The 230686-nt window shown below is 35.4% G+C and carries 225 protein-coding genes, 1 tRNA gene, 1 pseudogene, 1 riboswitch and 3 other annotated features (2 of these 231 running past the window's edge); of the genes and pseudogenes, 177 read left to right on the forward strand and 50 right to left on the reverse strand.

The window, feature by feature from the left end:
• The 6 genes from IGK03_RS01960 to IGK03_RS01985 form a co-directional block, all read left to right on the forward strand.
• Positions 1 to 146, forward strand: the 3' portion of a protein-coding gene (locus IGK03_RS01960) for a nitroreductase family protein (RefSeq protein WP_002355475.1). Its footprint begins 451 nt before the window's first position; the window shows 146 of its 597 coding nt (coding positions 452–597); the start codon falls outside the window, past its left edge; its stop codon occupies positions 144 to 146.
• A 42-nt stretch (positions 147 to 188) separates the two neighbouring features.
• The gene (locus tag IGK03_RS01965; RefSeq protein WP_002355476.1) at positions 189 to 1034 is read left to right on the forward strand and encodes a VOC family protein; all 846 of its coding nucleotides are present in this window, start codon (positions 189 to 191) and stop codon (positions 1032 to 1034) included.
• A gap of 130 nt (positions 1035 to 1164) precedes the next feature.
• On the forward strand, positions 1165 to 1926 hold the full coding sequence (locus IGK03_RS01970; protein WP_010777401.1) for a DeoR/GlpR family DNA-binding transcription regulator: 762 nt from the start codon (positions 1165 to 1167) through the stop codon (positions 1924 to 1926).
• 12 nt (positions 1927 to 1938) lie between these two features.
• Complete coding sequence (locus IGK03_RS01975; protein WP_016617064.1) at positions 1939 to 3339, forward strand: M24 family metallopeptidase; 1401 nt, start codon at positions 1939 to 1941, stop codon at positions 3337 to 3339.
• An 87-nt stretch (positions 3340 to 3426) separates the two neighbouring features.
• Positions 3427 to 4077: a uracil-DNA glycosylase gene (locus IGK03_RS01980; protein WP_033625570.1), complete on the forward strand. Its 651-nt coding sequence runs from the start codon at positions 3427 to 3429 to the stop codon at positions 4075 to 4077.
• Positions 4078 to 4251: 174 nt separating this feature from the next.
• On the forward strand, positions 4252 to 5592 hold the full coding sequence (locus IGK03_RS01985) for an MATE family efflux transporter (RefSeq protein ID WP_025193926.1): 1341 nt from the start codon (positions 4252 to 4254) through the stop codon (positions 5590 to 5592).
• 24 nt (positions 5593 to 5616) lie between these two features.
• Here the strand turns inward: IGK03_RS01985 and IGK03_RS01990 are convergent, their stop codons facing one another.
• The gene (locus IGK03_RS01990) at positions 5617 to 7443 is read right to left on the reverse strand and encodes a M3 family oligoendopeptidase (protein ID WP_172616619.1); all 1827 of its coding nucleotides are present in this window, start codon (positions 7441 to 7443) and stop codon (positions 5617 to 5619) included.
• A gap of 127 nt (positions 7444 to 7570) precedes the next feature.
• On the opposite strand from IGK03_RS01990, the gene IGK03_RS01995 reads away from it, so the two are divergent.
• From IGK03_RS01995 to IGK03_RS02005, 3 genes are all read left to right on the forward strand, one after another.
• On the forward strand, positions 7571 to 8080 hold the full coding sequence (locus IGK03_RS01995; protein WP_002366143.1) for a VanZ family protein: 510 nt from the start codon (positions 7571 to 7573) through the stop codon (positions 8078 to 8080).
• Positions 8081 to 8209: 129 nt separating this feature from the next.
• Positions 8210 to 8938, forward strand: a complete 729-nt coding sequence (locus IGK03_RS02000) for a YebC/PmpR family DNA-binding transcriptional regulator (RefSeq protein WP_010826373.1) — start codon at positions 8210 to 8212, stop codon at positions 8936 to 8938.
• 52 nt (positions 8939 to 8990) lie between these two features.
• Positions 8991 to 9461, forward strand: a complete 471-nt coding sequence (locus tag IGK03_RS02005) for a C-GCAxxG-C-C family protein (RefSeq protein ID WP_002384891.1) — start codon at positions 8991 to 8993, stop codon at positions 9459 to 9461.
• Positions 9462 to 9535: 74 nt separating this feature from the next.
• Here IGK03_RS02005 and IGK03_RS02010 read toward each other — a convergent pair whose 3' ends face one another.
• On the reverse strand, positions 9536 to 9709 hold the full coding sequence (locus tag IGK03_RS02010) for a hypothetical protein (RefSeq protein ID WP_002355495.1): 174 nt from the start codon (positions 9707 to 9709) through the stop codon (positions 9536 to 9538).
• 112 nt (positions 9710 to 9821) lie between these two features.
• Positions 9822 to 10796 (reverse strand): ring-cleaving dioxygenase, encoded by a 975-nt coding sequence (locus IGK03_RS02015; RefSeq protein ID WP_002358652.1) that lies wholly within the window; start codon positions 10794 to 10796, stop codon positions 9822 to 9824.
• A gap of 30 nt (positions 10797 to 10826) precedes the next feature.
• Here IGK03_RS02015 and IGK03_RS02020 point away from each other — a divergent pair, with 30 nt between their 5' ends.
• Entirely contained in the window at positions 10827 to 11399 is a 573-nt protein-coding gene (locus tag IGK03_RS02020) for an alpha/beta hydrolase (RefSeq protein ID WP_002358653.1), read from the forward strand.
• A 67-nt stretch (positions 11400 to 11466) separates the two neighbouring features.
• Here the strand turns inward: IGK03_RS02020 and IGK03_RS02025 are convergent, their stop codons facing one another.
• Positions 11467 to 12993, reverse strand: coding sequence for a UDP-N-acetylmuramoyl-L-alanyl-D-glutamate--L-lysine ligase (locus tag IGK03_RS02025; protein WP_010775579.1), 1527 nt, complete (start codon positions 12991 to 12993; stop codon positions 11467 to 11469).
• A gap of 203 nt (positions 12994 to 13196) precedes the next feature.
• On the opposite strand from IGK03_RS02025, the gene IGK03_RS02030 reads away from it, so the two are divergent.
• The 4 genes from IGK03_RS02030 (at position 13197) to IGK03_RS02045 (ending at position 17616) form a co-directional block, all read left to right on the forward strand.
• Entirely contained in the window at positions 13197 to 14846 is a 1650-nt protein-coding gene (locus IGK03_RS02030) for a putative polysaccharide biosynthesis protein (protein WP_002364837.1), read from the forward strand.
• A gap of 108 nt (positions 14847 to 14954) precedes the next feature.
• On the forward strand, positions 14955 to 15689 hold the full coding sequence (locus IGK03_RS02035; protein ID WP_049095970.1) for a pseudouridine synthase: 735 nt from the start codon (positions 14955 to 14957) through the stop codon (positions 15687 to 15689).
• A 133-nt stretch (positions 15690 to 15822) separates the two neighbouring features.
• Positions 15823 to 17238 carry a dipeptidase PepV gene (pepV, locus tag IGK03_RS02040; RefSeq protein ID WP_002371462.1) on the forward strand — a complete coding sequence of 472 codons (1416 nt, stop codon included), beginning with the start codon at positions 15823 to 15825 and terminating at the stop codon, positions 17236 to 17238.
• A 144-nt stretch (positions 17239 to 17382) separates the two neighbouring features.
• Positions 17383 to 17616 carry a hypothetical protein gene (locus tag IGK03_RS02045; protein WP_002355504.1) on the forward strand — a complete coding sequence of 78 codons (234 nt, stop codon included), beginning with the start codon at positions 17383 to 17385 and terminating at the stop codon, positions 17614 to 17616.
• 164 nt (positions 17617 to 17780) lie between these two features.
• Here IGK03_RS02045 and IGK03_RS02050 read toward each other — a convergent pair whose 3' ends face one another.
• Entirely contained in the window at positions 17781 to 18800 is a 1020-nt protein-coding gene (locus tag IGK03_RS02050; protein ID WP_174125068.1) for an acyltransferase family protein, read from the reverse strand.
• Between the two features lie 235 nt (positions 18801 to 19035).
• Between IGK03_RS02050 and IGK03_RS02055 the strand changes: the two genes are divergently transcribed.
• From IGK03_RS02055 to IGK03_RS02075, 5 genes are all read left to right on the forward strand, one after another.
• Complete coding sequence (locus tag IGK03_RS02055) at positions 19036 to 19989, forward strand: ABC transporter ATP-binding protein (RefSeq protein WP_002363150.1); 954 nt, start codon at positions 19036 to 19038, stop codon at positions 19987 to 19989.
• The gene (locus IGK03_RS02060) at positions 19990 to 21507 is read left to right on the forward strand and encodes an ABC transporter permease/substrate-binding protein (protein ID WP_002409148.1); all 1518 of its coding nucleotides are present in this window, start codon (positions 19990 to 19992) and stop codon (positions 21505 to 21507) included. It begins immediately after the preceding gene.
• Positions 21508 to 21648: 141 nt separating this feature from the next.
• A complete protein-coding gene (gene argR, locus IGK03_RS02065; protein WP_002355509.1) occupies positions 21649 to 22104 on the forward strand; it encodes an arginine repressor in 456 nt (151 codons plus the stop codon).
• A gap of 33 nt (positions 22105 to 22137) precedes the next feature.
• Entirely contained in the window at positions 22138 to 23646 is a 1509-nt protein-coding gene (locus tag IGK03_RS02070) for a phosphoglucomutase (protein WP_010711998.1), read from the forward strand.
• Positions 23647 to 23669: 23 nt separating this feature from the next.
• Positions 23670 to 24224 (forward strand): GNAT family N-acetyltransferase, encoded by a 555-nt coding sequence (locus IGK03_RS02075; protein ID WP_002367997.1) that lies wholly within the window; start codon positions 23670 to 23672, stop codon positions 24222 to 24224.
• Positions 24225 to 24348: 124 nt separating this feature from the next.
• On the opposite strand, the gene IGK03_RS02080 is transcribed toward IGK03_RS02075, so the two are convergent.
• Positions 24349 to 25212, reverse strand: a complete 864-nt coding sequence (locus tag IGK03_RS02080) for an RluA family pseudouridine synthase (RefSeq protein ID WP_002364824.1) — start codon at positions 25210 to 25212, stop codon at positions 24349 to 24351.
• A 342-nt stretch (positions 25213 to 25554) separates the two neighbouring features.
• Here IGK03_RS02080 and IGK03_RS02085 point away from each other — a divergent pair, with 342 nt between their 5' ends.
• Together IGK03_RS02085 and IGK03_RS02090 are read left to right on the forward strand one after the other, a co-directional pair.
• Positions 25555 to 27741: a PBP1A family penicillin-binding protein gene (locus tag IGK03_RS02085; RefSeq protein WP_002366159.1), complete on the forward strand. Its 2187-nt coding sequence runs from the start codon at positions 25555 to 25557 to the stop codon at positions 27739 to 27741.
• A gap of 62 nt (positions 27742 to 27803) precedes the next feature.
• Complete coding sequence (locus IGK03_RS02090; protein WP_002355518.1) at positions 27804 to 28145, forward strand: YlbF family regulator; 342 nt, start codon at positions 27804 to 27806, stop codon at positions 28143 to 28145.
• Positions 28146 to 28213: 68 nt separating this feature from the next.
• On the opposite strand, the gene IGK03_RS02095 is transcribed toward IGK03_RS02090, so the two are convergent.
• Positions 28214 to 28672, reverse strand: a complete 459-nt coding sequence (locus tag IGK03_RS02095) for a helix-turn-helix domain-containing protein (RefSeq protein WP_002368000.1) — start codon at positions 28670 to 28672, stop codon at positions 28214 to 28216.
• 15 nt (positions 28673 to 28687) lie between these two features.
• Entirely contained in the window at positions 28688 to 30250 is a 1563-nt protein-coding gene (locus IGK03_RS02100; protein ID WP_010713899.1) for an ATP-binding cassette domain-containing protein, read from the reverse strand.
• Between the two features lie 429 nt (positions 30251 to 30679).
• On the opposite strand from IGK03_RS02100, the gene IGK03_RS02105 reads away from it, so the two are divergent.
• The 6 genes from IGK03_RS02105 (at position 30680) to IGK03_RS02130 (ending at position 37832) form a co-directional block, all read left to right on the forward strand.
• Positions 30680 to 31912, forward strand: coding sequence for a radical SAM/SPASM domain-containing protein (locus IGK03_RS02105; protein ID WP_010713897.1), 1233 nt, complete (start codon positions 30680 to 30682; stop codon positions 31910 to 31912).
• Positions 31905 to 32177, forward strand: coding sequence for a reticulocalbin-1 (locus IGK03_RS02110; RefSeq protein WP_202334756.1), 273 nt, complete (start codon positions 31905 to 31907; stop codon positions 32175 to 32177). Before IGK03_RS02105 ends, IGK03_RS02110 begins: the two co-directional genes overlap by 8 nt.
• Positions 32174 to 32674, forward strand: a complete 501-nt coding sequence (locus IGK03_RS02115) for a S24/S26 family peptidase (protein ID WP_002419975.1) — start codon at positions 32174 to 32176, stop codon at positions 32672 to 32674. The genes IGK03_RS02110 and IGK03_RS02115 overlap by 4 nt, the downstream gene beginning before the upstream one ends.
• 273 nt (positions 32675 to 32947) lie before the next feature.
• Positions 32948 to 34183: a DNA repair exonuclease gene (locus IGK03_RS02120; RefSeq protein WP_071646567.1), complete on the forward strand. Its 1236-nt coding sequence runs from the start codon at positions 32948 to 32950 to the stop codon at positions 34181 to 34183.
• On the forward strand, positions 34180 to 36891 hold the full coding sequence (locus IGK03_RS02125) for an ATP-binding protein (protein WP_202334757.1): 2712 nt from the start codon (positions 34180 to 34182) through the stop codon (positions 36889 to 36891). Before IGK03_RS02120 ends, IGK03_RS02125 begins: the two co-directional genes overlap by 4 nt.
• Entirely contained in the window at positions 36888 to 37832 is a 945-nt protein-coding gene (locus IGK03_RS02130; protein WP_002355522.1) for a 3'-5' exoribonuclease YhaM family protein, read from the forward strand. Before IGK03_RS02125 ends, IGK03_RS02130 begins: the two co-directional genes overlap by 4 nt.
• 39 nt (positions 37833 to 37871) lie before the next feature.
• Here the strand turns inward: IGK03_RS02130 and IGK03_RS02135 are convergent, their stop codons facing one another.
• From IGK03_RS02135 to IGK03_RS02145, 3 genes are all read right to left on the reverse strand, one after another.
• Positions 37872 to 38900, reverse strand: a complete 1029-nt coding sequence (locus IGK03_RS02135; RefSeq protein ID WP_002355524.1) for a peptidylprolyl isomerase — start codon at positions 38898 to 38900, stop codon at positions 37872 to 37874.
• A gap of 163 nt (positions 38901 to 39063) precedes the next feature.
• Complete coding sequence (locus IGK03_RS02140) at positions 39064 to 39408, reverse strand: YtxH domain-containing protein (RefSeq protein WP_010713892.1); 345 nt, start codon at positions 39406 to 39408, stop codon at positions 39064 to 39066.
• Positions 39409 to 39834, reverse strand: a complete 426-nt coding sequence (locus IGK03_RS02145) for an HIT family protein (protein WP_002355527.1) — start codon at positions 39832 to 39834, stop codon at positions 39409 to 39411.
• Positions 39835 to 40049: 215 nt separating this feature from the next.
• Here IGK03_RS02145 and IGK03_RS02150 point away from each other — a divergent pair, with 215 nt between their 5' ends.
• From IGK03_RS02150 to trmB, 4 genes are all read left to right on the forward strand, one after another.
• Positions 40050 to 40805: an ABC transporter ATP-binding protein gene (locus IGK03_RS02150; protein WP_202334758.1), complete on the forward strand. Its 756-nt coding sequence runs from the start codon at positions 40050 to 40052 to the stop codon at positions 40803 to 40805.
• A complete protein-coding gene (locus IGK03_RS02155; RefSeq protein ID WP_010828555.1) occupies positions 40789 to 42000 on the forward strand; it encodes an ABC transporter permease in 1212 nt (403 codons plus the stop codon). The genes IGK03_RS02150 and IGK03_RS02155 overlap by 17 nt, the downstream gene beginning before the upstream one ends.
• A gap of 128 nt (positions 42001 to 42128) precedes the next feature.
• Positions 42129 to 42908, forward strand: coding sequence for a phosphotransferase family protein (locus IGK03_RS02160; RefSeq protein WP_002355531.1), 780 nt, complete (start codon positions 42129 to 42131; stop codon positions 42906 to 42908).
• Between the two features lie 72 nt (positions 42909 to 42980).
• Positions 42981 to 43625, forward strand: coding sequence for a tRNA (guanosine(46)-N7)-methyltransferase TrmB (gene trmB, locus IGK03_RS02165; protein WP_002355532.1), 645 nt, complete (start codon positions 42981 to 42983; stop codon positions 43623 to 43625).
• Between the two features lie 59 nt (positions 43626 to 43684).
• Here trmB and IGK03_RS02170 read toward each other — a convergent pair whose 3' ends face one another.
• Positions 43685 to 44431 carry a MurR/RpiR family transcriptional regulator gene (locus IGK03_RS02170; protein WP_002363162.1) on the reverse strand — a complete coding sequence of 249 codons (747 nt, stop codon included), beginning with the start codon at positions 44429 to 44431 and terminating at the stop codon, positions 43685 to 43687.
• A gap of 178 nt (positions 44432 to 44609) precedes the next feature.
• Between IGK03_RS02170 and pfkB (IGK03_RS02175) the strand changes: the two genes are divergently transcribed.
• From pfkB (IGK03_RS02175) to bph, 5 genes are all read left to right on the forward strand, one after another.
• Complete coding sequence (gene pfkB / locus IGK03_RS02175) at positions 44610 to 45536, forward strand: 1-phosphofructokinase (protein ID WP_002355534.1); 927 nt, start codon at positions 44610 to 44612, stop codon at positions 45534 to 45536.
• A gap of 4 nt (positions 45537 to 45540) precedes the next feature.
• The gene (locus IGK03_RS02180) at positions 45541 to 46959 is read left to right on the forward strand and encodes a PTS fructose transporter subunit IIC (protein WP_002355535.1); all 1419 of its coding nucleotides are present in this window, start codon (positions 45541 to 45543) and stop codon (positions 46957 to 46959) included.
• A gap of 26 nt (positions 46960 to 46985) precedes the next feature.
• A complete protein-coding gene (locus IGK03_RS02185; RefSeq protein ID WP_002358680.1) occupies positions 46986 to 47447 on the forward strand; it encodes a fructose PTS transporter subunit IIA in 462 nt (153 codons plus the stop codon).
• Positions 47444 to 48421 (forward strand): tagatose-bisphosphate aldolase, encoded by a 978-nt coding sequence (gene lacD / locus IGK03_RS02190; protein WP_002375930.1) that lies wholly within the window; start codon positions 47444 to 47446, stop codon positions 48419 to 48421. Before IGK03_RS02185 ends, lacD begins: the two co-directional genes overlap by 4 nt.
• Positions 48422 to 48609: 188 nt before the next feature.
• The gene (gene bph, locus IGK03_RS02195) at positions 48610 to 49143 is read left to right on the forward strand and encodes a biofilm phosphatase Bph (RefSeq protein ID WP_002355538.1); all 534 of its coding nucleotides are present in this window, start codon (positions 48610 to 48612) and stop codon (positions 49141 to 49143) included.
• A gap of 87 nt (positions 49144 to 49230) precedes the next feature.
• On the opposite strand, the gene IGK03_RS02200 is transcribed toward bph, so the two are convergent.
• Positions 49231 to 49662, reverse strand: coding sequence for a GNAT family N-acetyltransferase (locus tag IGK03_RS02200; protein ID WP_002373345.1), 432 nt, complete (start codon positions 49660 to 49662; stop codon positions 49231 to 49233).
• A gap of 75 nt (positions 49663 to 49737) precedes the next feature.
• On the opposite strand from IGK03_RS02200, the gene IGK03_RS02205 reads away from it, so the two are divergent.
• The 6 genes from IGK03_RS02205 to IGK03_RS02230 all read left to right on the forward strand — a co-directional run bounded on the left by IGK03_RS02205 (position 49738) and on the right by IGK03_RS02230 (position 56672).
• The gene (locus IGK03_RS02205) at positions 49738 to 50952 is read left to right on the forward strand and encodes an AI-2E family transporter (RefSeq protein ID WP_002384914.1); all 1215 of its coding nucleotides are present in this window, start codon (positions 49738 to 49740) and stop codon (positions 50950 to 50952) included.
• A 174-nt stretch (positions 50953 to 51126) separates the two neighbouring features.
• Positions 51127 to 52506, forward strand: a complete 1380-nt coding sequence (locus IGK03_RS02210; RefSeq protein WP_002363168.1) for a hemolysin family protein — start codon at positions 51127 to 51129, stop codon at positions 52504 to 52506.
• Positions 52507 to 52679: 173 nt separating this feature from the next.
• On the forward strand, positions 52680 to 54254 hold the full coding sequence (locus IGK03_RS02215; RefSeq protein ID WP_002355543.1) for a peptide chain release factor 3: 1575 nt from the start codon (positions 52680 to 52682) through the stop codon (positions 54252 to 54254).
• 174 nt (positions 54255 to 54428) lie between these two features.
• Entirely contained in the window at positions 54429 to 54872 is a 444-nt protein-coding gene (locus IGK03_RS02220; RefSeq protein WP_002355544.1) for a DUF3290 domain-containing protein, read from the forward strand.
• A gap of 15 nt (positions 54873 to 54887) precedes the next feature.
• The gene (locus IGK03_RS02225) at positions 54888 to 55535 is read left to right on the forward strand and encodes a DUF421 domain-containing protein (RefSeq protein ID WP_002355545.1); all 648 of its coding nucleotides are present in this window, start codon (positions 54888 to 54890) and stop codon (positions 55533 to 55535) included.
• 66 nt (positions 55536 to 55601) lie between these two features.
• Complete coding sequence (locus tag IGK03_RS02230) at positions 55602 to 56672, forward strand: hypothetical protein (protein WP_002366168.1); 1071 nt, start codon at positions 55602 to 55604, stop codon at positions 56670 to 56672.
• A 40-nt stretch (positions 56673 to 56712) separates the two neighbouring features.
• Here the strand turns inward: IGK03_RS02230 and IGK03_RS02235 are convergent, their stop codons facing one another.
• Together IGK03_RS02235 and IGK03_RS02240 are read right to left on the reverse strand one after the other, a co-directional pair.
• Complete coding sequence (locus IGK03_RS02235) at positions 56713 to 57027, reverse strand: DUF1827 family protein (protein ID WP_002355547.1); 315 nt, start codon at positions 57025 to 57027, stop codon at positions 56713 to 56715.
• Between the two features lie 194 nt (positions 57028 to 57221).
• Positions 57222 to 59462, reverse strand: a complete 2241-nt coding sequence (locus IGK03_RS02240; RefSeq protein WP_002375936.1) for an ATP-dependent Clp protease ATP-binding subunit — start codon at positions 59460 to 59462, stop codon at positions 57222 to 57224.
• Positions 59463 to 59763: 301 nt separating this feature from the next.
• Here IGK03_RS02240 and IGK03_RS02245 point away from each other — a divergent pair, with 301 nt between their 5' ends.
• From IGK03_RS02245 to IGK03_RS02280, 8 genes are all read left to right on the forward strand, one after another.
• Positions 59764 to 59955, forward strand: coding sequence for a hypothetical protein (locus tag IGK03_RS02245; RefSeq protein WP_002366170.1), 192 nt, complete (start codon positions 59764 to 59766; stop codon positions 59953 to 59955).
• A gap of 170 nt (positions 59956 to 60125) precedes the next feature.
• The gene (locus tag IGK03_RS02250; RefSeq protein WP_002355551.1) at positions 60126 to 60392 is read left to right on the forward strand and encodes a phosphocarrier protein HPr; all 267 of its coding nucleotides are present in this window, start codon (positions 60126 to 60128) and stop codon (positions 60390 to 60392) included.
• A complete protein-coding gene (gene ptsP, locus IGK03_RS02255) occupies positions 60392 to 62119 on the forward strand; it encodes a phosphoenolpyruvate--protein phosphotransferase (RefSeq protein ID WP_002361251.1) in 1728 nt (575 codons plus the stop codon). The genes IGK03_RS02250 and ptsP overlap by 1 nt, the downstream gene beginning before the upstream one ends.
• Positions 62120 to 62443: 324 nt before the next feature.
• Positions 62444 to 62719: a hypothetical protein gene (locus IGK03_RS02260; RefSeq protein ID WP_025187913.1), complete on the forward strand. Its 276-nt coding sequence runs from the start codon at positions 62444 to 62446 to the stop codon at positions 62717 to 62719.
• A 75-nt stretch (positions 62720 to 62794) separates the two neighbouring features.
• On the forward strand, positions 62795 to 64777 hold the full coding sequence (locus IGK03_RS02265) for a DUF1430 domain-containing protein (RefSeq protein ID WP_010713886.1): 1983 nt from the start codon (positions 62795 to 62797) through the stop codon (positions 64775 to 64777).
• 3 nt (positions 64778 to 64780) lie between these two features.
• Positions 64781 to 65398, forward strand: a complete 618-nt coding sequence (locus tag IGK03_RS02270) for an ABC transporter ATP-binding protein (RefSeq protein ID WP_002396972.1) — start codon at positions 64781 to 64783, stop codon at positions 65396 to 65398.
• 133 nt (positions 65399 to 65531) lie between these two features.
• Positions 65532 to 66815, forward strand: a complete 1284-nt coding sequence (gene tig / locus IGK03_RS02275) for a trigger factor (RefSeq protein ID WP_002355556.1) — start codon at positions 65532 to 65534, stop codon at positions 66813 to 66815.
• Between the two features lie 111 nt (positions 66816 to 66926).
• On the forward strand, positions 66927 to 67589 hold the full coding sequence (locus tag IGK03_RS02280; RefSeq protein ID WP_002355557.1) for a hypothetical protein: 663 nt from the start codon (positions 66927 to 66929) through the stop codon (positions 67587 to 67589).
• A gap of 46 nt (positions 67590 to 67635) precedes the next feature.
• On the opposite strand, the gene IGK03_RS02285 is transcribed toward IGK03_RS02280, so the two are convergent.
• From IGK03_RS02285 to IGK03_RS02300, 4 genes are all read right to left on the reverse strand, one after another.
• Entirely contained in the window at positions 67636 to 69558 is a 1923-nt protein-coding gene (locus IGK03_RS02285) for a PTS fructose transporter subunit IIABC (protein ID WP_002382993.1), read from the reverse strand.
• Positions 69559 to 69581: 23 nt separating this feature from the next.
• A complete protein-coding gene (gene pfkB / locus IGK03_RS02290) occupies positions 69582 to 70499 on the reverse strand; it encodes a 1-phosphofructokinase (RefSeq protein ID WP_002363177.1) in 918 nt (305 codons plus the stop codon).
• Entirely contained in the window at positions 70496 to 71248 is a 753-nt protein-coding gene (locus IGK03_RS02295; RefSeq protein ID WP_002381250.1) for a DeoR/GlpR family DNA-binding transcription regulator, read from the reverse strand. Before IGK03_RS02295 ends, pfkB (IGK03_RS02290) begins: the two co-directional genes overlap by 4 nt.
• A gap of 138 nt (positions 71249 to 71386) precedes the next feature.
• Positions 71387 to 72946: a ClC family H(+)/Cl(-) exchange transporter gene (locus IGK03_RS02300; protein WP_002368023.1), complete on the reverse strand. Its 1560-nt coding sequence runs from the start codon at positions 72944 to 72946 to the stop codon at positions 71387 to 71389.
• A 164-nt stretch (positions 72947 to 73110) separates the two neighbouring features.
• Here IGK03_RS02300 and pcrA point away from each other — a divergent pair, with 164 nt between their 5' ends.
• Both pcrA and ligA read left to right on the forward strand, forming a co-directional pair.
• On the forward strand, positions 73111 to 75369 hold the full coding sequence (pcrA, locus tag IGK03_RS02305) for a DNA helicase PcrA (RefSeq protein WP_002363179.1): 2259 nt from the start codon (positions 73111 to 73113) through the stop codon (positions 75367 to 75369).
• Between the two features lie 125 nt (positions 75370 to 75494).
• Entirely contained in the window at positions 75495 to 77525 is a 2031-nt protein-coding gene (gene ligA, locus IGK03_RS02310; RefSeq protein WP_002375948.1) for an NAD-dependent DNA ligase LigA, read from the forward strand.
• Here the strand turns inward: ligA and IGK03_RS02315 are convergent.
• The gene (locus tag IGK03_RS02315) at positions 77522 to 77737 is read right to left on the reverse strand and encodes a hypothetical protein (RefSeq protein ID WP_002382998.1); all 216 of its coding nucleotides are present in this window, start codon (positions 77735 to 77737) and stop codon (positions 77522 to 77524) included. The two genes, ligA and IGK03_RS02315, sit on opposite strands and share 4 nt — an antisense overlap.
• On the opposite strand from IGK03_RS02315, the gene IGK03_RS02320 reads away from it, so the two are divergent.
• The 8 genes from IGK03_RS02320 (at position 77703) to IGK03_RS02355 (ending at position 84577) form a co-directional block, all read left to right on the forward strand.
• Entirely contained in the window at positions 77703 to 77789 is an 87-nt protein-coding gene (locus IGK03_RS02320; RefSeq protein ID WP_306173767.1) for a hypothetical protein, read from the forward strand. The two genes, IGK03_RS02315 and IGK03_RS02320, sit on opposite strands and share 35 nt — an antisense overlap.
• Positions 77790 to 78106: 317 nt before the next feature.
• Entirely contained in the window at positions 78107 to 78412 is a 306-nt protein-coding gene (gene gatC, locus IGK03_RS02325; RefSeq protein WP_002355569.1) for an Asp-tRNA(Asn)/Glu-tRNA(Gln) amidotransferase subunit GatC, read from the forward strand.
• The gene (gatA, locus tag IGK03_RS02330) at positions 78412 to 79881 is read left to right on the forward strand and encodes an Asp-tRNA(Asn)/Glu-tRNA(Gln) amidotransferase subunit GatA (RefSeq protein ID WP_202334759.1); all 1470 of its coding nucleotides are present in this window, start codon (positions 78412 to 78414) and stop codon (positions 79879 to 79881) included. Before gatC ends, gatA begins: the two co-directional genes overlap by 1 nt.
• The gene (gatB, locus tag IGK03_RS02335) at positions 79881 to 81311 is read left to right on the forward strand and encodes an Asp-tRNA(Asn)/Glu-tRNA(Gln) amidotransferase subunit GatB (protein WP_002358703.1); all 1431 of its coding nucleotides are present in this window, start codon (positions 79881 to 79883) and stop codon (positions 81309 to 81311) included. The genes gatA and gatB overlap by 1 nt, the downstream gene beginning before the upstream one ends.
• Positions 81312 to 81329: 18 nt before the next feature.
• Entirely contained in the window at positions 81330 to 82418 is a 1089-nt protein-coding gene (locus IGK03_RS02340) for a diacylglycerol kinase (protein WP_002383001.1), read from the forward strand.
• A 199-nt stretch (positions 82419 to 82617) separates the two neighbouring features.
• Entirely contained in the window at positions 82618 to 83991 is a 1374-nt protein-coding gene (gene rlmD / locus IGK03_RS02345; RefSeq protein ID WP_010828569.1) for a 23S rRNA (uracil(1939)-C(5))-methyltransferase RlmD, read from the forward strand.
• On the forward strand, positions 83992 to 84120 hold the full coding sequence (locus IGK03_RS02350; protein WP_002355577.1) for a hypothetical protein: 129 nt from the start codon (positions 83992 to 83994) through the stop codon (positions 84118 to 84120).
• A 139-nt stretch (positions 84121 to 84259) separates the two neighbouring features.
• On the forward strand, positions 84260 to 84577 hold the full coding sequence (locus tag IGK03_RS02355) for a thioredoxin family protein (protein ID WP_002355583.1): 318 nt from the start codon (positions 84260 to 84262) through the stop codon (positions 84575 to 84577).
• A 40-nt stretch (positions 84578 to 84617) separates the two neighbouring features.
• Here the strand turns inward: IGK03_RS02355 and IGK03_RS02360 are convergent, their stop codons facing one another.
• Positions 84618 to 85463, reverse strand: a complete 846-nt coding sequence (locus IGK03_RS02360) for a helix-turn-helix domain-containing protein (protein WP_050588858.1) — start codon at positions 85461 to 85463, stop codon at positions 84618 to 84620.
• A 397-nt stretch (positions 85464 to 85860) separates the two neighbouring features.
• On the opposite strand from IGK03_RS02360, the gene ptcA reads away from it, so the two are divergent.
• From ptcA to IGK03_RS02405, 9 genes are all read left to right on the forward strand, one after another.
• The gene (ptcA, locus tag IGK03_RS02365) at positions 85861 to 86880 is read left to right on the forward strand and encodes a putrescine carbamoyltransferase (protein WP_002355587.1); all 1020 of its coding nucleotides are present in this window, start codon (positions 85861 to 85863) and stop codon (positions 86878 to 86880) included.
• A 66-nt stretch (positions 86881 to 86946) separates the two neighbouring features.
• Positions 86947 to 88323 carry an APC family permease gene (locus tag IGK03_RS02370; protein WP_002355588.1) on the forward strand — a complete coding sequence of 459 codons (1377 nt, stop codon included), beginning with the start codon at positions 86947 to 86949 and terminating at the stop codon, positions 88321 to 88323.
• Entirely contained in the window at positions 88316 to 89413 is a 1098-nt protein-coding gene (gene aguA / locus IGK03_RS02375) for an agmatine deiminase (RefSeq protein ID WP_002383005.1), read from the forward strand. The genes IGK03_RS02370 and aguA overlap by 8 nt, the downstream gene beginning before the upstream one ends.
• 11 nt (positions 89414 to 89424) lie before the next feature.
• Positions 89425 to 90354, forward strand: a complete 930-nt coding sequence (gene arcC / locus IGK03_RS02380; RefSeq protein ID WP_002355590.1) for a carbamate kinase — start codon at positions 89425 to 89427, stop codon at positions 90352 to 90354.
• A gap of 196 nt (positions 90355 to 90550) precedes the next feature.
• The gene (locus IGK03_RS02385) at positions 90551 to 92137 is read left to right on the forward strand and encodes an amidase family protein (RefSeq protein ID WP_202334760.1); all 1587 of its coding nucleotides are present in this window, start codon (positions 90551 to 90553) and stop codon (positions 92135 to 92137) included.
• Between the two features lie 554 nt (positions 92138 to 92691).
• A complete protein-coding gene (gene pnuC / locus IGK03_RS02390) occupies positions 92692 to 93390 on the forward strand; it encodes a nicotinamide riboside transporter PnuC (protein WP_002408018.1) in 699 nt (232 codons plus the stop codon).
• A gap of 8 nt (positions 93391 to 93398) precedes the next feature.
• Positions 93399 to 94043, forward strand: coding sequence for a deoxynucleoside kinase (locus tag IGK03_RS02395; RefSeq protein ID WP_002355594.1), 645 nt, complete (start codon positions 93399 to 93401; stop codon positions 94041 to 94043).
• 349 nt (positions 94044 to 94392) lie between these two features.
• Positions 94393 to 94824, forward strand: a complete 432-nt coding sequence (locus IGK03_RS02400) for a hypothetical protein (protein WP_002375965.1) — start codon at positions 94393 to 94395, stop codon at positions 94822 to 94824.
• A 112-nt stretch (positions 94825 to 94936) separates the two neighbouring features.
• On the forward strand, positions 94937 to 95323 hold the full coding sequence (locus tag IGK03_RS02405) for a DUF1149 family protein (RefSeq protein WP_002358717.1): 387 nt from the start codon (positions 94937 to 94939) through the stop codon (positions 95321 to 95323).
• Positions 95324 to 95369: 46 nt separating this feature from the next.
• Here IGK03_RS02405 and IGK03_RS02410 read toward each other — a convergent pair whose 3' ends face one another.
• Positions 95370 to 95705 (reverse strand): hypothetical protein, encoded by a 336-nt coding sequence (locus IGK03_RS02410; protein WP_002355597.1) that lies wholly within the window; start codon positions 95703 to 95705, stop codon positions 95370 to 95372.
• A 297-nt stretch (positions 95706 to 96002) separates the two neighbouring features.
• Between IGK03_RS02410 and IGK03_RS02415 the strand changes: the two genes are divergently transcribed.
• The 15 genes from IGK03_RS02415 (at position 96003) to IGK03_RS02485 (ending at position 112545) form a co-directional block, all read left to right on the forward strand.
• On the forward strand, positions 96003 to 97394 hold the full coding sequence (locus tag IGK03_RS02415) for an L-cystine transporter (RefSeq protein ID WP_002355598.1): 1392 nt from the start codon (positions 96003 to 96005) through the stop codon (positions 97392 to 97394).
• A gap of 133 nt (positions 97395 to 97527) precedes the next feature.
• Complete coding sequence (locus IGK03_RS02420; protein ID WP_002363195.1) at positions 97528 to 97908, forward strand: VOC family protein; 381 nt, start codon at positions 97528 to 97530, stop codon at positions 97906 to 97908.
• Between the two features lie 152 nt (positions 97909 to 98060).
• Positions 98061 to 99227: a serine hydrolase domain-containing protein gene (locus tag IGK03_RS02425; protein ID WP_002398113.1), complete on the forward strand. Its 1167-nt coding sequence runs from the start codon at positions 98061 to 98063 to the stop codon at positions 99225 to 99227.
• Positions 99228 to 99325: 98 nt separating this feature from the next.
• Positions 99326 to 100036, forward strand: a complete 711-nt coding sequence (locus IGK03_RS02430) for a DUF1003 domain-containing protein (protein WP_202334761.1) — start codon at positions 99326 to 99328, stop codon at positions 100034 to 100036.
• Between the two features lie 546 nt (positions 100037 to 100582).
• Complete coding sequence (locus IGK03_RS02435) at positions 100583 to 101533, forward strand: rhodanese-related sulfurtransferase (protein WP_002358723.1); 951 nt, start codon at positions 100583 to 100585, stop codon at positions 101531 to 101533.
• Positions 101534 to 101711: 178 nt separating this feature from the next.
• The gene (locus IGK03_RS02440; RefSeq protein WP_002355604.1) at positions 101712 to 102095 is read left to right on the forward strand and encodes an LPXTG cell wall anchor domain-containing protein; all 384 of its coding nucleotides are present in this window, start codon (positions 101712 to 101714) and stop codon (positions 102093 to 102095) included.
• Positions 102095 to 102826, forward strand: coding sequence for a WxL domain-containing protein (locus IGK03_RS02445; protein ID WP_010713875.1), 732 nt, complete (start codon positions 102095 to 102097; stop codon positions 102824 to 102826). The genes IGK03_RS02440 and IGK03_RS02445 overlap by 1 nt, the downstream gene beginning before the upstream one ends.
• Before the next feature lie 16 nt (positions 102827 to 102842).
• Complete coding sequence (locus IGK03_RS02450; protein WP_010713874.1) at positions 102843 to 103622, forward strand: WxL domain-containing protein; 780 nt, start codon at positions 102843 to 102845, stop codon at positions 103620 to 103622.
• 19 nt (positions 103623 to 103641) lie between these two features.
• Positions 103642 to 105741, forward strand: a complete 2100-nt coding sequence (locus IGK03_RS02455) for a lectin-like domain-containing protein (protein ID WP_010713873.1) — start codon at positions 103642 to 103644, stop codon at positions 105739 to 105741.
• Positions 105742 to 105763: 22 nt separating this feature from the next.
• Positions 105764 to 106504, forward strand: a complete 741-nt coding sequence (locus IGK03_RS02460) for a WxL domain-containing protein (protein WP_002375974.1) — start codon at positions 105764 to 105766, stop codon at positions 106502 to 106504.
• Positions 106505 to 106578: 74 nt separating this feature from the next.
• A complete protein-coding gene (locus tag IGK03_RS02465) occupies positions 106579 to 107673 on the forward strand; it encodes a DUF916 and DUF3324 domain-containing protein (protein WP_430602440.1) in 1095 nt (364 codons plus the stop codon).
• A gap of 201 nt (positions 107674 to 107874) precedes the next feature.
• On the forward strand, positions 107875 to 108324 hold the full coding sequence (locus IGK03_RS02470; RefSeq protein WP_202334762.1) for a hypothetical protein: 450 nt from the start codon (positions 107875 to 107877) through the stop codon (positions 108322 to 108324).
• Positions 108325 to 108327: 3 nt separating this feature from the next.
• Positions 108328 to 109776 carry a helix-turn-helix domain-containing protein gene (locus tag IGK03_RS02475; RefSeq protein WP_002358731.1) on the forward strand — a complete coding sequence of 483 codons (1449 nt, stop codon included), beginning with the start codon at positions 108328 to 108330 and terminating at the stop codon, positions 109774 to 109776.
• Positions 109777 to 109885: 109 nt separating this feature from the next.
• Positions 109886 to 111790 (forward strand): heavy metal translocating P-type ATPase, encoded by a 1905-nt coding sequence (locus IGK03_RS02480; protein ID WP_010775630.1) that lies wholly within the window; start codon positions 109886 to 109888, stop codon positions 111788 to 111790.
• 35 nt (positions 111791 to 111825) lie between these two features.
• On the forward strand, positions 111826 to 112545 hold the full coding sequence (locus IGK03_RS02485; protein ID WP_002361276.1) for an MgtC/SapB family protein: 720 nt from the start codon (positions 111826 to 111828) through the stop codon (positions 112543 to 112545).
• A gap of 47 nt (positions 112546 to 112592) precedes the next feature.
• Here the strand turns inward: IGK03_RS02485 and IGK03_RS02490 are convergent, their stop codons facing one another.
• Both IGK03_RS02490 and IGK03_RS02495 read right to left on the reverse strand, forming a co-directional pair.
• The gene (locus IGK03_RS02490; RefSeq protein WP_002355616.1) at positions 112593 to 113330 is read right to left on the reverse strand and encodes an amino acid ABC transporter ATP-binding protein; all 738 of its coding nucleotides are present in this window, start codon (positions 113328 to 113330) and stop codon (positions 112593 to 112595) included.
• 1 nt (position 113331) lies between these two features.
• On the reverse strand, positions 113332 to 115500 hold the full coding sequence (locus IGK03_RS02495; protein WP_002355617.1) for an amino acid ABC transporter substrate-binding protein/permease: 2169 nt from the start codon (positions 115498 to 115500) through the stop codon (positions 113332 to 113334).
• A 278-nt stretch (positions 115501 to 115778) separates the two neighbouring features.
• Here IGK03_RS02495 and uvrB point away from each other — a divergent pair, with 278 nt between their 5' ends.
• From uvrB to IGK03_RS02535, 8 genes are all read left to right on the forward strand, one after another.
• Positions 115779 to 117776, forward strand: coding sequence for an excinuclease ABC subunit UvrB (uvrB, locus tag IGK03_RS02500; protein ID WP_002355618.1), 1998 nt, complete (start codon positions 115779 to 115781; stop codon positions 117774 to 117776).
• 117 nt (positions 117777 to 117893) lie between these two features.
• Positions 117894 to 120713, forward strand: a complete 2820-nt coding sequence (gene uvrA, locus IGK03_RS02505; RefSeq protein ID WP_049095831.1) for an excinuclease ABC subunit UvrA — start codon at positions 117894 to 117896, stop codon at positions 120711 to 120713.
• A gap of 170 nt (positions 120714 to 120883) precedes the next feature.
• On the forward strand, positions 120884 to 121678 hold the full coding sequence (locus IGK03_RS02510; RefSeq protein ID WP_002361281.1) for a YusW family protein: 795 nt from the start codon (positions 120884 to 120886) through the stop codon (positions 121676 to 121678).
• A gap of 165 nt (positions 121679 to 121843) precedes the next feature.
• Complete coding sequence (gene rapZ, locus IGK03_RS02515) at positions 121844 to 122731, forward strand: RNase adapter RapZ (RefSeq protein WP_002355625.1); 888 nt, start codon at positions 121844 to 121846, stop codon at positions 122729 to 122731.
• On the forward strand, positions 122731 to 123726 hold the full coding sequence (locus IGK03_RS02520) for a gluconeogenesis factor YvcK family protein (protein WP_002355627.1): 996 nt from the start codon (positions 122731 to 122733) through the stop codon (positions 123724 to 123726). Before rapZ ends, IGK03_RS02520 begins: the two co-directional genes overlap by 1 nt.
• 33 nt (positions 123727 to 123759) lie before the next feature.
• Complete coding sequence (whiA, locus tag IGK03_RS02525; RefSeq protein WP_002358736.1) at positions 123760 to 124695, forward strand: DNA-binding protein WhiA; 936 nt, start codon at positions 123760 to 123762, stop codon at positions 124693 to 124695.
• 233 nt (positions 124696 to 124928) lie between these two features.
• Complete coding sequence (locus tag IGK03_RS02530; RefSeq protein ID WP_002358737.1) at positions 124929 to 125852, forward strand: PEP phosphonomutase; 924 nt, start codon at positions 124929 to 124931, stop codon at positions 125850 to 125852.
• A 113-nt stretch (positions 125853 to 125965) separates the two neighbouring features.
• Positions 125966 to 126484 carry a DsbA family protein gene (locus IGK03_RS02535; RefSeq protein WP_002373440.1) on the forward strand — a complete coding sequence of 173 codons (519 nt, stop codon included), beginning with the start codon at positions 125966 to 125968 and terminating at the stop codon, positions 126482 to 126484.
• A gap of 43 nt (positions 126485 to 126527) precedes the next feature.
• Here the strand turns inward: IGK03_RS02535 and clpP are convergent, their stop codons facing one another.
• Positions 126528 to 127121 carry an ATP-dependent Clp endopeptidase proteolytic subunit ClpP gene (gene clpP / locus IGK03_RS02540; protein WP_002355633.1) on the reverse strand — a complete coding sequence of 198 codons (594 nt, stop codon included), beginning with the start codon at positions 127119 to 127121 and terminating at the stop codon, positions 126528 to 126530.
• A gap of 195 nt (positions 127122 to 127316) precedes the next feature.
• Between clpP and IGK03_RS02545 the strand changes: the two genes are divergently transcribed.
• Positions 127317 to 127835, forward strand: coding sequence for a hypothetical protein (locus IGK03_RS02545; protein ID WP_002355635.1), 519 nt, complete (start codon positions 127317 to 127319; stop codon positions 127833 to 127835).
• A 19-nt stretch (positions 127836 to 127854) separates the two neighbouring features.
• On the opposite strand, the gene IGK03_RS02550 is transcribed toward IGK03_RS02545, so the two are convergent.
• Complete coding sequence (locus IGK03_RS02550) at positions 127855 to 128259, reverse strand: DUF1622 domain-containing protein (protein ID WP_002383026.1); 405 nt, start codon at positions 128257 to 128259, stop codon at positions 127855 to 127857.
• A 464-nt stretch (positions 128260 to 128723) separates the two neighbouring features.
• On the opposite strand from IGK03_RS02550, the gene IGK03_RS02555 reads away from it, so the two are divergent.
• The 8 genes from IGK03_RS02555 (at position 128724) to IGK03_RS02590 (ending at position 138886) form a co-directional block, all read left to right on the forward strand.
• On the forward strand, positions 128724 to 128912 hold the full coding sequence (locus IGK03_RS02555) for a hypothetical protein (protein WP_430602443.1): 189 nt from the start codon (positions 128724 to 128726) through the stop codon (positions 128910 to 128912).
• Positions 128913 to 129956: 1044 nt separating this feature from the next.
• Complete coding sequence (locus IGK03_RS02560; RefSeq protein WP_430602595.1) at positions 129957 to 132536, forward strand: isopeptide-forming domain-containing fimbrial protein; 2580 nt, start codon at positions 129957 to 129959, stop codon at positions 132534 to 132536.
• Between the two features lie 24 nt (positions 132537 to 132560).
• Positions 132561 to 132944, forward strand: a complete 384-nt coding sequence (locus IGK03_RS02565) for a bacteriocin (RefSeq protein ID WP_002358745.1) — start codon at positions 132561 to 132563, stop codon at positions 132942 to 132944.
• A 173-nt stretch (positions 132945 to 133117) separates the two neighbouring features.
• Entirely contained in the window at positions 133118 to 133627 is a 510-nt protein-coding gene (locus tag IGK03_RS02570) for an SA1002 family membrane protein (RefSeq protein WP_049095910.1), read from the forward strand.
• 29 nt (positions 133628 to 133656) lie between these two features.
• Positions 133657 to 135444, forward strand: a complete 1788-nt coding sequence (locus IGK03_RS02575) for a glycerophosphoryl diester phosphodiesterase membrane domain-containing protein (RefSeq protein WP_002366206.1) — start codon at positions 133657 to 133659, stop codon at positions 135442 to 135444.
• 25 nt (positions 135445 to 135469) lie between these two features.
• The gene (locus IGK03_RS02580; RefSeq protein ID WP_002361287.1) at positions 135470 to 135877 is read left to right on the forward strand and encodes an NUDIX hydrolase; all 408 of its coding nucleotides are present in this window, start codon (positions 135470 to 135472) and stop codon (positions 135875 to 135877) included.
• Positions 135878 to 136110: 233 nt separating this feature from the next.
• A complete protein-coding gene (locus IGK03_RS02585) occupies positions 136111 to 136311 on the forward strand; it encodes a cold-shock protein (protein ID WP_002355647.1) in 201 nt (66 codons plus the stop codon).
• A 1222-nt stretch (positions 136312 to 137533) separates the two neighbouring features.
• Positions 137534 to 138886, forward strand: coding sequence for a hypothetical protein (locus tag IGK03_RS02590; protein ID WP_113792857.1), 1353 nt, complete (start codon positions 137534 to 137536; stop codon positions 138884 to 138886).
• Between the two features lie 94 nt (positions 138887 to 138980).
• Here IGK03_RS02590 and IGK03_RS02595 read toward each other — a convergent pair whose 3' ends face one another.
• The 3 genes from IGK03_RS02595 to IGK03_RS02605 are packed head-to-tail and all read right to left on the reverse strand — an operon-like array spanning position 138981 to position 140926.
• Entirely contained in the window at positions 138981 to 139538 is a 558-nt protein-coding gene (locus IGK03_RS02595) for a restriction endonuclease (RefSeq protein ID WP_430602445.1), read from the reverse strand.
• Between the two features lie 33 nt (positions 139539 to 139571).
• Positions 139572 to 140537 carry a caspase family protein gene (locus IGK03_RS02600; protein ID WP_430602447.1) on the reverse strand — a complete coding sequence of 322 codons (966 nt, stop codon included), beginning with the start codon at positions 140535 to 140537 and terminating at the stop codon, positions 139572 to 139574.
• Positions 140538 to 140548: 11 nt separating this feature from the next.
• Complete coding sequence (locus IGK03_RS02605) at positions 140549 to 140926, reverse strand: hypothetical protein (protein WP_002355652.1); 378 nt, start codon at positions 140924 to 140926, stop codon at positions 140549 to 140551.
• Between the two features lie 232 nt (positions 140927 to 141158).
• On the opposite strand from IGK03_RS02605, the gene IGK03_RS02610 reads away from it, so the two are divergent.
• The 8 genes from IGK03_RS02610 (at position 141159) to IGK03_RS02645 (ending at position 147779) form a co-directional block, all read left to right on the forward strand.
• A complete protein-coding gene (locus IGK03_RS02610) occupies positions 141159 to 141698 on the forward strand; it encodes a helix-turn-helix domain-containing protein (protein WP_430602449.1) in 540 nt (179 codons plus the stop codon).
• 1044 nt (positions 141699 to 142742) lie between these two features.
• On the forward strand, positions 142743 to 142943 hold the full coding sequence (locus tag IGK03_RS02615; RefSeq protein ID WP_002365266.1) for a hypothetical protein: 201 nt from the start codon (positions 142743 to 142745) through the stop codon (positions 142941 to 142943).
• A 64-nt stretch (positions 142944 to 143007) separates the two neighbouring features.
• On the forward strand, positions 143008 to 143838 hold the full coding sequence (locus IGK03_RS02620) for an McbB family protein (protein WP_010826860.1): 831 nt from the start codon (positions 143008 to 143010) through the stop codon (positions 143836 to 143838).
• A complete protein-coding gene (locus IGK03_RS02625; protein WP_002407757.1) occupies positions 143831 to 144487 on the forward strand; it encodes a hypothetical protein in 657 nt (218 codons plus the stop codon). Before IGK03_RS02620 ends, IGK03_RS02625 begins: the two co-directional genes overlap by 8 nt.
• The gene (locus IGK03_RS02630) at positions 144471 to 145448 is read left to right on the forward strand and encodes a hypothetical protein (RefSeq protein ID WP_002407756.1); all 978 of its coding nucleotides are present in this window, start codon (positions 144471 to 144473) and stop codon (positions 145446 to 145448) included. The genes IGK03_RS02625 and IGK03_RS02630 overlap by 17 nt, the downstream gene beginning before the upstream one ends.
• Before the next feature lie 17 nt (positions 145449 to 145465).
• Complete coding sequence (locus tag IGK03_RS02635; protein ID WP_010826861.1) at positions 145466 to 146509, forward strand: YcaO-like family protein; 1044 nt, start codon at positions 145466 to 145468, stop codon at positions 146507 to 146509.
• Between the two features lie 12 nt (positions 146510 to 146521).
• A complete protein-coding gene (locus tag IGK03_RS02640; protein ID WP_002365261.1) occupies positions 146522 to 147202 on the forward strand; it encodes a hypothetical protein in 681 nt (226 codons plus the stop codon).
• Positions 147189 to 147779, forward strand: coding sequence for an ATP-binding cassette domain-containing protein (locus IGK03_RS02645; protein ID WP_002394296.1), 591 nt, complete (start codon positions 147189 to 147191; stop codon positions 147777 to 147779). Before IGK03_RS02640 ends, IGK03_RS02645 begins: the two co-directional genes overlap by 14 nt.
• A gap of 540 nt (positions 147780 to 148319) precedes the next feature.
• Here the strand turns inward: IGK03_RS02645 and IGK03_RS02650 are convergent.
• Positions 148320 to 149756, reverse strand: coding sequence for a helix-turn-helix domain-containing protein (locus IGK03_RS02650; RefSeq protein ID WP_016617132.1), 1437 nt, complete (start codon positions 149754 to 149756; stop codon positions 148320 to 148322).
• 224 nt (positions 149757 to 149980) lie between these two features.
• On the opposite strand from IGK03_RS02650, the gene IGK03_RS02655 reads away from it, so the two are divergent.
• From IGK03_RS02655 to IGK03_RS02700, 10 genes are all read left to right on the forward strand, one after another.
• Positions 149981 to 150385, forward strand: a complete 405-nt coding sequence (locus IGK03_RS02655) for a hypothetical protein (protein WP_002407753.1) — start codon at positions 149981 to 149983, stop codon at positions 150383 to 150385.
• 72 nt (positions 150386 to 150457) lie between these two features.
• Positions 150458 to 151114: a hypothetical protein gene (locus IGK03_RS02660; RefSeq protein ID WP_002407752.1), complete on the forward strand. Its 657-nt coding sequence runs from the start codon at positions 150458 to 150460 to the stop codon at positions 151112 to 151114.
• A gap of 51 nt (positions 151115 to 151165) precedes the next feature.
• Positions 151166 to 153130, forward strand: coding sequence for a hypothetical protein (locus IGK03_RS02665; RefSeq protein ID WP_002407751.1), 1965 nt, complete (start codon positions 151166 to 151168; stop codon positions 153128 to 153130).
• Between the two features lie 16 nt (positions 153131 to 153146).
• Complete coding sequence (locus tag IGK03_RS02670; protein WP_010826862.1) at positions 153147 to 153785, forward strand: MSCRAMM family protein; 639 nt, start codon at positions 153147 to 153149, stop codon at positions 153783 to 153785.
• A 69-nt stretch (positions 153786 to 153854) separates the two neighbouring features.
• Positions 153855 to 154421 (forward strand): WxL domain-containing protein, encoded by a 567-nt coding sequence (locus tag IGK03_RS02675; RefSeq protein ID WP_002407749.1) that lies wholly within the window; start codon positions 153855 to 153857, stop codon positions 154419 to 154421.
• Positions 154422 to 154525: 104 nt separating this feature from the next.
• Positions 154526 to 154852: a hypothetical protein gene (locus tag IGK03_RS02680; protein WP_002407748.1), complete on the forward strand. Its 327-nt coding sequence runs from the start codon at positions 154526 to 154528 to the stop codon at positions 154850 to 154852.
• A gap of 240 nt (positions 154853 to 155092) precedes the next feature.
• Entirely contained in the window at positions 155093 to 155335 is a 243-nt protein-coding gene (locus IGK03_RS02685; protein ID WP_010826863.1) for a hypothetical protein, read from the forward strand.
• Between the two features lie 72 nt (positions 155336 to 155407).
• Complete coding sequence (locus IGK03_RS02690; protein ID WP_174118801.1) at positions 155408 to 156418, forward strand: WxL protein host-binding domain-containing protein; 1011 nt, start codon at positions 155408 to 155410, stop codon at positions 156416 to 156418.
• A 265-nt stretch (positions 156419 to 156683) separates the two neighbouring features.
• Entirely contained in the window at positions 156684 to 157028 is a 345-nt protein-coding gene (locus IGK03_RS02695; RefSeq protein ID WP_016617136.1) for a YxeA family protein, read from the forward strand.
• Positions 157029 to 157237: 209 nt separating this feature from the next.
• The gene (locus tag IGK03_RS02700) at positions 157238 to 157387 is read left to right on the forward strand and encodes a DUF805 domain-containing protein (protein ID WP_202334764.1); all 150 of its coding nucleotides are present in this window, start codon (positions 157238 to 157240) and stop codon (positions 157385 to 157387) included.
• A 237-nt stretch (positions 157388 to 157624) separates the two neighbouring features.
• Here IGK03_RS02700 and IGK03_RS02705 read toward each other — a convergent pair whose 3' ends face one another.
• On the reverse strand, positions 157625 to 158065 hold the full coding sequence (locus IGK03_RS02705) for a MerR family transcriptional regulator (RefSeq protein ID WP_002407743.1): 441 nt from the start codon (positions 158063 to 158065) through the stop codon (positions 157625 to 157627).
• A gap of 82 nt (positions 158066 to 158147) precedes the next feature.
• Here IGK03_RS02705 and IGK03_RS02710 point away from each other — a divergent pair.
• From IGK03_RS02710 to IGK03_RS02755, 10 genes and pseudogenes are all read left to right on the forward strand, one after another.
• Positions 158148 to 159152: pseudogene (locus IGK03_RS02710) on the forward strand (alpha/beta hydrolase).
• A 13-nt stretch (positions 159153 to 159165) separates the two neighbouring features.
• The gene (locus IGK03_RS02715; protein WP_002365247.1) at positions 159166 to 159915 is read left to right on the forward strand and encodes a carboxymuconolactone decarboxylase family protein; all 750 of its coding nucleotides are present in this window, start codon (positions 159166 to 159168) and stop codon (positions 159913 to 159915) included.
• Positions 159916 to 159917: 2 nt separating this feature from the next.
• Positions 159918 to 160487, forward strand: a complete 570-nt coding sequence (locus IGK03_RS02720) for an acyltransferase (protein ID WP_016617138.1) — start codon at positions 159918 to 159920, stop codon at positions 160485 to 160487.
• Positions 160484 to 161122: a histidine phosphatase family protein gene (locus tag IGK03_RS02725; protein WP_002394289.1), complete on the forward strand. Its 639-nt coding sequence runs from the start codon at positions 160484 to 160486 to the stop codon at positions 161120 to 161122. Before IGK03_RS02720 ends, IGK03_RS02725 begins: the two co-directional genes overlap by 4 nt.
• Before the next feature lie 224 nt (positions 161123 to 161346).
• A complete protein-coding gene (locus IGK03_RS02730) occupies positions 161347 to 162378 on the forward strand; it encodes a M23 family metallopeptidase (RefSeq protein WP_002410050.1) in 1032 nt (343 codons plus the stop codon).
• Positions 162379 to 162429: 51 nt separating this feature from the next.
• Positions 162430 to 163080, forward strand: a complete 651-nt coding sequence (locus IGK03_RS02735) for a C39 family peptidase (RefSeq protein ID WP_002410051.1) — start codon at positions 162430 to 162432, stop codon at positions 163078 to 163080.
• A gap of 591 nt (positions 163081 to 163671) precedes the next feature.
• Positions 163672 to 164535, forward strand: coding sequence for a glyoxalase III HchA (gene hchA / locus IGK03_RS02740; protein WP_002365242.1), 864 nt, complete (start codon positions 163672 to 163674; stop codon positions 164533 to 164535).
• Positions 164536 to 165235: 700 nt separating this feature from the next.
• Entirely contained in the window at positions 165236 to 165988 is a 753-nt protein-coding gene (locus IGK03_RS02745; protein WP_016617140.1) for a CPBP family intramembrane glutamic endopeptidase, read from the forward strand.
• Between the two features lie 249 nt (positions 165989 to 166237).
• On the forward strand, positions 166238 to 166477 hold the full coding sequence (locus tag IGK03_RS02750; RefSeq protein ID WP_002394283.1) for a hypothetical protein: 240 nt from the start codon (positions 166238 to 166240) through the stop codon (positions 166475 to 166477).
• A 284-nt stretch (positions 166478 to 166761) separates the two neighbouring features.
• Entirely contained in the window at positions 166762 to 167811 is a 1050-nt protein-coding gene (locus tag IGK03_RS02755; RefSeq protein ID WP_002394282.1) for a hypothetical protein, read from the forward strand.
• 126 nt (positions 167812 to 167937) lie between these two features.
• Here the strand turns inward: IGK03_RS02755 and IGK03_RS02760 are convergent, their stop codons facing one another.
• Both IGK03_RS02760 and IGK03_RS02765 read right to left on the reverse strand, forming a co-directional pair.
• Positions 167938 to 168546: a hypothetical protein gene (locus tag IGK03_RS02760; RefSeq protein ID WP_002371732.1), complete on the reverse strand. Its 609-nt coding sequence runs from the start codon at positions 168544 to 168546 to the stop codon at positions 167938 to 167940.
• A 78-nt stretch (positions 168547 to 168624) separates the two neighbouring features.
• Positions 168625 to 168954 (reverse strand): winged helix-turn-helix transcriptional regulator, encoded by a 330-nt coding sequence (locus IGK03_RS02765; protein WP_002365236.1) that lies wholly within the window; start codon positions 168952 to 168954, stop codon positions 168625 to 168627.
• A gap of 221 nt (positions 168955 to 169175) precedes the next feature.
• Here IGK03_RS02765 and IGK03_RS02770 point away from each other — a divergent pair, with 221 nt between their 5' ends.
• From IGK03_RS02770 to IGK03_RS02785, 4 genes are all read left to right on the forward strand, one after another.
• Positions 169176 to 169757, forward strand: coding sequence for a histidine phosphatase family protein (locus tag IGK03_RS02770; protein ID WP_002380883.1), 582 nt, complete (start codon positions 169176 to 169178; stop codon positions 169755 to 169757).
• A 16-nt stretch (positions 169758 to 169773) separates the two neighbouring features.
• Positions 169774 to 170193 carry a MerR family transcriptional regulator gene (locus IGK03_RS02775; protein WP_002365234.1) on the forward strand — a complete coding sequence of 140 codons (420 nt, stop codon included), beginning with the start codon at positions 169774 to 169776 and terminating at the stop codon, positions 170191 to 170193.
• Positions 170194 to 170207: 14 nt separating this feature from the next.
• Complete coding sequence (locus tag IGK03_RS02780) at positions 170208 to 171143, forward strand: aldo/keto reductase (RefSeq protein ID WP_171803825.1); 936 nt, start codon at positions 170208 to 170210, stop codon at positions 171141 to 171143.
• Positions 171144 to 171242: 99 nt separating this feature from the next.
• Positions 171243 to 172574, forward strand: a complete 1332-nt coding sequence (locus IGK03_RS02785; RefSeq protein WP_002407736.1) for an FAD-dependent oxidoreductase — start codon at positions 171243 to 171245, stop codon at positions 172572 to 172574.
• A gap of 37 nt (positions 172575 to 172611) precedes the next feature.
• On the opposite strand, the gene IGK03_RS02790 is transcribed toward IGK03_RS02785, so the two are convergent.
• From IGK03_RS02790 to IGK03_RS02800, 3 genes are read right to left on the reverse strand one after another with little or no spacing between them, the layout of a single operon-like run.
• Positions 172612 to 172947 (reverse strand): winged helix-turn-helix transcriptional regulator, encoded by a 336-nt coding sequence (locus IGK03_RS02790; protein WP_002394277.1) that lies wholly within the window; start codon positions 172945 to 172947, stop codon positions 172612 to 172614.
• A 37-nt stretch (positions 172948 to 172984) separates the two neighbouring features.
• The gene (locus tag IGK03_RS02795; protein ID WP_002394276.1) at positions 172985 to 173638 is read right to left on the reverse strand and encodes an ImmA/IrrE family metallo-endopeptidase; all 654 of its coding nucleotides are present in this window, start codon (positions 173636 to 173638) and stop codon (positions 172985 to 172987) included.
• The gene (locus IGK03_RS02800; protein WP_002394275.1) at positions 173635 to 174018 is read right to left on the reverse strand and encodes a helix-turn-helix domain-containing protein; all 384 of its coding nucleotides are present in this window, start codon (positions 174016 to 174018) and stop codon (positions 173635 to 173637) included. Before IGK03_RS02800 ends, IGK03_RS02795 begins: the two co-directional genes overlap by 4 nt.
• 745 nt (positions 174019 to 174763) lie before the next feature.
• On the opposite strand from IGK03_RS02800, the gene IGK03_RS02805 reads away from it, so the two are divergent.
• From IGK03_RS02805 to IGK03_RS02820, 4 genes are all read left to right on the forward strand, one after another.
• The gene (locus tag IGK03_RS02805; protein WP_002365227.1) at positions 174764 to 175015 is read left to right on the forward strand and encodes a hypothetical protein; all 252 of its coding nucleotides are present in this window, start codon (positions 174764 to 174766) and stop codon (positions 175013 to 175015) included.
• Positions 175016 to 175100: 85 nt separating this feature from the next.
• Positions 175101 to 175427, forward strand: coding sequence for a hypothetical protein (locus tag IGK03_RS02810; protein WP_002394274.1), 327 nt, complete (start codon positions 175101 to 175103; stop codon positions 175425 to 175427).
• Entirely contained in the window at positions 175427 to 175843 is a 417-nt protein-coding gene (locus IGK03_RS02815; protein WP_002380876.1) for a DUF961 family protein, read from the forward strand. The genes IGK03_RS02810 and IGK03_RS02815 overlap by 1 nt, the downstream gene beginning before the upstream one ends.
• A 22-nt stretch (positions 175844 to 175865) precedes the next feature.
• Positions 175866 to 176027: a hypothetical protein gene (locus IGK03_RS02820; RefSeq protein WP_002394272.1), complete on the forward strand. Its 162-nt coding sequence runs from the start codon at positions 175866 to 175868 to the stop codon at positions 176025 to 176027.
• On the opposite strand, the gene IGK03_RS02825 is transcribed toward IGK03_RS02820, so the two are convergent.
• Positions 176014 to 176202 carry a hypothetical protein gene (locus IGK03_RS02825; RefSeq protein WP_002394271.1) on the reverse strand — a complete coding sequence of 63 codons (189 nt, stop codon included), beginning with the start codon at positions 176200 to 176202 and terminating at the stop codon, positions 176014 to 176016. The two genes, IGK03_RS02820 and IGK03_RS02825, sit on opposite strands and share 14 nt — an antisense overlap.
• 226 nt (positions 176203 to 176428) lie before the next feature.
• Between IGK03_RS02825 and IGK03_RS02830 the strand changes: the two genes are divergently transcribed.
• The 16 genes from IGK03_RS02830 (at position 176429) to IGK03_RS02905 (ending at position 189222) form a co-directional block, all read left to right on the forward strand.
• Positions 176429 to 176581, forward strand: coding sequence for a DUF6906 family protein (locus IGK03_RS02830; RefSeq protein WP_002410057.1), 153 nt, complete (start codon positions 176429 to 176431; stop codon positions 176579 to 176581).
• 392 nt (positions 176582 to 176973) lie between these two features.
• Positions 176974 to 177300, forward strand: a complete 327-nt coding sequence (locus IGK03_RS02835) for a nucleotidyltransferase family protein (RefSeq protein WP_002394268.1) — start codon at positions 176974 to 176976, stop codon at positions 177298 to 177300.
• Positions 177290 to 177670 carry a HepT-like ribonuclease domain-containing protein gene (locus tag IGK03_RS02840; RefSeq protein WP_010819235.1) on the forward strand — a complete coding sequence of 127 codons (381 nt, stop codon included), beginning with the start codon at positions 177290 to 177292 and terminating at the stop codon, positions 177668 to 177670. Before IGK03_RS02835 ends, IGK03_RS02840 begins: the two co-directional genes overlap by 11 nt.
• Positions 177671 to 179179 (forward strand): cell division protein FtsK, encoded by a 1509-nt coding sequence (locus IGK03_RS02845; RefSeq protein WP_025193938.1) that lies wholly within the window; start codon positions 177671 to 177673, stop codon positions 179177 to 179179.
• Between the two features lie 18 nt (positions 179180 to 179197).
• Positions 179198 to 179476, forward strand: a complete 279-nt coding sequence (locus IGK03_RS02850; protein WP_002371427.1) for a hypothetical protein — start codon at positions 179198 to 179200, stop codon at positions 179474 to 179476.
• The gene (locus IGK03_RS02855) at positions 179466 to 179753 is read left to right on the forward strand and encodes a hypothetical protein (RefSeq protein WP_002394263.1); all 288 of its coding nucleotides are present in this window, start codon (positions 179466 to 179468) and stop codon (positions 179751 to 179753) included. Before IGK03_RS02850 ends, IGK03_RS02855 begins: the two co-directional genes overlap by 11 nt.
• A 9-nt stretch (positions 179754 to 179762) precedes the next feature.
• Positions 179763 to 180170, forward strand: coding sequence for a hypothetical protein (locus IGK03_RS02860; protein ID WP_002410060.1), 408 nt, complete (start codon positions 179763 to 179765; stop codon positions 180168 to 180170).
• A gap of 320 nt (positions 180171 to 180490) precedes the next feature.
• Positions 180491 to 181774 carry an XRE family transcriptional regulator gene (locus IGK03_RS02865; protein ID WP_002371424.1) on the forward strand — a complete coding sequence of 428 codons (1284 nt, stop codon included), beginning with the start codon at positions 180491 to 180493 and terminating at the stop codon, positions 181772 to 181774.
• A 77-nt stretch (positions 181775 to 181851) separates the two neighbouring features.
• Complete coding sequence (locus tag IGK03_RS02870; protein WP_002393069.1) at positions 181852 to 182463, forward strand: hypothetical protein; 612 nt, start codon at positions 181852 to 181854, stop codon at positions 182461 to 182463.
• A gap of 94 nt (positions 182464 to 182557) precedes the next feature.
• Positions 182558 to 183580, forward strand: a complete 1023-nt coding sequence (locus IGK03_RS02875; RefSeq protein WP_016617144.1) for a hypothetical protein — start codon at positions 182558 to 182560, stop codon at positions 183578 to 183580.
• Between the two features lie 159 nt (positions 183581 to 183739).
• Entirely contained in the window at positions 183740 to 186487 is a 2748-nt protein-coding gene (locus IGK03_RS02880; RefSeq protein WP_016617145.1) for a SpaA isopeptide-forming pilin-related protein, read from the forward strand.
• A gap of 139 nt (positions 186488 to 186626) precedes the next feature.
• The gene (locus IGK03_RS02885; RefSeq protein ID WP_016617146.1) at positions 186627 to 187169 is read left to right on the forward strand and encodes a hypothetical protein; all 543 of its coding nucleotides are present in this window, start codon (positions 186627 to 186629) and stop codon (positions 187167 to 187169) included.
• Complete coding sequence (locus IGK03_RS02890; protein WP_016617147.1) at positions 187166 to 187633, forward strand: hypothetical protein; 468 nt, start codon at positions 187166 to 187168, stop codon at positions 187631 to 187633. Before IGK03_RS02885 ends, IGK03_RS02890 begins: the two co-directional genes overlap by 4 nt.
• Positions 187614 to 188600, forward strand: coding sequence for a conjugal transfer protein (locus IGK03_RS02895; protein ID WP_016617148.1), 987 nt, complete (start codon positions 187614 to 187616; stop codon positions 188598 to 188600). The genes IGK03_RS02890 and IGK03_RS02895 overlap by 20 nt, the downstream gene beginning before the upstream one ends.
• Positions 188600 to 188824, forward strand: a complete 225-nt coding sequence (locus tag IGK03_RS02900; protein ID WP_002371416.1) for a hypothetical protein — start codon at positions 188600 to 188602, stop codon at positions 188822 to 188824. Before IGK03_RS02895 ends, IGK03_RS02900 begins: the two co-directional genes overlap by 1 nt.
• Positions 188825 to 188832: 8 nt before the next feature.
• The gene (locus IGK03_RS02905; RefSeq protein WP_002371414.1) at positions 188833 to 189222 is read left to right on the forward strand and encodes a conjugal transfer protein; all 390 of its coding nucleotides are present in this window, start codon (positions 188833 to 188835) and stop codon (positions 189220 to 189222) included.
• Positions 189223 to 189300: 78 nt separating this feature from the next.
• On the opposite strand, the gene IGK03_RS02910 is transcribed toward IGK03_RS02905, so the two are convergent.
• Positions 189301 to 189621, reverse strand: coding sequence for a hypothetical protein (locus IGK03_RS02910; protein WP_229204073.1), 321 nt, complete (start codon positions 189619 to 189621; stop codon positions 189301 to 189303).
• A gap of 252 nt (positions 189622 to 189873) precedes the next feature.
• Here IGK03_RS02910 and IGK03_RS02915 point away from each other — a divergent pair, with 252 nt between their 5' ends.
• The 9 genes from IGK03_RS02915 to IGK03_RS02955 all read left to right on the forward strand — a co-directional run bounded on the left by IGK03_RS02915 (position 189874) and on the right by IGK03_RS02955 (position 200268).
• A complete protein-coding gene (locus tag IGK03_RS02915; protein WP_016617150.1) occupies positions 189874 to 192378 on the forward strand; it encodes an ATP-binding protein in 2505 nt (834 codons plus the stop codon).
• A gap of 15 nt (positions 192379 to 192393) precedes the next feature.
• Positions 192394 to 194466, forward strand: a complete 2073-nt coding sequence (locus tag IGK03_RS02920; RefSeq protein ID WP_174118761.1) for a hypothetical protein — start codon at positions 192394 to 192396, stop codon at positions 194464 to 194466.
• A gap of 42 nt (positions 194467 to 194508) precedes the next feature.
• Complete coding sequence (locus tag IGK03_RS02925) at positions 194509 to 195537, forward strand: phage tail tip lysozyme (RefSeq protein ID WP_174118762.1); 1029 nt, start codon at positions 194509 to 194511, stop codon at positions 195535 to 195537.
• A 12-nt stretch (positions 195538 to 195549) separates the two neighbouring features.
• Entirely contained in the window at positions 195550 to 195774 is a 225-nt protein-coding gene (locus IGK03_RS02930) for a hypothetical protein (protein WP_010826866.1), read from the forward strand.
• A complete protein-coding gene (locus tag IGK03_RS02935; protein ID WP_002407727.1) occupies positions 195771 to 196307 on the forward strand; it encodes an EF0163 family protein in 537 nt (178 codons plus the stop codon). The genes IGK03_RS02930 and IGK03_RS02935 overlap by 4 nt, the downstream gene beginning before the upstream one ends.
• A gap of 67 nt (positions 196308 to 196374) precedes the next feature.
• Positions 196375 to 196734: a hypothetical protein gene (locus IGK03_RS02940; RefSeq protein ID WP_002407726.1), complete on the forward strand. Its 360-nt coding sequence runs from the start codon at positions 196375 to 196377 to the stop codon at positions 196732 to 196734.
• A gap of 67 nt (positions 196735 to 196801) precedes the next feature.
• On the forward strand, positions 196802 to 198271 hold the full coding sequence (locus IGK03_RS02945; protein WP_104845319.1) for a phage tail protein: 1470 nt from the start codon (positions 196802 to 196804) through the stop codon (positions 198269 to 198271).
• 352 nt (positions 198272 to 198623) lie between these two features.
• Entirely contained in the window at positions 198624 to 198914 is a 291-nt protein-coding gene (locus tag IGK03_RS02950; RefSeq protein WP_002407724.1) for a helix-turn-helix domain-containing protein, read from the forward strand.
• A 73-nt stretch (positions 198915 to 198987) separates the two neighbouring features.
• Positions 198988 to 200268 carry a tyrosine-type recombinase/integrase gene (locus IGK03_RS02955; RefSeq protein WP_025193939.1) on the forward strand — a complete coding sequence of 427 codons (1281 nt, stop codon included), beginning with the start codon at positions 198988 to 198990 and terminating at the stop codon, positions 200266 to 200268.
• 41 nt (positions 200269 to 200309) lie between these two features.
• On the opposite strand, the gene IGK03_RS02960 is transcribed toward IGK03_RS02955, so the two are convergent.
• Positions 200310 to 200381, reverse strand: a tRNA-Arg gene (locus tag IGK03_RS02960).
• A gap of 58 nt (positions 200382 to 200439) precedes the next feature.
• Between IGK03_RS02960 and rpoN the strand changes: the two genes are divergently transcribed.
• The 7 genes from rpoN to IGK03_RS02995 all read left to right on the forward strand — a co-directional run bounded on the left by rpoN (position 200440) and on the right by IGK03_RS02995 (position 209174).
• Entirely contained in the window at positions 200440 to 201771 is a 1332-nt protein-coding gene (gene rpoN / locus IGK03_RS02965) for an RNA polymerase factor sigma-54 (RefSeq protein WP_002361288.1), read from the forward strand.
• Between the two features lie 200 nt (positions 201772 to 201971).
• Complete coding sequence (locus IGK03_RS02970) at positions 201972 to 203849, forward strand: acyltransferase family protein (RefSeq protein WP_202334770.1); 1878 nt, start codon at positions 201972 to 201974, stop codon at positions 203847 to 203849.
• A gap of 125 nt (positions 203850 to 203974) precedes the next feature.
• Entirely contained in the window at positions 203975 to 204670 is a 696-nt protein-coding gene (locus IGK03_RS02975; protein WP_126268190.1) for an ABC transporter ATP-binding protein, read from the forward strand.
• Positions 204663 to 205355: a hypothetical protein gene (locus IGK03_RS02980; RefSeq protein WP_126268189.1), complete on the forward strand. Its 693-nt coding sequence runs from the start codon at positions 204663 to 204665 to the stop codon at positions 205353 to 205355. Before IGK03_RS02975 ends, IGK03_RS02980 begins: the two co-directional genes overlap by 8 nt.
• A gap of 75 nt (positions 205356 to 205430) precedes the next feature.
• A riboswitch (SMK box riboswitch) is annotated at positions 205431 to 205526 on the forward strand.
• Positions 205524 to 206708 (forward strand): methionine adenosyltransferase, encoded by a 1185-nt coding sequence (gene metK / locus IGK03_RS02985; protein WP_002355656.1) that lies wholly within the window; start codon positions 205524 to 205526, stop codon positions 206706 to 206708. (Overlaps the previous riboswitch by 3 nt.)
• Before the next feature lie 169 nt (positions 206709 to 206877).
• On the forward strand, positions 206878 to 208344 hold the full coding sequence (locus tag IGK03_RS02990; protein WP_002407996.1) for an MDR family MFS transporter: 1467 nt from the start codon (positions 206878 to 206880) through the stop codon (positions 208342 to 208344).
• A gap of 38 nt (positions 208345 to 208382) precedes the next feature.
• Positions 208383 to 209174 (forward strand): alpha/beta hydrolase, encoded by a 792-nt coding sequence (locus IGK03_RS02995; RefSeq protein WP_002355660.1) that lies wholly within the window; start codon positions 208383 to 208385, stop codon positions 209172 to 209174.
• An 80-nt stretch (positions 209175 to 209254) separates the two neighbouring features.
• On the opposite strand, the gene IGK03_RS03000 is transcribed toward IGK03_RS02995, so the two are convergent.
• A complete protein-coding gene (locus IGK03_RS03000; protein WP_002368062.1) occupies positions 209255 to 209917 on the reverse strand; it encodes a TetR/AcrR family transcriptional regulator in 663 nt (220 codons plus the stop codon).
• 253 nt (positions 209918 to 210170) lie between these two features.
• On the opposite strand from IGK03_RS03000, the gene erfC reads away from it, so the two are divergent.
• The 5 genes from erfC to IGK03_RS03025 all read left to right on the forward strand — a co-directional run bounded on the left by erfC (position 210171) and on the right by IGK03_RS03025 (position 216697).
• Entirely contained in the window at positions 210171 to 211886 is a 1716-nt protein-coding gene (gene erfC, locus IGK03_RS03005) for a multidrug ABC transporter ATP-binding protein/permease ErfC (protein ID WP_002368063.1), read from the forward strand.
• Positions 211886 to 213655: a multidrug ABC transporter ATP-binding protein/permease ErfD gene (gene erfD, locus IGK03_RS03010; RefSeq protein WP_002358756.1), complete on the forward strand. Its 1770-nt coding sequence runs from the start codon at positions 211886 to 211888 to the stop codon at positions 213653 to 213655. The genes erfC and erfD overlap by 1 nt, the downstream gene beginning before the upstream one ends.
• A 545-nt stretch (positions 213656 to 214200) precedes the next feature.
• On the forward strand, positions 214201 to 214806 hold the full coding sequence (locus tag IGK03_RS03015; RefSeq protein WP_002355664.1) for a TetR/AcrR family transcriptional regulator: 606 nt from the start codon (positions 214201 to 214203) through the stop codon (positions 214804 to 214806).
• Between the two features lie 138 nt (positions 214807 to 214944).
• The gene (locus IGK03_RS03020; RefSeq protein ID WP_002373458.1) at positions 214945 to 216024 is read left to right on the forward strand and encodes an ABC transporter permease; all 1080 of its coding nucleotides are present in this window, start codon (positions 214945 to 214947) and stop codon (positions 216022 to 216024) included.
• 4 nt (positions 216025 to 216028) lie between these two features.
• Positions 216029 to 216697: an ABC transporter ATP-binding protein gene (locus IGK03_RS03025; protein ID WP_010775638.1), complete on the forward strand. Its 669-nt coding sequence runs from the start codon at positions 216029 to 216031 to the stop codon at positions 216695 to 216697.
• A gap of 57 nt (positions 216698 to 216754) precedes the next feature.
• Here the strand turns inward: IGK03_RS03025 and IGK03_RS03030 are convergent, their stop codons facing one another.
• The 5 genes from IGK03_RS03030 to IGK03_RS03050 form a co-directional block, all read right to left on the reverse strand.
• The gene (locus tag IGK03_RS03030) at positions 216755 to 217318 is read right to left on the reverse strand and encodes a class I SAM-dependent methyltransferase (protein WP_002355667.1); all 564 of its coding nucleotides are present in this window, start codon (positions 217316 to 217318) and stop codon (positions 216755 to 216757) included.
• Complete coding sequence (locus IGK03_RS03035) at positions 217318 to 218286, reverse strand: TIGR01212 family radical SAM protein (RefSeq protein WP_002355668.1); 969 nt, start codon at positions 218284 to 218286, stop codon at positions 217318 to 217320. The genes IGK03_RS03030 and IGK03_RS03035 overlap by 1 nt, the downstream gene beginning before the upstream one ends.
• Before the next feature lie 15 nt (positions 218287 to 218301).
• Positions 218302 to 218952, reverse strand: coding sequence for a phosphatase PAP2 family protein (locus tag IGK03_RS03040; protein WP_002355669.1), 651 nt, complete (start codon positions 218950 to 218952; stop codon positions 218302 to 218304).
• 168 nt (positions 218953 to 219120) lie between these two features.
• Complete coding sequence (locus tag IGK03_RS03045; protein ID WP_049095958.1) at positions 219121 to 220146, reverse strand: DUF4097 family beta strand repeat-containing protein; 1026 nt, start codon at positions 220144 to 220146, stop codon at positions 219121 to 219123.
• Positions 220146 to 220805 carry a DUF1700 domain-containing protein gene (locus IGK03_RS03050; RefSeq protein WP_002381265.1) on the reverse strand — a complete coding sequence of 220 codons (660 nt, stop codon included), beginning with the start codon at positions 220803 to 220805 and terminating at the stop codon, positions 220146 to 220148. Before IGK03_RS03050 ends, IGK03_RS03045 begins: the two co-directional genes overlap by 1 nt.
• Before the next feature lie 316 nt (positions 220806 to 221121).
• Here IGK03_RS03050 and IGK03_RS03055 point away from each other — a divergent pair, with 316 nt between their 5' ends.
• Together IGK03_RS03055 and leuS are read left to right on the forward strand one after the other, a co-directional pair.
• Positions 221122 to 223335 carry an autolysin gene (locus IGK03_RS03055; protein WP_071646587.1) on the forward strand — a complete coding sequence of 738 codons (2214 nt, stop codon included), beginning with the start codon at positions 221122 to 221124 and terminating at the stop codon, positions 223333 to 223335.
• Between the two features lie 50 nt (positions 223336 to 223385).
• Positions 223386 to 223618, forward strand: a binding site (T-box leader).
• Positions 223619 to 223738: 120 nt separating this feature from the next.
• A complete protein-coding gene (leuS, locus tag IGK03_RS03060; protein WP_002364766.1) occupies positions 223739 to 226153 on the forward strand; it encodes a leucine--tRNA ligase in 2415 nt (804 codons plus the stop codon).
• A gap of 54 nt (positions 226154 to 226207) precedes the next feature.
• On the opposite strand, the gene IGK03_RS03065 is transcribed toward leuS, so the two are convergent.
• From IGK03_RS03065 to IGK03_RS03085, 5 genes are all read right to left on the reverse strand, one after another.
• On the reverse strand, positions 226208 to 226432 hold the full coding sequence (locus tag IGK03_RS03065; protein ID WP_002383054.1) for a DUF3955 domain-containing protein: 225 nt from the start codon (positions 226430 to 226432) through the stop codon (positions 226208 to 226210).
• Between the two features lie 96 nt (positions 226433 to 226528).
• Positions 226529 to 226972 carry a hypothetical protein gene (locus IGK03_RS03070; RefSeq protein ID WP_002355676.1) on the reverse strand — a complete coding sequence of 148 codons (444 nt, stop codon included), beginning with the start codon at positions 226970 to 226972 and terminating at the stop codon, positions 226529 to 226531.
• 175 nt (positions 226973 to 227147) lie between these two features.
• Entirely contained in the window at positions 227148 to 227981 is an 834-nt protein-coding gene (locus IGK03_RS03075; protein WP_202334771.1) for an amino acid ABC transporter substrate-binding protein, read from the reverse strand.
• 10 nt (positions 227982 to 227991) lie between these two features.
• Entirely contained in the window at positions 227992 to 228627 is a 636-nt protein-coding gene (locus IGK03_RS03080) for an amino acid ABC transporter ATP-binding protein (protein ID WP_202334772.1), read from the reverse strand.
• 12 nt (positions 228628 to 228639) lie between these two features.
• Positions 228640 to 229284, reverse strand: coding sequence for an amino acid ABC transporter permease (locus tag IGK03_RS03085; RefSeq protein ID WP_002383057.1), 645 nt, complete (start codon positions 229282 to 229284; stop codon positions 228640 to 228642).
• Between the two features lie 53 nt (positions 229285 to 229337).
• Positions 229338 to 229580: a binding site (T-box leader), on the reverse strand.
• Between the two features lie 154 nt (positions 229581 to 229734).
• Positions 229735 to 229967: a binding site (T-box leader), on the reverse strand.
• Positions 229968 to 230114: 147 nt separating this feature from the next.
• On the opposite strand from IGK03_RS03085, the gene IGK03_RS03090 reads away from it, so the two are divergent.
• Positions 230115 to 230686, forward strand: the beginning of a protein-coding gene (locus IGK03_RS03090) for a peptide ABC transporter substrate-binding protein (RefSeq protein WP_010707804.1). It continues 1060 nt past the right edge of the window; 572 of the gene's 1632 nt are visible here — the first part of the coding sequence; its start codon is at positions 230115 to 230117; its stop codon lies beyond the right edge, outside the window.

Here is a 230686-nt window from a genome sequence, read left to right on the forward strand (position 1 = left end):
CAGTCATTGACGAAGCGGTTGCTGCAGAATGGTCAATTCCTGCAAACTGGAATTTGCGTGCACAAATGGTCATTGGTTCCATTGAAGCGCCAGCTGGCGAAAAAGAATACATGGAAGATAGTGCTCGTTTTAAAGAATTCAACTAAATCATTGCTTTAGTAAAACGAAGAGGAAAGGAGTGAAAGCAAATGGTTCAAGCATTACCAAGTAATATTGGGATTCAACAAGTCACTTTGAAAGTGGCTGATTTAGATAAAATGGTAAACTTTTATACGAAAACAATTGGCTTAAAACTTTTAAAACAAGGAGAGGGACGTGCTTGGCTAGCGCCACAAGGCACCAACGATGCAATTCTTGTCTTAAAAGAACTAACAGCTGGGGAAGAAAATCAGGGTACCACTGGCTTGTACCATATTGCTTTCCTGCTACCAACCCGCAAAGATTTAGGCAATATGTTGCTGTGGCTTTTGCAGGAAAATGTGCAAATTGGCGCAGCAGATCATGGCTATAGTGAAGCCCTTTACTTAAGTGATCCAGAAAATAATGGCATCGAAATTTATTGGGATAAACCAGAAGAAGTCTGGGATATTCGTCCAAATGGTGAAATTATCGGTGTGACAGAAGAATTAGACGGTGATAGTTTAGCTGCAGAAGCTGACGGTCACTGGCTAGGAATTTCCGAAGGTTCTAAAATTGGGCACATTCATTTGAAAGTGGCCGATTTAGATACCACTGAAACGTTCTATAAAAACTTAGGGTTTGGCTTAAAGTCTAACTTTGGTCAACAAGCGAAGTTTTTTGCAGCGGGTCAGTACCATCATCATATTGGGACAAATACATGGAGCGGCAAACAGCTGCCAACAATTCAAGAAAATCAATTTGGCTTAGAAAATTACACCTTCCGTTTACCAACTGCGGCAGATTTAGAGATCGTCCAAGCCAATGCGGAAGAAGCAAAGTTACATTTTATTGCCAAAGATCATTTACTTGCGTTAGAAGATCCTAGCGGCATGATTATTCAATTTACCTATTAAAACCACTCTCAAACTAGCCCTTCGTTAGAAAATGAAGGACTAGTTTTTTTGTCTTTTTTTTGCATTATTTTGCATTTGTTTGCAAAATAATGCAAAAGATGCTATCTTTACTTAGAAGAGGTGAGGAAGCATGTTGATTGAAGAACGTTTAGCCAAGATTCAAAAAATAGTGAATAAACAAAAAAGTATTTCCATGGAAGCGTTAGCGGAGCAAGTCTCCGTTTCAAAAGATACTATTCGGCGAGATTTAATTCGTTTAGAAAAGGAAGGACATTTAAAGAGAACGCACGGTGGCGCTATCTCAGTGCAGTCTGAAGCAACTATTTATGATTATGCTCAACGAATAATGAAGCACCCAGAGAAAAAACAAGCGATTGCCCAAAAAGTTTGGGCAAATATTCCCAAACAAGCGTCCATTTTTTTTGATTCATCAACCACGGTGGAAGCAGCTATTCGAGCGATGGAAAATAGTCCGATTCACGCGATCACGAACTCTCTCAGTCATGCGCTACTTCTAGCGCAAATGGATCAGACAAAAATTACAGTATTACCTGGGCAACTGCATAAACAACAACTCTTTTTGTTTGGGGCAGAAACAGTCGCTAAGGTTGGGGAATTTGCCCCTGACTATACATTATTAGGTGTGTTTGCGTTATCTGAACAAGGATTATTTATTCACACAGAAGAAGAAGGTCAAGTCAAACGGCGAATGATTCAACAAGGCAAACAAGTCATTGCCTTAGCCGACCAAACGAAATTAAACAAAACGGGTTTATTTAAAATTTGCGAATTAACAGAAATTGATTGTTTAGTGACAGATACACGACCTGATGAAAAATTCTGTGAGCAGTTAGCGCAAGCAGGCGTAACGTTGATTGTCGCAGATGAATAATGGAGGATAATAATGAAGCGAAAAATTAATTATACACATATTGCTGAACCTACTGTTTTTGAGAATGTTTTTCCAACGTATTTGACGAATGAAACGATGATGGCGCGTAAGCAGAAAGTATTACAACGAATGGAAACAGAAAAATTCGATCAATTGGTCTTCTATGCAGACAAAGAGCATGGCAGTAATTTTGAATACTTAACTGGCTTTATTCCGAGGTTTGAAGAAGGACTCCTCGTGTTAAATAAGGATGGTGCGGCGACACTTATTTTAGGTAATGAAAATTTAAAACTGTGCCAACATGCCCGCATCTCAGCCGATTTAATTCATTATCCAGCTTTTTCGCTACCTAATCAACCAATGGCTGGAGAACAAAAGTTGTCGCAGATTTTTGAAACGCTTCTCGATGAAACTGCTCAAAAAATAGGTATCGTTGGGTGGAAAATGTTTACGACACAACAGCAAGAACCTGCTACTATGTTTGATGTGCCACATTTTATTGTCGAAGCACTGAAAAAAGCGCTGCCGAAAGAAGCTCGTTTACTAAATGGGACCCACTTATTGATTGGAGCAAAGGGGGCCCGCACAACAAATAATGCCAACGAATTGGCGCACTATGAATATGGGGCGAATTTGGCTTCTCGCAGTATGTTAAAGGCCTTAAATGCAATTGAAGTAGGACAGCGTGAAACGGACATTGGGGCTTTGTTAAATGATGAAGGTCAAACGCCGACGGTAGTAACCATTGCGGCAACTGGACAACGTTTTGAATATGCAAACATGTATCCGACTGCCAAAGAAATTCAGTTAGGTGATGCCTTATCATTAACTACAGGTTACAAAGGCGGCTTGTCTAGCCGAACAGGTTTTGTTATTGAAAACGAGCAGCAATTGCCAGAAGCGCAACGTGATTATTTAGAACGCGTAGCAAAACCCTATTTTCAAGCTGTCGTTCACTGGCTTGAAACCATTCGAATCGGACTGTTAGGGCGAGAAATGTACCAAGCGATTGAAGAACAGTTACCAAAAGAAAGCTATCACTGGCATTTGAATCCTGGGCATTTAGTTTCGGATGATGAATGGATGTCGTCGCCTATTTATCCAGATTCAGCCATTCGCTTGGAAAGTGGCATGCTCTTTCAAGTGGATATTATTCCTTCTGTACCTGGTTATACAGGGGTGAGTGCAGAAGAATGTGTGGCTTTGGCTGATGAAACACTGCAAAAAGAGATTCAGCAAACTTATCCAGACATGTGGCAACGGATTACGACACGCAAAGCCTATTTAAAGGAGACATTGAAGATTGACTTACCAACGGAGGTTTTACCAATGTCTAATTTAGTTGGTTACTTACGGCCTTTTTATTTAGCTAAAGACAAAGCTTTGTGTGTAGAAAAACCAGCGCTTAAATGAATAGGCTCCTTTTTTTGAGTTTCTTTTGGGCCTTATTTATAATCAATATAGCGAAGGAAGAATACCAGAAGAGAGGCGTGATGGTAAATGCACTATCCTGAACATCTGAAACAAGCAGTTTTAGCTAAAGCGAAAGTCTTACCATTAGAAGGTTTTGTGGAAGGGCAAGGTCCGCAACAGCCAAAAGTGATGTTGATTGGGGAAGCCCCTGGAAAAGAAGAAATTAAAGAAAACGTACCATTTATAGGGCGTTCAGGTCAATTGTTGATGGAACAATTACAACAAGTTGGCTTAAGTCGTGAAACGGTGTATATCACCAGTGCGGTTAGGAGTCGGCCTTTTTCTGTAAAAACAAAACAGATTGCAAAAACGGGAGAAAGAGTAACCAAGTTTCCTAATCGAACGCCCACCAAAGAAGAAATCAAAATTTTTGCGCCTTTGCTTGATTGGGAAATCGCTGTTTGCCAACCTGAACTAATTTTGACACTGGGGAATATTGGGTTGCAACGACTTTTAGGACCAAAGCCAACAATCACTGCAGTGCACGGAACGGTCATTCAGTCGCCCATTCAAACATTTGATGAGCAATCCCAAAACTATCATTGGACGCAGAAAACCTATCAAATCATTCCACTCTTCCATCCAGCGGCTGTCTTTTATAATTATCGTTTAAAAGAAGTCGTGAAAGAAGATTGGCAAGTGGTTCAAAAACAACTGCAACTGCTTAAGAAAGTTTAAAATGAGAAAAATAGAAGGATGGTTGTTTTTTCGAAGAGAGAATGCTACCCTAGAAGTATCAATAAATAGACAGATTATTTAATCGCTGGGTTGAATAATTGAAGGATTCTGATTTTTGCGTAAGCCTTGAAGCAAAAAGAATGAGTCCTTTTTTTGTTAGAAGGAGATTTGGGTATGGAGCAAACACAGCAAAACCATTTTACTGCGTTGTTTTATAAAAATGTTCTGTTAGGAATTTTAAGTATGGCGGCGCAATCAATTTTTATTTTGGCGGACACATTTTTCATTGCAAATGGGATTGGCACCGAGGCGTTGGCGGGGCTTAACATTGTCTTACCACTCGTTAATATTATTAATGGATTAGGTTGGATGTTTGGGGTTGGCGGCGCTACGTTATTTTCGACCACGGTTGCGCAAAAAGAAATCAAAAAAGCCAATCAGTATTTTAGTTTAACGATTGGGTTAGTTTTCGTTATAGGGAGTCTCTTTACTTTAGTGAGCTTGATTTTTTCCGATCAAATTATTCGGGGACTTCAGGGGACCGGTGTCTTGTTTGGTTTGGCAAAGGAATATTATATGATTTACCTTAGCTGTTCATTATTATTTATTTTAAACAATTGCCTGATTACTTTTTTAAGAAATGACCATAATCCTCGTTTGGCAACGATTGCTTTTGTCAGTGGGGGAATTGTCAATATTATTTTGGATTATGTCTTTATTTATCAATTTGGGTGGGGCATGGCAGGCGCGGCCATTGCAACGGTGATGTCACCGTTAACAAGCTTAATCCTGATTACGTTGCATAAGTGGTCGCCGCAACGAGTTTTACGTTTTGAAAAGTTTAAAGTGAAATTTCAGGATGTTCGAGAAATTATGTCGATTGGTTTTTCTTCCTTTTTAAATGAATTTTCTTCGGCCTTTGTCATGTTTTTATTTAATATTGTTTTGTTAAACTTAGTTGGTCATGTGGCGATTTCAGCTTATGCGATTGTTGCCAATCTCAATATTATTGTGATTGCCATTTTTACAGGGATTGGGCAAGGGGCGCAACCATTACTCAGCCGATACTATGGTTTAGGGGAAACGAAGGTGTTGCGTAAATTTGTTAAACTTAGCTTTATTACGTACTTGGTCGCCGGCTTCCTGTTCTTTTTAATCAGTCAAGTGTTTACGGGACAAATTATTGAGGTCTTTAATAGCGAAGGGAACGACCAGTTGGCGCAAATTGCTAGGACAGCCATCCGCTTATATGCGATTTCCTTCTTGTTTACAGGATTGAATTTTATGGGGATTTATTACTTTTCGGCAGTTCGTAAACCGAAAATGGCGCTAATGATTTCCTCTTTGCGTGGGTTCTTTTTAATTGTGCCAGTTTTATTTATTTTGGTGAAATTACTAGGATTAACCGGTGTTTGGTTAGCCATGCCTGTGGTTGAATTTGTTACGTTTGGACTAATGCTTGTGGGCTACCTTGCGTATCGAAACTATTTGAAAAAAAGAGAAACAGTAACCTGATGTTGGTTACTGCTTCTTTTTTGCTTAGTTTACATAGTTTTCAGTTAAAGTCATGAATTGTTCCACATCTTTTAGGACTTGATCAATGCCGGCTTGCCAGAAATCAGGTTTTGTTAAGTCAACATTTAAATGTTTTTTCGCTAATTCTTCGCTTGTCATCGAAGCAGTGTCTCTTAATAACGCAATGTATTGGTCTTCAAAAGAGCTGCCTTGTTGATTGGCATACGCATAGATACCCATGCTGAATAGATAGCCAAAAGTATATGGGAAATTATAGAAAGGCACATCATCAATAAAGAAGTGCAATTTGCTCGCCCAGAAATGAGGATGATAACTGCCAAGACTATCTTTGTAGCTTTCTTTTTGCGCCGCTAACATTAATTCAGTAATATCTTCTTCCGCTACTAAACCTTTTTGGCGCGCTTGATAAAAATTATTTTCAAAGATAAAACGTGCATGAATGTTCATAAACATGGCAATGGCATTTTGCATTTTTGTGTCTAAAAGGTTAATCTTTTCAACGTCTGATTTGGCCTCTTTTAAGGTAGCGTCAGCAACAATCAATTCTGCAAAGGTACTAGCTGTTTCTGCTACGTTCATGGCATACTCTCGATTCAATGAAGGTAAATCCCACATCACGCTACTATGGAAAGCGTGACCTAATTCATGGGCTAAAGTAGCTACTTCGTTGATTGAATTGCCAAAGGTCATGAAAATCCGCGACTCTTGTGTTTCAGGTAATTCTGTACAATAACCCCCAGGACGTTTGCCTGGACGATCTTCAGCTTCAATCCAACTTTTTTCAAAAGCCATTTGGGCAAAATCGGCCATTTTCGGACTGAATTTACGGAAATTTTCTAAAATAAAGGCAGCGGCTTGATCAAAGGAATACGTTTTTTCTTCTAAATCACCTAAAATAATTGGCGCATCTTGGTCTTGCCAATCCATTTTTTCTTTGCCGAATAATTGCGCTTTGCGCGTTAGAAAGTCGACGAATGGTTGTTTATTTTTTTGGATGGTTTCCCACATAACCGTTAATGTTTCTTGACTCATTCGATTATAGTTTAAGGGATTTTCTAAATAATCTGTAGTGCCATGCAATTTGTAATCAGATAAACGGAACCCATCTAAGTGATTTAGGGTGTCTGCTAAAATTGAAGCTTTGCCACTCCAAGCTTTCTCCCAGGCTGTAAACAAACGTTGACGAACCTCTTTGTCAGGATCTCCCATCATGCGGTTAAAGGCTTGGCCTGCAGATAGTTCTGTCACAGAGCCATCTTTTTCTTCAAAAGGAATCACGATGGAAGCAACAATCGTATCGTAATGTGTACTCCAAGCATTTAACCCATCTAGAGAAAGCGTATTGATGATATTTTCTTCTTGTTCGGAAAGCAGTTTTTTTCCATCACGGCGTAATTCATTTAAGCGAAAAGCCATTGTTTTGAACGGTTCTTCGGCTAACAGGGCTTGCCAATGTTCTGCTGAAATCTCGGTGATTTTTTTAGTAAAAATGGTTTCAGCTAATTGAATCGCTGGCAAAAGATTGTATAAATCGCCTGATAAAATTTTGGCCTTGGTGTCATTAGTATTAGCAGAAATTAAAGCAGTTAAATAACTATTACATTGTGAAAAGCCATTTGAGATTTTCCCTTGTAACGTTAAGATTTCAGCAAATTGTTCTTTGCCTTGGGCACTTTCTGGTGTCCATTCTGTGATTAATTGATGGTACTCTTTTGTTTGTTCGGTTAATTGAGTCATTCGTTGGCTAAGTTCTTTGGACTCGCTCCCATTGGGGAAAATACTGTCTAAATCCCATGTAATAGAATAGGTCATATCCAATCCTTCTTTCATTTTTTTCTTTTCAGTATATCATAAGACCTAAGAGAAGTTGTTTCTTTTTCCCTCGAAACCGACTATAATAAAAAAGAATTTTCCGTGGCAGGCACGGGGCAACTTGAAACCAAGAAAAGAGGATTATATGAAAAATTATTTGAAAGATAGTAATTTATATTTAGTCATTGCGTTTGTTATTATGGCCATTTTATTTTTCAGTTCATCACAGACATATGAACAGCAATCACAAGTTGGTCTTTTAGATAAACTTCTGAGCAGTCATCCTTTTGAAGAACAATTAAAAAATATTTCTTTTCAATATGCTGGCAGTGAAGTGAGCATTCAAGCTAGTGGTTATAGTAAATTTGTTGAATTTTTTATTCGTAAGGGAGCCCATTTTGGTACGTATTTTCTATTAGGTGGTAGTTGGTTTATTGGATTAGTACCAAGAATCAAAGGTCTGTTTTTAACAGCTGTTGTTTCCTGGCTAGCTGCTACTGGCTATGCAGGTTTAGATGAATTTCATCAAATGATCACAGGCGGAAGGACCCCTCTTTTTCAAGATGTTATGTTGGATGCCATGGGTGCTTTGACAGCCATCGTTATTTGTTTGGTGGTTCATGGTTTGAAGAAAAATAAAAAAAGAAGACGCTAATTTAGAAGAGCTTCGTTTATTCGTCAGAAAGGTGGATAAGCGAGGGTCTTTTTTTGTAGCGCTTGTTCCTAACTGAAAAGAAGAGTAGAATAAAGGAGAATAGTAACGAAAAGTCAGGAGGAATCAAGGATGTCAGGACACAGCAAATGGAGCAACATTCAAGGGCGTAAAAATGCACAAGATGCCAAACGTGGGAAAATTTTCCAAAAAGTTTCAAGGGAAATCTATATGGCGGCAAAAGCAGGTGGCCCTGACCCCACAATGAATCCTGCTTTACGTTTAGCAGTCGATAAAGCTAAGTCAGCCAATATGCCCAATGATAATATTGCGCGCGCCATAAAAAAAGCCAGTAGTGCTGGTGAAGGGGAACATTATGACGAGGTAACTTATGAAGGATACGGGCCAGGTGGCGTGGCAATTTTAGTTCATGCACTAACAGATAACCGCAACCGAACGGCCACCAATGTTCGCGTCGCGTTTACTCGAAATGGTGGCTCTTTAGGTGAAACGGGTTCGGTGAATTATATGTTTGATCGTAAAGGCTATATTGTCATTAAGAGAGAAGATCATGCAATTGAGGAAGACGACATGCTAGAAGTTGTTTTGGAAGCAGGCGGCGAGGATTTAGAAACATCACCAGAAGTATTTGAAATTTACACAGCACCAGAAGATTTTACAGCGGTTCGCGATGCTTTAGAACAAGCAGGTTATTCATTAGCACAAGCTGAATTAACAATGGTTCCGCAAACCTTACTAACCTTGAACGATGAACAAAAAGCGCAATTAGAGCGTTTGGTTGACAAGTTAGAAGACGATGATGATGTGTCAGAAGTATTTACCTCTGCAGAAAATCTATAAAATAAAGGGATGCTTGGCGTCCTTTTATTCATAAAATGAAAGCGGATACAGAATGGAGGGCATTTTGAAAAAGAGAATTTGTTTACAAGCAATCAGGGAAGAAGCGGAAGCCTATTATCGTAACGGTGATTTTTATTGCTCGGAAGCGATTGTGGCGACCATTCGGCAACACTTCGATGCGGAGATTCCCATTGAAGCTGTGGCCATGGCTTCTGGGTTTCCTGTAGGTGTTGGAGGAGCGAAGTGTATTTGTGGTGCTCTTTCAGGCGGGGTTATGTGTCTGGGCTACTTTTTTGGTCGGACAGAAGCCAAAGGAGAACAAGTAAATAAAACGATGGCTTTAGCCAACGAATTGCATCAAAGTTTTCGACAAAAGCATCGAGTGGTTTGCTGCAGTATTTTGACAAGTAAAATGACGATGGGTTCACCTGAGCATATGGAACAATGCATTGGCTTTACTGGAGAAATTGCTGAAACAACCGCAAAAATTATTGCACGAGAACTTGCTTACGAATTAGTCTAGTAAAAATGAGAGAGGAGCAACCAGATTCAGGTGAATGAATCTGGTTGCTCCTCTCTCATTTAATGCGTAATCAATTAACCAAGTACTTTTTCATAAGCTTCCACTTGAGATAAGACACGTTGGAGCTGTAATTCATTTTCAATATAGTTGATTGAATTACCTAAATCTTCTTGGCGGTTTGTTTCTAAACGATCGACTTCTTTTTTTGCTTCGTTCAATAAGTGTAGAACTTCTTCCTTAGATAACATGTACTCACCTCCTTGCGCAGTTCATCTACTATTAGTGTACTCCTTTTTTTCAAAAAAGGGCAATAATAGGATATTAAAAAACAAAAATAGCGGTTAGAACCGCTATTTTTGTTTACTCATGGCGTTGTTGTGCTAAAATCGCTTCGATTCGTTCTCTTTGATCTGCCAAAAAGTGAGGCAAATAAAGGGGGATTTCATCAAAGTTTGAACTTTGATTTTCATAGGCTTCGGCATCTAGCAGGCCTTTTTGTGTGGCTACTTCAAATAACAAGTGGTTCGGTTCTCTAAAATACAATGATTTGAAAAATTCGCGGTCTTTAATTCCTGAGTTTGTAAAATTCTTTTCCTCTAACAGGCTATCAACTTGCGTTAATTCTTGCGTATCTTCCACCCCAAAGGCGACGTGATGAACGCCACCAATTCCTTCAATGGCAAGCGGATTGGTACGGTCATCAATGATGTGCACCTCTTGATAAAACTGTGGATGATGATTTTCCAGAACGGTTACTTCATGCGCAGTTTCAAAAAAAGGTACTGTTTCTTTTTCATGCCAATGTAAATAATCCACTAAAGGTTGTTTAGTAGCTGCGGCATATTGGACGCGTAATTGAATTGCATCAATGCCTAAAATTGCATGTTCTACTGGAATTTCGGAATGCTCAGCTGGAAAATAATCTTCCGCATTTTCAAATTCACGTAACGGAACAAGCGCCATTTGCGTATTATCGGGCGCTTCAAAACGCAAAATTGGGTGTTGGTTAAATGTTTCCACACCATAGTGGCAGATACCCGCTTGCTCAAGACGTTCTGCCCAAAAATCCAAAGAGGCGCGCGTTGGTACTTTTAAAATAGTTCGTTCAATTGTATTTGTCCCAAAGGATTGATCTTGGCCATCATTCAATTCAAAAAAAGTTAATTCGGTACCTGTTCGTTGCTCATTATCTGAGAAAAACAAGTGATACATGGTGTGGTCATCTTGGTTGATCGTTTTCATTAGTAATTTTAATCCCAGTGTATTATGATAGAAGTCAAATGTAGGCTTTATCAATCGATTTAAAATAGAGATGTGATGAATTTGTGCATACATAGTAAAATTCCTTTCTTGGAGGTTTATTAAATGAAACAATTTTTTCAAAAAGGGTCGAAACCTAATCAATTAGTTGTCGCTTTCCATGGTACTGGTGGCAATGAATATCAATTATTAACCACCATCGCAACCCTTTATCCAGAAGCGAGTGTTCTAAGTTACTTAGGGACAGAAGGTGTAGGCGAACAGCGACGCTTTTTTGCGCCATTAGTTAATGGAGCCTTACCTCGTGCTAACTTTGATGAGCGAGTGACGGCGTTTCTAGAAGAAGTTTGGCAACCGCAAAAGTTATACGATGAAGTTATTTTTATAGGGTACTCTAACGGTGCCAATTTTATTTTAGGCCTGTTAGAAAAGAACCCGACTATTGCTAACACTGTTATTTTACTGCATCCAAGCAATTTAGGCTATCAATATGTATCTGGTGAGTTTGCGACAAAAGTGATTGTCACAACAGGGGCTCAGGATGAGTTGAGTATTCCGGGACAAGTTCTTTCTTTAGCTAATCAATTAAAGAAACATTTTCCAGTCGACTTTTTACTAGTGGATGGCGGTCATGGCTTATCAGAAGAAGAAGTAACGAAAATAAAAGAAGTTCTTTAAAAAAACAAGCTGCAACCTTTGCTGATAAGTGGTTGCAGCTTGTTTTTTTCATGTGTGTTTAAATGATTTAGTTCTTTTTATTAATGAAAGCTTCCGCAAGGGCAAAGTCTCCTGCGTAAGGTTCATCTACGCCGTTTACTTTTTGATAAAGGTCGGCACCTTTACCAGCTAAGACAATCGCATCATCAGCCGTTGTGCTTAAAGATAATGCGTGAGCAATTGCTTCGCCACGATCTAAAACGGTGTAAACAGGCATTTCTTTGGTAATATGGGCTTGAATTTCTTGGCAAATTTTTGCTGGATCTTCACTGGCTGGGTCATCGGTTGTTAGGACTGCAACATCAGCCAATTCAGAAAGAACCGTACCAAAGTCTTTACGGCGAGAAATCGCTTTGTCTCCTGTGCTACCGACAAGAACAATTAAGCGGCCGTCAGGATGTTCTTCACGGACAAAGGTTAAAAGATTCTTCAAACTGTCATAGTTATGAGCGTAATCAACATAGACGGTTGCACCGTTGGTATTCGTTAAAGATTCCATCCGGCCAGGGACGGTGGTTGCTGCGATCCCTTGTTGACACTCTTCTTTTGAAGCTCCCACAAGGACACTAGCAATCGCCGCACTTAACGCATTACCTTTGTTAAAATCACCACCTAAACGAAGGTGATAAGAGCCGGCTAATCCTAACGCATCTGCAGGACTTTCAACGATAAAACGTAAGGAATCCTCTGAAGAAACAGCGAATGAATAGTCAACTTCTGGAGCCGGCTGACTGCCATAGACAATGGCTGGGACTTTTTGCTGTTGTGCAGTTTCTTTAAGTAATGGAAAATAATCAGCTTCGTGATTCAACACAATGACTTTAGAATGTGTAATCAATTGACGTTTGCAATAAAAGTAATCGTCAAAGGTTGGATGTTCAATTGGACTGATATGGTCGGGTGTAATGTTTAAAAAAATGCCGACATCAAAAAATAACTTGTAGACACGATTAGTTTTGTAGGCTTGGGAAGAAACTTCCATAATAAAATGAGTCATCCCGTTAGCAACAGCGGTTGCCATCATTCGATACAAGTCCAAAGATTCGGGTGTAGTCAAGGCAGATTTAAAGAATGTTTTGCCATCTAATGTCGAATTCATGGTAGAAAGCAAGGCTGTTTTTTGTTGTGTAGCAACATCTAAAATATATTTGGTGAAATAAGCCGCTGTTGTTTTACCTTTGGTTCCAGTAAAGCCAATCAGTTTTAATTTATTTTGTGGATAATCATAAAAAGCCATGCTTAACACAGCCATTGCTTTTTTAATGTCAGTCACGATAATTCCTAGTTGCGCCGGAACCTCATAAGGCACCTCAGAAACATAAATTTCCAGGCCGTCTTTTACAGCATTTTCTAAATAGATTTCTTTAAAGTTTAATCCTTTACAAAAAAAGAGTGTTTCTGCTGTTACGTCTCTCGAATCGTAAGAAAGAGCCGTTACTTCTCGTTGACCTAACGTGTCGGAAAGGGTCAAGTGCCAGCCTTCTGGTGAAATAAATTCTTTTAATAAATCTTCTTTTTCTAAGCAATCGCGAATTGCGAATAATGAAATCGTCACTTTTTTTGCCTCCAAACGTTTCAACGAAATTTCAAAACTGATGTCATTATAGCATTATTTTTCTTTTAAAAAAACCATCTCGTTAGCGTGAGAAAATCCATGAGAAATGTTAAAATAGGATAATTCTTCGAGAAAGTCGTTGCATATCCCAAGATGAACAATTAAAATAAAGAAAGCATACTCAAAGAATATTGGAGGACAAAATGATCAATCAACCAAATTCAGTTGATCAACCAATCCTGACGAACCAAGAAAAAATGGTCAAAGGCTCAGCTTGGATGACAGCTAGTAATATTATCTCCCGCATGTTAGGGGCGATTTACATCATCCCCTGGTACGCTTGGATGGGCGAGCACGGAAACGAAGCGAACAGTTTGTTTTCAATGGGGTATACGATTTATGCCTTATTCCTAATGATCTCTACCGCCGGAATTCCAGGTGCGATTGCCAAGCAGACCTCGCATTATAATTCATTGAACGAATATAAAATTAGTCGACAGCTTTTTTATCGTGCCTTACAACTAATGGGTGGCTTAGGTGTGGTTTTTGCTATTGTGATGTATTTGGCATCTCCGGCATTAGCAGCTTTGTCTGGCGGAGGACCTGAATTAGTTCCAACGATGCGTTCATTAAGTTTAGCCGTTTTAGTTTTCCCAAGCATGAGTGTCATTCGCGGTTATTTCCAAGGAAATCAAGAAATGATGCCCTTTGCTTTATCACAAATTGTTGAACAAGTAGCACGAGTGTTTTACATGTTATTAACCGCTTTTATTATCATGAAAGTCTTTGAAGGTAATTACGTTACGGCGGTGACTCAAGCCACTTTTGCGGCATTTATTGGGATGCTCGCAAGTTTTGCGGTTTTAGGTTATTACATGTACAAACAAAAACCATTATTTGATTATTTAGAAGAACACAGCGCCAATGAACATGAGATTGCCCCAAAAGAGTTATTGATTGAAACTTTTAAAGAGGCGATTCCTTTTATCGTAGTTGGCTCAGGAGTGACGGTCTTTAAACTTGTCGATCAGTTTACTTTCTCAAACTTTATGCGTTTGTTTACGGATTATTCAGATACCCAATTACGAGAGCTTTTCGGTATTTTTAATGCTAATCCGGACAAATTAACCATGATTGTCGTGGCTTTAGCGACTTCGATTTCGGCTACTGGATTACCGTTAATTACAGAAGCGGTCACCTTAAAAAATCACCGTGAGTTAGCGCGTTTGATTAGTAATAATTTACAACTTTTTGTGTTTGTAATGTTGCCAGCAACGTTTGGTATGATTGTTTTAGCGCAACCACTATACACTGTTTTTTACATGCCAGATGCTTTAGGCACTTCTTTATTAGTGCAAGCTTGTTATGCTAGTTTATTCTTGGGCTTGTATATGTTAGTGTCAAATATGTTAATGGGGATGTATGAAAATCGTGACGCAATGCGTTATTTAGGAATTGGTTTAGCAGTGAAATTAATCGTGCAATTCCCCGCAATCCGTTTATTTGAAGTTTACGGTCCGTTATTAGCAACGATGATTGGCTTTACGGTTTCTTGCGTATTGATTCTAAGAAGAATTCGTCAAGTGACACGTTTTAATTACAAATTAACCTTACGGCGAACATTGTTAATGTTCTGTATTACAGTCATCATGATGATTATCGCTTTGATTTTCCGTCAGTTCTTGTATCTATTTTTAGATCCAACTAGACGTTTCCAAGCCTTCATTATCGTTGTAATTGTGGCTGCTGCAGGAGGCGCTTTTTATGGCTATTCGGTCTTGAAGATTCGCTTAGCTGATCGTTTATTAGGGAAAAATGCCGCAAAATTACGTGCAAAATTCAATATTAAATAATAGCTGATTGAACTACTTTCAGCAGATTCTCTTAAGAGACAAGGCTTGAGACATCGATCGATTCGATTTATGTCCCAAGCTATTTTTTTAAAGGAAAGAGGAATGACGATGCGTTTAGATAAATTTTTAGCCGATGTTGGTATCGGTAGTCGTAAAGAAATCAAACAATTGTTAAAGAAAAAAGTCGTTACGGTGAATGGTGACGTCGTAAAAGAAGCCAAAACACAAGTAAATGAAGAAACAGATCAAATTGCCTTGATGGGAGAAATTCTTACGTATCAGAAATTCTTTTATTACATGTTGCATAAACCACAAGGTGTCATTTCTGCGACAGAAGATCAGCGAGATGAAACGGTAATTGACTTGTTAACTAATCAGGATTACCGTGCCGACTTGTTCCCAGTTGGTCGCTTGGATAAAGATACTGAAGGCTTGCTTCTGTTAACAAATGATGGTCAGTTAGCGCATCAATTATTATCACCCAAAAAGCATGTGGATAAAGAATATTTAGCTGAAGTTGAGGGACTTGTGACAGCGGATGATTGTCAACTGTTTGCGCAAGGATTTGCCTTGAAAGATGGAGAAATGGTTAAACCAAGTCGCTTAGTCATTGAGACGATCAATGAGGAAGAAGGGACTTCCGTAGTCCGTTTAGTGATTCAAGAGGGAAAATTCCATCAAGTCAAACGGATGTTAGCCACTGTAGGCAAACCTGTGACGTATTTAAAACGATTACGAATGGGCGAACTATGGTTAGATGAAACGTTAGAACTAGGGGAATATCGGCCCTTAACAGAAGCCGAATTGCAACAACTACAACCTAAACAATCATACCTCAATTAAAATAAACAAAAACCCAGCCCTTTCTGCGGAAAAGATAAAAAATTTCTCGAAAAATAGTGTCGGGTTTCTTTCTTTTTCTGCATAAAATGGTATGATTGACTATGTAGAACTTTATGAATAGGAGTGACAACAAATGACAATTGATTGGACAAAAGAAGTCGAAGCACGTAAAGACGACTTATTAGAAGATTTACAAAACTTATTACGGATCAACAGTGAACGTGATGATGCACAAGCAACACCTGAAGCGCCCTTTGGACCTGGGCCAGTTGCTGGCTTAAAACACATGTTAGCGTATGGTGAACGTGATGGCTTTACGGTGAAAAATGTCGACAATTACGCTGGACACATTGAATACGGCGAAGGCGACGAAACGTTAGGGATTTTTGGTCATATGGACGTTGTTCCTGCTGGTGATGGTTGGGAAACAGATCCTTATGAACCAGTCATTAAAGATGGCAAAATTTATGCACGTGGCGCGAGCGATGATAAAGGCCCAAGTATGGCTGCTTATTACGCAATGAAAATTATCAAAGAATTAGGCTTACCCGTGTCTAAAAAAATTCGTTTCGTAGTAGGAAGTGACGAAGAAAGCGGCTGGGGCGATATGGATTACTATTTCCAACATGAAGAAGCGCCAGACTTTGGTTTCTCACCAGATGCTGAGTTCCCAATTATCAATGGGGAAAAAGGAAATGTGACTATTCGTTTAACTTTCCGAGGCGGTAACGGCGCTGATTATAAATTAGAAAGCTTCAAATCTGGTTTACGTGAAAACATGGTTCCGGGAACAGCAGATGCTGTTGTAACGGCTGCTTCAGCAGACGAAGCGGCTTCACTAGCTGCTAGCTTTGAAACATTCATCAAACAAGAAGCAAAAATTTCAGGTAACGCAGAACTTTCAGATAAAACAGTGACTTTCCATGTAGTTGGTAAAGGTGCTCACGGGGCTAGCCCACAATCTGGAATTAACGCAGCGACTTTCTTGGCAACTTTCTTAAATGATTACAGCTTTGCAGAAGGCGCATATAGCTTTATTAATACCATTGCTGAATTTATCCATGAAGATTTTTATGGTGAAAAATTAGGCGTGGCTTTTGAAGACGAAAAAATGGGTAAATTGACAATGAACGCTGGGATTGTTAACTTTGATCCAGAAAACCCTGAAAATAGCTTAGTAACATTAAACTTCCGCTATCCAAAAGGAACTTCAGCAGAAGAATTACAAGCAAAAGTTCAAACAACAGTCGGTGAAACGGTCACTGCAACACAAGGAGATCGCAACCAAGAACCGCATTATGTACCAGTTGATGATCCATTGGTGGCAACGTTACTACAAGTTTACGAAGACCATACAGGCGAAAAAGGCCAAGAACAAATCATTGGTGGCGGTACTTATGGCCGCTTATTAAAACGTGGTGTTGCCTATGGCGCAATGTTCCCTGGCTACACAGACACAATGCACCAAGCCAACGAATTTATGGAATTAGATGACTTATTCCGAGCAGCTGCTATTTATGCAGATGCGATTTATCGTTTAGCGAAGTAAAGTAAAAAAGCTGTTTTCGATTTTCGAAAACAGCTTTTTTTTGCAATTTTTGCCTTTTAAAAACCCAAAATCAGAACCGTCAATTTACTGAAAATTTCTTGCAAATCAAAGGATCCCACGATACGATAAATAGGAGAAAACGCAATGAGTGAAACACTTATTGTTAACTATTTAATCAAAGGACGTGTGAAGATGAACGTAGAAGAATTAGTTCAAAAAGCAAAAGATTTAATTGGAGAAGGCAACGTGGAACATGCGCAACAATTCATTGAAGAACATAAAGATGAATTAGGCGAACACTATCATAAAATTACAGCGATGTTAGCTGATACAACGACCGATGGTTTGTTTGATAAAATTAAAGGATTGTTTCAATAGTTGAAAAAAATCTGAGATAAAAGTGTTTAGCTCCAAAAACCAAGTAGGTACGATGATTTCATCTGTTCATGCTTCACAGTGAAACATTGCAACTTTCGCCGTTTAACAGTTTTTGAGCGTGGAGCAAAAATCCAAAGTGATTTTTGTCCCACGCTCTTCTTTTTTTATTTAACTTTTAACCATTGTTTTGGCAACACATACGCAATTGGATTAAAAAGATAATCCGCTCCCCGTTTCACCACAGGCATATTCGTAATAGCTAAAATGAAGAGGGCTAAGAAGAAAAGTGCCAGGATTCGGAAAGTAAACCATTCTTTAAAGAGTGTGTCTAATTGTAAACCACTTTCCAACAGAATAATTAAGGGCATATGCAAGAGATAAGGGTAAAGGGTATCTTTTCCGAGGGCGCTTAAAGGTAACTTTCGTTTCGGCAATAATGCAAACCAAGAAAGAGACACCAATGCTGCAGCAACGTAAAAGAACAGCTGAATGAAACTACTGTATTCAAAGGCCGGACTAATTTCAGCGTAGGAAGCCCAACCAGTTAAGAAGCCCCAAAATTTCGTTGCCAATGACCATTGACTATTTACAAATAAAAAGGAGCTTAAAATTACACCTATCGCTGCCCATTTGACTTTGCGATGATCTAAAAAGGTTTGCAGCTTTTGAATATCCATTAAGTAGCCACAATAGAAGAAAGGGAAGAAGCCCAGAGTCCGTCCTAAAGACAAGAAATCTTCCACAGGTAAATAGCCTGAGGCGCAGCCGATAACAACGATAATTGGCAACATGATTTTCGGCTGAACGCGCTGAAGAAAGATGGTAATTAAGTAGAAACTTGCTAAGGAAAGTAAGTACCAAGGAACGCCCGTTTCGTTCAGTAAATCAAAATTCATTTTATTTGCAAAGGCGAAATTAGCAAGCGTAATCAACAACTTCGCTAAGAGATAAAGCCAAACAAAGGAAAGTAAACGGAGATATTTTCGTTGTTTAATGGCATGTTTACTGAAGAGTCCAGAGACAAAAATAAAGGCTGGCATATGGAATGAATAGATCCAAAAGTTGATCGTTTCCATGAGTCGTGAAGGAGAAGCTTCACGATCTAAAATATGCCCAAAAATCACTAAGAAAATTAAAAAAAGTTTCACGTTGTCCCATTTATAAATTCGCTTGTCGTTTTCCATAACGATCACTCCTTTTAGTAGAAAACAGTTCACTTTTGTTTAAGGCAGAAGAGGACAATTTTTCCATTCATTGAGTAGATAATTGTAGATACGAACCGGCAGCCGTTAAATGAGCCCCACATACTTGCGCTTAAAACAAAAAATTAGGCAGGATGTTAGTCTTAAATTATACTGAAAGAGTGACGATCCTCCAAAGATTTTGTTTATTAAGAAGTGAAAGATGCGGTGAAAATAAATGATAAAATTTCAAAATGTTTCAAAAGTATATCAAGAAAATGCTGTTTTGTCCGATGTGAATTTAACAATCCAACAAGGCGAATTTTTTGTATTAGTAGGGCCGAGTGGTAGTGGAAAAACGACGACTTTGAAAATGATTAATCGGCTCATTGAGCCAACGACAGGTGAAGTGGCTCTCAATGAACAAGCGGTAACCAATTATCCTTTACGTGAATTACGACTAAAAATTGGCTATGTTCTTCAGCAAATTGCCTTATTTCCTAACTTAACCGTGGCGGAAAATATTGAGTTGATTCCTGAAATGAAAAAATGGCCCAAAGAGCAACGCAGAGAGCGAACCATTGAACTATTGAAAAAAGTTCAGCTGGATCCTGAGGAATATCTGCATCGTAAGCCAGCAGCGCTTTCAGGAGGCGAACAACAACGTATCGGAATTTTACGCGCCATTGCAGCTGAACCAGAAGTGATTTTAATGGATGAACCTTTTAGCGCGCTAGATCCAATTTCAAGACATCATCTTCAACGTTTGGTGAAAGAACTTCATCAGGAATTAGCGAGTACCATTGTTTTTGTAACCCATGATATGAATGAAGCTTTATTGTTAGGGGAGCGCATCTGTATTATGGACGCTGGTAAAATTATTCAAGTCGATACGCCAGAAGCCATTCAAAAACATCCGAAAAATAACTTTGTCGGTCAATTTTTCAAACAATCTTCGCCAGAACTAGCGAACTATTGTGGCGCTGACTTGACTGCATTTTTAGAAGCCGCAGATGAGACGATTGAGCCAGTGCCGACTGTTTTCATGGAAACCAATTTAAAAGAGATTGTCCAACTCATTAATGCGCAAGAGAAAGCAAATTTAGTAGAAAAACAACAAGTTTTAGGGTGTATCACCTCAAAAACGATTACTCGTTTTATGGAACAGCTGTTGGAAAGCGAGGGACAGTAGATGCAAGCACTGATTGAAACTTTTTTCGCTCGAAAAGAAGAATATCTGCAAGCGTTAATCGAGCATATGCAATTGTCCTTTATTTCGTTATTATTCGCTGCATTGATTGCCATTCCTTTAGCCATTTATTTAACGAGTCATCGCAAGTTAGCGGAAAGTCTGTTACAAGTGACTGGGATTTTCCAAACCATCCCTTCTTTAGCCTTGCTAGGCTTACTGATTCCGTTAATTGGTATTGGTCGACCACCGGCAATTGTTGCGCTAGTGATTTATGCCTTATTCCCAATTTTACAAAATACCTATACTGGTTTGACGGAAATTGATCCTTCGTTAGAAGAAGCCGCAGAAGCATTTGGTATGAGTAAAAAAGAAAAACTGTTCAAGTTTGAGTTGCAAATGGCATTACCATTTATTATTTCTGGGATTCGAACGGCTACCGTTTTAATTATTGGTACGGCCACGTTGGCAGCGTTAATTGGAGCAGGCGGTTTAGGGACCTTCATTTTATTAGGAATTGATCGAAATAATTTATCGTTGATTTTTATTGGAGCTCTTTCATCAGCTGCACTAGCAGTCTTATTTAATTATGGAATTCATTGGTTGGAAAAAGCGAATGGGCGGCGACTAATCATTGGCGGTACTATTTTAGGCCTTTTGTTAGGTGGTTCATTTTTCTGGAATCAACAAACTTCTTCAAAGGAAAAACAGCTGACAATTGCTGGCAAATTAGGAGCGGAACCAGATATTATTATTAATATGTATAAAGCCTTAATTGAAGAAAATAGCGACATTCAGGTGACGTTAAAGCCAAACTTTGGCAAGACTACTTTTTTATATAATGCCTTGAAATCAGATGAAATCGATCTTTATCCAGAATTTACAGGAACAGTGATCGAGACCTTTTTAAAAAATCCTCCTCAGCTAGACAATCAACCTCAAGTAGTCTATGAAGCGGCACGCGCTGGCTTGAAAAAACAAGAAAACCTTACTTTGCTGAAACCGATGCGCTATGAAAATACGTATGCCGTCGCAGTTAAGCGCTCATTTGCAAAAGAGCATCAATTAAAAACGATTAGTGATTTACAGAAAATTAGCAATCAGTTGAAAGCAGGTTTTACGTTAGAATTTATTGATCGGCAAGATGGTTATAAGGGATTACAAGAAAAATATCATTTAAATCTGAATGTTCAATCGATGGAACCGGCGCTACGCTATCAAGCGATTAATAATGGTGAGGTAAATGTGATTGATGCCTATTCAACGGATAGTGAATTGAAACAATACGATTTAGTAACGTTAGAAGATGATCAAGCACTATTTCCGCCTTATCAAGGAGCACCACTTATTAAAACAGCAACGTTGGAAAAATATCCAGAATTAGCAGAAATATTGAATAAATTGGCAGGGAAAATTAGCGAAGAAGAAATGAGTGAAATGAATTATCAAGTCAATGTGGAGGGGCAAGATCCTAGCATAGTGGCGAAAGACTATTTAAAAGAAAAGAATCTTCTTAAATAAGTATTTTTTACTGAAAAAGACTGGTATATAAACATTTATCCAGTCTTTTTCAGATAAATAAAGAGTTTAATGTGAAAAGTACCTGTATTTTTACTCATTTTTGGATATAATAAAAGAAATGAATGGAGAGGAGTGGTCTATATGAAAAAAGCAGAACGTCAACGTTTGATTAAACAATTAATTATGCAACAAGAAATTGAAACACAAGATGAATTAATCACTCGTTTGGAAGAACTTGGCGTCCGAGCCACTCAAGCGACTGTTTCAAGAGATATCCGTGAAATGAGTATTGTTAAAACACATGGTGCAGATGGTCGTGTCAAATATGCAATTTTTTCTCAAGCACAAGGCACAAGCAGTGAAGAGAAATTACGAGAATCAGTGAAAGATTCAGTTGTTCGAATGGAGCGAGTACAATTTATTGTCATCTTGCATACAGAGATGGGAAATGCCGATGTGGTGAGTAACTTTTTAGATGAAGTAGCTTATCCGGAAGTGGCGGGTACAGTGGCTGGTGCGGATACGATTATTGTGATTACACGTTCAGAAGAGGATGCGGAACACTTTATCGAACGCATCGAAAATATGATTTTTTAAAATTGAAAGTATCAATAGAAGGGAGTTTTTTTCTTGGTAGAATTGAAAGCGCTACAAAATGGTTCGGATATTCGGGGAATTGCTTTGGATACGGAAGAGCAAACTGCAACATTAACCGCAACAGCAGTAGCCGAGATTGCGGTGGGCGTGGTTCGTTGGTTACAGGATAAAAAACAGCTGCCACGAAAGGCACAACAGCGCCTGACAATTGCAATCGGACATGATAGTCGTCTAACGGCGGAGCCGATTAAGCAAGCATTAGTAGATACGTTTCTTTCATTAGGTATTCAGGTGATTGACGTTGGTTTAGCTACGACGCCTGCTATGTTTATGGCTACTCAATTTCCAACGCTTCAATGTGATGCAGCGATTATGATTACAGCTAGCCATTTGCCTTACTACTTTAATGGCTTGAAGTTCTTCACAGCAGAAGGTGGAGCAGAGAAAGAAGATATTCGGTATATTTTATCTCATACTGATCCGCTGACAGCCAATGAAAATGGCACACTGATGAAGCAAGAGTTACTGCCAATTTATGCGGAGCATTTGGTGGCAAAAATCCGCCAAGGAATTCATTCGCCCGAAGAGAAACCTTTACAGGGCTTTCGAATTATCGTTGATGCGGGTAATGGGGCTGGGGGCTTCTTTGCGGAGCAGGTTCTTCAAGTTTTGGGCGCTGATACGACGGGATCACAGTTTTTAGAACCAGATGGGCATTTTCCTAATCATGTACCTAATCCAGATAATTCTGAAGCAATGAAAAGTATTCAAACGGCTGTTTTAGCTAATCAAGCAGATTTGGGCATTATTTTTGATACAGATGTAGATCGTTCGGCCGTGGTGGACCAATCAGGTGAGGTACTAAACCGAAATAATTTAATTGCTGTTTTAGCGGCAATTGTTTTAAAAGAAGCGCCTGGTAGTTATATTGTGACAAATTCGCCAACCTCAAGTCATTTAAAAACATTTATTGAAGAAAAAGGCGGCCAACAGATTCGTTATATTTCTGGTTACCGAAATGTCATTAATAAAATGATTGAATTGAATCATGGGGGCTTTCAGACACCGTTAGCCATTGAAACCAGTGGTCATGCAGCGTTTCAAGAAAACTACAATCTGGATGATGGTGCATATGTCGTGGCGAAAATTTTAATGTTGTTACCAGAATTGAAACAAAATAATCAAACGTTAGGAGATCTGATTGCTACGTTGAAGCAACCGGCAGAAACCAACGAATTTCGCTTTAAAATTACTGCGGAGGATGTTACTTGTTATGGGCAACAAGTCTTGCGAGACTTTGAATTGTTTGTAGAAAATCAAGCAGACTTTGCTGTGGACCGTGAAAACCAAGAAGGTGTTCGGGGAAACGTGTCTGGTCAATATGGCAGTGGGTGGTTTTTGCTACGCTTAAGTCTGCATGAACCGTTGCTTGTTCTTCAGGTAGAGAATGACCAAAGCGATAAAAATGCGTGTGTCATCGAAAAAATTGCCACTTTTTTACAAAAATACGAGGAAATAGATAGTCAGCAAATAGAAAAATAATCTAGGAAATTAAAGGTGTTCTTATGGAAAATGTCTTAAAAGGAAAACACATTGGCTTTTCTCATTTTAGAGAAGAATATATCGAACATATTGCAAAACAGCAATGGGATAATGAATTGCTTCGGCATTTGAGCTGGGATGCTTTACATCCGTGGGGGCTTGAAGAATGGAAAGATTTCACGATTAATAAAGGAGAAGATGATCGATTTCTATTTGCTATTTTAGAAAATACGACAGAGGAATTTATTGGTTGGGTTTCGTTGTCTGATGTACAGTTGAAAAATAGAGGGGCCAATTTAGGGATTGCTATTTTACAAAAAGAGCAACGTGGTCAAGGATATGGCTTTGAGGCGGTGTCTTTAATTTGTAAATTTGCTTTTTATGAATTGGGCTTGCACAAAATCAGATTAGCTGTCAATAGTAACAATCAAAAAGCGATTCATGTTTATGAAAAAGTAGGCTTCAAAAAAGAAGGAATTGATAGAGAAGCGTTATTTCAAGATGGCCAATGGCTGGATATCTACAATTACGGAATTTTACAAAAAGAGTGGCTACAAATGATTAAGGCTGAGAGTTAGCTCAGGAACTGTTTAACACCAAGACACTGAGCAAACGCAGATATACCGTTCTCAGCAGTGAATGTGCGGTAAAATAAAAAAACAGAAGAAATCGGCGGTTACCGTCCGATTTCTTCTGTTTTTTTTACCATAGGCCAGGCGCTGCAGTCACAACGATTTGTTTTTTTGTAAACGGATGGAGTAAATGAAGTTGTGAAGCATGGAGCATTAAACGAGCTGCCTGCGATTTTGGGTTGTATAACGGATCACCAATAATTGGATGCCCTTCGCTAGCTAAATGGACCCGAATTTGGTGCGTCCGACCTGTTTCTAAAACACAGGTAACTGCGGTTTGATTATTAGAAAGAGCTTGGACCACTTGGACATGTGTAATCGCTGAATCCCCTTTTTGAGGATCAATCCGTCGTTTCCGGCGATCATGCCGATCACGACCAATCGGCTGATTGATTGTCTGCTCTTTTTGGTTAAAGTGACCAGCTACAATCGCTTGATATTGGCGGTAAATTTGTTTTGTTTCTAATAAACGCCCTAAAATAGGTAAGACAAAAGGATTTTTAGCAAAGACAATCGCACCACTGGTTTCTTTATCTAATCGATGAACGACATAAGGGACCTGATTTTTCTCAGCTAAATAGGCAGCAACATGATTTAACAAGGTGTCTGTTTCCTGTGGCTGATTTGGATGGGTTTTAATGCCATAAGGTTTATTTACAATCATTAAATGTTCATCTTCATATAGAACCTTCACACGCGTTGCTTCCCCCAAATGAATAGTGGGACGTACATAATCGGTTTCTTCAAACGTTAAGGTGACACAATCGCCAGCTTGGACTGGAAAATGAAAAGCAGCTGTTTCTCCATTGATTTTGACATTTTTTCGCGTGCGTAAAAAATGGCGCACTTTTCGAGGGACTAGCCACTCATTTTCTAATAGTTCTTTTACAGTCATTGTTGAAAAATTTTCAGGTAATCTCATTGAATATTCCACCAAATCCCACCTTTCACTGATTCGCTATTTAGTGTAACAAAGCTACTCAAAAGGTCAAGTCAGAACGGAAAAAAAGCTGAAATTTGTTAGAAAGGCAGTTCCTTGAGAGATTCTTAAACAAATTTACATAAAAAACGAAGAAAAGCATGATAGAATAGAGGCTAAATAAAGACTCGTTTCTAAGCGTAAGCAATTATTTACCTCTAGTGAAGGCCATATTTCCTTTGCTACAGCGAAAAGATCATTGAAATTGTTTTTCAAGAATTTTTCATGCTTTAGACCTAGGTCGTACCTGCAAGAATATGGTAGACTTAGCCAAGAAACGTAAACAGAGGGAGTACTATGGATAATCTTAAACAATTTTTTAGTAAAGTCGGTGTCGGATTACGTCATTTTTGGACGTGGATAAAGCCTTATTTAATACAATTCCATCAAGCCAGAAAGCGGATTTGGAAAAAGTATCAAATCAATAAAATTTTCTTGTTAATTGGTTTGGTAGTCGCTTTAGGTGCCAGTATTTATTTATTTTACTTAGCCAAGTCCGCAAACGTTGAGACCCTAAAATCGGGGCTAAGTGAATCAACACGCGTTTATGATGAATCAGGAAAAGAAGTCGGAAAATTATTCGGACAAAAAGGGACTTTTGTGGAACTGGATAATATTTCTCCTTATATTCAAGATGCGGTTATTTCAACTGAAGATCGCGGGTTTTATCAACATAAAGGGTATTCCATTAAAGGGATTGCTCGTGCGGTTGTTGGAAAATTGACCTTCGGGAAAATCGGTGGCGGTGGTGGCGGAAGTACAATTACGCAACAATTAGCCAAAAATGCTTACTTAACGCAAGAGCAAACGTTAGATAGGAAAGCCAGAGAATTATTTTTAGCGATTGAAATCGAAAAGAAATATTCGAAAAAAGATATCTTAGCAATGTATTTAAATAATTCTTATTTTGGTAATGGTGTCTGGGGCGTGCAAGATGCAGCTCGTAAATATTTTGGCGTGGATGCGTCCCAAGTTACAGTGGGGGAAGCCGCAACGCTAGCGGGCATGTTAAAAGGGCCAGGAATCTATAACCCAATTGATTACATTGACAATGCCACAGCGCGACGGAATACCGTTTTACAACTTATGGTCGACAATAAAAAACTGTCTCAAGAAGAAGCCAATCAAGAAGCGAGTGTTAACTTAGCGAGTCTATTAAATGACACCTATGTTGGCGACGAAAATAGTTACAAATATCCATATTATTTTGATGCGGTAATTGATGAAGCGGTCAATCGTTATAAATTTAAAGAAGAAGATATTTTAAATAAAGGATACAAGATTTACACTTCTTTAAATCAGGGGTATCAAGATGCGATGGATGCAACTTATAAAAATGATGCACTATTTCCACCCAATGCAGAAGATGGTGCCATGGTTCAAAGTGGCTCTGTAGCCATTGATCCGAAAACCGGCGGCGTGCAAGCACTGGTGGGCGGTCGAGGGGAACACGTTTATCGAGGCTTTAACTTTGCAACGCAAACAAAACGTTCACCAGGCTCGTCCTTAAAACCAATTTCTGTCTATACACCAGCTTTAGAGGCTGGCTATAAACCAGACTCTGTTTTAGAAGATAAACCACAAGATTATTATCCAGCGCAAAACTATAGCCGCACGTACAGTGGAGAAGTTCCTATGTATCAAGCCTTAGGAGAAAGCTTAAATTTACCAGCGGTGTGGTTATTACATCAAATTGGTTTAGATAAAGGCTATGAAAAAACAGAGAAATTTGGCATTCCATTATCAGAAAAAGATCGATATTATGGTTTAGCACTTGGGGGATTACAAACGGGTGTTTCGCCACTAACCATGGCGGGAGCTTATAGTGCCTTTGCCAATGAAGGTTATAAAACTGAAACGCATTTAATTACAAAAATCGTCGACTCAACTGGCGCAATTGTAGTTGATAATACTAAAGTCAAGAAAGAACAAGTCATTACCAAAGATGTTGCAGATGGGATTACAAGTATGTTACTAGGGGTCTTTAGTTCTGGGAGCGGGGTCAACGCACAACCAGCAGGCTACGTAATGGCTGGTAAAACAGGTACGACAGAAACCAACTTCGATAGCAGTAAAACGAACGATCAGTGGGTGATTGGTTATACACCAGAAGTTGTCATTGCTACTTGGTTAGGCTTCCAAGAAACCAGTAAAACCCATTATTTGGAAGGCAGTAGCGCTACGTATGCCTCACAGGTGTTCAACAGTCAAGCCAGTGGCATCTTGCCACAAGTCAAACAAGCACAATTTCCTGTCGCGGATGCTTATGCCACAGGTGGGAAAGTTGTTGATAGCAACGATAGTTTAACTGGTGGTGCCAATTCTAATTGGCGGGATAACTTAAAAGACTTTGGAAATTCTGTTCAAGACGGCGCTAGCAATTTCGGAGATACATTGAATGAAGTTGGGGGACAAATTAAAGACGGCGCGAAAAAAGTCAAAGACAAGATTGAAGGAATTTTCGGAGGCTTATTAGGAAATTAGTTGGGAAAACCTAAGAGAAATGGTACAATAAAGATGAAACTATTGAGAAAAGAGGGATTCCATTGAGTAACATTTATGATACAGCCAATCAGATTGAACGTGAACTACGTGAGTTAGACGAATTTAAAGCATTACAAGCAGCGTATGAAGAAGTAAAAGCAGACGAAGCAGCTTACACATTGTTTAAAGAATTCCAAGGATTCCAACAAGGACTTCAAGAAAAACAAATGCGCGGCGAAGAATTCACGGATGAAGATGCTGAAAAAGCACAAAGCATTGCAACGAAAGTGCAAGAAACAGCAGTTATCAACGAATTAATGCAAAAAGAACAAGCGTTTAGCTTAGTTGTCAATGATTTAAACCGAATTATCATGACTCCTGTGCGTGATATGTATAACGATTAATAATAAACCCCCAGATAAGCAAGTGCTTCTCTGGGGGTTTATTATTATTTAATTTTGTGAATAGCTAGCTACTCTTGGTAATTTTGAATCGATAATTCTATAAAGTTTGTTAGCCAGTTTCCAAAATTTAAAATGTAAGCATGAGGGCCAATTAAGGTAATTCTAACAAGGTTTCTAGGCAAAAGCTGATATTCAAAACTTTTGTTTTGCTGATTACTACCGTAAACAGAGTTGAAATGTTTTAGTATTTTATTTTTAACGAATTCAATATCACTTTCTGTGTTAAGTGAGAAAGTCAATGTTACAAGGCCTTCATTGTTTTGTGGAACATCTTTTACATAAGATTCGATAGCGGTGTTCTTTACAATGATATCATCTGATTTTCCTAAAAAATCATAAATATCTCGTTCTGAGAAACGCCATTGTCCACCAATTTTTGTTCCTTTTATTTTTCCTTCTTTCAAATAATTTCGAATAGTTCTTGTGGTCACATTTAATTCTTGGGCTAATTGTTCTACAGACAACATATTTAGAAGTCTCCTTTAAATATTTATAATTTTATTAGCGTATTGACTATTTTTTTTATCGTGAGAGGTAAAGATGAATATTTTATCTTTGACACATTCTAATAATGTTTCAAAGATTGCTTGACTGGATTCTTCATCAATATTACTGGTACTCTCGTCTAAAATATAAACATCGGCATCCGCTAAAATAAGTCTTGCGACTGCAATTCTTTGTTTTTCTCCACCAGATAAATTACTACCGTTTTCAGTTAAAACAGTTTCCCAGTCCTTAGTTTTCAAAATAGGATTAAGAATGCCTGTATTTAAAATAAGTTGTTTTTGTTCATAGGATAGAGGCGTTCCCATACCAATATTTTTTTCTAAAGTTTCTGTGAGTATTGTTGGTTCTTGTGCCAAATAGGCAATTTTGTTTCTCAAACTTTTATTATTTATTGCATTGATTGGTAAATCGTTAATCATAATTCCTGCTGATTCTCGAAACTTTAGTAATAGTTTTAATAAAGATGATTTACCACTTCCAGATTTTCCCGTTAAATAAACTCGATCCCCATTTTGTAGGTTTTCTTGGATCCTGTATTGAAATTGGTTGCCGTCTATCTCGAATGTTGGAAAAAATAACTGGATGCTTGCAATAGCATCTATATCTATGTCACCATCTCTTTCTATATTTTTGTCTAAACTATCTTTTATAAATGTATTTGCTGTTGTTAAAGTATTTAAATCGATAGTAACTTTAGATAATTCACTCAAAGAGGAAAAAAACAAAGGCAAAAGGATACTTAATATAATTAGACTGGAAATGGGCAAGTTATCTGCCGCAATTAACATACTTGTTCGAATATAAACAAAAGTTTGGAAACTTTGATTAATAAAAGCAACAATACTACTAGTGCTTTGAGCGAATTTATTAGTACTAGCTACGGATTGATACATTAAATTGATTTTTTCGTAGAGTAAATTTTCTAATATTTCAGCTGAAATACCGGCTTTAACAGCATCTTGATTTGATAACGTAGAAATTAAATTTTTGTTTGCAACAGCTGCATTTTTTTGCATGTTTTCCATTCGAACTTTTAATTTTTTATTTATATACTTAAATCCAAAATAGTTTAAAGGAATCAATAAAACCATGAATAAAACAATTTCAATAGAAAGATAACTGACCATAAGTAAAGATAAAAGGATAGTGAAAATTGATTTAATTGTCACACTGAAGCTAGATATCAAAAATAAATAAAGTGCATCCACAGCACTAAAAATACGATTAATCAAATAGGTTGGCTCAAGAGTAATGTAAGAGTCATACTTAAGGTGTATCATTTTATTAATTAGAGTAAATAAGTAATTGGAATTGAATCTTGCAGCAAAATTTTCTTTATAAACCATGATAACTAATTGTATTACTAAAGACAATAACATGGCTAAGAAAATATAGATCATTGCCTGTGAATTAAGGTTTTTTTTATTTGTTAGATATTGAATGATAATTGGTGCAATTAAAGAGGTTAATGTGGTGACTATAGCAGTCAAACTAACTAGAAAAACAAATTTTTTATTTTTTTTCATAATCTTTTCCATGATTTGCAACTCCCCTTTCGTACTTAAACACATTGTATATAATTTCATAATAGATATCAATATTTTCGCCGTTTTTCCTAAATTATATTGAATAAAGAGGAAAATATTTGACCTTATGAGGAAAAGCATGTATCATTTGAAATATATTTAAGGAGCTGATTATTTAGGAGAGGAGGAATTTTCTATGAAATTTAATAAACCAGAATTGAAAAAAATTGGCAAAACAATTCAATTAGGCTGTATGTGTGGAATCCTTGTAGGTACTGGAACTTAAAAAACAATTTTGAATAAAGAAATGTAACTTAATCAAATTTTTCATTTAATATTACGAAACGATAAATCTTAGCTCCTTAAATTTTCTATCTTTAATTAATAATGTACGCTTAAGTTTAAATGCTCTCAGGTATACAAAGAAGGGAAGGATAATTTTTGTTAAAATTTTATTTTTATAGAAACAAGGTTATAGTACATAATCCAATTATTAGTAGTTGGATTGGTATAGAAGAAAATGAACTTCCTATTCTCGAAAAATATCTAAAAACTAGAGATAGACATGATATCTCAAAAGACTTATTAAGAAAAATAGAATTGTATAGAATCTTTGATTTCACTGACTTGGAAGTAGAGGAGAATTTTCATAAATTAATAGAAAATTTCTCTATTCCACGCACGGTATATATTGTTGTAACCGAAGAATGTAATTTAAAATGTACCTATTGTTATGCTGAAGCAGGTCCAGGTAAAAAGCTACGTAGAGAATTAGATTACGAAGAGTATGATAAGATTTTTAAACAGTTAAAGGTAGCTGGAGTAAAAAAAATTGTTTTTACAGGTGGAGAAGTTGGTTTAAAAAAGAACTTCTATAAGATATTAGATAATGCATATAAAAAAGGATTTATCTGCAACTTAATATCCAATGGTAGAGTAGCCTATAACATCAAACAAGCTAAGTTTTTATCTGAACGTTGTTACAAAATTACAATCAGTTTAGACTCTTTAAATGAAAATAACAATGATGACAATAGAGGAAGAGGATGCTTTAAAGTTGCTACAAAGGCTTTAGAGAATCTAATAAAACTTAACTTTAAAAATTTAGCCATTAATCAAACAATTACTAAAAATAATATTGCTGACATTGATACAATGGTTACCTTTGCAAAATCTCATAAAATAAACTTAAATATTGGAACTTTTTGTAAATTGGGTAGAGGATTTGACGATATTTCTCTTACAAAAGATGAAAGAAAAGAGATTGATCGGATTGCGATGAAATACAAGAAAGCTTTAAATCCATTTACAATTAAAGTTCATTGTGGTCAAGGTATCGGAGAATTTTCAATTGATCCCATGGGAAATGTCTATACTTGTAAGTTATTGGATCAAAAAGATTTTTACTTAGGGAATGTTAGAGTCGAACCGCTAGACTATATTTTTAAGAATAAAAAAATTGATCACTTCTCTTATTCGTCCCTTGGTATGGAGCCGTGTAAAAATTGTTCATTCAAACTGCTTTGTGGAGGCTCGTGTAGAGCAAATCATTATTATTCAAAGTCAAAGGATGATTCTTCGAATGTAATCAATAATGAGGAATGCAAAATAATCAAAGGAATGATTTTGGAACAAATGTATCAATTTGTATATGGAGGTAAAGAGCATGCTTAGTATTAATGAAAAAATTAATTATGAAGACAAAGGAGAGTTTTTAGTTATATCATTAAATGAGGATGGCTTTATGCTTGAAGATAAAACTTCAATATTTATTTTTCATAGAATCGAAGCTAAAAAATTTAAGAATATTGATGAAGCTGTGTCTAGGTTATCTAAAGAATTTGATACAGATAATCAAAATATGTATATAGTAAGAGAACAAATTAAGGTATTTATAGAAGAGCTATTGAAATATGATGTGGTGGTGATGAGGCAATGAGGTTTGTTGCAGAAGGAGTATCTATGTTGCCAACATATAAAGAGGGAGATATTTTAGTAGCACAATGTAGTAACTTTGAAATAAGTACAGGTAAAATTGTTGTAATAAAAAGTCTATACAACAACTTTTTTGCACATAGAGTAGTTAGTATAGGAGAAGGTCTAGCCATATGTAAAGGAGATAATTTTAAATATTTTGATCCCCCTGTAAGAACTAATTCAATTGTAGGCGTGATAGAGGATCAGGCAGATGACAGCTATGTGAAAGAGAAGATAAAAATAAGAGCAATATATAGTAATGAAAAAATTAGTGACAATTTTAATATCTTGGTTCTTTCTAAAAATCTATTGAGAGAGATACATTTAGAAAATTTGGTGAACTTTGAGGTACCTGTTGATTCAGAAGAATTCTGTATTTATTATAGATATTTAAGCAATAATTTACCTAAAAACCAAAATGATTTTTTTAATAAATTTGATTCAATATTCAGTATTTGAACTTATAGAAAGGACTACTTTAGTACCTGTTTTTAGAGTAATCCTAAATTTGAAATCATTTATAAAAATTTTCACTTATTATTCTTACCAATTATAGCTATTTTACTTTTATGAATATAAGAAGAAACGGACAATCTAAATACTTGCTTTTTCGACAGAATCAGTTAACCTGATTCTTTTTTTATTGAAAAAACGAACAAATTTTCGTATGTTTTTACTGACCAAGCTGACAGAAAATGATATGATAAAGGAAGGAGAAAAGGAGGGGAAACGATGAAACTATTGCATACAGCTGATTTACACATGGATCGGTCTTTTGAAGGGTTAACTGGGATCCCGACAGCCTTAGCGAAGCGCTTAAGAGAAGCTAATCAACAATTGTTAATGAATATCGTAACAGTTGCCATTCGAGAAACGGTGGACTTGGTTATTTTTGCAGGAGATACGTTTCATCAAAGTCAGACCTCTATTTCAATGCAAGCCCAATTGATGGCTGCATTAGAACAGTTGAAACAAGCAGAAATCCCTGTGATTCTAACATTTGGGAATCATGATTACTATAAAAAAGACCGCTATTGGTTTTCTTTTCCAGACAATGTTTTTTTATTTGAAAAAGAAATGGTTGAGACGCTGTATTTTGAAACGAAAGCGGGCGAACAAGTGGCTGTTTCGGGGTTTAGTTATGAGCATCCCTGGATTGATGAAAATAAAGCACTAGAATTTCCTATCAAACAAGCAGAATCTGACATTCATATTGGGATTTATCATGGAGACACCAGTCGGAAAGCGCAACAAAATTATGCTCCGTTTACATGGAAGGATTTAAAAGCCACTGGCTATAATTATTGGGCATTGGGCCACATTCATCAGCCGCAAATTGTTAGTGAACAACCGCTAATTGTTTATCCTGGAACACCTCAAGGGCACACGAAAAAAGAACAGTCTTTACAAGGGGTTGCAGTGGTCACACTTTCCCAAAATCAAGCGACTGTTCAATTTGAAAAAGTCGCAGAAATAGATTGGACGAATGAAGAAATATCTCTGGCGCAATGCCGTGACACCCAAAGCGTTTTGTCTTATCTTGAAACCAGTTTGCTGACGAAGTGGCATGCGCATCAGCAACAGCAATTGATGGCGTTGACACTGAAAGAAACGCAACATTTGGATGTGACCGTGGTGCAAGCCATTGTCAATGGTGAACTATTAAGCTACTTACAGCAGCAGCTTTTACAAAAAACGCAAGGTGATTTTTTTGTTTATCGCCTAATATTGCAAGCAGAGGAACCAACGAAAGAACCGATCTATTTAGCCGCTAGTCCCAATTTATTAACGGCATTAGAAAAAACATACTTAGATCCAGTTATTTTTGAAGATACCACCAAGGAATTGTTACGTTATCCAGAATTTGCTGGAATTTTTTCAATGGATGAGCAGTGGCGATTAGAGAGCTTGCGCCTAGCACATGAGCAAATTAATGAAGACTTTACTATTCAGGAGGACCCACTATGAAATTACTCGCAGTAGAGATTGTGGGCTTTGGAAAATGGCAACAACAGAAAATTACATTTGAATCTGGTAATCAATTGCTGTACGGCGCAAATGAAGTTGGCAAGTCCACATTGTATCAATTCATTCAAGCAATGCTGTTTGGGTTTCCCACAAAGGGCAAAAGAAAACGCGATTACGCACCTAAAAATGGTGGCTCGTATGGTGGTCGTTTGTGGTTGGCACATCCTGTGTTTGGGGAAGTTCAAGTCGAGCGTTTTAAAGAAAAAAATAAAGGGCAAGCAATCATTTATTATCAACAACAAATGGGGGATGAAAAAACTTTACAGCAAATGTTACATCCGCTAACGAAAAAGTTATTTCAAGAGGTTTTTACTTTCCAACAAGAACAATTAATTACGAGTGACAAGTTGACAGAAGAGGAACTGCAAACATCCTTGTTAGCCATTGGTGTTTCTGGTAGTCAACAACTTTTGACTTACCGAAATGCGTACTTTAAAGAAGCACAAAAAATCTTTAAAGGCAAAGGGCAGCAGCCATTACTCAATCAGAAGTTGGCGGCTTATCAAGAACTAAAAGAGCAAATTCAAGAGAAAGAAGCGCAGCAACAAACTTTTCAACAATTAGAAGAAACGATTCGCGAAACAGAACAACAGCGAGTGACACTGCAACAGCAATTAAAAGAAACGCAACAGGACTTGTTACAGGTTGCGGAACAGCAACGTCACTTTCCCTTGTACGAAGAATGGCAGTCGCTACCTGAAGAAACAGAGAATGTTGCTTTAGTAAAAGAAGACCAAGTTCAATTAGAAGAAACCTTTCAAGAATATATGTACCTAGACAAAGAACGACAACGTTTGACCAAAGAGTTATCTCTTCAGTCAGAAGCGCTCGATGTTCCAGAAGGCTATGCTTTTTACCTAGAACAAGAAGCATTGATTCAACAATTGTTGAATCAACGCTATGATATGCAACAATTGATGACGGAATCGGAATGGATGACCCAAACCTTTGAGCAAAATCGTCAAGAAATGGTCCTTTTAGAGAACGAATGGTCATGGTCGCCTGAACGACCACCACAGCTTTTTTATGACAACGAAACCGTTCAAAAGTGGCGCCAACAACAAGTTGCGTATACGCAAGCTCTTCAAAAAGGACAAGAACAGAAAGCATTCTTGGCTTCTCAAATTGAAAATCTGGAAGACCAGTTAACGGAGTTTGAAAAAGCGCATGCCGCATTTTTTGGTGAAGCGACGCGTGCCCAAAAAGCGCAGAAAACAAGTCAACCACTTTGGTTATTGCTAGGAAGTATCCTTGCATTACTCGGTTTCTTTTTGCCAAGCCCTTTAAAATGGGGCCTAGTTCTCGTGGGAGTTAGTCTTATCGCGAAAGAAGTGCTTAGCTACGCCACTAGAAAAGAAGCTTCCTCTGATGAAGTGAAAGAAGAGTGGCAGACGAAACTTTCGCAACTAGATTATTTAAATGAACAGTTCCAACAAGCGCTGAATCAAGAACGTGAGGCACAACTGCAAGTGGAACAACTTGAACAAGCAGTAGCGGAGCAAGCCCAAGTCCATCAATTAGGAAAAATGCAACAAATTGATACTTTAATGAATCAGCGGGAATTGATTACGCGCTATTTATTGCTTGTTCAAACAAATGAAGAACTCATGAGTCAATTGAAGGAAAATCAACAAAAACGCCAAGTATTTGAAGAACAAGTCTTCCCATTGATGACGCAGTTACCCTTACAAGGAAAGAGCCTTTCCGAAAAGTTACACTTTTTAGAAGGATTTGCTGAAGAAATGGAGAAAGTTCGCTTTGCTCAGGAGTATCAAGCAGATGGCTATCTCAAACAGCAGTTACGAGAGTTGAAAACTAAACAGCAAGAAGCGTTAACACGAATTCAGCCTTTACTAATTCGTTATCGGATTCTATCAATCGCTGATGTTCCAATGAGGATTCAACAGCTGACGACTCAGCAAGCTCAAGTTGGTCGTGGGCAAGAATTAGCGACACAATTAGGCACTCTGTTTCCAGAAGCGGTAACAGAGGCAACGTTAAAAGACCGTTCTTTACAACTGGCGCAGCAACAAGCACTGGAAGAAAGTCAGTTAAATAAAATACAAGAACAGTATCAAGCGTTGATTTATGAAAAACAACAATTAATGACGGATGGTACCTTAGATGAGTTGTATCAACGACAAGCAATTTTAAAAGCGGAAATCAAAGAACTAGCTCAACGTTGGTCTGGGTATCAACTGGCGGGGCAACTGTTAATGGACCTATTAACAGAGCTTTCGGAACAACAATTGCCCAGCTTATTACAGTATGCATCAAGCTACTTTGCACTTTTAACAAATCAGCGTTATCAATCAATCCAAGTAGCCGAAGGTCAACTAGTTGCGGTGACGAAAGAACAAGAAATGTTTTATTTACATGAATTATCAACTGGCACTAAAGATCAATTGATGATGGCTGTTCGTTTTGCCTTTTTAGCAGTCCAAGGCGAGCAACTGGTTTGTCCAATTATCATTGATGATGGCTGGTTACACTATGATCATCAAAGAAAAGCCCAATTAGCTGAATTATTTACTAAGTTTGGTCAAAAACAGCAAGTCATTTGTTTTTCTTCTGACCAAGAAATGGTAAGCTATTATCAGGACTTACAACAAAGAGTAATTGCGTTAGAAGGAGGAAGCGTCAAGTGAAAAAATTACGTGAATTAACAGTAGAAGAACTTTTTGAATCATTTGTTCTAATTAAAAATGCCGATGTACGTGTAGCTAAAAATGGGAAAAAGTTTATTGCCTTTACCTTTCAAGACACATCTGGCACGATTGACGGAAAATATTGGGACGCCTCTGAGGATGAAATTACACGATTTACTGCGGGAAACGTTGTTTTACTGAATGGGAAACGAGAAGTTTATCAAAATAAACCCCAAGTAAAAATTTTACACATGCGTTTAGCGACAGCAGAGGAACCAAGCCAGCCAAGTTTATATATGGAACGAGCGCCTTTGAAAAAAGAAGAGATGGTCGAGGAAATCAATCAAGTGATTTTTGAAATTACCAATGCTCATTGGAATCGTATTGTGCGCTATCTCATGACGAAATACCAACAAGAATTTTATGAATTTCCTGCAGCTAAACGGAACCATCATGCTTTTGCGAATGGCTTAGCTTACCACACTGTCTCAATGTTGCGCCTAGGCAAAGCAATTGCTAAGGAATATCCTGAAATTAACACGTCACTATTATACGCGGGGATTATTTTACATGACTTAGGAAAAGTTTTAGAACTATCTGGTGCTATTACGACAGAATATACGGTGGCAGGGAACTTAATTGGTCATTTAGTTTTGGTGGATGAGGAAATTACCAAGGCGTGTTTGGCTTTGAAAATTGATGATCGAGAAGAAGACGTTGTCGTTCTTCGGCACATGGTCTTAGCCCACCATGGACTGTTGGAATATGGCTCACCTGTGCGACCAAGAATTATGGAAGCGGAAATCTTACATCAAATTGATACCATGGATGCGTCCATTCAAATGATGCTAGGGGCCATTCGTCAAACACAGCCTGGGGAGTATACGGAACGAATCTTTGGTTTAGATAACCGCAGTTTCTATGTTCCAAAAGATAAATAAAAAAAGGGAGTGGTCAATCGACCACTCTCTTTTTTATGCTTATTTAGAAGAAGATTCTGTTGTTTTGCTTGAAGAATCTGTTGCTTTTTCAGAGTCGCTTGTTTTGGTATCGCTTGTTTTAGAATCACTTGATTTTGATTCTTTTTTCTCTGAAGAAGCGCTTGAAGATTCAGTTTGCATGTAGCCTGCTAAAGCGTTCTTGAAGGCATCATCTTTAATTTTCACATTGGCCGCTTTTAATTCGTCACTAATGACTTTCGAAACAAATGTTTGATCGGCTAATTTTGTTTCTTCAGCAATTTTCTTGATCTCTTTTTCATAAGGTTTCATGTCATTGCCTTTTGCTTTGTTTTTCGTCATTTTCACTACATAGTAGGTTGTTTGGTAGGTTTGCATATTTGTTGCAGCAATTGGTTCTGACACTTCGCCATCTTTTAATTTGAAGGCAGCTTCTTTAACTTCGGCAGGAACAGTTGTTGCTTGTGAATCAAATTTAATTTTACCGCCATCTTTTTTCGTAGCAGCATCTGTTGATTTTTCTTTAGCAATTTTTGTGAAATCGCCGCCGTCAGTGATTTCTTTCTTGACAGCTTTGGCATCATCTTCTGAAGCAACTTGGATAATTTGTGCTTCTACTTCTGGATGGAAACTTGCCCAAGCTGTTTTTAAGTCTTCATCTGTAATTTTTAAGTGGGCTTTTAGACCTGCATCATAGGCTGCTCTTTGTTTTAACTGTTTCTTGAATGTTTTTTCAGTTAAACCAGCTTGTTTTAATGCATCAGAGAACTTTCCGCCTTGTGCTTCTACTTGTTCTTTGGCTTCGTCAAAGTTTTTTTGAATATCTTTGTCAGTTACTTTGTCGCCATATTTTTCTTCAAAGACTTTATAAATAACCATTTGGCTAAACGCTTGTTGGCTCGTGCTTTGTTCTTTAATTTGGTTATAAAAATCATCAACAGTAATTGTTGAGCCTTTCATTGTTGCGATATCTTTTGAACCGCTTGAACACGCTGCTAAACTAAAAACGGCCATTGCGCCCGCTGCAGCTAAGATTAGTTTTTTCTTCATTCTCTTATGCACTCCTGTTTTTTTTAGTTTTATTTCTGTTATAACTATACCATACCTCATTTTGAAAAAGAAAGAGTCTCAGGCATAGTTTCAAACAAAATTCGTATTTACGTCACACTTTTTATTTTTTTAATAACAAAAGAAATAATTAACATCAAAGACTTTACTTTTGCTTGTTAGTTTGTGTGTCAGGTAATTCAGCCGTGATTTTAGCAATTTGTTCTTTAATTTGAGCAATCCGAGGTTCCGCTTGGAATTTGAAATCAGTGATTTCTTGTTGCAGGTCTTTTGAAAATTCAGTTGCCAGTGGAACGTTTTCTTCGACAACTACCAAATTTCGTTGCACCTGATCCCAGTCATTCGTGACTTGATTTTTCAGTGAACGATAGTCCTCTAGCTCATTGATTAAATGTTGTCGTGTTTCTTTCCCGCTTCTTGGAGCAGCCAACAAGCCGCCAATGGTACCGGCAGCTGCGCCAAAAAAGAGGCCTTTAATAAATTTTTTCATTTAGTTCACCTGCTTTGCAATGGTCTCAGCAATTTCTTGCATCGCTTCGGCGGAATAGTCCTCTTGATGGTTGCCAAAATGAATAGAGAAATCATCTTCTTTTGAATAACGGGGAATCAAATGGACGTGGGAATGGAAAACGGATTGATAAGCCACTTCCTTATTGTTATTTAAAATGTTTAATCCTTCCATTTCTGGAAAAGCTTTTTCTAATGCTCGTGCTACTTTAGGAATACGAGCAAAGACGTCGCTTGCTAAAACGTCATTATATTCAAAAATATCAGCAACGTGTTGTTTTGGAATCATTAAGGTATGTCCTTTGGTCACTTGTGTGATGTCTAAAAACGCATAGACTTTCTCGTCTTCATAGACTTTATAACTTGGGATTTCGCCGTTGATAATTTTACAAAAAATACAATCATTCATGAAAAATTCCTCTTTTCTCTAGGTTCTTTCCTTTACTTTACCACAAGTTGATTTCTCTGTGGATGAAAAAGTACGTGAGTTCGCTAAAAAGTTCGTTTCATTTCGTGTATAATAAGAGAAAGAAAAAAATCCATTTAATTAAGGGAGTAATTTTTGAATTCTTGGTTCGCTTAGGGTTTAATAATGGTAGAGAGAAAAGGTTGGAGGCAAAAGAAATGAGCTTAACAATTGAACATTTAACAGGAGGTTACGGCCATATTCCTGTCTTAAAAGATATTAATTTTGACGTCAAGTCTGGTGAAATGGTTGGTTTAATCGGCTTGAATGGTGCGGGGAAAAGTACCACCATCAAAAATATTATTGGGTTACTTACGCCGCAAAAAGGCAAAATTATGATTGACGGGGAAACATTGCAACAAGCCCCTGAAGAATATCGTAAAAAAATCGGGTATATTCCGGAAACACCTTCTTTATATGAAGAATTAACATTGAAAGAGCATATCGAAGTAACGGCCTTGGCTTATGATATTCCATTAGAAGAAGCGTTCAAACGAGCAGAACCATTACTAAAAACGTTCCGTTTAGACAATAAATTGGAATGGTTTCCTGCTAATTTTTCAAAAGGCATGAAACAAAAAGTCATGGTACTTTGTGCATTCTTAATTGAACCGAGTTTATATATTATTGATGAACCTTTTCTAGGCTTAGATCCTTTAGCAATTCATGCTTTATTAGAATTAATGGATACGATGCGTAAGCAAGGGGCAGCGATTTTAATGTCCACGCATATTTTAGCAACAGCTGAAAAATATTGTGATCGTTTTGTGGTACTACACGAAGGGAAATTACGGGCAAACGGTACAATGGCTGAATTACGTGCAGAATTTAATTTACCAGAGTCTTCTTTAGATGATATTTATCTTGCCTTGACGAAGGAAGAAAAGGTGGGGGAACATGGGCGAATTTTTTAGTCAACGTTTGTCACGGCATTTCAAAAAAATGTCCAAGTACTTGCGCTATATTTTAAATGATCATTTTGTTTTAGTCTGTATGTTTTTATTAGGCGGATTAGGTCTGTACTATTCCCAGTTGTTAAAAGAATTACCTCGTGATTTTGTTTGGGGCAGACCGTTAATTCTATTGGGCTGGCTGCTACTCATTCAAGTTGGTAAGTTGGCTACTTTGACAGAAGAGCCAGACAAGGTTTTTTTATTACCAAAAGAAAAACAATTCGCTGCTTATCTGAAACGGGCGCTGCGCTACTCTTTAATTTTACCGATTGTGGTCAGCTTTCTAGGAAGTGGCCTATTGATGCCGTTGATTGTAGTCACAACAGGTTGGTCGTTTCAAACCTTCTTTTTATTTTTGGTCATGCTAGTTTGTATGATTTATACACATCTTAGTTTACAAAGCTATGGGCTCTATCATCTTTCGTCAACCACTTACCGTAGTTGGTGGTTCGTTTGGTTGATCAGTAGTCTCTTGATTATGACGGGAGCCATTTACTGGACGCCTTGGGTTGGTGTGATTGGTGGTATCATTCTGGCCGTTTGTTTATCGAGTATTTGGCAAAATAAGATGAAACAGAGTTTCTTGGATTGGGAAAAAATGATCCAAAAAGAACAAAACAGAATGCATAGAATTTATAAATTCATTCAGCTGTTTACAGATATTCCTGAAGTGAGTAGTACAGTAAAACGTCGTAAATACTTAGATCCTCTCCTCGGAGTAGTCAAAAAAACATCTGAGAACACGTATGCTTACTTATTCATTCGGAGCTTTTTACGAGGTAGCGAATATAGCGGCTTATTGTTTCGTTTGATTTTGGTTGGTGGCGTGCTACTCTTCTTTTTACAAGAATTCTGGATTGCGTTGGTAGTTGCTTTATTGTTTGTTTATTTAATCGGGTTCCAGTTGATTCCCATGTACACGCAATTTGATTATATGGTGATGACACAGCTATATCCAATTTCAATAGAAAAAAAACAAGCAGCAATTCGCCGGTTAATTGGCGGCGCATTGTCTGTTGCGGCCATTATTTTTGGTGGGATTGTCTGCCTTCGTTTAGGCAGTTTGCAAAATAGCTTGCTCATTCTGGGTGCCTTAATTGTAGAAGTTGTGATTTTCACTAAAATGTATGTTCCAATGCGCTTGAATAAGTTATAAAGATGAGAAAACCCAGCAAAATTTACAAAAGAACCACATAGAAGCTTGACGAAGCAAGGTTTGGCGACTAAAATGGTAATTGCTGTAAAAATTGCAATAAAATTGTGTTGAGATAGGAGATAATTTCCATGGAATTTCAGTTGGATAAAGACTGGCGTCTGCAGCCGATAAAGGGCGCAACTGGTCAAACATACATGGGAATAAAAGAAACAGAGAAAGTGTTCATTAAACGAAACACTTCTCCACTTCTTGCAGCATTGTCTAAAGAAGGGTTAGCCCCGAAGATGATTTGGACAAAGCGGACAGCGAATGGCGACGTACTAACAGCCCAAGAATGGCTGGAAGGACGTTTATTACATGCGGACGAAATTGGCAAACGCAATGACGTGATTGACGTGTTATACCAATTGCATCATTCCAATTTGCTGAAAGACATGTTGAAAAAAATTGGTGGCGAAGTTTGTACCCCGCTAACAATGTTGAAAGAGTATAAGCGTCAACTACCTAAAGAATTAAAACGAAACAGTTATTTAAAAGAAGTAATCACTTATTTATATAATCATTTACCAGAATATCCAGAAACTAGTTATGTAGCTGTTCACGGCGATGTGAATCATCGGAATTGGTTAGTCTCGAATAATTATCTCTATTTAGTAGATTGGGATTCTGTGATGGTCGCGGACCCAGCGGTAGATTTAGGAATGATTTTGAGTCATTATGTCCCTCGTTCCGGCTGGAATCAATGGTTACTATCTTATGGTTTAATCCCGAATGAAAGTACGGTTCAACGAATTTATTGGTATGGTTTATTTAGCTTTTTACAAGAGATTGTTCGTCATCACCAAGAGGGCGAAAGAAGAGCAATGACTGCAGAAATTTTACAATTAAAACGAATGTTTAGTAGTTAAACTAATTCATTTAACATCCACACAGGCTGGCGAATTTCACCAGTCTGTTTTTAAAAGAAAGGAATTTTAAATATGCGTGTAAGAAATAGACCCGGAGCAGCAGAATATATGGCAAAATATCCACAATATGTGGTAGAAGGTCCTGAAAAATGGCAAGGGAAATGGCAAGAACGTTTTGGCAATAATCATCCCATCCACATTGAAATTGGTTCAGGTAAAGGTCGTTTTATTTATGAAATGGCTAAAGCACATCCTGAAATTAATTATATTGGTATCGATATGCAATTAAGTATTTTATCGATTGCATTAGATAAGCTAGTGGCCGAGCCGTTACCTAATCTACAGTTATTGCGAGTAGACGGCGAAGCATTAACAGAATATTTTGCTGAAAATGAAGTAGATTTAATCTATTTAAATTTTTCAGATCCTTGGCCAAAGAAAAAACATGAAAAACGTCGTTTAACGTATAAAAACTTTTTAGCGACAGATGAAATTATTTTAAAACCAAATGGAGAAATTCATTTTAAAACGGATAATCAAGGGCTCTTCGAATACTCATTAAGTAGCTTTTCTAAATATGGCATGATTATTGAACGTGTGTGGCTAGATTTGCATAATAGCGAGTTTGAAGGCAACATTATGACAGAATACGAAGAAAAATTTTCTAGTCGTGGTCAACGAATTTATCGAGTAGAAGCACGTTTTGTTGCAAAATAAAAACAAGCATTCCTTTATTTTAAGTGAAGGAATGCTTGTTTTTTATTATTTAAGAAAGCTTAAGTTGTCGTTCTTAAAGCATAGGCGTCCAATAAAATTCTTGCCAGAATGGATAGTGGTAACCGTGAACGCACTTCATAATCGGGGAAAAAGGAGCCTTCTGATTTGAAGCCTACGAACGGAATTTCAATGTATTTCATTAAACTAGAGTGTTTGCTTGCAGTTAAAAGGATAGTCCCAATTTCTGAGTCGTAACAGTTTTTACCAGCGACAACTAATTCTTGGGTTTCTCCGTTTAAAGAAACAAAAAGAGCCACATCTTTTTTTGATAACTTTTTACTAATATTTTTAATAATTTCTGGGTCCGTATGCAGTTCACAGTATTTGCCAGCCAATTGAAACTTAACCATCATTTCCTGAGCAATTAATTCTGAAAAACCTCTAGCAAAGATAATAATCCGTCGAGAAGCTTTGATTTTTTGGATTGCATCTTCTATATTACCAATTTCAATCATGTTAATCGTGCGAGTTACTTCTTCTTCATTCTTTAAAATGGCCGTCCGAATTCCTCGGTCTACTTTTTCTAATGCTGAAAAATTTATATTTTGGTTTTCTTTATCTTTCAAGTGATGCTTGAAGGATGTGAAACCTTCATAGCCTTTCTTTTTCATGGTTCTTACAATCGTCGCAGTTGATACGTTGGCTCGTTCGCTTAATTTTACAATGGAATAATCAGGGATTTCTAAAATATGTGTTTCGATAAAATGCCAGAGATATTGCTCTGACTCACTCAATTTTTGTTCCATAATGGCTAGCCCTTCTTTCTTTCACTAAAAAAACATTTATAAGCCTATTTTTAATGAAAAAAAATAAAAAAGCTAGAGAAATTATGAAATTGTAAATGTTTTCTATATTTTTGCGAAAGAATGAAAACCTTTACATGGTATTTTGAGACATAATAAAGAGGAGAAAGGAGGAACTACAGTGACTATTTATACATGTACATTAAATTTAGCCATTGATTTATTTATCGAAACAGAAGAGCTAGTTCCTTTTGTCGTGAATCGCACGAAGGAAGATGATATTCAAGCAAACGGGAAAGGAGTCAATGTTTCCCTAATTTTAAAGATGTTAGGGATTGATAATACCGCTTTGGGAGTCAAAGCTGGTTTCACTGGGAACTATGTCGAGGATTATTTAAAAGAAAAAGAAATAACCACTGATTTTATCGAAGTCGCTGGCACAACGAGAATCAATGTGTTCACAAAAGTTACCCAAGATCAAAAGGAATACAAATTAGTCAATAAAGGACCAAAATTATCTGAAGAACATGTACAACGTTTTTTGAAAAAAATTTCAGAGTTACGTAAAGGGGATTATTTGTGCGTATCAGGAAGTTTACCACAAGGGGTTTCGCCAAGTATTTTGATTGAAATTAGCCGAATTTGTTTTGAAAAACAGGTGTTCTTAATCTTAGACAGTAGTTATGAAGAAATTTTAGATTGTTTGCCTTATCAACCATTTTTATTGAAACCAAATGAAGAAGAACTTCAAGAGTGGTTTCATACAGAAGTGCAGACTAAGGATGATTACATTTTTTACGGACAAGAATTACTGAAGCGGGGAGCCAAAAATATTTTACTTTCTTTAGGTAGTGAAGGGGCTTTATTTATGAACAATGAAAAGGTTCTTTCAGGTAATTCACCAACTGGAATGGTTGTAAATACAGCTTGTTCAGGGGATGCAATGTTAGGTACCTTTTTAGCTGGCTGGCATCAAGGACTTTCATTGGAAAAAAATTTAAAAAGAAGTATTGCAGCAGGTAGTTCAACAGCATTTCGCAAAGGATTGACAGATTTTTCAGATGTTCAGGAGTTAGAGCAACAAATAAAGATTCAAGAGGAGGAATAAACAGATGGCTACGTATCAATTAATAGCTGCTACAGGTTGTCCGACGGGAATAGCGCACACGTATATGGCACAGGAGGCATTGGAACAAGCTGCAAAACGTAAAGGTATTACGATTAAGGTTGAAACACATGGTCAGATTGGCATAGAAAACGAGTTAACACCTGCAGAAATCCAAGGAGCGGAGGCAGTCATTATTGCCGCCGACAAAGACGTTCAAGCAGAACGTTTTGCTGGGAAACGAATCATTGATGTCCCTGTCAGTGTGGGGATTAAAGAAGCAGATCGCTTAATTGAAGAAGCACTCGCAGGCAAAGGATCGATTGCAGCCGAAAACCAAGCAGTGGACGAACTTGAACAGGAGACACAAATTTCTTCAGGAAATGTTGGACATAGTATTTATAAAAACTTAATGAATGGCGTCTCTCACATGTTGCCGTTTGTAGTAGCAGGCGGCGTTTTAATTGCTCTTTCTTTTGCTATTTGGGGCATTTATTCATTTGATCCAGAAAGTAGTCAGTATAATGCTACCGCTGCTATGTTAAAAAGTATTGGTGATGCCTCAATGGGCATGATGGTGCCAATCTTATCTGCGTATATCGCAGAGGGGATTGCCAAACGACCTGGTTTGGTTGTGGGCTTTGTCGGTGGTTTGATTGCTAACACTGGTGGTACTGGCTTTTTAGGAGGGATATTATCTGGTTTCCTTGCTGGGTATTTCATTCTTTTATTACAGAGAGTATTTAAAGGTTTGCCTAAATCATTAGATGGTTTAAAAGCAATTTTCCTTTATCCAGTCATTGGCGTTGCAGTTATTGGTATCACTATGTCTTTACTAGCAGATCCGATGAAAGCTGTTAACGAAGGAATGATGAGCTTTTTAGCTAGTTTCCAAAACTCCAGTCCGTTGGTTTTAGGAATTATTGTGGGTTGTATGTGTGCCTTTGATATGGGAGGTCCAGTTAATAAAGCGGCCTATGTTACTGGGACGGCACTCTTAGCTCAAGGAAATACTTCTTTTATGGCAGGAGTTTCTGCTGCTTGCATAGCGCCACCTTTAATTACAGGCTTTGCTACATTATTCTTTGGAAAATACTTTGACACAAATGAACGCAATGCGGGCCTAGTGAACTTTATTTTAGGCTCCACACATATTACAGAAGGCGCTATTCCGTTTGCGGCAAAAGACCCCTTGAAGGTTTTACCAATTATGATGCTCGGATCTTCAATTGCGGCAGTCCTAACGTATATGTTTGGGGTACAAGTGCCAGCACCTCATGGAGGATTTCTTGTTTTACCAGTTGTTACTCACGCTGTTCAATGGGTTCTGGCAATTTTAGCTGGTTCATTGGTAGGCGGTTTATTGCTAGGTTTTGTACAAAAAAGTAGAATCGCCAAACAAGAGCAATCGTTATCAAAAAAATGAAATAACAGGAATTAGGAGTGAATGGAATGGCTTTTATTAAAGAAAATCATATTTTTTTAAATCAACAGTTACAAACGCAAGAGGATGTTTTTCACTTTTTAGCAAAAAAATCAACAGAATTGGAAGTTGCTCAGGACGCACAGGAAGTTTTCGATAAACTGAACGAGCGAGAACAAGAAGGAACAACGGGGATGATGAATGGATTTGCGATACCTCATGCAAAAGCAGCAACGATTCAACAAGCGGCCATTATCATCGTTACCTTGGACCAAGGTGTTGAGTGGCAGAGCCTTGACAACCAATTAACGGAGTTTGTGATTGCGCTGTTTATTCCAGATGCCGAAGCTGGCACGACACATTTGAAATTACTCTCTTCCGTTGCGCGCCTCCTATTAAGAGAAGAAGTTACTTCTGGACTGAAACAAGCAAGTTCGCCAGCTGAAATTGCTACGTTACTAAATAATCAATTAGGAGAGGGAACAGAATGAAAAAAATTAGTGAACAAAAACGTAAACATTTAGAAAATCTGGTAGATGATCAAGGGATTATTGGAGCACTAGCCATTGATCAACGTGGGGCCTTAAAACGCATGATGGGAAAATACAAAGAGGTGACTGCGCAAGAAATCAGTGACTTTAAAGTATTAGTATCTCGTTGCTTAACACCAGAGACTTCAGCAATTTTGTTGGATCCAGAATATGGCCTAGCTGCTGCTGAAAATCGAGCACAGACTTCAGGTTTGTTACTTGCGTATGAAAAAACGGGCTACGATGCTTCGACACCAGGACGGTTACCCGATAGTCTTGATGTTTGGTCGGTTAAGCGTTTAAAAGAAGCGGGCGCAGACGCGTGTAAATTTTTACTTTATTACGATGTTGACGAAAGTGAAGCAATCAATGAACGAAAGAAAGCTTATATAGAACGGATTGGTTCAGAGTGTTTAGCCGAAGAAATTCCATTCTTTTTAGAAATTGTCTCTTATGATGCAAACAATTCGGATAGTGCTTCAAAAGAATACGCTAAAGTAAAACCGCACAAAGTAATTGAAGCGATGAAAGAATTTTCAAAGGATCGCTATAATGTTGATGTTTTAAAAGTAGAAGTCCCTGTGAATATGAATTTTGTAGAAGGTTTTGGCACTGAAAGTCTTTATAGCCAAGATGAAGCGCAGGCTTTTTTCAACATGCAAAGTGAAGCAACACAACTTCCATTTATTTTCTTGAGTGCAGGGGTTAGTGCTACGATGTTTCAGGAAACATTGAAATTTGCAAAAAAAGCAGGTTCCTCGTTTAATGGAGTCTTATGTGGTCGCGCAACTTGGGCAGACGGCGTGCTTCCATTTGTTCAACAAGGTGCTGAAGCAGCCGTTGCGTGGCTTGAAACAACTGGTAAAACAAATGTTGACGAATTAAATCAGGTTTTAAGAGAGAGCGCAGTATCAGTCTTTGAAAAAATCCAGTAATTAAGCTGAAAATATTTACTGAATTTGAGCTAATTGGTCATCTGAATTAAATTTTTTCAGAAATCGTCTTCTTTAAGTGAACTCAATGTACGCAAACTCAAAAGATATGATATAATTATTTCGATATCGATGTATGAACACCCAAAAAGTAACATTGCTTTACTTTATTTGGGGAAAGTTGGGGTATTATGGGAATTCCTAAAGAAGGCGAGTTTGTAACCATTCAGAGTTATAAACATGACGGACATTTACATCGAACGTGGCGTGATACGATGGTACTAAAAACGAGCGAGTATTCTTTAATTGGTGTGAACGATCACACGTTAGTAACGGAATCCGACGGACGTCGGTGGGTGACTCGTGAACCAGCCATTGTTTATTTTCACAAGAAATATTGGTTCAATATAATAGCAATGATTAGAGAAAAGGGGGTTTCGTATTACTGCAATCTGGCTTCGCCATATGTTTTAGATGACGAAGCGTTGAAGTATATTGATTATGATTTAGATATCAAGGTTTTTCCAGATGGTGAAAAACGTTTACTAGACGTTGATGAATATGAATTTCATAGCAAACTAATGGATTATCCAGAAGATATTGACTTCATTTTAAAAGAAAATGTCAAGACTTTAGTGGATTGGATTAATAACGAAAAAGGCCCCTTCTCGCCCGAATATGTAGATATCTGGTATCAACGTTATCAACAGCTATCAAAAAAATAGCCGATGTAAACAGCCCACAAAAGGAGCTTGGAGCATTAGCCAAAATGGCTAATGCTCCAAGCTCTAAATTTTCCGATTTAATTGGTGTTATAGTTCTTTATTCATTTCGTAGTGTTCAATGCCAGCATCCATAAAAGGTGCTCCTGTTTTTTGATAACCTAAACGTTCATAGAAGCCTACAGCGGTGACTTGTGCTCCTAGAGTAATCTTGTGGTAGCCTTGTTCTTTGGCAAAATTTTCCGCCGCTTCCATAATCACTCGTCCATAGTCGGCGCCACGGTAAGCTTTTTCAACGGCCATTCGTTGTAATTTCATAACGCCATTTTCTAGTGGAAGCAAGCGACAAGTTGCGACAGCTACATGATCCGTGTACAAAACAAAGTGAATACAATGTGCTTCATATTCATCGATTTCCATCTCTTCTGGTACCCCTTGTTCCGCTACGAATACGCGTTGACGAAGCCGGACAGCATCTAAATAAAGATCACTCATGGTATCTTTTGTTTGAGCTACATGCATAGAAAAACCCCCAAGTTCAGAATCTGTTTCTATTTTATTATACCACGAAAAAGTTCTAGCAATGAAGTATTCTCAATGACTGAGGGGGGAAGGTGTGATAAAATAAAACAGCAACAATTGAATAAAAATAAAGGAGGAGCCGCTGTGATTAATCGATTTAAAGAATCGAAATTATTTTTCTGGTCAGTTGAATTACTTGTCGTGGCCATGCTATTATTTATTGCTTCGAAAATTAATTTCTTATTTGCACCGATTGGGACATTCTTTTCAACGTTGTTTGCCCCAGTCTTAGTAGCAGGCTTTTTGTATTATTTACTAAATCCTGTGGTCAATCTACTAATGAAGACGAAAATGAAACGAATTTATGCCGTCTTACTGGTATTTTTATTACTAATCATCGCATTAGTTCTGATCTTATTAACAATTATCCCTAAGTTGGCAGATCAGCTAGCTAGTTTAGCATCAAGTATGCCGGATTTCTTTAAACAAGTGGAGACCTGGATTTATGAGATTGCGGAGTTACCTATTTTTAAACAAATTGATTTAACAAGCTATATTGAAAAAATGGATATTTCTTATGCCAATATTATCCAACAATTTTTAAGTAGTTTATCAAGTAGCTTAGGTTCAATCGTATCAACGGTGGCGTCAACCACCATTGTTTTGGTCACTGCGCCATTTATTTTATTTTATATGTTAAAAGATGGAGATAAGCTAGTACCAGCGATCCAACGCTTTTTACCTGAGAAAAGAAAAGATGATATTGTGGATCTTTTAGGACAATTGAACCAAACCTTATCCAGTTATATTAGCGGACAAGCGATTGAATGTTTATTTGTCGGTACATTTACGATTATTGGGTATTCATTGCTTGGCGTTCGTTATGCCTTTTTATTTGGTGTCATTGCCGGCTTTACGAATTTGATTCCCTATCTAGGCCCTTATCTAGGATTAGCGCCCGCTGTCTTAGTGACCATCTTTAATGAACCCGTCAAAGCAGCCTTATGTTGTTTAGTGGTGCTAGTGGTTCAGCAATTGGACGGAAATATTATTTATCCAAACGTTATCGGAAAATCTCTAAAAATCCATCCGTTAACGATTATTTTAATTTTATTGGTAGCAGGAAATTTAGCAGGTTTGCTAGGTATTTTCCTCGGCGTCCCATTTTACGCAATCTGCCGGACCATTATCTACTATGTTATTGATATGGTCAAAGCGGGTCGTAGTGAAAAAGTTACCAATGCCGTTCTTTTAGGGAATGAAACAAATACGAAAGAAAATAACGGTTAATGATTGAATCCGCTAATCTTTCGTGCTATGATTTTATGGATTAGGATAGAAAATAACCTGTCATAATACTGATTGTGTCTGTTTCTAAGCCTAACCATAAAAAGAGGAAGAACGTTAAAAGAGTACGAAAGTACAGCCTCGGAATTATCAACAATTAAGGAGAGAGAGAACATTATGAATAATGCTGACCCTGAGAGTCAGTCGCTAATTGCGCAACTTCTATTATTAGTCGTGTTGACGTTTATCAATGCCTTTTTGGCAGCGGCGGAAATTGCAGTCGTATCTGTTAACAAGAATCGTGTGGAACAAAAAGCGGAAGACGGCGACGCAAAAGCTCAAAAATTGCTTAAGGTATTGCAAGACCCCAATAACTTTTTATCCACAATCCAAGTAGGAATTACTTTGGTTAATATCCTATCTGGTGCTTCATTAGCAGAGACTTTATCTAGTCGTTTGGCCCCTGTATTAGGTGGCGGCGCCGCAGCTAAGAGTCTTGCCAGTATCATTATCTTAGCATTGTTAACGTACGTTTCTATTGTATTTGGTGAATTATACCCTAAACGAATTGCTATGAATAAATCAGAAGAAGTCGCTCAATTGACTTCTGGTGCAGTTCGCTTTTTAGGAGTTATCGCGCGTCCCTTCGTTTGGTTGCTATCGGCTTCGACCGATTTATTATCCAAAATCACACCAATGACTTTCGATGATGCTGATTCGAAGATGACACGAGATGAAATGCGCTATATGCTTGAAACAGAAGGTGTTTTGGAAAACGAAGAACTAGAAATGCTACAAGGTGTCTTTTCATTAGATACAAAAGTGGCACGAGAAGTAATGGTTCCTCGGACAGACGCATTCATGGTTGACATCCAAGATGATGTCCAAGAAAACATCAATTTAATTTTAGGAGAAAATTATTCTCGGATTCCTGTTTATAGTGAAGACAAAGATAAAATTGTTGGTATTTTACATACCAAAACGTTACTAAAAGCTGCACGTAATTTAGGCTTTGAAAACATTGAATTAGGCGCGATTATCCAAGAACCATTATTTGTCCCAGAAACCATTTTTATTGATGATTTACTTTATGAGTTAAAACGAACACAAAACCAAATGGCGATTTTACTAGATGAATATGGCGGTGTTGTCGGTTTAGCAACACTGGAAGATTTACTAGAAGAAATCGTTGGTGAAATTGACGATGAAACAGATGAAGTAGAAAATTTATATACACAAGTGGCCGACAATGAATATTTGGTTCAAGGACGCATGTTAATTGACGAATTTAATGAAGTATTTGAAACAGATTTACACATGAGCGATGTTGATACAATGGCAGGTTACTTAATTACAGCATTAGGAACCATTCCTGATGAAGGGGAAAAACCTTCTTTTGAAGTGGGCAATATTAAGTTAACTGCTGAAGAAATGGAAGGCACACGTTTGCTAGTCTTACGCGTTCATTTCTACGATGAAGAAACTGTCGATGAAGAACCAGAAGAAAATCGTCGTTTTTTCCGTAAAGAAATGGAAGATGACGAACCAAGACGTTAAAAATAACCTGTGACATCAGTCGTTTTGACTAATGTCGCAGGTTTTCCTTTTAAAAAACAGCCAACAGCAGCTCTTTATTCTCAAGGCTTGACATGATATACTAGCAAAGGTTAATCAAAAATTATGCTGAAGAAAATAAATAAATAAACATCACAAGTGATAAGGAGATTTTTATGACGATCAATCAAAAAGAAGCAGTCGATAGTCGCCGTACGTTTGCGATTATTTCCCATCCGGATGCTGGGAAAACAACGATTACTGAACAATTATTATTATTTGGGGGCGCCATCCGCCAAGCTGGAACCGTCAAAGGGAAAAAAACAGGGAACTTTGCCAAATCTGACTGGATGGAAATTGAAAAACAACGGGGAATTTCGGTAACGAGTTCTGTGATGCAATTTGACTATCAAGACAAACGGATTAATATCTTGGACACCCCAGGGCATGAGGATTTCTCAGAGGATACGTATCGGACATTGATGGCCGTGGATAGTGCTGTGATGGTTATTGACAGTGCCAAAGGGATTGAAGCACAAACGAAAAAACTTTTCCAAGTTGTTAAAAAACGTGGTATTCCAATTTTTACCTTTATTAACAAATTGGATCGTGATGGACGGGAACCATTGGAACTTTTAGAAGAATTGGAAGAACTATTGGATATTGAATCTTATCCAATGAACTGGCCAATTGGTATGGGAAAAGGCCTAGAAGGTCTATACGATATTTATAATGAACGTGTGGAATTATATCGTCCAGAAAATAATGGCGGGGAGCGTTTTATTCCTTTAAAAGATGGCGATATCCCAAGCGATTTACCATTGCACAATAACAGCGTTTATCAACAAGTGTTGGAAGATGTTGAGTTATTGGTAGAAGCAGGCGATGAATTTAGCGAGGAAAAAATCGCTCGTGGTGATCAAACGCCAGTCTTCTTCGGTTCTGCTTTGACAAACTTTGGGGTTCAAACATTTTTAGAAACCTTCTTACAATTTGCGCCTGCGCCACATGCGCATAAAACAGAAGAGGGTGGCGAAGTAAGTCCTTATGAAAAAGAATTTTCAGGCTTTGTCTTTAAAATTCAAGCGAATATGAACCCAGCCCATCGTGATCGAATTGCCTTTGTTCGAATTTGTTCAGGTGTTTTTGAAAGAGGCATGGACGTGACCTTAGGTAGAACAGGTAAAAAAGTCAAATTAAGCAACGTGACACAATTTATGGCGGATGCCCGCGAAAACGTCACAGAAGCTGTTGCAGGCGATATTATCGGCGTGTATGACACAGGAAATTACCAAATTGGCGATACTTTGTATGAAGGGAAAATGAATGTTCAATACGAAGAGTTGCCGTCATTTACCCCTGAATTATTCATGAAAGTGACTGCCAAAAACGTGATGAAACAAAAATCTTTCCATAAAGGAATTTACCAACTGGTTCAAGAAGGAGCCATTCAATTATATAAAACATATTTAACAGAAGAATATATCATTGGCGCCGTAGGTCAATTGCAGTTTGAAGTTTTCCAATACCGAATGTCCAATGAATACAATGCTGAAGTAGTAATGACGCCAATGGGTTCTAAAATTGCCCGCTGGATTAATCCAGAAGATTTAGATGAACGCATGAGCTCTAGCCGAAACATTTTGGCACGGGACCGTTTCGACCAACCATTGTTCTTATTTGAAAACCAATTTGCGGAACGCTGGTTTGCGGATAAGTATCCAGATGTTGAACTGAAAAGTTTGATGTAAAATTAATTTGTAATCAATTAGTAGCTGAATCTTTAGAAGATTGAAGCTCGGCGCAGTCATTCTCAAGATGATTGCGCTGAGCTTTTCTTGTTATAAGGTATTAAAGCAGGCGTGATTGTTTTTTTTGAGATAGAATACTTACTATAACGAACCTATCAAGGAGTGGACAAGAACATGAATTTTTATGGCATCGAGTATTTAAAAAGCCAATCTAATTTAAATGATTACTTAAAGTATTTTTTTATTTTTGCTTTGTTAATCGGGCTAGTCATTGTGTTTAGTTTTTATGTGCGACATCAAATTCAAACGAAATATCGTGAATTAAGTATTATTATTTTTTTATCATTATTATTTGTTTTAGGGGTTCAATATTCCAATTACCAACTGAACCAAAATCAGCATTCACAATCTTCACAAATGGTACATTTTGTCGAACAAGTGGCACAGGAAAAAAAGGTTTCTCCAGAAAAAGTTTATGTCAATGGTACACAATTGGCTGACGGAACCATAGTTAAAATTGACGAAGTCTTTTACAAAATGAGTTTAAGTACGGATCAGCAGTCTTATACGTTACAAGAAACGTATTTATTAACACCAACGATTGAAATCATAAAGTAAAGTGAGGGAAAATTAATGCAGTTTTATAGTCCAATTATTATTAAATTTGCTTTAGGTATTATTTGTTTAATTGTCCAAATTAATTTGATGGGAAAAGGCAATTTGGCGCCCACATCGGCCATGGACCAAGTGCAAAACTATGTATTGGGGGGCATTATTGGTGGTGTTATTTATAATGATTCAATTACGGTGCTCCAATTTGTATTAGTGTTAATTTTGTGGACATTATTAGTCTTAATTTTAAAATTTGCAAAAGAACACAATCGCTATGTGAAGCAAATTGTGGATGGTAAACCCATTACTTTAATCAAGGATGGACAGGTTGTGGTGAAGGAATGTTTGAAAAATGGTATTTCTGCAAATGATCTGATGTTTAAATTACGAGCAAATGGTATTTATGAAGTCCAGCTTGTTAAACGGGCGGTTTTAGAACAAAATGGTCAATTAACAATCGTCGAATATGGCGATGAAAGTATTCGTTATCCGATTATTGTGGACGGTCAAGCCAACATGGATGTCCTAGAGTTAATCAAAAAAGATGAGCACTGGCTGTTAACGCAAATCCAAGAACAAGGCTTCCAAAGATTACAGGAAATCTATCTAGGTGAATATTTATCTGGACAGTTAAGTTTATCGCCATATGAAGAAAAAACGATTTCTTAGCTATACTTTTCATCCTACTTATATTAAAATAAAATGGTAATTCAATGAGTTTTAAAAGGAGGAAAAATGAAAACTAAAAAGATAGTTGTCGGGTTATTTTGTTCAATGATTATTTTAATGGGGTGCCAACCAGATCAACGAACTGAAAAAATGAAAGAAAGTACTGAAGCAGAAGCAGTCCAAGTAACGAGTGGTGCCTCGGCAGCCACTAATGCCACTTCTGTAAAGCAGGAGGAGCAGACAAACACGAATGATCAACCGAAGGAGAGTGCTGCCAAAGTGAGTTATGAGCGTAATGGACATACCTTTGAAGTTGATGCTGTTTCTGGCGCTACAGTAGAAGCTAATAATGGACAATCAGGAATTAGTCCAGAAGAAAAAGCCCAGAAGATGTATTGGTCAGGTCGTCCAGAAATCGGAGAAGTTCAAGGGGATTATTATCATCATGAAGTCGTGTTTGATGGCGGCTATACGGCTTTAATTGATGTCGTTGTTAAGGATCAACAAATTCAGTTAGTGGAATTTGATGAACGTGGACCTAAAAACTATTATTCTGAAGAATGGGCAGGAGTGACAAAACGTTTATCCGGCTATGCAAATTTTCAAGCGAACAACGCCCGAACTGATCAATCGTTAGTGACCATTGTTAATACGATGACTTTTCTAGAAAATCAAATGGTTACTGAAAATCGTCTAGATGGCGCATTCCAGACAGCCAAAGGGCAATCCAATAGCGCTAATAATGGCTATCTTCCTGCTGCTAGGGCTTTAGCCAAGGAAATCAAAGAACCTTCAAAAGAACATTATACAAGTCTAACAGAAGATTTTGGAGAGGGGCTTTCTGGACGTTTAACGGTTATTACGTTAAAAGATTCAGGGAAAATAACCGATCTTCGTTATGATGAATATTTTGCAGATACAGAAGAAGAGATTAAAGACGCAAAACTGAAGGCTTATTCTCGCCAATCAAAATATTTTTCTAAAGATTATGCTCAAAAATCGGGGGAAAATTTCAAAAAAGAAGTGGATGACTTAAGAAAAAAAGCAATCGAGGAAAACAAATTAGTCAGTCCGACAAATGAGGAAGCCTGGTCGGAAAATTATCAAAGGCTTGTAAAAAAAATAACGTCACAATAAATTAAAAAACTGCCGAAGTGGGGAAACTTCGGCAGTTTTTTTAGTTTTCCATGAGGGAAACTTTTAATGGAACAGACACTTCGGTCACATGGTTTAACTCAATGATAGAAATTTCATCTGGGTCATAAGCCTCTTTAGGTAATCGTTTTAACAGTTTTGCTAAAATTTCTTTTACTTCTGTCGGACGAATGCGACGATTTTTATTCATAATCAGAACTTCCACATGGTGAGCTGCTTCTGAATAGACAGCGGTCGTGTTTCCTGCTGAGTAGACTTTTACAAAGTAAGCATCCGTGTTTTCCAATTGTTTATTTACTAATTGTTTGTAGCTATTGGTCACATTCACTAATTTCATTTTATCACCTCATTATAGTTGTGTGCTGCAAAAGAGCGTTTCCAATTATGTACAGGAGTTCCAGATTGAATTTTTTCTATGAGGAACAAGTATACGAATATCTTTCTTCTATTATAGTTTTTTTTGATGAAAATAAAAAGTGAAAAGCATAAAAAAATCCGCACGCATTGTTATTAATGCGTGTGGATTTTTGATTATTCTGCTTGGTCAGATGTTGAAGTTTCTGTTTTAGTCACTTCTTGTGCGCCAGTTACGATAATTTTACCTTCGTTATCTAACGCTGCGACTAATTGATGATTTTCAGGATGATCTAGATAGTATTCAGCAATGCCGTCTTCAATTTGTTCTTGAATTGTTCGACGTAAAGGACGAGCGCCCATTGCAGGATCATAACCTAAATCAACGAGTTTCTCTTTGACTTCTGTTGGAACCTCAATGTGTAATTTTTGTTTAGCTAATAAGCCATTTACTTCTTCTAACATCAAGCTGACAATGTTCATCAGGTTTTCTTTGCTTAATGCTTTGAATTCGATAATACCATCGAAACGGTTAAGGAATTCGGGGGTGAAGAAGTTGTTCAATTGACCTAAAACAGATTTAGTCACACCTTCACGGGCAGCGCCAAAGCCAACGTTGGCTTCCACAGCACCTGTTCCAGCATTACTTGTCATGATAATGATGGTGTCTTTAAAGCTGACCGTACGACCTTGTGCATCTGTTAAACGACCATCGTCGAGAATTTGTAAAAACATGTGTAAAACATCAGGATGCGCTTTTTCAATTTCATCCAATAAAATTAAACTATAAGGATTACGACGGACTTTTTCTGTGAGTTGTCCAGCTTCGTCATACCCAACATAGCCTGGAGGAGAACCAATCAGTTTAGAGACACTGTGTTTTTCCATGTACTCACTCATATCGAAACGAACCATCGAATCTTCTGAACCGAATAGCTCAAAGGCTAATTGTTTTGCTAATTCTGTTTTACCAACGCCTGTTGGCCCTACAAATAAGAAGGAACCAATTGGGCGGTTTTGTTTGCCTAGGCCTACACGATTGCGACGAATCGCTTTAGCTACTTTATCGACGGCATCATCTTGTCCGACAACATGAGCTTTTAAGTCAACAGCTAAATTTTTCAATTGGGTTTGTTCTTTTTCTTTTAAGTCACCGACAGGAATGCCAGTTTTTTGTTCCACAATGGCTTCAATATCTTTTTCAGTGATGACGGGTGTTTCTTCATCGCTGATTTGTTTTTCTTTCATTGCTTGTAATTTATTGATTTGATCACGATAATAAGCCGCTTTTTCAAAATCTTCTTCTGCGGAAGCTTGTTGTTTTTGTTGTTCCGCTTCTGCTAATTTTTTATCAATTGTTTTTGGATCGACGAGTTGGATAGTTAGATTCATTTTTGAACCAGATTCATCTAACAAGTCAATCGCTTTATCTGGTAAAAAGCGATCTTGAATGTAACGATTGGATAAGTTTGCTGCTGCGTTAATCGCTTCATCTGTATATTTAACATGATGATAATCTTCATAACGTTTTTGCAAACCATGTAAAATCGTTATGGTTTCGTCAACGGTTGGCTCATCTACTTGGACTGGTTGCATCCGACGTTCTAAGGCAGCATCTTTTTCAATAATACGGTACTCATTTAAAGTTGTGGCACCGACTAATTGTAATTCACCACGTGCTAAGGCTGGTTTTAAAATATTGCCAGCATCCATATTGCCATCACCAGCAGCACCAGCACCCACAATTTCATGGACTTCATCAATAAATAAAATGACATTTTCAGCTTCAGTGATTTCTTCAATCAATTTTTGCATCCGTTCTTCAAATTGTCCGCGAATACCAGTTCCTTGAACAAGTGAAACCACATCTAAACGAATGACTTCTTTGTCCAATAATTTTTGGGGCACATCGCCATCGACAATTTTTTGGGCTAAACCTTCGACAACGGCTGTTTTACCAACACCTGGTTCACCGATTAAAACGGGGTTGTTTTTTGTGCGGCGATTTAAGATTTCAATGACACGCTTAATTTCTTGGTCACGTCCTACCACAGGATCGATATCTCCTTGGCGTGCCGCTTCGGTGATGTTAATCCCATACTCGCCTAGTAAACCTTGACCAGCGCCAGCGCCTCCGCGAGGGGGTTGACCGCCATTACCACCATCACCAAATTGAGTGGGTGGTGTTTGTTGTTCATAAGGATTACCTTGTTGCATTTGGCGAGAAAGAGAACGATATAAATCGTCTAAACTCCCAAAGCCAAAAGGGTCTTGTCCCATATTTTGAGGGGAATTATTTGCTTGATTTTTTAATTTTTGATAGCAGCTTTGGCAATAGTCCAGTTGTTTTCTTTGACCATTCACATTTGCATATAAATGAATTGTTGCTTCATTTTGTTGACAATTTTGACAAATCATTGAATGAAACACATCCTTTCAAAATAACTGAGGCCAGAAAAATAGCTGTTTGCTCTATTATTTCTAGTAAACAGACCATTTTTCCTCAAACCAGCCAAGTACTAGATAGCAGGAATAAATTCTGTCTATAAAACCACTTGACCATTTTTGACCTTTGAGGTCATTATAGCATTTTTTGTAAGAGAATCAAGTAAAAGACCTTGTTTAAAAAAAGGCAAAGATTCGATTTTTTTACAGACAATTGCGCCATTTTCAAGTAAACTATAAGAGTTGATATTTAAGAGAAAGAGTGGTGAAATCAATGGCTGAAAATCCTTTTGTAGAAAAAATTGCTTCATTAAAAGCTGGAGAAATCTCTGAATTAATCGTGGAGCAAAATGAATTTTTCCAATTTCGTGATGCTTGGATTTCTTTGCCTGACCGCGCGGAAATTGTTGGAGAAGCGGGGTTAAATGGACGAATCATTTATCGTTACCAAAAAGAGGAAGAATAGTCAGTGCAAAACATCACGAAATTTAAGCAAAAAGTGTTGTGTAAGATAGAAAAAAATGGTAATCTTAGAAACTGAAAGGGTCTTTTTTCGAGTAGACGTTTGATTTTAGCGTATCAAGAAAGGAAAACCCTAACATAAAAATTTTTTATTTACGAAGGAGACCGATTTATATGGAAAAGAAAGAATTTCACATTGTAGCAGAAACAGGAATTCACGCACGTCCAGCTACTTTATTAGTACAAACTGCAAGCAAATTTAACTCAGATATTAACTTAGAATACAAAGGTAAATCTGTTAACTTAAAATCAATCATGGGCGTTATGTCTTTAGGCGTTGGTCAAGGTTCTGACGTAACAATCACTGTTGATGGTGCTGACGAAGCTGAAGGAATGGCAGCAATCGTTGAAACATTACAAAAAGAAGGATTGGCTGAATAATGTCTGAGATGCTAAAAGGGATTGCCGCAAGTGATGGCGTTGCTGTTGCTAAAGCTTACCTGCTAGTTCAACCTGACTTGTCTTTCAACAAAACTTCCGTAGAAGATACTGATGCAGAAGCAACTCGCTTAGACGATGCTTTAGCAAAATCTACTGAAGAGTTGCAAGCAATTCGCGACAAAGCAGCTCAAAGCCTTGGTGAAGCAGAAGCGCAAGTTTTCGATGCTCATTTAATGGTTTTATCTGACCCAGAAATGGTTGGTCAAATCAAACAAAATATCCAAGACAACAAAGTCAATGCAGAAGCTGCCTTGAAAGAAGTTACGGATATGTATATTGGTATGTTTGAAGCAATGGACGATAATGCTTACATGCAAGAGCGTGCAGCAGATATTCGTGACGTTGCCAAACGTATCTTAGCACATTTATTAGGTGTGACTCTTCCAAATCCTTCAATGATTAACGAAGAAGTAATCGTGGTTGCCCACGACTTAACACCTAGTGATACTGCACAATTAGACCGTACGTATGTTAAAGCCTTTGTGACAGACATCGGCGGACGTACTTCTCACTCAGCAATCATGGCTCGTTCGTTAGAAATCCCTGCAATCGTTGGTACAAAAGAAATTACTGACAAAGTAAAAGCAGGCGATATTTTAGCAGTGAACGGAATCATTGGGGATGTTATTATTGACCCAACAGATGCTGAAAAATCTGAATTTGAAGCAGAAGCAAAAGCTTATGCAGATCAAAAAGCAGAATGGGATAAACTAAAAAATGCAGAAACAGTGACAGCTGACGGCAAACATGTTGAGTTAGCTGCAAACATTGGTACACCAAAAGATTTAGAAGGCGTACACAAAAACGGCGGCGAAGCTGTTGGTTTATATCGTACAGAATTCTTATACATGGATTCATCTGACTTTCCAACTGAAGAGGACCAATACCAAGCGTATAAAGCAGTTCTTGAAGGAATGGAAGGAAAACCCGTTGTGGTTCGTACAATGGATATTGGTGGGGACAAAGAGCTTCCTTACCTAACATTACCACACGAAATGAACCCATTCTTAGGTTACCGTGCATTACGTATTAGCTTATCAGAACTAGGTGACGGCATGTTCCGTACACAAATGCGTGCATTATTACGTGCGTCTGTTCATGGTAACTTACGTATCATGTTCCCAATGGTTGCTACTTTGAAAGAATTTAGAGCAGCGAAAGCAATCTTTGAAGACGAAAAACAAAAATTAGTCAACGAAGGTGTTGAAGTTTCAAACGATATCCAAGTAGGTATTATGATTGAAATTCCAGCAGCTGCCGTATTAGCTGATAAATTTGCCAAAGAAGTAGACTTCTTTAGTGTTGGAACCAACGACTTAATCCAATACACAATGGCGGCAGACCGTATGAACGAACGCGTTTCTTACTTATACCAACCATACAACCCATCAATCTTACGTTTAATTAAAAATGTAATTGATGCAGCACATGCTGAAGGTAAATGGGCTGGTATGTGTGGTGAAATGGCGGGCGATCAAACAGCTGTTCCATTACTATTGGGTATGGGCTTAGATGAGTTCTCAATGAGTGCTACATCTATCCTTAAAACACGTAGCTTGATGAAACGTCTAGACACAACTAAAATGGCTGAACTTGCTGACCGCGCATTAAAAGAATGCGACACGATGGAAGAAGTCGTTGCATTAGTTGAAGAATATACAAAATAATTAAGCAACTGCAAAAAAACACCTCAATCTTTGATTGAGGTGTTTTTTAATACCTATTATAAGGAAATTGAATTTTTATTTTTTGATTAAATATATTTGGTTTCAAATATATTTAATCATTTTTTTACTGAATACTTGGGAAGAAAATAGCTGTTTTAAAAGCTATTTTAAAAATGGTTTTTTTTAGAAAAATTATTTTATTTAGATGGGTGTTATTATTAAGTTACTTTATCCTGTTGAATATTTTATTTTATAAAAAAAATATTTACAGATAAATTTAAAACAAGTATAATTGCTTTAAGGTTAAAGAAAGGAGTGTTTATGATGAAGAAAAAATTAGTTTTGTTGTTTGTTGCAGGAATGTTTTTGATCGGAAGTGCTTCAGCACTAGCAATGTCCTATAATACATTTTTTGGTGGAGTAACAGGAATGCCTGGTCGAGGAACGACCTATGCTCAATATTTACCAAGAGGTAAGCGAGCGTATGTTACAGCTTCTGGTAAAACTAAACTTACTCGTTATGCATATTCTGGAGGCAACGCTTCTGCAACAGTCTCTAGAGCATTTAGTGGCAATAAAGCATGGTGGGGCGTTTGGTAGTTTGATTGTAGGTTAATTTAATGAAAGTAGCTAAGGAAGCTTAGCTACTTTCATTTATTTGAAAAGAATAAACTAATGAAAAAAATATATAGGATACTTTTAATTATTTCTACTGTTTGCTTTTTATATACGTTATCAACTTTTATGATAGAAACGATTGATTTGGTTGTTCCAGATACAAAAACTACTGTTATAGTAGAAAACTGGGATAAAAAACGTACCTCCAATAAGATTTTTAAAGAGATAAAAAGCTATGCTCAGCAAAACCAGATTGATATTCATAAAATTAATTTTAGTGTCAATAACAAAGGTCAAACAGAGAAAAATATTTTTACGTTCTCACAAGGAAAAACAACTGAATTTTATTATGATAGTCAGCGTTTTCCTACCAAAACAAATTTTTATGATAGTAGCAAATTAACGAATGAAAATGTGTTAGGAATATATGTTTTAACAAGCATACCGCCTATTTCTATTAATCAGACCTTTGAAGAACTAGGCTTAGATGTTTCTATAGAACAATCTAATACAATCAAACTTTTATTTGGGATTTTAACAGATAACATAGGAATATTGTCCAGTGTTTTATTTTTATGTACAGCTTTATCAATTTTGGTTTATTATATCACTCAAATGAAAAAGGCAGGAATTTATCTGATTCATGGGCAAAGTATGTGGAAACATTTATTGAACAATTATTTTGTGGATATAGTTCTGACCACTATTGTCGTGAGTTTGTTTGTGATTCTTTATAACGTTCTATGGAAGTACTATTTGTTTGTTTGGCTTTTTATAGCATTGTTTTTATTTTTTATTTTGCTATTTGGCCATCTGTTTATTCAGACATCGTCGACTATTATGGAAAAATTAAAGGGAAAAAAACCATATCATTTGTTGTTAAATAGTAATTATATTTTAAAATTTTTACTTGTCTGTTTATTTGTAATATTGTTATTTACTTTGTTAAATGAACGAGAAACAGTAAAAGAACTACAAACAAGTTTGTCTAGATGGACACAAGTTGATGACTATTATACATTGACGATTGGAGCAGATAGTGACCTTTTACCAGGTAAACTGTTAACGCCAGAAAAGCAAAAACGTAAATCTCAAGAAATTAATCGACGAATGAAGCCTTTTATTGATTTTCTGGAAAATCATCAGGCTATTTTAGTTAATAATAATGAATGGCTACTGAAAGAAGGTTCGGGTGGTTCAGATTTATATCTAGATAAGGTTCCTTTTTTAGTGGTGAATAGTCATTTTCTAGATGTTGTAGAAGTAAAAGGTGACAAACATCAGCCAATTCAAAAATTATCTCAGGATAAAAATTATTTACTTGTCCCAGAGAACAGGAAGAATGAATTAGCTGTGATTCAATCAGAAGCAAAGGAACGAGTAGCTTTTTATCAAAACAAGAAGGTAGATTCGCTAAATGAAATAACAATCGAACAGCTCTTTTTGGCGAATAATCAAAAACTATTTAATTTTAATAGCTTAGAGCCTGAAGATACGTTATCTAAAAATCCAATTATTTTAGTTTTATCGCTTAAACAGTTAGGAGATGAATTGGATGTACTAATTTCGGAAATTTCGCAAGGACATTATCTATTTAAAGAACCTAAGTTAGTGAATCAAGAAATTAATTATCAAGGATTAACAAATGAATTTTCAGGTATTATTGCTTCTAAGGACACGGGCTTAGAAAAATTACAAAAGACTCAGTCGCAGATGCAGATTTTATCACTTTCATTAATAATACTAAGTATAGTCTTTGTTATTGTTGTTTTTTATACAAGTTTTACTTATCTAGAAGTAAATAAAAAGAAATTATTCTTACAGTACATTTTTGGGAAGTCTTTTGTTGAAAGGCATGGGCTTTATTTATTGGGGATGATATTAATTTCTTTTATTGCAATGATGATGATTACTTTTACTAATTTTCAAGTAATAAAAATTATTCCTTTCGTTTTATTTTTTGAATTGCTTTTTTTATTTCTTATTATTACAAGTGTCGAAAAAACAATTCGTCTAACGATTATAAAAAAGGAGAATTAATTTATGGAAATTCAAGCAACTAATATTAGTAAAAGATACAATCAATCTTGGGTTTTTGAATCGTTATCCTTTACAATATTTTCAGGTGAGATGGTCGCAATTGTTGGAGAAAGTGGTAGTGGAAAAACAACATTATTAAATTGTTTAGGTCAACTTGAAGAACTTTCTACCGGTGAACTATTAATTAATCGTGGAAAATTAACTAAGAAAAAGCGCCGTTATTTTTTTCAAAAGGATGCTGGTTTTTTATTTCAAAATTTTGCACTTATTGATAATGAAACAGTAAAAGAAAATTTGTATTTAGTGACGCAAGATGATGTAGCTATCGAAGAAGCATTAGAACAATTTAATATTGCTTCTTTACTCAATGAAAAAGTGTACACACTTAGTGGTGGTGAACAACAGAGAGTGGCTTTGGTTCGCCTTTTATTGAAACAACCTAAGATTATTTTTGCTGATGAACCAACAGCATCTTTAGATAAAGAGAATGGTATTTTAGTGATGAAAGCTTTAAAAGAGTTGAATAAACAAGGTAAGACAGTAATTGTTGTAACCCATGATCAAAATTTGCTAACTTATTTTGATCGTGTCCTTTATTTAACAGAATTAAAAAAACTTTGAGTTAGAAAATTTCAACTTTCAGCGCTTCTTCCCGCCTTAAATATTTACTTTTCCCCACAGATAGTGTACTATTTAAAGGTATGCATAAATAAAGTTTGATGTATAAAATTAAATGTTATTCGGAGGGAAACAAATGTCTGCGAAATGGGAAAAAAAAGGCACTAATGATGGTGTATTAACTTTTTCAATCGAACAAGCAGTAATCGAAAAAGGATTAACGCAAGCGTTCAATAAAGTGAAAAAAAACTTAAACGTACCTGGTTTCCGTAAAGGAAAAGTATCACGTACTGTTTTTAACCGTATGTATGGAGAAGAAGCGTTATACGAAGATGCGTTAAACGCTGTTTTACCAGAAGCATATGAAGCGGCTGTTTTAGAAGCAGGAATTGAACCAGTAGCACAACCAAAAATTGATGTTGAAAGCATGAATAAAGGGGAAGACTGGGTTATCACTGCTGAAGTAACTGTAAAACCTGAAGTAAAATTAGGCGAATACAAAAACTTAACAGTGTCTAAACAAGACCGTGAAGTAACAGATGAAGACGTGGAAGCACGTTTGAAACGCGAACAAGAATCTCAAGCTGAATTAGTAATCAAAGAAGATGCCGCTGCTGAAAATGGCGACACTGTAGTTATCGACTTTGAAGGCTTCTTAGGCGACGAAGCATTTGAAGGCGGCAAAGGCGAAAATTACTCATTAGAATTAGGTTCTAATTCATTTATTCCAGGCTTTGAAGACCAATTAGTTGGCAAAAAAGCTGGCGAAGAAGTAGAAGTAAACGTTACTTTCCCTGAAGATTACCAAGCAGAAGATTTAGCTGGTAAAGAAGCAGTTTTCAAAGTAACTGTTCATGAAGTAAAAGCAAAAGAATTACCAGAATTGGATGATGAATTTGCAAAAGACGTTGACGATTCAGTAGAATCATTAGACGAATTAAAAGAAAAATTCCGTAAAGAATTGACAGAAGCAAAAGAAGCAGCAGCTGAAGAAGCAAAAGACGAAGAAGCAATTCGTTTAGCTGTTGAAAATGCTGAAATCGTTGAATTACCACACGTAATGGTTCACGACGAAGTTCACCGTTCAATGGATGAATTCTTAAACAACATGCAACGCCAAGGAATTTCTCCTGAAATGTACTACCAATTAACTGGTTCTACAGAAGAAGATTTACACAAACAATTTGAAGGCGAAGCAGAAACACGCACAAAAACAAACTTAGTGATTGAAGCAGTTGCCAAAGCTGAAAACATCGAAGTAACACAAGAAGACATCGATGCTGAAGTGAAAGATTTAGCAGAACAATACAACATGCCTGAAGCGCAAGTACGTAAAGTATTAAACAACGACATGTTAGAACACGATATTCGTATGAAACGTGCTGTTGAAACAATTACTGAAACAGCTGTTGAAAAATAAACATTTTTAATAAGCTCTTCATTCGATAGAGTTTTCTAAAACTGTAGATGGAAGGTGTCTTTCATCTACAGTTTTTTTCATATAAAATAACTTTTGAAAGGGTGTGTCAAAATGGATAAAAATTATTCGAAAATTAAATATGGATTAGTGGTGTTTGGCATCTTATGCTTGACATACAATCTCTGGGAATTTTTTACGGCTAAGTATTCAACAAAACAAGGTGTGACGTTTGTTATCGAATGTTTACTTGGAATTGGGCTGATCTTTTTACCAGATCTTGTCAATAAATTTTTAAAAATTATTATGCCACCGACTATCGTTTATTTTTACTGGTTTTTCTTATTTATTTCAGTATTCCTAGGAACTTCGTTGCATATGATTTCAATCATTTCGTTCTGGGATAAAATTTTACATTTTGTTAGTCCGATGCTGTTAACTGCTGTGGGTTATGGTATTGCTGCTTTCCTATTGAAGAAAACGAAGTACGCCGATGTTTCCCCGTGGTTATTTTTATTATTTGGGTTTGCATTTGCAGGGCTTTGTGGCGTCTTCTGGGAATTCTGGGAATTTATCTGCGATTCATTAGGGAACATGAACTTACAACGCTATAATATGTCCAACGGCCAACCATTTATTGGGCGTGCTGCTTTAATGGATACGATGGGGGATTTATTTACCAATACCCTTGGGGCCTTTGTGATGGGCGTGTACACGTATATCAGAAGCAAAGGAAATCCTGAGTATTTAGAAAATTATGCGATAAAGAGAAAATAATAAAAAAGCGATTCAACCATGGTTGAATCGCTTTTTTGCTGTTTTTTTAAGCAGGTACTTCGACAGGTTTTTTCAAAAGTCCGTAGACAATTCCTGAAATAATCGCCCCAATTAAGATGAACAATAGATATAGTAATGGATTACTTAATAGGAAGACGACGAAGATTCCTCCATGTGGTGCTAATAATTTGATACCAAACGCACCAACCAACGCACCAGTAAAGGCAGAACCTACCACGAAACTTGGAATCACACGTAATGGGTCAGCTGCTGCAAAAGGAATTGCCCCTTCAGTGACAAAAGAAAGGCCCATTACAATATTGGTTAAGCCGGCATCTTGTTGATCTTTTGTAAATTTATTTTTAAATAAACGAGTTGCTACGAAAATTGCTAATGGAGGAACCATTCCGCCAGCCATTACAGAAGCCATGACCACGCTGCCACCTTCTGCAACAGTACTTGCTAGCGTAGCTGTACCGAAAACATAAGCAGCTTTGTTAACTGGTCCACCTAAGTCGATGGCCATCATACCAGCTAATAAGGCACCAAGTAAAGCTGCATTTGTGCCATCTAAGCCAAGTAGGAAATGATTTAACGCATCATTAATTGCTTTCATTGGGATGTTAATGACTAACATTAATAAGCCTGTAATAATCAAACCAAAAACTGGATAGAATAAAATGGTTTTAATTCCATCTAATGATTTTGGCAAGCCTTTGAAAACTTTACGTAAAAGAACCACTACATAACCAGCTAAGAAACCACCGATTAGGGCCCCAAGGAACCCAGCGCCTCCAGCGTTTGCTAACGCACCAGCGGCGAAACCAGCAACTAAGCCTGGACGATCCCCAATACTAGAAGCAATAAAACCAGCTAAGACAGGTAACATAAAGCCAAATGCTGCGCCACCAATTTGGTTAAACCAGCTAGCTACGTCATTGTAATTACCTAAATTGGCTAATTGATCTTGAGGAACCCCGATAAATTGATCAATCATAAAGGAAAGAGCAATGGCAATTCCGCCACCAATAACGAAAGGTAACATATGAGAAACACCATTCATTAAATCTTTATAGATACGAGAACCGATTGAACCTTCCGCTGAATCCTCTTGGTCGCTTGCAGCCGAGTCACTGCCATGGAAAGTAGGAGCTTCACCACTAATGGCTAAGTTAATTAGTTCTTCGGTTTTACGAATTCCATCACTGACGGGACGATTGACTAATTTTTTACCATCAAAACGATTCATTTCTACTTTTTTATCGGCTGCGACAATCACGCCATCAGCACGAGCAATATCTTCAGCAGTTAAACGATTTTTAATTCCTTCTGAACCGTTTGTTTCTACTTTAATGTCTACGCCCATTTCTTTTGCTTTTTTCTTCAGCGCATCTTCAGCCATGTAAGTATGAGCAATTCCTGTAGGACAAGCAGTCACAGCAATAATATATTTACGATTGCTTTCTGGTGCTGGCGTTGTTTGTTCTTGTTCTGCTTTTTCTTCCGCTTCTTTTTGATCTTCTGCTGCTTGGAAAAGAGCTTGTACTGCTTCTGGAGTTTCCGCTTCTTTCAATTTGCCAACAAAGTCTGGATCGATAAGTAATCGAGAAAGGGCCGCAAGCGCTTGGAGATGTGTATCATTGGCGCCTTCTGGAGCAGCAATCATGAAGAATAGATAAGTAGGTTGTCCATCTAGTGCTTCATAATCAACACCTTTTTTACTTTTAGCGAAAAGAACTGTCGGTTCTTTTACGGCACTATTTTTTGCGTGAGGCATAGCGATGCCGTCGCCTAAACCAGTCGATGTTTGTGCTTCGCGTTTTAAAATTCCCTCTTTGTAAGTGTCAATGTCAGAGATGCGGCCACCATCGTATAATTTTTGGACCATTTCATCAATCGCGCCTTTTTTATCAGTAGCTTGTAAATCCATAATCATGACATCTTTTATTAATAAATCATTAATGTTCACTCTATTTTCCTCCCTTAGTGGATTTATTCTGAAATTTTTTCAATTGTTACTTCGTGAATAAGTTCTTGGATAAAATCTTCTGAGGCTAAATCATCAGAAAATGCGGTCGCGCTACCGCAAGCGACACCCCATTTGAAAGCCTCTAAAGGATCTTGTGTTTTTGAAAAGTTGCCAATAAAACCAGCAATCATTGAGTCGCCAGCGCCGACAGAATTTTTCAGTGGACGTTTTAAAACGTTGGAACGATAAACACCTTCTGTTGTGAAAAGTAATGCACCATCACCAGCCATTGAGATAATTACGTGTTGCGCTCCTTCTTCTAGTAACCGATGTCCATAAGGTAAAATGTCTTCAACACTTGTAAAGGTTGTATGATATAATTCTGCCAACTCATGATTATTTGGCTTGACCAATAAAGGCTTTTGTGACAAAGCGTTCATTAAATCTTCACCTGTTGTATCAATAACAAATTCTGCGCCTTTTTCCTTCACAATTTGGATTAACTCTTCGTAAAATCCTTTGCGTAGAGAAGCAGGTGTACTTCCTGAAAGAACAACAATATCACCAGCCTGAACACGACTAACTGCTTGTTTTAGTTCTTGAATTTCTTCGTTTGTTAGAGCAGGTCCTAAGCCGTTAATTTCTGTTTCAGTATCTGATTTCAATTTAATGTTGATTCGTGTATCAGCAGACACGGGAGTGAAATTCGTTTGGATTTCTTCTTTTTTCAACCAATCAGCAATGAATGAGCCTGTAAAACCACCTAAAAAACCTAAGGCAGTGGATTCTGTCTCCATACGTTTTAAAATACGTGAAACGTTGATTCCTTTGCCGCCAGGTAATTTAAAATCATTCGTCATCCGATTTAAATCACCAATTTGTAGATGATCGACATGAACGATAAAGTCGATAGAAGGGTTTAAAGTCACTGTGTAAATCATTTGTTTGCCTCCATTAAAATAGTTTTTTGCTGGAATCCTTGAAGTGATTCAGCAGGGCAGTAGTCAGTTAGTAAAGTAACTGACTCTAATTCTTCCACTTTGGTAAACGTTACTTCATTAAATTTTGTATGATCCAGTAAAACATAGGCTGTTTCTGCTTGATGAATAGCCAAGGCTTTTAGCGCTGCTTCTTCGGGATCAGGCGTTGTTAAACCAAACTCTAAATGTGCGCCGTTAGTTCCTAAAAAAGCTTTGTTAAAACGAAAATGTTGTAGCTGTTCCATACTAGTGGCACCAATGATTGCTTTAGTGGAGAGCTTCAAAGTACCACCAAGCATAATAGTGGGAATTTCCATATCGCTAAGTTTTGCAGCGTGATGCACGGAATTCGTCACTACATGGATTTGTTTCCCAACTAAAAAAGGGATCATTTCTAACGTGGTTGAACCAGCATCTAAATAGATCATATCGCCATCTTGTACACAACTAGCGGCTAAAGAAGCAATCTTTTGCTTTTCGTGCGTGTTTTTGATTGATTTTTCCGTCATGTTTTGTTCAAAGCCTAAATTAAGAATACGCTTAGCGCCGCCGTGAATGCGTTCTAACAAATTGGCGTCTTCTAATTCTTGTAAATCGCGGCGGATTGTGGATTCTGAAGCATTGAACAAGCTAGCAAGTTCTTGCGATTTGACGACTGATTTTTGATCTAACAATTGTAAAATTTTTTGATGTCGTTCTTCCGTAAGCATTTTCATCCCTCATTTCATGGATATAATAGCACAAATGAAAACGCTAATCAATCTAAAACGGTCAAAAACATTCAAAAAAATTAAAAAACAGTCATAAGAAAAAAAGAAAGCTGCTGAACTCAGGTTCAGCAGCTTTCTTTAATTCACTAAATCATTCGGTAAAGTTTTTTGATAAATCTCTTTTTTGACTTGGTAAGCGAGTTTTTCATCGGTCAAAATAATGAGCACATCGCCAACATGCATAACAGTATCACCATGTGTTAAAATTTCCGATTCACCACGGCGAATGGAAGTGAGCAACATTTGTTTAGGCCAGACAAAATCACGTACCATCGTATCATCTAAGGAACTTTCTGCAGTGATAGGTAATTCAATAATCGTTTTGTGGCCACGAATATTACTTACTTTAGAAGGAACCAAACGTTCTAATAAGCTTTCATAAATTGGCTTGCCGCCAAGACTATCGATGGTAATATAACTAACTAAAGCGACAACCCCTAAAGACATTAAATGAGAAAAATTGCCGACCATTTCTGTTACTAAAATAATTGCTGTTAACGGTGCTTTACCAATCGCAGTAAAATAACCAGCCATGGCAAAAATTAAAAAGTTTTTCACAAAAATTGGATCCATCCCTACGTATTGGACAAGTAGACTGCCATACAATGTTCCGATAATGGCACCTAAAGTTAGAATAGGCAAGAAAATACCACCAGGGAGATTCGAACCGTAAGAAACCATTGAAAAAACAAAACGTAAAACCAGTAAGCCGACTAAAGCCCAAATCGTGGCCGGTTGATTGCCTAAAGCTAAAACAATTTGATTCCCACCGCCAAGTAAATGTGGAAAGAAATAACCAATCGGTAAAATCAAAATAAAAGGAATAAAACCATAATAATTAGAAGAAAGGCCTTTGATTTTTCCATATACTTTTGGTAAGGACAACAATGTTTTTTGATATATCCAACCTAATAATCCTAGCAAAACGCCCAGCAGGACTAATGTCCAATAGTACTCTAAAGGCAAAGATTTAACGGGACCAATATAAAGGACTGGCTGCAATCCGAAGAAATGCAAAGAAACAAAGTTAGCGGAAATGGCCGCAGAAAAAGAGGTTAACCAAACTAAAGGTGAAAAGGAATGGTGAACCTCTTCTAGAACAAATAAAAGTCCTGCGATTGGTGCATTAAAAGCGGCGGCTAAACCAGCACTGGCACCACTACTGATTAAAATTTTTTCTTCAGACTTGGTGCTTTGCCGCCATTGACTATAGCCTTGTCCAACCACTGCACCTAGTTGAATTGAAGGACCTTCACGTCCCAAAAATAGCCCAGGACTAATCGCTAAGATCCCACCGATAAATTTTTTCCAAAGCACTGGAAACCAATGAATTTCTAATTGACCTTGAAGTTGTCCCTCCACTTGGGGAATGCCACTGCCTTTAATTGCTGGTTCGCTTTTGATCAGTCGTCCTAATAAATAAGCAAGCACGAGAGAAAATAAGAACCAAGGAATCATCCAAAAGGGTTTTTCGTGAAACGTTTGATACAGATGCACGACTTGTTCGCCAATTTTTTCAATGCCTAAGCGAAATAAGCTGACAACAAAGCCGACCAAAATTCCGACGACGATGCCTTTAAGGATAAAGCCGATTCGGGTACCATCTAATTGTTTAATTTCATGTACATCATTATTCATTTCATTTTTAGCCTCCATCACTACTTACTAATGTACTGCGGTTTGACTTGATTTACAAGAAAATTTCATATAAAAAGAAAAAGATTTTTTGTTCTTTTCTAAAGAACTTCAAAGGGATTTTTGGTATACTGTATAAGATTGAAAAAAGAGAGAGGACGTTTAATATGACACAAAAACATGCCTTGGTTCAGGGAATGAATCCTCGACAAGAAGAAGCCGTTTTGCATACAGAAGGACCACTGTTAGTCATGGCTGGTGCTGGTAGTGGAAAAACGCGGGTTTTAACACATCGAATTGCCTATCTAATTGAGGAAAAAGAAGTAAATCCATGGAATATTTTGGCGATTACGTTTACCAATAAAGCTGCTAAAGAAATGAAAGAGCGTGTAAATAAATTACTGGAAACGGGTGGCGAAGATGTATGGGTCTCCACTTTTCACTCCATGTGTGTAAGAATTTTACGTCGTGATGTGGATCAGATTGGTTACAACCGTAATTTTACAATCATTGACCCATCGGAACAAAAAACATTAATGAAACGCATCTTAAATGACTTAAATATTGATTCAAAAAAATATGATCCTCGCTCAATTTTAGGTACGATTAGCAATGCTAAAAATGAATTACAAACGCCTGAAAAAGTTGCTGAAATGCAAGGTTCCTTATATGAAGAAATTGTCGCAAAATGCTATGAAGCCTATCAAAAAGAATTACGCAAAAACCAATGTATGGATTTTGATGATTTGATTATGAATACGATTCGTTTATTCAATGAACAACCAGATACGTTAGCTTTCTACCAAAATAAATTTCACTATATTCATGTGGATGAATACCAAGATACCAATCATGCACAATATACCTTAGTCAATTTATTGGCTGCACGTTTCAAAAATCTGTGTGTCGTAGGTGATGCCGACCAAAGTATCTATGGTTGGCGCGGGGCGGATATGCAAAATATCTTGGATTTTGAAAAAGATTATCCAGATGCCAGTGTAATTTTGCTAGAACAAAATTATCGATCCACCAAAAACATTTTGGCGGCTGCGAATGATGTCATCAAAAATAACCGTAACCGCCGCGAGAAAGAACTGTGGACAGAAAATATAGACGGTGAAAAGATTGTCTATTATCGTGGAGACACAGAACGGGATGAAACACAATTTATTGTGAGCCAAATCCAAAAAGAAATGCGGGAAAATGACCGAATTTATGGTGATTTTGCGGTATTATATCGGACCAATGCCCAATCCCGTGTAGTGGAAGAAATGCTCTTGAAATCTAATATTCCGTATACCATGGTGGGCGGACATAAATTCTACGACCGTAAAGAAATTAAAGATATTTTGGCTTATTTAAGTTTGATTGCCAATCCAGATGATTCGATTAGTTTTGAACGAATTGTCAATGAACCAAAACGAGGAATCGGTAAAAGTTCAATTGAAAAATTACGACTATTTGCGGATACGCATGGTTGGGCTTTGCTGGAAGCTGCCCAAAATGTTGATTTGGCAAATATTTCAGGAAAAGCGGGTAAAGAGCTTGGTAATTTTGGCATGATGATTCAAGACTTAACGAAAACAGTGCCCTATTTAACGATTACAGAATTGGTGAAAGAAACTTTACAACGTAGTGGTTATCGGGAAGCTTTGATGGCGCAAAATAATTTAGAGTCTCAAGCTCGCTTAGAAAACTTGGACGAATTTTTATCTGTGACACAAGAATTTGATAAACGTTTTGAAGCGCAAAACAACGACGATCCAAATGGCGAAGAAACAAAATTGGCGGATTTTTTAACAGATTTAGCCTTGGTTTCTGATCTAGATAATTTAGAAGAGAGCTCTTCACAAGTAACCTTAATGACGTTGCATGCGGCCAAAGGGCTGGAATTTCCAGTGGTCTTTTTAATGGGCTTAGAAGAAGGGGTTTTCCCATTATCACGTGCCATGCTAGAAGAAAGTGAACTGGAAGAAGAACGGCGCTTGGCTTATGTTGGTATCACCCGAGCGGAAGAAGCCCTGTTTTTAACGAATGCTTATTCGAGAACATTATATGGTCGCACGCAATATAATCGACCAAGTCGCTTTTTAGAAGAAATTGAGGCGGAGCGTTTAATGAAACAAGGGGCGGCGGCCAATTTACAGAAAGCTCCAGCGCGCACCTTTGATCCTAAAGTATTCAAGCCCAGCGCAAGTAAACCAGCTTATACACAGCCAGCTACAAAATCAGTTAGCAACAAAGTGGCAAGTGGTGGCGAAAAAGTTTCTTGGCAAGCAGGTGATAAGGTCCAACATAAAGCATGGGGCGTTGGTACAGTCGTTCGTGTAGGCGGTTCGGCCAAAGACTTAGAGTTGGACATTGCTTTCCCAGAAAAAGGCATAAAACGGTTGTTAGCGGCATTTGCACCAATTGAAAAAATTTAACATGCAAAATAGGTCAGCTATTTAATGAGAAATCATCATTAGTTAAATTCTTTTTATTTTCTATCTTAGTGTAAATGTGTTAAAAAGACGATAGGAGCATTACACTTATGAGGAGGAGTTCTACGATGGAACAACAACCATTAACATTAACGGCGGCGACAACTCGTGCGCAAGAATTAAGAAAACAACTCAATCAATATTCCCATGAATATTATGTCAAAGATCAACCATCCGTAGAAGATTATGTTTACGATCGTTTGTATAAAGAGTTAGTCGATATTGAAACGGAGTTTCCTGATTTAATCACGCCAGATTCGCCGACACAACGTGTAGGTGGCAAAGTTTTATCTGGTTTTGAAAAAGCTCCGCATGACATTCCAATGTATAGTTTAAATGATGGATTTAGCAAGGAAGACATTTTTGCTTTCGATGAACGTGTTCGTAAGGCGATTGGTAAACCCGTTGCTTACTGTTGCGAGTTGAAAATTGATGGGTTAGCAATTTCATTACGTTATGAAAACGGGGTGTTTGTACGCGGAGCAACACGAGGCGATGGAACGGTTGGTGAAAACATTACAGAGAACTTACGAACGGTTCGCTCTGTACCGATGCGTTTAACGGAGCCCATTTCAGTGGAAGTTCGTGGCGAGTGCTACATGCCTAAACAATCCTTTGTCGCATTGAATGAAGAACGTGAAGAAAATGGCCAAGATATTTTTGCCAATCCTCGGAATGCAGCAGCGGGCAGCTTGCGCCAATTAGATACAAAAATTGTGGCGAAACGGAACTTAAATACGTTTTTATACACAGTTGCTGACTTTGGACCAATGAAAGCGAAGACGCAGTTTGAGGCATTAGAAGAGCTTTCTGCAATTGGTTTTAGAACCAATCCTGAACGTCAATTATGTCAGTCAATCGATGAAGTTTGGGCCTACATTGAAGAATACCATGAAAAGCGGAGCACTTTGCCATACGAAATCGATGGAATTGTGATTAAAGTGAACGAATTTGCGTTGCAAGATGAATTAGGTTTCACTGTCAAAGCACCTCGCTGGGCGATTGCCTACAAATTTCCACCAGAAGAAGCAGAAACAGTAGTGGAAGATATTGAATGGACAATTGGGCGCACGGGGGTGGTCACTCCTACTGCGGTCATGGCTCCTGTACGAGTCGCGGGAACCACGGTTAGTCGGGCAAGTTTGCATAATGCAGATTTTATTCAAATGAAAGATATCCGTTTAAATGATCATGTTATTATTTACAAAGCCGGCGATATTATCCCAGAAGTAGCGCAAGTCCTAGTTGAAAAACGTGCAGCCGATAGTCAGCCTTATGAAATGCCGACACATTGTCCAATTTGTCATAGTGAGTTGGTGCATTTAGATGAGGAAGTGGCGTTACGTTGTATTAATCCAAAATGCCCTGCGCAAATTAAAGAAGGGCTGAATCACTTTGTCTCACGAAACGCAATGAACATTGATGGCTTGGGGCCAAGAGTGTTAGCACAAATGTATGACAAAGGATTAGTGAAAGACGTAGCGGATCTGTATTTCTTAACAGAAGAACAATTAATGACTTTGGATAAAATCAAAGAAAAATCAGCAAACAACATTTATACTGCCATTCAAGGGAGTAAAGAAAACTCTGTAGAGCGTTTGATTTTTGGCTTAGGGATTCGCCATGTGGGTGCGAAAGCGGCGAAAATTTTAGCGGAGCATTTTGGTGATTTATCAACCTTAAGTCGAGCAACTGCGGAAGAAATTGTGGCTTTGGATTCAATTGGTGAAACAATCGCCGACAGCGTTGTGACGTATTTTGAAAATGAGGAAGTTCATGAATTAATGGCTGAACTGGAAAAAGCCCAAGTGAACTTGACATATAAAGGTCTCCGGACAGAACAATTAGCAGAAGTGGAGTCACCTTTCAAAGACAAAACAGTTGTTTTAACAGGAAAATTAACGCAGTACACTCGCGAAGAAGCCAAAGAAAAAATTGAAAATCTTGGTGGAAAAGTTACAGGGAGTGTTTCGAAAAAAACTGACATTGTGGTTGCTGGCGAAGATGCTGGCAGTAAATTAACCAAAGCTGAAAGCTTAGGCGTGACCGTTTGGAATGAACAAGAAATGGTCGATGCGTTAGATGCAAGTCATTTTTAAGAAGAAAAATTAACGTTGTCAGATTTTATGTAGTAATTTGATGGTATGCTTATTTTAGTCATAAAAGTTATATGAACGAGGACTTTCTGAGTTGAGAAAGGAGGTTGATGCTTATGCGCAATTCTTCTTACTTTAACGAAAGGAGCAATGTTTTTGTCCGTTGAAGCAGCGCTAGGACTGATGATTGGTTTTGCAACACTTGTTGTGACCATTATCTTCGGTATCTTAGCGCTTGTCTTAGACAACAAAAATAACCGTTCATAAGCTTTGAGGAGCTGAACGGTTAAGCGTTTGAAATAAAACCAATAACTCAGTAAGCCGCTAGTTCTTATAACTAGTAGTGGCTACTAGAGAGGTATGTTCCTGCATATCTCTCTTTTCATTTTCATAATAACATGTTTCCATCATTTTTGCGAGCGACAAATTATCAATGAAATTCAAGGTTTCATCTAAAATATCCGACCATTTTATGGTAGAATAGGAACAGAGTGAACAGCTGTGCTAAGCTGTTTAAAGAAATACAATCCAATTGATTAATCTGAAAATGAAAATTTCAGTAAATGATAGAAAGAAGGGTATCTATGGCAATTACAGAAGAACAAGTCAAACATGTCGCTAAATTATCAAAATTATCTTTCTCCGAAGAAGAATTAGCGGACTTTACCAATCAACTAGATAAAATTATTGATATGGTGGAATTACTAGAAGAAGTAGATACAACAGGGGTTCCTTTTACTTCAAATGTGAATGAATCAATCAATGTCATGCGTGAAGACGTAGCGACACCAGGAATGGACCGTAAAGAATTAATGCGGAATGTTCCGGAATCAGAGAATGGTTACATTAAAGTGCCTGCAATTATGGATAACGGGGAGGCAGGAGCCTAATGGAAAAATTATACGACAAATCGTTAACAGAGTTACATGATTTATTGGTTTCAAAAGAAATCACAGCAGTTGATTTAACCGAAGAAACATTAAATCGTATTCAAGATACAGAAGAACAACTAGGTTCTTTTATCACAGTTAGTGAAGAAAAAGCAATGGCATTAGCCAAAGCGATTGACTTAAAAGGCATCACTGAAAGTAATCCATTAGCTGGGATTCCAATTGGGATTAAAGACAACATTGTCACAAAAGATATTTTAACAACAGCTGGCTCAAAAATGTTACACAATTTTGACCCAATTTATGATGCGACCGTGATGGATAAAGTCTATCAAGCAGATATGATTCCAGTCGGAAAATTGAACATGGATGAATTTGCCATGGGCGGAAGTACGGAAACGTCTTACTTCAAGAAAACAAAAAATGCTTGGGATCAAACCAAAGTTCCTGGCGGTTCTTCTGGTGGTTCAGCTTCTGCTGTCGCAGCCGGACAAGTCCCAGTTTCTTTAGGGAGCGATACAGGTGGTAGTATCCGCCAACCAGCCGCATTCAATGGTATTGTGGGCTTGAAACCAACGTATGGACGTGTGTCTCGTTTTGGTTTGATTGCTTTTGCTTCAAGTTTAGACCAAATTGGTCCATTGACACGAAATGTTAAAGACAATGCCTTAGCTTTAAATGCAATTAGTGGTTATGACGAAAAAGACGGCACTTCTGCAGGCGTTTCTGTTCCTGATTTTACGGTAGATTTAACTGGCGACATCAAAGGCATGAAAATTGCTTTACCAAAAGAATACTTAGGTGAAGGGGTACAACCTGATGTTCGTGAAGCGGTATTAAAAGCAGCAGAAACATTTAAATCTTTAGGAGCAACGGTGGAAGAAGTTAGTTTGCCACATTCTAAATACGGCGTAGCGGTTTATTATATTATTGCCTCTTCAGAAGCAAGTTCAAACTTACAACGCTTTGATGGCATTCGTTACGGGTACCGTTCAGACAATGTCCAAAATCTAGAAGATGTCTATGTTAATTCACGTTCTGAAGGTTTCGGAACAGAAGTTAAACGTCGGATTATGTTAGGAACATTCTCTTTAAGTGCTGGTTATTATGATGCGCACTTTAAAAAGGCTGGTCAAGTCCGTACACTAATCAAACAAGATTTTGAGAATGTCTTTGCGGATTATGACTTAATCATTGGCCCATCCACACCAACAGTTGCCTTTGGTCTAGGGGAAAACATCAATGATCCAATCACAATGTATATGAATGATATTTTAACCATTCCTGTCAACTTAGCAGGACTACCAGGCATGTCCATTCCAGCAGGCTTCTCAGAAGGCTTGCCAGTTGGTTTACAAATTATTGGAAAACATTTTGACGAACATACAATGTATAAAGCAGCCTATGCTTTTGAACAAGCGACAGATTTCCATACGAAAAAACCAGTCATTTTAGGGGGGAACGATTAATGAACTTTGAAACTGTCATTGGATTAGAAGTCCACGTAGAATTGAAAACCAACTCTAAAATTTTCTCCTCTGCGCCAGCGCATTTCGGAGCAGAACCAAACAGCAACACAAATGTGGTTGACTGGAGTTACCCAGGTGTTTTGCCTGTCATGAATAAAGGTGCCTTAGAATTTGGCATGAAAGCAGCTCTTGCTTTGAACTGTGAAATTTCAAAAGAAACTCATTTTGATCGTAAAAACTATTTTTACCCAGATAACCCGAAAGCATATCAAATTTCTCAATTTGATCAACCAATCGGACATGATGGTTGGATTGAAATTGAAGTTGAAGGGAAAAAGAAAAAAATTCGTATTGAACGAGTGCATTTAGAAGAAGATGCCGGCAAAAACATTCATGGCACAGATGGCTATTCTTATGTAGACTTGAATCGTCAAGGTACGCCTTTAATTGAAATCGTTTCTGAAGCAGACATGCGTTCACCAGAAGAAGCGTATGCTTATTTAGAAGCGTTGCGTTCAATTATCCAATTTACAGAAGTTTCTGATGTGAAAATGGAAGAAGGTTCTATGCGTTGTGATGCCAATATTTCTTTACGTCCGTATGGTCAAGAAGAATTTGGTACTAAAGCGGAATTAAAGAACTTGAACTCTATGAACTTTGTAAAAAAAGGTTTAGCTTATGAAGAAAAACGCCAGGCCAAAGTCCTATTATCTGGTGGCGAAATTCAACAAGAAACACGCCGCTTTGATGAAGCAACTAGTACAACGTTGCTTATGCGTGTTAAAGAAGGCTCAAGTGACTACCGTTACTTCCCAGAGCCAGATGTTCCTCGTTTTTCAATTGATGATGAATGGATTGAAAAAGTTCGCGCTAGTTTGCCAGAAATGCCAGCCTCACGTCGTGCCCGTTACATCAGTGAATTAGGGTTACCTGAATACGACGCAATGGTCTTGACTTTAACGAAAGAAATGTCAGATTTCTTTGAAGCAACCTTAGCAAACGGTGCAGATGCGAAACAAGCATCAAACTGGTTAATGGGCGAAGTTTCTGCTTACTTAAACAGTGAAAAAGTTGAATTAGCCGATACTAAACTAACACCAGAAAATCTAGCGGGTATGATTACTTTAATTAACGATGGCACAATCAGCTCGAAAATTGCGAAGAAAGTGTTCAAAGAGTTAATTGAAAACGGTGGAGATGCTAAAGAAGTTGTCGAAGCAAAAGGCCTTGTTCAATTATCTGATCCAGCGCAATTATTACCAATGATTAACGAAGTTTTAGACAACAACCAACAATCAATTGATGACTTTAAAAACGGAAAAGACCGTGCAGTTGGTTTCCTTGTTGGACAAATTATGAAAGCAACTCGTGGACAAGCAAACCCAGGTGTGGTTAACAAGTTATTGCAAGAAGAGCTTTCAAAACGATAAGAAAGTAGCAGGCAAACCATGAAAAAAGCTAGAGTGATTTATAATCCAACGTCAGGAAAAGAGTTAGTTAAAAAGAACTTAGCCGATATTTTATCTATTTTAGAAGAATGTGGTTATGAAGCCAGTGCATTTGCGACCACACCAGAAGAAAATTCAGCACGCAATGAAGCACATCGTGCTGCGCGTGCAGGATTTGATTTATTAGTAGCAGCAGGTGGAGATGGGACCATTAATGAAGTAGTGAATGGGATTGCTCCGTTGAAGCGGCGCCCTAAAATGGCCATTATTCCTGCTGGAACGACGAATGACTATGCACGGGCCTTGAAGATTCCTCGTGATAATATCGTTAAGGCAGCAGAAGTGATTAAAAAAAATCAAACTGTCAAAATGGATATTGGTCAAGCCGGCAAAAATTACTTTATCAATATTGCGGCGGGTGGTCATTTAACGGAACTGACTTATGAAGTTCCGTCAGAGTTGAAAAGTATTTTTGGTTACTTAGCGTACTTAGCCAAAGGAGCCGAAATGTTGCCGCGAGTGAAGCCGATTAAAATGCGCATGACGTATGATGAAGGTGTGTACGAAGGCAACGCATCAATGTTTTTCCTAGGGCTGACTAACTCGGTGGGTGGTTTCGAGCAAATCGTACCAGATGCTAAATTAGATGATGGTAAGTTTTCATTAATCATTGTAAAAACAGCCAATATTTTTGAGATTCTTCATTTAGTTGCGTTAATGTTAAATGGTGGAAAGCATGTTGAAGATCATCGACTAATCTATACAAAGACCAGCTATTTACATGCAGAAACGTTAGAAAAGAACAATAAAATGATGATTAATTTAGATGGTGAATATGGAGGCGATGCTCCAATGACCTTTAAAAATATGCATCAACACATTGAAATTTTTGCAAATGGTGATGCACTGCCGTCCAATGCAATTATGGGTTCTGTCTTAACTGGTAGCGATGAGATTGTCGTAGAATCAGAAGACGAAGAGGAAGAAGCATATAACGAAGCTAGCAAAGAATTTGTCAAAGAAGTTGAACGACTAACAGACGAAGATATTGATGGCGATGGAAAGATTGCCGAAAAAGAAAAGCACTAGGTAGTCCGTGAATAGCTAATGAAAGATTTAGTTGATAAGATCTTTCATTGGCTATTTTTTGACTAAGGGAAAGGGTCTCATTCTTTTATTTACCTAAAAAGCTCAAACGAAATTGCTAAATCGCCATGAAAATTCGTTGTTGCTTTTCTTAGGTATTTTCATTAGAATGAGTGAAGTGTATAAAAAGAAGGAGCGACTTATGAAAAATTATCCAGTAAAGAAAAATGACGTCATTGAAGTAGAAATCATTGACTTGACGCATGAAGGTTTAGGCGTGGCAAAAGTGGACCATTATCCATTGTTTATTGAAAATGCCTTACCAGGTGAAAAACTTGAAATCAAAGTCTTAAAAACAGGCAAAAGTTTTGGTTATGGGAAAGTATTGACTGTCCTAAAAAGCAGTGAACAGCGTGTTCCCGTGAAAGATGAAAACTTTACAAAAGTCGGAATCAGTCCGTTGCAACATTTAGCGTACGGCGCCCAACTATCATTTAAAACGCAACAAGTCGAAAATGTTATGCAACGTGTTGCTAAATTACCAGAAGTCCCTGTTTTACCAACAATTGGGATGAACGATCCGTGGCATTACCGGAACAAAGCACAAATTCCCGTGCGTAAAATTGACAACCAACTACAAACAGGTTTTTTCCGGAAAAATAGCCATGATTTAATTCCAATGGAACATTTTTATATTCAAGACCCAGAAATTGATGCAGCAATTGTTAAAATCCGTGACATTATGCGTAGATATAGCGTAAAACCTTATAACGAATCTGATAATACAGGGAACTTACGCCATATTGTCGTTCGTCGTGGCTACCATACTGGGGAGATGATGGTTGTTCTAATTACGAGAACACCGAAATTATTCCCAATTAGTAAAATTGTGCCAGATATTTTGGAAGCTATTCCGGAAGTAGTCAGCATTGTACAAAATGTAAATCCAAAACGAACCAATGTCATTTTTGGCGACGAAACCATCTTATTACATGGGTCTGAAAAAATTACAGATACTATTTTTGATTTGAAATTTGAAATTTCCGCGCGTTCATTTTATCAAGTAAATCCACAACAAACAGAAGTGATGTATCAAAAAGTTAAAGAGTATGCGGCTTTAACAGGCAATGAAATTGTGGTGGATGCCTATTGCGGGATTGGAACGATTGGCTTAACTTTAGCCCAAGATGCAAAGCAAGTTTACGGTATTGAAGTAATTGAAGAAGCGGTCAAAGATGCAGAAAATAATGCTAAATTAAACAACATTGAGAATGCCACTTTCACGGCTGGTTTAGCGGAAGAATTATTGCCAAAATTAGTTGAAAATGGCTTGCAACCAGATGTTGTGGTGGTGGATCCACCACGGAAAGGGTTAGACGGTCAATTAGTAAACACATTAATTGAAACGCAACCTGAACGAATTGTTTATGTCAGCTGTAATCCAGCCACACTCGCTCGCGACATTGCATTATTAACAGAAGGTGGCTATGAAGCAAAAGAAATTCAACCAGTGGATAATTTCCCACAAACGACCCACATTGAATCTGTCACGTTATTAACAAAGGCGGTGGATTAAATGAATGAAAAAGAAAAAATGTTAGAATTAATTAAAAAGAAACAAGGTGGTGGCCGTTCTAAAAAAATGGAAACTCCCAAAAATGATCGTAAAAACATGCGCAAAGGGCCTAAAATTTTTAATAAATAAGCGGTTATCAGTAAAAAGTTGTCTCCCATTAATGAAATGGGCGACAACTTTTTTGTTAAAGCATTCCTAGCCAAACAAATAAGTTGTTATTTTGCTAGTAAATCTGTTATTTTAGACAAAAGACAAGGAGGGCTATTCAGTGGAATATGTAACAACATTAGAAGAATTAGAAGAAAAAATTACAGACAATCGTCTACAAGCCGTCTTTTTGACAGCAAAAAATTGTAGTGTTTGTACAGTTGATAAACCGATTGTCGAAAAAATTGCAACAAAATATGAATTTCCTACATACATTGCAGAAGCTGATAAAAGTCCAGAAATAATTGGACAATTAAATGCTTTTTCTGCACCGACCATTATCTTATACTATGAAGGAAAAGAAATTCATCGCCAAGCTAAAATTATTAACTTTCAAGAAATTGAAAAGCGAGTTCGACAAGTACAAGAAAATAGTTAATCAAAAAGGAAGCCACCGATCACGGAGACTTCCTTTTTAATTATCTCGCTAAATGTTCAGTTTGTTGTTGAGAAAAAAGTTGATAACTGACAAAAACTTCTGCTCTTTTGTTTACTTCTAATTTAACGAAAATATTGTGGATATGTGTTTTTACTGTCCCGATTGATAGGAATAGTTCGTTGGCTATATCTTGATTTGTTTTGCACTCTAAAAGTAACGAAAGCACTTCTCGTTCTCGCTGCGTTAATTGATAGGCATCACAAAAAGGCGCCAAAAGTACGGGTTCATCTGATTGATTTTCTTCCAATTTAGCAGCGTCTTTTTCAAGAACCGACAGAGGAAAATCACGATTACAGAAGTAGATAATGGCGATCGAGAGAATGATTGTATAAATATCTTCAGAAACGTTTCGGTTGTTAATTTTAAAGACAATATCAGAATATTGGTCAATGTTAAAAATAACGAAGGTATCTTCCAAAAGAATCGCCACACCGAAACCAATGCTTAGCCAACCAATAAAACGAAGATATTTTTTCGCAAGGGCTGATAAAGGATCTGTTCGTAATTGATAGAGCGCATAGAAACCAAGGTAAATTAAAAATAACTGATTGGGTAAATAGTACAACCAAACTTTTAAGGCGGAATTTTGTGAAAATGGAATAGCTAGCATCCATAAACCAATTAAAAATAACCAGACAAATTGATAATTTTTAAAAGGACGCCCACTAATAGTATTGATAATAGCCAGATAGGCAAAATTACAACAAATAAAAATGATGGTCTTTAAAAAAGGTGCGGTCATAAAGATCTGATTATATTCGGTTGCAAACGAATTAATGAACTCAGTCATATAAACAATCACATTGTCACAAATAAAAATAACCATTAAAAAGAGAAGCAATAAAAAAATCGGTTGTTTATTTTTCAAGTAAAGATTTAAGGTAAAGGTTGAAGTAAACGAATATAAAATAATCAACAAGATGTTATAAATAAAAACAAATGTCACGATTGGAAACCCCTTTCATCTTTTATTTTAAGTGAATGATTTTTCAAAATAATTATACCATTTTCAAATCTATGATTGGTCAGAAATTAGAGAGAAATCCGCCTAAACTTTTATAAACCCCTGGTGTACCAACGGTTTATAACCATAAATAAACTTTTTTTAATGAAAAATCACGCCAAAAAAGAAAGCGTTTTCTAACTTTTGGCGGATAGTAAACTCTTCGCTAAACTTGGTAAAGTCAATGTGTAAACAAAAACAACTTTAGGAGGAACACATCATGAAAAGAGATTACGTTACAACAGAAACATATACGAAAGAGGAAATGCATTACTTAGTCGATTTATCATTAAAAATTAAAGAAGCGATTAAAAATGGGTATTATCCGCAACTGTTAAAAAACAAATCTTTAGGAATGATTTTCCAACAATCTTCAACTCGAACACGAGTATCTTTTGAAACTGCAATGGAACAATTAGGTGGACATGGCGAATATTTAGCACCTGGTCAAATTCAATTAGGGGGACATGAAACGATTGAAGATACCAGCCGCGTATTGTCACGTTTAGTAGATATTTTGATGGCTCGTGTGGAACGTCACCATAGTATTGTTGATTTAGCTAATTGTGCTACCATCCCAGTCATTAACGGTATGTCTGATTACAATCATCCAACCCAAGAATTAGGTGATTTGTGTACCATGGTTGAGCATTTACCAGAAGGCAAAAAATTAGAAGATTGTAAAGTTGTCTTTGTCGGAGATGCGACACAAGTTTGTTTTTCTTTAGGATTAATCACAACAAAAATGGGCATGAATTTTGTTCACTTCGGTCCAGAAGGTTTCCAATTAAATGAAGAGCATCAAGCGAAATTAGCAAAAAATTGTGAAGTTTCAGGCGGTAGCTTTTTGGTCACAGATGATGCAAGTTCTGTTGAAGGCGCTGATTTCTTGTACACGGATGTTTGGTATGGCTTGTACGAAGCGGAATTATCTGAAGAAGAACGTATGAAGGTTTTCTATCCAAAATATCAAGTGAATCAAGAAATGATGGATCGGGCAGGTGCCAATTGTAAATTCATGCACTGTTTACCAGCAACACGTGGGGAAGAAGTAACTGATGAAGTGATTGACGGTAAAAATTCTATTTGTTTCGATGAAGCAGAAAACCGTTTAACATCTATTCGTGGCTTATTAGTATATCTTATGAATGATTATGAAGCAAAAAATCCTTATGATTTAATCAAGCAAGCAGAAGCGAAAAAAGAACTAGAAGTTTTCTTAGACACTCAAAGCATTTAACGGCCAACTGTCCACTGATTGAAAAAATGAATCAGTGGACAGTTTATAAAGAGAGGAAGAGTCTTCATGGAGGGGAAAAAGAAATTTAGTTTAACGAGTGCCATTTTATCAGTCATCTGTGTGGTTTTCGTTGCTGAAGCAGCGGCGCCTGTTGCTGCAATTGGTAATTCTCAGTTTTTTTGGTGGATTTTCTTATTAATTGCATTCCTATTGCCATATGGGTTAATTTCATCAGAATTAGGAACAACTTATATTGGTGAAGGGGGCATCTATGATTGGGTGACCAAAGCATATGGTCATCGTTGGGGTGCCAGAGTTTCTTGGTATTATTGGATTAATTATCCATTGTGGCTAGCTTCATTAGCCGTTATGACGCCAGAACTATTAACGACAATTACAGGTATTAAGTTTTCAACACCGATGATGATTATTGTTGAATTAATTTTTACTTGGATTGTGGTTTGGATTAGTTTTTATCCAGTCAGCGACAGTATCTGGATTCTAAATGGAGCTGCCGTAATCAAGATGGTTTTAGCTGTCTTAATTGGTGGGCTAGGATTGTATGTAGCCTTGACGAAAGGTGTTGCCAATGAATTTACCTTGAAATCAATGCTACCAACGTTTGACTTAAGAAGTTTATCTTTTATTTCTGTAATCATTTTTAATTTGTTAGGGTTTGAAGTCATCTGTACGTTTGCAGATGATATGGAAAACCCTAAGAAGCAAATTCCACAAGCTATTGTAGCAGCGGGGTTAGTCATTGCAGCCATTTATATTTTTTCAGCCTTTGGAATTGGGGTAGCGATTCCCACCGATCAAATTAGTACCGGCAGTGGTATGATGGATAGCTTTAAACTATTGACAGGCTCGACAGAAGGTTGGTTCATTATGTTGATGGCTTTCCTATTCCTTCTTACGTTGTTCGGCAACATGATTTCTTGGTCATTAGGAGTCAATAATACAGCTTGTTATGCTGCTGAAAATGGTGACATGCCTAAATTTTTTGAAAAACGTAGTAAGAAAAATGACATGCCAATTGGGGCTGCTTTGATGAATGGCATTGTGGCATCGGTGGTCATTGTATTAGCACCAATTTTACCTAATCAAGATTTATTCTGGGCCTTTTTCTCCTTGAATGTCGTCCTATTCTTGTTATCATATATCCCAGTTTTCCCAGCTTTTTATAAGCTTAGAAAAATTGATCCCGATACACCACGTCCGTTTAAAGTTAACGGAAAACCAGGATTTTTAAAAGTTTTAGTAGTTTTGCCAATGATTATGATTATTATTTCACTGATTTTCACAGCAGTGCCTTTAGATTTTAGTCCCGCAGCATTAAATGAAAAATTACCAATCACAATTGGGGCAATCATTTTTATTCTGTTTGGTGAAGTAATTATTTACGTGAAAAAAATTAAGAAGGGAACGAAAGAAAATGGCTAAACGAATTGTAGGAAGTACCCCTAAACAAGATGGCTTTAGAATGCCAGGAGAATTTGAACCACAAGAGAAAGTTTGGATGATTTGGCCAGAAAGACCGGATAATTGGCGTGATGGTGGTAAACCTGTCCAAGAAGCTTTTACTAATGTGGCCAAAGCAATTAGTCAATTTACACCGATGAATGTGGTGGTTTCTCAACAACAATTTCAAAATTGCCGTCGCCAATTGCCGCCAGAAATTACGGTTTACGAAATGTCAAACAATGATGCCTGGGTCCGTGATTGTGGACCATCATTTGTCATTAACGACCATGGAGAAATCCGTGGTGTGGATTGGACATTCAATGCTTGGGGGGGATTAGTAGATGGTTTATATTTCCCTTGGGACCAAGACGATTTGGTTGCACAAAAAATTTGTGAAATTGAGCATGTAGATTCTTATCGTACAGATGATTTTGTTTTAGAAGGCGGTTCATTCCACGTAGATGGACAAGGAACAGTCTTGACTACAGAAATGTGCTTATTAAGTGAAGGTCGAAATCCACAACTTTCAAAAGAAGCAATCGAACAAAAATTATGCGACTATTTAAATGTTGAAAAAGTTCTTTGGCTAGGTGATGGAATTGACCCAGAAGAAACCAATGGTCACGTGGATGATGTAGCTTGTTTTATTGCACCTGGTGAAGTGGCTTGTATTTACACCGAAGATCAAAATAGTCCATTTTATGAAGCAGCACAAGATGCGTATCAACGTTTGCTTAAAATGACTGATGCTAAAGGACGCCAATTAAAAGTCCACAAATTATGCTGTCCTGTCAAAAATGTAACCATTCAAGGCTCCTTCAAAATTGATTTCGTGGAAGGAACCATGCCAAGAGAAGACGGCGATATTTGTATCGCATCCTATATGAACTTTTTAATTACAAATGATGGCGTGATTGTGCCACAGTATGGTGATGAAAATGATCGTTTGGCTTTAGAGCAAGTTCAAACGATGTTCCCAGATAAAAAAATTGTCGGCGTTAATACGGTAGAAGTTGTTTATGGGGGCGGCAATATACACTGTATCACACAACAAGAACCAAAGCGCTAGGAGGGAAACAGATGTCAAAAATAGTGATTGCATTAGGTGGAAATGCGTTAGGAAATTCTTCGAAAGAACAATTGGCAAAAGCACAAACCGCTGCAAAATCGATTGTTGATTTAATTGAACAAGGCCATCAAGTGGTGATTGCTCATGGCAATGGGCCACAAGTTGGCAAAATTCGTTTAGCTTTTGAGGAAACGAGTCAATCTCCAGAAGATGTCGTGCCATTTCCTGAATGCACAGCAATGAGCCAAGGCTATATTGGCTATCATTTACAACAAGCAATTGATGAAGAACTAGTAGCCAGAAATTTAGGGGAACAACCAGTTGTTACGTTAATTACACAAGTCGTGGTGGATCCAAAAGACCCAGCGTTTACAAAACCAACAAAACCAATTGGTGGTTATTATGACGAAGAAACAGCCAAACAGTTGATGGCGGAAACTGGGAACGTCTATCAAGAAGATGCGGGTCGAGGCTGGCGACGGGTAGTTCCTTCGCCAAAACCAGTTGATATTTACGAAAAAGTTAGCTTGCGAACACTTGTTGATGCAGGACAGATCGTAATTGCTTGTGGTGGTGGCGGGGTTCCTATTGCCTATGATGGTCCAGTCTATCATGGTGTAGATGCAGTCATTGATAAAGACTTTGCGGCAGCAAAAATGGCTGAACTCATTGAAGCAGATGTTTTTGTGGTATTAACTGCAGTGGAACATGTTTTTGTTAACTTTGGTCAAGCAAATCAACAAGCTTTGACCGATGTTACGGTTACGGCAATGCAACAATATATAGAAGAAAATCAATTTGCGCCAGGTAGTATGTTACCTAAGGTGGAAGCGGCCATCAGTTTTGCAGAAAGTAAACCAAACCGCCAGGCGATTATCGGGCTTTTAGAATTAGCTTCGGAAGCAATCAAAGGAGAAAGTGGTACACGAATTACACAATAAATTCTCAGTATTTAACTTTCACAAAAGACTAAAACAAACGCATTTAGCGGGCTATCTTAATCGTTAGAGAGTAGGACATCGGTCGTTTTGACGGATGTCCTACTCTCTATTTTGTCTTTTTAACGAACAAAACTGTTAGTTGTCATGCAAAAATAAACATAGTAAGATAATCTTTAAATGGTATAGGAGGATAAAAATGTCTAAATTTTTAAAAGTAATCGGAATAATTGCTGTTTTGTTAGTCATAATAGGCGCTGCAGCGTATTGGTTTATACTCAAAAAGTTCACTCCTGAGGCAGAAACCCCAGCAATGTACAATCAAGAGAGAATCGTTAAAACGATTGAAGACCAATTAAAAGAAACGGATGTACAAAAAGCTCGGACCAAAGCACCGTTGATTATTGAAAAAAATATCACTGAATTACAGCAAGCGATTGCCAACGGAGCATTGACCTATGAAGAACTTACGGCGTTTTATTTGGACCGTATTTTACAGTTCGATCAAATAGATAATGGCATGAACAGCATCTCTGAAATCAATCCGCAAGCAATTAAGGAAGCAAAGGCATTTGACCAACAAGCCTCTCAAACACCGAAGAAGCCTTTGTATGGTATTCCTGTGACTTTGAAAGAAAATATAAATACGACCAACATGATTTCGAGTGCAGGAGCTTATGCCTTACGCACGTTCAAGCCTAAGGAAGATGCGGAAGTAGTTAAGAAGTTAACAGAGGCGCAAGCTTTGATTTTAGGAAAAGTAAACTTATCTGAACTAGCGAATTATATGTCAATGAAAGCACCAAGTGGCTATAGTTCCAAACATGGACAAACACTTAATCCTTATGGGCCACTCAAAATAACACCTTCAGGTTCAAGTTCTGGGAGTGCGGCTAGTGTGACGATGAATATCGGCGCCTTCTCTTTAGGCACTGAGACGATGGGATCGATTGTTTCCCCCGCTTCTCATCAATCAGTGGTTGGTTTTAAACCGACCCACAGTTCAGTAAGTGGCGAAGGTGTTTTACCATTGGCACCATCATTAGATACAGTTGGCCCGATTGCCCGAAGTGTCGTTGATGCTACACAAGGCTATAATGCGTTTAAGAAAGACACGGTTCCGAGCATTGATTCAACGAAATTTACTAAAAATAACTTACAAGGTCAACGCATTGGGTTGCTAGAAATGCCAAGTGCTGAAGAAGAATTTGCGACTGCTAAAAAGGCCCTCCAAAAAGCTGGAGCAGAAGTGATTCCGGTAACGCCAGACATGGAAGGGATTGATGGCGGGGCAGTTATTTCCAATGAATTTAAGTTTGCATTGGAAGAATTTGCGAAACGTTATGACTTACCATTTAAAACACTGGAGGAACTAATTGCGTATAATCAACAAGATAAAAAGGTTCGTGCCAAGTATGGGCAAGATTTATTAGAAGCAGATGTTAAAAAGAAACAACCAGATAAAGAAATCATTCAAACAACCATTAAAAAAGCACAACAAACGTTTGATGCGTTGCTAAAAAAACAACAATTAGACGGATATGCCTTTATTGATTCTGAAGGTACGGGTTTAAGTGCTGTGGCAGGATATCCTGAATTGACTGTTCCTTTGGCGAAAAACAGTGAAGGACAACCTTATGGGCTGACTTTTACACAAACTGCCAATAAAGAGCAAACGTTATTTGAGCAAGCTTACAGCTTTGAACAAAGTACAAAAGGACGGATAGTACTTTCAGACAACGAGCTGTTGGCAAACAGTAAAAAAATAAATAGAGATGAGCAGTAAAGGGAAACTAGGAATGGCGAAACATCCGTATCAAACCTAATAAAGATAATCGACCTACAAATGAAAGGAATTGTTTGTAGGTCGATTATTTAGGTTAGTCATTTTTTTTGCTTTTTTAGGCGAATGTTTTCATGTAATAAGTTAATAAGTGGCCAGATTCGAGAAATACGGCCATCAATTTTTAAGCATTTCAATAAAAAGAGTGAACGATGGCTGTGTTTGAAGCATGAATATGTGTGGTTGCTTCCGCTTTCGCAACATTAATTTGGAGCGCTACCGTCGTAAAGGGTTCTGCCGCAGGAATCATTAGATGGAAACAAATCCATGAATACATAGAAGATTAAAGCAAGATGAAGAAAATATTGTGGCAATAAAGGATATCAGAATGCTTGTAGAATGACTATATGTAGTGTCTTTTTGTTTTTTTAATCAATATATAGTATTAAAATCTTCTTTTTATTCCGAAATCTGATTGACTTGTTTTTTAAAACGGAGTACTCTTATTGAGACGTCAACAGAGAAAAGTTTGGTTTTAGGAAGGTCGGAAATTTGTCGTGAATAAGAATTTTTTGGTGAATGATTTTAAAGGTTGGGAAACGAGAAGTTACTTGTTTTTAGCTTTGATGGTGGGGGTACAGTTGATTGCATTTGCTATCAATCCATCGAATTGGATTACGTTAGTAGGTGGTTTAGCCGGCATCATTTGTGTGAATTTAATTGCCCAAGGAAAAGTCAGCAATTACATTTTTGGGTTAATCAGTGCAGTGATTATTGGCTATTTTGGGTTAGTGACACGGGTATATGCCGAAGTTCTTTTACAAAGCTTCTATATTATTATGGACATTACAGGGCTTTATGCTTGGCTTCGGGCTAGCGAGGATGGCTCGGGTCAAGTAACCGACGTAAAAGTTTTAAAAGGTATTCAGTGGTTGTATGCCTTTTTCACGTGGCTGCTCATTGGCGTAGCTGCATATATTTTGTTAGGTTTTGTAAATGATGCGCAACAAACATTAGATGCAATCACGTTCAGTGTTTCAGCGACAGGGATGTTATTGATGATTAAACGTTATCAATCGCAATTCGTGTTTTGGCTACTAGGAAATATTTTTTCAATTTTGTTATGGTTCCGAGCAGGGACGCACGCTGGTGGTGATTATGCGATATTTGTTATGTATTGTATGTATACTTTTAACTCAATTTTTGGTATGTTTAATTGGTTGAAGATAAAAAATAAAATGGAAAAAAATAGGTAGGGAGTTCGATGGCAGTGATTGTTTTAGCAGGTACGATTGGCGCTGGTAAATCTAGTTTAACAGCTTTAATTGCAAACCGTTTAGGTTCAGAAGCCTTTTACGAATCAGTTGATGATAATGAGGTATTACCTTTATTTTATGCGGAACCGGAAAAGTACGCATTTTTATTACAAATTTATTTTTTAAATAAACGTTTTGATAGTATTAAACAAGCATTAACGCATGAAAATAATGTATTGGATCGCTCGATTTATGAAGATTCATTACTTTTTCATTTAAATGCAGATTTAGGTCGTGCCAACGAAACAGAGGTCAAAGTGTACGATGACTTATTACAAAACATGCTCCAAGAATTGCCTTATGCTGCGCATAAAAAAAGACCTGATTTGTTAGTTCACATTCGTATTTCATTTCCCAAAATGTTAGAACGCATCAAAAAACGTGGCCGTCCTTATGAACAAATTGAGACAGATCCAACGTTGTATGATTACTATCAAATGTTGAACGAGCGTTATGATCAATGGTACGAAGACTATGATGAAAGTCCTAAAATTCAAATTGATGGCGATAAATATGATTTTGTCGAAGATCCTGAAGCGTGTCAATATGTCTTGGCATTAATTGAGAAGAAAATTGAAGAATTAGAAAGATAAATAAAAAGAAGCAAGTCCGGACTTGCTTCTTTTTGACTTAAAATGTGGATAGATAGGCTAAAGTTGCTACTAAATAAAGGAGTGTAGTGCTAAATTATAGAATCGGATTTTAACCTTCCCCTAAGTTAAAATCGGATAATCTATCTATCGACAGTTTAAGTTTGTATAAAATAGCGGTAGCTATTATCAACGAAGTCATTCATCGGTTGACCTGACTTCTCTAGAAGTATACCATCGAAAATAACCGACAGTTGTTCAAAATTTGGACTTAGTAAGTGTAAATTTTGATTGAAAGTTTCTGTAAATCAATCATTTATTCAAAAAATAATGCTCGAAAGAAGGAAGATAAATGAGCCAAATTTGGTTTGAACGCATTCTACGTTGGCGCAAAAAAGCGCAACGATTTTTACAAGGACGTTATGCCCGGTTCGATGAATTGAATCGAACGCTGTTGCTAACAAGTGTCGTGCTGGCGCTTATCAATATTTTTACTGGCTATCTTTGGGTTCGGTTATTGATTTTAATCACAGTCGCCTACGTGTATTATCGCTTTTTTTCAAAACATATTCACCCGCGATTGAATGAAAATCAACGGTTTATTCTTCGAAAACAACGCCTAATGCAAAAGGTTCATGCTTTTCGCAAGCGACACCTGACTCAGAAAGGATATCGTTATTTTAAATGTCCAAAATGTCAGCAGTCATTACGTGCGCCGAAAGGACGAGGAACAATCAAAGTCACTTGTTCAAACTGCCAAAATCAATTTATCAAAAAAGTCTGATCTTCTGTGTTTTTTGGTCTAGGCAACTTTTGGACTTGTGGTATACTTGAGAAAAGAAACCATTGGATATTCTAAAAGGGGAATATCTTGTTAAAAAAGGAGAGAAAAAACAATGGAAATTAAACGCCAACAAGAAATTGTTGAAGCGTATCACTATGATATGCGAGTACCTGATTCAGAAGTAGAGACAGATTTACGTGTCAGTTTTTCACCAATTGAAGTAGAAGAAGAAAATTATCCAGAAAATAGCTCAGCACTTGTTGCTCGCTTAGAATTTCGAATTGTCTTTGACGAATTTGTTTTATCAGGGGCGATTAGCCAAATTAATCACATTATTGATCGTAAAATTGAAAAACAAGAAGATATTTCGCAAGAAGAAGTCGATGAACTTGTGCGTCCTTTATTTAGCATCGTCGAACGTTTATCTTATGAAGTAACTGAAATTGCTCTGGATCGTCCAGGTGTTCAATTGAATTTTCAACAATCAGAAGAAGCTTAAACTTTAAAAACAGCGTTTATAACGGATTCCGTTACAAACGCTGTTTTTATTCTTGTGAAGATTTAGCAACCAAAGCTTTTTTAAACTGTTCATAATTTTTTGTAGCGATATCCACATAAGCAATCGGCTGACCAACTTTGGTGATTTTTTCGGGAAGATAGGGAGCGAGCATTTCATTGTACAAAATGAACGCAGCTTCTGGTACTTCCTCTGAAAGAACATCATAACTGATAAAGTCAATTTCATAGGTTGGTTGAAAAAAGGCTTTGATGTTTTGCTGCTCTTTGTTTGAAAAGAGCCAAGGACCTCCATTTGCAGGGCTCCCAACATACAACATTGCTCCATCACGGTTGACAGAAAGGATCCAACAAATTTTTTGCATACGCTTACACCTCCTAGAACTAAGTATACCACGTCAGCTTAAAAGAAAGAGGACAAAAAACAAATTATTTTTACAGTGACTAGTAAAACAACGCTTGGTGATAGTTTTAAACTATCACAACGGTTATTTTCTATCAAAAAGTAAGCAAATTATCCCACTATTTGCTATAAAATAAGGTACAATAGAACTATCACTGGAAACAGTTTGCTGTTTTCAGGGTATTTACTGGAGAGTGAGTACCGGGAACCTTTACTTCCTTTGATGTACTTGTCATTAAAAACATAGGGAGGAACTAAAATGACAACATTCATCACTGTATTAGTGATCCTTGCATTTATTGCTGTGTTATTCGGTTTCTACCAAATGCAAAAGAAACATTTAAAATTCTCAACACGTGTCTTTTCAGCATTGGGCGTGGGGATTGTTTTAGGTGCAATTATTCAATTTGCTTTTGGTACAGACAGTAAAATTACTACGCAATCAATGGAATGGATCGGGATTGTAGGTAATGGTTATGTAGCGTTTCTACAAATGCTCGTAATTCCGTTAGTATTTGTATCTATCGTAGGTGCATTTACAAAAATGAAAGAATCCAATAAATTAGGAAAAATTAGCTTTAATGTGTTAGCCACCTTACTAGGAACAACAGCAGTAGCTGCCTTGGTGGGGATTGGAACAACCTTAGCGTTTGGTCTTCAAGGGGCAAAATTCACGCAAGGTGCTGCAGAAACGTCAAGAATTGCCGAGTTAGCGACGCGTCAAGATGCGATTCAAGATTTGACGATTCCCCAACAAATCGTTTCATTTATTCCTAAAAATGTCTTTGCTGACTTTGCGGGAACACGACCAATGAGTACCATTGGGGTGGTAATCTTTGCTGCGTTTGTTGGTGTCGCTTATTTAGGCGTTCGTCGTAAAGCGCCAAAAGAAGCTGAATTTTTTGCAAATTTAATTGATAGTTTATATAAAATTACCATGCGAATTGTTACCTTAGTTTTACGCTTGACCCCTTATGGCGTGTTAGCGTTAATGATTAATGTTGTAGCAACAAGTGATTTTGTTGCGATTATTAACTTAGGTAAATTTGTGTTGGCATCGTATGTGGCCTTAATCATTGTTTTTGCCATTCACATGCTGATTTTAATTACTTTAAAAGTCAATCCAGTCACGTATCTAAAGAAAGTTTTTCCAGTCTTGAGCTTTGCTTTTACTTCTCGTTCAAGTGCAGGAGCTTTACCATTAAATATTGAAACACAAACCAAAGCACTAGGTGTTGATGATGCCACAGCAAACTTTGCTGGTAGTTTCGGTTTATCTATTGGACAAAATGGTTGTGCCGGCGTTTATCCAGCTATGTTAGCAACCATCGTTGCACCAACTGTTGGAATTGATGTCTTTAGTTTACAATTTATTTTAATGTTAGTAGCAGTTGTCACAATCAGTTCATTTGGCGTAGCCGGTGTCGGCGGCGGAGCAACCTTTGCTTCTCTAATCGTTTTAGGCGCAATGAACTTGCCGGTTGCAATTGTTGGTTTAGTAATTTCGGTTGAACCACTTATTGACATGGCGCGGACAGCTGTTAACGTTAACGATAGTATGGTTGCAGGCGTGTTAACAAGTGCTCGTATTCATGAATTAGATCGTGATGTCTTAAATGATCGCGACGTTGTCTTAGATGCAAATATCTAAATCAATAAAAATAAAAGTGTTTGAGCAATGTCTTGCTCAAACACTTTTATTTTGATTTTAAGCGAAAGTGCAGTAATTATTTAAAAGAACGTATATAATAAGTTGTTAACTAAATTCAAAAGGACGTGAAGGAATGTTTTCAAACCAAGTAAAGATTATGTTATATGTGAATAATGTTGAGGAATCTAGTCAATTTTGGCAAACGTTTGGCTTTGTTGAAAAGGAAAGAGAGGAAGTTGACGGCACATTGGTGGTAGAAATTGCGCCAAGTGAATCAGCAGAGACGATTATTGTTTTATATGATTTGGCCTTTATTCAAAAACATTCACCAGAAGTGGCGGGGAATACCCCTTCTCTAATGTTTGCTAGCGATGATATCATTGGTCTCTATAAAAAAATGCAAGAGGCTGGGGTTACTGTTGGTGAAATGGTTCAATTGCCAACAGGCTTAGTTTTTAATTTTGCAGATAACGATGATAATTACTTTGCTGTGATGGGGCAAGAAAGTAAATAAAAAACAGCTTGGCACCAGAATCAATCTAGATTCCGGTGCCAAGCTGTTTTTTATAAAAGTTGAAAGTTTTATAAATTTTACTAAAATCTGTAATTTTCATGAAAATATAGCGTATGATAATGCTGTTAATAGAATAGGCGGAGGTAAGCGGTATGCGTAAACGACATGCAAAGAAAAGACATGGAGGAGTGAATTGGCTTTTTATAGTATGTTTGTTGGTGGTGATTGGTGGTAGTGGTTATTTAATAAAAACGTTCTTTTTCACTAGAGATTCACAAGTTAGTCAAGAATCGAAAGTGGTCTTGGAAGAAGATCGCCGAAGTGATAATTATGCGAATTTAACGAAAGAAATAGTTGCACCAGATAGTGGCGAACTTGATCAAAAAATTCAAGAAACAAATTATATTGGTTCGGCTTTGATCATTAAAGATGATCAGGTTTTAGTAAATAAAGGATATGGCTTTGCCAATTTTGAAAAGCAACAAGCCAACACGCCAAACACAAGGTTTCAGATTGGCTCAATTCAAAAATCTTTTACCACAACCTTGATCTTAAAAGCAATTGAAGAAGGTAAACTTACATTAGATACAAAACTCGCTACGTTTTATCCGCAAGTACAAGGTGCTGAGGACATTACGATTAGCGATATGTTGAATATGACAAGCGGTTTAAAGTTATCAGCAATGCCTAATAATATCGTTACCGATGAAGAAATTATTCAATTTGTTAAACAAAATACCATTCAAGTCAATAAAGGAAAATACAATTATTCCCCAGTAAATTTTGTCCTTTTAGCAGGAATGTTAGAGAAAATGTATCAACGTACCTATCAAGAATTATTTAATAATCTTTATCACAAAACGGCTGGTTTAAAGAATTTTGGCTTCTATGAAACCTTATTGGAACAACCCAATAATTCAACAAGTTATAAATGGACAGAAGACAATTCGTATAATCAAGTGCTCTCAATTCCCGCAGCTAGTTTTGCCCATGAATTTGGGACTGGGAATGTGGATATGACGACAGGTGATTTGTATTGGTACTTACATCAATTAATGAGTGGACACTTAGTTTCCACCGCACTTTTGCAAAAATTATGGACGTCTTCTCAGCAAAGTTCTTATCATGGCGGCATCTATGTTCATGATAATTATTTACGCTTACACGGCGTTGAAGCGGGTCAACAAGCCCTGGTTTTATTTTCAAAAGATATGAAAACCGGGGTCATATTGCTAACTAATTGTGTGAATCCAGCGAAATACAAAGAATTAATTGGTTCGTTGTTCCATGATGTAACCAATTTAACTGTTAAATTTTAAAGCAGAAGCAACAACGATCACTCCAAAGCCTTTTTAGGTTTCTTCTGAGAGACTTTATATTAAAATAAAGGGAAGAACGATCAAAGGGAGTGACGAAGATGAAGCAATCAAAAAATAAACAAGGTGTTATTGGTGAATCAACGGAAAAAAACATTTATCTTCAAGATATAGAACAGGAAACGCAAGCTTTTATTCTCCAAAACAATCCACAATTGACAGCTGAATCGATGATTACATTGGCGGAGTTACTTAATTATCGTTTGGATTACATGAAACAATTGGTCGCAAATGATTCTGAAAAAATCCAACAACTGAATGAATTGGTGGTTCAACATATCAAAGAAGATAAGCTGATTTCCAATAATATGAATGAAAAGATGGAAAAGAAATTAACCTTTGGCCAACGAGCAGCGGATACCATTGCTAAATTTGGCGGTAGCTGGGTGTTTATTGGCTTCTTTTGCTTCGTGTTGATTGCTTGGATCGTGATTAACTCTACCACTTTATTGGGACAACCATTTGACAAATATCCTTATATTTTGCTAAATCTCGCCTTATCTTGTTTAGCAGCTATCCAAGCACCGATTATTATGATGAGTCAAAACAGACAAGAAGCCCGTGATAGAGAACAAGCGAATAATGATTATAAAATTAACTTAAAAGCAGAAGTAGAAATTAATTTATTACATGAGAAAATGGATTATATTATCAATAATCAACTAGAAAATTTGGTAAAAATCCAAAATATTCAAATTGAACTTTTAGGTGAATTGCAAGAACAACTCGCCGCGACTTCTGAAAAGGAGTAGTATATAGAAGAGGTCAGGACAGAACCGTTTAGCTCCGAGAACCAAGTAGGTACTGTTCAACATCTATTTGCTTTGCAAATAGTGTTTCTCAGCAATAAGAAGAAATTTCCGAAAATTGTCATAAAACACAACGAGGTACGAGTTGATGTTGCATGATACCTACCCGGTGCTCTTTAATTTTTGGAGACCAAGTAGGTATTGTTCATCATCGAATCACTACGTTCTTCGTGATTCTCAACAATTTCGGCTTATTTCCGAAGGACCTTCACCAAGTAGGTACGATGATTTCATCTGTTCATGCTTCACAGTGAAACATCGCAACTCTTAGAGCTGTAGCTCTTTTGAAGGCTGTACTGTGACGAGACGCATGTCGAGAAAACATCTTAGAAGTTGTTGAGATCGAAGCAACGCGTAGTGTTGGTTCTGTTCCCGCCGTTTATCAGGCTTTTTTTATTGTGTGTAAATACACAAGCAAAATAATCGCTTTCCCTTTTTTATTCACCGTATAATGGGATAGAATGACTTTATACAAAAGGGGAAAACAAGATGAAATACCAAGTATTACTTTATTACAAATATACAACAATTGAAGATCCAGAAGCTTTTGCGAAAGAGCATCTAGCTTTTTGCAAATCATTAAATTTAAAAGGCCGTATTTTAGTAGCGACAGAAGGGATTAACGGAACGTTATCTGGTACTGTCGAAGAAACAGAAAAGTACATGGAAGCAATGCAAGCAGATGAGCGCTTTAAGGATACATTCTTTAAAATTGATCCAGCAGAAGAAATGGCGTTCCGCAAAATGTTTGTTCGCCCACGTTCTGAATTAGTGGCGTTGAACTTAGAAGAAGACGTTGATCCATTAGAAACGACGGGGAAATATTTGGAACCTGCAGAATTTAAAGAAGCCTTACTAGACGAAGACACTGTTGTAATCGATGCTCGTAACGATTATGAATATGATTTAGGTCATTTCCGTGGTGCCGTGCGCCCAGATATCCGTAGCTTCCGTGAGTTACCACAATGGATTCGCGAGAACAAAGAACAATTTATGGATAAAAAAATTGTTACCTATTGTACTGGCGGGATTCGCTGTGAAAAATTTTCTGGCTGGTTATTAAAAGAAGGATTTGAAGATGTTGCTCAATTGCATGGTGGTATCGCCAACTATGGAAAAAATCCAGAAACACGTGGCGAACTTTGGGACGGCAAAATGTATGTCTTTGATGACCGAATCAGTGTCGAAATTAATCATGTTGATAAAAAAGTTATTGGGAAAGACTGGTTTGATGGGACACCTTGCGAACGCTACATTAACTGTGCAAACCCAGAATGTAATCGTCAAATCTTAACTTCAGAAGAAAATGAACATAAACATTTAGGCGGCTGCTCATTAGAATGTAGCCAGCATCCTGCCAACCGTTATGTAAAAAAATATAATTTAACAGAAGCAGAAGTTGCTGAACGTTTAGCTTTGTTAGAAGCGGTTGAAGTATAAAAATAATAAAAAAATAAACAAAAAAACTTCGAAAATTATTTTTTGAAGTTTTTTTGTTTATTTTTTTGTCTTTAAAAGTGTTGATTTTAAAGCTTTCTTAGCTGAAACCATTTTATTTTTTAAAAGCGTCTGAAAAAAATAAAAAAATCTAATAAATATTTCTTTTATATAATGTTTATTGGCTGGGCCAGTCAATGTTGAAAATGGGGAAGGAGGAATTCAGATGAAAATCATAAAAAGGTTTAGTTTGGTATGTTTAGGGCTATTGATCATTGGGTTGCAAACAAAAAGCGTTATGGCTGAAGAAAATAATTATGAATCAAATGGTCAAGCGAGCTTCTATGGTACCTACGTTTATGAGAATGAAAAAGAGTCAAATGACGTAGCGTATACCCAACAATCAGAAGAACAGGGAAGAAACAATTTAGCTGCTTCTGGACAAGCAGTTTTACCTAAAACAGGCGAGTCTGAAAATCCACTGTATTCCTTGATAGGAGTTAGTTTGTTGGGGGTAGTCATTTATTTAATTAATAAAATGAAACGAGAGAAGGAGCTTATTTAATGAAAAAAACTGTTTTACTTACATCGGCAACCATACTTTTAGGCGTAGGGTTTCAAGCAATAAACGCATCAGCAGCAGAAACTTTTCCGAAAGAATACAATACGGAAGGCACAATTACTTTTGAAGCAGGCGATAACGAAATCACACCGCCAGTTGATCCAGAAAATCCCGATCCTACTGATCCAGTAGACCCAATTGATCCTCCAGGGCCAGGAACGGGTGGTGCCTTATCAATTGATTATGGGTCAAAATTTAAATTTGGTACACAAAAGATTTCTACGGCAGATCAAACGTATTATGCTGCGCCAGATGAAATGAAAGATGGTTCAAAAAAACCAACCTATGTACAAGTAACTGATAAAAGAGGAACGTTAGCAGGATGGAAACTAACGCTTTCCCAACCTGAACAATTTAAAACAGCTACTGGAGAGGAACTAGTCGGCGCTCAATTAACGTTTACAAAGGCAGAAGCTGCCTCAATGGTGGATGAAAAATATAAACCTACTGAAGTCAGTAGTACTATTTCCTTAACACCTGGTGTAAATAATAATCTAGCGATGAACGCTAAAAAAGAAACAGGTGTTGGGACTTGGGTTTATCGCTTTGGTTCAAATGAAGCAACAAATAAAGAAGCTGTCCAATTATTCGTTCCCGGAAAATCTGTAAAGCTTGCACAACAATATTCAACGAAGTTAGTTTGGGCATTAGAAGATACTCCCGTTAATAATTAAATAAAGGAGAAAAGCAATGAAAAAACAATTCACAGGAATCGTTCTATGCAGTACATTTGCAGTTGCTGGTTGGTCCTTACAAGCGAAGGCAGAGGAGCCAAAAGAGTATCGTTCGAATGGTTTAGTAGAATTTATTCCGAACGTAGATCCGACAGAGCCGGTTGATCCAGAAAATCCCGATCCAGAAAAGCCAGTCAAACCAATTGATCCAACAGACCCAGAAGGTCCCAATCCTGGTACCCAAGGACCACTGTCTATTGATTATGCTTCAAGTTTTGACTTTGGGAAAAATCGTATTTCGAATAAAGACCAAGTATATTTTGCAAGAGCACAGCAATATCAAGAAAATCAAAAAGATACACCAAATTTTGTGCAAATTTCTGATAATAGAGGAACCAATAGTGGTTGGTCTTTAACGGTTACGCAAAAGGAGCAATTTAAAGCAACAAAGGCTACTTTAAATAGTCAGTTGACAGGTGCGCAAATTTCTTTAACTAACCCGACTGTTAATAGTAATGCGCAAAATGTTGTGAAACCAGAGGCAACAAATAAGATTGCCCTTGTTCCAGGGACCGCATCGCTAGTGGCAGCTGCGAAGCAAGGAACTGGTGCGGGAACTTGGGCTACTTATTGGGGCAAAGTAGAAGTGGTTGCAGAACGCGATGAAACCAATACGGTACACAATGTTAATGTTACAAAAGATGTCGCGCTATCAGTACCAGGGTCAACCCCTAAAGATGCCGTGAAATATCAAACAAAATTATTGTGGACGTTGACGGATGTACCAGGAATTTAAAAAGTAGAGGTGAAGAGAGATGCGAAACAAACAAAGCCTAGTCTTTTTGGCAAGTAGTTTATTCTTACTACTCCTTGCGCCTATTACTAGCGAAGCGATTAGTAATCCTTCGACAAATATCAACGAAGTCAATCGGGAAATAGTGGAGGAATCGGCCAATGATCAGGCAACTAGCGCTCCTTCTCACTCGGAAACATTAGAGCAAGAACCTTCCCTAGAAACGACAACAACAACCGATAATCATCCAGCAGAAACAGACCAATCAACGGCTACTTTAGAACCTAGCAAACAACAAAAGGATGACGATAACAGTGTAACGGAATCGGCGATAGTTGAACCACAGCCGCGCATGTTGGCTGCGCCATACGCTACTTCATTGCCTGATGATCCTAATATCATTCCAATCGACAAGGTATTTCAAGAGCCAATTGGAAATGCAACAAGTATTTTAGAAGGTGGGAAGTTATTACAACTAAACCCAGCTGTTAAATCACAAAAAGGAGCTATTTGGTCAAAAAAACCAATCAGTTTATTGTCGGATTTTACCTTTAAAAGTTATTTGTATTTAGGAAACGAGTATGCAAATGCTGGTGATGGTATGACCTTTACCTTAACGAATGATCCTAGAATGTCCACAACGCCTCAAGAAGTCATTGGTTCACCTGGGATGGGAATCGGTGCATACTCCACGAAAGCTGGTCAACCTTATGTTAGAAATGCCTTATCGATTGAGTTTGATACCTATAAAAATACTGGTAGTTCCAACCGAATGGACCGAGAAATTTCACAAGATAAGGGAAATGGGCATTTAGCTTTTGTCACTCCGAAAGCTAATAACAACAGCTATACAGGGGAGCATTCAGGCGTCACCGTTGCGCCAACCTATCTATCTAATGGAACCTGGCGCATGTTGACTGTTCATTGGAATGCCGCAGCCAAAGCATTAACATATGATTTAGAAGGTGTGGGCACGAATACGTATGTAGTTTCAGATTTAAATGCACAATTTGGCGCAACAACGGTTTATTGGGGCTTTACATCTTCCACAGGTGGCAAATACCAAGAGAATGCTTTAGCAATGACACAAATTCCTACCAACGTTACGTCACAAGCAGCCCTTAGCGTGAACGGTCAGGAGTTTAGCTCAGCTGTTGAAGCAGTGAAAAATGATCAGGTGATACTACGGAATACATTGAATATTGACAATGACTTTATCGAAGATCGTCAACCGCAAGTAAGCATTGACTTACCTGATGAATTAGCATATGAAGAAAATTCATTAACGATTGATGGTAAAAAGGTAGCAGCCAAAGATCTGACACAAACAGGGAATCACTTAACAGTTGCTTTAAATGACTACCTAGTTTTAAAGAAGGACATGATGATTGAATTAAAAACAACCCTTCAAGATAATACGCCCGAAAAAGTTTTAACTATGAACTTTGACTATTATGAAGAAGGAACCTTACTGCAAAAGTCAAATAATGTAACGATTACTATTCCTAAACCAACAGAAAAAACAGTAACCGTTTTTTATAAAGACGCGGAAGGTAAAGATATTGCTCCACCTAAAAGTGTAACAGGGAAAATTGGTGCACCCTATCAAGAAAAACCCCTAGATATTTCTGGCTATGTTTTTACAAAAGACTCAGGCAATGCGGAAGGAACAATGACAGAGGAAACAAAAGATATTTATTTTTACTATCGTTTAGGGGAACTATATTTTAAAGAGGCACCAAAACAGATTACTTTTGGTACGGAAAAGATACGTAATCAACCACTAATTAAACTTGGGCATCCCACCGAAGGACTCAAAGTCGTGGATGAACGTAACGCAAATAATTGGCGCTTGCAACTAAAGCAAACGCAACCGTTAACAAATGATTCAATTGTAATGCCAGATGTTTTTTCTTTCGTTTCAACTGCTGGAAGCTCTCAGATTACAAATGAGGCAATTACGCTTTTAGAAAGTAATCAGAAAGGTGAAACAGATTTAACAGCATTACTTGATGAATCAAAACAACAAGGAATTCAAATCAATGTTCCTGTAGCTTATCAAAGAGTTGGAACATTTAAAGCTCGTTTATCTTGGGCGTTAGAAGACGTACCAGGAAATTAAAGAAAAGAATGGAGAAAAGAAAATGAAAAAAGTAACAACAGTATGTTTATCCACATTTATTTTAGGGAGCTTAGGCATGACTTCTCAAGCCTTTGCAGAAGATGGCGGTAGTTATACATCTAATGGTATCGTAGAATTTACACCAAGTGAAGATCCAACTAATCCGGTTGACCCAACGGATCCAACTAATCCAGTTGATCCTATTGACCCAACAGATCCTGAAGGTCCTAATCCAGGAACAAACGGTCCGTTGTCAATTGATTATGCGTCAAGTCTAGACTTCGGTGTTCAAAAAATCACGTCGAAGGATCAGACTTATTTTGCTGCTACCCAAAAATACAAGACGGTAGGCGCAACCGATGAAGTCAAAGAAGGGCCTAACTATGTCCAAGTAACAGATAACCGTGGAACCGAAGCTGGCTGGTCATTAAAAGTGAAACAAGAAGGACAATTTAAATCAACTTCTGGTAAAGAATTGACTGGGGCAGCTATCACGTTTAAAAACGGAAATGTAGTGACTGCTTCAGATTCAGGCAAACCAACAGGCCCAGCCACAATCACGCTAAATTCAGATGGTAGTCAATCAGATGTAATGAGTGCAGCGAAAGGAAACGGTGCAGGAACTTATTTATTTGATTGGGGAACCGATGCAACTACAGCTGCTAAAAGTATTGAGTTAACTGTTCCAGGTTCTACAACCAAATACGCTGAAAAATACGCCACAAAATTAACATGGACGTTGACAGACGCTCCAGGAAATTAAACGAGTTTTAAAAGAAGAATAGCGGGGAACATGGTTACCTGCTATTCACTACATATAGAAAAGGAGTAAATAATTTGAACAGAAAAAAACAACGATTTCTTTTTTTTCCGATACTACTAATTCTTTTAGCGTTAGTACCTAGCAATGGTTTTGCCAGTGAATTTAATTTTGCGGTTACGCCTATTCCATCAGAAAAACAAGTAGATAAAGAAAAAACTTACTTTGATTTATTACTAGAACCAAATAAAGAAACTGAGTTGAAAGTGAACTTACGCAATGATACAGATAAAGAAGTAAAGGTAGGTATTTCCATCAATAGTGCCATTACCAATTCAAATGTAATCGTGGAGTATGGTGAAAATAAGGGAAAAAAAGATCAAAGTTTAGCGTTTGATATAAAAGACTATGTTCAATACCCTAGCTCAGTTCGTTTAAAACCGAAAAGTGAACAAACGGTTTCTATTAACGTCAAAATGCCTAATACACCCTTTGATGGAGTGTTAGCTAGTGGTATCACTTTTAAAGAAGAAATGTCGGATGAAGGCAAACGTCAAGACGATAAAAGTCAGGGGTTATCCATTAAAAATGAGTATTCGTATGTCGTCGCATTATTGATGCAACAAAACAAAAAAAAGGTTGAGCCAAATTTACTTTTGAAAAAAGTCTCACCAGGACAGATTAATGCTAGAAATGTGATTTTAGTCAATCTACAAAATGATCAAAAAACATATATTAACCAAGTTGCCTTTTCGGCAGAGATTACCAAAAAGGGGCATGAAGAAGTTTTATATAAAGAGGAAAAAGCAAACATGCAAATTGCACCAAATACCAATTTTTCTGTTCCCATTGCGCTAAAAGGGCAACCGCTTAAGCCAGGAGATTATCATTTGTCTATGACCGTTGTTGGGAATAAAGATGCTGCAGGCTCATTTAAAAAATCAATAAACAATGAATCGATATCTTTTAGAAATCAATGGCAATTTGAAAAAGACTTTACAATTAATGGCGAAGTTGCCAAAGAATTAAATGAAAAAGATGTGACCTTAAAAGAAAATCATTCAAATTTATATTTGCTGATTGGCTTACTACTATTATTGATAGTGATTTTAATCATTGCCTGGTTGATTTGGCGAAAAAAGAAACAGGAAAAAAACGAAAGAGAAATATAAAGAGTAGTTAATTTTTGATTTGATTATCGGCAACGTTTTTGTTTGTTTTTGCTTATCAAACATGCAGTTTATTCAACAAACCTAACTCAAAAAAAGAAATAATAAGAAGGAGTATTGTTAAATATCGTCTGATACCACTTTACTAGTTATATTTTTTGTTTTGTTATGTAGCTAAAGTATTTGGCAATATATGTGAGAAAAATGGATAAATACAAACATTTACTATTATGGAGTACATTGTTACTCTCGTTTTTTCAAGTAACCACTGTGCAAGCAGCAGAAGAACAGAATCCAATTTATAATCCGACCAATCCAACAGAAGAAATTTATCCGATTGAGAATACTGGCACACCAGAAAAAATGGAAGAAACAAATGAAAGTACTATTACTAGCGAAACGCAAGCGGAAGAAAGTAGCGAAGACGTTAGTAAAAAAGAAGTGACAACCAATAATCCAAAAACAAATGAAGAAAGGCCTTCTTCCAAGAAAAGTCAGCATCAAGTATTTTTCACGGATGAATTATTTGATGCTAGCCATATCACCATTGTACCAAATAGCACAGGCGGTGCTGGAACGGAGGGGCAAAACACTTTTTACTTGAATTTCATACGGGAATTAGTAGGAACGGCTATTTATGGGAGAAAGAACTGATAAATGATGAATTATGAAATTTTTTTAAATAAAGAAGATCAACGAAGTTATTCCTTGCTAAGGCATTTAGAAGAAAGTCCCACGCTATCAGGTACTTTTATTGCACTTCGCGAAGAATTATCAATGTCGAATTTTTTAGTCAAAAAAACATTAGAAAAATTAAAAGCAGATATTGACAATCTAAAGTTAAGCGACAGCTTAACTTTAGTCGTTTCTGATGTAGATGTTACACTTGAAATTGATGGAAACTATTCAAGTAAACTTTTGCTCACGAAATACTTAACAGAATCGCTCTCTTTTAAATTAGTGTTGTCTTACTTTAGAGGAAATTATAGTTTGACAAAGTTTGCTGAATGTAATCATGTCAGCACCTCTGTGGCGTATAGTACCTTACAGCGGCTAAAAAAAGCCTTAAAGGAGTATCAGATCTATTTTAGTAAGCGGGAAATTGTCGGCAATCAAAAAGCAATTTCATTTTTTTTGTATAAATTGTTCACGCTTTCCAATCAACCAATTTCCGAACTATATTCGGTAAAAGTTTATAATGAAGCGAAACGTGTATTACAGTCTGTTGAGTTAAACTATACTTTCACCACCTATGAGCGACGCAATTTTTTCCATTATTTAGCTATTATGATTAACAACGAAGGACGTGCGGTGGAAGGGATCGATACGCGTGCACTGAATACATTTTCAGAGGAACTAATAAAAAAATCGCAAGTGGCATGGGCATTGGCCTCAAAATCATTAACGTATACGATTGTTTTTTTCTTATATTTGCATGGCAAACTAGAGAAAAAATATGTCATTCACGAAGATCCTACGATTGAAAGCCTAACTCGTGTTTTCATTGGAAGTTTTGAAAAAGCATTTAATTGTTTAGAGGAGTCAACAAGGAATACTCTAGAAGAAGGGTTAGCAATTATTCATTTCAATGTTATTTACTTTCCGATTAATATGTTTGACGATTTTGAAATGGATTTACAGTTTTTTAAGCAAACATATCCGGAATTTTATTTTTATTTAATTGAATATATTCGTTGGTTAACAGCAAAACATAAAAAAATTGCGAAAGCCAATCACTGTTTGTTTTTTAACTATCTATTGTTGCTAATTAATCATGTTCCGGTTCATTTAATTGCAGAGCCAGCCAAGGTCCTAATTGATTTTTCTTATGGAAAAGAGTATAACCAATTCATCAAAAAAAATTTATCCGTCTATGTGAATTTGAATGTAGAAATTATTGACCCGTTATCAGATACCTTACCAGATGTGGTGATTACCAATTTAAATAACTTGTATCAAGAAGAACAGAGTAAAGTTATGGTTTGGCTGGATCCACCTCGTTCGATTGATTGGGTCAATTTAACGCAATCATTATTGACTATTCAAGAAGAAAAATATCAACAACAAAAAGAATCGACAAAGACAAGCGGTGATCCTATCGAATAGAATCATCGCTTGTCTTTGTGTTTAAGTCTTTACAAAACCACCCAAGTGTTTTATAATATGAATATACATTCATATGAATAGAAAAACATTAATGAGGAGGCGCATAACAATGTCAAAACAAACAGGTGCACACACACATGAAGAAAAAGGTAAAAACGTTCCAGTTATTCTCTTTTTTACAGGATTGGCTCTTTTCTTTATCGGTTTATTTTTAGGGAACATGCTCTTAATGAAAAATATTCTTTTCTCATTAGCTGCTATTTTAGCTGGTTATCATATTATTGGGGAAGGCTTTGGAGATACGTATCGGGATACGAAAAACAATCGAAAGTTTTCGCCTAATATTCATTTGTTAATGACCTTAGCTGCAGTTGGTTCAGCATTAATGGGAAGTTTTGAAGAATCAGCATTGTTGATTTTGATTTTTGCGGCGGCGCATTTCCTTGAAGATTATGCCCAAGGCAAAAGTCAACGTGAAATTACAAAACTATTAAATTTAAATCCAACAGAAGCTCGCCTGATAACAGACGACGGCTCAATTCAAACTGTGTCAGTTGAACAATTGAAGATTGGTGACCGCGTGCAAGTCCTCAATGGTGCGCAAATTCCGACAGATGGCGTCGTGATTGAAGGAAGTACCGCTGTGGATGAATCATCTATTAATGGGGAAAGTATTCCCAAAGAAAAAAATAGTGGGGACCCAGTTTTTGGTAGTACCATGAACGGTTCAGGCACAATTGTTGTTGAAGTAACGAAAGATAGTTCAGAAACAGTTTTTGCGAAAATCGTACAGCTCGTGAACCAATCACAAGAAAATCAATCGGAAATTGCAAGCAAAATTAAACGATTTGAACCAAAATATGTCACACTAGTTTTAGCAGTTTTTCCACTAATTGTTTTAGGTGGCGCATTACTTTTCCAATTGACTTGGGCTGAAAGTTTTTACAGAGGCTTGGTCTTCTTAATTGCTGCCTCCCCTTGTGCTTTAGCAGCGAGTGCCGTTCCGGCAACTTTATCAGGAATTTCCAATTTAGCGAAACAAGGCGTTTTGTTTAAAGGTGGCTCATTCTTATCAAATTTAGCTGAAGTGAAAGCACTCGCTTTTGATAAAACAGGCACACTAACAAAAGGCAAACCTGAGGTCACAGATTATCTTTTTGTTGATGGCTTAGAAGCTCGCCAAGACGAATTAGTAGCTGTTTTAACAAATATGGAGAAAAAATCCAATCATCCATTGGCGACGGCGATTGTTAATCGCTTTGAAGCAGAAACAACGGCTTTAAATTTAGAAGTAGAAAATATTGTCGGGGTGGGTTTAGTAACGACCATTGCAGACACAACTTTTAGAATTGGTAAACCATCTAGTTTCGAACAAGTGCCAACAATCATTGAGAAACAAACAACGAAATTAGCGAGTGAAGGCAAAACGGTAGTGTACTTTGCCGAAAATGAACAAGTGATTGGTTTAGTGGCATTGATGGATGTTCCTAATGAAGAAGCAATGAACGCCATTCACTATTTCAAGTCACAAAATATTGAAACAACAATGATTACAGGAGATGCAAAACTTACGGGTGAAGCAGTTGGCCGCTTAGTAGGCGTGGACCAAGTTTTTGCTAATGTTTTACCTGAGGAAAAATCAGCGATTGTTGATCAATTAAAACGCGAAGTAGGAATGACTGGGATGGTTGGTGATGGCATTAACGATGCGCCCGCTTTAGTGAATGCTGATATCGGAGTGGCGATGGGGGATGGTACAGACATTGCTATCGATGTTGCAGACGTGGTAGTGATGAAAAATGATCTTTCTAAATTAGGCTATGCTCACCGTGTCTCAAAACGCTTGAATAAAATTGTGCAGCAAAATATTATTTTTTCAATGTTAGTGGTAGCAACGTTAATTATCTTGAACTTTTTAGGTATTGCGAATATCGCATTTAGCGTACTTATTCATGAAGGAAGTACCTTAGTGGTCATTTTTAATGGCTTGCGTTTATTAGTTAATACAAAATAAGTCAAATAGTCACTTGCAAGAAAGGAGAGAAAGCGATGAATTCTTTAAAAATGATTGAACTTTCTCTCACCGACGTTGTCATTCGGATGGCTCTAGCCGTGGTTTTTGGAGCTTTGATTGGGTTAGAAAGAAGTATTAAAAGAAAAGGCTTCGGTATCAGTAGTAATGCCATTTTATGTTTGGCCTCCTGTACGATTTCCATTTTACAGATTCAATCGGTGGATATTTTAGTCGATGTGGTGAAACAAAATAGCGCCTTGGCATCCATTATTTCTATGGATATTACACGATATGGCGCCCAAGTGATTAGTGGTGTAGGCTTTCTCGGTGCGGGGATTATCGTTTTTAGAGAAAGGAAAGTTTCTGGGTTAACGACAGCAGTAATGATGTGGAATGTTACTATTATTGGTTTAGTCATTGGGATGGGCTTTTTAACCATTGCGTTTATCAATCTCGTGGCAACTTTGCTAGTATTAGCTCTGGCCCATTTTAAACGAAAAACTCCTTTAAAACGATTGCAGCTTATCGTAAAAATGAAGGAACCCATGATTAAAGAAAGCCGCCTGCATGAACAACTTCAAGCTTCTTTAGAAAAAGGGGAGCGCTTAGTAGAATTGACTTTGGAATCCGAACAAGAGGCAGTGACAGCAAAGATTTCTTATGTAGGCAAAGAAGATTTCTGGCATTCCAACTTGCACCATCTCTTAAAAGAAAAAGGGCACGTTCAATCTGTCTCTGTCACGGAAACAATTTAACCATAAAATAAAGCACTTGGGCGCTAGCGCGCGCCAAGTGCTTTTGTTTAAATATTTAATACTTTATCTAAGAAATCTTTTGTTCGAGGGTTTTGAGGATTTTCAAAGACTTGCTCTGGCGAACCATCTTCTAGGAAGTTACCGCCATCAATGAACATTACTCGGTTAGCCACTTCTTTTGCAAAGCCCATTTCGTGAGTAACTATGACCATTGTCATTCCTTGTTTTGCTAAATCTTTCATTACACCAAGAACATCGCCAACCATTTCTGGATCAAGAGCTGATGTTGGCTCATCGAAAAGCATAATATCAGGATTCATCGCTAACGCACGTGCAATTGCGACACGTTGTTTTTGACCACCAGATAAAGAATCTGGATAGGCATCTTTTTTATCTGCCAACCCAACACGTTCTAAAAGTTCTAACGCTTTTTTCTCCGCTTCGTCTTTTGACAAGCGACCTAAATCGGTTGGTGCTAAAACAATATTTTCTAAAATAGATAAATGTGGAAACAAATTGAAATGTTGGAAAACCATGCCGATATGTTGACGGACTTGGTTGATGTCCGTATTTTTATCTGTCAAGTTCGCACCATCAATAATAATGTCTCCGCTAGAAGCTTCTTCTAATTGATTCAAGCAACGTAAAAAAGTACTTTTACCAGAACCAGAAGGACCGATGACGCAGACTACGTCGCCTTCGTTAATAGAAACATTAATGTCGTTTAAGACCGTGTTGTCACCATATTTTTTTACTAAATGTTCAACTAAGATTTTTTCAGTCATATTAGTTCACCTTCTTTTCAAGGTTTTTCGCTAATTTAGTTAAGCTAGTAATTAAAATTAAGTAGATTAACGCAATAACGAAGTAAACCATTGTACTTTGTAATGTCCGAGCAACAATAATTTTTCCTGTTTGTAGTAGTTCGATTAAGCCAATTGCTGAAAGGATAGTTGTATCTTTCAATGAAATAACAAATTGGTTAATGAATGAAGGAATCATAATGCGAATCGCTTGTGGTAAAATAATTTTTTGCATTGTCCGATTATAGGAAAGACCTAAACTTCTTGAAGCTTCCATTTGGCCAACTGGAACAGCTTTGATTCCGCCGCGCACAATTTCAGAAATATAGGCACTGGCATTTAAAGTTAATGTGATAATCCCAGCAATGAAGACCGGGATATTAAAGCCAAGCACACCAGGTAATCCGAAATAGATGAAGAACGCTAAGACCATTAAAGGAATTCCGCGAATTAAATCAACATAAATGGTTGAAAGTACACGTAATGCTTTGATTGGTGAAACGCTGAATAATCCGAAAATAACGCCGACAATTAAAGCAAGTACGAAGGAAATCAACGTTAATAGAATCGTCATCCATAAACCGTGTAACAATTGTTTCCAGTTGTTTTGCATGAAGCCAACAAACGTAGATTCGTCAGCTGTTTCTTCTTTGGCTTCGTTGCCATCTTTTACGTAAGTGCCGATAATTTTATCGTATTCACCTGTACGTTTCATTTCTTTTAAGCCTTCGTTAAACATTTCAAGTAGTTCAGGATTTTGCCCTTTTTTGACAGCAAAACCGTAAGAACCACCTTTTTCACGAGGAATTGGTGTCGCTAGTGGTTGATTTTGCGCAACCCCGTAGCCAATGACAGGATAATCATCCATCATGGCATCAACTTCGCCAATTTCTAACGCACTGTATAATGCATCAGTTGTGTCTAAATACTTAATTGAGTAATCATATTTCTTTTTATTTTTTTCTAAGAAATCAGCACTTTCAGTACCAATTTTTACGCCGACTTTTTTGCCTTTTAAATCATCATACGATTTAATTTTGTCATTGCCTTTTTTGACCGCAATTTGAATACCGCTATCAAAGTAAGGAACAGAGAAGTCGAAGGCTTTTTTACGATCATCCGTAATCGTCATGCCTGCAACCATCCCATCTGCTTGACCAGATTCAACAGCTTGGACAGCAGAACTAAAACCAATAAATTTAAATTCAACAGTAAAACCTTGCAATTCAGCTGCACGTTTGACTAAATCTACATCAATTCCGACATAATCGCCTTGGGCATTTTGAAACTCAAACGGAGCAAATGTAGAATCACTAGCAATCACATATTTCTCTTTTTTAGGAGTGATTTTTTTCATCTGTTCGCCAGCGTCTTGTGTGTTTGTTTCATCGCCTGTCGCTAAGTAGTTGTTTAAAATTTTATCATAAGTACCATTGTCTTTAAGATTTTTCAAACCAGCGTTGAACTTTTTGATTAATTCAGGGTTTTGACCTTTTTTCACTGCGAAACCATAAGAACTGCCTGTTTCTTTATCGCCAACTAATTGTAATTTTTGACCATTTTTCACTGCGTAGCCCAATACAGGATAATCATCAACGATTGCATCCGCTTCGCCGTTTTCTAAGGCTTTATAAAGACCCGTTGCATCGTCAAAATTTTTGATGGTGTAGTCATATTTCTCTTTATTTTTTTCAAGGAAATTGGCACTTTCAGTTCCAACTTTAGCCGCAACCGTTTTGCCTTTTAAATCATCATATGATTTAATTTTGTCGTTTCCTTTTTTTACCGCTAATTGTAAACCGCTATCGAAGTATGGATCTGAAAAATCAAAGGATTTTTTTCGCTCATCCGTAATACTCATTCCAGCAATCATGCCATCAATTTGTTTAGACTGAATCGCTTGGACTGCACTATCGAAGCCTAATGGTTTTAAATCCACTTCAAAACCTTGATCTTTGGCAATCGCATCTAATAAATCAACGTCAATACCAATGTATTTTCCTTTTGAGTCTTGGAATTCAAAAGGGGCGAATGTTAAATCCGTTCCAATTGTATATTTCTTTCCTTCTGCATGTGCTGAAGTGCCACTAATGAATGTTAGCAGAGTTACCATCATCACAAAGAAAGAAAGTAAAAAGTGTTTCCTTTTCATAAAATACCTCCTAGTTTTGCATATTGAACAATTATATAGTAAGAAATAGGAAGCTGACAAGTATTTGAACGCTAAAAAGAGAAAAAAACTCTAATTTCCTTACATTGCATGTTATAAAATGTGACATATAAATTAAGAACAAAAGATTAAGATCAGTTGAAGTTCGAAACAGCAAAAGTGGCGAAAATATGTTCGGTATGTTAAACTAATAAGTGGACATTCTGCCAGAATGGGCCGATAATTTAAGAGAAATTAGACACTTTGAGGGGGAGTTATAAATGATCGAAAGAGAAACTTCCAATACCTTTCATTTGGCTTCTAAATATGAGCCTGCCGGAGATCAGCCAGCCGCTATTGCTGAACTAGTTGACGGTGTCAAAGGTGGAGAAAAAGCTCAAATTTTACTTGGAGCGACCGGAACAGGTAAAACATTTACAATCTCTAATGTGATTCAAGAAGTGAACAAACCAACATTAGTGATTGCACATAATAAAACACTAGCTGGACAATTATACGGGGAATTTAAAGAATTTTTCCCAGATAATGCGGTCGAGTATTTTGTCAGTTACTATGATTATTATCAACCAGAAGCATATGTACCCTCAAGTGATACATATATTGAAAAAGATTCCAGTATTAATGATGAAATTGATAAACTACGCCATTCAGCGACAAGTTCTTTATTGGAACGAAACGATGTCATCGTGGTAGCATCAGTTTCTTGTATTTTTGGTTTAGGGGATCCGCGGGAATACAGCCAACAAGTTGTTTCATTACGTGTGGGAATGGAAATGGATCGTAATGAGTTACTAAAAAGTTTAGTCGATATTCAATTCGAACGAAATGATATTGATTTTCAACGGGGGCGTTTTCGTGTCCGCGGTGATGTGGTTGAGATATTCCCAGCTTCACGGGATGAGCATGCGCTACGTGTTGAATTTTTCGGAGACGAAATTGATCGAATTCGTGAAGTAGATGCGTTAACTGGTGAAATTGTCGGCGAAACAGAGCATGTCGCTATTTTTCCGGCAACACACTTTGTGACGAACGAAGAACATATGGAACATGCCATATCGCAGATCCAAGAAGAATTAGAGGCACGTTTGAAAGTGCTTCGCAGTGAAAACAAATTATTGGAAGCCCAACGTTTGGAACAGCGAACCAACTATGATATTGAGATGATGAGAGAGATGGGCTATACGTCAGGGATTGAGAATTACTCTCGACATATGGATGGTCGCCAAGAAGGGGAGCCGCCATATACGCTGTTGGACTTTTTCCCAGATGACTTCTTACTTGTAATCGATGAGTCTCATGTAACAATGCCGCAAATTAGAGGAATGTATAATGGCGACCGAGCACGGAAACAAATGTTAGTGGACTATGGTTTCCGTTTACCAAGTGCACTTGATAACCGACCGCTTCGTTTAGAAGAATTTGAACAACATGTAAACCAAATTGTTTATGTATCGGCAACACCAGGCCCTTATGAAATGGAACAAACAGAGACGGTTGTTCAACAAATCATTCGACCAACAGGTTTACTAGATCCAGAAGTAGAAATCCGCCCAATTATGGGTCAAATTGATGACTTGGTGGGCGAAATTCATGAACGGATCGAAAAAGATCAGCGAGTGTTTGTCACAACCTTAACGAAGAAAATGGCCGAAGATTTAACCGACTATTTCAAAGAATTAGGCTTAAAAGTTAAATATTTGCATAGTGATATAAAAACACTGGAAAGAACGGAGATTATTCGCGATTTACGATTAGGCGAATTTGATATTCTAATTGGTATTAACTTATTACGTGAAGGAATCGATGTGCCAGAAGTTTCCTTAATTGCGATTCTAGATGCGGATAAAGAAGGCTTCTTACGTAGTGAACGCTCATTAGTGCAAACGATGGGACGGGCTGCCCGGAACGCTGAAGGAAAAGTCATTATGTATGCAGATAAAATCACCGATTCGATGCAACGAGCTATGGATGAAACGGCACGACGTCGGGCAATCCAAGAAGCATATAATGAAGAACATGGCATTGAACCAAAAACAATTATTAAAGAAATTCGTGATTTGATTTCTATTTCCAAAACAGCTGATAAAGATGAAACAGTGGTTCAATTGGATAAATCATATGAAGATTTATCAAGACAAGAAAAAGCTGATTTATTAATGAAACTTGAAAGAGAAATGAAAGATGCGGCCAAAGCATTAGACTTCGAAACTGCAGCCACATTACGAGATACCATTCTTGAATTGAAAGCTGCCAAATAAGTCAACCAACGGATTAAGTAAAAGATACGATGAACCATCGTATCTTTTACTAATCTTTTCTCTATAGAATGACTTGAAATGATTTGACGTAAGAGATTTAGTAAAAGGAGAACATATATGGCAAATGATAAAATTGTGATTCATGGTGCACGCGCCCATAACTTAAAAAATATTGATGTCACGATTCCTCGTGACAAAATGGTTGTTGTAACTGGATTATCTGGTTCTGGTAAAAGTTCATTAGCATTTGATACGCTTTACGCAGAAGGGCAACGACGTTATGTAGAGAGTCTCTCTGCTTATGCGCGACAATTTTTGGGACAGATGGATAAACCAGATGTTGACAGCATCGATGGTTTAAGTCCAGCTATTTCAATTGATCAAAAGACGACAAGTAAGAACCCACGCTCAACAGTAGGGACGGTCACAGAAATCAATGATTATTTACGATTGTTATTTGCTCGGGTAGGTCATCCAATTTGTCCTAACGATCATATTGAAATTACCAGTCAGTCTGTTGAACAGATGGTTGATAAAGTCTTAGAGCTACCAGAGCGAACAAAAATTCAAATTTTGGCGCCTGTTGTGGTCAAGAAAAAAGGCCAACATAAAAAAGTGTTTGAAATGATCCAACGTGAAGGGTATGTCAGAATGCGGGTGGATGGTGAAACCTATGATGTTAGTGAGGCACCAGAACTTGAAAAAAATAAAAAACATGATATTGCGATTGTGATTGACCGTATCGTTGTGAAAGAAGGCATTCGCTCTCGCTTGTTTGATTCGTTTGAAGCGGCTTTGCGTTTAGCTGAAGGTTACGCAATTGTTGATGTGATTGGTCAAGAAGAAATGTTGTTTAGTGAACATTATGCTTGTCCTTATTGTGGGTTCACAGTCGGTGAATTGGAACCGCGCTTGTTTTCATTTAATGCACCATTTGGCGCTTGTCCCGATTGTGATGGTTTAGGTGTTAAATTAGAAGTGGACAAAGACTTAGTGATTCCAGATCCCACTAAAACCTTGAGAGAAGGAGCCATTGTTCCGTGGAACCCTATTAGTTCCCAATATTATCCACAAATGTTGGAACAAGCAGCCACCAGTTTTGGGATTGATATGGATACGCCGTTTGAAGAATTACCTGCAGACCAACAAGAAATTATTTTAAATGGTTCTGGCGAGAAAAACTTTCATTTTCATTATGAAAATGACTTTGGTGGTGTTCGTGATGTGGAAGTGCCATTTGAAGGGATTTTAAAAAATATTAAACGACGTTATCATGAAACAAATAGCGATTTTACACGAGATCAAATGCGGTTATACATGACAGAATTGACTTGTCGAAGCTGTCAAGGGTATCGTTTGAATCCGCAAGCTTTAGCTGTGAAAATCAATGGCACGCACATTGGTGAAGTCAGTGAATTAGCAATAAAAAATGCGGTCCAATTTTTTGAAGGTGTGTCTTTATCTGAACAAGAAACAACGATTGCTCGGCCAATTTTAAAAGAAGTCGAAGATCGGTTAACCTTCTTAAAAAATGTCGGGTTAGATTACTTAACCTTAAGTCGAGCTGCTGGTACACTTTCTGGCGGAGAAGCACAAAGAATTCGCTTAGCAACACAAATTGGGTCAAACTTATCAGGCGTCCTTTACATTTTAGATGAACCATCAATTGGTTTGCATCAACGAGATAACGACCGCTTGATTGACTCATTGAAAAAAATGCGGGACTTAGGCAATACATTAATTGTGGTGGAACACGATGAAGATACAATGATGGCTTCGGATTACTTGATTGATGTGGGACCTGGCGCTGGACATCTGGGCGGTGAAATTGTAGCCGCTGGTACGCCGGAAGAGGTTGCTAAAAATCCGTATTCATTGACCGGACAATATCTTTCTGGGAAAAAAGTGATTCCTGTACCAAAAGAACGTCGCAAAGGTAATGGCAAAGCGATCAAAGTCACTGGTGCCAGTGAAAATAATTTAAAAAATGTCAGTGTTGAATTTCCGCTAGGTGAATTTGTTGCTGTCACAGGTGTTTCAGGTTCAGGGAAAAGTACTTTAGTCAATCAAATTTTGAAAAAAGCGCTGGCCCAAAAATTAAATCGTAATTCCAATAAACCTGGGAAACACAAAAGTATCACTGGTTATGAAGCCATTGAAAAGATTGTTGACATTGACCAAAGTCCGATTGGCCGAACACCAAGAAGTAATCCAGCGACTTATACTAGTGTTTTTGATGACATTCGCGATTTGTTTGCCCAAACAAATGAAGCCAAGGTTCGTGGCTATAAAAAAGGTCGCTTTAGTTTTAACGTCAAAGGTGGCCGTTGTGAAGCTTGTCGCGGGGATGGTATCATCAAAATTGAAATGCACTTTTTACCTGATGTCTATGTGCCTTGCGAAGTTTGTCATGGCAAACGTTATAATTCTGAGACGTTAGAAGTTCATTATAAAGGCAAAAACATTTCTGATATTTTAGATATGACGGTGGAAGATGCCGTAGAATTTTTCAAACATATCCCTAAAATTCATCGTAAATTGCAAACAATTGTGGATGTAGGCTTAGGCTATGTGACATTGGGGCAGCCAGCAACTACTTTATCTGGTGGAGAAGCACAGCGGATGAAGCTAGCGAGTGAACTTCATAAAAATTCTAATGGGAAAAACTTTTATATTCTGGATGAACCAACAACAGGCTTGCATACCGATGATATTGCGCGGTTGCTTCTAGTATTAGAGCGTTTAGTGGAAGCGGGCAATACCGTTTTAGTGATTGAACATAACTTGGATGTCATCAAATCTGCGGACCATGTGATTGATCTAGGGCCAGAAGGTGGCGACGGTGGTGGGACGATCGTGGCGACAGGAACACCAGAAGAAGTTGCTAAAGTCAAAGACAGTTACACAGGATATTATTTAAAACGTGTTCTGAAATAAACATTAATGATTAGATAAAGAACCTTGTTTTTATGGGAAACAAGGTTTTTTATTATAAAATAACAAATATTTTTTAATTAAAATTAAAAATAAATGTTGACTTAATGTGTAATTAAAAGATATACTATGTTTGTTAACAAAATAACAATGAACACGAAGGGAAGTCTTAAATGAAAAACAAAAAAATAACAACAGGTTTATTAACAGCAGGAATGGTCTTAGCTATCGGAATCACACCTTTTGTACATAGTAACACAATGGAAGCAGCGACCTTAATTTCACAATCAGACCATGAAAAAGTAATGAGCTTTACCAAGAAAGACTTAAAAGAAGCAACGGGCATTCAATTGGAGCCGGCGACAGTACAAGCCGTTCATCAGGAATTAAAGCAACAAATCACCTGGGAAACATTAGGCTATTCCACAATTGATGCGCAAAATATTGCGACACGTTTTACACAAAATACATATCAGGCTCTGGGGATTTTAACAGATATCGCCAACCATTCAGACCTTCAATTGAAAGTCATTACCATTAATAATCCCTATCTAGCAACAGCTAAAATTGGTACCTTTAAGTGGGAAACTGTAACTCCTGAAGTTGGTGGGGACCATGAAACAGCAGACAATGAACTAACCACACCGACACCGACTGTTGCCAGTCTTCAAGAGATTGACGTAGAAATTGAATACGACGAAAATGAAATTGAGTTCACCTATGAAATAAAATCGAACGGAACAATTGAAGCAACGTATGAAGATGAATCTGCTGATTTAGAATTAGAAGGTAAGGCAGCACAAGACAAAATCATGACTCTTTTAGATGGATTGTCAATCAAAACAGCTACAAATGAACAAATTAAAGAACACATTACGAAAAAGTTAGCCGTGAATGAACAAGTAAAACAATTTGAGTTTGAAGCTAATTTTACTGATAAAACAGAAATTGAGTTTGTATTAAAATAACACACAGTTATATAATATAATTCAGAAATTAAAACAGCATTGACAAAAATGTCAATGCTGTTTTTCTATGAAAGAATAGAAATCTTTATAAGAATGATTGAAAAGCTTTCTTTGATACGCCCGGGGTGTTATAATATAGTGATGCAAGTGAAGGGAGTGTTGAATATGCCAGAAAATTTACAACTGGTTATTATTACAGGAATGAGTGGCGCTGGAAAAACAGTCGCTGTTCAAAGCTTTGAAGACATGGGCTATTTCTGTATCGACAATTTACCACCAAGCTTAATCCCAAAATTTTGGGAATTAATTAAAGAATCTGGAAAAGTTACCAAGATTGCGTTAGTGATTGATTTACGTTCACGGACCTTCTTTAGAGAAATTCAGGATATGTTAGTCGAACTTGAAAATACTAATTTTATTGATACAACGATTTTATTTTTAGATGCCACCGATGAAGAGTTGGTTTCTCGTTATAAAGAGACACGGCGTGCGCATCCAATGGCGATGGATGGTTTAGTGACAGAAGGTATTCGTAAAGAACGTGCAATGCTGGAAGAAATCAAGGCGGATGCTCAGTTGGTCATTGACACTACGGACTTGTCCCCTCGTCAATTGCGGGAACGTTTGAATAAAGAACTAGCAACGAGAGAGACACACGAATTTCGAGTGGAAATGGTGTCCTTCGGCTTTAAATATGGGTTGCCGATTGATGCAGATATCGTTATGGATGTTCGCTTTTTACCTAATCCCCATTATATTGATGAACTACGGCCGTTAACTGGAATGGATCAACCTGTTTATGATTATGTGATGGGCTTCCCAGAAACAGATGAATTTTATACAAAATTTATCGATTTACTGCGAACAGTCTTACCTGGATATAAAAAAGAAGGTAAAAGTAGCGTCACCATTGCAATTGGCTGTACTGGCGGACAACATCGCTCTGTTGCATTGACAGAACGTGTTGGTGCTGAATTAAAAGAGGAAGATTACCATGTAAATATTACCCACCGCGACCGCTTAAAAAGAAAAGAAACGGTTAATCGCTCTTAATGAAAACCTATCGAATTCGTAAACCGAAGATTGTGGTTGTTGGTGGTGGAACAGGCTTGCCAGTAATTTTAAAAAGTTTAAGAAATCAAAGTGTTGATATTACTGCCGTCGTAACGGTCGCTGATGACGGCGGTAGTAGTGGCGAGCTTCGTTCCTCTATTAATAACATGACACCTCCGGGAGATTTAAGAAATGTTTTAGTGGCATTGTCAGATATGCCACAATTATATGAAGATATTTTTCAATATCGTTTTGATAAATCAGATAGTCATTTTGCCAATCATGCAATCGGTAATTTAATCATTGCTGCTGTCTCAGAAATGAGAGGAAGTACGTATGAAGCGATTCAATTGCTTTCAAAAATGATGCATGTTGATGGACGGATTTATCCATCATCAGAACGGCCATTAACGTTACATGCCGTATTTAAAGATGGCTCAGTGGCGGTGGGAGAATCAAAAATTGCACTGGATCGCAAGACGATTGACCATGTGTTTGTAACAAATACACACGGAGAAGAACAGCCAAGAGCTGCGCGTAAAGTCGTCAAAGCAATTGAAGAAGCAGACATGGTCGTGTTAGGACCGGGGAGTCTTTTTACAAGTATTTTACCTAATTTAGTTATTACAGAAATTGGTGAAGCCATCAAACAAACGGCAGCCGAAGTAGTCTATATTTGTAACATCATGACCCAAAAAGGGGAAACGGAACATTTTACGGATGCCGATCATGTTCGTGTCTTAAACGAGCATCTACAAGCGCAGTTTGTTGATACAGTACTGGTTAACACAGAAAAAGTACCAGAAAATTACATGGATCCTGAAATTTATGATGAATATTTAGTTCAAGTAAAGCATGATTTTCAAGGATTACGTGAAGAAGGATGCCGAGTCATTTCGACAGACTTTTTAGAATTAAGAGATGGCGGAGTTTTTCATGATGGGGAAAAAGTTGTTGAAGAACTTTTCCGTATCGTATTTGGAACGAAATATTAATTAATCAAAAGAATCAAGAGAGGAGGAGCTTAGATGTCTTTTGCCTCGGATGTCAAAAAAGAGTTAACTGGTTTAGAAGTCCATCGAGAACACGCGAAAGCAGAATTAGCAGCATTAATTCGGATGAACGGCTCACTTAGCTTAGTTAATCAACAGTTTGTCTTGAATGTACAAACGGAAAATGCTGCAATTGCTCGTCGAATGTATTCATTGCTGAAAGATCATTACCATGCACAAGCAGAATTATTAGTTCGTAAAAAAATGAAACTAAAGAAAAATAATGTTTACATTGTGCGTCTAAAACAAGATACACAAAAAATTCTAGCTGATTTGGATATTATGGATGGGGTCGTTTTTAATGGCAATGTGTCAAATGAAATCATGGGTAACGCGCAAAAAATGCGTTCCTATTTACGCGGGGCCTTTATGGCTTCTGGCTCAGTTAATAATCCGGAAACAAGTCGCTATCATTTAGAAATTTTTTCAATTTATGAAGAACACAATAATGATATTTGTAAGATGTTGAATTACTATGACTTAAACGCTCGAACATTGGGACGCCGAAACGGGTATATTTGTTATTTAAAAGGTGCTGAAAAAATTGCCGACTTTTTAACGTTAATTGGTGCCACGAACTCTATGTTGAAATTTGAAGATGTCCGGATTGTCCGTGATATGCGGAATTCAGTAAATCGTTTAGTGAATTGCGAAACAGCGAATTTAAATAAAACTATTGATGCGGCTTCAAAACAAATTGAAAATATTCAATTTATTGAAAGTACAGTAGGGCTGACGTCATTACCGGAGAAACTTCAGGAAATCGCAGAATTACGGTTAGAGTATCCGGAAGTTAGTCTCAAAGAACTAGGGGAAATGATTCCTTCAGGAGCTATTTCTAAGTCAGGTATTAATCATCGTATTCGCAAAATTAATGAATTTGCAGAAAAATTACGAGAAAAAAGTGCGTAAATTTTCTGCTCCAGAAGTGAAGAATAACATTTCCGTTTGAAGTGCTATCCTTCACTTTTTCTTTAAGCGTGTAAAAAAAATTAAAGTGTGCAAAAAGTGTGTAGCACTGAAATGTAGTGTTGACCTGTGGTTTAAAGAAAGGACGTTGGCACGAATGTTGCATGTAATAAAATGCAAGCGATTACTTATTGCTGTTTTTAACTAAAACATTAAAAACTATTGGAGGGGTCAAAATGGTTCAACGATTAATTAGTGCAAATGCATCAGAAATCAAACGGATGTCAAAAGAAGAGCTGTTTCAGAGTATTAAAGCGAGCGAAGGGCGCGTAATTTTATCGGAAAATGTGGTAGTTCATCCATCCGTAGCAGGTGATATCACTTGTGCGGAAATGTCAAAAGCATATGGAGCAGACATGATTTTATTGAATGTTTTCGATGTTAATCAACCGATTGTAGTAGCCGCTTATGAAGGGCAATATACTGCGGAAACATGTGTCCCTAATGATGAGGTTGTTCATCGTTTGAAAGAACTAGTCGGTTTACCGATTGGCATGAATGTCGAACCTGTTGATGAAAATTTAGACTTAGCTTCAACGAGAGTTTCGATTGAACCAGGTAGAAAAGCATCAGCAGCTACTTTCAAAAAAGCCAATGAACTGGGTTTGGATTTTATCTTATTGACAGGTAATCCAGGAACTGGCGTGACCAACGACTTGATTGCTAAGAACGTGGCCTTAGCCAAAAAACATTTTGATGGCATCATTATTGCCGGAAAAATGCACAGTTCAGGCGTAGATGAACCAGTGGTCAGTTTAAAATCAGCTGAACAATTTATTGAAGCGGGCGCTGATATTGTCTTAGTCCCAGCAGTCGGCACGGTTTGGGGCATCGATGATCAACAAGTCAAAGAAGTTGTGGATTTTGCACATTCAAAAGGAAAATTAGTTATGAGTGCCATTGGAACTTCACAAGAAAGTGCTCAACCTGAAGTTATCCAAGCAATCGGCATTAGAAATAAAATTTTAGGCGTAGATATTCAACATATTGGCGATGCCAATATGGGCTTAGTTGGTATTGAAAATATTAAAGAGCTTTCTGATGCGATACGTGGGAAAAGACATACTGTTGCTAGAATGGCTCGTTCGATTAATCGTTAAAAAAGTGAACAGAGGCACGAATTCAGAAAATTTGAATTCGTGTCTTATGATTTTTTTATTGAAAAACGGTATACTAAAAGAGAAATAAAGGTTTGAAAGGATGAGGTTTTTTTATGGATATTTCAGTAATTGATGCAACAAAAGTTAACACAGAAACAGGGCTTCACATTGGTGAGAGCAATGCCCCTGTCAAAATGATAGAATTTATCAATGTTCGCTGTCCTTATTGCAGAAAATGGTTTGAAGAGTCTGAGGAACTGTTAGCACAATTTGTCAAAAGTGGTAAAGTTGAACGTATCATTAAGTTGTTTGATAAAGAAAAAGAAAGTTTACAACGCGGCAATGTGATGCATCACTACATTGACTATTCAGCGCCTGAACAAGCACTGTCAGCATTGCATAAAATGTTTGCTACGCAAGATGAATGGGGAAACTTAACCTTAGAAGAAGTAGCGACGTATGCTGAAAAAAATCTTGGCTTAAAAGAACAAAAAGATGCAACGCTTGTTTCCGCAGTGATTGCTGAAGCCAATGCGGCGCACATTCAATTTGTACCAACGATCATCATTGGTGAGCATATCTTTGACGAAAGTGTCACTGAAGAAGAATTACGTGGATACATTGAAAAATAAAAAAATGGAAACAGCGACTGTCGCTGTTTCCATTTTTTTATTTTTAATTTAAGGCGCTACTATTTTCCATTACTTCATCGATTAACCCATATTCTTTTGCTTGTTCGGCAGTCATATAGTTATCACGATCGGTATCACGTTCAATCACTTCAATTGGTTGGCCAGTTCGTTCAGCTAAAATTGAATTTAAACGTTGACGAGTGTCTAAAATGTGACGAGCAGCAATTTCAATTTCTGTTGCTTGCCCTTGAGCGCCACCAAGTGGTTGGTGAATCATGATTTCCGCATTTGGTAAAGCGAAACGTTTGCCTTTTTGACCAGCTGTTAATAAGAAGCTACCCATTGAAGCCGCCATTCCTAATACGATCGTTTGGACATCCGCTTTAACGAAATTCATGGTATCGAAAATCGCTAAACCTGCAGAAACGCTGCCACCAGGAGAGTTAATGTACAAGTAAATGTCTTTTTCTGAATCTTGGGCATCTAAGAATAATAACTGTGCAATCACTGAGTTTGCCACGTTATCATCGATAGGGCCGCTTAGCATAATGATGCGGTCTTTTAATAAACGAGAATAAATGTCATAAGCACGTTCACCGCGAGATGATTGTTCAATAACTGTTGGAATTAAATTCATAAGTAAATCCTCCTATATAAAGAAACTTTTAAAGTCATTCTATCACAAAGCACTTTGAATGCCTATGAAAAGTATACCTCTTTGGTCAATAAAGGTCAACGAAGTCGCTTGAAAAATTTTGTATCATTTTTTATCCGAAACTTTTGGATTATGTTATACTAAAATGGAAAATTAGAAAAGAGCGAGGGGAAAAATATGTTTGTTTTTATCGCCGGAATGGTAGGTGTAATCGTCGGTGCGCTAATAGTCACAGCAAGTGCCGCCTTACATTCATCTTACAAAGAGCGAAAAGAAGTACGTTATCGTGAACTAGAACATTTGGTTAAAGAAATTGAATCATTGAATTTATTAAATAAAAAAGTCAAAGAAATTTTACAAAAGCGTGAATTATATATAGACAGATCAATTGAATACTTATCGATGGATGATTGTTTCATCAGCATCGATGATTTTATTTATTTGGAATCATTTTCTGCTCAAAATAATTTTTACTTACCGACGTACTTAATTGAAGAATTTTTCAAAAAAATTGCGCATCGTAAAGTCATTTTGACGGCCAGCGAAGTTGCTGAAATGGGTGGTCACACCTATAAAGGCGGCCGTGTTATTTTAGAAAATTTTTCAGACGAGATTTTAGCAATTATTGAAGATAAAAAACGTAAAATGCAACGTTTGTCTAACGAACCACTTCATTATTTTAAAGCGATTAAATAAAAAAGAACCAGCGTACCCACTAATTTTTTGGGGTATCTGGTTCTTTTTCTTGTTGTTCCATATCGGTCATAGTGTCTTCAATTTCTTTATGTAAGAAATAAGAAATAACTGTACGGATGATTACCAAGGTTGCCAATTTCAAAATATCTTGAAAAGTTGGTTTGACAATGGATTCAATAATATCAGCAGCAATTAAAATTTCTAAACTTAACAGAATGTAGCTACCAAGGAAGTTTTTGATGAACGTATTCATTTTGGTTAAGGTAAAGCGGCTTTGATTTTGTCGTTCACTTTTAATGAAATCTTTTCCTGCTAAACAAACACCCCAAACTAAAACAATAATCGAAAAAACATTCAGTCCTAAAATACATAGCTCAAAAAGTGGGGTTAAAAGCGTCATTAACTGATGGGGCCACTCATTCATCGTATTCACTCCTACCAAAAAGCCTTTTCTTTAACTATAACGAAACGGCTGACTAACGTCAAATATTGTTGAAATAAACAGGCTAAACTATTCAGCTTATAGAACAAAACTAAGAAAATTATGAATAGCATCTAACAATTAAGTAAAAGGACTGTAAAGGTTCTTTTACTTTTTTTGTGTAAAAAAAGAGTCTTAAAAGGAATCAAGTAGCAAAAAGTAAGTGAAAACCAACTTTGTCAGTGGATAGTCTTTTCATTAATTTTTAAAAGACAAATTTTACGTTTTCAAGAGCCGAATACTGCCAAGTTTTAGCCTATAAAGGTGATAGAATCAGAAATTGAGTAAGAGATGTGTCACAAAAGCAAGGAGACACATCGACTTGATGAAAGATTTAAGGAGCTGTAGTTGAAGTAAAGAGAAGCAAGTGTCCCAAACACTAGCGAAAGAAAATAGGGAGGATTAAAATGTTTAAGAAAGCAACGAAATTATTATCGACAATGGTGATTGTCGCTGGAACAGTTGTGGGAAATTTCAGTCCCACAATGGCTTTAGCCGAAGGAGTGGTTAAAGCAGGAGATACAGAAGGAATGACCAATATGGTGAAAGTGAAAGACGACAGTCTAGCTGATTGTAAACGGATATTGGAGGGATAAGCTACTTTCCCAGTTCAAGCGGGTGAAACGGAACCGGTTGATTTAGTGGTTGTTGAAGATGCCAGTGGTAGTTTTTCAGATAATTTTCCACATGTAAGACAAGCGATTGATGAAGTGGTTCAAGGTTTATCTGATCAAGACCGCGTGATGCTGGCTTCGTATCGCGGCGGAAAACAATTTATGTTTCCTGATGGAAAAGTAAAAATTAATTCAGCTGATTATGATATGAATGTGCGTGTTGATACTCAATTAACCCATGATAAAAGCCAATTTGTCTCTGGATTTGGAGATGTTCGGACGTATGGTGGTACACCAACTGCCTCAGGATTGAAACTTGCTTTAGATACGTACAATCAAACACACGGAGATTTAACGAATCGAAAAACATATTTCCTATTAGTGACAGATGGGGTCGCTAATACACGTTTAGATGGTTACTTGCATAAAACCAACACCAATGATTCAATCAATGAATATCCAGATCCAAGACATCCTTTTCAAGTTTCGGTTGAGTATAGTAATGACTATCAAGGTGCAGCAGCAGAAGTTTTAGCGTTAAACCAAGAAATTACTAACCAAGGCTATGAAATGATTAATGCGTATTGGGAAAGTGTTGAATCTTTAAGTTCAGTAAATTCATATTTTGATAAATATAAAACAGAAGTGGGTCCTTTTGTAAAACAAGAGTTGCAACAAGGATCTAGCACACCAGAAGATTTTATTACAAGCCAATCTATTGATGATTTTACAACCCAATTAAAACAAATTGTCAAAGATCGTCTGGCGCAATCGACACCAGCAACAGCTTCATTAACAATTGCTGATCAATTTGACATTCAATCGGCGACCGCTACGGACGATGCTGGAAATGATGTGCCTGTTCAAATTAACGGACAAACCATTTCAGCAACTAGTACAGAAGGTTACGTAGGAAACATCACGATTCACTACGAAGTCAAAGAAAATACAGCGATTGATGCAGCAACCCTTGTAAGTAGTGGGACAATGAATCAAGGAACAATTGCTAAGGAATTTCCAGAAGCGATGATTCCTAAAAATGACAATGCGCATGCGTGTGACGTGACGCCAGAAGATCCAACGATTACAAAAGATATCGAAAATCAAGAGCACTTAGATTTAACCAATCGTGAAGATAGTTTCGATTGGCATGTCAAAACAGCCTTTGGTAACGAAACAAGTACTTGGCAACAAGCCAGTTTAGTGGATAACGTCAACCAATTATTAGATATCCAAAAAGTCGTTGTTACTGATGAAAATGGCAAAGATGTTACAGCCAATGGCACAGTAACACAAGCAAATAACAAAGTAACTTTTGAAATGAACAAACAAGCAGACAGCTATGACTATTTGAGTGGTCATACGTACACAATGACTATTACCACAACAATCAAAGCTAGCGCAACGGACGAAGAATTAGCGCCTTATATTGAACAAGGTGGAATTCCTAATCAAGCCGACTTGAACTTTGGTAACGAAGGGGACGTGTTGCATTCCAACAAGCCAACAGTGACACCGCCGCCAGTAGATCCAAACATCACTAAAGACGTAGAAGGTCAAGAACATTTAGATTTAACCAACCGCGATCAAGAATTTAAATGGAACGTCAAAACAGCTTTCGGTAACGAAACAAGCACTTGGACCCAAGCCAGTATGGTAGATGACATTAATAAAGTGTTAGACATCACAGACGTGAAAGTCACAGATGAAAATGGTAAAGATGTTACAGCCAATGGCACAGTAACACAAGAAAATAACAAAGTAACTTTTGAAATGAATAAACAAGCAGACAGCTACTCATACTTAGCTGGACATACGTACACAATGACTATTACCACTAAAATTAAAGACGGCGCAACCGATGCAGAATTAGCACCTTATATTGAACAAGGTGGCATTCCCAACCAAGCCGACTTAAACTTTGGCAACGAAGGTGACGTGTTACATTCCAATAAACCAACAGTGACACCGCCTGCACCAACGCCAGAAGATCCAACGATTACAAAAGATATCGAAGGCCAAGAACATTTAGATTTAACCAACCGTGACCAAGAATTTAAATGGAACGTCAAAACAGCTTTCGGTAACGAAACAAGCACTTGGACCCAAGCCAGTATGGTAGATGACATTAATAAAGTGTTAGACATCACTGATGTGAAAGTCACTGATGAAAATGGTAAAGATGTTACAGCTAACGGCACAGTAACACAAGAAAATAACAAAGTAACTTTTGAAATGAACAAACAAGCAGACAGCTACTCATACTTAGCTGGACATACGTACACAATGACTATTACCACTAAAATTAAAGACGGCGCAACCGATGAAGAATTAGCACCTTATATTGAACAAGGTGGCATTCCCAACCAAGCCGACTTAAACTTTGGCAACGAAGGTGACGTGTTACATTCCAACAAACCAACTGTAACACCGCCTGCACCAACACCAGAAGATCCAACGATTACAAAAGATATCGAAGGCCAAGAACATTTAGACTTAACTAATCGTGACCAAGAATTTAAATGGAATGTCAAAACAGCTTTCGGTAACGAAACAAGCACGTGGACCCAAGCCAGCATGGTGGATGACATTAATAAAGTGTTAGACATCACAGACGTGAAAGTCACAGATGAAAATGGCAAAGATGTTACAGCTAACGGCACAGTAACACAAGAAAATAACAAAGTAACTTTTGAAATGAACAAAAAAGATGACAGCTATGACTATTTAAGTGGTCATACGTATACAATGACTATCACCACTAAAATTAAAGCTGACGCAACGGACGAAGAATTAGCGCCTTATATTGAACAAGGCGGGATTCCCAACCAAGCGGACTTGAACTTTGGCAACGAAGGGGACGTGTTACATTCCAACAAGCCAACCGTAACACCGCCTGCACCAACGCCAGAAGATCCAACGATTACAAAAGATATCGAAGGCCAAGAACATTTAGATTTAACCAACCGTGACCAAGAATTTAAATGGAATGTTAAAACAGCCTTTGGTAACGAAACAAGCACTTGGACCCAAGCTAGTTTAGTGGATAACGTCAACCAATTATTAGATATCCAAAAAGTCGTTATCACTGATGAAAATGGTAAAGATGTTACAGCTAACGGCACAGTAACACAAGAAAATAACAAAGTAACCTTTACTATGAACAAAAAAGATGACAGCTACTCTTACTTAGCTGGTCATACATACACAATGACTATTACCACTAAAATTAAAGACGGCGCAACCGATGAAGAATTAGCACCTTATATTGAACAAGGCGGCATTCCCAACCAAGCGGACTTAAACTTTGGCAACGAAGGGGACGTGTTGCATTCCAACAAGCCAACCGTAACACCGCCTGCACCAACGCCAGAAGATCCAAAAAAACCTGAACCTAAACAACCGCTAAAACCGAAAAAACCGTTGACGCCTACAAATCATCAAGCACCAACGAACCCAGTCAATTTTGGGAAATCAGCAAGTAAAGGAATTCATTTACCAATGACTAATACAACAGTAAATCCATTTTACATGATCGCAGGTTTAATTATCCTTATAGTGGCTATTAGCTTTGGTATAACAAAAAATAAAAAAAGAAAAAATTAGACAAACTAAAAAGGAAGAAAAAACATGAATAAAAAAATTTCGTTCAGTCTGTTAATTTTGTTACTTAGTTTGTTGGTAGGTTTTACATTTATTCCGCATAAAAAGGAATTAAGTTTCAATGAGTATCAAGAAAAAAAACACTCTGGCGAAACATTTTATGTTGTTTTAAAAAAGAAAAACTGTTCAGATTGTCAGGATTTCGAGAAACTATTACAAGCACCTAAACAGGTTTACTATGTAGAATTAACCAACAAAGAGACCATGAAGGAATGGTCAACATTTATCCGAGAAAATAAAGTTTTACATGTGCCATCTATGTTTAAAATAGATAACGGCCATCTCAAGAAAATTGATGGAGAAGGAGATGCGAATCAATTATTCGCAAACTATCAAAAAATAACGAAGTAAAAAGAATAAAAAGACAAGCCAAGTTTCCTAAATAAAGGAAACTTGGCTTGTCTTTTTTCTAGTAATAGTCGTTTATTAAATAACATGTGAAATATTTTACAAATCCATTTTGGTTTGATAAAATAAACGCGAACATATGAATTTGTTTTCATTTGTTTTGGAAGGAGGAACGAATGATTGAATTGATTTTACTTTTGTCGGTGATTCTTTTAGGTTTATTGATTGGAAATAAAAGAGTTGATAAGTGGCTTTTTCTTAAGGCATTACTTTTGTTTTCTGTTATGCTAAGTGTGAGCATCTTAATTTCGGTAGCTATGTATTTATTATTAACAATAGGCGTTGCAAACGTAATAGGAGAGCAGTTAGAGTCGTTATTTCTTTTAGGGATAGTCGTTATCATCAGTACGAGTCTTTTATTATATTTTTTATTGAATTTAACGACGAAAAAAATTGTTTTATCCATCGCTTTAATGAAAATAATTGAATATTATATTCAATGGGTATTGATTTATGTTACTATTTATCAAGTGATTTTTGATCAGTTTATTGTTTCTTCAGAAGTAAAAAATACGTTAAAAGGAACTATTAATGAGCCAGTCGCAATCATTATTGTTATTTTGCCATCATTTATTTCAATTTGGATTGCCGTTGTTTTATTTAGGCTTCGTATGGAAGAACTTTAATCAGATACTTTTAGAATGGAGGGGTTTGTATGTCTGCTTGGCAAACATTTAAAAATGGAACAAGGCAATTTTTTAAAGACATCTTACAGTATTTATGGTTATTTTTTACTTTAAATGTCTTATTATTATTGGTGGGTGGGGCTTTTAGTTGGGCTACTTCCAACGCACTAAAAACTCAAGGTATTCCTTATCTTTCGTTTAATAACCTGAATTTATTGTTAGAAAAGCCGCTTGCTCTGGTGTTATTAATTCTCTTGTTGTTACTTTTTTTAGGTGCAGTTTTTTATCAGTTTACCTTTTTATTATTAGGGATTTTTCAAATACGGCAAGACCATCGCTTTCATTTTAAAGGAGTTACCAAGGCATCTTTTAAGGTTCTTAAAAAGCAAGGTGCCCGTTCGTGGTTATTCTTTTTCGGTTATTTTGTTGTCATTGTCCCTTTTGGTAACCTGATTTTCCAAAGTAATCTATTGACGAAATTTGTGATTCCAGATTTTATTGTTGAATTTTTGTCCCAACGAATTCCTTACTTGATTGGGTTACTGGCCTTTGGGTTATTAGTCTGGTATTTAGCTATTCGTTTCATTTACACGCTTCCATTAATGATTCTGGAGAGAAAAAAAGCAGGCGAGGCAGTTAAGGCTAGTTGGTCAATGACAAACAAACGATTATGGTTCATTATTCGTAATATTGCATTTGTGACGATCGCGGTATTTGTTTCAACGTATGTTATTTATGTGTTACTTTATCTTCTACAGTTGAAGTTAGATACCTTGAGCGATACCATTAGCTTGCTAGGTGGGATTTTAAATTTAACGGTTGTCCAATTTTTACAGTTTGTCTCTAATGCTTGGCTTTCAGTATTACTGATTAATTTCTTATATACACAATTAAATGTTCAAGCAGAAACGACGACAAAAGTTGCCTTTGACAAAGAAACAAAACGTAATAAATTAGTGACTATCGGAATGGGCCTAGGACTATTCACCATTTTTGGCGGCTATATAATTTTCAACGCTGTTTACTTAACAGGGCTATTAGAATCAAAACCTTTGATTATTTCGCATCGAGGGGTCACCAATAGTAATGGCGTACAAAATACCATTCCTGCTATGGAAAGAACCATTAAATTTAAACCAGATTATATTGAAATTGATGTTCAAGAAACCAAAGACCATCAATTTGTTGTGATGCATGATGCCAACCTTCAAGAACTCGCCGGCGTTGATGGCACGCCGCAAGAGTTTACGTTGGCTGAATTAACAAAAATGACCGTTAAAGAAAATGGCCAAGAAGCACCAATTGCCAGTTTTGATGATTATTTAGCGAAGGCAAACCAAGCCAAACAAAAATTACTAGTAGAAATTAAAACGTCTAAACAAGATAGTCAAGGTGCGCTTTCTAACTTTATTGAAAAATATGAACGTCCTTTGATAAAGAATAACCATCAGGTTCAATCTCTCGACTACAATGTGATCAAAGCGTTTAAAAAAGCCAAATCAAAAGTAAAAGTTAGTTTTATTTTGCCCTATAATTTCACTTTTCCAGAAACACAAGCTGATTTGTATACAATGGAAGCTACCACGTTGAACGATACCTTCATTTTAAAAGCTGACCAACAGAAAAAAGCAGTTTATGCTTGGACAGTTAATGACTCAGAGGTATTAAGTAAAATGCTCTTTATGGACGTTGCTGGAGTGATTACCGATGATTTGGAGTTAGTCAATGAAGAAGTCAATGACTTTGAAAAAAATCCATCGTACGCGGATCGTATTTTGCATTATATTTTTATGCTACCAAGTGTGGCTTCTCAATAAAAAATGAAGAAGAGGGTTAAACGAAATGAAAAAAGAATTTTCGCGAGTACTTCTTAAAAATCAATCAGATGAAATTCTTATTTTAAAAGATCGGCCAGACACTTGGAATTTCCCTGGTGGAAAACAAGAACTTGGTGAATCAGCGCTGGAATGTGCGATTCGTGAAATGAAAGAAGAATTAGCAGTGGAAATTACTGAACTTGAAGAAATTTTTACTGGACCACTCGTTTTTGATTCAATCGTTTGGCAAGGACATTTTTATTTTGCCAAACAAGCCCAAGGAAAAGTTACGCTGAACGAACCAAATAAAATTAAAGGCGTACAATTTATTAAGCGGTTTGAGGAAGTAAATTTTTCACCAGGATTAGCTCCGCTATTTGATTATTTGGCGCGTAGCGATTATTTAAAGTTAAACAAAACTAACTGGAAATAGAAAGAATAGGAGTGTTTTTTGCTAGGGCTTTGTCAAGCGCATCTTTGATTATTTTAGAAAGTCCAAGGAAAAGTCGTGGGCATTGTTTATTTCTAATAAATATGTTATAGTAATTAAGTAATCAATTTTGATAAGTAATTTGAGTTATATATTTAAAAACTATACTTCTCCTTTTGCCACTCAACATTTTTTGCAATAACTTGCATATTTTTATGCACTAGGAGGAAATATATATGAACAACGGTACAGTAAAATGGTTTAACGCAGACAAAGGTTTTGGATTTATTACAGGTGAAGATGGCAATGATGTATTTGCACATTTTTCAGCTATTCAATCAGATGGATTTAAAACTTTAGACGAAGGCCAAGCAGTAACTTTTGATACTGAAGAAGGTCCACGCGGCTTACAAGCAACGAACATCGTAAAAGCTTAATAATGAATGAAAACGGACCACGTGTTGGTCCGTTTTTTTGATAGCTGTTGTCTGATCTCGTCATTAATTACATAGCAAAACAAAGCAGATGCCATTTAAAGGAGGAGAATCTGAAGACGACCTTAACTGAGCTGTTACTTGTAAGTGGATTATTTTGGCTAGTAATCATAATTGGTGTGATTGCGGGTAGCATATTTCTAATTAAGTATTTTAGAGGTCGGAGCTGAACGGTTCTGTTCCCGCCAATTATCAGGTTTTAAGCCTGGGACAAAAATCCAAAGTGATTTTTGCCCCAGGTTCTTTATTTAATTAGGGTATTAAGTTTTAGGTAAAATAATTAACAAATTAAAAGCAATTTACTATATAATCAGAAAGGGATCTTTAAGAGAGAAGCAGGTGTTTACTTGTCGTAATACTTTGTTTAGCAGATAGAAAAAGGAAACGTTATGCGTTACAATAGGAACGGAGGAATTTTAGCCTTATTGGATTTTTAGCTGAAGCAGAACAAATGTTGTCGCGTTAAGTGCGATTGAGCTTGCCACAAGCAACATTTGAAAAAACTACGGATAGAAAAATCATTCCTAAACAAGAAAAAAACACTCTTTAGATGAATAAAGAGTGTCCAGAAACGTTGATAAATCAACATATTTAAATAACGCGCCCTGAGGGAATCGAACCCCCGTCTCAAGAACCGGAATTTTATTGATGATTTTTGTGGAGATCGGTAGCGTTGATATATAAGTATTTGATACTTTTGATAGTTGTAATAAATTTTATAAAATTTTATGGAATGTTTAAGGGCCGTCCCTAAAAGTCGTCCCTATTTTGAAAGAGAAGACTACATAATTAAATAATGCTACTTAACTTGAATAATGTTTTTTTGGCAACTCGAAGGTACTACATGTTTTAGTTGTAGTTATAAGTGAAATATACAGAGATTATGGTTTTAGGTAGTAGTTTCTGTTGAAATGTATTGAGAATACTGGTTTTTAATGTCTTTGTTTGCATAGTAAATAAGTTCAAAAAGCAATGATTGTTAGCTATTGTGTTAGAAGTTATTAATTTTTGAATGTACGGTTTAAAATAATTTATTTTAAGTTGGTTGCTCCTACTATATCTATGGAAAAAATTTGTAGCTTGATTTGTTTTTTTTTTAATATTTAGTTAAAATAATATTAGTTTATAACTTATAAATATTATAAAAAAGGAGATTAATTAGTTCATGAATAAGAATAATTTAGTTGCTGTTTCAAATGGTTCACTTGTTATTGATGCTGGAAATCTAACTCAAAATAGTGAGGATATTGTTTCACAAATAACAACATCACTATCTATTTCTCGGGATATACTTCCATCCAATGAAGATATAAATATAGCGTTATCTTTGTTACCCCGAGAATTGAATTTAATTCCTGCTAGACTTAGAGATAAGTTCGTAGCAAAATCATGTGTGGCTATATCAGTAGGATTGTTTGACGGTGCAATAGTATACATATGGAATAGTGTGATCAAAGAATTGAGAAATAAAGTTAGTTCTTTTGGATTGGAAATGATTAAGAATATTTCTGGGGCAAAAAAAGATGATAATTTTTTGGATAAAATAACAGATTCAGAATTAATAGAACTATGTTATCAGCTCAATATTATTAATGAGGAAGGAAATTTTTATCTAAACCAATGTAGAGAAATTAGAAACAATGCATCAGTAGCACATCCTACAGAAATAGAGATTGATGATAGAGAGTTGATTACTTTTATTAGTAGATGCTGTAAGTATGGGTTATCTGATGTACATGAGATAGTTGGGGTAGACATAAAAAAGGTTTTAACCGTTATAGAAAATCAAGATTCGAGTGAAGAGAGTCTAATAACGTTATCCGAAATGATTTTAAATACTTTTGAATCTCAGAAAGAATTGATTATTCAAATTTTGTATTCTAAATTTATAGATGCTTCGATTGCAAGTCATACGCGATCTAACTCATTAGAATTAGCAAAATTACTTCAACCTATTTTAAGCAATAAAATGAAAACAACATTGATTGAAAAACATAATGAGATTTTGATTAGGGGAGATGCGAGTAGTGCTACAAATTCTCGTTTATTTTTTGAAAATTTGGGTCTTTTAAGTAATTTAAAGGATACTGAAAAAATAGCAATTTTTAAAAAAGCTATTTATAATTTGCAACAAACGCATTGGGGTTTTAATAATTTTTATAATGAACGTCCATTTGCAGAACGTTTATATGAGATATCAACACAAATATCTCCAATTCCTGAAATAATAATAGAAGAATATGTATCCACAAACATTTCTTGTTATTTAGGTAATTCTTATGGTGTGGCAGTAAATGCAAAACCATTTTATCAAAAAATGTTATTTAACCTAACACCTAAAGGTATCGAGTGTTTTCTTACAAACATAGAAGTAGAAATAGTAACTTATTCAGCATTAAAATATAGTTTTAAAAAAGAAGGAATAGAGAGTTTGTTAAATCACTATGAAATTTCATCAATAACAAACATTGAACAGAAAAATAAAATAATGGAAATCAGAAAAAACTACTCTTTATAAGTAAGAAAAGAATCTGCTAAATTTGGCAGATTCTTTTCTTGAGTAATTTTTCAAGGGTATAACTTATTGGTACATGCATCATTGGGATGAAATATTATTTTTTTATAAACTCTTCTAGTGCAGTATTAGATTGACTCAAATAAGAACAAGTAAAAGTTCCTTTGCCATTTCCGCTTATTAATACACCTGAATAAGGCTTTCCGTAGTTATAAGGCTTACATCCAGAAGCGACAATTACCCCTTGCATAGAACGTGCCTGATAATCATTCATTGCATCTGTAAGCTGAATTAAAGCAATTCCATGTTGTTTTGCATATCCAATAGCTCCACTTTGAAAATTAGAGGTAGAAATTAATATACCCTTATGGGCACCTATCGAACTTATTTTTGAATGTAATATCTGAACTTTTTCTCTATTTATCGCTGTTTTATAATGTTTACATTCAACTAGAGTTTTATATGTTACGCCCATTAATGAAAATTCAATATACCCATCAATCTGATAGTTTCCATCAAAGGTTTTGATAATTTTATCATGCTCTATTATCAAGTTCTCTAGATTTTTTGTCTGTTCAGCTAAAATATCTAGAGAGTAGCGTTCAAACTGTTCTGGTGTTAGTTCTAAGTACTTGTCTATAGTTGGGTTAAACAAAATATACCTCCTGTAAAAAGACTATTAATAAATCTAAAATCTTCTATCTTTTGATAGTCTCCAGTAATGTAAACCCAAAGCTGTTAGTTTACACGATTTGCTTTCCATTGCAGCAAAATACATATGATTAGTATCAACAGGTTCGATTAAACCAACACTCTCATATAATTGCAGAGTTTTAAATTTAGAAACATTATTTTCATCTGCATAGGGTTTAATTACTTGATGTACTTGAGATGGATCATTTGTAAATTCAAAAGATGGATCTAAGCGAAACTCATCACTAGGATTTGGGAAGAATTGTGACAATTGTCGCAAAGTTTTCTTTGATACTCTTGGTTCAATAGAACGTATAGGTAAAAAACTTGAAATATTAGTTTTAAATACTGGACGTTGTTCCCAAGCACCCAAAGACTGATCTATGAATGAGTATAAGCTGGCGGGTGTTATTTTTCCAGTTATATCTGAGGCGCTACCTCGCAAGCCTTGTAATAATAAATTTGTAAATACACCATGTCCCGATGCTTCCATAGATACTTCATTACGCATGCTTGCTGACATTATCGTTACACCTTCTCCGAGAAACGCTTCTGTACCTTGAATGACTCCAGATTCACCTATTTTACCAGAAAAACAACAATCTAAAATAATAATTTTGTTTCCGCAATTTGAATGGTTAGCCAATCTCAATATTTCTGTCATTGGGACACCTAAATCACGACGTTTAAAGTCAGGTGTTACCAAATAACCTGATCCTTCATCACTTCCATGACCAGAAAAATAAAATAATGCAATATCAGCAGATCCATCAAATAGCTTTTCTAAAGAATCAAGTAATTCTGCTTTTGTACTAATGTTATTGAGTTGTGAAACTTCAAAATTTGGCGAACCATCTCCGTTTGTTTGTAATAGTTCTGTCATTGAGTTAGCATCGTTAACGCATCCATTAAGTGGAACAGAAGGGTAGTCATCAATGCCAATTACTAATGCTTTTTTCATCTGTGATTCTCCTATAAATTATTAATCCATGATGAGATATTTACCCATGTCCAATCCCTCATTTTATAACTAGGAAGCTCTGGAGGAATTTTAACACCTAAATGATTGTTATTTCCCCAAATACCTAAACATGGAATCTTTTCTTGAGATGCACATTCTAGCTCCCAGCGTTCACCATCAGCCATCATCGAATTTTTAGTAACGATAGCTATTACTCCATCACAACCCTTAATTTTTGTTCTACATCTTGTTTTCCATGAATTACTCCATGGTTCCTTTACCGACATGTCAACGAATTCAAAAGGACTGTTTGTATTTTTTGCTTGTCCAACTAAAAAATCTCTTAAGTGAGAGTCCTCTATAGCAAAGCTAATAAAAATGCGTTTCATAATACATATCCTCCAATCAAATATTGCTACATTATAATTATAGGATATTACTAATGTTTTGGAAAGCCCTTTCTTTTTACGTTATTGAATTGTAGTGTTCGGCAAAAATAATGTATTTAATTCAGTTGATTTTTATTTTTACATTTACTATATTCTAATTAAAAGGAGGAGAATATATATAAAAGAAAAAGCGATTAATGAGTTAGTTAGAGAAGTGAGAATCGATTCTGGATTGAAGCAGAAAGATTCAAGAAAAAACGTGATGGGATCAGCTGTGTATTCACGAATCGAAAATGGGAAAAAAGAATTGACGGTTAATGAACTAATAGGCGTTCTTGGTAACTTACAGATTTCTTTATTTGAATTTGTTTCTTCTTACGTTGAACCAAGAATTTCTCAAAGTATAAGAAAGAAGTTTAGAGATTTATTTTACGGTCTTCCGTCAGAAGAGTCTCAAAACGAAATATTTATGATGTATGACAATTTGGAAAAGAGGTATCCTGATTTAGCTACGGATGAATTAGGTGTATATTTTGATATTAAGGCGATTTTTCATCAACGTTTTCCTAAGAAGATTAATCCAATTACAAAGAAACAGTTAAAAGATGTTTTACATAAAGTTGAAAGAAAATCTCGTATGAAATACTTTGATGAGGATTATAGATTAATTAGTCAAACGATTATGGATATGGATAAAGAAGATATGAGAAGAATTTTGGATAATATTTTTGGAGAAAGGACTATTGTCCCATTCTCCTCATTTTTTGTTTAAGGAGCAAAAATATGTACCTGATTAACTGACGTCTATACCATCTATATTGTAAAAATTCTTTTTTGGCACTCAATAGGGTTCTATTGTTTTTTTAACTATTTTTTTAAATTATAATAATTAGAAATTTTATATGGTAGATAGAAAAAAGTACCATTATAGGCTACAATGAAGAAGGTGAAAAAGCAAAGAGACATTTTCAAAAGGAAAATGTCTCTTAAAATCAGTATTCTCTGTAATTGAATAACGCGCCCTGAGGGAATCGAACCCCCGTCTCAAGAACCGGAATCTTATTGATAGTTTTTGAGGAGAGAGGTAGTGTTGATATATAAATAATTGATACTTTTGATAGCTGTAATAAGTTTTATAAAATTTTATGGAATGTTTAAGGGTCGTCCCTAAAAGTCGTCCCTATTTTGGAAGAGAAGACTACATAATTAATAATGCTACTTAACTTGAATAATGTTTTTTTGGCAACTCGAAGGTACTACATGTTTCAGTTGTAGTTACAAGGAAAATATACAGAAATTATGATTTCAGGTAGTAGTTTCTGTTTAAATGTATTGAGAATACTAGTTTTTAATGTCTTTATTTGCATAGTAAATAAGTTCAAAAAGCAATGATTGTTAGCTCTTGTGTTAGCGGTTGTTGCTTTTTAAATACTTAAATATGTTTTGTTATTAAACAATATGCTTTCCTTATAGTAAGTATCAATTCATAAAACTAGGTATTCACAATTGTTATTAAAGAGGTAAAATCCGAAAATATGCGAATATGCATTGTATATTATAATTTTAATGTGATAAAATAAATATTTTAAAAATTATTTTTGTTAGAATTTTCATTGATATAAAAATAGAAAAATTAATGATAGTTGTTTTGTTATTAATTTTTTTGTTTTTGTTGTCTAATCAAAGATTTTTAGATTTTTCAGTATAAAAATACGTTTTTTAATTAGAATAAGATGAGTTTTTGCTTGAAAAATGATTGGATAGTGGTAAAATAATTTCATCAATATTGATAAAATTATAACGGAGGTGTATTAAAATGAATGTTGAAGAAGTTTTAGTGTCGCAAAAAACCCCAAATGCAATTAATGAAGAGACTGAATTATATGGGTTTGGGTATGGTTCTGTCGTTGAGAACATTACTGTCTCTAAAGGTGGCGGCGGTGGTGGCGGCGGTGGCGGTGGCTGCTGTTGTTGTTGCTGCTGTTGTTGTGGGGGTGCCACAGGATTAGAAGAATAGAAACTTCATAAGGTAAGTGGACGCACTTACCTCTTTACATAATCAATTAAAAAGGAGTGAAAAAATGTATAAAGTAAACCCTTTTATATGGCATGATCTTAGTGAAAAAGAAACATTCTTTCAAACAAAACTATCTTCGATAATTATTACTAATAAAAATTTAGTTAGAATGTTAAAAGATTTAGAAAAAAATGAAGTAATAAATTTTGAGGAATCTCTATTATCCAATTATTTTAGGAGCAACATGATTAATAATGTACTGGTCTTTTTAGAAGAAAATAAATTAATTAAAAAGCTAGATATAGAAAATAATAAGGTTAATGAGGTTTTGGTATATACCGATGATTCTGAATTTTCTGAATTATTCGATTACGTGTTTTCCGAAAAATTTACAATTAGTCATCAGACTAGTATTTCCCACTTAGAATCTAAAAATATGGATGGTAAATTGCTTATAGTATTTTTAAAGGCTTTCAATTTTAAAGAATATGAAAATATTGTAAATATAGCCAAGGAAAAGAATGTAGTCATTAAAATAATTTTTAGCTATAATCATCATATTTATTTTTCGAATTTCTATAAAAGGGAATGGTACAATCCATGTCCAATATGTTTTTTTTCTGAACTAGAAAGCCAATTAAGAGGAGAAATAACTTCTGATACAGCTAACTTTCAGACAATTATAGATTTACTTTATACAAAATCACAAAATTTTGCTATAGAATACCCGTTGCAAAAGGATGATTATTTTACGATAGTTTATACCATAATGAGGAATTTGGATAGCGATTTAATGAAATGTGACTTAGATGAAGTTTTATCTATTGATTTAAATAATCATTTAGTTTCAAAAGATATTGCTTATCATTGGGGGTATTGTGATTGCTATGAGTGATTATTATTGGAATGAATATAAGAATGTACTATTAGATGAAGCATATTTGATTGATACGTTAAAATATCAACAAAGGGTAGTGAATAAACAAGTAGAAGAAAATAATTTAGATGAATTGAGCGATGTTTTAGGTCTTTATAATGTGAAATACTCGGATATTAGGTTAGCGGTATATCCTTTTGATGAGTTACCTGTCTTTATAAAAACGTTAGTTAGTGATTTACAAAAAAATTATGCTTCCTTTATATATAAAGTTAGTATGCCAATACTAGCCATAACAAAAAAAATAGGGAATGTAAATACTGGTTGTTATTCTTTTGATTTTAAAAATAATTTTTTGATTCTATATGAAACTGATGTAACTAAGATTAGAGAAATAGTAAATGATAAACTGGTGTTAGCTTTTTTTTTAAACATAGAGGATGCAATTTGTTTATATAAAAAAAAGGCGTACACAAATGGTATAAAAGAAATTGGTTATGTTTCTAAAAGCAGTCAATTAGCGATTAGTAAAGAAAAAAACATAATAATAAACGAAATGCTAGTACCAGAGCAACAACTGACAAATGGATTATGTATAAACTTGAGAAAATGTTTGTTAATGGAAACTTTAATTTTAGAGGTGTTAACTAATGATATTCACGAATAAAAGTTCCTATGGTGTGAAAAGTGATATGTTTTTATCAAATATAAATATTGGATATGTGAATTTTTCACGTGTCAAGATTAAGCAAGGAATGACAGCAGGTAGTGCTTTCTCAGTTGACGAAAATAAACAGTTATCACTTATTAAAAGTTATAATGAATATTTAGAAAGACTTTTCTTAGGGATACCATTAAGTACAAATAAAACTATTTCTTCTGTAAATTTAGAAAAAAATATTGTAAGTAGCAGAAAATATTCAGAATTTGGATATGGAAATCATGAGTTCGGATTTAATGATACGACAGGAACTTCATCTGGAAAACTTTCAGAAGTAATAATCCCAAAGGCACTAACAGAATTGATTGAGAAAAATGAAGTATTTTGTTTTTGGTATGGTTTGAAAGGGGAAAAGTTAAAACAAGATAAAGAAATTCATGACTTAATTAATGATTATAATTTTATTTCAAATATGTTTAAAATTTATGTAGTTCGTGAACTTAGTAATTATTCAACAGTGATCGTGATGGGGTTTTTAGAAGGGAAATTACTAACCTCAGGTGTATGTTGTAGTATTACTATGGAACAATCTCTAATTTTGGCCTTGAAAGAAGCTAAGGGAATAGAGTGGCAAACTTTTAATAATCCCTTAGCAAAAGCAAATAAATTTTCTGATAAATTGCATAAACAAATTTTAAAAAAAGTAAAGTTTATGGATGAAACATACAAAGTTATTACAAAAGATTCTATACAAGCTACGAAATACATTGAAACTTCTGATTGGATTAACCATGTTGAGATATCCGTAATTGGAGATGACATAAATAGAGGAGTTAAAACAATAAAATGTATATCCAAACAGTTACTAAATTCTGTACCAATTAAGATAAACATTGAAAGACAAAAAGATAAAGAGATTATTAAGAGATATTTAATTGATTATTCTATTGATTGTCCTATCCAATGATAGAAAGGAGAATACTTTTGAAAGGTTTTTTAAGAAATAAGGTGAATTTTGTTTTAAATGAGGATTTATTTATGTCACATCACTATAACGTATATATAGAAAAATATTCTAAAAGACCTATCAAAGCCTATGAGGTTGATTTAAAGAATAAAAGGCAGCATATTCTTTCAACTTTAGGAGAGTATTTGGAGCGAGAAACACTCATCAACGAAAATTCACCAAAAGAGCATACGGTTATTGCTACGAATTTAATTGATGGAAGCATTAAACAAGTTAATCTTGATATGATTTTGTTTAAGAATAGTTTTGTTGATTCTTCTGGTATGGCCTCGCATAAAAAATCAAAGCCATTGATATGGATAGCGTATAAAGAATTCTTTGAAAGACAGAGCTATATTACTAACTTCTTGTTTCATACTAAGGCTCAGCAATTAAATATAGATAAGATAGAAGAAATAAAAAAAATAGACCGATATTTGACTAATTATTTAGACAATGTCAAATATTATAATATATCTTTAAGTAAGAACCTTTACGTAGTACTTGCCGTTGGATATGGTGAAAAATACAAAGCAGTGGGTTTGGGAACTAGTCAATCAGCAAGAAAAGCAGTAATAAAATCACAAAAAGAAATATTACAATATTTTGCTACATCGCATTCAAAATATAAAGAAGGAAAAGTTAGTCAAGGCTCTGGATTAGTAATTGACAATAAGGACATTTATCATGACTATTTTGATAGATTGAGCTCGAAAGAAGTTAAAGATTTATATGCATATCTTGAAGGTAGTGAATTTGTTATTCTGAATAATGAAGAGAAAACAGAAAAAGTAAGTCATACATTTACTATCAAAAATATAAGCAATTCTCTTAATATGTCTCCGTATATTACAATGTTTGAAAATAATCATGCTAAGAATGTGAAAGTAGTGAAGGTATTTGACCCCAAGTGGTTTCCCAACATGGCACCAAGAAATTTTTCGAAAGAAATAATATTAAATATAGAGAATATATTAAAATTAAAAAGAAAAAATTTTTCAGAACTGTTACCATTTCCGTAAGGAGGAGTGAAAATGTTTATCTCAGTTAAATCATATGCATTGTTTAATATTAAAATGTTACTGAAAGATAAAATCCCTTTATTGTGGTCAATAGCCTTACCTGTAATTACTTTTTTTATGAATTATAGAAGTGTAACAAATGAATGGGAATTGGCATATTGGTGGGTATATATTGTTGTTTGTTCCTATGTTTATGGAGTAGGAGTTTACGCATTACAATTAAAGGAATATGGAAGCTTAAAAACAATTTTTTCAATAAATAATTCACCTTGGGCATTTTTTTTAGGCAATCTATTGACGCAAATTATGTTTAGCTTTATCAGTGTAAACTTACTTAATTTAATTGTGGTTATTTTACTACCATTATCGTTTCTCCGTCTTTTTTTATATAGCTTTATTACTATTATAGCGTGTTTACCAGTTGCATTTTTTAGTTACAATTTAACTCTAATAAAAAAAGTGCATGCTAATACTATAAATTCAATATTTACAATGCTAATTTTTGGTTTATTTATATTGTTAAATACGAATATAGAGTTAAATAAATATAACCCTCTGTCAATTTTATCTAATGTTTTAATTGAACATAAAAATATGGATGTCTTCAAATATGTTACTTTTTCAATATTTTTAGTTTTTATTAGTATGTATTCTATAGTTAAATTTGAACCGATTTCAAATGAAAGAAGGTAAAGCTATGATCGAAATAAAGGATTTAAATATTCCTTATGTAGATAAAAAAATAAGTATGAATATTTTAAAAGAGTATAATTTATTTACTGGTGATAATGGTAACGGAAAAACCTTACTATTAGATTACATTTCAGGAGTAAAAAAGGCAAAAAGAACTGTAATTAAGGGGAATGAAAGTATCATATATATTAATCAAAACATATATTTTTCTGATCGTTTATCAGGAATGGACTTTCTGAAATTTAGTTATGGTTTGGACGGAAAAAAAAGTATTCAATCTTTTTATCAATTAAGCGATAAAATTCTTAAGCGTGAAGATATTGATAAGTTGCTTAAAAAACAATGGGGAATGCTTTCAGGAGGGGAAAAAAAGTTCCTTTATGCTCTTATTTTGATGTCTTTAGAAAGAGAATGGTATATTTTAGATGAACCGTTTGCTTTTGTAGATAAGAAAAGAAAAAAAATGTTATATAAGATTATAGATATTAAGATATCAGAAGATAAGGGTATTATTTTAACTACTCATGAAGAAGATGAAGTAGTATTAAAATCAGTTAGCAAGGTTTTTGAAATATAACTGTAAGAAGTAGTGTCATCATTTTAGAATATTTAATGTTGTACGATAAAAGAATGTATTATAATAAGCTTAGTCCTTAGTTTAAATTATAGTAAATATAAAATAATTATGTTTTTATATAGTAGCTTTTTTAAAAGTATTGATAATACTAGTTTGTAATGTTTTTTTACACAGTAACTAAATTCAAAAAGCAATGATTGTTAGCTCTGCTGTTAGCAATAATTGCTTTTTGAATTTAATAAATGGTTTTGGTGACTATTTATTTAGAAAAATTGAATTAGATAAATTTATATATATTAGTAATTATAGTATCAATGGATAACATGTGTCTTTTTGGCAGGTTGGCTTTTTAATTGCACAATCCATTCAAATAAATGAGTGTTTTTAATAATTTAGAAAGTTGTTTGGAAGTTGAGATTTATTAGTTATCTCATCCTCTTGTTTAAGTACTTCACAATAGTACCAAAATCACATAATTTAATAAATAAAAGTAACTACTAAAACGTTTGTGTAAAGGTTTTGGGTAGTTACTTTTATTTATTAACAATTTTCATAAAGAAATGATAATACTCTCTGCAAATCTTTCGCTATACTATTTCTAGAAACTGGAAACATAATTTTTTTACTATTTTTAGAAAATAGAACTCGTTCACAGATAATTAAAGGAGTCCAAAATTTTGTATTAAAATTAATAGAGTCTAAAGAATAATAAAGATTTTCATCTATGTGTACTTTAGAATTATTTAGCCACTTTAATAGACTTTCTCTATAAAGAATATGTGAAAGTTCATCTTCGGCAACAATCATGATAAAAAATTCCTTATGAGTAGATGTTGACAACAAAGAATAAGTTAACGAACAAAATCTATCTATTGCTAAATCATTGAAAACAATAGGATAATAAAATTTTGACCAATTATACAAAATTGATTGCACTTCTTTTTTATATAGTAATTGTTTTGGAGACAAATAATAATGCTTTTCTACAAATTGTGTTTGAATATTTAACCAAGTTGAAAAGACTAAATTGCTCAACGCTTTATTAAAAATAATATTATTTTGCAAATTAATGTTAAATGTGTTTTCAAAATTATGTATAAGGGGTTGTAATTCAGTATGCTGATTTAACAGTGTATACATAATATATTCATAATCTTCTAATAAAAAGTTGTATTTTGATTGATTTAAAGAAATTACTCTTAGATAGATTGATAAGTAGCCAATTTCATATGACGAAAGACTAAAACTAGGTAGAACTCTAATTGATAATTTTTTTACTTCTTTATAAAAAAAAGCAGATTTTACTTTTGCTAACTCAATTTCAGTAGGAAATAATAGTTTATTCTTTTTTGATCTTGTAATCATCAGATAAACTACTATTAATAAGACAGTGCGTTTCATATTTTCTAAAGAACATTTAAAATGTTGTTCAAGTTCATATACAAATAAAGAAGATTCCTTGTATTTTTTTGTATTTAAAATATTACTAGGGATACCTATACGAACCCATACAGAAATAATAAAATTCCTCCAATTTAACTCATTTTTGTAGTTGAATCCTTCTTTTTCAATATATAAATCTATCTCTTTTAAATATTCTAAAACCCTTTTTTTTAATCTAAATGCTTGGGTAACAGAAATAAATTCTTCTTCAACAATGGTTAAATAGTTTGTTTTATTATGTATATATTTATCACATGTCTTTAAAAATTGAGACTGAGAATATATTTTCCTATTAATCTCGTATCTGTCTATTTTTTTAGTGAAATTTATTGAAACAATTTTGTTTTTTAAAGAATAGGAGCAGGAATCTTTAGGTAAGTACTCCTGTATTTTTTTCATATCATTTTTCAAAGTATTAAAAGTAATATTCAGAATTCTACATAAATCTTCTACAGGGATAGATTTTGCTTCTATTAAATAATCTATCAATTTTACTTGTCTAAGAATATCTTTTTCTATATATTTTTCAATCATTTAATTACCTCAATTCCTAAATAATATTAGATTATAAAAATAGATATACATAGTTGCGACTTAGTTAAAATGATAACTGAGCAATTAAAATCTTACAATAATCCACAAATAAGTGATTACCTTTTTTTTAAAAATATCTATATTTTTGTGTAAAAAAATGTAAAAAATATTTGTATGGTTAGTGTAAACTAACTACGAAATTTATTTTGAAATGAGTGAAATTGATGAAACCTTGTTATTGGGAATTAAATCCAGAAGAACTTCTTAGAGAAAACCCATATTATTACCAAGAAAATAAAAGTGAAGACTTAAAAGATCTATCAGAATTAATAATATTTTACAAGAAATATTCAGATTTATGTGAGAACATACAAAAAAACATAAGCTTTTGTAATTTCAAAGAAAGTATAATTAGTATATTAGAGTACGAAGCTATTTTATCAGAAATAAGTTATTATCTTAGAAATATAGATTTTGAAACAATAGAAAATAAAAAACTAATTTCATTAATTAAAGAAGAATATTTAGTAGATTACTATCACAAACTAGAAAATAATGAAGAAGAATATTTTTTGACTTCTTTATTATATGATAAAGTTTTATCTCAAAGGAAAAAAAAATTTGGCTAATTTTTTTGTTTTAATCATTTTTAAGAAAAGCAAAAGATAATTTGTGTTTTTTAAGCTATAGGAGGAAATTTTATGAAAAAAATATATCAATTGTTAGTAGGATTTAGTTTATTGGGTATATTAATAGGTTGTGAAGTTAAAGAAACAAATTCACAATATACTAAGGAAACCACGAAAGCAAGTTCAACTAAAACTAATGAAAGTTCAAGTGAAAAACAAACATCTGATATTGAAAAAAATAATAATATAATTGCTAAAAAAATATCTAAAAATTGGTATGACAATCAAATACAAATAGACAATCAAGTACTTACTATGCCAATTAAATTGAAAGATTTGAATAATTTAGGCTTTGAATTGAAATATTCAGAACCATATGTATTGAACCCTAATGACTCAGTTATGGGGACACATTTGACAAATAAAAAAGGAAATACTATTTCTGGCACTTATTCAAACTTAACTGATAAAGCGATAGATATTAAAGAATCCAGTCTGACTTCAATTAATATAACAGATACAACTAACAAAGATTTAAATATCTTTTTTCCAGGAGAAGTGACATGGGGAAGTTCTATTGAAGAAATAAAAAAAATATATGGTGAACCAAAGGATGAATATGTTGGAGATAGTGGTTTTTCAATTCTAACGTACCAAGAGGATACAGATCATTATGCAAAGTTAACATTTTCAAATGGAAAACTAAAAGGTTATGAATTATATATATAACTTTAAATAGATAATTGTTTAATAGAATATTGTAGAGAAGGGGATAGTTCTATGAAAAAAAGTATTGTTTTAAATACAGTGGTATTAATTTCTAGTTATATTATTTTACCTACTGTAGCTATAGCAGAATCTAGTCAGCAAAACATGACTGATAGTAGTAATCAGAATCAAATAACAACAGCTAGTGATATTTCACAAGTTGATAATAAAGACATAGTTTCAAGTGAGAAAGATAATAATACTTTAGAAGAAAGTACAAAACAGGATTCGATGAAAGATACTACTGAATCAACAGAAGAAAGTAATGAGATTTCCGAAGGCGAAGAGAATAGTCCAGGTAAAAATAAAATAGATAATGGAGAAGCTAAAGTGTTTTCTACACCAAAGAAATCATCGATTAATGATATAAAAGATTGGGTTACTTTAGATACCAATTTTGGTAATAAAAAAGATGATACATCGCAGTTAATTATTAATCTGACAACTAAAGTATCCAATACCCCTATAAATTTTATTCCCAAAGGAACTAAAATAACATGTCATTTATCTAATGAATTAATAAGCTATCCAGCATTGGCTCTGGTTCCTGAATCAAATCCGTTTGTTAATTTAGAAAAAGATGAACAGTCTTCAACATTTTCTTTGATTTTTAAAACAGATTATAATATAGCTGCTGAAACAACTTTTGTGCTAAATACAATTGCAACTAATACTACTTCTAATGAAAAAAGTGGGGATTTAACTGCATCGATTGAAGACACTACAGGGCAATCAATTGCTATTCCTGTAACTAATCCGACTTTAGTGATTAATCCTATTCAGTATAAGATTCCTTTTGTTAATCCATACTGGGTATGGGATACTGGAGGAACATTTATTGGTCAAAATCAGAATCAAGTGGGTATCTATAAAAAAGGGAGTAAACAATTTAAATTTGTAACCACTATTAATCATTTTAGAAATAATATAGTAGGAACCTATGATGTAGAATTTCAAGCAGGATCTTTACAGAATCCAGATTGGTCGAGTTTGAAAATTAAATACGCGGATACAGGTAAAGATGTTCCTTCAAGTGAATATGCAATTGTTTCGCAAACAAGTAATACTTTGAAGTTACGTTTACCTAATTCTTTAACTTCTAATACAAAATTATTTATTTATTATGATACTACTCCTAAGACAGAAGATGTAGATACTATCTTTGAAAATACTTTTACTGTATATAGTAGTAAAACTGGAAAAGTTGAAGACTCTATGGGGGGCAGACAACTTCTTAGAACAAAGTTTCAAGGAAGAAGAGATTATGTATCATCAACGCCAGTTCTTGATGGTGATAATTTAGAATATTGGTATGGTGAGCCAGTAGATGTTCTTAGAGATTTTTGGGGTGGAGATGTCAATGATGGAGACTATGATTTTTCTAATCCAGAAGTAAGAAAAAGATTATTTGTTGAAGTAAGAACACAGGACGGACAAGTAGTTCCTTTAAATGAAGTAGAAAAAGGTATGCTTTCGCCAGGAACGTATGTAATGACGTATAGGATGACGAATATAATGGGATTTCAGAGTTTACCATTTACAAGAAATCTTGTAATAAAAGGAAGGCTAACATGGACCACACCAACATCAATATCATTTGGAACACACAAACTAGAAAAATTAGAACGGATATATCCAGTAGAAATAATTGAAGGTAGTCCACTAGAAGTAATTGATTCTCGTGGAAATGGTAGTAGCTGGACAGTAACAGCAAAATTAAAAGAAGAGTTTAAAAATAAAAGTAGTAAGATTGCTAAAAACATTCTGTTCTATAAAAATTTAAAGGGAGAAGAAGCTATTACTAACAGTTCTGCAGTTTTGATTGCTAAGAATACAATAGTAGATAATCAGTATAAGACGACGATTTCTAATCAATGGAATCAAGATAATGGCTTATATTTGAAGCCATCACCAGGAAATGTACAAAAAGGTGATTATACAGGAACAATTGAATGGACATTAAATGATGCGCCATAGAAAGGAAATAGAAGAGATGAAAAAAATCTATCAATGGTTATTAATGGGCGGCTTAATAGTTCTGACTTTTTGCTTAGGAATCACCACTTATGCAACGTCTAAAACGAGTCAGGCTGGAATCACTTTTACTGGAGATGGCTCAATTGAAGTCTCTGTAATTTTACAAAAAAAAGACAAAGAAACAAATAAAGTGCTTTCGGATGCAACGTTTGAACTACGAGATGAAACGGGGAAGTTAATAACCGTAAATCAGCCGATGACGACAGATGGAAAAGGAGAAATACACCTTACTCGATTGTTTCCAGGAAAATATACGTTTGTGGAAACCAAAAGCCCAAAGGGCTATCAATTAGATCAAACACCAATACCCTTTGAAGTAGGATTTGATAAAACGTCAGTAAAAGTAGTTGTGTATAATCAGAAAAATAAAAAGGTAGACGATATTAAGAATCCAACAACCAATTCAGAGAATAGTAGTAAAATACCAAATGCTGAAAATAAGAAGCCTGTAGGTCAAAAACAAGAATTAGGAAAACAAACTAAAGGGAAGTTGCCTAAAACAGGTACAAAAATTTCTTACACATGGGTATTTGTAGGGGTGTTTATTTTAGCTATAGTTGTTTATGGCACATATCGTAAATATAGAATGCGGTAATAATTATTGGTGTTAACAAAACATAGTTTTGTTGATATAAAATATCTTTAAGAAAGAAGGAGAAAATTTATGAAGTCAATGAAAGTAGCAGGCGCATTAACAGTAGCTATGATTGTAGGAGGGATTGGATTCTCTTCAATTTCTGCAGATGCAGTAGCGCCACAAAATAGTACAGGAAAAGTGACATTTACAGCGGGAGATTTAACTTTGGATAAAGTTCCAAGTTTTGATTTTGGTACGCAACAAATTACGACACAGGATCAAGATTATGATGCACAAGCACAAAGTGAAGTTCAAGTGACCGATTTGCGTGGTTCTTCAGCTGGATGGACACTAACAGTTACAGCAGGGAAGTTAAATGCTGGAATGAAAGAATTAGCAGGAGCTCAAGTAAGCTTAGCCAATGGTGCAGTAGTGAATTCAAGCAATGAAACAGTAACAGCTTCAAATACAACCTTGACACCAGAACAATCAGTGAAAGTGATGAATGCAGCTGCTGGAAACGGAAATGGTGTAACCACAAGCACTTGGCAAACAACAGGCGTGAAATTACATGTACCAGGAGCTTCAGCAAAATCGGCAGAACAATATACTGCGGATTTGACTTGGACATTGACAGATGCTCCAGCACCATAAACAGTAAGAGTAAATAAAGTGAAAATAGGGAAGCTTTATGCTTCCCTATTTTTGGAGTTTTGTGATACTCGGACAAATGTAAATGAACTGAGGTATTGAGAACAATGTATGGAATAAGAAGTCTATATGATGAGAAAACTATTCAAGATAAGAAAATAATTAAGGAAAAACGAGTAGAGTTATTACAATTAATGGCGTTAGATGATGACTGGCATAGAGATGAAGCCAGTGATTTATACAAGCAAATCATGAAGTGTAGTGAAGAATTAAGAATATTGACTTTAGATAGATGGAAAATCCGAAGAATTAGCAAAGACGAGTATAGGCGATTACGAAATTTAGGATTTACTCTTAATGAGATAGCGGAGTATTATGGTATTTCAGTTTCTTATTTAAACAAATGGCGCCAGAAAAACATGGTTACTGAATAAATGAAAAGATAAAAAATACGATTAGTTTTTATTTCATATCTTACAATGATTATAAGACTACCTATTGTATATTCTTTAAATTAACGACTCCCAATATTCGGTGGCTTTACAGATACCTGGTGGCAAATGATTATCTGTACTGCCCCGATAAGTTTAATTATTGGCATCATTGTATAGTTGAGGAAGATGAAATATTATAATAAGCTGCTAATGTATATAGAGAGAATAAGGAATAAAAAGATGAAAAAATATCCCTTTGTTGTAATTTTTTGTACAGAAGGAGTTTATGGATATTTTCCTGATATTAAAAGCATAAAGATAAAAGCTGATTTGGTTTCAACATGTTTAGTACTTGCAGAAAAAGAATTGGAAACTGAGATAAAAAAATATAAAAATTTGAATCTCCCATTACCTATAGCAAATCATATATCTTGTTACGTAGGTAATAAAAATTATGTAACTAACATAACAGTGTATCTATAAAATATTTTTATGGATATGGATGAGCTGTTGGTGGTAATACCAGATAGAAATAGTTAGAAAGGATGAGTTTTCATGAGACAGATATTGAACTACATAGGATTAGGAGTAGTTTTGTTAATTAGTATATTCGGTTTTACAATTACGGGAATAGCGACAGAAAATCAAGCAGATTTTTCAGTAAATGCAGAACAATCTGTTTATCAAGTGGATAAAACAAAGACTTATTTTGATTTGTCATTACCTGTGAATGAATCTGTGCCTCTGGTTATACATGTAACAAACAATTCTGAAAAAGTAATTGAAGTAGCAGGAGAATTGAGTCCAGCGACAACAAATATTAATGGTGTAGTAGAATATGGTAAGACAAAAAACCAACTTACTTCGAATGTTCCTTTTGATATTACGAAAGTTGCTTCTTTTGAAAAAGAAAAGCAGACAATTGCTCCTAAGCAGACTGTTGATTTTGTAGTAAATATTTCTGTTCCTACTAAAGATTTTGCGGGAATAGTGGCAGGAGGGATCACTCTTCGGGATGTTACAGAAGAAAAGACTCCAGTTGAAACAAAAGGAATGTTTAAAAATAAATTTGCCTATGCCATTGCATTACTTGTTCATGGAGAAAAAATGCCAGTAGAAAATACCATTACGTTAAAAGAAGTAATACCTACACAGGTAAATAGTAGAAATGTAGTTAGTGCAGCAATTGAAAATAAAACTGCAAACTATATCAATAAAGTATCAATTGAAGCAAGTGTTACGGATGCTAGCGAAAAAAAAGTGTTAAGTGAAAAGAAAGAAGATATGCAAATAGCGCCTAGTAGTATTTTTAAATTTCCGATTTATTATGAAAAACAAGTGATGAAGGCAGGAAAATATACACTGTTTATGACTGTAAAGTCAGAAAATAAAGAATGGCAATTAAAGAAATCTTTTAGAATTACAGAAGAAAAAGCAACAGAATTGAATAAAACAGATATTTCAGAGAAAGAAGAAAAAAAAGATATTAAATGGATTGTGATTGCTTTAGTAGGGGTTATTTTATTATTAATCATTGCTCTTATGTTTGTTTTGAGAAGGAAATAATTGTGAGAAGGAAAATTATTAGTATGAAATATTAAATGTTAGAAAGCAAGGTATTTACTTTAGTAGAGTTATTTTATAAGAATAGAAATCAAATTATCTAGAGCTTAGTCCGCTTATTTAACTGTTTTAAAGAAGTATATTTATACAAAATAATTTTCCGTTTTGTTATTTATTGTGAGGAAGATGAAATGAAAATTATTTAAACTTTATTTATTATTTTACTATAGATGTTTAAAACTAATTTTTATCTAAAGGAAGTGACATAATGAAAAAATCAGTACTATTATTTCTAACTATCTTTTGTTTGTTAGGTGGATTAGCTTGGTATATGATATATCCTCAGTATTATTATGTGAAAATAACAGGTAGTGGAATAGTTGATAAAAAGTATGAAAAACAGGAAACATATACGTATAATTTAAAAGGATATGATAAAACGGGAAATGAAAAAGATTTAACTTTTTCGACTCATCCAGATTTAAACCGTCCGTTCAAAAGAAATGCATATTTAAAAATTAGATACACTAATTTGAAGCGAGAAAATGGTTATGAAGAAGTTAAAAGAAGTGATATTCCTAAAGAAGCGTTAATTAGAATTGAATGTACTTAAAATACTATAGAATTAATTAAATTAGTTAACGTAAGAGTAATTATTTAGGATAGGAAAGGTAGACGAATTATGAGCCAATTTGCAAGTATAGATATTTTAGATGAGATGATTTTATTTTGGCTGAAATTGAATAGAAAGGTAAAATAACTTTCAAATAAACAATTAGAGACTTTTTTAGCTTTTACGTATTCTTCTGTAGAGACTTTAAAATGGTGGTTTCTTTTATTTTTATTTCAATCATAGTCATCCCAGGTATCGCTTTAAATATTAGGCGTAACCGTGATGTAGGATTAAACGGATGGGGAGCTTTTGTTTATATTTTATATTTTTATGACGCAATAAGTAAAGTATGGTTTTAGGTAGTAGTTTCCGTTGAAAAGTATTGAGAATACTGGTTTTTAATGTTTTTGTTTGTATAGTATATAAGTTCAAAAAGCAATGATTGTTAGCTCTGCTGCTAGCAGTTGTTGCTTTTTGAACTTAGTTAAATAGTGTAGTATATGAAAATTAAAGTGCTAGTGACAAATCTACTCTACTACTTTAAATACATTTGTTTTTTGTTTAGATTAACTCATTAAATGTACAATCGTTTCAAATTAATGAGAGTTTTCGTAATAAAGTTTTACCTCTTTTGGTAAGTTATTTGGAATTTTTGATTTAACAGCCACCTCATTCCCTTGCTTAAGGACTTCATCGTAGTACCAGCATTTAAATTTAATCATATCAAGAACTTTTTCCATCTGTCGCAATTCTTTTTCTACGCTTACTTTTTGTCGTTCAAATAGTTCTTTTCGAATTTTGAAAGTTTTTGACCCTAATTTTGTCCATTCCATAAATTGTTTAATATCTTTAATTTCTAATCCAGATTTCTTCAAGCATTCAATCACTCTTAAAGCTTCAATTTCGTTACTAGAAAATTTTCGAATACCGGAAACACGCGTTATTTCAGGAAATAATCCTTCTTTATCATAATAGCGGAGAGTTGAAACTGGAATGTTAAACATTTTTGATATTTCGCCGATTGAATATGCTGTCATAGCTCCTCCTGAAAAATTTTTATAATCAGACTTGACCTAAAGTTAAGTTTAGGTAGTAAGATTGTATTATTAAAAAAAATAAATGTCAACTATAGGAGGGAAAGCAAGGATGCTAGAAGATACTACAATGATTCAAAAATGGGATAAGGTATTCCAAAAAAGCGATAAGGTTAATCATCGTAAAGTGACTTTTACTAATCGATTTTGAATAGCTCTAGTTGCTGATTTATATGAACCAAAAAGACAAGCGGAAGAGTTTCCTGCAATTGCTGTGTGCGGTCCGTTCGGGGCAGTTAAAGAACAATCATCAGGACTTTATGCTCAAACAATGGCAGAACGGGGCTTTTTGACGATAGCTTTTAATCCGTCATTTACTGGAGAAAGTGGAGGGATTCCACGTAATGTTGCTTCTGGCGATATTAACACTGAGGATTTCCAAGCGGCTGTTGATTTCTTGTCGGTCCAAAAAAATGTTGCTCAGGATAAAATTGGAATTATTGGTATTTGCGGTTGGGGCGGCATGGCACTAAATGCAGCTGCAATTGATACAAGAGTAAAAGCAACCGTTGTTTCGACTATGTATGATATGTCTCGTGTAACAGCTAATGGCTATTTTGATTCTATTGATGTAGATGGTCGATATGAAATGCGTCAACAACTCAATGCACAACGTATTGAAGATTTCAAAAATGGGGATTATGCTCGTTCGGGTGGTGTTCCAGATAGTTTGTCAGAAAGTGCGCCTTATTATATTAAAGATTATTTCGATTATTACAAAACAGACCGCGGCTATCATAAGCGATCGTTGAACTCAAATGAAGGTTGGAATATGACGTCTGCTCTTTCATTGTTAAATACTAAATTTCTGTCTTATAGTGATGAGATTTTTAGTGCGGTGTTAATTATTCATGGTGAAAAAGCTCATTTTCGATATTTCGCAGAAGACGCTTTTAAGAAGTTGCAAGGAGATAACAAGGAGTTGCTAATTATTCCTAAAGCAACACACACTGATCTCTACGACAAAATAGACATCATTCCATTTGATAAAATGACCGAATTTTTTTATCAAAATTTGGAAGTAAGATAGGAGGAATTTGTAAATGATTGAGAAACAAACTGCTGGAAGAGATGTTTTAGGTGAATTTGCACCCAAATTTGCTGAGCTGAATGATGATGTGTTGTTTGGTCAAGTATGGGCAAGAGAAGATAAACTTTCTTTGAAAATGCGTTCTATTGTGACAATAACGGCGCTCATTTCAAAGGGAGTTATCGATTCATCTTTGAACTATCATCTGGAAACTGCTCGGAAAAATGGTGTAACTAAGACAGAAATGGCTGAATTATTAACACATCTTTCATTTTATGCAGGATGGCCGAATGCTTGGGCAGCGTTTCGATTGGCGAAAGAAGTGTATGTGGAGGACCATAACAAAGAAGAACATGGGGGATTGTTTGGTCAAGGGGAATTAAACACAGCTTATTCAGAATACTTTATTGGTCAAAGTTATTTGAAACCATTGACTGATCCAAAAGAAACAGTGTTTATTGCCAATGTCACGTTTGAACCAGCTTGCCGTAATAATTGGCATATTCATCATGCGAAATCAGGAGGAGGCCAAATCTTGATATGCGTAGATGGTGAAGGTTGGTATCAAGAAGAAGGAAAAGAAGCACAAAGCCTGAAGCCAGGGGATACCATTACAATACCTGCCAATGTAAAGCATTGGCACGGTGCAAAGAAAGATCGGTGGTTTAGCCACTTGGCGATTGAAGTGCCTGGGGTAGAAACATCAAACGAATGGCTAGAGCCTGTTAAAAATGAATTTTATGATAGTCTAAAGGAGTGTTAATAATGAAAGTAAGTATTGAAGATGTTATTAATGGGTACAGAAGTGATGCTCCTGTTGATTTAGAGCGAGATGCGTATGCTGAGGAGCTTTATCAAGAAGCGATAAAAATTGGAATAGAAATGAATACCAAGTATCATTCAGAAGAGGAATTACGAGAAATTATGAGTTACTTGATTGGAAAAAAAGTAGATGAAACTTTTCGTATATTTCCACCTTTTTATACGGACTTTGGTAAAAACATTACACTTGGCAAAAATGTCTTTATAAACTCAGGGACACATTTCCAAGACCAAGGTGGAATTGTGATTGGTGATGGTGTATTTATAGGACATAATGTAGTACTTGCTACAATTAATCACGACCTATTTCCAAAGAATAAACGTAAAAATCATTATGCGCCAATTGTGTTAAAAAATAACGTATGGATTGGTTCAAATGCTACGATTACTTCAGGTGTAACGATTGGTGAGTGGTCAGTAGTTGCAGCAGGTGCGGTCGCACCCTACACTGTAGTAGGTGGCGTTCCCGCTCGTGTGCTAAAATCAATAGATAAGGAAGAGAATGGTAGATGATTGATAAAACAACAAATTCAAAAGCAGATGAGACTGATAATATGAAGAAACTTTATCTTATGCGACATGGTGAAACGCTATTTAATAAATTAGGGAAAATTCAAGGAGCAAGTGACTCACCTTTGACTGAAGTAGGAATAAAACAAGCAAGAATTGCAAAAGAGTACTTCCAAAATCATAATATTAAATTAGATGCTTATTATTCCTCTACACAAGAGCGTGCATCAGATACACTAGAAATAATTATAGGAAATAAAAAATATAAGCGTATAAGGGAACTAAAAGAATGGAATTTTGGTATATTTGAAGGAGAAAGAGAATATTTAAACCCTAAAAGACCTATTGGGGAAACTTCATATGGTGATTCTTTTGTGCCTTATGGCGGGGAGTCTTCAAAAGTGGTGCAGGAAAGAATAAACAAAGGACTTACTAAAATTATGGAACAAGAAAATAACCAGAACGTTTTGGCAGTTAGTCATGGGGGGGCTATGTATCTATTTATACAAAAATGGCTAGCGTATGAAAAAGTTTCAAAGATAAACTTTTCAAATTGTTGTATTTTAGAGTTTGGGTATAAAAATAATAGTTTTGTATTTCTACAAGCGATAAATCATGATTTTTCTAATTTAGTTTAAAAAAGTAAACAGATCGGAAGTTAAAAAAACTTTTGACCTGTTTACTTTTTATGTATGCTTTTTGAATTTTAAATATTTTTCTTTTTTTATAAATAACAGCATATTGGTTTTGATATATCTTCTAGAGCTCTGTAAAATGTTATCGTGTTAGTATAATTATTTGAAATATATCGTACCTAGCAGTACATTAGTTTTGTAACTAATATTAATTAGGAGGGTTTTCTGTGAAAAAAACTTTAATTTCTGTTCTAGGGGTTTTATCTATCGTTGTTTCTATGGCATTTTCTTCTTATTCTGTCAATGCAGCTTCTAATGATTGGTCTTGGCCACTAGGCAAACCATATGCGGGAAGATATGAAGAAGGACAACAATTTGGGAATACCGCATTTGATCGAGGAGGCACTTATTTCCATGATGGGTTTGACTTCGGCTCTGCTATCTATGGAAATGGTAGTGTGTATGCTGTGCATGATGGTAAAATTTTATATGCTGGTTGGGATCCTGTAGGTGGAGGTTCATTAGGCGCATTTATTGTATTACAAGCAGGAGATACAAATGTGATCTATCAAGAATTTAGCCGAAATGTTGGGGACATTAAAGTTAGCACGGGACAAACTGTTAAAAAAGGACAGCTTATAGGGAACTTTACTTCTAGTCATTTACATTTAGGAATGACAAAGAAAGAATGGCGCGCTGCTCATTCTTCTTGGAATAAAGATGATGGCACTTGGTTTAACCCAATTCCTATACTTCAAGGAGGGTCTACGCCTACACCTCCAAATCCAGGACCAACAAATTTCACAACAAATGTACATTATGGTTTACACGTCCTTGGGGGATCTTGGTTGGGGGAAGTAACAAACTTTAACAATACTAATGATGGTTTTGCAGGTTATCCTAATCGGCAACATGATATGCTTTATATTAAGGTAGATAAAGGGGAATTGAAGTATCGTGTTCATACAGCTCAAAGTGGCTGGTTAGCTTGGGTAAATAAAGGAAATAAAAATGATACAGTGAATGGTGTAGCAGGTATTCAAGGACAAGCAATTGATGGTGTTCAGTTAAACTATATAACTTCTAAGGGAGAAAAATTATCACAAGCATACTATCGCTCACAAACTACGAAACGATCAGGATGGTTAAAAGTAAGTGCAGATAATGGTTCTATTCCGGGATTAGATAGTTATGCAGGAATTTTTGGAGAACCGTTAGATCGCTTGCAAATTGGTATTTCACAGTCTAATCCATTTTAAATTTAAAAAATAACAGCACGATTACGCATTTAATAAATTTTAAAGAGGTGAATGAGTATAAATAAAGATATAGTCAATATACTGAAAAAAACATTTATTTTGCCTGTTGTTGGAGTATTCTTTATGCTGAGTACCAATGCTTTTGCTTCTGAAGATTATAATTTACTTGGAGTAAAAAATTATGATCAGTATGCATTAGGAGCACCTAGTGGGTGTGAGGGAGCTTCACTATTACAAGGATTACAGTATAAAGGGAAAATTCCAGATTGGGACTTAATCAAGTTTTTGAAGACAATCCCTATCTCTTCTAGTGGAAATCCTTATGATGGATTTGTAGGTAGTCCTTTTGTTGAAAACTCATGGACTTATTCCGCTATCTATCCTATTCCTTTAGTAAAATGGGGGCAAGCATATGGTGATGTAAAAGATATGTCAGGTCATTCTTTAGATGAATTACTAAATGAAGTGAAAAATAATAATCCAATTGTTGCTTGGGTAACGATAAAATTTCAACCGGCACGATGGGGAATATGGAATTTTGGTAGAGCAGTAAATAATAATCATGCAGTAACTTTAGATGGTTATGATTCAAAAAAAGAAAAACTTCACGTATCGGATCCGATTTCTGGTAAATATTGGATCGATAAGAATACATTTGAAAGTGTATATAATGAAAGAAACTTTGCGGTTGCGATTTATTAAGATCTATTACTTATCAAATTATAGAAATAAAAGAAATTTTTTTATCGAATGTATTTGAAAGTGTACAGAAGAACTGTTTTTTGTACACTTTTTTTAGTTTATTTTAAGGAATAATAAATATATTCTATTTATTATCAACAACCCAGTAAATAAATAACCATAAATCAAGTAAAAAAATCATAACTTCAATATCTGTTTCTCCTGATGGTTAAAATAGTTAAAGATTTTAACGCCATGAATTCGTTAAATATGAGTGTGCTAGTAGTTTATATTTATAAAAAATAAACTATGGAATTTTATAAAATTTTTAAAATAGTGAATTGAACAATAAAAATAGTTTTAAATATTACAATAATTTTAAGCTGATTTCTAGATTTTCTATTTTAAAACCATATTGAGCATTATGGTTGTCATAGATAAAAAATAGATGGTAAAATATTTCCACCTAAAATCGAATAAGAGATTTTGGGAATATAGTATATGGTGAAAGTCGTTTTTGTAAGATGCTGAGTATATTAAAAAATTATAGAAATTTTTAAGTTAACAAAAATAAAACTTTCGCTAGATTATTTATAGAAAAGAGGAAAAATAATGACAGAATTAAGTAAAAAGCCCGTACGTGATTATGCAGAACATAATGCTTATTTCCCATCAGAGTACTCATTGAGTGTTTATACAAGTCCAGTTACACCTTTTGATGGCTATAAGTTTAATAAGGCTTATTCTGGAGGAGAATTAAAGATTTTAATGATTGGATCAGATGAGCGCTATGTCCAAGTGCAAAACGGGAAATTGTTTTCTACAGGTAATCATCCTGTAGAGACTTTGCTACCTATGATGCACATGGCTGCAGCGGGGTTCGACATTGATGTTGCTACTCTTTCTGGTAACTCCATCAAGTTAGAAATGTGGGCTATGCCAGAAGAAGACGAGGCTGTGATGGACTTTTACCATGATTACCTTCCTAAGTTTGAGAACCCTTTGAAGCTAAGTGAAATTTTACCTCAAGTAATGGCCGATAATTCTCCTTATGTGGCAGTTTTCTTCCCTGGTGGTCATGGAGCATTGCTAAATCTTCCTGAAAGTGAAGAAGTCAAAGACATTCTCAATTGGGCTATGACCAATGATAAGAAAGTAGTGACTCTTTGTCATGGACCTGCTGCATTGCTAGCTGCAACTCTTAATGACGGAGATTTTCTTTTTGATGGTTACGAAATGACTGTCTTTCCAGATAGTTTGGATGAAGGTGCTAATCAAGAAATTGGATATATGCCAGGACTATTGAAATGGCGTTTACAAGAAACACTGGAAGAAAATGGAGTAAAAGTTCTCAATGAAGATATTACAGGACAAGTTCATAAAGATCGTAATCTATTAACAGGAGATAGTCCACTTGCTGCTAATAATTTGGGGATTCTTGCTGCTAATGAGTTGTTAGAAATGGTGGATCAATAAAAAAAATTTCATTACTAATAAAAAAATATTAGTGTTGTACAAAAACATGAAATTAATAGGATTTTTAATGGGTTTAACAGTTTGTTTTTAGAAGTGAATAGTTAGAATAGATAAATATTAATTTATATTCAAAGTTAATCAAACCTTTCTTGAAATAGGGAGGTTTGATTAATTTAAAATATGAATAAATTCATATAGACGTAGATACGCCTTAGCTAAAAAAATCAATAATTTTTATTTTATAAATATTAGGGAGAAATTTTTATATAAAAGATATGGTAAATAAATGGGTCTCTCAGAACAATAATGCTGGAAAAATAACATTTACACAAAAAGAATAACATTTTTATAATTCTTAAATTAAAGAAGTTCCTAATTATTATATATTAGACATCGATATAAATTATAAGTTAAAAATAGTGTTTGACAAATAGCTAATTTCTAGACAGAAGTATATTGAAAGATGTATGTGTTAAATTAGCATAGTTTTACATTTCTCTATTTAGTGATTGAATTTTAGAAGATTTGTGAGATTTAATACAATATAAATACCCTCCCTTATATTAAAATCTGAAGGTAAAAGTAAATAGTTGGGATTCTTAATTAGCGATATCAATTATATATATCTTAAAGTTCGATAAAGAAATTTACGTATAAGTGTAGATGGAGAAAATTAAACTTTAATAAGAAGGTGTATTATGTGTATAAATATAAAAAAATTAAATTAAATATAGAGTTATTGACTGTTATAGTTATCAATTTATTAAGTTTGCAATTAAGTGCTTTTTTATTTGGAAAAAATAATGAACTAACAATTAAAGGTGCACTAACTTATACGTTACCATTAATTATTATTTTTTTTAGTATTCGTATTTTGAGTGTAAAAATTGGTTATAAAAATTTAAAAAATACTCTAAAATCTTTTTTTAGGGATGGACGCTACTTAATTTTGATAATGGTAATTTTTTTTCTAATAAATTTAGGTTCTATTTCTAGTGATAAATTAGATGGTTTTCAAATTAGAAATGTTTTCTTTTTTCTTTTAACATGCTTTTTTACAGGTGTTTTTGAAGAATTACTATTTAGAGGAATTGTTTTAACACGTCTATCTAGTATTTATTCTCCTAGAGTAAGTGTAACAATATCGTCTATTTTTTTTTGTATAGTACATCTATTAAATTTGATAGATCAACCATGGTTAATTAAAGGAACGCTAACTCAAGTTTTTTATACGTTTTGTTTAGGTATGATTTTAGGAACAATTTATTCTAAGAGAAACAATATTTTTACAATTATATTATTACACGCTAGCTTCAATTTTTTTGGCTCATTTTCTCAAGTTTTTACATGCAATATTTCTTTGGTCAAACAAGATAGTTCTATGATTGAAATCCTTATACCTATAATATTGATAGTACCTTCTACAATACTTTCATTAAAGAAGATGCATTAACATAGTATTTGAGTACCTATTCTAATTTTACAAAAAAATGATTTAATAAAATGATTTTTATATAAATAAATTTATCTGAGAATTACATCTATCTATATAATTAAAAAAGCGAGTTTACAATTGTATGTTTAGTGAAGAAGATAAGCTTGAGATTATTCTAGGCATAATTTATATACACAATAAATAGGAATAAAAGTTCATACTTTTTTTTGTACTAATTATTATGGAATTAAAATTGGAGATGATGATATGTTTAAACTATATCTTAACTATTGGAAAAGAATTTTTGATTATAAAGGAACATCAGATGTGATTGAAATTTTTATTGCGTTAGCAGGTGATTTTTTAGTAATCATTTTTTTGAATATTCTAGGTATTGTCATTCCAATTAGCTGGGAAAATAGTTTAGTGAATTTTTTATATATTGTTAAATTAGCAATGATAGTTCCAGCAATATCATTGTTAGTACGAGTTCTAAATAAATATTAAATTAAGGATAAAAAATATACAAAATATTATTATACAGTGTTCAAATTCATTATACGTTTAACATTTTTAAGTAAAATTAAAAAGTTGCTATAGAAAAATTTTTATAGAATATTAATAGAGACACATCTTTTAATTTATTGATCTCTTTTGCTGAATAATTGTAAAGATTTCTTTATAGATTGTTTTTAATAACTCTTTATAATTATAGAAAATCAAAATATTTGTATAAATAAATAACATCCTATAAAATTTTATTGTAAATAAAAATTAGGAGGATATATAAAATGAAAAAAAGCAATACAAGATTCAGAACTTATTTTACAGACGATGAAGCGGGGACAAACATTTCTTGGGGATCAGTTTTTGCTGGAGTAATTACATTTCTATCTATTTTTATGACTCTTGGACTTATTGGATCAGCGATTGGGTTCGGTACTTTAAAACCGACATCAAGTAACCCTTTAGATGGAGTTGGGACTGGACTCATTATTTGGTCGATTATTACTATTGTGTTATCTCTGATGGCTGCAGGATTTGTATCTGGTGTAGCGGCTAAAAGAATTGGTTTATTGCACGGTTTCTTAACATGGGCAACAAGTATGATTGTAGTAATGCTTTTAGTGAGTTATACAGCTGTTAGTACATTTTCAGCAATCGGTTCCCTTTTAGGAAATGTTGCTTCTGGTGTAGGGGATAGTGTTGGGGCAGTTGCTTCTACTACTGGCGATGCGATCTCAAAAGGTTTTGATAAAGTAACTGATGAAATTGGCACGGTCAATACACAAGAACTACAAAATAATGTAAATAAATATTTAAAAGATACGGATGTTCCAGAACTTCAACCAGATTATTTAAAAGATCAAATGAGTGAAGCGACTGATAAAATCAAAGATGCTGGTAAAGAAATTATAAAAAATCCTGAAAATGCAGATAAGGTTTTTGATTCTACAGCGGATTCTTTACAAGACCAAGCGAAAAAAATTGGCGATTCCGTAGATAAAAACGCGATTGCGAATGCTGTAGCGAAAAATAGCGACTTATCTCAAGAAGAAGCTCAACAAGCAACAGATAATATTTACAATGAATTAAAAACAGCTAGTGATGAAGCGCAAAAACAAATTGACACTGCACGTACTAATTTAGATAAAGCTAAAGATGATTTGAAAGAATCAATCGATGAAGCAAGACAAGCGGCAGAGGATGCATCAAACACGACAGCTAAAGCATCTATTTGGGGATTTGTTGCAATGGTCGTTGGCTTAATTATTACTTCCCTATTTGGATTATTAGGAGCTAACTTAGTAAAAAATCCTGAAAGAGAGCATAAAATGTAAGAACATTAAAGTAATTTAAATGTTAATAATCAATGTAATGAATATTTTGAACTGTTTATAAAAAAAGTCTGAGAACATTATTGTTAATGCTTTTCAGACTTTTTTTTTGCATGCAATTGTTATTATTTAATCGAATTTTATAATTTTTAAATCTTTAAAAAACGCTTCTGTACCGATATCAACGAACAATCCTATACTACCAGAAGCAGCCTCCCCAAGTTTCATGTTCTCTACAACCAAAGAAGGAGTTTCATTATTGTTTATATAAAATTCACCTCTAGATTCTTGAATTATGGCTTTTAAAGTAATCCATTCGTTAAGCTTAATATCAGCTGAACCTTCATAATCCGCTATATTAAGATTTCTAAAATATTCAAAGGTATAGTTGGGGTATGAAAAATATTGTACTGCTCTATTCTTTCTTATAGGATCTTCGCTATGACCATTGGTAGGGCGTATATAAAAAGATTCAAATTTAGAATCATCATCATTTATCCTGAATGCAATACCGATAAAACCTCGAGCAAAGTTTGGAGCATTCGACAATAACCTACTTAACATTTTTACTTCAATTATACCATTATGAAAAGAAAAATTAGTTACTTTAGCGTAGGTATTTTCATCAAATTCCATTATTTTATTTGATTTTACAACTCTTAAAACAATATCTTTTTTTAAAGTAGTAAGTTTGGCATTTACATTTACTTGCTCAAAATCAAACATTTCTATATCCATGTTTTCACGCTCCCTAATTTTCTATAATATAAGGATAGCTTATTTTTTTTAGAATGAGAAGTAGGTACAAAAATGTAACTATATGTTAACTTGTGTTTTGTAAAATTCTCCCCACTCTCTCATAGATTCAATTACAGGTAATAATGTATTTCCTAGTTTAGTTAATTTATATTCGACATGGGGTGGATTTTTTTTAAAATCAATACGTTCAACAAGGCCATCTTTAATCATTGACTTTAAACTAGCTGTCAAAACTTTTTGTGAAATTCCACTCAATGATCTTTTTAACTCACTATTTCTTTTGGAACCAGTCATTAAATCCCGGATAATCAAGACCTTCCATTTACTATTAACTAGTTTAACTGTTGTTTCTACATCACAAATAGGTAATTGTGGATTTTTTTTCATAATTTTGTTCTCCGAATAGAATTTTTAATTTATCTATAGTATAAATTAAATTTATAGATAATTTCAACGGAAATATCTAATAAAATTTTATTAATAGACTTTCTATTTTAGCTAATATTGTGTGAAAAATTATAGATATATATTTTAAAACATAATCAGTTGCCTTGAAGTTAACTTCAAGGTTTATAATGATGAAAAATAGATAGTAGGGAGTTAGATAGATGAAAAAGACACTTTATTTAATGAGACATGGTCAAACATTGTTCAATCAACAAAAAAAAATTCAAGGATGGTGCGATTCTCCTTTAACAAAACAAGGAATTGAACAAGCTAAGATAGCTAAAGAATTTTTTGAAAAAAACGGTATTGTATTTGATGGTGCACACACTTCTACTCTTGAACGAGCTTCAGATACATTAGAATTAATTACAGAAATAAACTATGAAAGGCATAAAGGCTTAAAAGAATGGAATTTTGGCAGATTAGAAGCGGAGCATGAATATTTAAATCCACCATTACCTTATAGAGATTTTTTTGTACAATATGGTGGTGAAGAAGAAATAGAGTTTAGAAAAAGAGTAACAAAATGCTTAGTAAATATTATGCAGAAAGAACAAGGTAAAACTATTTTAGTAGTCTCACATGGAGCAGCTTGTAGGCAATTTATAAGAGAGTGGGCGCATTTAAGTGATATTACACCGCAAGCTCCTATTGGTAACTGTAGTATTATGAAATTTTGTTTTGAGAATGATCAGTTTTACTTAGAAGAGATTATTAATCATGATTTTTCACATTTAGAGTAAGGAGGTAAAGACAATAATGAATATAAAACAGGCAGCAGAAATGTTTAATTTAACAGTAGATACGTTAAGATATTATGAACGAGTGGGAATAATACCTCCTGTATCAAGAAACAGTAGTGGATATAGAGACTATAAAACTAAAGATTTAAATTGGGTTTATTTAGTAAAAAATCTTCGTAATGCAGGCTTATCTATAGAATCTTTGATTGAATTTTCAACTTTAGCACAACTTAGAGATAAACAAAATGTAGAAGATGCGCAGAAGCATATTTTAAAAGAACAGTTAGTAGAATTAGATAAAAAGCTAGAGGAAATGCAACAAACAAGAGAATTACTTGTGTACAAGATAGAAACATATGAGGATCATATTGCAAAATTTAAAGCTGGTGAATTGGATCCTGATAAAGTCGAAAAACTATGGGAACGAAAAAAATAAATTTTTTTCTTTTTATGTATTTAACTCTAAGATTTAGGATAGAACATGTAAAGAAATTAGAGGAGGAAAACAATATGCAAACAATTACTTTGAATAATGGTGTAGAAATGCCTCAATTGGGATTTGGTGTGTATCAAATTCCATTAGAAGAAACAGCTGAAGCAGTCTATCAAGCCATTAAAGCAGGATACCGTTTGATCGATACAGCTTCTATTTACGGAAATGAAAAAGAAACAGGTGAGGGAATCAAACGTGCCATCAATGAAGATCTGGTCACTAGAGATGAACTTTTTATTACCTCTAAATTGTTTATTCTTCAAGCATCAGAGGGCAAAGCTAAGGAAACGATTGAACATTCTCTTAAAGTAATGGGATTGGATTATCTTGATCTTTATCTTATTCATCAACCATATGGAGATATTTATGGTGCATGGCGGTCAATGGTTGCTACTCAAAAAGCAGGGAAATTGCGTGCAATAGGAATTTCAAATTTCAAGTCAGCTAAAATGATTGAGTTTGTTGGATTGAATGAAGTAAAACCTCAAATTAATCAAATTGAAGTGAATCCATGGAATCAGCGAATTGAAGATCAGGAATGGCACGAAAAATATGAAGTACAAATAGAAGCTTGGGCACCATTTGCAGAAGGCCGCCATGAACTATTCAAAAATCCAGTATTAGAAGAAATCGGTGAGCAATATGGCAAGTCAATTGGTCAAGTTGTGCTTCGCTGGCTAATGCAAAGAGGGATTGTAGCTTTAGCAAAATCAGTCCATCCTGAACGAATGGCTGAAAACATTGATATTTTTGATTTTGAGCTTTCAAAAGGAGACATTGAAAAGATAGCGAATTTAGACATGAAAGAATCTGCTTTCTTTGATCATGACGCACCACAGCAAGTGGAATGGTTTATGAATAGAATGCTAGACACTGAAATTAATGTGGATTAAAGGAGTTAAAAAAGATAGGTCTGTATGGTTACTTTAAAGTAACTAATTGCTAGCTATAATAAAACCTTATAAAATTATTTTAGAAAGGAAGTGATTGTTATGAACAAATATAAAAATATAATTATTGGTTTTGGAAAGGGAGGGAAAACACTAGCAAAAGAAATTGCTATGCGTGGTGAAGAGGTATTGATGATTGAAGAATCTGAACTAATGTATGGAGGGACATGTATTAATGTAGGATGTATACCATCAAAATCTTTAATAATTAATGGAGAAAAACATGTAGATATGTCAACGGCGCATTCAATAAAAAATAGTTTGACAAGTAAGTTGAGAGAAAAAAATTACAATAACCTTTTTGAAGAAGAGAATATAACTATTTTAAATGGAAAAGCTAAATTTTTATCAGATAAAATCATACAAATCACTAAGACAGATAATACGAAAATCCAAGTTGAAGGTGAACGTATTTTTATTAATACGGGCTCAAAAACTATCAAATTACCTATAGATGGGGTAAATAAAAGTAAAAATGTTTTAGATTCTACAACTGCTATGGAACAAGTAATAGCACCAGAAAAAATAGTTATTATAGGTGCTGGTTATATTGGGTTAGAATTTGCATCAATGTTTAATTCTTATGGAAGCAAAGTTAGTATTTTAGATGCTAGCTCTGAATTTTTACCTAGAGAAGATGAAGATATCTCAACATTAATATATAAAGATTTTTTAGATAAGGGAATTGATATTCAGTTAGGCGTATCTATAAACCATATCATAGATAAGGATAATTATACTGAAGTAATATATACTCAAGCTGGTAAAATAAAAAAAGTAGAAGTGTCTAAATTGCTTGTAGCTACAGGTAGAAAACCTAATACAGATGCCTTAGGATTAGAAAACACAAATATAAAAACGGATAGTCATGGGGCTATTGTTGTAGATGAATTTTTAAAAACATCTGTGGAAAATATTTGGGCAATAGGCGATGTAAAAGGGGGCCTACAATTTACCTATATTTCTTTAGATGATTATAGAATAATAGTGGATTATCTTTATGGTGACAAAAAGAGAAATACTATGAATAGAGGTAATATACCGTACAGTGTATTTATAACACCACCTTTTTCAAGTGTTGGAATAAAAGAAAAGGAGCTAGAAAAAAGCAAAGTAAACTATAAAGTTTTTAGTTTACCTGTAAAAGCTATACCTAAAGCCCATATTATTGATCAGACAGTAGGAATTTTTAAAGTAATAATAGATGCAGAAACTGAAAAGATTTTGGGAGCTTCTTTATATGGTGCAGAATCTCATGAATTAATAAATCTTATTTCGTTGGCAATGGATTTTAATATGGACTATAAAGTATTACGTGATAGAGTGTATACCCATCCTACTATGTCGGAATCTTTAAATGATTTACTAAAATAAAAAATTGAAGTTCATTTCATAGCCATAGAAATGAACTTCAATTTTTTAGATTTGTACAATCTAATTCTCTTTGACCCCATAGTTTCATTTGTAAAACAATAGTTGCTAAATCTTTTCCCTTTTCAGACAAATAATAAGTGGACGAAGTAGTATTATTGAAAACTTCTTTTTCATTCTTAACAATCTCATTGTCTTCCAAAAGTTTTAGTTGTTGTTTGATCATTTTTGGAGAACTATTCGGAAGCATTCGGCAAATTTCTCCAAAGCGCATAGATCCTCCGTTTAGGGATTCTATTATTTGGGGGATCCACTTTTTTCCAAGTATATTAGATAAAGCCTCTACAGGGCATTTTTTTTCTACGTTTTTATCCATTATGTAACACTCCTTTTATGAATTATTAAAATAAAAACTAATTGAAAATAAATCTGTAGATGTCAGTTTCTTTATGAAAGTAATAATTGTTAAAAAGTGTATTAGCGTGTGTAAAAGTACAGTTATTTACATACATAAGATGTTCGATGAGTCTATTTCTTAATGCAGATTTGCTCATAAAAAAGTATTGTGCAATTTCTTCGAATGAATAAAATTTTTTAAATGCGTAAAACAAGGCTTGGTCATTTGCCATTAACATGCTAGCACCGACATTAGCACGATATTCTTTTGGAAAATCTTCCATCAAGTAACCATTTTTTAAAAGAATATCAGAAAAAGTATGAGTTGCATTATTAATTTTAGGTATATCTATGTAGTAATGCATAACCTCATGCATTTTAGTGAAATTTTTTCGTTCTAACATTAATTCTTTGTTTGTTGTTATAATGACTTCATCGTCTACTTTAGAGATTGAACCAAGCATCCGTCTTTTAAGTTGTTTTTGAAACGTGTATTCAACAAATTCAACATCTTCAACTTCTTTTACATATTTTTCAATATCAAAGCATTTAACTTGTTCAATATTTTTGGAAGAGTAGTAAGATACTTCTTTTATTAATTCGTTCGAAAAATTAAATGCTTCAAAATAGAGTTCTTTACTAATAAAATCCACCAACAACAGTCCAATCAATCTTTTTTGTTACGTTCCTTTTTTTCTTTTGCTTTTTTTATAAGAAAATCTTGAAAGTCGATTAATTCCTCTTCTAATTCTTCTATATCTTCTATGTCCATATCAGAAGTATTTAAACGAAAATGAGAAATGATATTTTTTCCAATTTTTTCCTTGTCGTTTAGATGTATTCTTTCCTCTGTTCTACCTAGTAAAAAATCGGTAGATACATCATATAAGGAAGCAATTTTTGATAGCATTTCCGAATCTGGTTCACGTGTTCCATATTCCCAGTTTGCATAGGTTCCTAAGTTATTTAAGCCTAGTTGTTTTGCAACATATGTTTTTGTCCATTCTTTTTCTTCTCTTAAAAGCTGTAGTCTTTTTGCTAATGGTTGCACTGGTTTTACCTCCTCTTATAAGTACATTATAAACTTTTTGTGTACAAAATTGAGAAAGTTAAACAAAAAGTGTTGACAATTTATTTTAAAAGGTATATTCTTAACACAAGTTAAACAAAATGTTTAACTTTTCAGTTGGATAAACAAAAAAGCGTTCACGAGAAGAAAATGAATCTCCATTTCGTAAACGCCGTAAAATAAAACTTAGACACTTTTATTGTACGGTATTTGACGAGATAAAACAAGGGTGAAGTTTTCATTAAATGTTGTAAGTCTTGTTGAGGTGGTGCGTACCAGCCGTTGAATGGGACGCAAGGTGGCAGTAGTATCTTTAACTAGAGCCATATTGATGACAGATTAATGCAGAGCTGTCAGATTATTTTCAATAACCATGTCGTGAGACACGTTGGAAATAGTTGCTGAACTAGATTGAATAAAAAAATCTATGCAAGCTCAATAAAAGGAGGAGAGCTGTACACCGTATATTACAGTACTATCTAATGTGCCGTGATGTGATGGAATGTAAGAGTCACTAGCCATTGAAGATGATTCTATGTATTGTGATGAACGTAAGAATCTAAAATTGAAATACAATTAAAGTTGTTATTTTTAAGCGTGGAAAAGATTTTTTCTAAAAGAATATTCAATATTAACTTTAGTAAGCACAACTGTATTATTTTAGTTGTACTTTTTTATTTTAAATGAAAGAACAGAATTTGTTATTAAGTGAATAAGGAGGATAAAAATGAAAGAAGAGCTATTACTTTTTGTTGAGAAGTTTGTTGAACGTATGAAACGACAGAAAAAAACTTTTTCTATTTCGGATATAGAAAAGAGCTATAACTTAGAACGTAAGAAGTTAGGTAAGAGTGCGGTTAAGTTAACAAACATGGAACGCTTAACAATTGAAAGTCGATTATTAAAAAATCAGATTTTACAACGAACATATAAAATGACAGGTTATCATAAACCTTGTCAAGTTGTGTTTTTTAGTTAATAAGAAGAATTGCATAAAGAGAGAAAGGCAGTCAATGGTTGACTGTTTATTTTTGTATAAAAATTAGTGAAAGAAGGAAATTATTTTGGCAAATAGAATTCAAGAAATTGCATTAAGTGATAAAAATTTAGGAAGTAAAATTAAAGCTGTTTATAAAACAGAACGTGATATTTATGTAAATGGATCACCTGTTCGTGGTCGTGTGTTCACCGCTTCAAGCGAAAAGCAACGTGATTTTGAGATTTTTGTTCCTCATTTACGAAATTCACAAATGTTGAATGGCCGTGAAGAAGTAAAATTAATTGATCCAGTAGCACGAATCAATGTAAAACGGAATAACATTGGAAATAGTCGCTCAATTGACATGGTAGTTTATGCAAAACGTTTAGAAGTAGTTGGAGGTAATAAATAATGGGATTATCATTTGAAAATAACACGATTGAAAATTTTGATGTAGTAGGAACATTTGGTACGATGAATTTCTTAGAAGTAGTTGCAATTAATGAACGTGATGGTGAAGGAAATGTGACTGACGATGTTCGTGAACAACGAGTAACGGTTTATTCTAGCAAATTAAATGACCAAGTAGAAATTGCGATTGATCCAGGCTATGACGTTAGTGATATCAATTATGATGATGAAATCGAGTTGACTGGAAATGTAACAGCTCGTGGATGGCTTAATGCTTACAAAGGTTTTAATGACAATGTACAAACAGAACAAGCGTTTAAAGTCCGTGCAGTGGGTATAAAAAAAGTAGGAGCTGTTAAACCAGCTCAACCTACACTACAAAAAGAAAATAAGAATCAAGCAAATGAGCAAAAATAAATATTAGATTGAGGTAGATTAAATGAGCAAAAGAGAAGAATTAAAAAAAATAGGTGATGAATTGTATGAAGTTTTGGCACAAAAAAACGTTACCTTTGAACAAGCAAAAGTAACGCTAGATTATCTTTCAATTAAAATAGATTATGAAATGAAACGAACAATGGTATCTCTTAAGACGTTGTAAAATAGAGAATACTTTTTTCAGGGATGTAGTATTGAATATTAGAACTGATAAACTCTAAAATTTTATCATCAATAATTGATTGGAATTTTTCAATTTTGAGTTTTTGATTGTTGGTAAGAATAATTGTTACGGATTGCATGTCTATTTCACATGCTTTTTCAATTGTTTTTAGCATTATTATAGGACACCTCCTTTTGTTAATATTTTACCACTGAACCAGAAATTTCTGAAAAAATTAATTGGATGTGGGAATTGAAACGAAAGTAAATATCATATTCAGACGAATCGGTAGCACCGTTTAACAGCTAAAAAGGGCATTCTAACGAGTGCCCTTTTTACTATTAATTTGTGTTAACAAGATTTGTTAATAGACATTAATAATAAAGAAAAGGAGAGGTTAAATGAAACAAGGGAAACGCCTAGTTAGGAAAGAAAAAGAGTTGTTGAAAAGTTGCCGATTGAATCCAAAAAATTGGTTAGTAGAAAGACGGTTGAAGAGTAGTGTGATTTTTCTTCATAAAGAAAGTGGTAATTTGAAGGAAATTTATTATTGAAAGGGGTGGTGGAGAAGTAGTGTTAGACTTGGCGGAAAGAATGGGTGTAAAACAAGAAAAATATAGGAGGTTTTTAGAGAGAAAAATTAGAGTCTATCGTATGTGGCAAAGTTTTAGTTATTATAGTACATTGTATTTAAAACTTTATAACGAAACTAGTGAGTATCTTATCCGGTTTTTATTGTTAGATGATTTTTTTTTGAATGTGATGAAGCTATTTTAAACTTGTTAGATAATTTTTTAGAACAATTAGTTAAAGCATATAATAATAAACTGCATGAAGATTTTGATAAGGGTGTTTTCTTTGAGGAATACACAAGTAAAGTGAATTGATTGTGAAATTTGAATGCTTTATAATGGCTTTAGAATAGACGTTAGAAGAGGTGAGAAAAATGGTGATGACAATGAATGAAATTAAAGAGCGTGTGAAACCTGTAGCAGAAAAACACAATGTACCAGTCGTTTATGTCTTTGGTTCTTATGCACGTAATGAAGCGAAAGAAACCAGTGATATTGATTTTGCTGTAGATATTACAGGACAATCAGAAGAAGCCTATTGGAATTTATATGGAGATTTCTTTGAAGAATTAAAAGAAGCTGTAGCGCATGATATTGATTTAGTGGAGCTAGAAACTCTTGTTGATACACAAGATAAACCTGAAAGAAGAGAATTGTTAGCTACCATTTTAAAGGAAGGTGTAAAGGTATTTGAGAGATAGTACAGCAAAGGATTTACGTTTGTTAAGAGGAACGCTGATCTACATTGAAGATATAGAACAGACACTCAATCGTTTTGGAAGGGATTATGAAACCTTCTATCATGATAGAGTGTTTTTTAATACAATCAGTATGTGTTTAATGCAAATTGGTGAATATACTGTTGGGAACAGTGGCTTTTCAGAAGAATTTAAAGAGAAAAATAGTGGTAAAGTTGATTGGAAAAGACTTAGGAATATGAGGAATATGTTTGCACATTCGTATAGCACAATGAATGAACGTCAGATTTTTCGAATGGCTACAGAATATATTCCAGTGTATAAAGAATTTTGTAGACAAGAATTAGCACGGTTAAAAAAAGAAGGTAGGTAAATGGTAAAAAAATTATTTAGATATAGAGGTAGAAGAATTCGTTATTCTTCAAGAAATTTGTTGGCACTCTATAGAGTGTTATTTTTTATGCCAGTTTTTGCTTGTTTAGGCTATTTTGTGGGCTATAAATGGATGTATCCTTTATATCTTTCAAATCCAACTGATTGGAAAATATATATTGTACCAGCGTTAATAATTATAGGTGTCTCGATAGGCTCAATCGTGCTAATTACATTGCTTGTTAAGGCTTCAATTATCAATTCGGGCTATTTTTCTAAAGTAGAACAACGTCAAGTGTTAGCTCGTATGATTATCGACAATGGCTATTATACGAAGAAGCGAGTTAAAGGTAGTGATGGTAAAACAAAAGAAAAAATAAAGTTCCCAAAAATTTATTATAAGTCTGCAAAAAATAGTATTTTCGTTTCATTTGAAACAGCAGGTAATAAATTTCAGGAAAAATTTGAAACCATTGGTGGCTTTTTGGAAACAGCGTTTCATGCGGACAATTTAAATAAAATTGATGAAAAAGGCTTTATTACCTATGAACTAGCTTCTGATGTTTACAATAAGCGTATTTGGATAAAGGATATGCAAGCTGATAAAGGAAAGGTTCAATTAATGAAAGGGTTGTATTGGTACTTTGATAAAGACCCACATTTATTATTAGGTGGTGGAACTGGCGGAGGTAAAACTTTTACCATTTTATCTCTAATTTATGCACTTTGCCGTGTGGGTGAAATGGAAATTTGTGATCCAAAAAATTCTGACTTGATGGCACTAGGTAAGTTACCAATGTTTGCAGGAAAAGTGCATACAGGAAAAATAGATATTGTTAATTGCTTGAAAAATGCAGTTGAATTAATGAATGCACGTTTTGAAATGATGAATAATAGCCCTGATTACAAAATGGGTAAAAATTATGCGTACTATGGTTTAAAGCCTAAGTTTATTGTGATTGATGAATTTGCAGCATTTAAAGCAGAATTAGCGAATGACTATGCGATTGATGGCGATGTAGATGAATATTTAACCCAACTTATTTTAAAAGCTCGTCAAGCAGGGATTTTCTTTATCGTTGCAATGCAACGTCCAGATGGTGAATTTATCAAAACGGCTTTACGTGATAATTTTATGTTTCGAATGTCAGTTGGCCGTCTTTCAGAAACAGGTATTTTGATGATTTTTGGTGATGAAAATAAAAATAAAAACTTTAAATATGTTGAAAAAGTTGACGGTCAAAAAGTCTATGGTCGTGGTTATGTTGCACAAGGAGGTTCAGTAGCAAGAGAATTTTATAGCCCGCAAGTACCACAAGATTTTGACTTCATTCAGGAATTTATCAAGATTTCTAAAGAACTAGGATATGAAGAAATTTCAAAAGAAGTTCAAGAAGAAGTATCTCAAAAAATATCAAAACATGTGGATAAAGAAGCCCTTGCTGAAATTGATGAAGAGTTAGAAGCAGGGCAAGCAAAGTTAGCTAAGTTAAGTGAAAAATTTGGATAATAAGAAAGGAGCTTTTTATTGGATTCTAATGAAATAATAAAACACGTTAGAGAACGAGTATATGTTGAAGTCAAGAAACGATATAAAAAGCCTGATTTAGATACACGTATTCGTGACATTCTCTATGAACAATCAGAAAGCTATGCAAAATTAGTTCGATTTTCTAATGGAAAGCGAATAAAAAAATTAACTGATCCTGTTGAGTTTGAAAAATTTATAGAAAATAAGGGAACTAAAATTGTTGAAGAAGTAATCTTTGCTTTGAATAAAAAGGAGGAAAAAGAAAGTGAAATTTAAATCGCAAGGACAAATGCTAAGTTATGTAAAAGAGAAGGAACAAAAAATAATTAAAGAAATTGACCGAAGAGCAGAAAAAGAAGGAGTTTTAGATAATAATAGATTGCTTGATTATAAGTCTTTAGTGACTTCTATTTTAGATGCAGAAGCTTTTTATGATGAAGATAGACCAGTTGAGGAAAAGAAATTCTCAACATCACAAGAAGTTGATAAGTATTTAGAAACAATATTTAAGGAGCATATGGATTCTGCTTGGAAAGAAATGTTTGGTAAGTAGGTGTTAAGTATGTTTTCGTTTGAGGAAGTGATTTTACAACTTGAAAATAAAATTGCACTAAAAACATTAAAAAACTGGGCGAATAAAATAGAGAGATTAACAGATAAAAAATTTGAAAGGAAATATGCGAAAAATTCTAAAGGTTATACCTATTCGTTTAAAGTTTTCAGTTCTAATGATGTTGAATCCTTTTTTAAATTAATTGATCTAAGAAGTAAAAATATTCCTTTGGATATAGCTATTTCGGATGTTTTTATGTCAGAAGAAGAGAAAAAGAAGAAGGAAACTATTTCAATAACAAAAGCAGAGTTTCGAGAAAATCAAGCAACAGTGAAAGAGCTAATCGATTTAGTAAAGGACGTACTATCAGATAATGCAGAGATAAAAAAACGCTTGAAAGTTTTAGAAATGAAGTAAGGAATGGTAGGAGAGTAGACTAGAAGTTGCTAGGGATTGTTGCGTGCTTTGTAGATAGAATAGGGGTGGCGCCCCAAGGCGCCCGCCCCTATTCTATCGTTAACAAAAGTAGCAACGTATATCCCAAATACTTCTAGTCGTGAGGTGGGCTTGACCCACTTCGAAATTTTCTACCCCCGTTTTATAACATGGGGGTAGAATTTAACATACCATATAAAAAAGTTGCTTAAACACTATGTCTCGCAAGGGATTGAGCGATTATGTTTTTGGAAACTTTTTAGTAGATATTTGGAAACTTTTTTTGGAAGTAGGGTTAAATAGTGAGGGGCGTTGATTTAAAGAGATATAGAAAAGAATTAAAATTGAAACAAATAGAAATGTGTCAATTGTTGTCTATCACTAAAGGTTTTTATTCTAATTTAGAATCTGGAAAACGACCGATTACACAAGAGATGGAGAAAAAAATAGTGGAAGTATTGCATATTGATGGTGGTCATGCTTCGGTAGAAGCAAAAATTGACTTTCTAAGAATACGATTTAAAACATTAGATGTTCGGACAGTTATTGAGAAGTTGTTGCACATGGATATGAACTGGTTTACTCATGAATCGAGAGGGTTTTATCATTACACAGAAACATTTTCATATAGCTCTATTCGGATTTTTCGGAATCCGGAAAATGTGAATATGGGTATCATGTTAGACTTATCAGGTGAAGGTTGTCGCCAATTAGAAGAAATTTTTGAGGAAGATAACAACAGATCGTGGACAGAATTTTTTCGTTCTCTTTATGATGATGATATTTTCGGTCAAGGTATTTTGGTAGATACAAAAATTACACGAATTGATATTGCTCTTGATGAATTGATTGTGAAAGGTCAAGAAAATTTTGATTTGTATATTTTGAAAGAAAAAATGGAACAAGGGCTTGTGGATACTACATTTAAGAATTTTGATTTTAGTGGGGGCTTTGCTTATGAAAATAAAAAAATGGTAAATAAAGGTTTGTCTCTTTATTTTGGCAGTCGTCAATCGCCATTATATTTTAACTTTTACCAAAAAGATTATGAGTTAGCACGAAAAGAAAGTGTAAGTGTTGAGGAAGCAAGAGAAAAATATGAAATTAAAAATCGATACGAAATTCGCCTTTCTGATGAAAAGGCGTTTTTATTTGTCGAATATTTTCTATCGAGTGGTGAATCGTTGGATTGGTTAGTGAAAGAAATTATTAATCAATCTTTGACAGTTTTTGACATTGAAGAGGGTGCGAAAGTTTATTGCAAAGCTTGGTATGATGTCGTAGACAAATTGGAAGGTTTAAAATTGTCTGTTCAAGGTGAAAAGCCTTCTATTGAAAAAACACTTCGGTGGTTATCAAATTATTTAGCCCCTTCACTAAAGATGATTAAAGAGATTGATAATTTGTTAGGAACAAATGAGTTGATGGAACGAATTGATTTAGCAGAACTAAAAGAGAAACACGAGGAAATTATTGAAATGGTATGCGTGGATGCGAAAGATTTATTGTTTACTACTAATCAAAATAGTAGTGTTCGGTCTTATATGGAACAAGAATTTGATTTAGAGGAAGCATATCCATTTTAAAGATTAAGGGGGATATGGATACAATTGATTCGTTATTTTAAATAGATATGAGTTTAGTTGAAAGGAATTTATGAATTATGAGTAGAGAAGTTATTGAACGAAACACGAAAGTAGCAATTGCTATTACTGAAAAAATGAAAAAAGGTAGAAATGATTTAAAAAAAGCCAAAGAAAAAATCATTCAATTAGATAAACAAGGAGAGTTGACGATTCCTTTTTTAAAGACTACTTTTGAAAAGCTTTCAGAATCAAATGAAGAGCTTTTAAAAGAAATTTCAAGATATGATTATACTTATGTGGTTCATGAAGCAGAAATGACGGTTAAAGAGAAAGCAATTTGGGAAGAATTTTTCAATATAAAAAAATTTTATGATAAAGAGCTTTCAGAATTTGCCAGTTTTAAAGAGAAGTATAAATATTTTGAGCCTAAAAATAGTGAAGAATTAAAAAAACAAGCTCGATTGCTGTTAGAAAAGAAAGGGTATATTGTTGATAGTCCATTTGAAGGAGATTTTGAAAGATGGATTGGCGTTTATGCTAGACCTAAAGATAAACCAACTTATTTAGATCCAACTGATGGAGAAGAAGCTGGATTACAAGAATTGTACAGTGTAGATGGATTTAAGCAAGACTTTGCGGAATGGTTTGAGGGAGAAATTGTGGAAGGTAAATTAATTAACATGGTGTAAAGTAGAAGAAATATTGTGATAAAACACACAATTTTTTTTGGGAAAACAAGTATAATCAAGTAAGCCAATATTGTAAAAAAATGGAGGAACGAAAATGGAGAAAAAAACTAAAATGTCAGGGAAAAAGAAAATGTTGGTTGTTGTAGCTACGCTTGTAGTTGTTGGTGGTGGCGCTGGATTAGTTATTCATAATCAGAAAGTTCAAGCGGAAAAAATTGAATTACAGGAAATAGAATCCTACAAAAAGTTACAGGATCAAGCAGATAATGCAATAAAAAAAGCTTATGATACACGTAGCGCTAAAGAGATTAAATTAGCAAAAAAAGTAATTGATCAATTAAAAAATGAAGATAAAAAAGAGCCGATGAACAAGATTTTAAAGCTAGAATCGTTTTTAGCATTAATTAAAAAGACGGATCAATTGCTTTCAATTGCTGAAAAGTCTAAGAAGGACAGTGATGTAAAAGTAGCACAGGAAAGTATTGATTCTGAAAAAGATGTTTATTTAGTAAAAGATAAAAAATCACACCAAATTCGTCTTGATAAATTAAAAAAATCAATTGAGGAACAAAAGAAAAATGAAACTGAAAAGAAGAAAAAATCAGCAGAAGATAAGGCAAAACAGGAGAAAGAACCTTCAACTACTGAAAGCAATGTAGCGGAGGCAACTCCTGAAAAAACAAATAAAGAAAAACCGAAAGCTACACCAACTGTTACATCGGACAATCAAGAAGCTGGTGTGGAATCAGCACAAGAACCAAATAGTCAACCTAGTTCTAATAACGAAGCCGCTGGTTCAATAACACCTGATTATAATCCAAATACAGGTGGTGGATCAACTGGGGGAAATACTATTCAACCAACACCTACCCCAGAACCAACGCCTAATCCGACACCAGCTCCGAGTCCAACGCCAGAACCAACTCCTACACCAGAACCTACCCCAGATCCAACGCCTGATCCAACACCAAGTCAACAATGGGTTGGTTGGTGGAACGATAGTAAGCAATTGCATAGTGTAGGAACATTCAACTCACAATCTGAAGCATTAGCTGCAGCTGAATCATTATATGATGCAAATGGAATGGTAGGAACTTACGGAGCTTCACAATTATAAATGAATACTTTTGTTAGCAGACAACTCATGTATTAATCTGAGTTGTTTTTTTTATTACAGATATATAAAGAAGGTGAGTAATTGACCATGATACGAGCACCTTCTTTTTGTATATATTTTTGATGTTTCAAAATAAATATAAAGAAGAAGGAGAAAGAAATGAAATTTTCAAGAAAAATTAAAAATTTAGCGATGATTGGAGTTATTGGTCTGCAGACTTTGTTTACTGCCGTTCCAGTTAATGCAGTCACCGCTTCAGATGTTTCATTTGATCATAATAACGAGCGTGAGATGTCTGTTACATGGAAAGGAGAAACGAGAGATATATGGACTGCGCCGATTTATTTAGATCAAGGTACTGGAAAAGAATTAGTGTTTTGCGTGGATCCATTTAGTCATGTTTTAGAAGGGACAGGGTATTCAAGTAATCCTTTTGCTTTGAACCGAAAAGCAAATTTGATAAGCTCTCTGTGGAATCTAGCTGGTACTGATTTAGATACAATGTTTGTAGCGCAAGAAATGCTTTATAACGAAGTGGGAGCTGTTGTTCATTCAAACGGTGATTTAACAGAAGAGCAAAGAATGACAATAAAGAAAAAAATTAATGATGTTATTGCAAATTATGAAAAACAACCTTCTTTTCATAATAGTAAGGTAAAACTAACTCTAGGCGAATCTACTGTATTAACAGATACGAATGGTTCGAATTTATCTCAATTTGATGTGGTAGCACAAAATACTGCTAATGTAGATTTCAGACAATCAGGAAATAAGTTAACCATTACACCTAAAAGTACGGCAAATTCTTCAGGTACATTAATCTTGAAAAAAAGTTTACGTGAAGGAACTCCTTTTATATGGAAAAAATCAGGGTCTCAAGAACTGATAAGTTCTGGTGTTTCAGACCCAAGTAAATACAAAATAGATTTTGAGATTGTAACAACAGGTGAAATGAAAATCGTTAAATTGGATAAAGAAACAGGAAAACCAGTTCCAAATACAAAATTTGAAGTAGAATATAACGGGAAAAAGCAAACGGTCACAACTGATACCAAAGGGGAAGCAATCGTAAAAAATATTCCTCATAATGCCAAAGTTAAAGCAACGGAAATTTTTGTACCTGCTCCATATGTCCTAGATAAAAACAATACCAAAGAAGTCGTAGTAAAAGCTGGAAAAACAGCTTCAGTAGAATTTAAAAATGAAGTAGCGACTGGGAAAACGACCTTAATAAAAGAAGATAAAACGACTAATTCTGATAAACCATTAAATCCTACATATCCAATGGTAGGAGCTAAGTATGGTTTATTTAAGGAAAATGGCACCTTGTTAAAAGAATTTACTTTAGATGAGAAACTAACTGCTTCAATGGACAAGTTAGACTTAGGAACGTATTACTGGCAAGAAACGGAAGCGCCAGCAGGATATACATTAGATCCAGAAAAACACGTGGTAGAATTAACATATAAAGATCAAAACACGCCTGTTGTAATTAAAGATTCAGAGAGTATAGACGATGTTATTCGTATGAATTTAGATGGTCAGAAAGTTATTCAAAACGAGACAAATGAAATTTTCAAAAACGGTGTAGAATTTACAGCTACTAATGAACGAACACAAGAAAAAACGGTTGTCACAACGGCCAATGTTGATGGAAAAAATGGATACTTTAAATTCGGAAATCTGCCGATTGATGATTATATCATTACTGAAACAAAAGGTGTTGAAGGCTACAAAAGTATTGATCCTATTGAAGTGAAGCATTCTTATGATAAAGAATCAGATACTTTCACCTTTACAGTGACTGACCAAAAAAGTGGAAATGTATTAAATACAGAACAATTTACACAAAAAGACTTATCTAAAGGCGAAAATGTTGATCTTGGCACGTATACATTAAAGGACAAAGCGACACCTATAGATACACCTTGGGTTGATATTGTTTCTATAGCGCATACTGGAGATGGAAAAACACGTTCGTTTATTTGGGGTAAAGAGGTTAAACTTTACGATGATGTAAAGATTTCTCATACAAATATTCCACTAGGAACAAAACGTGCTTTTGAGGATATATTAGTTGCCGTAACACCAGATAATCAAGAAAAAGATGTTTGGTCTTCTGGAAAAATTGATTATAAAGTAGCCAATGAAAATATGACACAACGAGTAGAAACGAATTATGATTACAAAAAAGATCCAGAGGGGACACGATATTTCTTCAAAGTAATTGGTTACAGTAAAGTTTCTGATACAGAGTATAAACAAGATACCGAGCATAATTTTGATGGCAATCAAAAAAATCAGGAAATTATTCCTGCTCTTCCAGATAAACCTGAAATTAATATCTCCAGTCAAGCACACATAGGAGATAATAGAACTCAAACTTTTATTTGGGGAGAAAAAGTAAAGTTATACGATAATGTAAAAATTTCTCATAAAAATGTCGATGTTGATACAGAACGAGCATTTGAAACCATTCTAGTCGCTGTCACGCCTGATGGAAAGGAAAAGGACGCTTGGACTTCTGGAAAAGTTGATTATAAAGTAACGAAAAAGGATACAGTCCAGACGGTACAAGCTGATTATGACTATAAAAAAGACCTAAAAGGTACTCGCTACTATTTTAAAGAGATTGGTTATAACAAAACAAAAAATAATAAATATGAAAAAGATTCAGAGCATAACATCGGTGGAAAGGAAAAAACACAAGATATTACGCCTACTGTTAAAGAGGTACCTAAGAAAGAACCTAAAACGCCAAGTAATCCGAAACAAGCTGAACATGGACTATTGCCGTATACAGGAGAAGAAGCGAACATATGGCTAATTGGTGTAGGGGTTGTTTTATTAGGTAGTGTCTATGCGCTTGTTCAATACAAAAAACGAAAAAAACATATGAATAAATGATAGAAAACAAATAGTAGGTAAGAATGAATCAATTTCTTACCTACTATTTTATTATTCATTGAACGAATTATAGTGAATACTAAACTTCATATAACGGAGGAGTAGAAAAATACGAAAGAGGTGTTATTGACTAATAAATATGGTGAAGGAATTGTCGAAAGAAGAATTTGTCAATCAGTACATGTTTGATTTTAAGTCATTAATTTTTAAATCCAATAATCCTGAAAAAATAACAGCTAAACAAGAAAAACTCTTGGAATGTGAAAAGAAAATCGCTGTATTATTTTATGAAACGTATAGACGAATGAAGGGGTATCCGCCTGATGAAAAAGAACTGGGGAGGATTGTTCAAAGAAATTTTCTTGACCGTTTAAAGTTATTTCGAGTGGAATATGATGTGATTAGTGAAGAAAAATTTTGTGGTCTACACGTACAAATGGTCAAACAGCAAATGCCATTAGAAAAGTATCAAGCAGATGATTTATCTTATATTTTAGGACGAGAAAAGAAGGTGGCTGCTAATTATTTTCTCACACATGATGATTTTCCAACAGGATACGAAGAATTGATGATAAGTCGTTCTAAAAAAGCAGTTACACATGGATTGGAAGAGTTAAGGGAAGAATTTATGGAAAGATACCATAAATATTACAGAAAAATGGAAAGGAGTTGTATTTTATGAATCAAAATATTATGCCAATTTTTAGAGAGCATAGTAAATTTTACCAAAAGTATTCAAATGTACCAGTTCCTGAAATGCTTCGATTGCATGGATTCATAGTTGATGAAATGCCAATTGATGAAGCAGATATTGTTTATATGGAAGAATATAAAAATTCTTTATTTAAAATGGGGATTATTATTGATGAAGCGCCTTTTAAAAAGGAATTTGTTGCGCAATACGTTTTTCATGGCGGTATAACTAGTTTGATTGCAGAAGGTCAATACTTGAGAAAGCCTAACGGGGATAAAATGTACAATTCGTATTATTTTTATTTGTATAAAGAAGGCTTTCAAACACATAAGGGGTATGTTAGAGAGAGAGTTTATGTTGAAAAGGCGATTAAATCTACTTTTTTAAAAACGTTTGAAAGTTGTTTGGGCTTATTAAGAGTAGGAGGGGAATATGAATTTAAAGAAAATTAAAAAGAAAGAGAAGAAAGAAAAAACACCAAAGGTTAAAACTTTTTCTCAAAAGAAAGCGAATCGGGTTGTGTTAATTGGCGCTAGTGTTTTACTGGTGATGTCAGGAGTTGGTGCGCTTCGAGCCAATGTGATGGCAAGTAATGTAGATAATTTGTATTCAAAAGTGGATACATTAAGTGAACAATCAAAAAAGAATAAAGTTGATAGAGAGGAGCTTGATTATTCAGCCCTCTCTTTTTATGTCGAAAATTTTGCGAAAGAGTATTTGAATTATAACTCGAAAGCTAGTGATGAAGCGAAAAAGGCTCGTATTGATCGATTATCTAAATATTTATCATTAGATGTAAAAAATGTTGATGAAACAGAAAATCTACAAGGGAATGTCTTACGTACGTTTAAAAATACGTCTTTATCACGTATAGAGAAAATGGAAGATTGTTATTTGGTTTATCTAAATGTGAATTATGAATTGGAGAAAGATAAAAAGACTGAAAATGTGACACAGAATATGGTTTTACCAATTCAAGTAAAAGACAATTTGTTTTCAATTGTAGGACGTCCTTATTTTGTAGCAAGTAGTTTACCACAAGGGAAAACAGTACCTCTAAAACAGACAGAAAATTCAATAGATGTTGATGGGAAAGAAAAACAATCTGTAGAGAAATTTTTAAAGATGTTTTTTACAAAATATTCAGTTGGAAACAAACAAGAATTAATGTTGTTAATGAAAAAACCAGCAACGACAGCTGGTCAAGACTCATTTGTTTCAATAGATTCAGGTGATATGAAATTTTTTGATACAAAGCAGAAAGGTGTAACAGGAGTTCAAGTATCGGTTACTTTTTCAGATAACACAACAAAATTAACGCATACTGAGGATTTTTCGCTTTGGTTATCTAAAACGGAGAATTCTTATTTTATTAATACGATGAAACATTACTTTACAGAGAAAGAAGGAAATGACTAATGAATACAGGCAATTTGAGTAGTTTTTTAAGTACAGGTTTTATTACAATTTTAGCGTCTGGTGCGATTATCTTGATTTTAAAACATTGGAAAGGTGCCGAATGGGCAAAAATTGGTTCAGTAATTGTCATTGCTTTAATCTTACAGGATTTTGCGACGAATCAAGGAAAAAATATTTTTGCAGTTGTTAAATGGTTCCTAAGTTTAGTTGGAATTAAGATGTAGGTGAGTATATGAAATATTACGATTATTCGAGGGGCTTAAAAGCCCCTTATTCAATGCAAGTTATTAAGTCGCCTAAAGGTCAAGTGGTGTGGGTATTTGCACAACCTGTTAGTCTATCCTATCTCCTAATTCTATTCTTAGGGATTGTGTTAACTGGTTTGTTTTGGAAAGAAGTACCATTACCACAAATTTTAGGAATTAACTTGAATTTGTTAATCATGTTGTTGATGCCGAATAAAGTTGCTCGTTGGTATTCCGAAAAAGAATTCGAAGGAAAAACAGGCTTTGTTTTTTTAAAAGATGGTTTTGTCTATGTGAAAAATTATGTGTTAGATAGTAGATCAATTGTAGCTTTTGAACGAGTAAAAGAAATAGAAGAGTTTTCATTTAAACGTTAGTACAAAAAGAGAATTATATCTATGAATATAAAAAAATAAGGAGTGCATAGCATTAACTCCTTATTTTTTATGTCTAAATTATGAAGTTTTATATTTTAAATAAAGCATGACTGTACAGACTATTATTCCGATGACTAAAAGTAGCACAGTAACAATACTTTCATTTTTATTTATTTTTTTTTCAGGTCTATAGCTAGGATTAATTTGTTTGGCGTTAAAATCAGTAATTCCAAAGTCTAAAGTAGGAAGTAAAAACAGTAATAAAATAATATATATAATTCCCGCTATAAGGAAAATAGGAGCGTTAGTGAAAAGTGAAATAATGGTACCTATGATTATAGGAATTAAAATATATAAAAAGAATTTGATAACATTTTCTTTTCTCATTTTAATTACCAAATTCAGCTTCTATGGCACTAGCTTCTGAATTAAAAATAAAAGGTGTTACCATTGCGAAAATAGTTAAAGCTAAAAAAACTTTTTTCTTCATACACTTTCCTTCTTTCCAATTATTATTTAAAAGCTATATTAAATATAGCTTTATTTTATAATAACTGAATGAAAAAAAGTTGTCCAATAATATATAGAAATTTCTGAAAAATCATTTTTAATGTTAATTACTAAAATAAAATCAACAAGAAAGGAAAAAATATGCAATTAGAATATCCATTAACGAATCATATGAAAGGAAATATTGTTTTAACACAAGAAAAAACAGCGATAGCATACTATCGTGTTCGTTCTGAAACGGTAATGTTGACTGATGTTGAAAAGAAATTAAAAACGAAAAGAAAAGTTGCTCGTGCGTTAAATCGTTTAAAAGCAAATGATGGATTTGAAATTAACCTTTTGCCAGTTAATGCCGACATTCGAGGGAAAATGGGTGCTATGCGCTCTTTAATAGATTCTAATAATTATGAAGTAGGCGTAGATAAATTAATGAAAACGGCAATGGTTTTAGAACAAGAAATGGGTATGGTTTACGAATATACGTGGATTATTGGTGTGCCTTTAATCAAGAAAGATCTCGCTGTTGATTTAAAAGAAACCGTTACTAACTCAATTAGCAACGTATCGGAAAAGTTTGTCAAAGGCTTAGGTTTTGATGTAGAACTGTCGGAGTGTTGGGAAAAAGATTATCGAGAGCAAGAATTAGAAGTCTACCAAAATTTATCTGAATTGTTAATTGAACGATTAACAGAAGATGAATTGTACTATTATCAAGCGTATCAATTTTTAAAAAATATTCCACATGAGCGACAAGATGTTCTTTCTAGTCAAAACTTAGATAATTTAATGGCAACAAAAATTAAACCATTGTTCGGTGGAGGGCTTCATTTAAATTGTGATTATGGCGAAAGCTATATATCCTACCTTCCAATAGGAGATGTAGGTGTTTTTCTTGATGGTAATCATTTTTTAGAGGTCGTTCAAAAAATGCCTTTCCCAGTTGAAGTGAAGATTCAAGCGACTTTTGCAGAAAGTAAAGGGCAATTGGCACTGTCTGGGCGTTCGTCACGTGCAAGAACCCGCACTAAGAATATCATGCAGGAAGCACACTTAGCTGGTTCTAAACAAAAACGAAAGATTGTTGAAGGTCAATTATCACTAGACGATTTAGACCAAAAAATTGATGATGGTGTGGATATTATTGACTGGAAAGCAGTGGTTGTTGTTAGTGGTAGTACAAAAAAACAAATGCGTGCAAGAAAAAAATATTTAATCAATCGTTTTGATAGTTTAGATATTCCACTTATTAAAGCAACGTTTGATAATCCTTATTTATTTCAATCCACTTTGTTTGGTAATTTTATCCGCATGCAGACTTCTCGTTGGCAACACACGTCAACAATTGAATCGTTTGCCGAGTTGAATTTCTTTACTTCACTTCATGCAGGTACGAAGTTAGGCTTTTACCTTGGACGTATTGATACAACTTTAGAAGAAAAAGAAGATAGAAAATCTATTATTTCCAGTTCAAAAAATTTAATTTTTATGAATATGTTACTAGCGAATAAACAAAATGTTGATGGGAAGAAAACAAATAATCCCCACTGGGCTTTAACTGGCGATACTGGGAACGGAAAATCGGTTACAGCTAAAACATTGTTTATGCAAATGGCACTTTTAAAAGACAGAGTGTTATACATTGATCCGAAAAAAGAAATGCGAAAGCAATTTATGTATACAATCAATGCCCCTGAATATCAAAAGAAATATCCTTTAGATGTTGATTTTGTGAAGTCCTTTAATTTCGTCACTTTAGATGTTCGTGATACGAAAAACCATGGCGTCCTTGACCCGATTATTCTATTTAATGAAACAGAAGCCACGTCTACCGCTAAAGCGATGATAACGAATGTTTATGATGGTACATGGAACTTAAAACAGAAAACAGCAAGTAATGAAGCTATTACAAAAGTAATTTCTGAACGAAAAGCAGGAAAGAAAGTTGGATTCTGGCATGTTATTGAATTGTTAGCTGAGAGTGAAATCTCGGATGTTAAAGACATGGGGAGATTTTTATTGTCAACAATCAAAGGGTCTGTTTTAGAATTGGCGTTTTCTCATGGAGAAGTGGAAGGTTTGTCATTCGATAGAAAAGTAACCATTTTGGAAATCGAGGACTTAGATTTACCAACTGATAAAAATGAAAAGTTAGATGAAAATAAACGGTCGTCAGTTACACTGATGTTTGCTTTAGGAACGTTTTGTTCGAAGTTTGGTTCAAGAAATCCAAAAGAAGAAACAGTGACGTTCTTTGATGAATCTTGGATTTTTCAATCTTCTCCTGAAGGTAAAGCAATTTTGAAATCTATGAAACGTATTGGCCGTTCGTTTAATAATTTCTTAGTATTGATTACACAATCAACAAACGATTTAGATGATAGTGAAGATGGTACTGGTTTTGGTACAGTGATTTGCTTTGATGAAGTACAAAATCGAGAAGGTGTTTTGAAATATCTCAATTTACCAGTGAACGAAATTAACATGAAATGGGTCTCAAATATGGTTCAAGGTCAGTGCTTAATGAGGGATATGTTTGGTCAAACCAATCGAATTGTTGTTCATGTTATTTTTGAAGAATGGTTGGAACTATTCAAAACCGTTGATGATACAGAAGCTTCTAAAATGGAGAACCGCTTTGTTGCATAGGAAGGAAGTGAGAATATGCAGTATCTAATTGACAGTTATAGTGCGTATACGGTTGATGGTGGTTTGTTGGATAAAGGATGGCAAGTAGTAAATTGGTTCTTTGTAGATATACCATTCTTTATCTTACGAATGTTTGCTTCTTTCTTCCTTTTTTGTGAGAATGTCTTAAATCAATCTAGTTTCTTTGAAGGAAAACAAGAAACGGTATTGAATATGTCAAAAGATGTTCTAAGTGGCTTTGGTGGCAAGGGGTTTAGAGATGGTTCTTTACTTGCATTAGCGATTCTTATTAGTGCGTATTATCTGCTGTATCACTTTTTCTCTAGTCGAAGAAACTTTTCAAAGGTATTTCTTCATTATATAGGTGTAGTTGCATTATTCTTGTTTTGGTTTGGAAATATTGCATATACTAATCCAGAAACCCATGTGCAAGAAGAATCTAGTGGTTCTACATTTTTAATTAAATCAATGAATGAATTTGCTAAAGGAGTACAAAGTACATTTACGGCAAGTGCCAATTTAGGAACAGAAGGCTCTAAAGATGGAGAAGTATATCAAAGTCCAATTTTTGATGCGACAGTAAAACAAACATTTAATTTTGTAAATAGTGGTTCGCTTGATGGAAAGATGGAGAATGGTAAGAAGTTAGATGAAAGTAAACTACTAGAAAAACCTAAATTATCTAAGGGAGAGAAAAAAGACTTTGAGAAGGATAGAAAAACATATATTAATGACCATGAAAAATATAATCCATATTTTGCACAGGACGGAGCAAAAACAATGGAAAAAGCTTTTGGTGTTGGTGTGGGTTTAGTAAATTTAGCAGTTTTGGCAGTGCCTGTCACATACATTAATATAATGATCAATGTCATTCAAATCATTGTTGATTTACTCATTCTTGTTTTTCCAATTATTGCGTTAGTGTCTTTCTTCCCTCGTTGTCAAATGATGATGTTTAAATTTTTTAAAGCATTAATTGGTATTTTGTTTTTACCAGTTGTGTTCGGTATCTTTTTGTCTGTGTTATTTTGGATCAATAAGATAATTGACCAAGCGTTTTTAGGATTGATGGATAAAGTAAGCGGTAGTTTATTAATTGTGATGTCTGGTGGTGTTTTTCTTTTAGGCACATTAATTGTTACGGCACTGGTTAAAATCATTTTGTATCGGAAAATTTGGAAAAGCAGATATAAAATTTTATCATTCTTTTCTGATGGTCAAGTTCAAGAGCCTTCTTTTGAAGCGAAAATGAATGAAAAAACAAAAGAAACGGTTGAACGTACAGGTGAAGTTGGCGTTGGTGCAGTAAAGGCAGGTGTCGGTGCTTCGACTGGGAATTTAGCGTTGGTTGCTGATGGCGCTAGTCATTTAATGCCAAAACATGATAAAGCATTAAACTTAGCAAAAGATCATTTCGTTGATGACAATGGGCAATTTGCTGGGGTGAAAGCAGGATTGAATTCATTATTGAATCGTCCTACTCAAGAAGAACAACAACCATTAAAAGATGATTTATTGCCTGAAGAAGAAATTGTGGAAGTAGAAGAGCCAACCAATGTTGATAATGAGGAAGTAGAAGAAATAGAAGAAATAGAAGATAAAGCTTTAACTGATGAAGGGGATAATTTTGAAGATTCAACAGATGATGAAATGGATAATTCTTTAGAAGAAATTGATGTTCCTATCTTAAATGAAAACGTATCTGATTCTGATACTTCTTTAGCTGATGAAAATAACATTGAATTAGAGCCAACTATTGAAAATGAACTTGATAATGTAGAGGCAACTATAGAATCGAGTGAAAATGATAGAGAAGAGCCAATTCAAGAACTTGATGAGCAAGAAATAGCGGACAATTTAAATGTTAGGGTCGATAATTTCGATGAGTTGGCATTTGCTCGTGAAGAACGTGCCTTTTTTGATGGTGGAGAGGATAGCGAGTTAATCATAAATAATAATGATTCATTAAATAACGTTTATTCATTTTACCAAACAGAAGAAAACTTCAATAATTTAGAACAAACAGAGGAACAGTTTTTTGGTAGTGTGAACACGGAAGAATATAATTTTGATGTTGTAGAGGGCTGATGAAATGATTATCAGCCTTCTTTTTTGTTGAAAGGAGATACCATGAAGATTTTAGGTAAGGTTTTAATTGTTAGTTGTTTTATTTTCATACTTCCTTTTTTATTATTTTTAGCTGTGTTCTCTTCAAGTGAAAATGGGGATTCTTCCCAGTTTCAGCCAGCTACTCCACAAGAAAAAGTTGCGTTAGAAGTTTTAAATTTTGTTACCTCAAATGGAGGGACAATGCAATTTGCAGCTGCTTGGATTGGTAACATGGAACATGAGAGTGGTTTAAACCCTGCTAGAATCCAAAGTGATTTGACTTTTAATTCTGCTATTGCTTACAACCCTAGTTTAGGCGGTTATGGTATTGGATTAGGCCAATGGGATTCTGCACGCCGAGTTAATTTATTAAATTTTGCAAAAGGCCAAAAAAAAGAATGGAAATCAGTTGCCTTGCAAATGGATTTTGCGTGGAATCATGATGGTTCTGATAGTGACCTACTTAAAAGAATGTCTAAATCAAAAGATGTAAATACACTTGCGGTAGATATTTTGAAGCTGTGGGAACGAGCTGGAACAAAAGATGACCCTGCAGAGCAAGTAAAAAGAAAGGCTAGTGCTAATAATTGGTATAAACGTCTTTCTACAGGTTCCATGGGCGGAGGTTCAGCCAATGTTGGTGGCGGAAAAATTGATGTTTTGGAAAAAGTAATGGGACAAACTGTTAATGGTGGACAGTGCTATGGATTGTCTGCTTTTTTTGTTGAAAAACAAGGAGGTTTTCAAATGATGGGTACAGGACATATGTTTGCGAGTGAGATTGGTAATGATTATAATTGGCCGTCAATAGGTTGGAAAGTGATAAAGAATCCAAATTACTCGGATATTAAAGCAGGAGATGTCATTAATTTTGGTCAAGGTGGTGTGGCTACTAGTATTTATGGACATACTGGTGTAGTGGCAAGTGTTGAAGGTAAAAACAAGTTTACTACTTATGAGCAAAACGCTGAACAAGGTCAAATTGTTGCTAAATATTCTCGAACTTGGGGATTAGATTTCCCGCATGTGACTAGCATAGTAAGAAAATAGGAGGAAATGTGAATGTTTTTGAGTAAGAAAAGTAGTTTAACTAATCGTCAGATAAAAGAAATCTGTTCGAAATTTAAATGTAGAAAAAATGAATTTGCAGTACAAAAGTATCAAGATGGTTTTTTAGTAGCTGTGAGCAATAAAGAATATCGTGTCAAATTTTCTGAAGGAGTTTTTTCAAAGATTGTGTATGTTAAAGAGGTACAGCGTATTCAAAAGAAAGTAGGTAAAAAATGAAAAAGTTAAGTTTAGTAGTTTTATTGTTAGGCGTTGGATTAATTTTTTCTGCTTGTGGAGGAAATACTAAAGTTCATGAAACGGTAGCTTCGTCAACGATTGAATCTGTTACCATGAAGGCAGTTGATGATATAACTTCTACGAAAAGAAGTGAAGTAATTGAAAAAAGTAGTACGAAGTCTACACAGAGTAAGGAAAAATTAGAGGAAGAGCAGGGGGCTACCAATGAGCAGTTAGTGGAGGATTTTGGAAATGCTTATGCTAATTTTTCTAGTATCAATAATCGCAACGAAAAATTAAAGAAATTAATGACTGCTGAATGTGTAAAGAAAAATGGTATTGATGTGAAAACTGGTGCGAAATTGGAAAGTAAAGGTGAAGTAAGTTCAATATATCAAAATGATAAAAAGGAATATGCAGTCTTACTTGATTGTGAGCAAAACGGAACGAAAACAAAAGTACTTTTATTGGTAAAAGTGAAAGGAAATAAGGTAGCAGAAATGACCTATAATTCTGTAAAACAAGAGTATTAACCTTGATATATATGGATTTGTACTTTAGTTAATGGTACAATATATGTATAAGTAAGGAGATAGGAAAATGAAAAAGGTAATTTCAATTTTGTTGATGGTTGTTGCAGTTTTCACATTAGCTGCATGTAATAGTTCTAAATTAGATAAAACTGGTGAAGATTTTAAAGATGAAATAATTAAAGAAGAATCTTATAAAGATTTGAATAAGGAAGAAAACTTTAGTTTTTTAATTTATAAAGATAACGATACTAAACGGTACTTAGCTGATGTTTGGGTACCTGCAGATAATAAAAGTAGTATCTTAGAACGATTTTATTTTTATGATGAAGATAAGCGGTTAGATAGTACTGAAAGCAAAGTAACCTTTGATGATATGAAAGCTAGTGGTAACTATGAAGTAATTTATAAATCAGGAAAGTTTAATTGATTAAGTATTTTCAAATTTAGTAATGGTACTCTAAATATTAAAGTTTTAACAAGTCAAAGGAGATAGCATGATAGCATTTTTTATTTTATTCAATGGATTCATTTATGTGTTCGATTCTTTTTTTAGTATATTTTTTAATTCTGAAATTTTTCGTGATCTAAGTTATTTCTATATTAAATTTAGTGATGATCTTTATAAATTAACATATGACGGTCTTATAGCAACTTCGGCGGCTATATTAGCATTGCTCGTGCCTATTTCATTTTTTTTAATAGAAAATGTAGGTAATAAAGATTCGGGTTCAATTGAATGGGATAAAACTATTATATTTAAATATGTGATTGGTATAAAAACGTTAGTTGCACTGTCGTTCATAACTTTTACTCTAATTTTTTGGGATTTTTTATTAATAAGACCACTTTTGTTTTTTATATATGTATCTGGAGTTACAATGATGTTTTATTTCTTTAGAAGATGCTACAAATGGATTATGATTAGAGACTCAAAGGGAATGAATTATAGGAATAAACTTAGAATTAAAATGCTTGATGGATTAAGAGAAGATAGGGATTTAGATATATGGATTACAGTTTTAGGAAGTAATTTTAGTATTGTAGATTTAGATGAAAAAGAAATATTGGGTATATATGTTAGGTATTATAAAGATAGAAACAGTTATGAGACAAAAAGTAAACTTCTTTTGGAACTTACAAAAAATAAAACTATAATGTTTAATAATAGTGATATATTCCATAGATTTGTTTTTGAAGTGGTAGAAGACTGTTCCTCAAATAGAAATTCAATCTCTAATTTGTATGCTTTTAGAGTTGGCGAATTTTTTGAAAGTTATCTTAAATCTTTAGAGACTGATGAAGGGAAATGTTATAACTTCGCGACAAATTTTGAAGAATTTACAAATAATAATGATGTTGGAGCCTTAAAATATTTTTTTATGGATAGGTTGGAGGGAAGGATATTATTTCATTTTTTATATGATCATTTAGATCGCCCTGCTGAATGGGTAAATAAAATAATTAGTAGTTTTAACGATAGTGAGAAAAAAAGTTTATTGGAATCTATTTTTTTATTGTGGATTAGAGATATGTATAGTAAAAAAAAGAAAGAAATTGATGTTTTTAGATTGAGTAATTTAACAGAAAAAATATTTAATGAATTAAACATGGTTATTTTTCTTGGTTTATTGAATTTTTTACTTTACTTGCAAACTGATGCAAATAGATATAGAGCTAATGATAGAGAAGAAGCAATTAAGGAATATGTTAACAGTAAAAAAAGATTTTACGGAGTTGATAGTGGATTTGTTTTTTGGGGAGATCAAGATGTTAAAGAATTGAATAATACCAGAGATGCAAATACTTTTAAATATTTCGTAGAATCAAGTCATCCAGAATTTGATCCTTTTCATAGACCAAAATTTTTACAAGATATTATTGATATATTAAATTCAATGGACGATGATAAAACACATGTTTTAGAAGGACAGCTTACTAAACTAAAAGAAGCTATAAATGAGTAGTTATTTTATGATGTCTAAAAAACGACTAAACAAGTTTGAAATATTTATATTTATTGTATTATTTGTATAGAATCAATTGGTTTTACTATATTTGTAATTCTTTTAAAGCTTTTTATTTACTCGTAATAAATATGCGATTGTTTTGAATTGTAAGCAAAACGGAATGAATATCAAAGTGTTATTGTTAGTTGGAGTAGAAAATAGAAAAGTTTCAGAAATGACTTATAACACGATAAAACAAGAGTATTAAGTTTGTTTTATAATGAGAATAAAAAGAATGTTTAAGAGTGATGTTTCCTATCATTACTCTTTTTTTGTTTGTAAATATATAGATAAGAAAGGAAAAAAATAAATGAGCGAAATGACAATGCAAGTTTTATTATCAGAAGATCAACAAGAATTAATTAAAAAATCTTTACATGAATTGCTATTAAACGAAATTAACCATCTTAAAGATGGCTTAGTTTCAAATGAAAAATACTTAAAGAAAAAGCAAATATGTGTGTATTTAAATTTATCCAACAATACTGTTGATAGATTGATTGAAGCTGGAATGCCTAGAATTAATATTCAAGGCATTATTTTGTATCCGAAAGAAGAAATTGATGAATGGTTAAAAAAGTATCAATCAAACAGAAAATAATTAACAAATAAAAAGCAATTTAATATATAATCAGAAGGTAGTCTTCTCTTTCTGATAGAAAGGAGAAGTTGAATTGTCAATAACAAAAATGGCAAGTGGTAATTTTAAAGTAGACGTTTATTATCCAAAAGATGTCAGAGAATTTTTAGGACTAACGACAGCTAGATTTAAAAAAACTTATTCTTCGTATGAAGAAGCGTTTCTTGTAGAAAAAGAACTTTTAGAGAAAATAAAACAAGTACAAAAGCAACAGAATGGTAATATCTTTGATAGAAAACAAGGAATTACATTTGAAAATTTTTTTAAGAATATTTATTGGTCAATGTATATTTCTGGGTCGTTAGGAAGTAGAAAAGCGCCGAAAAAAGCAACAATAGATAATGCAGAACGTATATTTAGATTGCATATTTTACCTTTGTTTGGTTCATTTACATTATTTGAATTGAATAGTAATAAAGAACTTTTGGTAAGAGAACTAAATAAAAAATCAAGGGAATATGCGAATATTAAAGCGTTAAAAAGTTATGTTAACAATGTTTTTGATGTGGCAGATTTTTTGGATTATATTGACAACAACAATGTTGCTAAAATTATTCGATATATTGGGGAACCAAAGAAAGATAGTTTGAAAGAAAAACGTGAATTATTAGGGGAATCTTTAAGCGCTAAAGAATTGGTAGTTTGGATTCAAGCTTTTCAAACTGATTTTGAAAAAGGTATTTTATCTTTGCAAGATTATGTGTTGTTTATGTTAACTCTTCATTTAGCAGATAGAAAAAGTGAAAGCTATGCGTTACAATGGAAGCATGTTGATTTTAATTTCGGTGGAAGTATTCTATTGATTCAAAGCAAGGATGCAAAGGGAAATATAACTTCAACTAAAGGAAACAAAAAAACTAGATTTCACATTCCAGAATTTCTATTAAAATTATTGATGATTTGGAAAGAAAAACAAAAAGAAGAGCTATTAAAAATAGGAATTGTACAAACGGATGAGCAGTTTGTGTTTACCTATAAAACGAGAAAAACGAATAAATTAAATGTTCCTGTGCATATTGATTATTTGAATCATAGAATTAATGCTGTGGAAAAGAGACACCCATATTTAGTTCATGCTACACCTCATATGTTTAGACATACATTTAGTACGTTGGCTTATGAAGGTGGAGCTACTATGGAACAAATTTCTCAGATGCTGACGCATTCAGATACAAATATAACAAAGATATATATTAATACTGAAAGCGTGGTAGACCTTTCAACACATGAAAAGTTTGAAAAAAGGCTATTGATGGAAAACTCGTCCCTAGAGTTCGTCCCCAAACGAGAAAAAAGACACTCATTAGGCCAGTAAAGAGTGTCCAGAAACGTTGATAAATCAACATATTTAAATAACGCGCCCTGAGGGAATCGAACCCCCGTCTCAAGAACCGGAATCTTACGTGATATCCACTACACTAAGGGCGCGGCACGAATACTAGTTTAGCTGATATTGACAAAAATTACAAGAGGGAGGACGAAAATAATGAAATTTGAGCAACGAATGTCCCAGCAACAAAAACAAGTCCAGAAGTTGGCCATGACTCAACAGCTTCAACAATCCATTCAAATTTTACAATTTAATACGGAAGAACTGGCTGCCTTTGTTGAAGCGAAAGCACTAGAGAATCCATTAATTGATTTACAAGTAGACACGCAGTACACCACAGATTTTCCGATAACTAGTCGTTCTTACACCAACCAAGACGAAGAAAATAATTATATGAATCAAATTCCAGACTATCATTTATCATTATTTGAGTCTTTAATTGATCAAATTCATTTGAATTACCGCGATACATACTTGCGAACATTGGTTTTGTTTTTAGTAGAATATATAGATGTGAATGGTTATTTAACGATTTCGTTAGAAGAAGCGGCAGAGAAAACCGAAGCAAGCGCCATTCAAATGCTAGATGCATTAACTTTGTTACAACAGCTAGATCCAGCAGGTGTGGGGGCACGCAATTTACAAGAATGTTTGATGCTACAAACAGAACGAGACGATACCGCGCCTAATTTAGCGTATATTTTATTGGAGGAAGAGTTTGATGCCTTAGTGAGTCGTAAATGGGGCCCGTTAGCTAAAAAATTCGGGATTGAATTAGCAGAAATTCAATTGATTTTTGATTATATACAAACGTTATCGCCAGCGCCAGGGAATATTTTTGATGCGACCGAGGAATTGTATATTCGACCAGATTTAACTGTCCGAATCAAGGAAGATCGAATAGTGGTGATTTCCAACAAAGCTGGTCGACCGACATTAAATTTTCAAGAAAATTATTTCAAACGAATGCAAGAGACTGACGACAAAGAAGTCCAAGAATATATTAAGGATAAGAAAAACGAATTTGAATGGTTAGAGCGCGCAGTGAATCAGCGGGGGGATACAATTTTACGTGTAGGGCAAGAAATTGTGCGCCGTCAAGAAGCCTTCTTTTTAGAAGCAGATCGGCCATTAAAACCAATGACTTTAAAAGAAATTGCGGATGCTTTGTCTATTCATGAATCGACAGTTAGTCGTGCGGTCAATGGAAAATATCTAGAAACCACGTTTGGCGTCTTTGAATTGCGCTCATTCTTCTCCACAAGTATTCTTTCATCAGAAGAAGATGGCGAGGATGTCTCAACAACGATGGTTAAAAAGCAACTACAAAAATTAATTGATCAAGAAGTAAAAAGTAAACCGTTATCTGATCAAAAATTAGTCGAGCGATTAAAAGATTCAGGCATGGAAATATCCCGGCGAACGGTGGCAAAGTATCGTGAAGCCTTAGGGATTCCATCTTCATCTAAACGAAAACGATATGAGTAAACAACCAAAGCTTATGAGTGATTTTCATAAGCTTTGGTTGTTTTTTTACAATTTAAAAAATGTTGGTTTTTTGAATTGTAAAAAAAGCCTAAAGGAGACAAAGTTTGCTTGCCATTTCCTAGGAAAAAACGTATATTAAAGTTACTTGCTTCTTTAAATAAAGGAAAAGAATAATTTTATAGAAAAGTTGGAAAGCACAAATGAATCAGACAGCAAATAGCAAGAAAAAACGCTATATTACAGGTTTTGATGGCATTCGGACGATCGCTGTAATTGGCGTGATTTTGTATCACCTTTTTCCCCAAGTCATGCGAGGTGGCTACTTAGGTGTTCCGATTTTCTTTGTTGTTTCAGGTTATCTTATTAACGACTTGTTGCGGCAAGAATGGGCAGAAAATCAGACCATTGATTTAAAAGGATTTTATGTGCGAAGGATGAAACGGCTGTATCCAGCATTAATTGTGATGCTTTTAAGTGCAGTTAGTTATATTACACTCTTTCAGCAGGATTTATTAAACAATATTCGCAGCGTTGTCGCTAGTAGTGTTTTTTATTACAACAACTGGTGGCAAATTTTTAAAGGGTTTTCTTATTTTGATGGATTTGCGACACAATCGCCATTTGTACATATTTGGTCATTGGCAGTTGAAGCGCAAAATTATTTAATTTGGCCATTACTTTTTATTCTTCTGGAACGCTTTGTTCGTAAGCGCGGTCGAATTTTCAGTTTAGTTTTAATCGGCGCCTTAATTTCGGTGACGCTGATGGCCGTTTTATATGTTCCTGGCGCAGATCCTACACGTGTCTATTATGGAACAGACACACGTGTTTTTTCTATTTTACTAGGTGGTGCATTGGCGTATGTTTGGCCAAGCACACGTTTGAAAGAAGAAATTCCAGAAGCCTCTAAAAAAATCTTAAATGGCGCTGGTTTAAGTGCCTTAGTTCTTTTAGTGTTAGCCTTTTTAACATTATCAGATCATACAAATTTTGTTTATTACGGCGGCATGTTTTTAATTAGTTTGGCAGCCACTGTCTTAGTGGCCGTCACTGCACATCCAGGGGCAGATATGAATCGTTGGTTAACGAATCCAGTCTTTACGTGGATAGGTAAACGGAGTTATGGCATTTACTTGTATCAATTCCCAATCATGATTTTTTATGAGGCCAAAATTAAGACCTTATCGGACCATGTTTTTCTACATTCATTGGTTGAAATAGCATTAATTTTAGTCGTGAGCGAATTGTCATATCGTTTTATCGAACATCCACTGACACGATTGTCTTATAAGGATGTCTGGACTCAATTCACTGAGTTTTTACGGAAACCGTGGGACCTTCGTGAAAAAGGGACAATGGCCTTTATGACAGTGATTAGCGTGATTGCAGTATTCGGTTTAATTGTGGCTCCAGCAAACGCTAAAAGTGCGCAACAAGAGCAACTAGAAAAAAATATTGCGAAAAATCAGCAAAAAATTGAAGAACGTAAAAAAGAAGTCCAAGAAAGTGGCACGAAAAATAGTAGCACGTCCACAGAAAGTAGTACAAAACCGAGTGAAAGCCAAGACGTTCTACCCACACAACTCACACCAGAGCAAGTAAAAAAAGCGCAGAATTTAGAAATCACAACTATTGGTGATTCTGTTATTCTAGATGGTGCTAGCGGGTTACAAGATATTTTCCCTAAAATGATTATCGATGGGGAAGTGGGCCGTCAATTGTATAGTAGCATTTCACTAATTGGTGAACTAGACAAAAAGAAAATGCTTAAAGATACTGTTTTAGTGAGTTTAGGTACGAATGGTCCTTTTACAGAGGCACAATTTGATGAATTTATGAAAGCGTTAGGTAATCGAAAAGTTTATTGGATTAATGTTCGCGTTCCAACTAGAAGATGGCAAAATCAAGTAAATAGTTTACTTAGTCAAATGGACAAAAAATACGATAACTTAACGGTCATTGACTGGTTTAATTATAGTAACGCCCATGATGATTGGTTTTATGATGACCGAGTTCATCCAAATGTGGTAGGTGGCGAGCAATATACACACTTTATCGCGGAGAAAATTTTACAGTAGCAAGAAACTTCCAGCTCAGATGAAAGGGGCTGGAAGTTTTTTGTTAGAGATAAAGAAATCGTTTACAAAATATGGTGTTTACGTTACGATAAATAAATAATCATCATTTTTATAGGAGGTAGATAATGAGAGAAAATCGGAGTGAGAACAGCGAAATTTATGCTGAAGATATTAGTTTTTTCTACAAAAAAAATTATTTTGTTTTGGAAGATATTAATTGGAAAATCGAAAAAGGACAATGTTGGGGGATTCTCGGGCACAACGGTGCGGGAAAAACGACACTAAGTTATTTAGTTTTAGGATTGCTGAAGCCGAGCAAAGGTGTAGTACATAATTATATAAAAAAAGTAGAATATCTTCCGGAAATGGGTGGTTTTTATGAACGACTGACAGTCAGAGAAAATATACTTTTTAAATTGGAGCTGTCGGGGGAAAAACAAAAGTCAAAAAAATTGAAACAAGTGTTAAAAGAATTTGGATTAATAGACTATGAGTTTAAACGTGTAGATAAATTGTCACAGGGATTAAAAAAAAGAGTTGCTTTAGCAATGCTTTTTTTAAGAGAGAGTGAAGCTTATTATTTTGACGAACCTACGAATGCTTTGGATCCAGAAATGAAAAAGAAGTTACGACAATTAATTATTCATTTAAAAGAAGCAGGAAAAATCATTTTAATTAATAGTCATGATTTAGCTTTCGTTGAAGAAATATGTACTAATTTTTTAATATTAAATAATGGAAAAGTCTGCTTCAATGAGCCAAATATAGGAGTCAATTTAGAAGAAATCTATTTGGAAAAAGTAGGTGAACACCATGAATAAAGAATTTTTTTATGAAATCCAAGTAGTGATTAAACGTGAGTTTCTGGAATTAAAAAGTCATCTTTGGAAATATTTCGGCCTAATGCTTTATTTGATTTTTTTTACATTTTTCATTAGTAAAAGCGGCGGTTCAGAAGGAATTGTTTTGCCAAATGAAGCTAACTTATTTTCCAGCTTTACTTTGGCCGGTAGTTTTGCTGCTATGTTTATCATGAGTACAATGCTTCAAGAAAAAAAGCAAATGACCCTACCTCTATTACTTCTGTCTTCTGTCAGTATAACTAGGGTAGTTGTTGGGAAAATAGTGGTTGCTGTAATGATTAGTGTACCTTTTCAAGTGTTTCAACTACTTATTAGTCTTGTTATTTTAAATAACCAAAAGAGTCCATATCTTTATCTATTGGCACCACAGAACATAGTTACTTTACCTTTTATTACTTACCTGTTAGGAAGTTTAGTTCTATTGCTTTCAGTAATTATCAAAGATAAAAAGGTGGCAGAGTATCTTTCTGTTTTTTGTTCGCTGACTTTAGGTGGCATTCTCGCAAGTGCCTATATTTTATTCAATGTACAGTTTTCTTTAGTAAAGATTTTACTTTATTTTCTGTTTTTAATAAGTTGTAGTATTTTGCTGACTATGGCAACAAGTAAGATAGTTAAAAATTCGCTATTCTTTATTGAATAGTGTGATAGAAATTTATAATAGGTTAATGATTTTCTTGAAAACCTAAGCTTTTTTTTTAGATATCTGGTATACTGTTTTTGTTACAAGTTCCCGAAAGGATTTAGCAAGTAATTGTCGTTACTGGCTAAAGATGCCTTGTAACCGAAACTATTTAGGGGGAATAACATTATGACAGAAAGACATTTATTTACATCAGAATCCGTTTCAGAAGGACATCCAGATAAGGTAGCTGACCAAGTCAGTGATGCAATTTTAGATGCGATTTTGGAGAAAGATCCGATGGCCCGCGTGGCATGTGAAACATCCGTAACAACTGGTTTAGTCCTAGTATTTGGAGAAATTTCTACAACAGCTTATGTAGATATCCAAAAAATTGTTCGTCAAACTGTGAAAGATATTGGTTATACACGAGCAAAATATGGATTTGATGGAGAGACTGTCGCAGTTCTTGTAGCAATCGATGAGCAATCACCTGATATCGCTCAAGGGGTTGACGCAGCCTTAGAAGTGCGTGATCAAGATGAAAAAGACGATATTGGCGCTGGTGACCAAGGCTTAATGTTTGGTTTTGCCGTTGACGAAACACCAGAATTAATGCCATTACCGATTGCGTTAAGTCATCGTTTGGTTCGCCGTTTAGCAGAATTGCGGAAGGAAAAAGTCTTACCTTACTTACGTCCTGATGCAAAATCTCAAGTAACAGTGGAATATGATGATCAAGGTCAACCACAACGTGTGGATACGATCGTCATCAGTACACAACATGATGATGAAACAACCTTAGAACAAATCGAAAAAGACATTAAAGAACAAGTAATCAATGAGGTGATTCCTCATGAACTTTTAGATGATGAAACAAAATACTTTATCAACCCAACTGGTCGCTTTGTAATCGGTGGCCCTCAAGGAGATGCCGGCTTAACTGGTCGTAAAATTATCGTTGATACTTATGGCGGTTATGCTCGTCATGGCGGCGGCGCTTTTTCTGGAAAAGATGCAACCAAAGTTGACCGCTCTGCTAGTTATGCTGCGCGTTATATCGCGAAAAACATTGTTGCTGCTGGTTTGGCGAAAAAAGTAGAAGTCCAATTAGCTTATGCAATTGGTGTGGCGCAACCAGTGTCTATTTCTATTAATACGTTTGGTACGAGTGATCTTCCAGAAAGTAAATTAATCGAAGCAGTTCGTAAAAACTTTGATTTACGTCCAGCAGGTATTATTGAAATGCTAGATTTACGTCGCCCAATTTATAAACAAACTGCGGCTTATGGTCATTTTGGTCGAACAGATATTGATTTACCTTGGGAACAAACAGATAAAGTTGAAGCGTTAAAAGCTAGTTTAGCTGAATAATTAAATAAAAAAAACAAGAAGTCAGCCAAGTATTGGCTGACTTCTTGTTTTTTTTGCAATAATTTTTTTATGAAAAAGCATTTTTTTAAGACATTTTGTTCTTTTTTGTATAGAATAGCTATGGAGCAATTTAGAAAATTGACAATTGAATAGAAAAGGATGTGAACAAATGGCAAAAGAAACAAATGTTAAGTTAGTCACGGTGAGTGTTTTTGTGGCAACATTTATGACAGCCATTGAAGGGACCATTGTGTCTACTGCGATGCCAACGATTGTCGGCTCGTTACATGGCATGGAAATTATGAACTGGGTATTTTCAATTTATTTATTAACGAATGCGATGTTAACACCGATTTATGGGAAACTTGCGGATAAAATTGGTCGTAAACCTGTCTTCATGATTGGCATTATTATTTTTATTTTGGGCTCCTCGTTGTGTGGCTTTGCCCAAGATATGTTGACCTTAATTATTGCCCGCGCAATTCAAGGTGTGGGGGCAGGCGCAATTTTACCAGTTGCGTTAACGATTATTGCCGATATGTATTCATTGGACAAGCGAGCGAAAATTTTAGGTTTAAACAGTGCCGCCTGGGGAATTGCTAGTATTTTTGGTCCGTTAGCAGGTGGTTTTATTGTAGATACAGTCGGTTGGCATTGGATTTTCTTCATTAATGTTCCTATTGGACTTGTTTTATTGGGCTTGATTAGTATTTTCTTAGTTGAACCAAAGCGGGAACGGACCAAGATGCCAATGGATATTTTGGGCAGCGTCACTTTGATGGCAGTGCTGCTAACGTTATTGCTAGGTTTTCAAATGATTAGCGATAATGGTTTTACATTAGTAACATTTGGTTGTTTGAGTTTGAGTGTGCTCTTTTTTGTAGCGTTTGTGATGATAGAAAAACGCGCGCAAGACCCAGTGATTGATTTGCATTTATTTAATCAACCAACGTTTGTTTTAGTAAATCTTATTGCAGCGCTTATTAGCGGTTTCTTAATGGGGATTGATGTCTACATTCCGATGTGGATGCAAGGTGTCTTAGGAAAAAGTGCAGGAATTGGTGGCTTAGTTTTAGCGCCTATGTCGTTACTTTGGATGGCTGGATCATTTATAGCAAGTAGCTTTATGGAAAAATATGCTATGAAAAAAGTCTTAACGATTGGGTTATCGATTCTATTAGTCGGGGCCATCTTTTTAGTGGTAATGCCAATGGCCGTTCCGTTTTGGCTTTTCTTTGTAGTGTCTTCTGTCTTAGGAGTTGGTTTTGGGATTACTATCACAACGACTACGGTGACAGCACAAAGTACAGTGGATCCTGAAAAAATGGGGGTTGCAACATCGTTTAATACGTTGGTGCGTACAATTGGGCAGACTGTGATGGTGTCAATTTTTGGTGTGATTTTAAATGCAGGAATGTTTGCGAAATTGGAAGCGAGCGCGTTAAACGTCGATGCAGATGTCATGAATCAATTAGTGAATCCACATACTGCAAATTTAATTCCAGCTGCGTTGTTAAAACCATTACGCGGTATCCTCTATGCAGGTCTGCATAATGTTTACTTAGTCGGTGCGGGCTTAGTTGTTGTCGCTCTTTTGTTAAATATTTTCGCAAAAGCGCAACGAGCGAAGGTTTAGTGGTACACTAATAGAAAGAGTATTGGAGGGAAAAGTAGATGGCCTTTTTACAAGCAAATATTTATTCAAATGTATTGGAAATGGAAGTGAATGTGAACGTAATTTTACCACAAGAAACGGTAAAAAAAGTGGGCACAAGTACCCAAGCAGCATTGACAGATATTCCCGTGTTGTATTTATTACATGGGATGGGAGGGAATCACAGCGTCTGGGCTCGCAGAACCTCTATTGAGCGGTATGTCGCTGATTTGGGGATTGCTGTCATTATGCCGTCCACGGATTTAGCTTGGTATACGGACACGCAATACGATATGAACTATTGGACGTTTATCTCAGAAGAATTACCGAAAATTTGTCATCAACTCTTTCCACAGTTAAGTACAAAACGAGAAAAAACCTTTGCCGCTGGTTTGTCAATGGGTGGTTATGGCGCCTTGAAATTAGGATTAGCGAAACCAGAATCTTTTGCAGCCGTTGCTTCTTTGTCTGGGGCAGTCAGTTTATCATCCACTAGTTTTGGGGAATTATTAAAAGTCCGTAAGCGAAGCTATTGGGAAGGTATTTTTGGCCCGTTAGATCAAATTGAAGGTTCTATTCACGATCCGCTGTATTTACTACAACAATTAGTAGAAAGCCAAACAGAAATGCCCCAATTTTACCTTTGTTGTGGGGAGCAAGATATGTTACTTTCTGCTAATCAACAGATGGCTCAAGCGTTGGAACAGGCACAGGCAAGTTACACTTTTGAAACTGGACCAGGAGAACATGACTGGGTGTTCTGGGATGAATGGATTCAAAAAGCCTTGGCTTGGCTACCAATACCAAAATAGAGAAAGTAGTTTTCAATATTTATTTTAAAAGTTAACCCTTGGTCCGTCAGTCGAAATGACTGACGGACCAAGGGCTTTTTTTATTTAGATGAAGATGTGTTGTCTGCTTGCAACCCATCTAAGTAGGTTTTAACGGCTTGAATAAAGGCGGATTTTTGGTGGATGGAGCGCCGAAATTGAATGCTTTCTTCCATGTATGTTAACTCATTGTCAGAGACATATTGTTTCATGTGCAGCACTTGTTCTTTTAGATAGTCATCTCCGTTCAACACTTGCGAAACGAGCTGTTTTTCCTCCGTTGCGTCCATAATCATCCCAAATAAAAGATGTTGTAAAGACGTTACTGCTAAATGAGTCATTTCTGGTGAAAAACCTGCTTCTCTTAAAATGCCCATCATTTGATTCAAATGGCGTAATCGTTGGGGATAGGCAGGGACGGTTTGGATTTCGATAGCTACGGCACAGGGAAATTGTTGATAGAGATCATAATAGTTTTCCATGAAGGCTAGTAAGTCAGAATACCATTCACCACATAATGCAGGTTCTTGAAAGTGCTCTTCAATCGCTTCAGCCATACTTTGAAGTAAGGCTTGCTTATTTTTAAAATACCAATAAATTGCGGGCGCCTGTACACCAAGCTGTTTGGCGACTTTACGCATAGAAAGTTGTTCTAAAGTGGGACTTTTTTCTAACAAAGAAAATGCGGCTGCAATAATCGTGTCTTTTGATAATTTCGGTTCCATGATTTTAGCTCCTATTAAACGTTATCTTCGTAAGTTTATCAAAAAGAAGGTACACTTTATGATAGGAAAAACTTGTGAAAAATTAACTTGTTCGCTTGTATTTTACCACTAAAAATGGTAAATTATGAATCGGCCTTATTTTACAGTGTTAAATTGGTGAAGTCAATGAGCAAATTGATTTTTTTGTAATGGGGAAGAATTCGCAGACCAACACTGAAGAAGCAGGGAACTATTTTAAGAAAGTAGGGATAAGATGGACCTTATTATTCAACACGCCAAAAAATACAAAGGCTCGGTAGTTATTGCCTTGTTGGCGGTGATCGTAATGGTTGTCTCAGCACTTTGGCAACCAAAATTGTTACAACAAGTGTTGGAAGCAATTATGAATGACGATAGCGACAAAATGAAAAACTTAGGGATTCAATTAATTGCCATTGCAGGATTAGGACTCGTTGCAGGGGTTATTAATACAATTTTTTCTGCCAAAGTTGCCCAAGGTGTCAGTGCTGACATTCGTGAAGCAACTTTCCGCAAAATCCAAACTTTTTCATTTGGCAATATCGAAAAATTTTCAGCAGGTAACTTAGTTGTTCGTTTAACAAATGACGTTACTCAAATTCAAAATGTCATTATGATTGCGTTGCAGACACTTTTTAGAATTCCTTTTTTATTTATCGGGAGTTTTATTTTAGCGATGCTAACCTTGCCACAACTATGGTGGGTGATTGTTGCACTTGTCATCGCAGTTATTTTGATTTCTATGCTGTCCTTTTCGCAAATGGGCAAGCATTTCATGATTATTCAAAACTTGATTGATAAGATTAATGGTATCGCAAAAGAAAATTTGTTAGGCATTCGTGTCGTCAAATCATTTGTTCAAGAAAAAAATCAATTGTCACGTTTTACAAAAGTGAGTGAAGAATTAACCACCCATAACTTAATCGTAGGTAGCTTATTTGCTGTGATGATTCCAGCGTTTATGTTGGTGGCGAACTTAGCCGTTGTAGGCTCGATTTTCTTTGTGAGTAACTTAGTCAAGGACGATCCAACTTTAATCGGTGGTGTCGCTTCCTTTATGAACTATTTAATGCAAATCATGATGGCGATTATTATCGGCGGAATGATGATGATGATGACTTCTCGTGCCGCTGTTTCCATTAAGCGGATTAAAGAAGTGATGGAAACAGAACCAGATGTTACCTACAAAAAAGTCCCAGAACAAGAGTTAATTGGTAGTGTTGAGTTTGATCACGTATCTTTCCGTTATCCTGGGGATGAAGAAGATACCTTGAAAGACATCACTTTCTCTATTCAGCCAGGTGAAATGATTGGGATTGTGGGCGCAACTGGCGCTGGTAAATCTACATTGGCACAATTAATTCCACGTTTGTTTGATCCGACAGAAGGAAAGATTGAAGTTGGTGGTGTCGATTTACGAGAAGTGAACGAACACAGTTTACGAAAAACAGTTTCCTTTGTGTTGCAAAAAGCAATCCTGTTCTCTGGAACGATTGCGCAAAATCTACGCCATGGTAAACGTGACGCTTCTGAAGCGGACATGGAACGGGCTTCAGGCATCGCCCAAGCCAAGGAATTTATTGAAAAATTAGCAGAAGGTTATGATGCACCCGTCGAAGAACGGAGTAATAACTTTTCTGGTGGACAAAAACAACGGTTATCAATTACAAGAGGTGTGATTGGTGAGCCTAAAATTTTGATTTTAGATGATAGTACCAGCGCGTTGGATGCTCGTTCGGAGCGGTTAGTCCGAGAAGCGTTGGATAAAGAGTTAAAAGAGACTACCACGATCGTTATTGCCCAAAAAATTTCTTCTGTTGTCCATGCAGATCGTATTTTAGTATTGGATAATGGACGTTTAGTCGGGGAAGGCACGCATGAAGAATTAGCAGCTACGAACCCCGTGTATCAAGAAATTTACGAAACTCAAAAAGGAAAGGAGGAAGCTTAATGACTGATTTAATAAAAGCTAGTAAATTTTTCTATCATTATTTAAAACGTTACAAAGTTTCTTTCCTCTTTATTTTCTTAGCAATTTTCGCAGCGACTTATTTACAAGTCAAAGCGCCGCAATTCGTTGGGGAAGCTATTCAGGAATTAGCGAAATATGCGGTTAATGTGATGCAAGGAAAAGACGATAAAAGTGCGTTCGTTTCTGTCATTTGGAAACTACTCATTTTTTATGTCTTAACTAGTGCCGCTAGTTTCATTTATAGTATTCTCTTTACACAAGTCGTGGGGAAATCGACAAACCGCATGCGGATTGGTTTGTTTAATAAATTAGAAAAATTGACGATTCGTTTCTTTGATTCTCATCAAGATGGTGAAATTTTAAGTCGTTTTACTAGTGATTTAGACAACATCCAAAACAGTTTAAACCAAGCGTTGCTACAAGTATTAACCAATATAGCCTTATTGGTTGGTGTCTTAATCATGATGTTCCGTCAAAATGTGGAACTAGCATGGGCCACAATTGCTTCTACGCCGATTGCGATTTTAATTGCGGTCTTTGTGATTAGCAAGGCGCGCAAATATGTCGATTTACAGCAAGATGAAGTGGGTAAATTAAATGGCTATATGGATGAAAAAATTAGTGGGCAACGTGTGATTATCACTAATGGCTTACAAGAAGAAACCATTGACGGCTTTTTAGAGCAAAATGAAAAAGTTCGTGCAGCTACGTATAAAGGTCAAGTGTATTCAGGATTACTTTTCCCAATGATGCAAGGAATGTCATTAGTCAATACGGCGATTGTTATTTTCTTTGGTGGTTGGTTAGCAATCAATGGCTCTGTTGATCGTGCCGCTGCGCTAGGTTTAGTCGTTATGTTTGTCCAATATTCCCAACAATATTATCAACCATTGATGCAAATTTCTTCAGGTTATAGCATGATTCAATTAGCTGTTACAGGCGCTCGTCGTTTAAATGAGATGTTTGATGAACCAGATGAAATTCGTCCCGAAAATGGCGAAAAATTAGAAGAGATTAACAAAGCTGTGGCTTTAAATCATGTTGTTTTTGGCTATAATCCAGAAACGCCTGTGTTGAAAGATGTTTCTATTCATGTGGATAAAGGTGAAATGGTCGCTTTAGTCGGACCGACAGGCTCAGGAAAAACAACGATTATGAATTTAATGAATCGCTTTTATGATGTGAATGAAGGCGCCGTGACGTTTGATGGTGTGGACATTCGTGAAATGGATTTAGATAGCTTGCGTTCACATGTAGGCATTGTTTTGCAAGAGTCCGTTCTATTTTCAGGAACAATTCGTGAGAATATTGCTTTTGGTAAGCCAGAGGCCACGGATGAAGAAATTGTTCAAGCAGCGAAACAAGCGAATATCCATGAATTTATTGTAAATCTTGAGCAAGGCTACGATACTGAGATTACGGAAGAGAATAATCTTTTCAGTACGGGACAAAAGCAATTAGTAAGTATTGCACGAACGATTATTACCAATCCAGAATTATTAATTTTGGATGAAGCAACAAGTAATGTTGATACAGTAACAGAAGCTAAAATCCAAAAAGCGATGGACGAAGCAATTAAAGGGCGCACCAGTTTTGTGATTGCCCATCGTTTGAAAACGATTCTAAATGCGGATCGGATTATTGTTTTACGAGACGGTGAAGTCATTGAAGAAGGCAACCACCATGAACTAGTTGAACAAGATGGATTCTATGCGGAACTTTATAAAAATCAATTTGTTTTTGAATAAGTTGAAAGAGGTCGGGACAGAAGTGTTTAACTCCGAGAAATAAGAAGGAATTTCCGAAAATTGTTCTATAATTTTTGGAGAATTTTGACTTATTTCCGAAGGAGTTGCTTCTGTTCCCGCCGTTTATCAATTTTTAAGCCTGGAACAAAAATTCAAAGTGATTTTTGTCCCAGGCTCTTTTTGCTATGCTAAATAGAAAAAGGAGATATATCAATGGGGAAAATGAGGAATGTACGGCAATTACGGCGCACGTTTTTGGTGCTAAATACTTTATTTGTACTGAGTGTATTCAGAGAGAATCGATGGACAAAATCGGCGCTGCTTTTTTGGTTGTTGGCTAATAGTTTTTTATCTGGACTGCAGTGGTTGATTTATTTTGGGGGCGAAAAAGGCTGGCTGATACATCTGCAGCGGTGGTATTATTGCGCGATTCTTCTCCAAATAGCAGGCACATTGATTGTATATTTTTCGTTTTTTGTATAAAGGTCTCTCGTTTCTTGCCGGAGAATATGCTAAAATAAAAAGCAGCAGGGGGCGAGAAAACCATGGAAAAGCCAAATAAACGCAAAGCTGATTTAGAACGTACACGGCAAATTATTTTGTCTGTCGCTTCTGAATTATTCATGACAAAGGGGTTCAAAAATACCTCCACTCGTGAAATTGCTTTAAAAGCGAACATTACCCAACCGAATCTCTATCACCATTTTAAAAATAAAAAAGAACTGTATTTAGCTGTGATTGAAGAATTAACGTCCCGTGTTCAGGAAGAATTAGTCCCAATTGTTTCTGGAAATGCATCAGTAGAAGAAAAACTTTATCAATTAATCAAAGTTTTGTTAGATGAACATCCGACCAATCTTTTCTTAATGTTGAACGACATGTTTCAAGAAATGGGCCCTGATTACAATCGTACGCTGTATCAAATTTTCAAAAAAACCTATATCAATAATATTGCGGCTATTTTTGAAAGTGAACCTGAAACCAATTGCTTACAAGAGGGCATCAGTGTAGATGATGCAACTCGGTTTATTTTATATAACGTTAGTGCATTATTAAGTATTGAAAAAACGTACCAGCGAAAAACAGTGGATGACGATGTCAAAAAATTTATTCAATTTATGCTACATGGCGTTCTGAAAAGTCACAAATAAAAAATAGAGAAGCCCTGTTGAAAAACAGACTTCTCTATTTTTTTGTAAAATTCACTTATCAATCGATAAATAATTATTGATTTATCGATTGATAAGTGATATAGTTTATTTCGAAAAGAAGAAAGAGGTGAACCATTCATGTTTTTAGGATTTAATGAAATGAAGTATTCAAAAGGACGGTACGTCCTTGTAGTCTTAGTAATGGTCTTGATTGCTTGGTTAATTTTTATTTTGTCAGGTTTAGCGAACGGTTTAGCTCAAGGAAATCGTTTAGCGGTAGATCAATGGCAAGCGAATCAAGTGGTTTTATCAAAAGAGGCCAATAGTAATTTAAATGTATCAGTGTTAGATGAGAACGTGAAAGAAACGATTTCAGGAGGCAAAATTGCACCGATTGGTCAACAGTCGTTAGCCATCCGCCCAGCAGATGACAAAAAGGCTGAATTAACGAATGTTAGCTTATTTGGGATTGAAAAAGAAAGTTTTTTAATGCCAAAAGTGATTGAAGGAAACGCATTTACTGATAAAAATCAAGTGATTGCTTCAGAAACATTGAAAAATCAAGGATTTAAAATTGGCGACAAATTAACTGCAGGGAAATATGATGAGCAATTAGAAATTGTCGGCTTTATTTCTAAAAGTAGCTATAACATTGTGCCGGTTATTTACACTTCTCTGGATACTTGGCGGTCAATTAAATATGGTGACAATCCAGCAATGGCCAAAATGGTTAATGGTTTCATTGTTCGCAGCAAGGACAACACGGAAGTTAAAACGACTAATAAAGACAGCCAAGTTCTTTCAATTTCAGATTTTATTGAAAAACTGCCAGGATACAGCGCTCAAAACTTGACCTTGGATGGCATGATTTATTTCTTGATTGTGATTGCAGCGTTCATTATCGGTATTTTTATCTTTGTGATGACTTTACAGAAAACAGCAATGTTCGGTGTCTTAAAAGTTCAAGGGGTGCCGACTAGTTTCTTAGCAAAGGCAGTCATGCTACAAACCGCTTTATTGGCTGTTCTAGGAGTGGCGATTGGTCTTGCTTTAACGGGAATTACCGTGCTCTTTTTACCAGAAGCGATGCCTTATGCAACTAATGGACCACGCATGATTTTGTTTAGTGTACTATTGATTTTATCTGCATTAATTGGCGGGGCATTTTCAATTCGAACGATTGCTAAAATTGATCCGTTAATCGCGATTGGAGGTTAGAGACATGGCAAATGTTTTAGAAATGAAAAATATTTATAAAAAATATGGTGAAAAACATACAGAAGTGATCGCGTTAAAAGAATTATCTTTTGCGGTTCAGCCAGGTGAATTTGTCGCAGTAATTGGTCCTTCTGGTTCTGGTAAAAGTACCTTTTTAACGATTGCAGCTGGCTTACAGGCACCGACAAGTGGTGAAGTCATTGTTGGCGGGCAATCACTAAATAAGTTAACGAAAAAGCAACGTTTGGCGCAACGTTTTCAAAAAATCGGCTTTATTTTACAAAGCTCTAATTTGGTGCCATTTTTAACAGTGGAAGATCAATTTCACTTAATTGAAAAAGTTGATAAGTCACGTAAAAATAGGGAATTAAAAGAGCAATTGTTAGAGACGTTGGGGTTAAAAGAATTACGAAATAGTTATCCTCGTGATCTCTCTGGTGGGGAAAGACAACGGGTAGCCATTGCGTGTGCATTGTATCATGAGCCAGACGTAATTTTGGCAGATGAACCTACGGCTAGTTTAGATACAGAAAAGGCGTTTGATGTTGTCCAATTACTAGCGAAAGAGGCTAAAGAGAAAGATAAAGGAATTATCATGGTGACACATGATGAGCGTTTGTTGAAATACTGTGATCGAGTGGTTCGTATTCGTGATGGTGAATTGACAGAGTAACAAAACAAATAAAAGAGAACATGGTCGGATTGCTAGAGACAATCCGATCATGTTCTCTTATTTCTTTTCAATACAGAAAAGAACAGGTGGCTGATTTTTTTGATTGATAAACTCATAACGTAAGACACTGTATACATCTTGTGGTAAGGCTTGCGTGTAATTCGTGACCAAATCAAGTTCCTCTGAACCACCTTCGTGGCCATAATAAACGACTAAAATAATGCGACTTCCTTTTACCAAATGAGGCAGTAACCCATCTAACGCCTGTTTAGTCGTAGCGGGTTTTGTAATAATTTCCTTATTACTTTTAGGTAAATAGCCTAAGTTAAAAATAGCGGCAGTGATTTCTGTTTCTTCATCTAGGACAGCATGAAGATGTTCATGTCCTAATGGAAATAACGTAGTTTGTGGGAGTAAATTAAGTTCTGTTAACTTTTGTTCTGTATTGATCAACGCTTCTTTTTGGATATCAAAGGCGAAAACTTCACCAGAAGGGCCAACCAGCTCTGCTAAGAATGCTGTATCATGACCATTTCCCATTGTTGCATCAATGACGAAGTCGCCAGGTTCCACCACTTCTTTTAAAAGTTGGTGACTAAAATGTAGGGCTGTTTGTAGCATTAATTGAAAACTTCCTTTCCTGAAATGACAGTATATTTTCCTTGATAACTGTTGCGGCGTTTCATTTCCGCATCAATCGCATTGAGGACTTCCCATTTTTTCAAACTCCACATCGGTCCGATAATTGTTTCAAAGGGAGCATCGCCTGTCAAGCGATGAATAACAATTTCGGGTGGAATCATTTCTAACTGATCACAAATCACTGAAACATAGGCTTCTTTGCTCATCAATTGTAAGCGTCCTTCATTATAATCCCGCATCATTTTGGTATTTGTCATTAAATGAAGTAAATGCAGTTTAATCCCTTGGATATCTGAATCCTGAATAGTTCGCCGCACATTTTCGCGCATCATGGCAGGTGTTTCCCCAGGTAGCCCGTTAATTAAATGTGTACAGACCCGAATCCCGTGTTTCCGTAATTTAGCCACACCATCTAGATATGTTTGATAATCATGCGCGCGATTAATGGCAGCGCTAGTTTCCTCAAACGTGGTTTGCAAACCCAACTCTACCCATAAATAAAAGCGTTCATTTAATTCGGCTAAATAGTTCACCACCTCATCAGGCAAACAATCAGGACGGGTACCAATGGATAAACCAACGACGCCTTTTTCATTGACTACTTGTTCAAACCGATGACGAATAACGTCAACTGGCGCATGTGTATTGGTGAAATTTTGGAAGTAAACAATGTATTGATCGACAGTTGGCCATTTTTGATGCATCAATTGGATTTCTTTTTGAAATTGAAGCGGCAGGGGATCGCTAGGTGCAACAATCATGTCGCCTGAGCCAGAAACACTACAGAACGTACAACCACCTTTGGCAACCGTCCCATCACGATTGGGGCAATCAAAGCCACCATCAATTGGCACTTTAAAAATCTTTTCACCAAACTGTTGACGAAGTGCATAGTTCCAAGTGTGATAGCGTTTATTTGGATCATCTGAATAAGGAAAAATTTGCATAATCAAGACTTCTTTCTAGCGTTGTTTGCTTTGAAATCGCCAAACAAAGCGTTTTTCTAAATAAATAGGGTAACTTAATAACAACCAAGCTAAACCAAGACAAAAACCACCTAAGATATCGCTAGGGAAATGGACACCTAAATAGATTCGACTAACCCCAATCATGAAAATCCCAATACCTAGTAAAATTTGCACACAAAGGCGGACCGTTTTATTCTTAATGAAAATTGGCAGAATCAATAAAATAGTGCCGTAGAACAAGGTACTTCCTACAGCATGTCCGCTAGGAAAACTATACGTATGTTCAGTTACTAAATGCTCCAAAGTAGGACGTTGGCGCATAAAGAATAATTTTAATAAAGAATTACCTACGCCAGCAATTAAGGCAGTATTAATAAAGAGCCATAATGCTTCAGCATAATATTTCCAAACAATAAACAGAGCAATGACAACGATTGCTAAGATGATAATCGTCAATGAATTGGCAAATTTGGTGTACCAAATAAAAAAGTTATTTAGCTGTGGAAAAGGACGACGAACAAAGGAAGTAATCGTTTGATCAAAGCCTTTGAGCCAGGTTGGATAAAAACGAACAACATAGCCTAAAAACATAAATACTAAAAGAAAACAACTACCTGCAAATTGATAATAAAGTTTGTTTTTCATAAAAAATCCTTTCAAAATTTAATCGCAACAATCCGTATTATACCATCAAAAGAGTAAAAAATTAAAAGATAATTTCATTGCCTGATTTGGAGGGGATACAGATATTAAAAAAGTTCTGGCACCACAATCTCTCATTGTGGTGCCAGAACTTTTTTAAATGGTGCATGGTTATTGATTATCATCATCAGGAGTATCAACGGTAATATCGCCGAATTCGCTAGAAAGGTTAAACTCTGTATCCGCACGACCATTCTTATAAGATGTTCGCTCTTTGTTTAAAAGTTGAACATCGCCTAATTTTGATTCCCCTTTGATTGAAATGTTACGCAAAATTTCTCCAGAATTTACATAAATATCTCCATGGACAAGAGCGACAGTTAATTTTTTAGGCACAGCAGGCATGTCTAAAGAAAAATCACCATTTTCACTTGAAAAGTTAGCTTCTCCTTTGAAATCATAGACGCTAATATCGCCATCTGTCGTTGTTGCTTGGATGTTTCCACGAGCATTTTGCACTCGAATATCACCAGAAATAGTAGTATTTTTGATTTCATCGAAATAGGCTGAATCCAACGTTATATCGCCGTCAGTGGTTTCAACTGTTGCCTTTTTAGCGGAAGTATCCGCTGAAAGGTAGATACCATCTGAAGAGTTAAGCGTCATTTTTTTGGCTTTAACACCCGATAGACTAACATAAGAATTTGGTAGATTAGTTGTTAATTCGTCTACGTTAAAAGCATTCAATGAAACTTGTGAATGGGTTGAGCCATCAATCACTAACTTTTTCACATTATTAGGAATCTGGACACTCACGTTCGGTGTGAAGTCACTAAAAATACCAATATTAAAGAATGACAATTCGGGTTGGTTTTGTGTACGAGTGGTATTGATGGTTGCTGTTATTTTATTTTTTTCTTCTTTGACATCTAAGGTGCCTTCAGCTTTTGAATAAAAGGCATTATTCGGTGATCGTAATCCCATGTTGTTACTATCAGTTTTATAAATGGTATAAGGGCCTTTGCCTTTTAAGGATAAGTGAAGTTCTTCGCCTGCTTGTTTATTTTTTAGTGTATAACTTTCTTTTAGCGGTGTGACTGATTTTTCCGCTTGCTTGTAATAATAGACGGCGCCAGATCCACCAATTAGCATCGCTAAGACAGCAATGGATAAGAGAATCCCTGTTGTTTTTTTCATTAGATATCACCTCGTAAAACAGCAATGTTCCATTGGAAATAACGCTTAAAGACATGTGCTGAAAATTTTAAAATTGGTAGAAACAGTAACCAACCAATGATTGATGCACCAAATAAAAAGAGACTCATAGATAATTGGAAAAAGGAAGCGGCATTTGCTTGGGTAATAACACTATAAATACCATAAATTGGTGAAAATAAAGTTGCAGCTCCGGCAATACCACAACCGACGTACATTAAGGCAATCCCTAAAATAACCCAAAACATGAAGAAAAAATTTAAACAGAAAATACCAAGCACTTGGAAAAATCGGGTTAGTGGCCGATGCTGTGGTCGTTGATAGTATGGAGAATCATTATCATAGTAAAATTCAGATTCTTCTTCATAGGGATGATCATAAGCAGGTGTAGCCGCTGGAATTTCTTGCCAGCCATTATTTTCAATTTTTCGTTCCGTCAATTCGATGCCTTGTTCTTTTAAAATTTCTTCTGCGATAACCCGTGGTTTCCCCAATGATTTTGCCACTTGTTCTTCTGTTTCGCCTTCCGCAACACGAGCATCAAATAACGCCTTGTATTTCGCAAGAATAATAGCTTGATCTTTTGGATTTAATGCTTTTAAATAAATTTTCAGCTCAATAATAAAATGTTCTTTATTCATTCCGCTCCCTCTTTCTACACGATTCATTTCTCATCTTAAACTATAATTTCTTTTTGAGCGAATAACAAGAGGAATTAAAAAAATCAGACTAAGGTAAAGAAGCGTCTACAACTAAAGTCGCAGTTTTTTTCCGAGTAGTAACAAGAGAGGAAATCCATGTTAAAAAACATTACTTCTTTACAATCTAGTTACAGTAATATGAAATTTTGTTGAAGTGTTTTTAATTCGCCAGAAAAAAAGGTATACTTGTTATAATAACAAAACTAAAAAATTACATTTACATATAAGTTAAAAAAGGAAAGTTGGGGACGTATCAATGAAGAAAGAATCAATGTCACGTATCGAAAGAAGGAAAGCACAACAAAGAAAGAAAACGCCAGTACAATGGAAGAAGAGCACTACTTTATTCAGCTCGGCGTTAATTGTTTCATCTGTAGGAACGCCCGTTGCGTTACTACCAGTGACTGCTGAGGCAACAGAAGAGCAGCCAACAAATGCGGAAGTTGCCCAAGCACCTACTACGGAAACTGGCTTAGTAGAGACACCAACCACAGAAACTACGCCAGGAACTACGGAACAACCGACAACGGATTCGTCAACAACGACTGAATCGACAACTGAATCATCAAAAGAAACACCAACAACACCAAGTACCGAGCAACCAACAGTTGATTCAACTACACCTGTGGAATCAGGAACGACTGATTCTTCAGTAGCAGAAATTACGCCAGTAGCTCCTTCAACAACCGAGTCTGAAGCAGCGCCTACGGTTACACCCGATGATGAAGTAAAAGTACCAGAAGCTAGAGTAGCTTCTGCGCAAACTTTTTCAGCATTATCACCGACGCAAAGTCCTTCAGAATTTATTGCCGAGTTAGCACGTTGTGCACAACCTATTGCGCAAGCCAATGATTTATATGCATCAGTGATGATGGCTCAAGCAATCGTTGAAAGTGGTTGGGGAGCAAGTACGCTATCTAAGGCACCAAACTATAACTTATTTGGGATTAAAGGCAGCTACAATGGACAATCTGTCTATATGGATACATGGGAATATTTAAACGGCAAATGGCTAGTGAAAAAAGAACCTTTCCGTAAATATCCTTCTTACATGGAATCATTCCAAGATAATGCGCACGTGCTAAAAACAACTTCTTTCCAAGCGGGCGTTTACTATTATGCTGGGGCTTGGAAAAGCAATACAAGCTCGTATCGCGATGCAACTGCTTGGTTAACAGGTCGTTATGCGACAGATCCTAGCTACAATGCTAAATTAAATAATGTCATTACCGCATATAACTTAACTCAATATGATACACCATCTTCTGGTGGAAATACTGGGGGCGGAACAGTTAATCCAGGAACAGGCGGCTCGAACAATCAATCAGGAACGAACACGTACTATACTGTAAAATCAGGAGATACCTTGAATAAAATTGCCGCGCAATATGGTGTGAGCGTTGCTAATTTACGCTCATGGAATGGCATCTCTGGCGATTTAATTTTCGTTGGTCAAAAGCTCATCGTGAAAAAAGGTGCTTCAGGTAACACTGGTGGCTCAGGCAACGGTGGTTCTAACAATAATCAATCAGGAACGAACACGTACTATACTGTAAAATCAGGGGATACCTTGAATAAAATTGCCGCGCAATATGGCGTGAGCGTTGCTAATTTACGCTCATGGAATGGCATCTCTGGCGATTTAATTTTCGTTGGTCAAAAGCTCATCGTGAAAAAAGGTGCTTCAGGTAACACTGGTGGCTCAGGCAGCGGTGGTTCTAACAATAATCAATCAGGAACGAATACGTATTACACAATTAAATCAGGCGATACCTTGAACAAAATTGCCGCGCAATATGGTGTGAGCGTTGCTAATTTACGTTCATGGAACGGTATCTCTGGCGATTTAATCTTCGCTGGTCAAAAAATTATTGTGAAAAAAGGTACTTCAGGTAACACCGGCGGCTCAAGCAATGGTGGTTCTAACAATAATCAATCAGGAACGAATACGTACTACACGATTAAATCAGGGGATACCTTGAACAAAATTTCTGCACAATTCGGTGTTAGTGTGGCTAACTTACAAGCCTGGAATAACATCAGCGGTAGTTTGATTTTTGCTGGTCAAAAGATTATCGTGAAAAAAGGCGCTAACTCAGGTTCAACGAATACGAACAAGCCTACGAATAATGGTGGCGGTGCGACAACATCTTACACGATTAAATCAGGCGATACGTTGAATAAAATTTCTGCACAGTTTGGCGTGAGTGTTGCTAATCTACGTTCATGGAACGGGATCAAAGGCGATTTAATTTTTGCTGGTCAAACAATCATCGTGAAAAAAGGCGCTTCTGCAGGTGGCAATGCTTCTTCAACAAATAGTGCATCAGGCAAACGCCATACAGTTAAAAGCGGTGATTCACTTTGGGGCTTATCAATGCAATACGGAATCAGCATCCAAAAAATCAAACAATTAAATGGCTTAAGCGGGGATACAATTTATATTGGTCAAACTTTAAAAGTTGGTTAATTTAAGATTGAAAAAAATAGCTATCTTTGGTAACATGAGTCTTATAATAGAAAAAAACAATGAGAAGGAATAGTAGAAAGAACCATGTGATAGAGAGCGTATGGCTGGTGGAAATACGTACAGAAGCTTTTGAACTCGCCTTTAAGTTACTTTTTTGAACAAACCAAGTAGGAAAAGTCGGTGACGATCGTTAAGACGTTTGAGGTTAAGGTGACGGTGACTGACCGTTTCTTTGACGAATTTAGGTGGTACCACGTTGCATTTGTATGTTCACGTCCTATAGGAATTTTTCCTATAGGACTTTTTTTTATCACTAAGTGGCTAGTTTAAGTCAGAATAGTGACAATGGCTGCAGGTGGCAAATTTTAAGAATGAAAAATTTTATATTACTAGGAGGAATAACATGAGCTACAATCACAAAGAGATTGAGAAAAAATGGCAAAAATATTGGGCTAAGAACAATTGTTTCAATACATTGGACGACCCAAATAAAGAAAAATTTTATGCACTAGATATGTTTCCCTATCCATCTGGACAAGGCTTACACGTAGGTCACCCGGAAGGCTATACAGCAACCGATATTCTTTCACGTATGAAACGTGCGCAAGGCTATAATGTGTTGCATCCAATGGGCTGGGATGCGTTTGGTTTGCCAGCAGAACAATATGCGTTAGACACAGGAAATGACCCAGCTGAATTTACTAAGAAAAATATCGAAACATTCCGTCGCCAAATTAATTCACTAGGATTCAGCTATGATTGGAATCGCGAAATTAATACCACTGATCCTGAATATTACAAATGGACACAATGGATATTTACAAAATTATATGAAAAAGGGTTAGCTTATGAAGCAGAAGTTGCGGTTAACTGGGTACCTGAACTAGGAACTGTTATTTCAAATGAAGAAGTCATTGATGGAAAAAGTGAACGTGGTGGTTATGATGTGGTTCGCCGACCAATGCGTCAATGGATGCTGAAAATTACTGCTTATGCAGATCGCTTATTAGAAGATTTAGAGCTTGTTGATTGGCCAGAAAGTATTAAAGATATGCAACGAAATTGGATTGGACGTTCTGAAGGAGCCAATGTGACCTTTAAAGTCGCTGGTACAGAAGAAAGTTTCACGGTGTTTACAACCCGTCCTGATACCTTGTTCGGTGCAACCTATACTGTTCTAGCTCCTGAACTAGAACTAGTGAAAAAAATTACGACACCTGAACAAACAGCAGCTGTAGAAGCATATATTGAAGAAACCTCAAAAAAATCTGATCTAAATAGAACGGATTTAGCAAAAGAAAAAACAGGTGTTTTCACAGGTGCGTATGCTATAAACCCGGTCAATGGCCAAGAAATTCCAATTTGGATTGGCGATTATGTTTTAGCAAGCTATGGCACAGGCGCAATCATGGCGGTCCCAGCGCATGATGAACGGGATTACGAATTTGCGAAAACATTTGGCATTGATATCCTACCAGTAATCGCAGGTGGCGACATTACAACAGAAGCCTATACAGGGGATGGACCGCATATCAATTCTGATTTCTTAAATGGATTAAACAAAGCAGAAGCCATCGCTAAAATGAATGAGTGGCTAGAAGAAAATCACGTAGGGAAAAAAGAAGTATCTTATCGTTTACGTGACTGGTTATTCTCTCGTCAACGCTACTGGGGTGAACCAATTCCTGTGATCCATTGGGAAGATGGAACAACCACAACGGTTCCTGAATCTGAGTTACCTCTACGTTTACCAGTAACATCGGATATTCGCCCAAGTGGAACTGGGGAATCGCCATTAGCAAACATTGATGAATGGGTCAATGTCGTCGACCCTGAAACTGGTATGAAGGGAAAACGTGAAACGAATACTATGCCACAATGGGCTGGAAGCTCTTGGTATTACTTACGATTCATTGATCCTCATAATAAAAATGAAATTGCTGATTTTGAAAAATTAAAACGTTGGTTACCAGTTGATATCTATATTGGTGGTGCCGAACATGCGGTGTTGCATTTACTTTATGCTCGTTTTTGGCATAAATTCTTATATGATATTGGTGTGGTTCCTACCAAAGAACCTTTCCAAAAATTATACAACCAAGGTATGATTTTAGGAGAAAACAACGAAAAAATGTCTAAATCACGTGGCAATGTTGTAAATCCCGATGATGTGGTGGCTAAATATGGTGCGGATACGTTACGTCTTTATGAAATGTTCATGGGCCCATTAGATGCTTCCATTGCTTGGAATGAAAATGGCTTAGAAGGAAGTCGTAAATTCTTAGATCGCGTTTGGCGTCTGATTGTTGATGAAGAAGGCAAAATGCGTGACCGAATTACCACAATTAATGATGGCCGTTTAACGAAAGTTTATCATCAAACGGTTAAAAAAGTGACAGAAGATATGGCAAACTTGCACTTTAATACAGCGATTTCTCAATTAATGGTTTTTGTGAATGAAGCCAATAAAGTGGATGCCTTACCTTATGAATATGTGGAAGGATTTGTCCAATTACTTGCGCCAATCGCGCCACATATTGGTGAAGAACTATGGCAAATTTTAGGTAACGAGGAAAGTTTAACTTATGTCCCTTGGCCAACCTATGATGAAGCAGCCTTAGTAGAAGATGAAGTGGAAGTAGTTTTCCAAGTGAACGGAAAATTACGTGGCAAACAAAATGTCGCTCGTGGGTTAAGCAAAGAAGAATTAGAACAAATTGCAATGAACCATGAAGCTGTTAAAGAATTTATTGAAGGAAAAACAGTGCGCAAAGTGATTGCTGTTCCAGATAAATTAGTAAATATTGTTGCAAATTAAGTTATATGTTTTTATTAAAAAAAGAGCCGGACGTATCAAAACGTCAGGCTCTTTTTAAGGTTGTTTTGTTTTACCTTTTTGATTCATATGTTCTTTACATGTGATTGTTATAACCGAAAGCAAGGCGATGAAGAGAAAAAAGTAACCAAGCGGCGTACAGAAAAAGGCGGGTTCTTTTAAAAGTCCATCGCTAGATAATGTTGATCCAACTAAAATAGAGATCATAAATAATAAAAGACTAATCAAGCCAAGAAATAAGCTAATACGATATTTTTTCAACTTCAGTTCCTCCTTTAATGAACTATCACTAAGATAAATCAAAAAGGTTAACTTTTTTTTAGGCAACTGTTAAAACTTAGATAAGAAATCTATTTTCTAAGTTTGTCGTTGTTGGTAATTGGTTAAGATCATACGTGAAAAGGGACCGACAATCAGCAATTGATAAGGAAGGGCAACAATAAAGTTCAGGCCCCAAGCTTGGAAATACGCACTTAGTGACAATGTCTGGCCTTCCATTAATAAGCCAAATAAAGACATACAAGTCACCATGCCGATAATCATGAGACTCGAAATGGTCAGAATAAGTAATAGCCGTTTTTCTTTATTAAAGGGTAAAGAAAAAGCGATTTTCTTAGCTAAGACACCAACGATGAAAACGTCTAAAATAAAAGCAACGATAAATCCAGGAAGCAAACCTTTTGATAAGGCGTACAATGAAAATTCTCCATGCAATAATAAATTATAGGTGCTCATTCCGAAAACCATCAGAAAGCACATTAACGTAGTAAAAAGCATTCCTTCTTTTTTATTAGTAGGCATTTTTTTCTCCTTTCATTTATTGAGAGTAATGATTGTTCTAGGCAGAAAAGGACAAATTCTCTCGACTTTTACTAGTGTAGCAAAAATAAAAGTTCTTCATAAGTTAGAATTTGCTAAGAATTTGATTCAAATAAAAAGGTGTACTAAGTCAGCAGTACACCTTTTTATTCGTTATTTAGTTTATTTTTGTGTTATTTGTAACGTCCTCTCCAAACCATTTTTGAGAAATTTTACTAAGGGTGCCATCTTTTCGTAACGTTTCAAAGGCAGTATTGATTTTTTGGACTAATTGATTGTCTGATTTGCGGACGCCCACAGCAAAATCTTCATTGTCATAGCCGATATGAGAAATAGTATAGTTTTTTAAATTATCTTCGTGGGAAAGATAGTAGTTGGCGTAGACGCGATCAATTAGGAGCCCATCAATTCGGCCAGATTTTAAATCTAAGAAAGCTTCATTAAAGCCGTCATATAAAATAGGCGTTTGGTCTTTAACAAATTTTTTCAAAACGTCAGGCTGACTTTCGAAGCCATCATAGCCAGAAGAGCCATTTTGAACCCCTAAAATTTTACCTTGCATGTCGCTCGCTGTTGCAATGTTTTTTTCTTTTAAAGAAACAAGTACTTGGTCGTTCGTCATGTAAGGTTGTGTGAATTGAACTTTTTCGGCCCGCTCGCTCGTTTTAGTGTAGCCATTCCAAATAAGATCAATGGTTTGATTTTGTAATTCTGTTTCTTTCATAGACCAATCAATCGGTTGGAAGTCAACGGAAATGCCATAAAGTTTAAAAACCGCTTTGGCTAAGTCGACATCAAAGCCGACAATTTGGCCTGATTTATCTTGAAAACCCATGGGCACAAAGGAGTCATCTAAGCCAATAATAATCCGTTTTTCTTCGTTAATCCGTGTCCATTGATCTTCGTTGCTTTTTCTTTTACCACAATCTGCAAATAGGAGTAAACTACAACAGATAACCAGCAAGGCTAAAGAATATTTCTTTTTCATCATAAACTCCTTTCTATTGGACGGGGGCAACCGTCAAAAGATTGTCTGCAATTTTTTCAGCGAAAGCCATATCGTGGGTCACGACAATCTGTGTCATGCCTTGTTTCCGTAAATCTAAAATAACTTCTTCCACTTGTTGACGTAAAGCTGGATCTAGCGCGCTCGTTGGTTCATCGTACCCAAGAACTTTTGGCTTCATTGCTAAGGCACGAGCAAGTGCAACTCGTTGTTTTTGTCCACCGGAAAGTTGATATGGATAGAGTTTTTCTTTACCAGCCAAGCCCAATTTTTCCAGTAATTCTAAAGCTTCTTGCTGCCTTTTTGCTTTTTCTTCTTTTAGTACTAATGTAGGTGCTAAGGTAATGTTTTCTAAAACTGATAAGTGAGGGAAAAGTTGGAAGTCCTGGAAAACGACCCCAACCACTTGATCGGCATTGTCCATTTCAGCAGGATTGAAAGGAACACCATCCAACAAAAGCTCACCAGAATCAATGGTTTCTAAACCAGCCAAACAACGAAGTAAAGTGGTTTTTCCGCCGCCTGAAGGACCAACAATCGTTAAAATTTTACCATCTGGAATTTCTAAATTTAAGTGATCAATGATGGTCCGGTTATCAAAATGTTTGGTTAAATTTTTAATAGTTAACATGGTAGAGTCCTCCTATTTATAATATTGATAGAATTTTTCAATTTTCTTAGAAGCAACAGTCAAAATTGCCGTAAAGAGTAAATAAATCACTCCCACTAAAGCTAATGGCACTAATGTAACATCGCGGCTCATCGCAATTTTACCAGCACGTAAAAGATCGCCTAAGCCAAGAACATAAATAAGAGAAGTATCCTTGACCAAATTGATAATTTCATTTCCTACGGAAGGCAGCACGATTTTAACAACTTGTGGCAAAATAATCCGCGTGACTGTTTGAAAACGTGTTAAACGTAAAACCTTAGCAGCTTCATATTGACCTTGGGGAATTGCTTGAATCCCCCCGCGGAAAATTTCAGCAAAGTACGCAGCATAATTTAAAATAAATGCGAATAAGGCCGCATCATAACGTTCAAAGACAATACCAATTAATGGTAAGCCGTAAAAAACAAAAATTAATTGTAACAATAGCGGAGTGCCGCGCATTAACCAAATGTAGAGGTTAATTAAGTAACGTAAAGGTTTAAACGAACTTTGTAAAATAAAGGCAATGATAATCCCCAGTGGAATCGAGCCAAGGAGCGTAAAGAAAAAGACTTTCAGTGTCATGCCAGCTCCGCTAACTAAAGCAGGTAAAATTTCTAAAATATAATCCATCATTTTTTCCTCCAACAATTTTTATTAAAAAACAAAAAAGCCTCTTGGCTGTGAGCCAAGAGGACGAATCGCATTCGTGGTGCCACCTCAATTTACTTATCTTTCACAAGATAAGCCTTATGTAGTTGCGTTGACAACTACTCTCTGTTAACGATAGAGTCACCGGTTTTTCTTACTAAAGGATTCAGAAAAACATCTTTTAGGTGTGAGTAAAGAAGAATCCATCTTTTTCTTTCAGCCAATGAAAAAGTCTCTGTAAAGGAAGAGCTAAATTACTATGTCCTAAGCCTTGATTGTAAGTATGAAATTGTTCGAACGGAACAGAAAACCTGTTGCTTTTCTAGCTTATCCCATTAAGGATATGGAAAAGAGGACAACAGACTTGAGCAGTTGAGGCACTCTCTCAGGTTGAAAAGCGCATCTAAAAAACAAAAAAGTCCTTTGGCTGAATAGCCAAAGGACGAATAATCAATTATCGTGGTTCCACCTTAGTTTATTCGTGTTTCGCAACACGAACCTTATGAAGTTCATAACTTCGCCTGTTAACGAGTGGTCCCGGACTTTCCTACTAAGGGTTCAAAAAGTCAACTCCCAGATGTGGTTCGCTGTTTCTTTACGTCTTTTTCCACCAACCAAAGACTCTCTTCACTAAAGGAAACAGTTACTCTTCTGTTCTCTGTTTTTCAATACTGTACCACCAGAAAAAATATCTGTCAACTCTTATTCTTAAAAAAATATTTTTCTTTCAAAAAGTAAGTGCTGAAAAAGGACAAATGTATGGAAAATCATGTAAAATGTAGGTAAGTTGTTTGAACAGAAGGAGGAGTTTTGGTATGAAACAGAAAAAGTGGTTAATAGGACTTGTTGCACTGGGCTTGGTTTTAGCAGCATGTGGAAGTGGCGGTTCGAAAACAACCTCGAACGAACCAATTACACAGAAAATTAACGTCGCATCTGGTGGTGAACTCTCGACATTAGACAGCGCTCATTATACAGATGTCTATAGTTCCGATATGATTGGTCAAGTAGTTGAAGGCTTGTATCGACAAGATAAAAACGGAGATCCTGAGCTAGCTATGGCGAAAGCAGAGCCACAAGTTAGTGAAGACGGGTTAGTCTATACATTCAAGTTACGAGAAGCAAAATGGACAAACGGGGATCCAGTTAAAGCAGGGGATTTTGTAGTTGCGTTTAGAAACGTGGTCGATCCAGCGTATGGTTCAAGTAGCAGTAATCAAATGGATATTTTTAAAAATGGGCGTGCGGTGCGGGAAGGACAAGCCACGATGGAAGAATTTGGTGTCAAAGCAATCGATGACCAGACACTAGAACTAACATTAGAAAATCCAATTCCTTATTTAGCCCAAGTCTTAGTTGGAACACCTTTTATGCCTAAAAATGAAGC

This window comes from Enterococcus sp. DIV2453a, assembly GCF_050533535.1.
GTDB lineage: Bacteria > Bacillota > Bacilli > Lactobacillales > Enterococcaceae > Enterococcus > Enterococcus faecalis.

Coding starts and splice junctions, on each gene's coding strand:
- IGK03_RS01965 (WP_002355476.1), top strand. CDS start 189: ATGGTTCAAGCATTACCAAGTAATATTGGGATTCAACAAGTCACTTTG.
- IGK03_RS01970 (WP_010777401.1), top strand. CDS start 1,165: ATGTTGATTGAAGAACGTTTAGCCAAGATTCAAAAAATAGTGAATAAA.
- IGK03_RS01975 (WP_016617064.1), top strand. CDS start 1,939: ATGAAGCGAAAAATTAATTATACACATATTGCTGAACCTACTGTTTTT.
- IGK03_RS01980 (WP_033625570.1), top strand. CDS start 3,427: ATGCACTATCCTGAACATCTGAAACAAGCAGTTTTAGCTAAAGCGAAA.
- IGK03_RS01985 (WP_025193926.1), top strand. CDS start 4,252: ATGGAGCAAACACAGCAAAACCATTTTACTGCGTTGTTTTATAAAAAT.
- IGK03_RS01990 (WP_172616619.1), bottom strand. CDS start 7,443: ATGAAAGAAGGATTGGATATGACCTATTCTATTACATGGGATTTAGAC.
- IGK03_RS01995 (WP_002366143.1), top strand. CDS start 7,571: ATGAAAAATTATTTGAAAGATAGTAATTTATATTTAGTCATTGCGTTT.
- IGK03_RS02000 (WP_010826373.1), top strand. CDS start 8,210: ATGTCAGGACACAGCAAATGGAGCAACATTCAAGGGCGTAAAAATGCA.
- IGK03_RS02005 (WP_002384891.1), top strand. CDS start 8,991: ATGGAGGGCATTTTGAAAAAGAGAATTTGTTTACAAGCAATCAGGGAA.
- IGK03_RS02010 (WP_002355495.1), bottom strand. CDS start 9,709: ATGTTATCTAAGGAAGAAGTTCTACACTTATTGAACGAAGCAAAAAAA.
- IGK03_RS02015 (WP_002358652.1), bottom strand. CDS start 10,796: ATGTATGCACAAATTCATCACATCTCTATTTTAAATCGATTGATAAAG.
- IGK03_RS02020 (WP_002358653.1), top strand. CDS start 10,827: ATGAAACAATTTTTTCAAAAAGGGTCGAAACCTAATCAATTAGTTGTC.
- IGK03_RS02030 (WP_002364837.1), top strand. CDS start 13,197: ATGATCAATCAACCAAATTCAGTTGATCAACCAATCCTGACGAACCAA.
- IGK03_RS02035 (WP_049095970.1), top strand. CDS start 14,955: ATGCGTTTAGATAAATTTTTAGCCGATGTTGGTATCGGTAGTCGTAAA.
- pepV (WP_002371462.1), top strand. CDS start 15,823: ATGACAATTGATTGGACAAAAGAAGTCGAAGCACGTAAAGACGACTTA.
- IGK03_RS02045 (WP_002355504.1), top strand. CDS start 17,383: ATGAGTGAAACACTTATTGTTAACTATTTAATCAAAGGACGTGTGAAG.
- IGK03_RS02050 (WP_174125068.1), bottom strand. CDS start 18,800: ATGGAAAACGACAAGCGAATTTATAAATGGGACAACGTGAAACTTTTT.
- IGK03_RS02055 (WP_002363150.1), top strand. CDS start 19,036: ATGATAAAATTTCAAAATGTTTCAAAAGTATATCAAGAAAATGCTGTT.
- IGK03_RS02060 (WP_002409148.1), top strand. CDS start 19,990: ATGCAAGCACTGATTGAAACTTTTTTCGCTCGAAAAGAAGAATATCTG.
- argR (WP_002355509.1), top strand. CDS start 21,649: ATGAAAAAAGCAGAACGTCAACGTTTGATTAAACAATTAATTATGCAA.
- IGK03_RS02075 (WP_002367997.1), top strand. CDS start 23,670: ATGGAAAATGTCTTAAAAGGAAAACACATTGGCTTTTCTCATTTTAGA.
- IGK03_RS02085 (WP_002366159.1), top strand. CDS start 25,555: ATGGATAATCTTAAACAATTTTTTAGTAAAGTCGGTGTCGGATTACGT.
- IGK03_RS02095 (WP_002368000.1), bottom strand. CDS start 28,672: ATGTTGTCTGTAGAACAATTAGCCCAAGAATTAAATGTGACCACAAGA.
- IGK03_RS02100 (WP_010713899.1), bottom strand. CDS start 30,250: ATGGAAAAGATTATGAAAAAAAATAAAAAATTTGTTTTTCTAGTTAGT.
- IGK03_RS02110 (WP_202334756.1), top strand. CDS start 31,905: ATGCTTAGTATTAATGAAAAAATTAATTATGAAGACAAAGGAGAGTTT.
- IGK03_RS02115 (WP_002419975.1), top strand. CDS start 32,174: ATGAGGTTTGTTGCAGAAGGAGTATCTATGTTGCCAACATATAAAGAG.
- IGK03_RS02120 (WP_071646567.1), top strand. CDS start 32,948: ATGAAACTATTGCATACAGCTGATTTACACATGGATCGGTCTTTTGAA.
- IGK03_RS02125 (WP_202334757.1), top strand. CDS start 34,180: ATGAAATTACTCGCAGTAGAGATTGTGGGCTTTGGAAAATGGCAACAA.
- IGK03_RS02135 (WP_002355524.1), bottom strand. CDS start 38,900: ATGAAGAAAAAACTAATCTTAGCTGCAGCGGGCGCAATGGCCGTTTTT.
- IGK03_RS02140 (WP_010713892.1), bottom strand. CDS start 39,408: ATGAAAAAATTTATTAAAGGCCTCTTTTTTGGCGCAGCTGCCGGTACC.
- IGK03_RS02145 (WP_002355527.1), bottom strand. CDS start 39,834: ATGAATGATTGTATTTTTTGTAAAATTATCAACGGCGAAATCCCAAGT.
- IGK03_RS02150 (WP_202334758.1), top strand. CDS start 40,050: ATGAGCTTAACAATTGAACATTTAACAGGAGGTTACGGCCATATTCCT.
- IGK03_RS02155 (WP_010828555.1), top strand. CDS start 40,789: ATGGGCGAATTTTTTAGTCAACGTTTGTCACGGCATTTCAAAAAAATG.
- IGK03_RS02160 (WP_002355531.1), top strand. CDS start 42,129: ATGGAATTTCAGTTGGATAAAGACTGGCGTCTGCAGCCGATAAAGGGC.
- trmB (WP_002355532.1), top strand. CDS start 42,981: ATGCGTGTAAGAAATAGACCCGGAGCAGCAGAATATATGGCAAAATAT.
- IGK03_RS02170 (WP_002363162.1), bottom strand. CDS start 44,431: ATGGAACAAAAATTGAGTGAGTCAGAGCAATATCTCTGGCATTTTATC.
- IGK03_RS02180 (WP_002355535.1), top strand. CDS start 45,541: ATGGCTACGTATCAATTAATAGCTGCTACAGGTTGTCCGACGGGAATA.
- IGK03_RS02185 (WP_002358680.1), top strand. CDS start 46,986: ATGGCTTTTATTAAAGAAAATCATATTTTTTTAAATCAACAGTTACAA.
- lacD (WP_002375930.1), top strand. CDS start 47,444: ATGAAAAAAATTAGTGAACAAAAACGTAAACATTTAGAAAATCTGGTA.
- bph (WP_002355538.1), top strand. CDS start 48,610: ATGGGAATTCCTAAAGAAGGCGAGTTTGTAACCATTCAGAGTTATAAA.
- IGK03_RS02200 (WP_002373345.1), bottom strand. CDS start 49,662: ATGCATGTAGCTCAAACAAAAGATACCATGAGTGATCTTTATTTAGAT.
- IGK03_RS02205 (WP_002384914.1), top strand. CDS start 49,738: ATGACTGAGGGGGGAAGGTGTGATAAAATAAAACAGCAACAATTGAAT.
- IGK03_RS02210 (WP_002363168.1), top strand. CDS start 51,127: ATGAATAATGCTGACCCTGAGAGTCAGTCGCTAATTGCGCAACTTCTA.
- IGK03_RS02215 (WP_002355543.1), top strand. CDS start 52,680: ATGACGATCAATCAAAAAGAAGCAGTCGATAGTCGCCGTACGTTTGCG.
- IGK03_RS02220 (WP_002355544.1), top strand. CDS start 54,429: ATGAATTTTTATGGCATCGAGTATTTAAAAAGCCAATCTAATTTAAAT.
- IGK03_RS02225 (WP_002355545.1), top strand. CDS start 54,888: ATGCAGTTTTATAGTCCAATTATTATTAAATTTGCTTTAGGTATTATT.
- IGK03_RS02230 (WP_002366168.1), top strand. CDS start 55,602: ATGAAAACTAAAAAGATAGTTGTCGGGTTATTTTGTTCAATGATTATT.
- IGK03_RS02235 (WP_002355547.1), bottom strand. CDS start 57,027: ATGAAATTAGTGAATGTGACCAATAGCTACAAACAATTAGTAAATAAA.
- IGK03_RS02240 (WP_002375936.1), bottom strand. CDS start 59,462: ATGATTTGTCAAAATTGTCAACAAAATGAAGCAACAATTCATTTATAT.
- IGK03_RS02245 (WP_002366170.1), top strand. CDS start 59,764: ATGGCTGAAAATCCTTTTGTAGAAAAAATTGCTTCATTAAAAGCTGGA.
- IGK03_RS02250 (WP_002355551.1), top strand. CDS start 60,126: ATGGAAAAGAAAGAATTTCACATTGTAGCAGAAACAGGAATTCACGCA.
- ptsP (WP_002361251.1), top strand. CDS start 60,392: ATGTCTGAGATGCTAAAAGGGATTGCCGCAAGTGATGGCGTTGCTGTT.
- IGK03_RS02260 (WP_025187913.1), top strand. CDS start 62,444: ATGAAGAAAAAATTAGTTTTGTTGTTTGTTGCAGGAATGTTTTTGATC.
- IGK03_RS02265 (WP_010713886.1), top strand. CDS start 62,795: ATGAAAAAAATATATAGGATACTTTTAATTATTTCTACTGTTTGCTTT.
- IGK03_RS02270 (WP_002396972.1), top strand. CDS start 64,781: ATGGAAATTCAAGCAACTAATATTAGTAAAAGATACAATCAATCTTGG.
- tig (WP_002355556.1), top strand. CDS start 65,532: ATGTCTGCGAAATGGGAAAAAAAAGGCACTAATGATGGTGTATTAACT.
- IGK03_RS02280 (WP_002355557.1), top strand. CDS start 66,927: ATGGATAAAAATTATTCGAAAATTAAATATGGATTAGTGGTGTTTGGC.
- pfkB (WP_002363177.1), bottom strand. CDS start 70,499: ATGATTTACACAGTGACTTTAAACCCTTCTATCGACTTTATCGTTCAT.
- IGK03_RS02295 (WP_002381250.1), bottom strand. CDS start 71,248: ATGCTTACGGAAGAACGACATCAAAAAATTTTACAATTGTTAGATCAA.
- IGK03_RS02300 (WP_002368023.1), bottom strand. CDS start 72,946: ATGAATAATGATGTACATGAAATTAAACAATTAGATGGTACCCGAATC.
- pcrA (WP_002363179.1), top strand. CDS start 73,111: ATGACACAAAAACATGCCTTGGTTCAGGGAATGAATCCTCGACAAGAA.
- ligA (WP_002375948.1), top strand. CDS start 75,495: ATGGAACAACAACCATTAACATTAACGGCGGCGACAACTCGTGCGCAA.
- IGK03_RS02315 (WP_002382998.1), bottom strand. CDS start 77,737: ATGGTCACAACAAGTGTTGCAAAACCAATCATCAGTCCTAGCGCTGCT.
- gatC (WP_002355569.1), top strand. CDS start 78,107: ATGGCAATTACAGAAGAACAAGTCAAACATGTCGCTAAATTATCAAAA.
- gatA (WP_202334759.1), top strand. CDS start 78,412: ATGGAAAAATTATACGACAAATCGTTAACAGAGTTACATGATTTATTG.
- gatB (WP_002358703.1), top strand. CDS start 79,881: ATGAACTTTGAAACTGTCATTGGATTAGAAGTCCACGTAGAATTGAAA.
- IGK03_RS02340 (WP_002383001.1), top strand. CDS start 81,330: ATGAAAAAAGCTAGAGTGATTTATAATCCAACGTCAGGAAAAGAGTTA.
- rlmD (WP_010828569.1), top strand. CDS start 82,618: ATGAAAAATTATCCAGTAAAGAAAAATGACGTCATTGAAGTAGAAATC.
- IGK03_RS02350 (WP_002355577.1), top strand. CDS start 83,992: ATGAATGAAAAAGAAAAAATGTTAGAATTAATTAAAAAGAAACAAGGT.
- IGK03_RS02360 (WP_050588858.1), bottom strand. CDS start 85,463: ATGGTTATTTTTATTTGTGACAATGTGATTGTTTATATGACTGAGTTC.
- ptcA (WP_002355587.1), top strand. CDS start 85,861: ATGAAAAGAGATTACGTTACAACAGAAACATATACGAAAGAGGAAATG.
- IGK03_RS02370 (WP_002355588.1), top strand. CDS start 86,947: ATGGAGGGGAAAAAGAAATTTAGTTTAACGAGTGCCATTTTATCAGTC.
- aguA (WP_002383005.1), top strand. CDS start 88,316: ATGGCTAAACGAATTGTAGGAAGTACCCCTAAACAAGATGGCTTTAGA.
- arcC (WP_002355590.1), top strand. CDS start 89,425: ATGTCAAAAATAGTGATTGCATTAGGTGGAAATGCGTTAGGAAATTCT.
- IGK03_RS02385 (WP_202334760.1), top strand. CDS start 90,551: ATGTCTAAATTTTTAAAAGTAATCGGAATAATTGCTGTTTTGTTAGTC.
- IGK03_RS02395 (WP_002355594.1), top strand. CDS start 93,399: ATGGCAGTGATTGTTTTAGCAGGTACGATTGGCGCTGGTAAATCTAGT.
- IGK03_RS02400 (WP_002375965.1), top strand. CDS start 94,393: ATGAGCCAAATTTGGTTTGAACGCATTCTACGTTGGCGCAAAAAAGCG.
- IGK03_RS02405 (WP_002358717.1), top strand. CDS start 94,937: ATGGAAATTAAACGCCAACAAGAAATTGTTGAAGCGTATCACTATGAT.
- IGK03_RS02410 (WP_002355597.1), bottom strand. CDS start 95,705: ATGCAAAAAATTTGTTGGATCCTTTCTGTCAACCGTGATGGAGCAATG.
- IGK03_RS02415 (WP_002355598.1), top strand. CDS start 96,003: ATGACAACATTCATCACTGTATTAGTGATCCTTGCATTTATTGCTGTG.
- IGK03_RS02420 (WP_002363195.1), top strand. CDS start 97,528: ATGTTTTCAAACCAAGTAAAGATTATGTTATATGTGAATAATGTTGAG.
- IGK03_RS02425 (WP_002398113.1), top strand. CDS start 98,061: ATGCGTAAACGACATGCAAAGAAAAGACATGGAGGAGTGAATTGGCTT.
- IGK03_RS02430 (WP_202334761.1), top strand. CDS start 99,326: ATGAAGCAATCAAAAAATAAACAAGGTGTTATTGGTGAATCAACGGAA.
- IGK03_RS02435 (WP_002358723.1), top strand. CDS start 100,583: ATGAAATACCAAGTATTACTTTATTACAAATATACAACAATTGAAGAT.
- IGK03_RS02445 (WP_010713875.1), top strand. CDS start 102,095: ATGAAAAAAACTGTTTTACTTACATCGGCAACCATACTTTTAGGCGTA.
- IGK03_RS02450 (WP_010713874.1), top strand. CDS start 102,843: ATGAAAAAACAATTCACAGGAATCGTTCTATGCAGTACATTTGCAGTT.
- IGK03_RS02455 (WP_010713873.1), top strand. CDS start 103,642: ATGCGAAACAAACAAAGCCTAGTCTTTTTGGCAAGTAGTTTATTCTTA.
- IGK03_RS02460 (WP_002375974.1), top strand. CDS start 105,764: ATGAAAAAAGTAACAACAGTATGTTTATCCACATTTATTTTAGGGAGC.
- IGK03_RS02470 (WP_202334762.1), top strand. CDS start 107,875: ATGGATAAATACAAACATTTACTATTATGGAGTACATTGTTACTCTCG.
- IGK03_RS02475 (WP_002358731.1), top strand. CDS start 108,328: ATGATGAATTATGAAATTTTTTTAAATAAAGAAGATCAACGAAGTTAT.
- IGK03_RS02480 (WP_010775630.1), top strand. CDS start 109,886: ATGTCAAAACAAACAGGTGCACACACACATGAAGAAAAAGGTAAAAAC.
- IGK03_RS02485 (WP_002361276.1), top strand. CDS start 111,826: ATGAATTCTTTAAAAATGATTGAACTTTCTCTCACCGACGTTGTCATT.
- IGK03_RS02490 (WP_002355616.1), bottom strand. CDS start 113,330: ATGACTGAAAAAATCTTAGTTGAACATTTAGTAAAAAAATATGGTGAC.
- IGK03_RS02495 (WP_002355617.1), bottom strand. CDS start 115,500: ATGAAAAGGAAACACTTTTTACTTTCTTTCTTTGTGATGATGGTAACT.
- uvrB (WP_002355618.1), top strand. CDS start 115,779: ATGATCGAAAGAGAAACTTCCAATACCTTTCATTTGGCTTCTAAATAT.
- uvrA (WP_049095831.1), top strand. CDS start 117,894: ATGGCAAATGATAAAATTGTGATTCATGGTGCACGCGCCCATAACTTA.
- IGK03_RS02510 (WP_002361281.1), top strand. CDS start 120,884: ATGAAAAACAAAAAAATAACAACAGGTTTATTAACAGCAGGAATGGTC.
- rapZ (WP_002355625.1), top strand. CDS start 121,844: ATGCCAGAAAATTTACAACTGGTTATTATTACAGGAATGAGTGGCGCT.
- IGK03_RS02520 (WP_002355627.1), top strand. CDS start 122,731: ATGAAAACCTATCGAATTCGTAAACCGAAGATTGTGGTTGTTGGTGGT.
- whiA (WP_002358736.1), top strand. CDS start 123,760: ATGTCTTTTGCCTCGGATGTCAAAAAAGAGTTAACTGGTTTAGAAGTC.
- IGK03_RS02530 (WP_002358737.1), top strand. CDS start 124,929: ATGGTTCAACGATTAATTAGTGCAAATGCATCAGAAATCAAACGGATG.
- IGK03_RS02535 (WP_002373440.1), top strand. CDS start 125,966: ATGGATATTTCAGTAATTGATGCAACAAAAGTTAACACAGAAACAGGG.
- clpP (WP_002355633.1), bottom strand. CDS start 127,121: ATGAATTTAATTCCAACAGTTATTGAACAATCATCTCGCGGTGAACGT.
- IGK03_RS02545 (WP_002355635.1), top strand. CDS start 127,317: ATGTTTGTTTTTATCGCCGGAATGGTAGGTGTAATCGTCGGTGCGCTA.
- IGK03_RS02550 (WP_002383026.1), bottom strand. CDS start 128,259: ATGAATGAGTGGCCCCATCAGTTAATGACGCTTTTAACCCCACTTTTT.
- IGK03_RS02555 (WP_430602443.1), top strand. CDS start 128,724: ATGTTTAAGAAAGCAACGAAATTATTATCGACAATGGTGATTGTCGCT.
- IGK03_RS02560 (WP_430602595.1), top strand. CDS start 129,957: ATGATTCCTAAAAATGACAATGCGCATGCGTGTGACGTGACGCCAGAA.
- IGK03_RS02565 (WP_002358745.1), top strand. CDS start 132,561: ATGAATAAAAAAATTTCGTTCAGTCTGTTAATTTTGTTACTTAGTTTG.
- IGK03_RS02570 (WP_049095910.1), top strand. CDS start 133,118: ATGATTGAATTGATTTTACTTTTGTCGGTGATTCTTTTAGGTTTATTG.
- IGK03_RS02575 (WP_002366206.1), top strand. CDS start 133,657: ATGTCTGCTTGGCAAACATTTAAAAATGGAACAAGGCAATTTTTTAAA.
- IGK03_RS02580 (WP_002361287.1), top strand. CDS start 135,470: ATGAAAAAAGAATTTTCGCGAGTACTTCTTAAAAATCAATCAGATGAA.
- IGK03_RS02585 (WP_002355647.1), top strand. CDS start 136,111: ATGAACAACGGTACAGTAAAATGGTTTAACGCAGACAAAGGTTTTGGA.
- IGK03_RS02590 (WP_113792857.1), top strand. CDS start 137,534: ATGAATAAGAATAATTTAGTTGCTGTTTCAAATGGTTCACTTGTTATT.
- IGK03_RS02600 (WP_430602447.1), bottom strand. CDS start 140,537: ATGAAAAAAGCATTAGTAATTGGCATTGATGACTACCCTTCTGTTCCA.
- IGK03_RS02605 (WP_002355652.1), bottom strand. CDS start 140,926: ATGAAACGCATTTTTATTAGCTTTGCTATAGAGGACTCTCACTTAAGA.
- IGK03_RS02615 (WP_002365266.1), top strand. CDS start 142,743: ATGAATGTTGAAGAAGTTTTAGTGTCGCAAAAAACCCCAAATGCAATT.
- IGK03_RS02620 (WP_010826860.1), top strand. CDS start 143,008: ATGTATAAAGTAAACCCTTTTATATGGCATGATCTTAGTGAAAAAGAA.
- IGK03_RS02625 (WP_002407757.1), top strand. CDS start 143,831: ATGAGTGATTATTATTGGAATGAATATAAGAATGTACTATTAGATGAA.
- IGK03_RS02630 (WP_002407756.1), top strand. CDS start 144,471: ATGATATTCACGAATAAAAGTTCCTATGGTGTGAAAAGTGATATGTTT.
- IGK03_RS02640 (WP_002365261.1), top strand. CDS start 146,522: ATGTTTATCTCAGTTAAATCATATGCATTGTTTAATATTAAAATGTTA.
- IGK03_RS02645 (WP_002394296.1), top strand. CDS start 147,189: ATGAAAGAAGGTAAAGCTATGATCGAAATAAAGGATTTAAATATTCCT.
- IGK03_RS02650 (WP_016617132.1), bottom strand. CDS start 149,756: ATGATTGAAAAATATATAGAAAAAGATATTCTTAGACAAGTAAAATTG.
- IGK03_RS02655 (WP_002407753.1), top strand. CDS start 149,981: ATGAAACCTTGTTATTGGGAATTAAATCCAGAAGAACTTCTTAGAGAA.
- IGK03_RS02660 (WP_002407752.1), top strand. CDS start 150,458: ATGAAAAAAATATATCAATTGTTAGTAGGATTTAGTTTATTGGGTATA.
- IGK03_RS02665 (WP_002407751.1), top strand. CDS start 151,166: ATGAAAAAAAGTATTGTTTTAAATACAGTGGTATTAATTTCTAGTTAT.
- IGK03_RS02670 (WP_010826862.1), top strand. CDS start 153,147: ATGAAAAAAATCTATCAATGGTTATTAATGGGCGGCTTAATAGTTCTG.
- IGK03_RS02675 (WP_002407749.1), top strand. CDS start 153,855: ATGAAGTCAATGAAAGTAGCAGGCGCATTAACAGTAGCTATGATTGTA.
- IGK03_RS02680 (WP_002407748.1), top strand. CDS start 154,526: ATGTATGGAATAAGAAGTCTATATGATGAGAAAACTATTCAAGATAAG.
- IGK03_RS02685 (WP_010826863.1), top strand. CDS start 155,093: ATGAAAAAATATCCCTTTGTTGTAATTTTTTGTACAGAAGGAGTTTAT.
- IGK03_RS02690 (WP_174118801.1), top strand. CDS start 155,408: ATGAGACAGATATTGAACTACATAGGATTAGGAGTAGTTTTGTTAATT.
- IGK03_RS02695 (WP_016617136.1), top strand. CDS start 156,684: ATGAAAAAATCAGTACTATTATTTCTAACTATCTTTTGTTTGTTAGGT.
- IGK03_RS02700 (WP_202334764.1), top strand. CDS start 157,238: ATGGTGGTTTCTTTTATTTTTATTTCAATCATAGTCATCCCAGGTATC.
- IGK03_RS02705 (WP_002407743.1), bottom strand. CDS start 158,065: ATGACAGCATATTCAATCGGCGAAATATCAAAAATGTTTAACATTCCA.
- IGK03_RS02715 (WP_002365247.1), top strand. CDS start 159,166: ATGATTGAGAAACAAACTGCTGGAAGAGATGTTTTAGGTGAATTTGCA.
- IGK03_RS02720 (WP_016617138.1), top strand. CDS start 159,918: ATGAAAGTAAGTATTGAAGATGTTATTAATGGGTACAGAAGTGATGCT.
- IGK03_RS02725 (WP_002394289.1), top strand. CDS start 160,484: ATGATTGATAAAACAACAAATTCAAAAGCAGATGAGACTGATAATATG.
- IGK03_RS02735 (WP_002410051.1), top strand. CDS start 162,430: ATGAGTATAAATAAAGATATAGTCAATATACTGAAAAAAACATTTATT.
- hchA (WP_002365242.1), top strand. CDS start 163,672: ATGACAGAATTAAGTAAAAAGCCCGTACGTGATTATGCAGAACATAAT.
- IGK03_RS02750 (WP_002394283.1), top strand. CDS start 166,238: ATGTTTAAACTATATCTTAACTATTGGAAAAGAATTTTTGATTATAAA.
- IGK03_RS02755 (WP_002394282.1), top strand. CDS start 166,762: ATGAAAAAAAGCAATACAAGATTCAGAACTTATTTTACAGACGATGAA.
- IGK03_RS02760 (WP_002371732.1), bottom strand. CDS start 168,546: ATGGATATAGAAATGTTTGATTTTGAGCAAGTAAATGTAAATGCCAAA.
- IGK03_RS02765 (WP_002365236.1), bottom strand. CDS start 168,954: ATGAAAAAAAATCCACAATTACCTATTTGTGATGTAGAAACAACAGTT.
- IGK03_RS02770 (WP_002380883.1), top strand. CDS start 169,176: ATGAAAAAGACACTTTATTTAATGAGACATGGTCAAACATTGTTCAAT.
- IGK03_RS02775 (WP_002365234.1), top strand. CDS start 169,774: ATGAATATAAAACAGGCAGCAGAAATGTTTAATTTAACAGTAGATACG.
- IGK03_RS02780 (WP_171803825.1), top strand. CDS start 170,208: ATGTATTTAACTCTAAGATTTAGGATAGAACATGTAAAGAAATTAGAG.
- IGK03_RS02785 (WP_002407736.1), top strand. CDS start 171,243: ATGAACAAATATAAAAATATAATTATTGGTTTTGGAAAGGGAGGGAAA.
- IGK03_RS02790 (WP_002394277.1), bottom strand. CDS start 172,947: ATGGATAAAAACGTAGAAAAAAAATGCCCTGTAGAGGCTTTATCTAAT.
- IGK03_RS02805 (WP_002365227.1), top strand. CDS start 174,764: ATGAAAGAAGAGCTATTACTTTTTGTTGAGAAGTTTGTTGAACGTATG.
- IGK03_RS02815 (WP_002380876.1), top strand. CDS start 175,427: ATGGGATTATCATTTGAAAATAACACGATTGAAAATTTTGATGTAGTA.
- IGK03_RS02820 (WP_002394272.1), top strand. CDS start 175,866: ATGAGCAAAAGAGAAGAATTAAAAAAAATAGGTGATGAATTGTATGAA.
- IGK03_RS02825 (WP_002394271.1), bottom strand. CDS start 176,202: ATGCTAAAAACAATTGAAAAAGCATGTGAAATAGACATGCAATCCGTA.
- IGK03_RS02830 (WP_002410057.1), top strand. CDS start 176,429: ATGAAACAAGGGAAACGCCTAGTTAGGAAAGAAAAAGAGTTGTTGAAA.
- IGK03_RS02835 (WP_002394268.1), top strand. CDS start 176,974: ATGGTGATGACAATGAATGAAATTAAAGAGCGTGTGAAACCTGTAGCA.
- IGK03_RS02845 (WP_025193938.1), top strand. CDS start 177,671: ATGGTAAAAAAATTATTTAGATATAGAGGTAGAAGAATTCGTTATTCT.
- IGK03_RS02860 (WP_002410060.1), top strand. CDS start 179,763: ATGTTTTCGTTTGAGGAAGTGATTTTACAACTTGAAAATAAAATTGCA.
- IGK03_RS02870 (WP_002393069.1), top strand. CDS start 181,852: ATGAGTAGAGAAGTTATTGAACGAAACACGAAAGTAGCAATTGCTATT.
- IGK03_RS02875 (WP_016617144.1), top strand. CDS start 182,558: ATGGAGAAAAAAACTAAAATGTCAGGGAAAAAGAAAATGTTGGTTGTT.
- IGK03_RS02880 (WP_016617145.1), top strand. CDS start 183,740: ATGAAATTTTCAAGAAAAATTAAAAATTTAGCGATGATTGGAGTTATT.
- IGK03_RS02885 (WP_016617146.1), top strand. CDS start 186,627: ATGGTGAAGGAATTGTCGAAAGAAGAATTTGTCAATCAGTACATGTTT.
- IGK03_RS02890 (WP_016617147.1), top strand. CDS start 187,166: ATGAATCAAAATATTATGCCAATTTTTAGAGAGCATAGTAAATTTTAC.
- IGK03_RS02895 (WP_016617148.1), top strand. CDS start 187,614: ATGAATTTAAAGAAAATTAAAAAGAAAGAGAAGAAAGAAAAAACACCA.
- IGK03_RS02900 (WP_002371416.1), top strand. CDS start 188,600: ATGAATACAGGCAATTTGAGTAGTTTTTTAAGTACAGGTTTTATTACA.
- IGK03_RS02905 (WP_002371414.1), top strand. CDS start 188,833: ATGAAATATTACGATTATTCGAGGGGCTTAAAAGCCCCTTATTCAATG.
- IGK03_RS02915 (WP_016617150.1), top strand. CDS start 189,874: ATGCAATTAGAATATCCATTAACGAATCATATGAAAGGAAATATTGTT.
- IGK03_RS02920 (WP_174118761.1), top strand. CDS start 192,394: ATGCAGTATCTAATTGACAGTTATAGTGCGTATACGGTTGATGGTGGT.
- IGK03_RS02925 (WP_174118762.1), top strand. CDS start 194,509: ATGAAGATTTTAGGTAAGGTTTTAATTGTTAGTTGTTTTATTTTCATA.
- IGK03_RS02930 (WP_010826866.1), top strand. CDS start 195,550: ATGTTTTTGAGTAAGAAAAGTAGTTTAACTAATCGTCAGATAAAAGAA.
- IGK03_RS02935 (WP_002407727.1), top strand. CDS start 195,771: ATGAAAAAGTTAAGTTTAGTAGTTTTATTGTTAGGCGTTGGATTAATT.
- IGK03_RS02940 (WP_002407726.1), top strand. CDS start 196,375: ATGAAAAAGGTAATTTCAATTTTGTTGATGGTTGTTGCAGTTTTCACA.
- IGK03_RS02945 (WP_104845319.1), top strand. CDS start 196,802: ATGATAGCATTTTTTATTTTATTCAATGGATTCATTTATGTGTTCGAT.
- IGK03_RS02950 (WP_002407724.1), top strand. CDS start 198,624: ATGAGCGAAATGACAATGCAAGTTTTATTATCAGAAGATCAACAAGAA.
- rpoN (WP_002361288.1), top strand. CDS start 200,440: ATGAAATTTGAGCAACGAATGTCCCAGCAACAAAAACAAGTCCAGAAG.
- IGK03_RS02970 (WP_202334770.1), top strand. CDS start 201,972: ATGAATCAGACAGCAAATAGCAAGAAAAAACGCTATATTACAGGTTTT.
- IGK03_RS02975 (WP_126268190.1), top strand. CDS start 203,975: ATGAGAGAAAATCGGAGTGAGAACAGCGAAATTTATGCTGAAGATATT.
- IGK03_RS02980 (WP_126268189.1), top strand. CDS start 204,663: ATGAATAAAGAATTTTTTTATGAAATCCAAGTAGTGATTAAACGTGAG.
- metK (WP_002355656.1), top strand. CDS start 205,524: ATGACAGAAAGACATTTATTTACATCAGAATCCGTTTCAGAAGGACAT.
- IGK03_RS02990 (WP_002407996.1), top strand. CDS start 206,878: ATGGCAAAAGAAACAAATGTTAAGTTAGTCACGGTGAGTGTTTTTGTG.
- IGK03_RS02995 (WP_002355660.1), top strand. CDS start 208,383: ATGGCCTTTTTACAAGCAAATATTTATTCAAATGTATTGGAAATGGAA.
- IGK03_RS03000 (WP_002368062.1), bottom strand. CDS start 209,917: ATGGAACCGAAATTATCAAAAGACACGATTATTGCAGCCGCATTTTCT.
- erfC (WP_002368063.1), top strand. CDS start 210,171: ATGGACCTTATTATTCAACACGCCAAAAAATACAAAGGCTCGGTAGTT.
- erfD (WP_002358756.1), top strand. CDS start 211,886: ATGACTGATTTAATAAAAGCTAGTAAATTTTTCTATCATTATTTAAAA.
- IGK03_RS03015 (WP_002355664.1), top strand. CDS start 214,201: ATGGAAAAGCCAAATAAACGCAAAGCTGATTTAGAACGTACACGGCAA.
- IGK03_RS03020 (WP_002373458.1), top strand. CDS start 214,945: ATGTTTTTAGGATTTAATGAAATGAAGTATTCAAAAGGACGGTACGTC.
- IGK03_RS03025 (WP_010775638.1), top strand. CDS start 216,029: ATGGCAAATGTTTTAGAAATGAAAAATATTTATAAAAAATATGGTGAA.
- IGK03_RS03030 (WP_002355667.1), bottom strand. CDS start 217,318: ATGCTACAAACAGCCCTACATTTTAGTCACCAACTTTTAAAAGAAGTG.
- IGK03_RS03035 (WP_002355668.1), bottom strand. CDS start 218,286: ATGCAAATTTTTCCTTATTCAGATGATCCAAATAAACGCTATCACACT.
- IGK03_RS03040 (WP_002355669.1), bottom strand. CDS start 218,952: ATGAAAAACAAACTTTATTATCAATTTGCAGGTAGTTGTTTTCTTTTA.
- IGK03_RS03045 (WP_049095958.1), bottom strand. CDS start 220,146: ATGAAAAAAACAACAGGGATTCTCTTATCCATTGCTGTCTTAGCGATG.
- IGK03_RS03050 (WP_002381265.1), bottom strand. CDS start 220,805: ATGAATAAAGAACATTTTATTATTGAGCTGAAAATTTATTTAAAAGCA.
- IGK03_RS03055 (WP_071646587.1), top strand. CDS start 221,122: ATGAAGAAAGAATCAATGTCACGTATCGAAAGAAGGAAAGCACAACAA.
- leuS (WP_002364766.1), top strand. CDS start 223,739: ATGAGCTACAATCACAAAGAGATTGAGAAAAAATGGCAAAAATATTGG.
- IGK03_RS03070 (WP_002355676.1), bottom strand. CDS start 226,972: ATGCCTACTAATAAAAAAGAAGGAATGCTTTTTACTACGTTAATGTGC.
- IGK03_RS03075 (WP_202334771.1), bottom strand. CDS start 227,981: ATGATGAAAAAGAAATATTCTTTAGCCTTGCTGGTTATCTGTTGTAGT.
- IGK03_RS03080 (WP_202334772.1), bottom strand. CDS start 228,627: ATGTTAACTATTAAAAATTTAACCAAACATTTTGATAACCGGACCATC.
- IGK03_RS03085 (WP_002383057.1), bottom strand. CDS start 229,284: ATGATGGATTATATTTTAGAAATTTTACCTGCTTTAGTTAGCGGAGCT.